This is a genomic window from Gaoshiqia sp. US2 (assembly GCF_059705485.1).
The window spans coordinates 2306427-2537112 of the sequence record NZ_AP048550.1; the positions used below are offsets into that span (position 1 = coordinate 2306427).

The 230686-nt window shown below is 44.1% G+C and carries 188 protein-coding genes, 2 tRNA genes and 3 rRNA genes; 112 read left to right on the plus strand and 81 right to left on the minus strand.

Going from position 1 to position 230686, the window contains the following annotated elements; genetic code table 11:
• Positions 1-327 precede the first annotated feature (327 nt).
• The 5 genes from AC6H3C_RS09125 to AC6H3C_RS09145 all read left to right on the plus strand — a co-directional run bounded on the left by AC6H3C_RS09125 (position 328) and on the right by AC6H3C_RS09145 (position 8806).
• Complete coding sequence (locus AC6H3C_RS09125; protein ID WP_497520451.1) at positions 328-1020, plus strand: RNA polymerase sigma factor; 693 nt, start codon at positions 328-330, stop codon at positions 1018-1020.
• Positions 1021-1060: 40 nt separating this feature from the next.
• Complete coding sequence (locus tag AC6H3C_RS09130) at positions 1061-2254, plus strand: FecR family protein (RefSeq protein ID WP_497520453.1); 1194 nt, start codon at positions 1061-1063, stop codon at positions 2252-2254.
• Between the two features lie 85 nt (positions 2255-2339).
• Positions 2340-5780 (plus strand): TonB-dependent receptor, encoded by a 3441-nt coding sequence (locus AC6H3C_RS09135; RefSeq protein WP_497520454.1) that lies wholly within the window; start codon positions 2340-2342, stop codon positions 5778-5780.
• Positions 5781-5784: 4 nt separating this feature from the next.
• The gene (locus tag AC6H3C_RS09140) at positions 5785-7710 is read left to right on the plus strand and encodes a RagB/SusD family nutrient uptake outer membrane protein (protein WP_497520455.1); all 1926 of its coding nucleotides are present in this window, start codon (positions 5785-5787) and stop codon (positions 7708-7710) included.
• Between the two features lie 22 nt (positions 7711-7732).
• Complete coding sequence (locus AC6H3C_RS09145) at positions 7733-8806, plus strand: DUF5126 domain-containing protein (protein WP_497520456.1); 1074 nt, start codon at positions 7733-7735, stop codon at positions 8804-8806.
• A 181-nt stretch (positions 8807-8987) separates the two neighbouring features.
• On the opposite strand, the gene AC6H3C_RS09150 is transcribed toward AC6H3C_RS09145, so the two are convergent.
• On the minus strand, positions 8988-11648 hold the full coding sequence (locus AC6H3C_RS09150) for a DEAD/DEAH box helicase (protein ID WP_497520457.1): 2661 nt from the start codon (positions 11646-11648) through the stop codon (positions 8988-8990).
• A 200-nt stretch (positions 11649-11848) separates the two neighbouring features.
• Here AC6H3C_RS09150 and AC6H3C_RS09155 point away from each other — a divergent pair, with 200 nt between their 5' ends.
• Entirely contained in the window at positions 11849-12040 is a 192-nt protein-coding gene (locus tag AC6H3C_RS09155) for a cold-shock protein (RefSeq protein WP_497520458.1), read from the plus strand.
• A 441-nt stretch (positions 12041-12481) separates the two neighbouring features.
• Here AC6H3C_RS09155 and AC6H3C_RS09160 read toward each other — a convergent pair whose 3' ends face one another.
• Entirely contained in the window at positions 12482-13516 is a 1035-nt protein-coding gene (locus tag AC6H3C_RS09160) for an IS5 family transposase (RefSeq protein ID WP_497520459.1), read from the minus strand.
• A 139-nt stretch (positions 13517-13655) separates the two neighbouring features.
• Here AC6H3C_RS09160 and AC6H3C_RS09165 point away from each other — a divergent pair, with 139 nt between their 5' ends.
• The 6 genes from AC6H3C_RS09165 (at position 13656) to rfbB (ending at position 20334) form a co-directional block, all read left to right on the plus strand.
• Complete coding sequence (locus AC6H3C_RS09165; RefSeq protein ID WP_497516007.1) at positions 13656-14900, plus strand: IS4 family transposase; 1245 nt, start codon at positions 13656-13658, stop codon at positions 14898-14900.
• Positions 14901-15336: 436 nt separating this feature from the next.
• Positions 15337-15888 (plus strand): UpxY family transcription antiterminator, encoded by a 552-nt coding sequence (locus AC6H3C_RS09170; RefSeq protein ID WP_497520460.1) that lies wholly within the window; start codon positions 15337-15339, stop codon positions 15886-15888.
• Between the two features lie 47 nt (positions 15889-15935).
• Complete coding sequence (gene glmS, locus AC6H3C_RS09175; protein ID WP_423129698.1) at positions 15936-17774, plus strand: glutamine--fructose-6-phosphate transaminase (isomerizing); 1839 nt, start codon at positions 15936-15938, stop codon at positions 17772-17774.
• Between the two features lie 28 nt (positions 17775-17802).
• Positions 17803-18678, plus strand: a complete 876-nt coding sequence (gene rfbA / locus AC6H3C_RS09180; protein ID WP_497520461.1) for a glucose-1-phosphate thymidylyltransferase RfbA — start codon at positions 17803-17805, stop codon at positions 18676-18678.
• Positions 18675-19223: a dTDP-4-dehydrorhamnose 3,5-epimerase gene (gene rfbC / locus AC6H3C_RS09185; RefSeq protein WP_497520463.1), complete on the plus strand. Its 549-nt coding sequence runs from the start codon at positions 18675-18677 to the stop codon at positions 19221-19223. The genes rfbA and rfbC overlap by 4 nt, the downstream gene beginning before the upstream one ends.
• A gap of 43 nt (positions 19224-19266) precedes the next feature.
• Positions 19267-20334, plus strand: a complete 1068-nt coding sequence (rfbB, locus tag AC6H3C_RS09190; protein ID WP_497520465.1) for a dTDP-glucose 4,6-dehydratase — start codon at positions 19267-19269, stop codon at positions 20332-20334.
• 727 nt (positions 20335-21061) lie between these two features.
• Here rfbB and AC6H3C_RS09195 read toward each other — a convergent pair.
• Complete coding sequence (locus tag AC6H3C_RS09195) at positions 21062-21442, minus strand: HU family DNA-binding protein (RefSeq protein ID WP_497520466.1); 381 nt, start codon at positions 21440-21442, stop codon at positions 21062-21064.
• A gap of 378 nt (positions 21443-21820) precedes the next feature.
• Here AC6H3C_RS09195 and AC6H3C_RS09200 point away from each other — a divergent pair, with 378 nt between their 5' ends.
• From AC6H3C_RS09200 to AC6H3C_RS09390, 39 genes are all read left to right on the plus strand, one after another.
• A complete protein-coding gene (locus AC6H3C_RS09200; RefSeq protein WP_497520468.1) occupies positions 21821-23152 on the plus strand; it encodes a flippase in 1332 nt (443 codons plus the stop codon).
• A 21-nt stretch (positions 23153-23173) separates the two neighbouring features.
• Positions 23174-24265: a nitroreductase family protein gene (locus AC6H3C_RS09205; protein WP_497520470.1), complete on the plus strand. Its 1092-nt coding sequence runs from the start codon at positions 23174-23176 to the stop codon at positions 24263-24265.
• A 12-nt stretch (positions 24266-24277) separates the two neighbouring features.
• A complete protein-coding gene (locus AC6H3C_RS09210) occupies positions 24278-25513 on the plus strand; it encodes a polysaccharide pyruvyl transferase family protein (RefSeq protein WP_497520471.1) in 1236 nt (411 codons plus the stop codon).
• Positions 25510-26406, plus strand: coding sequence for a glycosyltransferase family 2 protein (locus AC6H3C_RS09215; RefSeq protein ID WP_497520473.1), 897 nt, complete (start codon positions 25510-25512; stop codon positions 26404-26406). The genes AC6H3C_RS09210 and AC6H3C_RS09215 overlap by 4 nt, the downstream gene beginning before the upstream one ends.
• A gap of 4 nt (positions 26407-26410) precedes the next feature.
• On the plus strand, positions 26411-27328 hold the full coding sequence (locus tag AC6H3C_RS09220) for a glycosyltransferase family 2 protein (RefSeq protein WP_497520474.1): 918 nt from the start codon (positions 26411-26413) through the stop codon (positions 27326-27328).
• Positions 27325-28635 carry an O-antigen ligase family protein gene (locus AC6H3C_RS09225; RefSeq protein WP_497520475.1) on the plus strand — a complete coding sequence of 437 codons (1311 nt, stop codon included), beginning with the start codon at positions 27325-27327 and terminating at the stop codon, positions 28633-28635. The genes AC6H3C_RS09220 and AC6H3C_RS09225 overlap by 4 nt, the downstream gene beginning before the upstream one ends.
• Positions 28598-29554 (plus strand): glycosyltransferase family 4 protein, encoded by a 957-nt coding sequence (locus tag AC6H3C_RS09230; protein ID WP_497520476.1) that lies wholly within the window; start codon positions 28598-28600, stop codon positions 29552-29554. Before AC6H3C_RS09225 ends, AC6H3C_RS09230 begins: the two co-directional genes overlap by 38 nt.
• The gene (locus AC6H3C_RS09235; protein ID WP_497520477.1) at positions 29547-30026 is read left to right on the plus strand and encodes an acyltransferase; all 480 of its coding nucleotides are present in this window, start codon (positions 29547-29549) and stop codon (positions 30024-30026) included. Before AC6H3C_RS09230 ends, AC6H3C_RS09235 begins: the two co-directional genes overlap by 8 nt.
• A 21-nt stretch (positions 30027-30047) precedes the next feature.
• Entirely contained in the window at positions 30048-30950 is a 903-nt protein-coding gene (locus AC6H3C_RS09240; RefSeq protein ID WP_497520479.1) for an SDR family oxidoreductase, read from the plus strand.
• 2 nt (positions 30951-30952) lie between these two features.
• Positions 30953-32053: a DUF1972 domain-containing protein gene (locus AC6H3C_RS09245; protein WP_497520480.1), complete on the plus strand. Its 1101-nt coding sequence runs from the start codon at positions 30953-30955 to the stop codon at positions 32051-32053.
• Positions 32046-33086 (plus strand): Gfo/Idh/MocA family protein, encoded by a 1041-nt coding sequence (locus AC6H3C_RS09250; RefSeq protein ID WP_497520481.1) that lies wholly within the window; start codon positions 32046-32048, stop codon positions 33084-33086. The genes AC6H3C_RS09245 and AC6H3C_RS09250 overlap by 8 nt, the downstream gene beginning before the upstream one ends.
• A 1-nt stretch (position 33087) precedes the next feature.
• Positions 33088-34008: a hypothetical protein gene (locus tag AC6H3C_RS09255; protein WP_497520482.1), complete on the plus strand. Its 921-nt coding sequence runs from the start codon at positions 33088-33090 to the stop codon at positions 34006-34008.
• 207 nt (positions 34009-34215) lie between these two features.
• Positions 34216-34545 (plus strand): helix-turn-helix domain-containing protein, encoded by a 330-nt coding sequence (locus AC6H3C_RS09260; RefSeq protein WP_497520483.1) that lies wholly within the window; start codon positions 34216-34218, stop codon positions 34543-34545.
• A 171-nt stretch (positions 34546-34716) separates the two neighbouring features.
• Complete coding sequence (locus AC6H3C_RS09265) at positions 34717-34953, plus strand: DUF4160 domain-containing protein (protein WP_497520484.1); 237 nt, start codon at positions 34717-34719, stop codon at positions 34951-34953.
• The gene (locus AC6H3C_RS09270; protein ID WP_497520486.1) at positions 34931-35164 is read left to right on the plus strand and encodes a DUF2442 domain-containing protein; all 234 of its coding nucleotides are present in this window, start codon (positions 34931-34933) and stop codon (positions 35162-35164) included. The genes AC6H3C_RS09265 and AC6H3C_RS09270 overlap by 23 nt, the downstream gene beginning before the upstream one ends.
• Before the next feature lie 423 nt (positions 35165-35587).
• Positions 35588-36532 carry an NAD-dependent epimerase/dehydratase family protein gene (locus AC6H3C_RS09275; RefSeq protein WP_497520487.1) on the plus strand — a complete coding sequence of 315 codons (945 nt, stop codon included), beginning with the start codon at positions 35588-35590 and terminating at the stop codon, positions 36530-36532.
• Between the two features lie 326 nt (positions 36533-36858).
• The gene (locus tag AC6H3C_RS09280) at positions 36859-37098 is read left to right on the plus strand and encodes a hypothetical protein (RefSeq protein WP_497520488.1); all 240 of its coding nucleotides are present in this window, start codon (positions 36859-36861) and stop codon (positions 37096-37098) included.
• On the plus strand, positions 37086-37406 hold the full coding sequence (locus AC6H3C_RS09285) for a type II toxin-antitoxin system RelE/ParE family toxin (protein WP_497520490.1): 321 nt from the start codon (positions 37086-37088) through the stop codon (positions 37404-37406). The genes AC6H3C_RS09280 and AC6H3C_RS09285 overlap by 13 nt, the downstream gene beginning before the upstream one ends.
• Positions 37407-37625: 219 nt before the next feature.
• Entirely contained in the window at positions 37626-38600 is a 975-nt protein-coding gene (locus AC6H3C_RS09290; protein WP_497520492.1) for an MraY family glycosyltransferase, read from the plus strand.
• 338 nt (positions 38601-38938) lie between these two features.
• Entirely contained in the window at positions 38939-39331 is a 393-nt protein-coding gene (locus AC6H3C_RS09295) for a WbuC family cupin fold metalloprotein (RefSeq protein ID WP_497520493.1), read from the plus strand.
• A 71-nt stretch (positions 39332-39402) separates the two neighbouring features.
• Positions 39403-41319: a polysaccharide biosynthesis protein gene (locus AC6H3C_RS09300; protein WP_497520495.1), complete on the plus strand. Its 1917-nt coding sequence runs from the start codon at positions 39403-39405 to the stop codon at positions 41317-41319.
• Positions 41320-41360: 41 nt separating this feature from the next.
• Positions 41361-42155: a polysaccharide biosynthesis/export family protein gene (locus AC6H3C_RS09305; protein ID WP_497520496.1), complete on the plus strand. Its 795-nt coding sequence runs from the start codon at positions 41361-41363 to the stop codon at positions 42153-42155.
• 140 nt (positions 42156-42295) lie between these two features.
• On the plus strand, positions 42296-44662 hold the full coding sequence (locus AC6H3C_RS09310; RefSeq protein WP_497520497.1) for a GumC family protein: 2367 nt from the start codon (positions 42296-42298) through the stop codon (positions 44660-44662).
• Positions 44663-44677: 15 nt separating this feature from the next.
• The gene (locus AC6H3C_RS09315) at positions 44678-45280 is read left to right on the plus strand and encodes a hypothetical protein (RefSeq protein WP_497520498.1); all 603 of its coding nucleotides are present in this window, start codon (positions 44678-44680) and stop codon (positions 45278-45280) included.
• 57 nt (positions 45281-45337) lie between these two features.
• The gene (locus AC6H3C_RS09320) at positions 45338-46165 is read left to right on the plus strand and encodes a hypothetical protein (protein ID WP_497520499.1); all 828 of its coding nucleotides are present in this window, start codon (positions 45338-45340) and stop codon (positions 46163-46165) included.
• A 42-nt stretch (positions 46166-46207) separates the two neighbouring features.
• Positions 46208-46771, plus strand: coding sequence for a dTDP-4-dehydrorhamnose 3,5-epimerase family protein (locus AC6H3C_RS09325; RefSeq protein ID WP_497520500.1), 564 nt, complete (start codon positions 46208-46210; stop codon positions 46769-46771).
• Between the two features lie 53 nt (positions 46772-46824).
• Complete coding sequence (locus tag AC6H3C_RS09330; protein WP_497520501.1) at positions 46825-47208, plus strand: BT0820 family HAD-type phosphatase; 384 nt, start codon at positions 46825-46827, stop codon at positions 47206-47208.
• 23 nt (positions 47209-47231) lie between these two features.
• A complete protein-coding gene (locus tag AC6H3C_RS09335) occupies positions 47232-48419 on the plus strand; it encodes an OmpA family protein (RefSeq protein WP_497520502.1) in 1188 nt (395 codons plus the stop codon).
• Positions 48420-49018: 599 nt separating this feature from the next.
• Entirely contained in the window at positions 49019-49336 is a 318-nt protein-coding gene (locus tag AC6H3C_RS09340) for a hypothetical protein (protein WP_497520503.1), read from the plus strand.
• Between the two features lie 139 nt (positions 49337-49475).
• Complete coding sequence (locus tag AC6H3C_RS09345) at positions 49476-50090, plus strand: Crp/Fnr family transcriptional regulator (protein ID WP_497520504.1); 615 nt, start codon at positions 49476-49478, stop codon at positions 50088-50090.
• A gap of 43 nt (positions 50091-50133) precedes the next feature.
• A complete protein-coding gene (locus tag AC6H3C_RS09350; RefSeq protein WP_497520505.1) occupies positions 50134-53496 on the plus strand; it encodes a DUF8693 domain-containing protein in 3363 nt (1120 codons plus the stop codon).
• A 183-nt stretch (positions 53497-53679) separates the two neighbouring features.
• Positions 53680-54207 carry a DUF4402 domain-containing protein gene (locus AC6H3C_RS09355; protein WP_497520506.1) on the plus strand — a complete coding sequence of 176 codons (528 nt, stop codon included), beginning with the start codon at positions 53680-53682 and terminating at the stop codon, positions 54205-54207.
• 28 nt (positions 54208-54235) lie between these two features.
• Positions 54236-54763: a DUF4402 domain-containing protein gene (locus AC6H3C_RS09360; protein ID WP_497520507.1), complete on the plus strand. Its 528-nt coding sequence runs from the start codon at positions 54236-54238 to the stop codon at positions 54761-54763.
• Positions 54764-54814: 51 nt separating this feature from the next.
• Positions 54815-55345 (plus strand): DUF4402 domain-containing protein, encoded by a 531-nt coding sequence (locus AC6H3C_RS09365; RefSeq protein WP_497520508.1) that lies wholly within the window; start codon positions 54815-54817, stop codon positions 55343-55345.
• Between the two features lie 42 nt (positions 55346-55387).
• Entirely contained in the window at positions 55388-56218 is an 831-nt protein-coding gene (locus AC6H3C_RS09370; protein WP_497520509.1) for a fimbrial biogenesis chaperone, read from the plus strand.
• Positions 56219-56237: 19 nt separating this feature from the next.
• Positions 56238-56765 (plus strand): DUF4402 domain-containing protein, encoded by a 528-nt coding sequence (locus AC6H3C_RS09375; RefSeq protein WP_497520510.1) that lies wholly within the window; start codon positions 56238-56240, stop codon positions 56763-56765.
• Positions 56766-56810: 45 nt separating this feature from the next.
• On the plus strand, positions 56811-59387 hold the full coding sequence (locus AC6H3C_RS09380) for a hypothetical protein (RefSeq protein WP_497520511.1): 2577 nt from the start codon (positions 56811-56813) through the stop codon (positions 59385-59387).
• Between the two features lie 322 nt (positions 59388-59709).
• A complete protein-coding gene (locus AC6H3C_RS09385; RefSeq protein WP_497520512.1) occupies positions 59710-60681 on the plus strand; it encodes a response regulator in 972 nt (323 codons plus the stop codon).
• A 481-nt stretch (positions 60682-61162) separates the two neighbouring features.
• The gene (locus tag AC6H3C_RS09390; RefSeq protein WP_497520513.1) at positions 61163-62281 is read left to right on the plus strand and encodes a hybrid sensor histidine kinase/response regulator; all 1119 of its coding nucleotides are present in this window, start codon (positions 61163-61165) and stop codon (positions 62279-62281) included.
• 6 nt (positions 62282-62287) lie between these two features.
• On the opposite strand, the gene AC6H3C_RS09395 is transcribed toward AC6H3C_RS09390, so the two are convergent.
• Entirely contained in the window at positions 62288-66430 is a 4143-nt protein-coding gene (locus tag AC6H3C_RS09395; RefSeq protein ID WP_497520515.1) for a PAS domain-containing sensor histidine kinase, read from the minus strand.
• Positions 66431-67440: 1010 nt separating this feature from the next.
• On the opposite strand from AC6H3C_RS09395, the gene AC6H3C_RS09400 reads away from it, so the two are divergent.
• From AC6H3C_RS09400 to AC6H3C_RS09425, 6 genes are all read left to right on the plus strand, one after another.
• Positions 67441-67881 carry an SRPBCC family protein gene (locus tag AC6H3C_RS09400; RefSeq protein ID WP_497520516.1) on the plus strand — a complete coding sequence of 147 codons (441 nt, stop codon included), beginning with the start codon at positions 67441-67443 and terminating at the stop codon, positions 67879-67881.
• Positions 67882-68287: 406 nt separating this feature from the next.
• Complete coding sequence (gene rlmD, locus AC6H3C_RS09405) at positions 68288-69700, plus strand: 23S rRNA (uracil(1939)-C(5))-methyltransferase RlmD (protein ID WP_497520517.1); 1413 nt, start codon at positions 68288-68290, stop codon at positions 69698-69700.
• A gap of 50 nt (positions 69701-69750) precedes the next feature.
• A complete protein-coding gene (gene yaaA, locus AC6H3C_RS09410) occupies positions 69751-70518 on the plus strand; it encodes a peroxide stress protein YaaA (protein ID WP_497520518.1) in 768 nt (255 codons plus the stop codon).
• Positions 70519-70629: 111 nt separating this feature from the next.
• Positions 70630-71247 (plus strand): GTP cyclohydrolase I FolE, encoded by a 618-nt coding sequence (gene folE, locus AC6H3C_RS09415; protein WP_497520519.1) that lies wholly within the window; start codon positions 70630-70632, stop codon positions 71245-71247.
• A gap of 159 nt (positions 71248-71406) precedes the next feature.
• Complete coding sequence (locus AC6H3C_RS09420) at positions 71407-72234, plus strand: hypothetical protein (protein WP_497520520.1); 828 nt, start codon at positions 71407-71409, stop codon at positions 72232-72234.
• Between the two features lie 167 nt (positions 72235-72401).
• Positions 72402-75563 carry an ATP-binding cassette domain-containing protein gene (locus tag AC6H3C_RS09425; RefSeq protein ID WP_497520521.1) on the plus strand — a complete coding sequence of 1054 codons (3162 nt, stop codon included), beginning with the start codon at positions 72402-72404 and terminating at the stop codon, positions 75561-75563.
• A gap of 1 nt (position 75564) precedes the next feature.
• Here AC6H3C_RS09425 and AC6H3C_RS09430 read toward each other — a convergent pair whose 3' ends face one another.
• Both AC6H3C_RS09430 and AC6H3C_RS09435 read right to left on the minus strand, forming a co-directional pair.
• On the minus strand, positions 75565-75801 hold the full coding sequence (locus tag AC6H3C_RS09430; RefSeq protein WP_497520522.1) for a CDGSH iron-sulfur domain-containing protein: 237 nt from the start codon (positions 75799-75801) through the stop codon (positions 75565-75567).
• 37 nt (positions 75802-75838) lie between these two features.
• Positions 75839-76669 carry an SMP-30/gluconolactonase/LRE family protein gene (locus AC6H3C_RS09435; protein ID WP_497520523.1) on the minus strand — a complete coding sequence of 277 codons (831 nt, stop codon included), beginning with the start codon at positions 76667-76669 and terminating at the stop codon, positions 75839-75841.
• 91 nt (positions 76670-76760) lie between these two features.
• Between AC6H3C_RS09435 and AC6H3C_RS09440 the strand changes: the two genes are divergently transcribed.
• The gene (locus tag AC6H3C_RS09440) at positions 76761-77885 is read left to right on the plus strand and encodes a lactonase family protein (protein ID WP_497520524.1); all 1125 of its coding nucleotides are present in this window, start codon (positions 76761-76763) and stop codon (positions 77883-77885) included.
• Between the two features lie 104 nt (positions 77886-77989).
• Here AC6H3C_RS09440 and uvrB read toward each other — a convergent pair whose 3' ends face one another.
• The 3 genes from uvrB to AC6H3C_RS09455 are packed head-to-tail and all read right to left on the minus strand — an operon-like array spanning position 77990 to position 81624.
• Positions 77990-80011 carry an excinuclease ABC subunit UvrB gene (uvrB, locus tag AC6H3C_RS09445; protein WP_497520525.1) on the minus strand — a complete coding sequence of 674 codons (2022 nt, stop codon included), beginning with the start codon at positions 80009-80011 and terminating at the stop codon, positions 77990-77992.
• A gap of 9 nt (positions 80012-80020) precedes the next feature.
• Positions 80021-81013: an endonuclease/exonuclease/phosphatase family protein gene (locus AC6H3C_RS09450; RefSeq protein WP_497520526.1), complete on the minus strand. Its 993-nt coding sequence runs from the start codon at positions 81011-81013 to the stop codon at positions 80021-80023.
• An 11-nt stretch (positions 81014-81024) separates the two neighbouring features.
• Complete coding sequence (locus tag AC6H3C_RS09455; protein WP_497520527.1) at positions 81025-81624, minus strand: HAD family hydrolase; 600 nt, start codon at positions 81622-81624, stop codon at positions 81025-81027.
• Positions 81625-81829: 205 nt separating this feature from the next.
• On the opposite strand from AC6H3C_RS09455, the gene AC6H3C_RS09460 reads away from it, so the two are divergent.
• Complete coding sequence (locus tag AC6H3C_RS09460; protein WP_497520528.1) at positions 81830-82231, plus strand: transposase; 402 nt, start codon at positions 81830-81832, stop codon at positions 82229-82231.
• A 295-nt stretch (positions 82232-82526) separates the two neighbouring features.
• Here AC6H3C_RS09460 and AC6H3C_RS09465 read toward each other — a convergent pair whose 3' ends face one another.
• The 9 genes from AC6H3C_RS09465 to AC6H3C_RS09505 all read right to left on the minus strand — a co-directional run bounded on the left by AC6H3C_RS09465 (position 82527) and on the right by AC6H3C_RS09505 (position 91426).
• The gene (locus tag AC6H3C_RS09465; RefSeq protein WP_497520529.1) at positions 82527-82664 is read right to left on the minus strand and encodes a hypothetical protein; all 138 of its coding nucleotides are present in this window, start codon (positions 82662-82664) and stop codon (positions 82527-82529) included.
• Between the two features lie 6 nt (positions 82665-82670).
• Positions 82671-83696, minus strand: coding sequence for a hypothetical protein (locus AC6H3C_RS09470; protein WP_497520530.1), 1026 nt, complete (start codon positions 83694-83696; stop codon positions 82671-82673).
• Positions 83693-84292: a J domain-containing protein gene (locus AC6H3C_RS09475; protein ID WP_497520531.1), complete on the minus strand. Its 600-nt coding sequence runs from the start codon at positions 84290-84292 to the stop codon at positions 83693-83695. Before AC6H3C_RS09475 ends, AC6H3C_RS09470 begins: the two co-directional genes overlap by 4 nt.
• Positions 84289-84522 carry a hypothetical protein gene (locus AC6H3C_RS09480; RefSeq protein WP_497520532.1) on the minus strand — a complete coding sequence of 78 codons (234 nt, stop codon included), beginning with the start codon at positions 84520-84522 and terminating at the stop codon, positions 84289-84291. Before AC6H3C_RS09480 ends, AC6H3C_RS09475 begins: the two co-directional genes overlap by 4 nt.
• The gene (locus AC6H3C_RS09485) at positions 84519-85157 is read right to left on the minus strand and encodes a hypothetical protein (RefSeq protein ID WP_497520534.1); all 639 of its coding nucleotides are present in this window, start codon (positions 85155-85157) and stop codon (positions 84519-84521) included. The genes AC6H3C_RS09480 and AC6H3C_RS09485 overlap by 4 nt, the downstream gene beginning before the upstream one ends.
• 695 nt (positions 85158-85852) lie before the next feature.
• Entirely contained in the window at positions 85853-87127 is a 1275-nt protein-coding gene (locus AC6H3C_RS09490; RefSeq protein ID WP_497520535.1) for a toll/interleukin-1 receptor domain-containing protein, read from the minus strand.
• 1024 nt (positions 87128-88151) lie between these two features.
• Positions 88152-89249, minus strand: coding sequence for an ISAs1 family transposase (locus tag AC6H3C_RS09495; RefSeq protein WP_497520536.1), 1098 nt, complete (start codon positions 89247-89249; stop codon positions 88152-88154).
• Positions 89250-89345: 96 nt separating this feature from the next.
• The gene (locus AC6H3C_RS09500) at positions 89346-89882 is read right to left on the minus strand and encodes a hypothetical protein (RefSeq protein ID WP_497520538.1); all 537 of its coding nucleotides are present in this window, start codon (positions 89880-89882) and stop codon (positions 89346-89348) included.
• A gap of 839 nt (positions 89883-90721) precedes the next feature.
• Positions 90722-91426, minus strand: a complete 705-nt coding sequence (locus AC6H3C_RS09505; RefSeq protein WP_497520539.1) for an MjaI family restriction endonuclease — start codon at positions 91424-91426, stop codon at positions 90722-90724.
• Positions 91427-91610: 184 nt separating this feature from the next.
• Here AC6H3C_RS09505 and tnpA (AC6H3C_RS09510) point away from each other — a divergent pair, with 184 nt between their 5' ends.
• On the plus strand, positions 91611-92033 hold the full coding sequence (gene tnpA, locus AC6H3C_RS09510) for an IS200/IS605 family transposase (RefSeq protein WP_497516157.1): 423 nt from the start codon (positions 91611-91613) through the stop codon (positions 92031-92033).
• A 52-nt stretch (positions 92034-92085) separates the two neighbouring features.
• On the opposite strand, the gene AC6H3C_RS09515 is transcribed toward tnpA (AC6H3C_RS09510), so the two are convergent.
• The 5 genes from AC6H3C_RS09515 to AC6H3C_RS09535 all read right to left on the minus strand — a co-directional run bounded on the left by AC6H3C_RS09515 (position 92086) and on the right by AC6H3C_RS09535 (position 96313).
• Positions 92086-92439 (minus strand): hypothetical protein, encoded by a 354-nt coding sequence (locus AC6H3C_RS09515; RefSeq protein ID WP_497520540.1) that lies wholly within the window; start codon positions 92437-92439, stop codon positions 92086-92088.
• On the minus strand, positions 92439-93725 hold the full coding sequence (locus AC6H3C_RS09520; RefSeq protein ID WP_497520541.1) for a DNA methyltransferase: 1287 nt from the start codon (positions 93723-93725) through the stop codon (positions 92439-92441). The genes AC6H3C_RS09515 and AC6H3C_RS09520 overlap by 1 nt, the downstream gene beginning before the upstream one ends.
• Before the next feature lie 914 nt (positions 93726-94639).
• Entirely contained in the window at positions 94640-95068 is a 429-nt protein-coding gene (locus tag AC6H3C_RS09525; protein WP_497520542.1) for a CPBP family intramembrane glutamic endopeptidase, read from the minus strand.
• Positions 95069-95148: 80 nt separating this feature from the next.
• Complete coding sequence (locus tag AC6H3C_RS09530; protein ID WP_497517312.1) at positions 95149-95724, minus strand: transposase; 576 nt, start codon at positions 95722-95724, stop codon at positions 95149-95151.
• A complete protein-coding gene (locus AC6H3C_RS09535; protein WP_497517310.1) occupies positions 95696-96313 on the minus strand; it encodes a DUF4372 domain-containing protein in 618 nt (205 codons plus the stop codon). Before AC6H3C_RS09535 ends, AC6H3C_RS09530 begins: the two co-directional genes overlap by 29 nt.
• Before the next feature lie 1018 nt (positions 96314-97331).
• On the opposite strand from AC6H3C_RS09535, the gene ltrA (AC6H3C_RS09540) reads away from it, so the two are divergent.
• The gene (ltrA, locus tag AC6H3C_RS09540; protein ID WP_497520543.1) at positions 97332-98732 is read left to right on the plus strand and encodes a group II intron reverse transcriptase/maturase; all 1401 of its coding nucleotides are present in this window, start codon (positions 97332-97334) and stop codon (positions 98730-98732) included.
• A 97-nt stretch (positions 98733-98829) separates the two neighbouring features.
• Here the strand turns inward: ltrA (AC6H3C_RS09540) and AC6H3C_RS09545 are convergent, their stop codons facing one another.
• The 6 genes from AC6H3C_RS09545 to AC6H3C_RS09570 form a co-directional block, all read right to left on the minus strand.
• The gene (locus AC6H3C_RS09545; RefSeq protein WP_497520544.1) at positions 98830-100770 is read right to left on the minus strand and encodes a hybrid sensor histidine kinase/response regulator; all 1941 of its coding nucleotides are present in this window, start codon (positions 100768-100770) and stop codon (positions 98830-98832) included.
• A 69-nt stretch (positions 100771-100839) separates the two neighbouring features.
• Positions 100840-101277 carry a response regulator gene (locus tag AC6H3C_RS09550; protein ID WP_497520545.1) on the minus strand — a complete coding sequence of 146 codons (438 nt, stop codon included), beginning with the start codon at positions 101275-101277 and terminating at the stop codon, positions 100840-100842.
• Positions 101278-101297: 20 nt separating this feature from the next.
• Positions 101298-102398 (minus strand): sensor histidine kinase, encoded by a 1101-nt coding sequence (locus tag AC6H3C_RS09555; RefSeq protein WP_497520546.1) that lies wholly within the window; start codon positions 102396-102398, stop codon positions 101298-101300.
• 26 nt (positions 102399-102424) lie between these two features.
• The gene (locus tag AC6H3C_RS09560) at positions 102425-106060 is read right to left on the minus strand and encodes a response regulator (protein ID WP_497520548.1); all 3636 of its coding nucleotides are present in this window, start codon (positions 106058-106060) and stop codon (positions 102425-102427) included.
• Between the two features lie 42 nt (positions 106061-106102).
• The gene (locus AC6H3C_RS09565; RefSeq protein ID WP_497520549.1) at positions 106103-106339 is read right to left on the minus strand and encodes a chemotaxis protein CheB; all 237 of its coding nucleotides are present in this window, start codon (positions 106337-106339) and stop codon (positions 106103-106105) included.
• A gap of 6 nt (positions 106340-106345) precedes the next feature.
• Positions 106346-107170, minus strand: coding sequence for a CheR family methyltransferase (locus AC6H3C_RS09570; protein ID WP_497520550.1), 825 nt, complete (start codon positions 107168-107170; stop codon positions 106346-106348).
• Positions 107171-107620: 450 nt separating this feature from the next.
• Here AC6H3C_RS09570 and AC6H3C_RS09575 point away from each other — a divergent pair, with 450 nt between their 5' ends.
• Positions 107621-108700, plus strand: coding sequence for an ISAs1 family transposase (locus tag AC6H3C_RS09575; RefSeq protein ID WP_497521258.1), 1080 nt, complete (start codon positions 107621-107623; stop codon positions 108698-108700).
• Positions 108701-109321: 621 nt separating this feature from the next.
• Here the strand turns inward: AC6H3C_RS09575 and AC6H3C_RS09580 are convergent.
• Positions 109322-109705 carry a PEGA domain-containing protein gene (locus AC6H3C_RS09580; RefSeq protein ID WP_497516759.1) on the minus strand — a complete coding sequence of 128 codons (384 nt, stop codon included), beginning with the start codon at positions 109703-109705 and terminating at the stop codon, positions 109322-109324.
• A 659-nt stretch (positions 109706-110364) separates the two neighbouring features.
• On the opposite strand from AC6H3C_RS09580, the gene tnpA (AC6H3C_RS09585) reads away from it, so the two are divergent.
• The 3 genes from tnpA (AC6H3C_RS09585) to tnpC all read left to right on the plus strand — a co-directional run bounded on the left by tnpA (AC6H3C_RS09585) (position 110365) and on the right by tnpC (position 112826).
• The gene (gene tnpA / locus AC6H3C_RS09585) at positions 110365-110709 is read left to right on the plus strand and encodes an IS66 family insertion sequence element accessory protein TnpA (RefSeq protein WP_497516023.1); all 345 of its coding nucleotides are present in this window, start codon (positions 110365-110367) and stop codon (positions 110707-110709) included.
• Positions 110710-110715: 6 nt separating this feature from the next.
• On the plus strand, positions 110716-111072 hold the full coding sequence (tnpB, locus tag AC6H3C_RS09590) for an IS66 family insertion sequence element accessory protein TnpB (protein WP_497515904.1): 357 nt from the start codon (positions 110716-110718) through the stop codon (positions 111070-111072).
• Positions 111073-111146: 74 nt separating this feature from the next.
• Positions 111147-112826: an IS66 family transposase gene (gene tnpC, locus AC6H3C_RS09595; RefSeq protein ID WP_497515906.1), complete on the plus strand. Its 1680-nt coding sequence runs from the start codon at positions 111147-111149 to the stop codon at positions 112824-112826.
• Between the two features lie 552 nt (positions 112827-113378).
• On the opposite strand, the gene AC6H3C_RS09600 is transcribed toward tnpC, so the two are convergent.
• Positions 113379-114386 carry a DNA-processing protein DprA gene (locus AC6H3C_RS09600; RefSeq protein WP_497520551.1) on the minus strand — a complete coding sequence of 336 codons (1008 nt, stop codon included), beginning with the start codon at positions 114384-114386 and terminating at the stop codon, positions 113379-113381.
• A 290-nt stretch (positions 114387-114676) separates the two neighbouring features.
• Here AC6H3C_RS09600 and AC6H3C_RS09605 point away from each other — a divergent pair, with 290 nt between their 5' ends.
• Positions 114677-115840: an IS4 family transposase gene (locus tag AC6H3C_RS09605; RefSeq protein ID WP_497515873.1), complete on the plus strand. Its 1164-nt coding sequence runs from the start codon at positions 114677-114679 to the stop codon at positions 115838-115840.
• Positions 115841-115855: 15 nt separating this feature from the next.
• On the opposite strand, the gene AC6H3C_RS09610 is transcribed toward AC6H3C_RS09605, so the two are convergent.
• The 10 genes from AC6H3C_RS09610 to ltrA (AC6H3C_RS09655) form a co-directional block, all read right to left on the minus strand.
• Positions 115856-116563 (minus strand): hypothetical protein, encoded by a 708-nt coding sequence (locus tag AC6H3C_RS09610; protein WP_497520552.1) that lies wholly within the window; start codon positions 116561-116563, stop codon positions 115856-115858.
• Positions 116496-117095 carry an HAD hydrolase-like protein gene (locus AC6H3C_RS09615; RefSeq protein WP_497520553.1) on the minus strand — a complete coding sequence of 200 codons (600 nt, stop codon included), beginning with the start codon at positions 117093-117095 and terminating at the stop codon, positions 116496-116498. The genes AC6H3C_RS09610 and AC6H3C_RS09615 overlap by 68 nt, the downstream gene beginning before the upstream one ends.
• 859 nt (positions 117096-117954) lie before the next feature.
• Entirely contained in the window at positions 117955-118530 is a 576-nt protein-coding gene (locus AC6H3C_RS09620) for a YIP1 family protein (RefSeq protein WP_497520554.1), read from the minus strand.
• Positions 118521-118802 (minus strand): stage II sporulation protein M, encoded by a 282-nt coding sequence (locus AC6H3C_RS09625; protein WP_497521259.1) that lies wholly within the window; start codon positions 118800-118802, stop codon positions 118521-118523. Before AC6H3C_RS09625 ends, AC6H3C_RS09620 begins: the two co-directional genes overlap by 10 nt.
• A gap of 187 nt (positions 118803-118989) precedes the next feature.
• The gene (locus AC6H3C_RS09630; RefSeq protein WP_497515887.1) at positions 118990-120387 is read right to left on the minus strand and encodes an IS1380 family transposase; all 1398 of its coding nucleotides are present in this window, start codon (positions 120385-120387) and stop codon (positions 118990-118992) included.
• 79 nt (positions 120388-120466) lie between these two features.
• Positions 120467-120760 carry a hypothetical protein gene (locus tag AC6H3C_RS09635; RefSeq protein ID WP_497520556.1) on the minus strand — a complete coding sequence of 98 codons (294 nt, stop codon included), beginning with the start codon at positions 120758-120760 and terminating at the stop codon, positions 120467-120469.
• An 85-nt stretch (positions 120761-120845) separates the two neighbouring features.
• Positions 120846-121106, minus strand: a complete 261-nt coding sequence (locus AC6H3C_RS09640; RefSeq protein WP_497520557.1) for a hypothetical protein — start codon at positions 121104-121106, stop codon at positions 120846-120848.
• On the minus strand, positions 121093-121422 hold the full coding sequence (locus tag AC6H3C_RS09645) for a hypothetical protein (protein ID WP_497520559.1): 330 nt from the start codon (positions 121420-121422) through the stop codon (positions 121093-121095). The genes AC6H3C_RS09640 and AC6H3C_RS09645 overlap by 14 nt, the downstream gene beginning before the upstream one ends.
• A 75-nt stretch (positions 121423-121497) precedes the next feature.
• Positions 121498-121734 carry a hypothetical protein gene (locus AC6H3C_RS09650; protein WP_497520561.1) on the minus strand — a complete coding sequence of 79 codons (237 nt, stop codon included), beginning with the start codon at positions 121732-121734 and terminating at the stop codon, positions 121498-121500.
• Positions 121735-121876: 142 nt separating this feature from the next.
• Entirely contained in the window at positions 121877-123127 is a 1251-nt protein-coding gene (gene ltrA / locus AC6H3C_RS09655) for a group II intron reverse transcriptase/maturase (protein ID WP_497520563.1), read from the minus strand.
• A 1136-nt stretch (positions 123128-124263) separates the two neighbouring features.
• Here ltrA (AC6H3C_RS09655) and ltrA (AC6H3C_RS09660) point away from each other — a divergent pair.
• Positions 124264-125658 (plus strand): group II intron reverse transcriptase/maturase, encoded by a 1395-nt coding sequence (gene ltrA, locus AC6H3C_RS09660; RefSeq protein WP_497520564.1) that lies wholly within the window; start codon positions 124264-124266, stop codon positions 125656-125658.
• Between the two features lie 60 nt (positions 125659-125718).
• Here ltrA (AC6H3C_RS09660) and AC6H3C_RS09665 read toward each other — a convergent pair whose 3' ends face one another.
• The 3 genes from AC6H3C_RS09665 to ltrA (AC6H3C_RS09675) all read right to left on the minus strand — a co-directional run bounded on the left by AC6H3C_RS09665 (position 125719) and on the right by ltrA (AC6H3C_RS09675) (position 127831).
• Positions 125719-126174 (minus strand): PIN domain-containing protein, encoded by a 456-nt coding sequence (locus tag AC6H3C_RS09665; protein WP_497520566.1) that lies wholly within the window; start codon positions 126172-126174, stop codon positions 125719-125721.
• Positions 126167-126394, minus strand: a complete 228-nt coding sequence (locus tag AC6H3C_RS09670) for a UPF0175 family protein (RefSeq protein WP_497520567.1) — start codon at positions 126392-126394, stop codon at positions 126167-126169. Before AC6H3C_RS09670 ends, AC6H3C_RS09665 begins: the two co-directional genes overlap by 8 nt.
• Before the next feature lie 186 nt (positions 126395-126580).
• Positions 126581-127831, minus strand: a complete 1251-nt coding sequence (gene ltrA, locus AC6H3C_RS09675; protein ID WP_497520569.1) for a group II intron reverse transcriptase/maturase — start codon at positions 127829-127831, stop codon at positions 126581-126583.
• 1370 nt (positions 127832-129201) lie between these two features.
• Between ltrA (AC6H3C_RS09675) and tnpA (AC6H3C_RS09680) the strand changes: the two genes are divergently transcribed.
• The 4 genes from tnpA (AC6H3C_RS09680) (at position 129202) to AC6H3C_RS09695 (ending at position 132568) form a co-directional block, all read left to right on the plus strand.
• On the plus strand, positions 129202-129624 hold the full coding sequence (tnpA, locus tag AC6H3C_RS09680) for an IS200/IS605 family transposase (protein WP_497516157.1): 423 nt from the start codon (positions 129202-129204) through the stop codon (positions 129622-129624).
• 161 nt (positions 129625-129785) lie between these two features.
• Complete coding sequence (locus tag AC6H3C_RS09685; protein ID WP_497520570.1) at positions 129786-130430, plus strand: hypothetical protein; 645 nt, start codon at positions 129786-129788, stop codon at positions 130428-130430.
• 182 nt (positions 130431-130612) lie between these two features.
• Positions 130613-131695, plus strand: coding sequence for a family 20 glycosylhydrolase (locus AC6H3C_RS09690; protein ID WP_497520572.1), 1083 nt, complete (start codon positions 130613-130615; stop codon positions 131693-131695).
• Between the two features lie 273 nt (positions 131696-131968).
• Entirely contained in the window at positions 131969-132568 is a 600-nt protein-coding gene (locus AC6H3C_RS09695; protein WP_497520573.1) for an outer membrane beta-barrel protein, read from the plus strand.
• 149 nt (positions 132569-132717) lie between these two features.
• On the opposite strand, the gene AC6H3C_RS09700 is transcribed toward AC6H3C_RS09695, so the two are convergent.
• From AC6H3C_RS09700 to AC6H3C_RS09710, 3 genes are read right to left on the minus strand one after another with little or no spacing between them, the layout of a single operon-like run.
• A complete protein-coding gene (locus AC6H3C_RS09700) occupies positions 132718-134160 on the minus strand; it encodes an NAD(P)(+) transhydrogenase (Re/Si-specific) subunit beta (RefSeq protein ID WP_497520574.1) in 1443 nt (480 codons plus the stop codon).
• The gene (locus tag AC6H3C_RS09705; RefSeq protein WP_497520575.1) at positions 134157-134480 is read right to left on the minus strand and encodes an NAD(P) transhydrogenase subunit alpha part 2; all 324 of its coding nucleotides are present in this window, start codon (positions 134478-134480) and stop codon (positions 134157-134159) included. Before AC6H3C_RS09705 ends, AC6H3C_RS09700 begins: the two co-directional genes overlap by 4 nt.
• A 3-nt stretch (positions 134481-134483) precedes the next feature.
• On the minus strand, positions 134484-135608 hold the full coding sequence (locus tag AC6H3C_RS09710) for a Re/Si-specific NAD(P)(+) transhydrogenase subunit alpha (RefSeq protein ID WP_497520576.1): 1125 nt from the start codon (positions 135606-135608) through the stop codon (positions 134484-134486).
• Positions 135609-135870: 262 nt separating this feature from the next.
• On the opposite strand from AC6H3C_RS09710, the gene AC6H3C_RS09715 reads away from it, so the two are divergent.
• Positions 135871-136476: a DUF4494 domain-containing protein gene (locus AC6H3C_RS09715; RefSeq protein WP_497520577.1), complete on the plus strand. Its 606-nt coding sequence runs from the start codon at positions 135871-135873 to the stop codon at positions 136474-136476.
• 107 nt (positions 136477-136583) lie between these two features.
• Here the strand turns inward: AC6H3C_RS09715 and AC6H3C_RS09720 are convergent, their stop codons facing one another.
• From AC6H3C_RS09720 to hisG, 14 genes are all read right to left on the minus strand, one after another.
• Positions 136584-137291, minus strand: a complete 708-nt coding sequence (locus tag AC6H3C_RS09720; protein ID WP_497520578.1) for a hypothetical protein — start codon at positions 137289-137291, stop codon at positions 136584-136586.
• Between the two features lie 167 nt (positions 137292-137458).
• The gene (gene typA / locus AC6H3C_RS09725; RefSeq protein WP_497520579.1) at positions 137459-139264 is read right to left on the minus strand and encodes a translational GTPase TypA; all 1806 of its coding nucleotides are present in this window, start codon (positions 139262-139264) and stop codon (positions 137459-137461) included.
• Positions 139265-139409: 145 nt separating this feature from the next.
• Positions 139410-140216: a carboxylesterase family protein gene (locus tag AC6H3C_RS09730; protein WP_497520580.1), complete on the minus strand. Its 807-nt coding sequence runs from the start codon at positions 140214-140216 to the stop codon at positions 139410-139412.
• A gap of 188 nt (positions 140217-140404) precedes the next feature.
• Positions 140405-141010 (minus strand): bifunctional phosphoribosyl-AMP cyclohydrolase/phosphoribosyl-ATP diphosphatase HisIE, encoded by a 606-nt coding sequence (gene hisIE / locus AC6H3C_RS09735; RefSeq protein WP_497520581.1) that lies wholly within the window; start codon positions 141008-141010, stop codon positions 140405-140407.
• 96 nt (positions 141011-141106) lie between these two features.
• Positions 141107-141862, minus strand: a complete 756-nt coding sequence (gene hisF, locus AC6H3C_RS09740) for an imidazole glycerol phosphate synthase subunit HisF (RefSeq protein WP_497520582.1) — start codon at positions 141860-141862, stop codon at positions 141107-141109.
• Between the two features lie 18 nt (positions 141863-141880).
• Positions 141881-142651, minus strand: a complete 771-nt coding sequence (gene hisA, locus AC6H3C_RS09745) for a 1-(5-phosphoribosyl)-5-[(5-phosphoribosylamino)methylideneamino]imidazole-4-carboxamide isomerase (RefSeq protein WP_497520583.1) — start codon at positions 142649-142651, stop codon at positions 141881-141883.
• A 4-nt stretch (positions 142652-142655) separates the two neighbouring features.
• Positions 142656-143024, minus strand: a complete 369-nt coding sequence (locus AC6H3C_RS09750; protein ID WP_497520584.1) for a four helix bundle protein — start codon at positions 143022-143024, stop codon at positions 142656-142658.
• Positions 143025-143094: 70 nt separating this feature from the next.
• Entirely contained in the window at positions 143095-143694 is a 600-nt protein-coding gene (gene hisH, locus AC6H3C_RS09755; protein WP_497520585.1) for an imidazole glycerol phosphate synthase subunit HisH, read from the minus strand.
• A gap of 50 nt (positions 143695-143744) precedes the next feature.
• Entirely contained in the window at positions 143745-144317 is a 573-nt protein-coding gene (locus AC6H3C_RS09760; RefSeq protein ID WP_497520586.1) for a peroxiredoxin family protein, read from the minus strand.
• Between the two features lie 60 nt (positions 144318-144377).
• Positions 144378-145262, minus strand: a complete 885-nt coding sequence (gene purU, locus AC6H3C_RS09765; RefSeq protein ID WP_497520587.1) for a formyltetrahydrofolate deformylase — start codon at positions 145260-145262, stop codon at positions 144378-144380.
• 18 nt (positions 145263-145280) lie between these two features.
• Complete coding sequence (gene hisB, locus AC6H3C_RS09770) at positions 145281-146402, minus strand: bifunctional histidinol-phosphatase/imidazoleglycerol-phosphate dehydratase HisB (RefSeq protein ID WP_497520588.1); 1122 nt, start codon at positions 146400-146402, stop codon at positions 145281-145283.
• On the minus strand, positions 146399-147430 hold the full coding sequence (gene hisC, locus AC6H3C_RS09775; RefSeq protein WP_497520589.1) for a histidinol-phosphate transaminase: 1032 nt from the start codon (positions 147428-147430) through the stop codon (positions 146399-146401). Before hisC ends, hisB begins: the two co-directional genes overlap by 4 nt.
• A 20-nt stretch (positions 147431-147450) precedes the next feature.
• A complete protein-coding gene (hisD, locus tag AC6H3C_RS09780; RefSeq protein WP_497520590.1) occupies positions 147451-148740 on the minus strand; it encodes a histidinol dehydrogenase in 1290 nt (429 codons plus the stop codon).
• Positions 148741-148794: 54 nt separating this feature from the next.
• Positions 148795-149655, minus strand: a complete 861-nt coding sequence (gene hisG, locus AC6H3C_RS09785; protein WP_497520591.1) for an ATP phosphoribosyltransferase — start codon at positions 149653-149655, stop codon at positions 148795-148797.
• Between the two features lie 486 nt (positions 149656-150141).
• Between hisG and AC6H3C_RS09790 the strand changes: the two genes are divergently transcribed.
• Positions 150142-151074 (plus strand): DMT family transporter, encoded by a 933-nt coding sequence (locus tag AC6H3C_RS09790; RefSeq protein WP_497520592.1) that lies wholly within the window; start codon positions 150142-150144, stop codon positions 151072-151074.
• Positions 151075-151139: 65 nt separating this feature from the next.
• Positions 151140-151433, plus strand: coding sequence for a hypothetical protein (locus tag AC6H3C_RS09795; protein ID WP_497520593.1), 294 nt, complete (start codon positions 151140-151142; stop codon positions 151431-151433).
• Between the two features lie 170 nt (positions 151434-151603).
• On the opposite strand, the gene AC6H3C_RS09800 is transcribed toward AC6H3C_RS09795, so the two are convergent.
• A complete protein-coding gene (locus AC6H3C_RS09800; RefSeq protein ID WP_497520594.1) occupies positions 151604-153139 on the minus strand; it encodes an alpha-N-arabinofuranosidase in 1536 nt (511 codons plus the stop codon).
• Between the two features lie 503 nt (positions 153140-153642).
• Here AC6H3C_RS09800 and AC6H3C_RS09805 point away from each other — a divergent pair.
• The 3 genes from AC6H3C_RS09805 to AC6H3C_RS09815 are packed head-to-tail and all read left to right on the plus strand — an operon-like array spanning position 153643 to position 157292.
• On the plus strand, positions 153643-154521 hold the full coding sequence (locus AC6H3C_RS09805) for an electron transfer flavoprotein subunit beta/FixA family protein (protein ID WP_497520595.1): 879 nt from the start codon (positions 153643-153645) through the stop codon (positions 154519-154521).
• 19 nt (positions 154522-154540) lie between these two features.
• Complete coding sequence (locus AC6H3C_RS09810; RefSeq protein ID WP_497520596.1) at positions 154541-155560, plus strand: electron transfer flavoprotein subunit alpha/FixB family protein; 1020 nt, start codon at positions 154541-154543, stop codon at positions 155558-155560.
• 22 nt (positions 155561-155582) lie between these two features.
• A complete protein-coding gene (locus AC6H3C_RS09815; RefSeq protein WP_497520597.1) occupies positions 155583-157292 on the plus strand; it encodes an acyl-CoA dehydrogenase family protein in 1710 nt (569 codons plus the stop codon).
• A gap of 125 nt (positions 157293-157417) precedes the next feature.
• Here the strand turns inward: AC6H3C_RS09815 and AC6H3C_RS09820 are convergent, their stop codons facing one another.
• Both AC6H3C_RS09820 and AC6H3C_RS09825 read right to left on the minus strand, forming a co-directional pair.
• Entirely contained in the window at positions 157418-158023 is a 606-nt protein-coding gene (locus AC6H3C_RS09820; protein WP_497520598.1) for a hypothetical protein, read from the minus strand.
• Between the two features lie 376 nt (positions 158024-158399).
• Entirely contained in the window at positions 158400-158678 is a 279-nt protein-coding gene (locus AC6H3C_RS09825) for a hypothetical protein (RefSeq protein ID WP_497520599.1), read from the minus strand.
• Between the two features lie 135 nt (positions 158679-158813).
• Here AC6H3C_RS09825 and AC6H3C_RS09830 point away from each other — a divergent pair.
• The 10 genes from AC6H3C_RS09830 to AC6H3C_RS09875 all read left to right on the plus strand — a co-directional run bounded on the left by AC6H3C_RS09830 (position 158814) and on the right by AC6H3C_RS09875 (position 169163).
• Positions 158814-160329 (plus strand): 16S ribosomal RNA (locus AC6H3C_RS09830).
• A gap of 178 nt (positions 160330-160507) precedes the next feature.
• Positions 160508-160581 (plus strand) — tRNA-Ile (locus AC6H3C_RS09835).
• A gap of 97 nt (positions 160582-160678) precedes the next feature.
• Positions 160679-160752, plus strand: a tRNA-Ala gene (locus tag AC6H3C_RS09840).
• 286 nt (positions 160753-161038) lie between these two features.
• Positions 161039-163914: ribosomal RNA gene (locus tag AC6H3C_RS09845) — 23S ribosomal RNA — on the plus strand.
• Between the two features lie 166 nt (positions 163915-164080).
• Positions 164081-164191: ribosomal RNA gene (gene rrf, locus AC6H3C_RS09850) — 5S ribosomal RNA — on the plus strand.
• Together the 16S, 23S and 5S rRNA genes with 2 tRNA genes alongside form the textbook arrangement of a ribosomal RNA operon.
• 162 nt (positions 164192-164353) lie before the next feature.
• The gene (locus AC6H3C_RS09855; protein ID WP_497520600.1) at positions 164354-165058 is read left to right on the plus strand and encodes a superoxide dismutase; all 705 of its coding nucleotides are present in this window, start codon (positions 164354-164356) and stop codon (positions 165056-165058) included.
• 60 nt (positions 165059-165118) lie between these two features.
• Positions 165119-165910: a Rossmann-like and DUF2520 domain-containing protein gene (locus AC6H3C_RS09860; protein WP_497520601.1), complete on the plus strand. Its 792-nt coding sequence runs from the start codon at positions 165119-165121 to the stop codon at positions 165908-165910.
• A complete protein-coding gene (locus AC6H3C_RS09865) occupies positions 165897-166427 on the plus strand; it encodes a KdsC family phosphatase (protein WP_497520602.1) in 531 nt (176 codons plus the stop codon). The genes AC6H3C_RS09860 and AC6H3C_RS09865 overlap by 14 nt, the downstream gene beginning before the upstream one ends.
• Positions 166412-167008, plus strand: coding sequence for a Maf-like protein (locus AC6H3C_RS09870; protein WP_497520603.1), 597 nt, complete (start codon positions 166412-166414; stop codon positions 167006-167008). The genes AC6H3C_RS09865 and AC6H3C_RS09870 overlap by 16 nt, the downstream gene beginning before the upstream one ends.
• A gap of 7 nt (positions 167009-167015) precedes the next feature.
• Positions 167016-169163, plus strand: coding sequence for a S46 family peptidase (locus tag AC6H3C_RS09875; RefSeq protein ID WP_497520604.1), 2148 nt, complete (start codon positions 167016-167018; stop codon positions 169161-169163).
• Between the two features lie 205 nt (positions 169164-169368).
• Here the strand turns inward: AC6H3C_RS09875 and AC6H3C_RS09880 are convergent, their stop codons facing one another.
• From AC6H3C_RS09880 to AC6H3C_RS09900, 5 genes are all read right to left on the minus strand, one after another.
• Entirely contained in the window at positions 169369-170493 is a 1125-nt protein-coding gene (locus tag AC6H3C_RS09880) for a dihydrodipicolinate synthase family protein (protein ID WP_497520605.1), read from the minus strand.
• 80 nt (positions 170494-170573) lie between these two features.
• Positions 170574-171611, minus strand: coding sequence for an NAD-dependent epimerase/dehydratase family protein (locus AC6H3C_RS09885; protein ID WP_497520606.1), 1038 nt, complete (start codon positions 171609-171611; stop codon positions 170574-170576).
• Positions 171608-172741 (minus strand): M20 family metallopeptidase, encoded by a 1134-nt coding sequence (locus AC6H3C_RS09890; RefSeq protein WP_497520607.1) that lies wholly within the window; start codon positions 172739-172741, stop codon positions 171608-171610. The genes AC6H3C_RS09885 and AC6H3C_RS09890 overlap by 4 nt, the downstream gene beginning before the upstream one ends.
• Positions 172742-172876: 135 nt before the next feature.
• Positions 172877-173884, minus strand: a complete 1008-nt coding sequence (locus AC6H3C_RS09895) for a FecR family protein (RefSeq protein WP_497520608.1) — start codon at positions 173882-173884, stop codon at positions 172877-172879.
• 81 nt (positions 173885-173965) lie between these two features.
• Positions 173966-174523 carry an RNA polymerase sigma-70 factor gene (locus AC6H3C_RS09900; RefSeq protein WP_497520609.1) on the minus strand — a complete coding sequence of 186 codons (558 nt, stop codon included), beginning with the start codon at positions 174521-174523 and terminating at the stop codon, positions 173966-173968.
• Between the two features lie 165 nt (positions 174524-174688).
• On the opposite strand from AC6H3C_RS09900, the gene AC6H3C_RS09905 reads away from it, so the two are divergent.
• The 9 genes from AC6H3C_RS09905 to AC6H3C_RS09945 all read left to right on the plus strand — a co-directional run bounded on the left by AC6H3C_RS09905 (position 174689) and on the right by AC6H3C_RS09945 (position 192960).
• The gene (locus AC6H3C_RS09905) at positions 174689-175273 is read left to right on the plus strand and encodes an RNA polymerase sigma-70 factor (protein WP_497520610.1); all 585 of its coding nucleotides are present in this window, start codon (positions 174689-174691) and stop codon (positions 175271-175273) included.
• A gap of 62 nt (positions 175274-175335) precedes the next feature.
• Positions 175336-177021, plus strand: coding sequence for a gamma-glutamyltransferase (gene ggt, locus AC6H3C_RS09910; protein ID WP_497520611.1), 1686 nt, complete (start codon positions 175336-175338; stop codon positions 177019-177021).
• A gap of 70 nt (positions 177022-177091) precedes the next feature.
• Complete coding sequence (locus tag AC6H3C_RS09915; protein WP_497520612.1) at positions 177092-178132, plus strand: FecR family protein; 1041 nt, start codon at positions 177092-177094, stop codon at positions 178130-178132.
• 209 nt (positions 178133-178341) lie between these two features.
• Positions 178342-181683 (plus strand): TonB-dependent receptor, encoded by a 3342-nt coding sequence (locus AC6H3C_RS09920; protein WP_497520613.1) that lies wholly within the window; start codon positions 178342-178344, stop codon positions 181681-181683.
• A gap of 23 nt (positions 181684-181706) precedes the next feature.
• Entirely contained in the window at positions 181707-183497 is a 1791-nt protein-coding gene (locus AC6H3C_RS09925) for a RagB/SusD family nutrient uptake outer membrane protein (protein ID WP_497520614.1), read from the plus strand.
• A gap of 113 nt (positions 183498-183610) precedes the next feature.
• Positions 183611-186739 carry a glycosyl hydrolase gene (locus AC6H3C_RS09930; RefSeq protein WP_497520615.1) on the plus strand — a complete coding sequence of 1043 codons (3129 nt, stop codon included), beginning with the start codon at positions 183611-183613 and terminating at the stop codon, positions 186737-186739.
• Positions 186740-186929: 190 nt separating this feature from the next.
• A complete protein-coding gene (locus AC6H3C_RS09935) occupies positions 186930-187094 on the plus strand; it encodes a hypothetical protein (RefSeq protein ID WP_497520616.1) in 165 nt (54 codons plus the stop codon).
• A 136-nt stretch (positions 187095-187230) separates the two neighbouring features.
• Positions 187231-190383, plus strand: a complete 3153-nt coding sequence (locus tag AC6H3C_RS09940; protein WP_497520617.1) for a glycosyl hydrolase — start codon at positions 187231-187233, stop codon at positions 190381-190383.
• Between the two features lie 267 nt (positions 190384-190650).
• The gene (locus tag AC6H3C_RS09945; RefSeq protein WP_497520618.1) at positions 190651-192960 is read left to right on the plus strand and encodes a family 78 glycoside hydrolase catalytic domain; all 2310 of its coding nucleotides are present in this window, start codon (positions 190651-190653) and stop codon (positions 192958-192960) included.
• Between the two features lie 78 nt (positions 192961-193038).
• Here AC6H3C_RS09945 and AC6H3C_RS09950 read toward each other — a convergent pair whose 3' ends face one another.
• Positions 193039-195030, minus strand: coding sequence for a retaining alpha-galactosidase (locus tag AC6H3C_RS09950; protein ID WP_497520619.1), 1992 nt, complete (start codon positions 195028-195030; stop codon positions 193039-193041).
• A gap of 305 nt (positions 195031-195335) precedes the next feature.
• Here AC6H3C_RS09950 and AC6H3C_RS09955 point away from each other — a divergent pair, with 305 nt between their 5' ends.
• Both AC6H3C_RS09955 and AC6H3C_RS09960 read left to right on the plus strand, forming a co-directional pair.
• A complete protein-coding gene (locus tag AC6H3C_RS09955) occupies positions 195336-196898 on the plus strand; it encodes a glycerol-3-phosphate dehydrogenase/oxidase (RefSeq protein ID WP_497520620.1) in 1563 nt (520 codons plus the stop codon).
• Between the two features lie 94 nt (positions 196899-196992).
• Complete coding sequence (locus AC6H3C_RS09960; RefSeq protein ID WP_497520621.1) at positions 196993-197922, plus strand: HAD family hydrolase; 930 nt, start codon at positions 196993-196995, stop codon at positions 197920-197922.
• Between the two features lie 92 nt (positions 197923-198014).
• Here the strand turns inward: AC6H3C_RS09960 and AC6H3C_RS09965 are convergent, their stop codons facing one another.
• Positions 198015-198776, minus strand: a complete 762-nt coding sequence (locus AC6H3C_RS09965) for a DeoR/GlpR family DNA-binding transcription regulator (protein WP_497520622.1) — start codon at positions 198774-198776, stop codon at positions 198015-198017.
• A 564-nt stretch (positions 198777-199340) separates the two neighbouring features.
• On the opposite strand from AC6H3C_RS09965, the gene AC6H3C_RS09970 reads away from it, so the two are divergent.
• Complete coding sequence (locus AC6H3C_RS09970; RefSeq protein WP_497520623.1) at positions 199341-200084, plus strand: glycerophosphodiester phosphodiesterase family protein; 744 nt, start codon at positions 199341-199343, stop codon at positions 200082-200084.
• Between the two features lie 228 nt (positions 200085-200312).
• Here the strand turns inward: AC6H3C_RS09970 and AC6H3C_RS09975 are convergent, their stop codons facing one another.
• Entirely contained in the window at positions 200313-201710 is a 1398-nt protein-coding gene (locus tag AC6H3C_RS09975) for an IS1380 family transposase (RefSeq protein ID WP_497515887.1), read from the minus strand.
• Positions 201711-201975: 265 nt separating this feature from the next.
• Between AC6H3C_RS09975 and AC6H3C_RS09980 the strand changes: the two genes are divergently transcribed.
• From AC6H3C_RS09980 to AC6H3C_RS10025, 10 genes are all read left to right on the plus strand, one after another.
• Positions 201976-203991 carry a calcineurin-like phosphoesterase C-terminal domain-containing protein gene (locus AC6H3C_RS09980; RefSeq protein ID WP_497520624.1) on the plus strand — a complete coding sequence of 672 codons (2016 nt, stop codon included), beginning with the start codon at positions 201976-201978 and terminating at the stop codon, positions 203989-203991.
• A 100-nt stretch (positions 203992-204091) separates the two neighbouring features.
• The gene (locus tag AC6H3C_RS09985) at positions 204092-205339 is read left to right on the plus strand and encodes an IS4 family transposase (protein WP_497517007.1); all 1248 of its coding nucleotides are present in this window, start codon (positions 204092-204094) and stop codon (positions 205337-205339) included.
• Positions 205340-205468: 129 nt separating this feature from the next.
• Positions 205469-208789, plus strand: a complete 3321-nt coding sequence (locus tag AC6H3C_RS09990; RefSeq protein ID WP_497520625.1) for a SusC/RagA family TonB-linked outer membrane protein — start codon at positions 205469-205471, stop codon at positions 208787-208789.
• A gap of 5 nt (positions 208790-208794) precedes the next feature.
• Entirely contained in the window at positions 208795-210366 is a 1572-nt protein-coding gene (locus AC6H3C_RS09995) for a SusD/RagB family nutrient-binding outer membrane lipoprotein (RefSeq protein ID WP_497520626.1), read from the plus strand.
• 28 nt (positions 210367-210394) lie between these two features.
• Complete coding sequence (locus tag AC6H3C_RS10000) at positions 210395-211636, plus strand: BACON domain-containing protein (RefSeq protein WP_497520627.1); 1242 nt, start codon at positions 210395-210397, stop codon at positions 211634-211636.
• An 80-nt stretch (positions 211637-211716) separates the two neighbouring features.
• A complete protein-coding gene (gene glpT, locus AC6H3C_RS10005; protein ID WP_497520628.1) occupies positions 211717-213039 on the plus strand; it encodes a glycerol-3-phosphate transporter in 1323 nt (440 codons plus the stop codon).
• Positions 213040-213091: 52 nt separating this feature from the next.
• A complete protein-coding gene (locus AC6H3C_RS10010; RefSeq protein WP_497520629.1) occupies positions 213092-214654 on the plus strand; it encodes a glycerol-3-phosphate dehydrogenase/oxidase in 1563 nt (520 codons plus the stop codon).
• A 77-nt stretch (positions 214655-214731) separates the two neighbouring features.
• Entirely contained in the window at positions 214732-216237 is a 1506-nt protein-coding gene (gene glpK, locus AC6H3C_RS10015) for a glycerol kinase GlpK (RefSeq protein ID WP_497520630.1), read from the plus strand.
• A gap of 29 nt (positions 216238-216266) precedes the next feature.
• Positions 216267-217004, plus strand: coding sequence for an MIP/aquaporin family protein (locus AC6H3C_RS10020; RefSeq protein ID WP_497520631.1), 738 nt, complete (start codon positions 216267-216269; stop codon positions 217002-217004).
• A gap of 28 nt (positions 217005-217032) precedes the next feature.
• On the plus strand, positions 217033-217455 hold the full coding sequence (locus tag AC6H3C_RS10025; protein WP_497520632.1) for a DUF3788 domain-containing protein: 423 nt from the start codon (positions 217033-217035) through the stop codon (positions 217453-217455).
• A gap of 60 nt (positions 217456-217515) precedes the next feature.
• Here AC6H3C_RS10025 and AC6H3C_RS10030 read toward each other — a convergent pair whose 3' ends face one another.
• Positions 217516-218508, minus strand: a complete 993-nt coding sequence (locus tag AC6H3C_RS10030) for a lipid A deacylase (protein WP_497520633.1) — start codon at positions 218506-218508, stop codon at positions 217516-217518.
• Between the two features lie 92 nt (positions 218509-218600).
• Positions 218601-219416 (minus strand): hypothetical protein, encoded by an 816-nt coding sequence (locus AC6H3C_RS10035; protein ID WP_497520634.1) that lies wholly within the window; start codon positions 219414-219416, stop codon positions 218601-218603.
• 96 nt (positions 219417-219512) lie between these two features.
• Between AC6H3C_RS10035 and AC6H3C_RS10040 the strand changes: the two genes are divergently transcribed.
• A complete protein-coding gene (locus AC6H3C_RS10040) occupies positions 219513-221573 on the plus strand; it encodes an acetate--CoA ligase family protein (protein ID WP_497520635.1) in 2061 nt (686 codons plus the stop codon).
• Between the two features lie 140 nt (positions 221574-221713).
• Here AC6H3C_RS10040 and AC6H3C_RS10045 read toward each other — a convergent pair whose 3' ends face one another.
• The 6 genes from AC6H3C_RS10045 to AC6H3C_RS10070 all read right to left on the minus strand — a co-directional run bounded on the left by AC6H3C_RS10045 (position 221714) and on the right by AC6H3C_RS10070 (position 227388).
• The gene (locus tag AC6H3C_RS10045) at positions 221714-222457 is read right to left on the minus strand and encodes an RraA family protein (RefSeq protein ID WP_497520636.1); all 744 of its coding nucleotides are present in this window, start codon (positions 222455-222457) and stop codon (positions 221714-221716) included.
• Positions 222458-222577: 120 nt separating this feature from the next.
• Positions 222578-223351 carry an SDR family NAD(P)-dependent oxidoreductase gene (locus AC6H3C_RS10050; RefSeq protein WP_497520637.1) on the minus strand — a complete coding sequence of 258 codons (774 nt, stop codon included), beginning with the start codon at positions 223349-223351 and terminating at the stop codon, positions 222578-222580.
• Between the two features lie 9 nt (positions 223352-223360).
• On the minus strand, positions 223361-224182 hold the full coding sequence (locus AC6H3C_RS10055) for an SMP-30/gluconolactonase/LRE family protein (RefSeq protein ID WP_497520638.1): 822 nt from the start codon (positions 224180-224182) through the stop codon (positions 223361-223363).
• Positions 224183-224189: 7 nt separating this feature from the next.
• A complete protein-coding gene (locus AC6H3C_RS10060; protein WP_497520639.1) occupies positions 224190-225380 on the minus strand; it encodes an enolase C-terminal domain-like protein in 1191 nt (396 codons plus the stop codon).
• A 19-nt stretch (positions 225381-225399) separates the two neighbouring features.
• On the minus strand, positions 225400-226140 hold the full coding sequence (locus AC6H3C_RS10065) for an IclR family transcriptional regulator (RefSeq protein WP_497520640.1): 741 nt from the start codon (positions 226138-226140) through the stop codon (positions 225400-225402).
• A 12-nt stretch (positions 226141-226152) separates the two neighbouring features.
• Entirely contained in the window at positions 226153-227388 is a 1236-nt protein-coding gene (locus AC6H3C_RS10070; RefSeq protein ID WP_497520641.1) for an MFS transporter, read from the minus strand.
• Between the two features lie 1015 nt (positions 227389-228403).
• On the opposite strand from AC6H3C_RS10070, the gene AC6H3C_RS10075 reads away from it, so the two are divergent.
• Entirely contained in the window at positions 228404-228613 is a 210-nt protein-coding gene (locus AC6H3C_RS10075) for a hypothetical protein (protein WP_497520642.1), read from the plus strand.
• 247 nt (positions 228614-228860) lie between these two features.
• The gene (locus tag AC6H3C_RS10080; protein ID WP_497520643.1) at positions 228861-229247 is read left to right on the plus strand and encodes a hypothetical protein; all 387 of its coding nucleotides are present in this window, start codon (positions 228861-228863) and stop codon (positions 229245-229247) included.
• 57 nt (positions 229248-229304) lie between these two features.
• Here the strand turns inward: AC6H3C_RS10080 and AC6H3C_RS10085 are convergent, their stop codons facing one another.
• Complete coding sequence (locus AC6H3C_RS10085) at positions 229305-230597, minus strand: aminotransferase class I/II-fold pyridoxal phosphate-dependent enzyme (RefSeq protein WP_497520644.1); 1293 nt, start codon at positions 230595-230597, stop codon at positions 229305-229307.
• Positions 230598-230686 lie beyond the last annotated feature (89 nt).

Sequence of the window (230686 nt, forward strand, 5' to 3'; positions counted from 1 at the left end):
GTCAGAAAACTAAATCTCAAATTTTCGATTAAATGGATTTTGCCGACAATCCCAAACTGTCAGCACAACGATATGCCCGGTAATAATTTCATAAAATAGCATGCAATTCAGCACAATTTCAGCCCTTACATTATACAAGATATAGGCAAAATTTCAGCGAGCTATTCTGTCGTTAACCCGGAGTGAGGTATCTTTCTGTGAAAATTTTTGTATATTGCTACGATGGGAGTTGTTTGTGCACCCTGAAAGTGCTGATTATTTGGCATTTTTTCGGTACAATTTCCTCTTCTTTATGAATTATTCAGGCTGGAAAAAAGAATTTTGCGCATGTCATTAGCAGAAACAAAAGGGGGTGACTTCAGGGATAAGTGGTTCTCATTTGTTCAGGAGGGAGATATGACGTCCCTTTCTGCCATTTACTATGCTCATTTTGATCTTTTGTTTGATTATGGCCGAAAGTTTACTTCCGACGATTTTCTTATCGAAGATGCGATTCAAAATGTTTTTGCAAATCTCATCAGGTTCCGCGAACGGCTCGAATATGTACGGACGATCAGAAGCTACCTGATGGCTTCCTTTCGTAATGAATTGTTTCAGCAAATCAGGCGTAACAGGAAACTTATGTGGACTAACCGGGCACTTGAGCTTCCGTTTGTGCCGGAATATACCATTGAAGAAGAAATTGAACAGGAAGAGAGCCAGTCGGGAATGAAAAAAGTATTGCTGAAAAGTATTCAAAAACTGACCTCAAAACAGCAGGAAATATTATTTTTGCGTTACGATGCCGGCTTATCTTACGAAGAAATATCAAAGACACTGAATATCAGTGTCGAATCGTGCCGAACCTCAGTTTATCGGGCCATTAAGGGCATCAAAGCTGATCTCCTGCAGATGAACCATAAAGATTTCCTGTTTCTTTGCCTGGTCATGCGGAAAGTTAAAAATATGTTTTCCATATCAGGTTGTAACTCATTGTATCAGATTGATATAAATCCTGCCTTGTTTTTTTATATCAATTAACCTGTTTTTTCTGTCTATGTTTTTTTAACCGGACACTCCTGTGAGTAAAATTCAATTTCTCATGTTGCTGATGGAAAAACAAGACTGGGATTTTTCGGACCTGCTTCTCGACGATTCTTTTGTGGAGCATGTAAACGATCCCTTATGCTCGAAAGTGTTTATCGAACAGTTAAAGGATGAGTTTCCCGATAAAACGGATGAAATAGAGATGGCGGTAAACGTGTTGCAGGGGATCAAAAATAAACGCGGAGAATATTTGTTGCATGAAAAGCAGAATCTCTGGAATCGGATTGCAGGGCGTGATGCCCAGCTTCGTAAACTTTGGTTTGTACGGATTGCCTCGGGCATATTGCTGATTATTGGTTTGGGAACCGTTGCCGCTTTAATGCAGGGAAAGCACGATCAGATTGATCGGATTGTCGGTAATTTTGCATCGGATACGCTGGTTCCCGGGCTGATCTTTTCTGATGGGCGACAGGTCGCTTTTAGCGGGGAACATTCTTCGGTATCTTACTCCAGTGACGGAGTCCGTGTCGAAATTAACGACAGCGCGCAGATCAGTCAGGAAGTTAAAGCCGACGTCTATAATCAGCTGGTGGTCCCTTACGGGAAAAATGCCAGTCTGGTGCTTTCCGACGGAACAAAAGTGTGGGTCCATTCCGGCTCCCGATTGGTGTATCCTCCGGTTTTCAACGGTAAAAACAGGGAGGTTTATCTTTACGGGGAAGCTTATTTTGAAGTCACCTCCAATTCATCCAGGCCATTCATCGTTAAAACAGATCACTTCAATACAAGGGTTTGCGGAACCAGGTTTGTGGTGCAGGCCTATAAAAACGAAGATTTATATTCGACCATTCTGCTGGAAGGACAGGTAAGCCTTTCAAACAAACAGAGCCTGTTTCGAAAAGAGGTGTTGCTCGAGCCCGACCAAAAAGGATCAATTTCGGCAGGGGATGGAACTTTTGATGTGAACCGGGTTGAGTATGCCGAAAACTATATTTCCTGGATTCATAACCATCTCAACTTCAACAACGAAAAGCTGGATCAGTTGCTGGGGCGGGTTGCCCGTTATTATAATATTCTGATTGAGTTGCCTGAATCGGTCCCGCCAAAGGTAGTCTCGGGCAAACTTGATCTGAAAAGTGATCCTGAACGGGTGTTGAGAGGAATTGCGGTCCTTGCAAATCTTCGGTTAGCCGTGGAGGAGGGCGGGTATAAATTGTATAAAAAATAGAAAATCCGGCTGATGGTTGCAACATCAACCGGATTGAAATAAAACTGCCTGATGGCAGCATGTTTAATCATTTCAAACCAAAATTATGAAAAAAAAACGTATTCCGGTGCCTTCCGGTATAAAAGGGAAGGCATGGAAAATTTTGTTAACAATGAGGTGGGTAACATTCTTTTTATTTGTAGGGTCGCTGAGCCTGTCGGCCAGCACCTACTCGCAGAAAACAAAGATCGATCTGCATATCGAGAATTCTTCTGTGGAACAGATCTTACACGCGATTGAAAAAAACAGCGAGTTTATTTTTATCTATGATGCCGAACTGATCAGTCAGATTTCCGGTAAGTCGGTTTCAACAAAAAAGCAGGACATTGGCTCTATTCTGGAAGCGTTGTTTGACGGGACGAATGTGTCGTATCTGATTGACGACCGCCAGGTGTTTTTATACAACAAGGAGGAACCCGAAAAGACAAGCGCGTTGGCTGCCAGGGTAATGCTGGAGCAACAACAACGAAAAAGTATGACAGGGACGGTGGTTGATCATGCCGGGTTATCGCTTCCCGGCGTCTCTGTGATCGTAAAAGGGACCGTGATTGGAACGGTCACCGGTGCCGACGGAACTTTCCAACTCTCCGTGCCTGCCGATGCCCGGATGTTGGTATTCTCTTTCGTAGGAATGAAACCGGTTGAAGTAGAGATAGGTTCCAGAACAAACTTTAATATCACGATGGAAGACGAGGCCGTGGGGGTGGATGAAGTCATCATCGTGGGTTTTGGTACGCAGAAGAAAGGCAGTGTGATCGGCTCGGTTGACCGGATTGAAACCGGGCAACTCAAACAACCGACCCGTACCCTGAGTACCTCGCTGGCCGGGCGTTTGGCCGGCGTTGTTGCCGTTCAGAATTCAGGCGAACCGGGTTATGACGGAGCCAATTTCTGGATTCGCGGGGTAAATACGTTTACCGGGAATACCAGTCCGCTAATCCTTGTCGACGGGGTGGAGCGTAACCTGGATAATGTTGATCCGGAAGAAATTACTGATTTTACGATTCTGAAAGATGCCACAGCAACCGCGGTGTACGGAGTGCGCGGTGCAAATGGCGTGGTGTTGATTACAACAAAAAAGGGAAGCATCGGGGCGCCGAAAATTAATCTCCGGGTAGAGACAAGTATCACCGATCCGCTTGAACTGCCTGATTTCGTAGACGGAGCAAGCTACATGACCTTGCAAAATGAAGCGTTAAAAAATACGGGAAAGAATGCATTGTTTTCCAATGATCAGATCAGCCGCACGGCAAGTGGTTACGATCCGTATTATTATCCCGATGTGAACTGGATCAAAGAACTGATCTCTCATTGGTCACCCAGCGAACGGGTTACATTAAATGTGTCGGGCGGGAGCGAAAAGGTGCGTTATTTTGTGTCGGGCGCTTTTTTAAACCAAAGCGGGATGTGGAAGAACTTTGGAGGAACCAGTTACGACAACAACGTGAACGTGAAGCGTTACAATTTCCGTTCGAATGTAGACATGAATGTCACCTCAACAACCATTCTTTCGGTTAACCTGGCGGCTATTCTCGAAGACCGCAACTATCCCGGCGCTTCTTCCAGCGAAATTTTCAGCTGGATGTTACAGGTTCCGCCTACCTGGTTCCCGATGACCTATCCGGATAAGAGTAAAGTTCCGGGCTACCCGTATAGTATGGCCCGTAACCCGTACCAGTTGTTGGCCCGTTCGGGATTTACCACCGAAAACCATTCAACGGTGCAGTCTAATTTTAATATTTCGCAGGATTTGTCTTTTATTACGAAAGGATTGACTGCGCGCGGCATGTTTGCTTTTGATGCCTATACGCAGGCCGCGATTAGACGTTCGATGGCGCCTCGTCCTTACATGATTATTCCTTACGGTTACGATGACGACGGGAACCCGGTATTGACCGATACGGATGGAAACTATAATTATCAGGATCAGGAACCGAACAGTACGTCTTATCACGATTATTTGACCCGGTGGGTGGATATTCCCTATACCGATCGATCCATCTACCTTGAAACAAGTTTGAATTACAACCGCAATTTTGGCGTGCACGGAGTTGGCGCATTGCTGCTTTATAACCAAAGCGATCAGACTTTTCCCACCCTGGGAGGTATTTATGAGTCTGTGCCGAAGCGGCATCAGGGCTTAACTGGTAGAGTTAATTATGCCTTTGACGATAAATATTTTGCCGAGTTTAACTTTGGATATAACGGCTCCGAGAATTTTGCCCCCGGCAAGCGTTTTGGATTTTTCCCCTCATATGCGGTAGGTTGGGTGCCAACCAAAGAATCCTTTATGTCTTTTCTTTCCCCGGCTATCGATTATATGAAAATCAGGTTGTCGCACGGGATGGTAGGGAACGACGGGCTGAATTCCAGGTTTGTTTATATGACCCGGGTGGAAGGTACCAGCACAAACGTTGGTTTTGGAACCAATAACGGCTTTGGATACGGTCATAGCTCGGGAATAAACATCACTTATTACGGAAACCCCGATGCAACCTGGGAAAAAGCTACTAAAACCGATCTTGGCGTTGAACTTCATTTCCTGAAAAATTTCACCCTGCAGGCTGATGTATTCTACGAAAAGCGCGAGGATATTTGGGTCCAGCTATACAAAGTACCCGACATTTTTGGATTTAGCACCAGACCTTACGCCAACGAGGGTGAAATGGAGAACAAAGGGTTTGATGCATTTCTGGAATATTCGAAAGCATTCTCCAATGACTGGAGTGTGAATTTCAAAGGAACATTCACGTTCTCGAAAAATAAAATCCTCGCGAGCGGGCAGGAGAAAAAGAAATACGCTTATCAGTCGGAGGTGGGGCAACCTTACGGCCGGCAAATGGGCTACATTGCCGAAGGTTTGTTTATTGATCAGGCAGAGATCGATAACAGCCCGGACCAATCGACCGTGGGAGGCGCTTCCCTGCCCGGCGACCTCAGGTACCGGGATGTAAATAATGACGGAGTGATTGATCAATTCGACCTTGTTTATATGGGAAATTCTCAAATCCCGGAGATTACCTACGGGTTTGGATCAAATGTGGTGTATAAGAATTTTGACCTTTCGTTATTATTTCAGGGAGTTGCCAATGTGTCATTTTTTGCTAATCCAAAAACGTTTCCCGAAGAAAACAGGGGAAATGTGCTGACCATTATTGCCGACAGTTACTGGAGTGAGGCAACCCAGGACTTGAATGCCGGTTTTCCCCGCCTGGGTGTTGGCGAACAAACAAAAAACTATACAAGTTCAAGCTGGTGGCTGAGAGATGGCAGTTATATCCGTCTGAAACAGATCGAATTTGGCTATTCGGTACCAAAGTCGTGGGTGGAAAAATACAAAATCGGAAGCGCCCGGGTTTATGCCAATGGATTAAACCTGCTGACATTTTCGCCATTCAAATGGTGGGATCCTGAATCCGAGAGTTCAAACGGGATGTATTATCCTATTCAGAAAGTTTTCAATGTCGGACTTGAAGTAAAATTTTAGCGTTATGAAAGCACAAATAAAAACAATCACAAAGGTTGTCATCATATTCGGCTTCTTATTTTCACTAGGAGCCTGTTCTGATTTTCTCGATCAGGTTCCTGAAGAAAAACTGAGTGAAGCGAACTTGTTCAAATCCAAAGACGATGTCGTCAAAGTACTGACCCAGATTTATTCCTATTACAAACCAACTATCGAATTCAACGATAACTGCGGTTTGGCAGCCGATGAAGCTGATTATAACTGGAGTAATTATGGTCCTCATTATAAAGATGTTGGCCAATACAGCCAGTCGGCGTTGATCTACAATCACTGGAGCGATTTTTACAAACAAATCAATACTTCGCTTTATTTTCTCAGCCGGATCGATGAATGCCAGGACGAAAAGCTGACCGAAGATGAGCGGTCGTGGTGGAGGGGAGAGGCTTATTTCCTGGAGGCCTACTACTATTTTCTCTTGTTGCAGCAATACGGGCCAATTCCCCTGATCGACAAGGTTTACTCAGGAGACGAGCTTACCGCCATCATGGCCGAGGGAGTTCCGCGTTCGCCTTTCGATGCCTGTGTGCAGTTTATTGATGATTTACTCTTAAACGCAATTGCTCATCTGGACCTGTTTTATACCTTTTCTTCAACCGAACGGGCTGCCCGGGCCAGCCAATGTTCTGCATGGTTCCTGCGTTCACGCTTGTGGCTGTATGCCGCGAGTCCGCTCTATAACGGGATGACGGACGCTACCGGGAAAAGCTATTCCTTTTTGATGCCTAAGGATATGGATGGCAATGATTTAATTAATGCCTCATTTGATAATAACAAGTGGAAAAAGGCGATGGAGATCGCCGAAGAAGCTATTGAGGTCTGTCAATCGGCTAATCTCGGCTTATACAAACCGGGTGTAACGGCCTCGGTAGCAAACGGCTATACGGCTTATTGGAATGTGTTTAACTATGCCCGGGGCGGACATCCCAGCAGCGAAAATGTTTTTTATAAGCAAAACTTTTCAACTGAAAGCATACGATACCATTCGTTGCCGATTTCGTGGAGCGGATACACCGGCATATGCCCGACCCTGGAGCATGTGAACGAATATTTTATGGCCAATGGCCTGATGCCTGAAGATGACCCGGAATACCGGGCTGCATCAGGATTCACAACCTATACAAAGAATAATAATACCATCCGTTTGTACAATAAATACAAGAAGCGTGATCCGCGTTTTTATGTCAATATTTTGTTCCCGGGCCAATACTCTTACGCTGTTCTTGGAAACGAAACTGAAAGTTATGACACCCGGTGGGCTTATAACACCACTTCCTCATGGACGGATTATATTTGGTACCGTCCGTTCTTTGACGGACCCGACGGTTATGAAAGTAAAACCGGAAGGGACTTTACCACAACCGGCTTTTTAGCGGTAAAATTTGTAGGGAAAACAGATAACAGAACAAGTAAGGGAGATTATGCGGTTAATATTTTTCGTTATGCCGAATTATTCCTGAACTATACCGAAGCGGCATTTGAATATTATGCAAATTCCGGTTCTAATCCTGCCAGTCAGCCTGATGTGTTTAAATACTGGGATGAATTGCGTGAAAGGGTACAAATCCCCGATGTTCGCTCTGCATACTCCAATGCAGGAATCACCCTGACAGCAGAAAAATTAAGGACTCTGATCCACCGTGAGCGAAATATCGAACTTGCTTTTGAAGGACATCGATATTTTGATAACCGTCGCTGGCTGATTGCCGAAAAAGAAGGCGGAGATAAACACGGGATGGATGTTTATAAAACGGAAGCTGAAGGGTTCTGGAATGAGAATTTCGTTTTCGAAGAACGTTTCTGGCATGATAAAATGTATTTTATGCCCATACCTCAGACTGAAATTGACAAAAACCCGAAACTAACCCAAAACGCGTTATGGACGGCCGAATAAAAACAAACTAAACCGATTGATTATGAAACAAATATATTATTTAATGGGCCTTGTTGCCATTTTGCTGATGACCGGATCGTGTAAAGACGATAACCAGGTTGTTGCCCCTGAACCGGTTGCCGGCGTTGAATCTGCGCCCGGATATGGAGAGGTGATGTTGAAGTGGATCAATCCGACTGATGACGAATTCTATTATGTTGATATTACTTTTGTCGATTCCAAAGGTATCAGCCGCAGCCGTAAAGTGAGTCGTTTTGCAAGCGGCGATACGATCCCGGGATTCGCGGATACCAATCCATATACCTTTACCCTTACGGCTTACAGTTATTCGGGAGGAGCTTCTTCTCCGGTTGTTCAAACAGTTGCTCCGCTGGAGCCGGCTTTCCTGTCGGTGGCTAATACCGTTGAAATGGTTCCGGATTTTGGAGGAGCGGTGGTTTCGTGGACCAACGAAACCGGAAAGCCGGTAACTGTCCGGGTAACGTATAAAGATAACTCGGGGCAGAAAGCGATCAGCCTGTTTACGGCAGATGAGAGCGGTCAGGGATATATCTCCGGCTTATCTGCCACGACGCAAATTTTCAACGTGGTTGTTACCGATAAGGCCGATAACAGCTCCGAAGAACAACCTTTTGAAATTACGCCTCTCGAGGAAACAGTGATCAACAGGTCCCTGTGGACGGTTGTGAGTTTCAGTTCGCAGGAACCGGCCGAAGGAGCTCCCAACGGGTATGTTACGGCGGTGTTCGACGGGAATCTTTCTACCTTCTGGCATTCGCAATGGAATGGCGGAAGCCCGGGCTACCCGCATTGGTTTATCATTGATATGGGGCAGGAAGTGACCGTTAGCCGTTTCGAATGCAGCAGGCGGCAAGGCGACAGCCGGGGACAAACGGAGTGCCAGTTTTTTACCAGCACCGATGGAGAAATCTCGGTCGATCATGGGGTATATCCTTTTGATAGTTCGACCGATAGTCCGCAGAGTTACCGGATGACCGGCAACCCGCAGGCGCGTTATTTCAAATATGTAGCTACAGTCGGGCCTAATTTTTACGCATTCCTGGGCGAGATTACGGTTTATGGCGCTGAAAATTAGTTGAATGAATCCAAGAGAATGATCATCCCGCTATCTTCCCGAAATTGGATGATTTGAATTCGCATTCGAAATGAATGTAAATAATGCAAGAGGCTGTTTCGTTTTTTCGAAACAGCCTCAATTTGTATGTCTGGCCGGCAGAGAATAATATCCGGTACGGTTTGCTGATTAGTTCAAGCGCCTATTTCCCGCCAAAACCAGGTAGTTTGAACTTCATGGTCACTTCGCCTGTTTCGCGGTTCATTTCAATGGTTTGGCCGTCCAATCCCAGATCTTTGCCGGTACTCATCTTAAAAAGGCCGGCGAGGAATTGCATCCCGCTGTTCATAACCTGTTCAACCTCTTCCGGTTGTGGTGTCCGACGCGTCGGCGGCGCCTGTGCGGTTTCAGCCACAGCGAGTTCCTCTTCATAAAGGGTTTCTTCCGAAAGGTCAATCTCATTCCCGTCGTCTTGCGATGCCGTTTTCTCCTCCACGGCTAAAACAAGTTCCTCTTTGGGGCCTGGGGCATCGGGCATGACTTCCTGCGTGGCGATAAACTCTTCAAGCTGATCGATAAATTGCGAACGGCCTTTTGATGAGAAATCGACAAAGTTGGTGTTGGCATTGGTTCCGAGTACGCCATCGAACAGGCTTTGTTTGACCAGCAAACCGGCGGCAATTTGTTGTTCGATGCTGTCGCGCGAAATGAGATTGAAAATGGTTAGCTTGCTGCTTTTTTGTCCAAGCCGGTCGATCCGCCCGATGCGTTGGTTTTTTTTGGCCGGGTTCCAGGGCAATTCGAAGTTGATCAGCGTATCGGCCACCTGAAGGTTAAGGCCTGCGCCGCCGGCTTCGGTGGAGAGAAACATTTTGCAGTGCTCATTGGTTTCAAATTTACGGATGAGGTCGCCCCGCGATTTTACAGGAATCTTTCCGTTAAGCTCGGCAAAGCCGATGTTGTTGTCGCGTAACATTTTGCCAATCAGCTTATGCACCTTTACCCATTCCGAAAAAACGATTATTTTTCGGTTCGAGTTTCGGATATCCAATTGTTCGAACAGAATATTTTTCAGCTCTTCCAGCTTGGGCGAATCGTTGGTTTCGTCATCAATCAGGTAAGTTGAATCGCATACCATGCGCATGCTCGACAAAAGCAATTGTAATTTTTTCAGGTCATAAGGGGTTAGAAATTTCTTGCGGATAATCTGCCCGATTCCCATTGCATACTCGCTGTGGTATTCGCGTTGCCTGTCTGAAAGTTCAACCGGCACATTGATTTGCTGCACGTTGGGCAGTTGGTCAATCACGTTGCGCTTTTCCCTTCGGATCAGTATTTGGTCGAGTTTTTTGTTTAGCAGTTGAAGGTCGTAATACCCGTTTATTTTATTGGGTCTTTCGGGGTCGAACAGGCAGTGCTGGTACGAGAATTCCCAAAGCGGCCCAAGAAAATGCGGGTCGAGTATGTTTACGATCGAGAATAGATCGATTAACTTGTTCTCGATCGGTGTCCCTGTAATGATCAACACGTGTTTTGACTTTAGTCGGTTGACAGCCGAATTGGTCTGCGCCTCGAAGTTTTTTACCCGTTGGGCTTCATCCAAAATCAGAAAATCAATCCCGGCTTTGTTCAGAGCCACCTGATCGCGCAGTACCGTTTCGTAGTTCACAATGAAAAAATGCTCAGTAGCGTTCATGTATTGCTTTTCGCGCTCATCGGGCGTTCCTTGCACTACGACCGCTTTTTCGTCGGAAAATTTCTCAATTTCCTTTTTCCATTGTTGCTTAAGCGAGGCCGGGCAAACAATAAGGGTACGCTGAAAACCGAAAACCTCCTTCTTTTTCACCGCGGCGGTAATGGCTTGCAAGGTTTTACCGAGTCCCATTTCGTCGGCAATAATAGCCGCTTTTTTGAATGTTACAAACCGGACACCCTGCTTTTGATAATCGTACAGCTGTGCGTTGATGTTATCGTAATGGAGTGTCGTTTGTGCTTCGATATCGGCCAGCAACTTTTGCTCATAAGCCTGTTCAACCTTTTCACGTACTTCGGGTCTGATGTGGATCCGTTCTAAGTTCTCGGCCTCTTCAATAAATCCTAAGAAGTCTATGACGGCGTTGTGTTCAATGTGTTTTTTGTTTTTGAAGTATTTCGAGATGACGAGTTTCTCTTTTATATCCGGCGTGTTGGGCCAGAACCAGGTGATTTTATAATCGTTAAGCGGGTCGCAATAAATTTCAATAAACGGAAATTCCTTGCCCAGACGATCGTAAAGCGAGGGATCTTCTTTTAGTTTCCTGAACGCGTACATGATGTGCTTGGTGGTGCCAAGTTTGTTCTTTTGGGCATCGGGACTGTCGCTGTAGCCGGTTTCGTTTTCAAAGTCGCGTAAAAGAATCCGGTATTTCACCCCTTTTTCGTTGGTCAGGATGTGGTCTCCGTAAATGTTTTTGGCCCAGTCGATGCGGTAATTGGCCTTCTCGGCTTTAAGACGCCGTTCGGCCAGTACGCGGCGGATCATTCCCTCGCGGGTGTAACGTTGATGCTCGTTGCCGGTTCTGGGATCAAGCAGGTGAAGTTCGTTCTCCACCTGAAGCAAACAAGCGTACGAATAGGGATTCCATCCGTCAATTTCCGAATTGGTTTCGGGGAAAACAGTATCTTGTTCGTCGACCAAAATGGTGTATTCGATTGGTTCGTCCAGGGAGGCGTCGTACACGATCAGCTCAAAACGTTCTTTCGATTGTGAAAGGATTTGGCAGTCGCCGTTATTGAAAATGATTTCCCCTAACGAAAGCTCTTCGCGGGAAAGAAGCGTTTTAACCTTCAGTTTTTGCTTCGTGATCAAATCATGTTGTATCATAAAAAGAACCGGTTAAATGTATAAGCAAAGAAAGTAAATATTTAGATGGAACCCGCCGGATGACCGGAAAGAACAGGCGCTTTTTGATGTAAAATACCTGGCTAATTCTGGCTCCGGAAATAAAAAAATAAAATTTTTACAAAAAAATGCTTCATATTCTGATTATTAAGCGTACTTTGCACGAAATTAATTATATCACAATGAATAAAGGAACAGTAAAATTTTTCAATGACTCGAAAGGATTCGGGTTTATCAAAGACACAAATTCATCGAAAGAATACTTTGTACACGCATCAGGCTTAGTTGACAACATCAGTGAAAACGATGAAGTTACTTTTGACCTGCAGGAAGGAAAAAAAGGATTAAATGCGGTCAACGTTAAACTGGCATAGTTTATCCGATCATCAGATAGTTAAGATTTTGAGCCCCACAGTCATGTGGGGCTTTTTTTATCGGCAAAAATCGGTTCTTCGACTTTAAAAAAGGCATATTCAGAAACCGAGTCTTAAAAAGAATACCGCCCCAACTTTGTGTTGAGACGGATTCATTCGCTCAATGATCAAACCATGTCTGAACCTGTTTGATCGGTTAATTACCAGGTCGAATTCTTCCCGGATAAAAATATTCCGTCGACACAATCTGTCCCTTTATTTGCATCCGGGAACCTATAAGGGAACCTCTAAAAACTCATTATTTCCCGCCACTATATTTTCGGGGTTGATTTTTTGAGGATTGATTATTTAGACTTAGAAAGCATCAGATATATAATACACACATAATCAATGTATTGAATATTTAACACTTTGGCGATTGGTCGCACCATCCCTTTGTCATTATACTAAGCTTGCCTTTCTGAACATGTTGTAAACAAGGTTCATCATCCCGATTGTGGCAGTGGCGCGTTTGATGCCGATAGAGTTGATGTACATTCCGTTCATGCTCATTTCCATAAACCCGAAAATATGTTCCACACGAGATCTTGTTTTTGACTTAAGCCGGTTGGATTCAACCTGTTCCTGTGTCAATGGTTTGTTTTTCGCCCCCTTCTCGCACGCCTTGTTTTCCATGCCGTTTGCTTCGATTACTTTCTCTTGTTTCGGGCCGGTATAAGCACTGTCCGCAAAGAACGGCTGCCCGTTGTCCTTCTGTTCTTCTAACAGATCGGCTATCGCCTGGGAGTCGTGCACGCTGGCATCGGTGACCGTGTATTTGGTAATCAATTTGCTCTTGGAATCGACCTTGATGTGGTTCTTGTACCCGTAATAGCTTTGTCCGTTCTTTTTCGTCCACCTCGCATCCATGTCCTTTTGCGACAATACATTGGGGTTATGCGAAAGGGAAGCGGGAGTTTCCCCGTCCTTGATCCGGCGGTTTTCCTCCCTTGAATTGCGCTGCCTTGGCACATCTACAAAGCTGGCATCCACAATCTTGCCCTCGTTCACCACAAGTCCGTTCTTTTCAAGTTCCCCCAAAAACAAGTTGAACAAGTTCTCCACCAATCCAAGTTCCACTAAGCGTTCACGAAATGCCCATACCGTTTTGCTGTCGGGGATGTCATCGGCAATGGTAAGTCCCAAAAAGCGCATGAAACTCATTCTATCATTGATTTGGAATTCAAGTTGGTCATCCGACAGGTTGTAATAGCGTTGCAGCACCAAAATCTTGAACATCAAGACGTAATCATATGGAGGCCGGCCACCTTTCCCTTGTGTTTCTGCCGGAAATTTGGATTCGAGCATTGCCCTAAACAGCGAAAAATCAACGGTTTCGCTAAGCTTCTCAAGGGGATCGCCCAATTTAGACAACTTGCTTAACCTTATGTCCTGATCCCAAAAGCCGAAATCCCTGTGACGCTTAAATACCTTCATAGCTTGATGTTTTTTTAATATGTCAAATATAAGATATATTTTTAATCATTAGTGTCCGACTAAAAAAAAATAAAGAAGGTACTCCCTTACGGTTTCCCTTCAAAGTTGTAAATTGATTTTGCGAAAAACTTTTTACAACATGGATAAAAATACAGAAATAAAATTTGTCGGACAGCCGATTTTAAAACAGATATTAAACTTGACAGAGAAAGTCAACATATCCTGGATCGTAAAGGCACATGACAGTGACCGGTACGACAAAGCCTTCAAGTCCAGAACCCATTTGATTACGATGCTGTTTGGGATCTTGATCCGGTGTGATTCGATGACCGAAGTCTGTGAAGGGCTGCGGGCTATGGGAGGAAAATTAAACCACCTTGGACTTGAAAAAGCTCCGTCCAGAAGTACCGCCAGCGACGGGTTAAGAAACCGGGATAACCGTTTTTTCGAGGCCTTATATTTTGCCTTGGTTGACAAATACCGATCATTTTTGTCGGACAGCCGGACCTTGGGCCTAACCTTTAAAGAAGTGCTTTTAATCGATTCGACCACGATTCGTTTGTTCAGCGATATTTTGAAAGGAGTTGGACGTAATCCCAAAGGAGATAGGAAAAAGAAAGGCGGTTTGAAAGTTCACATGCTCATTGATGCTGTCCAGTCGGTAGGACGGTTTATAAAAATAACGGCAGCAAAAGTTCATGACAAAAACTTTTTGAAAAGCCTTGAGCTGATTTCGCACAGCATGATCGTGTTCGACAAAGCCTACAACGATTACCACCAGTTTGCCTTGTGGACCACACAGCAGGTTTATTTTGTTACCCGTTTGAAAAAGAATGCAGTTTACCAGGTTGTTGAAGTAAAACGTGCCCATTACCGGAAAAAGGAGAAAGCCAAAGTGCTGCGCGATGAGATAATCGAACTCACCTATCACCCCGAAGATGAAAAAGGGAAAAAGCAATTGAATGTTTTCGAAAAAATCCGGTTGCGCAAAGTATGTTACCAGGATGAACAAAACCGGTATTTTGAGTTTCTGACCAATAATTTTGACATAACAGCCGAAGAGGTCGCCTTTCTTTACAAAAAACGCTGGGGCATCGAATTGCTGTTTAAGAAAATGAAGCAAAACTTCCAGCTTCACTATTTCTATGGAGAGAATGAAAACGCAATACGCACACAGGTTTGGTGCACACTCATTGCCCAACTGCTGATGACTGTTATTCAAAAGATCGCACAAACCAAAAAGGCTTTTTCGGTTGTGGCTTCACTGGTACGGATACACCTGATAAGCATGCTTGATAGGGTAGAACTGCTTCGCAGTACCAACCGGGCATATAAAATACAAGCCGGAGAACCTCCCGGACAATTGCAATTAAAGTGGATATAAACAGGAGGGTCTGTTTGGCGATTGAGAAACAATTTCCCGAAAACCGGACATTACAGACAATAAAACTTTGCATTCCCGACTTTAGTCGGATTATAGTGATTTTTAATATCTAAAAATTTTCCGGTTTTTAGAAGTCCCCATAATACTGACATGTAACTCCCGGTCCTTTTGTTCTGGTTTCATTTATATAGAGCATAATTTTCATCAATATTTAGTTGTCCACATTATGTCTATACCTGTGTTTTTGATATGACCCGAGATATTCCGATACTTGCAGAAGTAATGATTCTTATCAGAATAACACTGGTGTGGGTCAATTAGCGTAGCTGTCAGGAACCACTTACTTTCACGAATATGACAGCCCTGATAATGAGTTGATTGAGAAACTAATCGGGAGTTTTCAAATATAAGTAGTTATCGATTAGTACCGATATTTATGAAATGGATAAAAACAAAAAGAACATACAATTGGCATGCGGTTTATTTGCGTTACAGGACAGAAAAGAAAGTGTACGGGGAGTTACTCTCCAAGGGCATTGATTGTTATTTGCCCTTGAGAGTAACCCGCCGCGTATGGAGCGACCGCGTAAAAACCATCGAAGAACCCTTATTGCCGGGTTATGTGTTTGTCAGGGTAAGTATTGACGAGTATTATGATGTTCTGTTAACGACCGGCGTATTGCGGTATGTGACATTCGAAAACAAACCCGCGGTAATCCCCGAATGTCAGATTCAGGCGCTGAAATCATTTCTGGAGTATGATAACAGCGGGATCAAAGTCTCGACCGAGCGTATTGTTAAAGGAAATGTGGTGAAAATCACCAGTGGCCCACTTAAAGGTGTGGTGGGCGAAGTGGTGAATGTCCGGGGCAAAAAATGGATTATGATCCGTTTTGAAAAGTTAGGATATGCCGTGCAGGTCGATTTGGGCCTCAATGAAATTGAAATATTAAAAGATCCTGTTACCAAACGGCGCATACCAGCCTGATCCTTGTTTTCGCATTCCGAAGCTCTACCCTCTCAAAACAGAAAAACATGTGTGGCATTGTCGGTTATATAGGCGGTCAGCAGGCGTACCCGGTGCTGATCAAAGGCTTACAGCGGTTGGAATACCGGGGTTACGACTCGGCCGGTATTGCGGTTTACAACTCCTCGCTGAAAGCATATAAAAAGAAAGGCAGAGTAAGCGATCTGGAAGCCTGGGTTGAAGGGAAAGACCTCAGCGGTCAGATGGGCATCGGCCATACGCGCTGGGCCACCCACGGCGAGCCCAACGACATCAATGCCCACCCGCACCAATCCATGAACGGCAAGTTCGTGCTGGTTCACAACGGGATCATCGAGAATTATGCGCAACTAAAGAAAGACCTCCAGGGCAAAGGCTACGTTTTTCAAACCGAAACCGATACCGAAGTGCTGGTGAACCTGATCGAATACTTTTACCAACTGGAAGAAGCGGCTAATGCCGAGATTGCCGTTCGCCTGGCCTTGTCGAAAGTGGTTGGCGCCTACGGTATCGTGGCCCTGTGTTCAGACGAGAACGAACGGATGATTGCCGCGCGCATGGGCAGTCCGCTGGTGATCGGCATCGGGCAGGGCGAATATTTCCTGGCCTCCGATGCCAGCCCGATCGTGGAATACACCGACAGCATGATTTACCTGAACGACGGCGACGTGGCCATTGTTGAAAAAGGCAGCCTGACACTGAAAACCCTGAACAATACGCCGGCCAACTTTAAGGTAACCCGGGTCGATCCGGGCATTGGCGACCTGGACAAAGGCGACTTTGAGCATTACATGCTGAAAGAAATCTTTGAACAGCCCAAAACCATCCGGGATACTTACCGGGGACGGATCAGGGCCAACCAGGACGAGATTGTGCTGGGCGGCCTGCTGGATGTTTTCCCCCGGATCGTGACTGCCAACCGCATCATCATCATTGGCTGCGGCACCTCCTGGCATGCCGCCCTGGTGGCCGAATACCTGATTGAAGAATATGCCCGTGTGCCGGTTGAGGTGGAATATGCCTCGGAATTTCGTTACCGCAAACCCATCATCCACCCGGGCGATGTGATCATCGCGATCAGCCAGAGCGGCGAAACGGCCGACACGATGGCCGCCCTGAAGATGGCCAAAGAGCAGGGAGCGCTGATCCTGGGTATTTGCAACGTGGTGGGATCGAGCATTGCCCGCGAAACAGATGCCGGCGTTTACACCCATGCCGGAACCGAAATCGGGGTGGCATCAACCAAAGCCTTCACGGCACAGGTGACCGTGCTGACCCTTTTTGCCTTTAAGCTGGCCAAAGAACGCGGACAAATTGACAGGGAAACCTACCACCTGCTGATTGGCGAGATGCTGGCCATCCCCGATAAGGTGCAGACCATCCTGCTGGGGCACCCGCACATCAAACAGGTAGCCGAAAAATACAAGGATGCGGTGAATGCCCTTTACCTGGGCCGCGGATACCTGTTCCCGGTTGCCCTCGAAGGCGCCCTCAAGCTGAAAGAGATTTCGTACATCCACGCCGAAGGTTATGCTGCCGGCGAGATGAAACACGGCCCCATCGCCCTGGTCGACGATAATTTGCCGGTGGTGGTGGTTTCGGCCAAAGACAGTTACTACGAGAAAGTGGTCAGCAACATTCAGGAGGTGAAAGCCCGCAAAGGGAACATCATTGCGGTGGTAACCGAAGGCGACAACGGCCTGCGCAACATGGCCGACGACCTGTTCGAGATTCCGGCGTCGCACCCTGCCGTGGCCGCCCTGCTCACCGTGGTTCCCTTGCAGCTGTTTGCCTACTACATTGCCCTGGCGCGCGGCTGCCATGTCGACCAGCCCCGCAACCTGGCCAAATCGGTCACGGTGGAGTAGTCAAATATCTATTTAATTTAAAATATTTATGATAAAAGGTATCATTCTTGCCGGTGGCGCCGGTACGCGTTTGCATCCCATTACCCAGGTAATTTCAAAACAATTGCTGCCGGTATACGATAAGCCCATGATTTATTATCCGCTTTCGGTGCTGATGTTGGCAGGTATCCGGGAGATTCTCATTATCTCGACACCTGCCGATTTGCCCAATTTCAGAAAATTGTTTGGAGACGGCAGCCAGTTAGGCCTGCAAATTTGTTATGCAGAACAACCTTCGCCCGACGGACTGGCACAGGCATTCATCATTGGCGAAGAGTTTATTGGAGATGATCCGGTCTGCCTGGTTTTAGGCGATAATATCTTTAACGGGCAAGGATTTAGTAAAGTATTATCGGAAGCAGTGGTTAATGCAGAGAACCAACTGGCCACCGTGTTTGGCTATTACGTAAAGGACCCTGAACGCTATGGCGTGGTTGAGTTTGACGAGACGGGAAATGTACTCACGATCGAAGAAAAACCACAGCATCCGAAATCGAACTATGCGGTAGTCGGACTATATTTTTATCCCGGAAAAGTGGTTGAGGTGGCAAAAAACATAAAACCTTCAGCCAGGGGAGAACTGGAGATTACATCGGTGAATCAGAAATTTATGGAGGACGGGGAGCTTCGGGTTCAGTTACTTGGGCGGGGTTTTGCCTGGTTAGACACGGGAACCCACGATTCATTGGCTGAGGCATCCACCTTTGTTGAAGTGATCGAAAAACGGCAGGGCCTGAAAATTGCCTGTCCCGAAGAAATTGCCTATAAAAAGGGATGGATTAGCCTGGACGATATCAAAAGAATGGCCCTTCCCATGAAGCAAAACCAATATGGTCAGTACCTGTTAAACCTTGCCAACCAGTGAATATCATTCAAACAAACATAGCGGATGTACGCATCATCGAACCCAGGGTGTTTGAAGATGAGCGGGGATATTTTTTCGAATCATTCTCGGCACAGTATTTTCAGAATGAATTGGGTCCGGTTGTTTTTGTGCAGGATAATGAATCAAAATCCGCTTATGGCGTATTGCGCGGGCTTCATTTTCAGAAAGGGGCTTACGCCCAGGCCAAATTGGTGCGCGTGATTGCAGGCCGGGTTTTGGACGTAGCGGTGGATATCAGGAATGGTTCAGCTACTTTCGGTCAACACGTTGCTGTAGAGCTAAGCGGAAGGAACAAACGCCAGTTGTTTATACCCCGCGGGTTTGCCCACGGCTTTGTGGTATTAAGCGACAACGCCGTTTTTCAATATAAATGCGACAACTATTACGCTCCTCAGCACGAAGGGGCCATTGCCTGGGACGACCCGGAACTAAACATCGACTGGAAGATTGATCCCCGGGACATCGTGTTGTCTGAAAAAGATAAACAACATCCCCGGCTTAGAAACGCGTCCTGTTTATTTTGAACCATACACGTATATGCAAACCGTACATACATTTAAGCAGCTTATGAAGAGAAATATCCTGATTACCGGGGGAGCCGGTTTTATCGGATCGCACGTAACCCGGTTGTTTGTAAATAAATACCCGGATTACCGGATCGTTAACCTCGACAAGTTAACTTATGCCGGGAACCTGGCCAACCTGAAGGACCTGGAAGAGAAGCCCAATTACCGTTTTGTAAAAGCAGATATCGTTGATTTTGATACGATCATCGGTGTTTTTAACCGGTATCAGATCGACGGGCTGATCCATCTGGCTGCCGAAAGCCATGTCGACCGCTCCATAAAAGATCCGTTTACCTTCGCGCGAACCAATGTCATGGGAACCCTGTCGTTGCTGCAGGCGGCCCGGCAACACTGGAACGGCGACTGGAACAATAAGCTGTTTTATCACATTTCTACAGATGAAGTGTACGGCTCGTTGGGTTTTGACAAGACATGCTTTACCGAAACAACCAAATACGATCCTCACTCTCCCTATTCGGCCAGCAAAGCCGCCAGCGATCATTTTGTGCGCGCTTATCACGATACCTACGGGCTGCCTGTGATCATTACGAATTGTTCGAATAATTACGGGCCTTACCAGTTCCCGGAGAAATTGATTCCTTTGTTTATTCATAACATCCGGCATAACAAACCGCTGCCGGTATACGGCAAAGGTCAGAACGTGCGCGACTGGCTGTATGTTGAAGATCATGCCCGGGCCATCGACCTGGTCTTTCACCAGGGGAAAGTGGCCGAAACCTACAACATTGGCGGGTTTAACGAGTGGAAAAATATCGACCTGATTAAGGTCATGATCCGGATTACAGACAAGCTGTTGGGAAGGGAAGAAGGTCACTCCGAAAAACTGATCACCAATGTCGCCGACCGCGCCGGGCACGACCTGCGCTACGCGATCGACGCCTCTAAGCTGACGAACGAGTTGGGCTGGAAACCCAGTCTGCAATTTGAAGAAGGCATCGAAAAAACCATTCGGTGGTACCTCGATAACGAGGCTTGGATGGAACAGGTGACCAGCGGCGAATATGAGAAGTATTATGAAGAGATGTACGCAACCAAAGAAATAAGTTGAAGGTACCTCGTCCACTAAGCCTATCGGTATAAAAAAAGCTTAAAGCAAAAGATTTTGTTGATAAATGGACTGGTTTTCTGTATGTTCTGATATTGAAAACAGTAGGTATGACTACCTTCTAAAGAAATATAAATGAAACGAACATGATTGTATTGCTTGTCTTTCATCCGAGGTAAAGAGGTTGAAAATACAGAATCAATAGTGCTGGTCGAATCGGTGGGCGGGTCGTCAAGACTTGTCCCGATAAAAATCGGGAACGCCCACCGGGTGCGTCGATTTTCAATCGACGATTATTGAATGCGCGGTTACAAACCGCGCCACCCGAAAAGAAGAACGTATTTGAGTAAAAGTTGAAGGACAGCCATTCTGAAGAAAGCATGGCTGCCTGTGTCCTTCCTGGCAGGATTTACTTTTTCGTATCATGTAAGTATCACTATCGCTAGATGATAATACAGTCGAAGTTGTCAGTTCACAGTTTCTCCCGGCTGTTGTCTGTTTTAACCAACAAATAAGTCGAATACGCGCTTACAAACCGCGCACCTGTTTTGGTAATTAAAATTATATCCGGGAAATCCATTTCAATTATGCGGGAAATACGTTTCGATTATGCGGAAAACACAATTGGATTATGCGGGAAATACGATTGTAATATCCGGGAAATCCAACGATGTTATCCGGATATTCTGAAAGACCCGGCTGTTAAGCGCCGGATCCTTCATCCAAAAGTTTAGCTGGTGCGAATCGAAAAATGTCTCAGTTCTTCCCTTAATTCCAGGGTAGGCCTGAAAACAAGGTGTACCGACTTAACCGTGTCGCCGGTTACTTTTTCGGCAGACTCCATGCCTTCGCTGTCGAGGTTTAACGACATGCTGCCTAATTTTCCGAGTTTGACCATTTTACCATCGAGCATTTCCCTGGGAACAACGTCAAACAAGGAAAGCAAAACGGAGTAGATATCCCCGCGGCTAAGCGAAGAATTCAGGGCGATTTGGTCCGACAGGCCATCCAGATCGATGGTCCCGCGGGTGGCAACGGTTGCATAAAACTTATGCGGTTCTTCCGGTTTTTGTGGATTGCTACGTTCCACGGCTTTGATTAAGATTGACATGTTTTTGAATTTTGAAATTAAATAACTGGTGAACATATCAAGAGTTAATTTCCGAAAATTCGACCAATCAGCCATTATTTTCAGTATAAAAAATGTTAAATATATTGAGCAACATAAAAAATAAAAAACGGTTGTGTAAATGTCCGGATAATCAATAAGATCCGGTTGCCAATTTAACGATATGCCGGCTACGAATTGAAGAGAACGCACGGTGATATTCTGATCATGCAGATTGAGTTGGCCAGGTGAACAGCGGGGACACGAGGGGAGTATGAAAAGATGTGCAGGAGAAATGAATCAGTTTGAGGCAAATTGCTAAGAGTAAGTGTTTTGTTCTTGAATATACGTTTTTGACATTTATTAATATGATAAGAATTTGTGAAATTAGATAGATTTTTATTGCAATTTAATCTTTCACCTAACAGACAAAAGATTTTTAAAAACGTTTTTTGGGCGATGTTAGGTAAAACAGTTAATATTCTAAGTGGTTTATTTGTTGGTGTTTTGGTTGCTCGTTATTTGGGTCCTGATCAATTTGGATTGATGAATTATGTGATTAGCTATGTGACCATTTTTTCCATATTAGCATCATTTGGTATGGATAACATAGAGATTCGCGAGTTATCCAAACAGAATGATATCAAGGAAAAAATCATGGGTTCAGCCTTTATATTACGGTTGACTTTTGCGTTGGGTACAATTTGTATCATAATAGTTAGTCTTTTAGTTTTTGAATCAAATTTATTTACGACAATAATGGTAATGGTCTATTCATTATCATTAATCTTTTCTACATTTAATACTATTCGAAACTACTTTACTTCCATTGTTTTAAACGAATACGTCGTAAAAACAGAAATAGGTAGAACTATTATAGGAACAGGTATAAAAGTGGTATTACTTATTTATCATGCGCCCTTATCCTGGTTTATTATTGCTTCTACGTTTGACTTTACATTGATTGCGGGTGGTTATTTGTATTCTTATAGGAATAAAGTCGGACAGGTAAAAGATTGGAAATTTGACCGGTCAATTGCAATCTTGTTGATGAAAGAATCTTACCCATTACTTTTATCAGGAGCTGCGGTTATTATTTATCAAAAAATTGATCATGTGATGATACGGAATATGATTGATAATGGTTCATTGGGCCAATTTTCAGTTGCTTCAAAACTTACAGAATTTATGATTTTCCTTCCAATAATAATTGCTCAAACAATTATGCCATTACTTGTTCAGCTATACTCGACAAATAAAGAGCGTTATAATGAAAAAAAACAACAATTTATGAACATGATGGTTTGGAGTTCTATATTCATGGCTTTTCTTGTTTCTTGTTGTTCGGGGTTGGTTATAACCACGTTATTCGGCGATGAATATTTTGCAGCGATTCCGGTTTTACAGATTATGGCATGGAAAGCAGTTGGTATGTCCTTATCAAGTGCTTCAGGGCAGTTGATAATTATAGAAGGATTACAGCGATATGCCGTTATTCGGAATATTGTGGGGTGTTTTGTTTGCGTTTTGTTAAACCTGTTATTGATTCCAAAGTGGGGTATTATTGGGTCAGCATGGGCGACTATTGCAACAATAGCATTTTCAGGATATCTTTCAAATTATTTTATAGTTCCTTTTAGAACGATATTTAAAATACAAACTATTTCTCTTTATTCTGGCTGGAGAATTATAGCAAAAGAGTCGAAAATTTAATTGAATAAAAACAGCTAATAATTGGAGGTCATTACAGTTCCTCTACAAGTCGAAACCCCGATTTTTATTTGTGGTCAACATTGCAAAAACAGTCTTAATAAATTTCACACAACAAAAATTCGAATGATTATAAATTATGCAAAAAGGATTCTCAGGCAATTCAAATTATTATTTAATTATTGGAAAGAATCCAATGTGTTTTTTTTACTGTTATTGAAGCATAACGCATCGATAAATACAGACAAGAATAAGGAGAAGATGCAGTATGTTCTTTTGAGAGAGACTCATGTGATAGAAAAAGGAATGTCAATGCAGAGTCCAAGAAGAGGGTTTGGGCAGGAAAAAGTGTTGATTTTGATTAGAAGGCTTGAGCGATATTTGGATTTATATAAAGACAAAGAATTTCTAAATTATCCATTAAGTACCATAAGGTCATACATTGAGTATACAAAAGGAAATGAGATTGAGATCCCCATTATTGAAGCCAAATACGAAGTATTATGTCGTGTAATTGGTACAAATAGTATCGTTTTTACTCATGCAGGGACAAAGGAAGTTTCAAAAGATGAAATATGGAGAAACGCAAAAATTAACTTTCAAAATTTTGTTAACTCCAGACATTCTATAAGGTATTTCTCAAAAGAGTATCCTGATAGAAAACTTATTGATAAGGCATTGGAGATAGCACAACGAACTCCATCTGCTTGTAATAGACAAGGATGGAAAGTTTATGTATTTTCTCCTGAAAAGACCTATAGTTTATTAAAATGGCAAGAAGGTGCCAATGGTTTTGAGCAGGATATACCTCTTGCAATACTGGTTACTACAAATCTGAATGCTTTTTTATTTCATGAGCCGTATCAAGCTTATGTAGATGGCGGTATGTATGCAATGAGTTTATTATATGCCTTGCATTCATTAGGTCTTGGAACAATCCCACTATCCACTGGTTTTCAGGCAAAAAAGATCAGAGATTTACATGCAAGATTTAATATCCCAGAGAATGAGGTTCCTATTGTTATTATTGGAACTGGATGTCTTTTAGGTCAATTTAATGTTGCTGTGTCTCAGCGAAAATCAATTTTAGAAACCACGAATTATAGATTGAGTTAGAATGGGTTCATTATGAATATATTAATCATCAATCAGCCAACAAATAACAGGGGAGATGAAGCCGCCCATCGGAGTTTGGTGAGAGAATTAAACAGACGCTTTCCGTCAGCCAAAATCACGATTGTTTTTTCAAGTGCGCGGCAGGACAGTGTCGATCAAATGAAGGTTAATGCACCTCAGAATACTTATTTGAATATACCGACTTTTTACACAATCGCTTTTCATATCAAACGTTGGGGGCTCCGGTTAGGGTTGATCAAATTGTCCGCTTTATATCCTACCCACCGATCAGTGGTTAAGCAGATAAAAGAGGCAGATCTGATTGTTTGTGCCCCAGGTGGAATTTGTATGGGATTGTTTCAGGACTGGAATCATATATACAACTTAGCGCTGGCTATCTCATATAATAAAAGAGTAGCTTATTATTCTCGGTCGTTTGGACCTTTTTTAGATCGAACGAAATGGGACAAAGTGTTTAAGAAAAATAGTTATAACCTTTTGAAAGAATTTGATTTTCTATCTATCCGCGATGCCAGAACTATGCAATTAGCTGATGAAATAGGATTGAAGTATATTGCTGCAATTGATACTGCCTTTATAGATACACCATGTGCTGAAATACCTATTGAAATAGCTGATATTATTAATAGCAAAGAGTTTGTTGTATTTGTTCCAAATTCGTTGACGTGGCATTTAGCTTTTAAAAATTGCTCTGAGTCATATTTAGAAAAATTTTACTTAGCAATAATAATTTTACTTTTGACAAAATATCCAAATGATAATATTATAATGTTACCTCAGTTATTTAATGTTGGACAAAAAGGTGACATGGCTTATTTTCTACATTTGAAACAAATGGCAAATGATAATCGGATTTATGTTACTTCTGATCAATATAGTTCAGATATCCAACAGTCTATTATTTCGAAAGCAAAACTGGTGATTGGAGCAAGATACCATTCTATTGTTTTTGCAATTAATAATGAGGTGCCATTTGTTGCACTTTCTTATGAGCATAAGATGTTAGGTCTTCTTCAAACACTAGAGCTACAAGAATTTATGTTTGATATTAAGGATTTCGGGAAGCAACAACCTGATATTTCAAAAGCCATTGATGAAATAGAAAAAATTATAAAAAAAGCACATCCTTGTAAAGAAGCAAAAGAAAAAGCAAAAATCATTTCAAATGAATGTTTGTATAGTTTTGCTAGTCAGTTTAAAGAACTCTTAAGAAAAGCGCGAATATGAATATAGACATATCAATAATTATTGTTAATTATAATAATACCTACGACCTTAGAAATTGTGTTCAATCGATATATGAATTTTGTAATAAAAGCCAATTTGAAATTATAATAGTAGATAATAAATCTCAAGATAGGACCTTCATCATACTAAAAGAAGATTTTCCTGAGATTTTGCTAATAGAGAATGAAAACAATTATGGATATGGCAAAGCGAACAATATTGGTGCCAGTCATGCTAAAGGAAAATTTTTGTTTTTTCTAAACCCAGATACGCTTCTTCTTGAAGATTCTTTGATGAAATTGAGGAATTTTTATAAAGAGAATGAAAAAAAGCTTTCGATTGGAGTATTAGGTACTTTATTGGTTACTAAAGATTTAAAAGTTAATAATTCTGGAGGTGATTTCCCCAAAAGCTTAAATTTAATAATAAGATACATAAAACATATTTCCAAAATTAACAAAACTGGCGAATCATACGAGGAGAAGTATAATCATGCAAAATCTTTTTGTGAAATAGATTACGTTTCCGGTGCCAATCTGTTCATAAAAAAAAATGTATTTTTTAACGTTTCTGGCTTTAATCCTAAATTTTTCATGTATTTTGAAGAAACAGATTTGCAATTTAAGTTAAGAAAAAAAGGATATAAGTCTTACATAATAAATGAAACAAGAATCATACATCTGGAGGACGGATCGACAAAACAACAGCAGAATTGGAATCAATGGAAACGAGTGATTTTTAAAGAAAGTTGTAGTAAATATTTAAAATATAATGATCCTATTTTTTATCCCCTATATTGGTTGTTTTTGCTTTTTTTTGGATTAATATCTCTATTTAATCCTTTATACTCTTTTAAAGAGAACTTTAAGTTTTATAAAACCAGCCTTTTTTGAAAATATGAACACTTTTAAAATTAGTGTTATCATTCCTGCTTACAATGCGGGAAAATATATCAATGGGGCAATCAATTCTGTTTTAAAGCAAACTTATCAACCTCACGAAATAATTGTGGTTGATGATGGTTCACGAGATAATACTTATAAGATTGTAAAAGATAATTTTAGTGCTGTCAGTCTTTTTCGTCAGGAAAATGGCGGTCCCGCCGCCGCCCGGAATTTGGGAATACAAAAATCAACAGGGGATTGGATTACTTTTCTTGATGCAGATGATGAGTGGATGCCTGATTTACTTGAAAATTATGTGGAAGTACTTGTTTCTCATAAAAATATAGTTTGGTGTTGTGGTCCTTATGTTATAGAATTTCCAGATAAAAAAGTAAACATAAGATACAGTGGAAGTCAGCTTGAAAATAGGGTTATTGAAAATATTTTAGTTGCATATAAAGATTTTAAGAACAGAACAATAGCTGAGCTTGTAACTCCCTGTTCTGTGATCATTAATAGACATGTTTTTAATGTAGTAGGTTATTTTAATACTGGTTTTAAACATGGGGAAGATATTGATATGTGGTTCCGTATTTCTTTAGTTTTTCCCAGAATTGGATATCTTGACGAAGTATCTTTTAAATATAAAAGATATAACCCGAAATCTCTTACGAGTTTAAAGAAAATAAACTCTTCAATTAAGGTTGAACGTATCAATAACTCCTGGAAATATATTAAAGAGTATACAGAACTTCAGAGTATAGGCTCTATTGCTTTAAACATCTGGTTTCTCCGGTTATTCAAAAATTCACTAAAGGAGTTCAATCTTAATTTTTATGAGGGATTAGAAATGGAAGTTTTGAATAATCTAAATCATTGGAACAAGATTAGGCTATTCATAATAAAACTACTATGTAAAATTATTAGATGAAAAAAAATATTCTGAAATTTATAACATTTTTCCTTCCTTTTTCTTTGTTTTTCCAAGCGAATGATAACTTGATCTATCTGATGTATTCCGGTATATTTCTATTTTTATCATTTTCGGGATATTATTTTATAGGGAATATTAGGAAATATGAAATTTCAAAGGGAATTGCAATGTATTTTATGTTTATTTTATTTTCCCTTTTGCAGCATTGTTTTTTTTCAGTTGATGGAGAAAATTCTATAACAATGATTGGTAGGCTTGCTGTGATTTGTCTTGTTATTTTTTTTGTCTATAATAATGTTAAGATATATGGTGTGGAAAAGGCATTTTTGGCAGGACTTTCAGCCGGATTAATAATAAATTTATCAGTAATATTGCATGTTATGCCTGCTTGGATGTCTTCTGACGCTGAAACTCGATTTTCGGGTGTAGCCGGAAATGAAAATGTATTTTCGAATATGGTATTAATGAGCATAGTTGCGATATCTTATTTCCGATTAATTAAGGGAACTGGCTCATGGTTATATACATTTGCTTTGATTAGTGGCTTTATTTGCCTCTTATTTGCAGGTTCAAGGGCTGGTATTATCGGAGGAATATTTGTGCTTACGGTATTGGGAATCTCTTGGATTCTAAATCCATCTGAAAAGAAGGATATCTCGTATGGAATATTGTTCTTGCTATTTTTAACCATTGTGTTTATCCCCCTATATGCTGACTTTGTAGTTTCAAAGTTTGAGTCTTTTTTATCTCGTTTTCAAGATTTCATATCTTTTTTTAAGACTAGCGAGGGTGACAGAAGTACGGAGATGCGTTATATGTTCGCGGAATTGGCATTTGAACTTATTGGCAAGTATTTTTTTACCGGAGTTGGGTTAGATAATTTTAAATTCTTTACAGTGACTTATTCCCACAATAACTATTTAGAAATATTTGTAAGTGTAGGTGTCTTTGGTTTCTTAATTTACTTATCATTTTATTATGTCTTATTGTCTAAAATCTTAAAGATAAAAGGGACAAAGATTAAATTTATTCTGTTCTTTCTCTTTTTCGTCCGTTTTATTCTGGATATAACTATTGTTTCATATTATTTGAGATTAGTAGTTATTATTGTTATTTTTCTCGAAGTATTAATAGATAAGGAAGATATTGTTGCGAAAAGGAATCGATACTTATTATATGTATTCAATAGGTATAAAGTATCTCGTGATAATAAAGGGACTATTAAGCAGAAAAATATGCTTCATGATAGCTTCTTAATAAATAGAAATGAAAGTCCTCCATATAACAAACAACTATCCTACTAGGCGTCATCCCATTTTTGGAATATTTGTTAAAGAACAAATTGATTCGTTAACAAGTCTGGGTATTACGAACAAAGTCTTCTTTATCAATAGTAGGGAAAAAGGGGTCATCGAGTATATTTTCTCATATTTCAAGTTGCACATCCATCTTATTCGGAATAAATATGATCTGATTCATTGCCATCATTCTTTTAGCGCTGCAATTTTTGCAGCAACCTTATATCCGATTTTCAGTAAATGTGTAGTTTCTTTTCAGAATGATCCAAACCGGGAATGGAAAGGAAGATTATTCCCAATTTGTAATCTGTTATTTGATCGAATAATTTTAAAAAATAACAGCGAAGAGTATTCGAAATACAGAAAATGTATTTATTTTCCTAATGGAGTTGATATTAATCTTTTCAGGCCCTTATTAAAAGAAGAGTGTTATAAGATAACAAATCTGGATTTGTCTAAGAAGTATATTTTATTTCTAGATTCCTATAATAGAAGAACTCAAAAGAGATTTGATCGTTTTAATCAGGTAATTCAAATACTTCGTGAGGAATACGGAAGAACCGATATTGAACCGTTAGTTTTAACTAATACAGAAAGAAAATACATACCATACTATATGAATATTTCTGCAGTTCATTTGTTGACCTCTGATTTTGAAGGATCTCCTAATTCGGTGAAGGAGTGTCTTGCCTGTAATACGAAAATTGTAACAACTCCGGTAGGTAATGTTGTTGATTTACTTGGAGATGTTTTGGGATGTTATATCTCAAAATCTTTTGATACCAAAGAGCTTGCAGTGTTAGTCATAGAATCCTTGGAATATGAAAATTTTCAAGGGAGATCAAATCTAATCTCAAAAAGGCTTGATATTAATAATACTGCAATAAAACTGAAAAATATTTACGACTTGATAATCAATGGATAAAAGGGCATATTATTTTTCCATACTCCTTTTTTTTGCAACAATTTTGCGTCGATACAGAGGCTTTGTATTGCGACTGAAAGGATATGATATTACTCCTACTACAATAATAGAAGGGAGCGTAAAACTTGATAAGTTATATCCAAAAGGAATTCATATTGGTGCGAACACACTAGTTGCCGGAGGTTCAACTATATTAAGCCACGATCATTGTAAACGAGTTGGAAACAATCAACCCTACCTAACCGAAACGTACATTGGAAAGAACTGTTTTATTGCAATAGGTGCAATTATATTACCCGGAGTTAGAATAGGAGATGAGGTAATTGTTGGAGCAGGAGCGGTTGTAACCAAGGATGTGCCATCTAATTGTATCGTGGCAGGGAATCCAGCAAAAATAATCCGGGCTGGAATTAGAATGAACGATTTTGCAGCAATAGAAAACTGGACAAAAGATAACGGTTGGATGGACTAATCCCAAAATCCTCAAAGAAATATGAAACAAAAAATCTACATTGCCGGCTGCGGAGGCATGCTGGGCGAGGCTTTTTATGCCAGGTTTAAAGATGAATATGAGTTAAAATGTACCGATAAAGATGTAAATGAAGAATGGCTTTCGCTGCTCGATTTCAGAGAATTGGCGGCTTACAGGAACGATGTTTTGGCGTTTAAACCCGATTACCTGTTCCATCTGGGCGCTTATACCGACCTGGAATTTTGTGAACAAAATACCGATGAAACTTACCGGACAAATACGTTGGCAGTTGAGAACGCGGTATATATTTCGAATGAACTGGATATACCATTATTGTATATCAGCACTGCCGGGATATTTGACGGGGAAAAGGCTCTTTACGACGATTGGGATCTGCCTAACCCGCTGGGGGTCTATGCGCGCTCGAAATACATGGGCGAACGTTTCGTGATTGAAAATGCCAAACGCTACCTGGTGTGTCGTGCCGGTTGGATGATGGGTTCCGGTCCGGGAAAGGATAAGAAATTTATCCAGAAGCTGATGAAACAATTGAAAGATGGTAAGCGCGAATTATTCATTGTGAATGATAAAGACGGTACGCCTACCTATACGCACGATTTTGCAAATAATGTAAAGTACTTAATTGAAAAAGAATACTGGGGCCTGTATAATATGGTTTGCGGCGGACAAACAAGCCGCTTGGAAGTTACGGAAGAATTATTGAAAATCCTGGGTCTGACAGATCAGGTTAAAATAAATGTGGTCACCAGTGATTATTTCAAAGACATTTATTTTGCCGAACGCCCGCCATGCGAGAGATTGGATAACCGTAAACTCAGCATCAGAAAGGCCAACTTGATGCGGGATTGGAGAGTGGCGTTGAAAGAGTATATCAACAACTATTATCAAGGTTATTTGGATTAAGAATGAAAAAGAAAGTGGCCTTAATTGGCACCAACGGTATACCCGCACGTTATGGCGGATTTGAAACATTAACCGAATACCTTGCCAGGTACCTTAATAACGAATATCATCTGTATTGTTACTGTGCAAAAGCCCCAAAAGATAAGCGACTAAATGAATACTTGAACACAAAGCTGATCTATTTGCCATTTAACGCCAACGGCTGGCAGTCGATGATTTACGATGCCCTGTCAATTGTCAATTCACTGATTAAACATGATGTTCTGATCGTTCTTGGTTTTTCTGGCGTTGCGGCATTTCCGTTGAAATTTTTGTTTGGCAAGAAGATTATTTTCAATATTGGTGGAATTGAATGGCAGAAAGTTAGGGGAAGTAAACTGACCGGAAAGCTGGAAGTCGTTGTGAAGAAATGGTTTGAATGGGTTTGTGTTCGTGCCTCAGATCTAGTCATTGCAGATAATCAGGTATTATACGATTATGTGACACAGAAATATCAGGTTGAACCGGTATTGGCAGAATATGGTGGGAATCATGCTGTTTATGAGTCGGTAGATACAATGAGCATCAAAAAGTATCCATTCCTTGAAAAAAGTTACGATTTGACAGTATCAAGGGCACAGGAAGATATGAATATTCACCTGGTGATTGATGCATATAAAAAAATTCCGCAACGGAATATTGTTATCATTTCCAATTGGAAAATATCGGAATACGGTCAGAGACTCAAAAGAGAAAATGAGAATAAATACCCGAATATGATCTTATTGGATGCTGTTTATGATTTGAAGGAGCTGAATACGATTCGTGGTAATTGTCAACTCTATTTACATACCCATTCACTTTGTGGCACGGCGCCCTCTCTTACTGAAGCCATGTCGTTGGGACTTCCGGTCATTTGCTTTGACGTACCTACGAACAGGGCTTCTACCGAAGAAAAAACATTTTACTTCAGAGATACAGAATCATTGATCGAAATCATCACCAGACTGAATACAGCGAATACAAAAAAACTGGGAGATGATATGTTAGAGATTGCTTCCCGCAGATACACCTGGGAAAGAATAGTTGATTTATATAAGAAATGTATAGAAATCTATGGATAAAATTAAATTTGGAATTATCGGCATGGGTAGAATGGGGATTACCCATTATTCGATCATCAATACTCATCCCCAGGTTGAAGTCATATCCGTGGCGGATACTTCGAAAATGACCCTGGATATATTAGGCAAATATGTTCCGGCAGTTCAGGTGTTTAAAGGTTACAAAGACCTGATTGATTTGTCTAAACCTGATGCAGTGATTGTATGTACGCCTCCAAACTTGCATTTTGAAGTTTGTAGTTATGCCTGTCAGCATGGGATCCATGTTTTTGCGGAAAAACCTTTTACAACAGATGCGGAACAGGCCAGAGAACTGAAAGAAAAATTTGAAGCCAAAGGGCTGGTCAACCAGGTCGGATATGTCAACAGATTTAACGATGTGTTTATGACGGTAAAAAAATACATCACAAGCGGTTTGGTTGGAAAAGTAGTACGGTTTAAGTCGGAAATGTTTAGCTGTACGGTTACGAAAAAAGAAGAAACTGAAAGCTGGCGTTCATTTCGTGAAAACGGAGGTGGGGCTGTTTATGAAATAGCAGCCCACGCTATTGATCTGGCAGACTATCTTTTTGGGCCTCCAGATCAAATTACAGGAACCAGCATGAACCAACTTTACTCAAAACATGTGGAAGATATCGTTTCATCTACTTTTATCTACAAAAACGGATGTTCCGGGACGTTGTACGTGAACTGGTGCGATACCAGTTTTCGAAAACCAGCCAACAAGTTGGAAATATTCGGAGAAAAAGGGAAAATACTGGCTGATCAGCACGGGTTAAAAGTATTTCTGAATAATGATGATAAAGAAAACGGCTATAAAAAAGGATGGAATAGTGTTTATATCACGGATATTTTTACACCTGTTCCTTTTTATGTCAGAGGAAACGAATTTACCCGTCAGTTATATCACTTTGCCGATAGCATTTTAGGCACGACACCAGAAAAAGTCTGTACGTTTTCGGACGGCTACCATACTCAAAAAGTGATACATGAATTGTTTGAAAATGCCACACCTCATTTAACTACGGCCTGACATGGAAAAAATAGATCAAATTATTTTTGGAGATAACCAGTTTTTTGGCATTAACCACATGTCGCAGGAAAAAGCACAGCAGTTGGCTGAAAAGTTTTTTCAAACAGAAAATATCTTCAAAATTTACGACCTTGCTATTAAGTATGGAATCAATGCAGTCATGTTAAACAGCAATGACCGGGCCAAAGAAATATGTGATTATTTCCGCGATAATAAATCAAAGTACAAAGATCTGAATTGGTACCCTTCTATTCCATACCCGCACAAATATGCCAACATGGTTAATGAGAAAGGAATATTCCCGGCAATAAACGATATTTTATTTAAAAATAATTCAGCTATTGGAGTATTGGGCATGGTGGCCAAAGGTGGTTTGGCGGTTTTTAATAAAGATGCCATAGAACTAATGAAAATGCTTGTTGACCTGGAAGTTAAAATATTCAAAGGGTTGAACATCAAAGTTATTTTTCTGCAGAACATTATTGTGGATCTCTTATTGGGCTACGGAGTAAAGGAGGTTTTTTATGAGTATTGCAGCCATGTTCGTAAAAAGTACCATGCCTTGCCGGGACTCATCACTCAAAATCTACCTTATTTAAAAGAAAAACTTGAAGAATGGGGTATTGATGAGGTTGTAATATGCAGTTCCATTAATAAAATTGGTTATTTAATGTCGCCTGACATTCCGTCTTACGTCGATACGATTCAGAATAACGATGCTTCAAGGTACCAGTTAATGGCGATGTCTACCCTGGCATCAGGCGCTGTTCGTGCTACCGAAGCTTATGATTTTATCAATGCCTTAAACCTTCAGTCAGTCGTATTTGGAGCATCTTCGGAAAAGAATATTCAGGAAACAGTCAGTTTAATTAAACGAACACGTGAGCCTGCAATACATATTTATCCGGATGTTACCGGGTAGTATGGGATGTGGAATATCCAGATTGCGGATTGCCTCATTCTCAATAACAAAACAGGCCCCGACAGCACCGTAACCCACTACTCATTTATGAACATCCTAATCACCGGTATTCCATGCAGTTGAGAATTTAATTGAAAAACTGAAGTTAAGAAACTAAAATTGAAAATTGATACACATGAAATTGTAGTTTTGCCTGAAATATAATCAATGGACCTCATGGAAAGGCTTGGGAGACTTAGGACTTTTACTTTGTGTGAGGTTAAGGATGAGCATCTTGGAACGGTTGATCCAGAGAAAAGCGACAAAGATGAATACGAGTTGCAGCTTGATTTGTTAGGAAGAATGATAAGGCAAGCATGCAAAGAGCGAAATCTTACACAATCTGAGCTTAGTGAAATGATCGGAGTGCGAAAGTCACAAATTTCCAGGATTGAGAGAAATGCTAAAAATGTAACCATTGACACAATCCTTCGTGTTTTTAGAGCGTTGGAGGGACTGAATAGAATCAAGGCACGCAGGAACATTAATAAATTTTAATCGAATAGACCAATAAAAGAAGGGTGTACAACAAAATTTCATCCTACCCATATCAGGTTCCTACGGAACCATTGGCAAATCCGCCATCCGCTTGGTTTCTCAAACTATCCCTCAAAGACATGGTATGACTTATTCCGGGAAGAAAAATTCATTACCTTTGAATAAAAAAATATGCCAACAATATTACAAATAAGGGGATATAGGTTCTTCTTTTATATAAACGACCATCATCCTCCGCATATTCATGTTGAAAAAGGAAGAAGTACTGCAAAGTTCCTTTTAGAGAATGCAGAACTGGTAAAGTCAAAAAGGTTTAACGCAAGTGAACTAAGCGAAATTAGAAAGATTATTTTGGAAAATATTGAACTTTTTAAAACAAAATGGGATGAGCGTTTTACACATTACTAAATCAACTAATGCCGTAAATATTTGGTTCGACGAAATAAAGATGTACCTCGTTTTGGACGATGGAAGGGAACTTTCAGTTCCAATAAATTGGTTTCCTTCATTACGTGATGCAACACCTGAGCAAAGAAACAACTGGAGGCTTATTGGTGACGGTGAAGGAATCCATTGGAAAGATTTGGATGAAGATATTTTAGTGGAAGGGCTTTTATAACGAACTTTAAAATACAAGCATCCCCGGCGGCTCAGTCGGTGAATAAGATTTGTAACTCACACGACTATTTGATAATTTTACTTACAAAAATAAGTCTATGAGACTTTCTGCTGTTGAGATAAATATCATTCGCCGTGTTGCCAGTGAGGTTTGAGGAGATCAGACAATCATCTATTGTTGAACGGATTGAAGGGATCAACATCCTTTTTGAAAAAAATGAAATGTTAAAGCAAATTACGGGGAATTGCCGGTCAGTTTTATCAGAAAAGGTTGGACTGAATTTATAGCAAGAAGGGATCCGCCTGCAACGGCGCCGATTGCCTTCCCCGATGCTCGTTGGAAAGGCAATCACTTGGCAGTCAGACCATTTCATCCTCAATAACAAATCGGACCCCTGGAATAGATCAAACCCACTACTCATTTATGAACATCCTAATCACCGGTATTCACGGCTTTGTTGGTACAAACCTGACCAAAGCCCTGATGACAGAACATACCCTTTACGGACTCGATCTTGTTGCTCCCGAAAAAGAGGGCGTCATAAAAACAGTTGGATGGGCTAACCTTGAAAATGATGCTTTACCAGCCGTGGATGTGGTCATTCACCTGGCTGGTAAAGCTCATGATACAAAAAATGAGTCTGAATCGCAGGTGTACTTTGACGTCAATACCGGCTTGACCCGGAAAATTTATGATTATTTCCGGGCTTCGTCGGCAAAGAAGTTTATTTTTTTCAGTTCGGTGAAGGCTGTTGCCGATTCAGTAAAGGGGCCTGTTTTAACCGAAGAAGCCGCACCTGCTCCTGTTGGCCCTTACGGCGAAAGCAAGCTGCTGGCAGAACAATATATCCGGGAGCATTGGCCCAATCAGAATTCAGATCAATCGGTGTATATTCTTCGGCCCTGCATGATTCATGGACCGGGTAACAAGGGCAATTTAAACTTGCTATACCAACTGGTGAGTATGAACCTCCCTTGGCCTTTGGGCGTGTATGCCAATGAACGTTCGTTTCTGTCGGTGGGCAACCTGGCCTACGTGATCGGCCGGTTGGTGAACGAACCCATCCCGGCAGGTGTTTACCAGGTGGCTGATGACGAACCGCTTTCGACCAACGAACTAATCAGACTAATCGCTCAATCGCGAGGGCAGAAGGCAAAGATCTGGCATTTGCCCAAATGGATGGTTGGCGGTTTGGCGAGAGTGGGAGGGTGGTTGCATCTTCTGTTAAATCCCGCACGCCTGCATAAGCTCACCGAAAACTATGTGGTGAGCAATGCCCGCATCAGGCAAGCGCTGGGTATAACAAAGATGCCTGTGCCCGCCCGCGATGGCCTGACAGAAACGCTGAGAAGCTTCAAAGAACGATAACCACCTCCCGCGCTTCGCGGGTACTCCTACTTAAAAAGAAGGAGAAAACCGGCGTTTGGTAAGTTGGTTAAAGAAAAGGACAAATTAATCATTTTATCAGGTGTCGCCACCTACGGGGTTCTTATCTTGTGAATGACTATTTTCTATCATCCTGAGTCTCCGTTCAGGAGCGTTAGGATTTGCCACTCGCTACTTACTACTTACTACTTACTACTTACTACTTACTACTACCTTGCTAACTGAGGATGTGATATTAATAGACCAATAAAAGAAGAATACGATGATGGTTTCCTTTTTGAATTGTAAATTTGTAAAAAATAGAAAACATGGATTTACAAACCAGAAAATTGAAAGCTATTGAATATCTGATCAAACTCCAGGACGAAAAGCTATTTAATGAGATAGAAGCTGTGATATTAAAAAGCCGGAAACAGGGAATTGCCCTGAAACCATTTTCTCAAAAACAATTGGTTGAAAGAGCTAAAACAGCGAACGAAGACTATTTTGCCGGAAGGTTCAAAACCCAGGAACAGCTTGAGATTGATTCGGACAAATGGTTAAAATAAAGCGGATCATATGGTCTGACTTCGCTTCAGATAATTTAAAAGAAATTATTACTTATTATAAAGAAGTTGCCGGGGAAAATATTTCCCGAAAACTCACAGCTAAAATTTTTAGATCAACGAAACAATTGATAAGATATCCCCTTTCCGGTCAAGTTGAGCTTTCACTGGAACATTTGGATGAGGGGCACAGGTATCTGGTTGTGGGCAACTATAAGCTTGTTTACCGGATAATTGATAACGACATTTTAATAACCGACCTTTTTGATTCACGGCAGGATCCGGAAAAAATTAACGACAATAAAAGATAGGCTTCCTAAAGTCTCAAATTTACCTCAAACAACTCCTTAGTTTGAACGAAAAGGAGGAGAAAACCGGCGTTTGGTAAGTTGGTTAAAGAAAAGGACAAATTGATCATTCTATCAGGTGCCGCCACCTACGGGGTTCTTATTTTCGAATGACTATTTTCGACCATACTGACGCTCGTGAAAGGAGAATCAGGATCAGCTACTTACTACTTAATACTCATCATGATATACCTCCTGTTTGCCTTCATACTGCTGGCGGTCGAGCTGATCTGGTTCCGGATTGCCGATCGGTTTCACATAATTGATCAGCCCAACCAGCGGAGTTCGCACAGCCGGATCACCCGGCGTGGCGGTGGAATTGTTTTTTACTTCGCTGTTCTGATCTACAGCCTTTGGTTTGGATTCTCTTATCCGTGGCTGTTGGTTGGAACAAGCCTGATTGCCGTAATTAGTCTGGCCGACGATATTCGTCCGGTAGCGAACCGACTTCGCTTATTGGTTCATTTTACGGCCATTTTGATGCTGTTTGCCGAATGGGCGATATTTCAGGGATTCCCTTGGTGGCTACTGCTTGCGGCTCTGGTATTTTGTGTAGGGATCATCAATGCCTATAATTTCATGGATGGGATTAACGGGATGACAGGAGGTTACAGTTTGACCCTACTGTTGACACTAATCTGGCTCAACGAACAACATATCCGCTTTGCCGATCCGGCTTTGCTAAATACGGTAACACTCGCCGTTTTGGTGTTTAACGTATTTAATTTCAGAAAGAAAGCGCTTTGTTTTGCCGGCGATGTGGGGTCGGTAAGCCTGGCTTTTCTGGTGTTGTTTTTCACCGGAATGCTTATCCGGGAAACCGCCGATGTGACGTATATCATTTTTCTTGCTGTTTACGGGGTTGATAGCGTCGCGACCATCATTCACCGTCTCATTTTAAAAGAAAATATATTTGAAGCGCATCGTAAACATGCCTATCAGATTATGGCGAACGAGTTAAGCATTCCTCATGTGCGGGTTGCAGGCGTTTACATGGGCTTACAGCTTGTTATTAATTGTATTTTTTTGATGATCCCGCCCCCTTTCCGGTGGCATTATGCGCTCGGAACCGTGTTGTTGCTGGCGATGATCTATATGGTCTTTATAAATAAATTCTTTTATCTCCATGCCCGCGTCGGGCAGGATCTGTCATCCTGATCCCGATTAATCTGAATTAGGAAAAGGAAGGGCCCGTCCGGCCTGAGGACAGCTATTCTGAAGAAAGTATGGCTGCTTATGTCCTTCCGGACAGGATTTACTTTTTTGTCTTGACACAAAAAAGTAAACAAAAAAAGTCAAGGCTGACGGTGATTTTGAAGGAAAACTACGGTTTGTGAATGCCACACGGCCCAACTCGTCGTTCCTCCTCAAACAGGGCCGCTTACCAGTCCCTGCCCCGGATTCCCTTCCCTTGTTTTCCGGGTTCAAAATCGCCGTAGGCCGCAGCCGAACGACAGGCATCACAGATTTTTCAAATGTGTCAAAGTAGAATGAACATGCAACTGATTGAATCTTCGCTTTTGAATAGCATATCAGACCGGGCCAAAGAGAGCCCGCGGCTTCGGATGAACCATAACTTTCATCACTCGGCTGATGCGCCTGTTCAGCGTCTGTTAAACGCGCTGGAGCCGGGCACGGTGATTCCTGTTCATCGCCACCGGCATACCGACGAAACCTATATTTTAATCCGGGGCTGCATCCGGGCGATTTTCTACGACGAGAAAGGGACGGAACTGGAGTCGGCCGTTATAAATCCGGATCAAGGATGCTTTGGCATCCATATCCCCGCGGGTCAGTGGCACTCGTTGGAGGTGATTGCCCCGGGGACGGTCATTTTTGAAGTGAAAGAAGGCCCCTATTCTCCGCTGGGGTCCGACGATCTGCTCTAAATCATACGTTTTGGCAAGGAAAGTCTTGCCCGACAAACCCGAATTATCCATGCGGTAAAATTTTAATAACTATGATCAGCTTGATAATTAGTAGATTAAAAAGGTATAATCTGCCCAGGAAACTAATCCTGGTGGCAGACATGGGCATTATCGTTACCGGATTTCCTCTGGCGTATCTGTTACGCTACAATTTTGATTTCAACCAGATTGAGTTTGGACAGGTTTTTATACAGGCCCTGGTGGTGGTATCACCGGTGTATTTGATGGCTTTTTTGTGGAGCGGCTCGTACAGGGGAATTATCCGGCATTCGTCTATCGAAGACGCTGTTCGTTTATTTACCACCATCAGCCTGGCTATGATGGCCTTAATCCTGCTCGCGGTGATGAGTCGGTTCATGGGAATGCCGAAAGCATGGAGCCTGTCGGGTTCAGTATTGGTCATCCATACAGCCCTATCCACGGTTTTGCTCATGGGGTCGAGATTATCAATCAGGGTGGTTTACCACGCTTTTATGGATCAGCGCGATCACTTAAAACCGGTATTGATTTTCGGTGCGGGAAGCATGGGCCAGATTACGCTGGGAGTGATTGAGAACGACCGGGTTTCAAAGATAAACGTAGTCGGATTTATTGACGACAACAAAACATTAGTCGGGAAGCGCCTGGCCGGAAAACCAATCTACTCGGAAGAAGACGCTTTCGGGAAAGTAGTCCGAAATAAAGAGGTGAAAGAGCTGATATTGGCCGTTACCCCTCACAAGATCACATTGGAGCGTAAGAAAGCCCTGTTCGACTGCTGTATGAAGCATGGGGTGCGGGTACGCGAGATTCCGCCGGTAAAAGACTGGATTGACGGGCGGTTTAATTCCCGTCAATTACGCGAACCTAATATCGAAGATTTATTGGGACGCGACCCGATTTGGCTGAACCAGAGTCAGGTGGCCGACGGGCTGCGGGGCGCCGTTGTTTTGGTAACCGGGGCCGCCGGATCAATCGGCTCTGAAATAGCCCGCCAGTTGATGGCTTTTGATGTCGATCACGCAGTTTTTGTCGATCAGGCGGAATCGCCCCTTTACGATTTGCAAAATGATTTGCTGAAACGGTTTTCTTCAGACAGGTTCAGCGTTGTGGTGGCAAGCATTACCGATCTGTACCGGATGCAATGTCTGTTTGAAAAATACCGGCCGCAATACGTGTTTAATGCGGCGGCCTACAAACACGTTCCGCTGATGGAAGAATCACCCTATGAAGCCATCCGGGTAAACGTGGGAGGTACCAGGTTGCTGGCTGACTTATCCGTGAAGTTTGGGGTGAAGAAATTCGTCATGATTTCGACTGATAAAGCGGTGAACCCAACCAATGTAATGGGAGCCTCGAAGCGGATTTGTGAGATCTACATCCAGGCATTAACCCAGACCCGGCATAAAAGTACCCAGTTTATTACCACCCGGTTTGGAAATGTGTTGGGTTCAAATGGATCGGTCGTGCCCCTGTTCCGCAAGCAAATTGAAGACGGAGGGCCGGTAACCGTGACACACCCCGATATTATCCGCTATTTTATGACGATTCCCGAAGCCTGTCAGTTGGTGCTCGAAGCCGGATTCATGGGACATGGAGGTGAAATTTACGTGTTCGATATGGGCGAGCCCGTCAAAATTTACGATCTGGCCGTAAAGATGATTTCCCTGGCCGGACTGAAACCGGTGGAAGATATTCCGATCCTTTTTACAGGGCTGAGGCCGGGAGAAAAATTGTATGAAGAATTGTTGGCCGACGAAGAAAATACCGTCCCGACGCATCACCCTAAAATTAAGGTGGCGCAAGTCAGGGAACACAACTTTGGTGTGGTGAATTTGATGATTGACGAATTGCTTGGCGCGATACGGAATGAATCGGAAGCCGGCCTGGTGATCCGAATGAAGGCCCTGGTGCCGGAGTTTATCTCCCAAAATTCGAAATACAGCAAATACGACGAGGTTACCGCGTAGCACTGATAAAAATTTATTAGAAACATAAATACAGAAAACAGATGAAAAACAATGTTCAGAAAGCCGTATTCGCTCTGTTGTCGATGATGCTGCTTTTTTCGTGCAAATCCAATAAAGAATTGATGTATTTACAGAACCTTCCCCGGGGCGAGGTGTTGCGCGGGGTCCCGTTTTCGACCAACGAGTATCGGTTGCGCACCAACGATAACCTGTATATTCAGGTGACTTCGCTAAACCCGGAGGTGAATCAGCTCTTCAACCCGTCGGCCGGTACCGGTTATGCAGCGGGCGTTACCCAGCAGTACGGGACGCTGAGCGCCCAGTATTTGAGCGGTTACCAGGTGGATGAAGACGGCAACATCGAAATGCCCATTATCGGTGAAATATTTTTGAAAGGAAAAACACTGAGCCAGGCCAAAGATTTGTTGGTAGAGCGGGTGAATGAATATTTTAAAGAGGCGACGGTGACGGTTAAATTACTCAGTTATAAGTTCACGGTTATGGGTGAGGTGACAAACCCCGGTGTTTATTACAGTTACCATAACTCCTGTACCCTTTTGGAAGCGATCAGTCAGGCCAATGGTACAACCGACTATTCAAGCCTCAGGAAAGTCATCATTATCCGCGAAACAGACGACCGGCGTTCGTATTCCATCCCGGTCGATCTGACCGATAAATCACTGCTGACTTCCCAGGCTTATTACCTGCAACCGAACGATGTGGTTTACGTGAAACCCGACAAGTACAAAAACACCCGCTTGAATGCGTCCTTATATGCCTTGATGTTATCAACGGTTTCCACCTTTATTGTCATTTTAAAATACATTGGAGAATAGCGAGGTTGGTTTCCCGATATCATAGCAACAATCTTTTGAAGAGCCTCATGCCGAACGTATTTCGGCATCTCATATCCGGATCGTTTGATCTTGATATGACCTTTTAAAACAAGTAGAATAAGCAAAATTATACACGAGAGATGGATCATAATGATGAATTGTTAAAATTGCTGGCCAGGAATGAAGAAGAGACAATCAACCTGAAAGAATTTTTGTTTAAACTGCTTCATTACTGGCATTGGTTTGTCGGAGCAGCCCTTATCGGGCTCATAACGGCCTTCATTTACAACAAATATACCCCGGCCAGTTTTGTTGTGAACAGTCAGCTTCTGGTAAAAGAGAAAAAAATGGACGGGATCAGCCTGGATAATTTATTTGATAATTTTCAGATGAAATCGGATGTGAAGCTCGATAACCATATCGGGATCCTGTCGTCGTTTACCATCAACCGGCAAGTGGTTGAAAACCTGGGCTGGCATGTTTTCTGGTACCGGGATAAACTGTTTTCAGAAGAGAACCTGTATGGCAAAGAGCCTTACGAACTGGCGCTTGAACCGGGGGCGATGAACCTGAAGGATGTTCCGGTATACATCAGCCCGGTCGACTCTGTCCGTTTTTTGATAAAGGTAAATTCGGAAGTGACCATTGACGGCGAGGTATTTCAGGTTGATTTTGAAGAGCAGGCAGAGTACGGAAAGAAATTTGAAAACTACTACTTCTCGTTTACACTCAAAAAATTTGGGATTCCTGCCGACGGGGACTATTATTTTGTGGTCAATAAACTGGATGACCTGGCTTTAAACTACATGCAAAAAGTAGAAATAACCCGGGTGAGTAAAAATGCCGATCTGATCAACTTGCAGGTGATTGGAAATAATCCTAAAAAAGAGATTAGTTTTTTAAACGAATTGGCCGATGTGTACATTCGTTACGGACTGAAAGAAAAGAACCAAATATCCGAAAATACCATTCATTTCATCGATCAGCAGTTACTGGCGATTGTTGACACCCTGAAAACCACCGGAGACCACTTCTCGAATTACCGGGCCGACAAAAAGGTGTTTGACCTGGGGCAGAAAGCTTCGCTTGTTGTCACCAAGTTAGTGGAATTGGATTCGAAAAGGTCGCTTGCCGAAATGCAGCTCGAGTATTACGAGAACCTGAAAAACTACATGAACCATGCAGATAAGATAAAAGAAATGGTTTTTCCGTCGGTTGTCGGTATTACCGATCCCGGGCTGAATAACCTGGTTGTTCGCCTGAGCGAGCTGTACAGTAAAAAGGAAGCGTTATCGTATAGCCTTCACGAGAAGAATCCAGGGATCCAGGTGATCGACCGCGAACTGGAATATACCCGTAAAAGCCTGAATGAGAACCTGAACAACCTGGTTTTTAATACCAAACAGGAACTGGAGGTTATGAAGCGGGAAATTGATGAGGTAAACAGGCAATTGCAGGATTATCCGAAGACCGAACAGGACCTGATTAACATCAAACGCATGTACGATCTGAACAACGAACTGTACACCTTCCTGTTGCAAAAGCGGGCTGAAGCCGAAATAACAAAAGCCTCCAATATTCCCGATGTGAATATCCTGGATCCGGCCAGAGAAGCCACGATGAAACGGAAAGGCCCGCGGAAAATGCTTAACCTGATGCTGGGATTGTTCCTGGGACTGATTATACCGCTCGTGATCATTGTGGTACGCGATTATTTCGACGAGACCATCCACAACCGCGACGACCTGAAGAAGTTAACCTCGATCCCCATCGTGGCCGATATTATGCACAATCCGTTTAAGGAGAACATTCCGGTGGCGGAACATCCCCGGTCGGTATTGGCCGAATCGGTCAGGAAACTCCGGACCAGCCTCGACTATATGAATCATAAAAGCGATGGTAATGTGATCGGGGTTCATTCGTTGGTGCCGGGAGAGGGGAAAACGTTTATAGCGGTCAATCTGGCGGCCATTATGGCCATGAACAATAAAAAAATCATCCTGGTCGGGGCGGATATGCGCAAACCAACATTGCACAATCATTTAGGCTTAAATAATAAGGAAGGGTTGAGTACCTACCTGATTGGCAACCACACGATAGATGAAATCATCAAGAAAACAAAAATCCCCAATCTGGATTTTATTTCGTCCGGGCTGATTTCTCCCAATCCGGCCGAACTGCTCGGAACTGAAGAGTTTGGAAAGCTGATCGGAGAACTGAAAGGGCGATACGACACCGTTATTATCGATAATTCACCGATTACCCTGGTGACCGATGCGGCTATCGTGAAAAAGTACACGACCATCAACCTGTTTGTGGTACGGCAAAGGTACAGCGACCGGAATTTGATCGATCTGCTCAACCAGATTGTCGAAAAGAACGGCATGGCAAATGTGGGAATTGTCATCAACGACGTGAATCCCCAGGTATATGGAAGTTATGCCTACCGCTATGGCGGATATTACCGGAAGGCATACAACTCCGAAAGTGGCTATTTTGAAGAATAAGCAAAAAAATAAACCATGAAATCAATCCTAACTGATTCAATTTATCCGATGTTGTTAAAAAAAGCATTCGGGCGAGTAGACGACCTGATCAATCACTCCTGGATGGAAGTTCAAAAAATAATTTTGGACGAAGAGTTTTGTCCGTATGGCATTAAGCTGGGAGCCAACCTGAAAGAAATTTCCCGCCAACGTAAAAGATTGAATATTTCAGCCGAATATGATTTCTCAGACGAAGCGGGTTTGCCTTACCAGGTCTCTTTTATTGATTTTCAATTTGAGGAGACCCACCTGGTGATTCAATTACACTTTATAAAAAAGAAATTGTACCTCGCGAGAATCGACTTTATGAAACAATTGTTATCCAATAAATTCGAAAAGTTATTTTATCATTTGACCGGTATTTCGATTGATGCAAATTCGACGATGGGCATTCGCCCTTTTCATATCAAAGATGAGCAGCATAACCTCCTGCGCATTCATAATCCGATGGGGTATCCCTCATTAATGTATTACAGCAGTGATGTGCAGATACAGAAACTGGTTGAAAAAATACAGCCCGAACTAATGGAATTCCCGGGTAAGTCCGATTTCGAGATTAACGCGGCTTTAATCGCCTGAACCTTTTGGGGCCGGTAAATAGATTTTCCGAATTGATAACCAATTAAACTAAATGCGATGAGTGGATTGAACCGAAAACAGGCCAAACTTTTAAGAAAACAGATGGCCAAACTTTACGGGAGAAACTACATTCCCTTAACGACGGGAGACAACACCCTGTCGATTGGCGATATTTTATTATCGAAACATGACATTCTGCCAATCATTGACAGTTCTGTATTTGACCCGGTTAATACGGAACTGGTAGAAGGGAGAAAGACCAGTAAAAATATCACCTCAGACTCAAGTGTAAGCCTCACGGCAAAGTTCCGGGGTGAAGCGATCTTTTCAGAGTATTTTAAATTAGACGAAGCCGGGATTGTTGTTCAGTTTTCCTCTGATAAACAGATGTTTCTTAAAATTCAAGGGATGCGGCAACAGAGTATTAAAAATTTTATCTCGTTCAGGCAGGAACTGTTGGAGCGCTATGCCAACGGCCAGATTTCTTCAAAAGTGTATGTTGTCAGGGGGTTGGTATATGCCGACAAGTATTATCTCCAGTTTAGCGGAAGCCAGGGAGGTACGGTGGGATTCAATATCGATGCCGATGTGAAATATCTTGATGCAGAAGTGGAAGCAGACTTTAACTTAAAGTGGAAAAAAGAAGTTGGCTATCATATTGATGGTTCAAACGGGGGCGTGTTAGCCTATTGCGTTTCAGGTGTTCGTTTGAAAAAACACTTGCTGCCAACGGGAATTCAGGAGAAAATACGGAACGGAATGTCTGAAGCCGATGCACTCGAATGTTTATCCGTTTCTGAACGACAGGAACTGTTAAGCAAGGACGCCCTGGAAGTTGTAGACCTCACGGATGAAATTCTTTTAACGCACGAAGAAGCAGAATAGAATACCCGGAGTCGTCTTCTGAATGTTTAAATGTCCGGAAAAATGAAACTTATCAGAACACATATCCCGGAAATTCTGATTATCCAGCCACCGGTGGTCACATGCGGTCATGGGTATACGATCGAATTGTTTTCGGCGCTAAACTTTTCCGGGTTTATTGGCGATACCACCTTTATGCTCGATACCATCCAGTATTATAAGTTTGGCATGTTAACCGGTCCGGCTTATCAGAAACCTCCCTACACGCAACTGCAACTGGTTAGCGTATTAAAAGGAATGGTACTGCAGGTCGCGGTCGACATCAGGATCGGGGCGCCGACCTACGGACAGTATGTTTCTGTCATCTTAACCGGGCAAGATCACTACCAGTTACTGGTGTCAAAAGGATTTGCACTTGGTTACATCGTCCTGAGCAAGTCGGCTTTTATCATGATTAAAAGTGATAACATTGGTTCAAACATCGGGAAAAGAGGTTTTTGCTGGAACGATCCGGTGGTGAATATCAACTGGAGGGTGCCGGAAAAATACATCGTGTTGGCCGAAGCGGATAAACATTATCCCCGTCTGGCTGATGTGGAAGACTTTTATTACAGGGATTTTTTATAAAACATGCAAGAGGCCTGTGTTGTGGAGATGATGAACGTTAAAAAACGATAAACATGTTAAGATCAGGAGAAAACAAGGCGCGAAAAATAATGATTGCTGTCGACTTTGACGGCACAATTGTCGAACATAAGTATCCAAAAATAGGGAAGGAGATTCCCTTTGCAATACAAACGCTGAAAATGCTTCAGAATGATGGGTTTCGTCTGATTCTTTGGACTTCGAGGTATGGTAAAGAATTGGAGGAAGCAATTAAATTCTGCCATGAAAGAGGTCTTGAATTTTTTGCCGTGAATAAAAATTATCCGGAGGAAATCTTTGGCGAAAATTTAAGCCGGAAAATAGTGGCTGATATTTATATTGACGACCGCAACTATGGCGGGATACCATCCTGGGGCGAAATTTACCACAAACTCAAGGAGGGATCTTTTGATTATTAATTCACCGCTTAAAAGTTAACGTAATGAAAAAGAAGTTTGTTTTTCTGGCAATTGCCGGATTGATGACCCTGGAGGGCCTTGCCCAAAGCGGGATGCAAAACGGGACCGTTTTTAATCAATGGTCGGTTGATGCCGGTATTGGCTTAACCAAGCCGTATCGCAATTTTGATGCAGGTTATTATGCAGCGACACCCGATTTTTTGGCAACAGAAATTGGATTACGCTACATGATTAACGAGTTTTTTGGTCTGAAATTCGGCTTTGGTTACAACCAATTTTCCGAAGCAAAGAGCAGCCTTGATTTCCAAACGAGTGAATACCGTCTGGATTTGCAGGGCGTGATGAATGTTGGTCGCGTTTTGCAATTCGAGAACTGGACCAAAACATTTAACTTACTGGCCCACGGAGGTTTTGGTCTTGGGAAGATGGATTACGACCTGGCATCTGATGTAGATGACTACGTTGGCAATGTCATCGGCGGTCTTACCGCTCAGGTGAAATTGTCACCCCGCGTTGCCCTGAACCTCGACGGAAGCGCTTTTTTTAATATCCGTCAGGATAATTCATTTAATGGTAACGGACCAGGAAATAATAAAAACCTGGGAACTGTTTTTAACGGAACAGTAGGTCTTTCAATTTACCTGGGTAAAAACAAAACACACGCCGACTGGTACCTGCGTGGCGACGAAAAGTACAACGCGCTTAATTCGCGGGTTTCAGCATTGGATTCAAGGGTGAAAGCCGTTGAAGACGAATCGGCCAAAGCCAGGGATCTTGCCAAAACACAGGGCGATGTTGAAGGGCTGAGCAAAAGAATTGCCGCTTTGGGCGATAAAGGATCAGGCGCAGGAAACTACGATGAATTTGTAAAGAAGCTGGTTAACGACGGGTATGCCAATATTTACTTCGACTTTAACAGCAGCGTGGTTAAAGGCGCCAATGCTTCTACTCTAGGTTTTATCCGCACTTACCTGCAGAAGAACCCGGGCGCGAAACTGGATGTTCTGGGTTATGCCGACGAGATTGGACCGGAAGATTACAACCAGAAACTTTCTCAACGACGCGCTGATGCAGCCGTGAAAGTATTGGTTGAATCAGGAATTGACGGTTCAAGATTAAATGCAGTTGGTAAAGGCGAAGATACCAGCGTGAACAAAGATTCTTCACAGGCTCGTCAGTTGGCCCGCAGAGTTAGTTTTGTTGTAAAATAATTTTTTTTGTTTTGCAATCCTCAAACCCCCGACCCGGATCAAACCGGAAAGTTGGGGGTTTGAGGATTAGCTGCATTGAGGTTCAAGTAATCTCCGACAGAGGTCATTTCGAACTTATTTCGGAATCTGTTGATACGGGACGAGATGCTGATCCGGCAACTGCCGGATCAGCATCTCGATCGCTACCCGAAACTTAACGTAACCTGTAACCATCGTCTGTAATTTCCAGGATACTTCCGCCTTTAGATTCTTTCGGTCGTGGCTGTCTATTGGTTGCCTGGCGTAGCTTTATATTCGCTTTACCCGAAGTCTGAGTTTTTATTTATTGGGACTCTACTGAAAAAAATCATTAATACTTGCCCGGGTTGAGACATACACATCTCCTCCCAATGTGCCTGTTTCATCCCTGAAGCTACATGAGGTCGATGAGCTTGTATTTTTGCGTGTCAATATTTACACTATTTTTGACTTAATTAAACGACATCGAGTTATAACATAAGAGTTTGGCCATTTCTTTTCTGTTATACAGACAAAAATACAAAAGATTTCGCCAAGTGCAAGGGGAAAAGCAAAAAATATCGCCAATAAAACAAAGAATTTTGCAGTTTATAGAAACTCTTGGCATCAGCAAGAGAGACTTTTATGCAAAAACCGGTATTTCAAGAGGAACTCTTGAGAGCAGAACCGGGATTTCGGAAGATGTTATGGCAAAGTTTATCGCCGCGTACCCGGAGGTGTCTGTCCTATGGCTCATCATTGGCCAGGGAAAAATGAAAGAAGATGGTGGTCATGAAAGAAATGAAGAAAACACGTCCCGGTCATACATCCATATGCTTGAAATGATCAAACATCTTGCAGGCGAGAATGCCTTATTAAAAAAGAAGGTTGAAGACCTGGAAAAGGAAAAAGCGGGTTGAAACCCGTGTTGTGTTAAGCAGCTGGCAGTCGTTTTACATCCCAATCATCTAAACCCTGGTGTTTCCACATCAATTCAGAGAATGAAACCTCTGTCATGACCATGTTATGAAGAATACAAACCGGAATTTTCGAAGATTTATGTCAGAACTCAGGATGAAACTTCCTGCCGGGGTTCGTCGAAAGATTAAAAAACGCAGGCTGCCTAAAGGGACTTACCTGGTTCGTACAGGTGAAGTTTCTTCGTGTATCTGGTATTTTAAGTCGGGTATTGCCCATGTCTTTTTTCAAAAAGGGGAAATAAAGATCACGCAGGATTTCATTTTTGACGATGACTTGTTTGGTGTTTACCCCTCCCTTTTTATGAATGAACCATCTTCGGTATCTGTACAATTATTAACTGATGCAAAGGTATTGTCAGTCAATTTGGATGGATGGGATATCCGGAAAGAGAAAAACAGTGTGATTCACGAGATTGAAAGGTTTATTGTTTCCCGTTGGTTCAGGATGATGGAAGAACGTTCCATCATGCGTTTTTTTACGGTGACCGAGCAATATCTCTTTTTGCACAAAAGACATCCATATCTGATCAGGTATATTCCTTCGGTATTTCTGGCAGATTATCTTGGGACTTCACCGGAAACAATCAGCCGGGTAAGGGCGAAAGTAAGAGACGGCTGGGCTGTTTCCGATCAGGCGCCTTTCCGGTATCTTTTCGAGAAAAGAGCGTTAAAAACGGGCCTGGATTTAAAGTAACTTAGGTGAATCTTGTTTTTATTGCATATGTAAAAATTCCTTTATGTGTGAATTTTTAAATAATTCGGGCTCATCTATCCGTTCGGCAATCCTGTTTGTTATATTTTGGTTTTTATTGGTTACAAATTTAAGCGGGCAAACCTGGACCGGAAACGTCAGTAACAGCTGGCATGTGGCCGGAAACTGGGATCCCCAAACCATTCCCGGTTCCGGTTCTACGGTGAATATCCGCCCTGTTTCTTCTTATCCGTACCCGATCATCACCCAAGATGTAACCGTATACCGGATCAATCTGAGCGAGTGGTCCTCCGGCGGCGAACTAACCGTTACCAACGGGGCTGTTCTGATGGTTACCGAACGGTTTGACATCAATAATAACGGGCAACTGTTATTGGATAACGGTGTCCTGCAGTTCGACGGGAATGGGGGAGGACAGCGGAGGATTAATACCGGATATACCAACGTGCAGATACAGATCGCAAACGCTGGCGCCTTAAACGTGACATATGACAGGCTCCAGCTAAATGGAGAACTTCGGATTGATGGCGGAAACGTGAATCTCGGAAACGGGCTTCAGCTTTCAACCGGAAAACTGTTTAAGGTGACGGAAGGAGAGATCACTGTGTTCGGACAAACCGATATTTACGGCTTCGTTGACGGGGGAAGGGGTAATTTTGTTTTTGACGGAGATCTGTCAAACAACCAGCATAAAGTGACCATCCGTAGCGGAGGGCGTTTTTACATGGCGCCTTCCTCTCCTGAAAACTATCCGTCGGAATGCTCGTCTGATGCTTCTGATCCTCCGGTCTTATCGGGCGGTACCATCGATTTCTATTCTCCCTCCTATGTCGAAAACAATGGCCGTCTGTATGGCGGCGATGCCGTCATTACATTTTATAAATCAACTAATTCGCAAGGGGATGCGGTAACTGATATTCACAATGGCATCCTGATTTTTAAGGATGATGTCACCATCAGCAATACGTCCCTGTTAAAAATTACCTGCAACGGAACAATCAGGGTCGAAGGCAATAGTATTTTCCAGCAAAACGGCAATATAGATGTTGGCGACGGGAACTTTACAGTGAGCGGCGATGCTGTTTTTCAAAACAACGGCAGATTGGATGCCGATGAAGGAAACATCGTTTTCGAAGGCAATGTGACCATTGCCAACACCGGGGGGCTGATTAATGCAGGGGGCAGTACCATTTATTTCAGCGGCGATACATTTAATAACAGCGGGACGTTTAACCCGGGAACCAGTACTTTTATTTTTGACGGCGACGGAAACCAGGTTATCACAGGGACAAATGCGCTGATCACGTTTTATAACCTGGTTATCGAAGACAGTTCAAATGTTCAATCCAGTCAGAATGTGCTGGTTTTAAATGATATGGCTGTGGAAAACGGCGGCGAATTTGATGTTGATCCGGGGCTCACCCTCAATGTAGTGGGCGATGTTTCCGGCGATCCGTATGTCGATACCAACCGTCCTTATATTATTGCCATCAACATCAATGTCCCCAATTCCATTACGGCTGTTTTTTCAGAAACGCTCGATCCGGTTTCCTCGCAAACAGCATCCAATTACCGCGTTGAAAATGAGGTGGGAGCGATCGTGGATTATCCTTCAAATCCAATCCGTGGGGGTGCAGGCAATCACGAGATCACCCTAACTCTGGGTTTTAATATCGTGGAGAATGTTAGTTATTACCTGATTGTAAACAATGTGAAAGATATGGACAGCTATTCGGTCAGTGCCAATCATAAAAAGCGGTTTGTTTCAACAACGCCCGAGAAACTTTGGCAATGGGGCGGAACGATCGATTCTGACTGGGATAAGCCCGGCAACTGGTTAAAAAACAGCTTACCTCCGGTTGATGCACAGGTTGTTATCCCGGTAACTCCAAACAACCCGTTGATATCTTCTTCCGCGAACCAGGTAGCTGAACTTGAGATCAGACAAGGCGCTTCATTAACCATTGGCGCCACCGGCAACTTAAGTGTGGATTACAGCATACAAAACTTCGAAGGAAACGCGGGATTAGTGATCGGGTCCACCACCGAAGGAACCGGATCATTAATCCATCAGACAGATCAGGTTTCGGGAACTGTTAAACGTTATATTGGCGGTGATGCCGAAGACTGGCACTTTCTTTCTGCTCCGGTCACTGCCCAGTCAATCTCGGGCAGTTGGACGCCTTCCGGCACTTATGGCGACGGTACCGGTTATGATCTTTATATTTGGGATGAGGCGGCCTCTTGCTGGGTTTATCACCTCAATACCACGGTAAGCCCTACCTGGCCGGGAGTACACGGGCAGTCCTATTTTGTGCCGGGTCGGGGTTATCTTTATGCCGTGCAGGAACTGGCGCCAACAAAAGAGTTTACCGGATTTCTTGGCAATGGCGCTGTTTCCCGTTCTGTAACTGCAAGTGCGACCGGAAATTATAAAGGGTTCAACCTGTTGGGAAATCCCTATCCTTCCAGTATCGACTGGAAAGAAGAAAACGGCTTTGTTCGTAACATGCTTTATAATAACGGAGGGGGTTACGATATTTGGGTGTGGAGCTCTACTGCCAACAATTACGGTGTCTTCAATTCGGCTGATACCGACGATAACGGAACAAACCATGTTTCGCGTTACATTGCTCCCATGCAGGGATTTTTTGTTCGGACCGTTTCGTCCGGTACGTTTGGATTTAACAACAACGCACGCGTACATAATGAGGCCGGAAAATGGTTGAAAAGCGCCGGGATAAATCATTCAGGCAATACGATCCGCCTGACAGTACAATCTCTCACAGGAGCAGGGAGCGATGAAGTGAAATTTGAATTTGGACATGCGGCGAACGAAAACGGGGCCATAAAGCTCTTTAGCCCCGTTGAAACTGCCCCGGGCCTTTACCTGCCTTCTGACGATGGAAGTTACACAATTCGTTACCTGACTGATACCGTTGAAAACAGTTCGGCGCTGCTTGCTTTTAAGGCAGGGATAACCGGAAACTACAACCTGCAATGTTCCTACGATGAACTTACGTTTGGCCCTGTTTTTCTGGTAGACCAATTGGCCGGTTTAACACATCGTTTTGACATTTCCGGCAGTTATTCTTTCACCGCCGCAAAAACAGACCCTCCCGGGCGGTTTGTGATCTGTTTTGGTGCGGCCCCGGTAAAGAATACTGCTGAAGCAAAAGTTTATATTTCAGGTAGCGAACTGTTTATTGACCTTGGCAAATTGGAAGGGACGGTTGAAATACAATTGACAGATATGAGCGGAAGAATTGTCCGCAGGCAGACACTACCTGGAAAACAATTGATCAGATGGCCGATGAATGTACGGGGCGTATTCGTGGTTACCATCCGTTCTTCCGGTCTAAGATCAAGTTACAAAGTGGTTTTTTAACTCCCCTGTCCGAAGGTAACCCCCCTTTTATTGAAAAATAGTAATGATTTGTGATTTCTTGACTTTTGTCAAGTTATCCTTTAAATAGACTTCATTTACTTTGGCCTCGTAAAATTCGTAAAAAAGGGACGTTTTACGAATCTAAAAAATTATAAATCAATTAATTTCTGAAAAATTGCGATTATGATGAAAAAATTTCTTTTAGTTATGGCAATCGCAGCGATCGCTGTATTGCCGGGAAATGTTATGGGGCAGAATGAAGCTTCTGCGACTGCAAGTGCCGGGGCAGATATCTTAACGGGCATTAATCTAACGAAGGATGCAAATTTGCACTTTGGTAGCATGACAGTGTCAGCAACTGAGGCAAAAGTTGAAGTTACAGCAGCGGCAGACGCGGATAGAGAGGTTACTGATGGAGAAGGAGTTGTTTTGTTAACACAAGGTACTCCTCATTCTGCGGCTCATTTCAAAATCGAGAACGCTGAACCTAGCGCAACTTATACCATTACTTTGCCTTCAGTGAATGTGGAAATTAATGCCGGAGCCAACACAATGAATATAACCGGTTTTACTCATTCCATAGCCGGCACTCCAACACTGGATGGTAGCGGGGACGGAGATTTTTACGTTGGGGCTACCTTGAACATCGGAGAAAACCAGCCATCAGGTTCATATACAGGAGATTTTGAAGTAACCGTTGCCTACAACTAAACCTGCTCCAGATAGTCTTTGTATATTTATGAGAAAGTATTTTCTTCTGTTTTTTATAGCAATAGGCGTTATTTTACCTGTCCATCTTTTAGGGCAAAATACTTCGACGGAAGAAGCGACAGCCAGCGCCAGAATTTTGACAGCCATTGAACTGACAAAAGTTACCGATCTGCATTTCGGAACGATGGTTTCAACTAATTCATCAGGCGCTTGTATGGTCCCCGCTACCGGAGAAGAACGGAGCGCTACCGGGGGAGTAACGCTTTTGGATCAGACGCCGACTTATACGCGGGCCTATTTTACGGTATCGGGAGATATTGCGGCAACTTATTCCATCGCGCTGCCTGATGACGAAACGGTGACTATAAGCTATAATGACGGTGCTACCACACATTTGATGAATGTTAATGGTTTCAGCCATTCAGCCGGAGATACCCCGGCCCTGGATGCAAGCGGCGCTGCTGATTTTTATGTAGGTGCAACCTTGTCTGTATCGGCTAATCAACCACCCGGGCTTTACCAGGGAAGTTTCAATGTGACGGTTGCCTATGAATGATTTTGACTGAAAAACCGGCAATTTTTTTTCCATTAATTCTAATGGTAACGAATGATAATAAAAGATGGTACCATACAAGTGGTTACCCTGATGGCTATGATGGCGTTTGCCGTCATAGCCGTTTCTGCCAACGGGCAAACCAGTATTTCAGCCGGCATTGGCGCCAGGTTTGTGGTCCCTGTGACGGCCGTGGAAAAGGAACCTTTGAGAATCGGTAAGATCGCCACCCGTTTTGGAAACGGAATTGTCGAAGTCTCTCCTCTGAATGAACGAATCATCATGGGAAGCATCGTTTCAATAGATAATCAGTTTCATGCAGGAAAATTTGTTCTCTCCGGTGCACCGAACAGCCTGGTTTCCATTTTACTACCCCCTGAGGCAATTAAAATGATCATCCATGGAACCAGCCGGGAGGCCGGGGATATACGCTTCTCATCAAGCATCCCTCCGGGCGGACAACCGGTAGATACCGACGGGATAATGGAAGTGAACATCGGGGCCAGCTTGCATATCGGAAAACGGACAGGAATGCCTTCCGGTATCACGACCGTGATTTACGAACTGATTTTCGTGTACAATTAAATGCATCATACTTCCAAATATAAATTTGTAAATCTATTTGTCATGACAAAAAAGACTAATCTGACGCTGCTGTTTCTGGCTTTTTTTTCGGGCGTTTTTGCCCAGGGCGATTTGCTGATCACCCCAACCCGGGTGGTCTTTGAAGGACGCCAGCAACGCGAAAACCTGAACATCAACAACATCGGCAAAGACACCGCTGTTTACCTGGTTTCTTTCCTGAATTACCGGATGCAGCCCGATGGCAGTTTTAAACAGGTTGAAGAAGACGGTTCATCGATCAACCGCGCTGATCCCTACCTGCGGATCTTCCCGAGGCGGGTGTCCCTGGCCCCGGGCGAGTCGCAGGTCATTATGCTCCAGTTCCGCAAACCTTCGGGCTTGAAAGACGGCGAATACCGTTCGCACCTGTATTTCAGGGCCGACAAACAAAGCACCCCTTTGGGCATGGAGGCTGCCGACCGGGACTCGACCCGCCTGGAAGTCCGGCTCACCCCAATCTTCGGGATCAGCATCCCGGTGATTGTCCGCACCGGCGACCTCGGCCTGCAACTCAGCCTTTCGGACCTTGGCCTGGAAACGCGGAATGATTCTACCTACCGACTGAATGTTGTGATCAACCGTTCCGGCGAAAAATCATCGTATGGCAGCCTGAAAGTAGATTTTGTGCCCGATAACGGCAAAACCGAAGAAGTAGGTATCGCCAACGGCATAGGCGTATATACCGAGTTGGACAGGCGGAGTTTTTCGATGGCCATCCGTCCCAAAAAAGGAATCAGGCTCACCAACGGCAAGCTGCTGGTCCGTTACCTGAGCCCCAAGGAAGACGGCGGCAAAGAGTTTGCCCGGGCAGAATACCTGTTACCGGAAGAATAGACTACTGAAAGGGAGGAAGATGAGATTTATTTATTGTTTGCTGGCCTGTTTATGCTGTATAAGCATCAGGTTGGCCGGGCAAAATACGGCCCCGGAGTTACCTCAGCGCACCGCCACCGTCAGGGCAGTGCAGGAGCTGAATTTCGGCGACCTGACGATGGCCCGCGGTTCATCGGGAGGGACGGTGACCGTGGATTACGATGGTACCCGCACGGCTACCGGTGACGTGGTTTTGCTGAACATGGGGACCGTCGCCCAACAGGCGATATTCGAATTTAAACTTTGCCCGGGACGTACTGTTACTCTTACTTATCCCACGGAAGTAACAATAACCGGGATGTCGGGTGGTACCTTACAACTGCATATCGGGCCTCTCCGAATCGGGACAGTCGTAATTGACGGAGGAAACGGTTTGTTTACATCCAACAAAGGCTGTGACGATATCCACCTGATTTACGCCGGGGGCACCATTGAGGTCGGGTCCGTCGCGGCCAACCCGCCCGGCTCTTATTCCGGAAGTTTCCAGATCACGTTTCACCAACAATAGCAGGCCGGGCAACCAGCCAATCCTCTTCAATAACCTTGTCGCCTGATGATTAGATTTATTTTATCCCGGCTGAACCGTAAAAAGATCCTTGAACATTATCCCCTGCTGGTCCTTTTTTTTGCATGGTTGCCGGTCCGGGGGCAAATTACAGACGCGCCGGAATATGATAATTTTAACGTAACCATCTTTTTTGAACAGATCGGTTACCGGAATTTCCAGGCGCTTTATGAAGAACCGTCCGGTTTTTACCTTCCTGTTGATGAGTTGTTCGGCTTTCTGAAGATCTACCGGAAAACATCTGAGGACGGGCAAACACTGCAAGGTTACATCAACTCAGACAAGCAGGTTTTTGAGATTGACTATACCAACCAATACATTGTCTGGCAGGGCAAAAAGAATGACTTTGCTCCGGGGGAGGCGGTGATGGACATGGGCGTGCTTTTTCTCCGGGAAGAAGTGCTGGAGCGGGTGTTCGGCTTCACAATCAGTTTCAGCTTCCGGAGCCTTTCAGCAAAATTCAGCGCGGGTTTCGAACTGCCGCTTGTCAGGATCATGAAACTGGAAAAAGCCCGCGAAAACCTGAGAAAGATCAAAAATGAGGCGCTTTATGATTCGCTCATTTCCCGTGAGTATCATTGGTTCAGGTTTGGCACAGCCGATTGGTCATTCTCGACCAATCAGTCGCGGAGCTATACGGGAGAAACACGGGCCGGGCTGGGCATTGGCGCTGAGGCGCTGGGCGGAGAAACCAACATCTGGCTAAATTATTCCGACCGCTATGGACTGGACAAATACCGCCAGCGTTATTCGTGGAGGTACGTGAATAATGGTGGCACGCTCGCCCGGCAGGTGCAACTGGGCAGGATCAGCAACAGGAGCATCGCGTCGGTGCTTTCGCCTGTAGATGGTTTTACCGTGACCAATACCCCTACCACCGTCCGCAAAGCTGTGGGCGATTACCTGATCGCCCAATATACGGAGCCGGATTGGACCGTGGAGTTATACATCAACAAAGTGCTGGTTGATTTTACTACGGCCGACGCTTCGGGCTTTTATACTTTCAGGGTACCCATGGTTTACGGTTCCAGCCAGGTCACTTTGCGTTTTTACGGGCCAAACGGCGAAGAACGTTCCGAAGAAAAAATATTCAACATGCCCTACAACATGCTCCCGCCGGGAGAATTTGAATACACCGCCAGCGGAGGAATGGTCCTTGACACATTGAACTCGCGTTTTGGAAGGGCCGAAACCCATTACGGTTTTACCCGTTGGCTGACTGCCGGCGCGGGTGTCGAATACCTCTCTTCCGTTGATCATCCCGAAATTCCTTTTGTTGGTTTTACTTTTCAGCCAGTGCCGAAATTGATCGTCACAGGCGACTATGCTCACCGGGTAAGGGGAAAATTCACGCTAAACTATCACCTGCCCGGCAATATCATGCTGGCGCTCGAGTATTCCCGCTATAAGGAAGGACAAAAGGCGATTATCTATAACTACCAGGAGGAAAGGCTTGCCAACCTATCGGTCCCGCTATGCCTTGGCATGCTTTCGGGATATGCCCGCGGCACGCTACGGCAATACGTTTATTCCAACTTCACCTATAATAACGGTGAATTGCTGCTTTCGGGCTATTACCGGAACTACAGCGCAAATGCCGGTAACTACCTGAACTGGACCAGCCTGGGATCACTGACTGTTTATACGAATGTTTCGCTGAGTGCGAAGCTGAAAAAAAAAATCACCTTTCGCCCTTCCCTGCAATACAACTATACAACCGGGCAACTGATCTCTTTCAAAACCGACCTGGAAAAACGTTTCTCCCGGCAAGGTTATCTGTCGCTGGGGTTTGAGAACAACATGCTGAGCAACTACAGGAGCTTTAACTTGTCGTTCCGCTATGATTTGTCCTTCATGTCCACCTATTTATCCACTTATTTCAGTAACAGGCAGGTACAAAGCTCGCTGGGGGCCAGCGGAAGTTTTGCTTTTGGCGGGAAGAATGTCCATGCAGACAACCGTTCGTCGGTGGGGCGCAGCGGCATTTTAATCGAAGCTTTTATCGACATCAATTTTAACGGGATACGGGACACAGGCGAACCGCTAACCGACGAGTTGAAGGTAAGATGCAGCGGGGGGCAGATTGTCCGGCATGAAAAAGATCCGGTCATCTGTATCACCGGCATGGAGCCGTTTGTTGATTACACCCTGGTTTTGGATGAATCTGATTTTGAGAATATCGCCTGGCGGCTTGGCAAAAAAAACATCCGCGTTTGCCTGGATCCGAACCAGTTTAAAAAGATCAGGGTCCCGGTGCTCCCGATGGGCGAAGTATCGGGAATGGTGCTGGACGACCATCAGGAAGGACTGGGCCGCGTGCTGGTTTGTGTAACCGACGAATCGGGCAAACAGATTGCCAGAATCCAATCCGAACCGGATGGCTATTTCGCTTATTTTGGCCTTCGCCCGGGAAGATATGTATTGAGCATCGATCAGCAACAACTTCAGATTTTGAAAAAAACTGCCCGGACAATTCCTTTCACCATCCGGCCGGACGAGTTGGGTGACTTGGTGGATGTCGGGAATATCGTCCTGAATCGTGATGACGAAAATTACCAGCGCTAACAAAACAAAAAATCCCAAAAGTATGAAATTGCTCGACTTTTGGGATTCTGAAAAAGCAAATCTGGTTTTATAAAGATCATAATAGAGTTTAGTATGATCCTGATGTTGTTGTACAAAGTAACATAAATACTGCCTATTAAACCAAATATCATCTTTGGACATATCGTGGACATAACGAACTATTTTTGAATAATAAAATTTGAATATCGTTGAACTTGAGGTACAAGCCTGAATTTGTTCTCAGGTTATTTCAAAAACAGCATTTGAAAACAGTTTAAGATTTTGTATTTTGCAAAAATAATATGTAAAAATAGCTGTTTCTATGCCCAAAATATTGCTTGTTGAAGATGAAGAAGATTTGAGGATGGGCATTGCCGATATCCTCAAATTTGAGGGTTTTAATGTTGTCATGGCCAAAAATGGCGTTGAGGGACTCGACGCTGCCATGGCTCATCGGCCCGATCTGATCCTGTGTGATATCATGATGCCTGACATGAATGGTTTCGATTTTCTGCATCGCCTGCGGCAGGATGCTGCATTTACCTTAACCCCTTTTATTTTTGTTTCCGCGCTGGATGCCCGGAATGATATCCGGAAAGGGATGTCGCTGGGAGCCGATGACTACCTGACGAAACCATTTACGCGCGAAGAACTGATCTTAGCGATCAATACCCGACTGGAGAAGTTTTCAGGTCTGGAACATAAAATAAGGCAAATTATCGGAGAAATTGAATCAAAGCTGAGTTTCGAAATCACCCGGTTGAAAGAAGTGACCGAAGAACAAAGCTCGATTATTGAAGAGATATCTACCGACAACGAGTCGTTAAAAAAACAACTGCAAGACAAAGAGATGACGATGATGAGCGAGGCGATGAATGTGATTGAAACCAACAACATCATTAAAAACCTCAAAGATCTGATTCAGCATGAGCTGCAAAAAAATAACCTGGATACCTCGCAAAAGATCCTGCTGGGCGAACTTCAAACCAAAATTAGCAGGAAGACCATGCTGTCGGACAACCTGACGGTCTTTCAACTGAAATTCAACCAGGTATATCCGCATTTTTTGTCGAATTTTTCGCAGCATTTTTCGCACCTGACACAGTACGAACTGGTGATGACTGCCGCGATGATTACCGGCTTAAATACCAACCAAATTGCGGAGATGCTGAATATATCGCCCGAAAGTGTGAGGAAAAGCCGCTACCGGTTAAAAAAGAAGCTCGGACTGGGTAAGAAAGATGATTTGCTGATGTTTATGCAATCGTTTAATGTCCACTCATTTACCAATTGAGCAAAACAGAAAACAGTTCCACCAGTCAGGGCGGGATGATGATCATAAATGCGATTCAAAATTCAGCTTACTATCAAAAAAATAATTGTGTCCATGATATGTACACGCCCGAAAATCGCCTGTTAGCCCGAAATTGTGTTCATTTGTATAGTCAAAAGAAAAATCTCAAGTCCTGATTTTTCTTGTCATACTGAGGGTAAGGTGAAGTGATGCCTCATATCTTCCTTACCAATAAACAAAAACTCCAAATGCACGCGGTGCATTTTATAACCCCGGAATTGCCCCTCCGGGGTTTTTATTGTTTACTGTTTCGTCGGTTGTCCACGTCTTGTACACAGGTGAGATTGATGAATATTAAAACTACCATTTACCTTTACGCTGCGATTCGAATAATTATATTGTTTGCTATTTCCATGAAAACAATTAAAATGGTTTTATTATTATGGTGTGGCCACAGAGAAATAACAGGAAAAAAACGATTTTGATTATTGAAGACAAGCAGGAACTTAGAGGAGAAATTTCAGAAACTTTAAAATTTGAAGGATACGAGGTGATTGAGACCTCATCCGGAACAGAAGGTATTCGTTTGGCCGGTCAATTACTGCCCGATGTTATTTTGTGTGACATTATGATGCCGGAACCGGATGGATTTGTTGTTCTTTCTCAGCTAAAAGAAAACCTGAAAACAGCTATTATCCCTTTTATTTTCATCACGGCCCTGTCCGACCGGGCAGATATCAGAAAAGGAATGGAGCTGGGAGCCGATGATTACCTGATCAAACCATTTTCGAGAGAAGAACTGTTAAACTCGATATTCACCCAAATTACAAAGTTTAATCAATTTGAAATGATCTCAAACGAGCTGCTGAACCAGGTTAAGGCAAATATAATTAAGTCCATACCGCACGAATTCAGAACATCCCTGAATATCATTTTAGGGATGAGCGGTATGATTAAAAACAATGCCGACAGCCTGACGACAGAAGAAATGGCCGAACTCGGAGATTCCATCTATGAAAGTTGCCAGAATTTGTCATCTATTGTAACAAAGTACCTGATTTTTGTCGAGCTGGAATTATCTGATACAAAACGGTCAACCAAAATTATTGACGATGTTGCGGGGCTAACAGAAAAAACGGCGAATAGAATAGCTTCTGTTTACCACCGGCCGGATGATTTAATTCTTAAGCCGGCAGCCTGCAAGCTTCAGATAAACCCGGAATTGTTTCAGTTTGTATTGGATGAACTGATTGATAATGCGTTCAAATTTTCGTCGCCGGGGACAAAGGTGACGATCGAAACCGTTAATTACAAAAACCAGGTTGAAGTTATCGTTCAGGATCGTGGAAGAGGTATTTCGGACGATCAAATAAACAGTATTCATGCGTTCATGCAATTCGACCGGAAAATCTTTGAACAGCAAGGTATTGGTCTTGGCCTGTATTTGTCGAAGCGTATCATTGAGCAATACGGCGGCAGCTTTTCGATAAAAAGCGCTCCAAACGAAGGAACAACCATTTGTTTTATCCTGCCTGGCACTACAAACAGGAATCAGAGCATAAAAATGATCCGATCGAACCGGAGGAATATCAAGAAGTAAATCCTGCTATTTGCTTCTTTTATTATCTAATCTCACCCATTTGGGCAAAATGACAGAAAAGGATGCCCCTGATTCACACGGCTCCAGGATGATATCTCCGCCATGCCTCCGCACAAATTGCCGCGATAAGGCCAATCCAAGACCCGAACCAGGTATATTTTCAACGTTTGACCCCCGCTTGAATGGTTCAAAAATTTTCTCTGTATCTTCGGCCGGTATACCAATTCCATGATCGGTAATTTTAATGCAGATGTCGTCAGGTTTTGATGACAAGATCACCTTGACGACCGATTCTTCAGGCGAATATTTAAAACTATTTGCCAGCATATTGCTGATTACCTGTTTAATCATTTGTTTATCGACTTTCACATTCACCGCGTGATCCAATTCCTCAAACACGATCTGGTGACTGCTTCCCAGATTCTCCACCTGTTCATGAATGATTTCTGACAGGAACCCATTTATTTCAATTACTGTCGGTGAAAATTTCATCTTCCCGGTTTCCAGGTGAGACAGGTCCATCACCTTCTCGATAATATTTTTCAGAAAGGTGACATTGTTTTTTATCCGGTCAATTTTTTGGGATATCTCCTTTTTCGACATCCGGTCGAAATAGGCGCCCAGCAAATCTGCCGACATCAGGATGGTGGCCAGCGGAGTGCGAAACTCGTGAGAAGTCATCGATACGAAACGCGATTTTAATTCGTTCAGCTCTTTTTCTTTTTGAAGGGCCTCAGACAGAGAGTGTTCCACTGCTTTTCGTGCTGATATATCCTCATGAGTGCCGACAATCCGTTCGGGCTTGCCTGGCGATAACCAGCTAATCACTTTGCCCCGGTTAAGAATCCACTTAAAGGTTCCGTCTTTACATTTCATCCTGTATTCACTTTGGTAAAGCGATGATTTTCCGTTGAAATGCGCTTCCAGATCGGTATACACATGTTCAATATCTTCGGGATGAATACGGCTTTCCCATTCATTTAACGTACCGTTTATCTCCTCCTCCTCATACCCTAACATTTTTTTCCACTGGTGAGAAAAAAATACTTCATTGGTCGGAATATTCCAGTCCCAAATACCGTCGCCTGAACTTTCCAGGGCGAAATGCCAGCGGTCTTCACTCTCTCTTAGTTCCTGTTCTGCTTTCAGCCGTCCGGATATGTCTCTGGACATCATGTAAAATACGTCATTTCCATCCCAGGTGCCTTTCAATACTTTTGCTTCAACCGGAATTGGTCTCCCGGTTTTTGCTAATAGAGAAAATTGAGATAATTCCATTTTTTTGGTATGATAATGAGTGATTAGTTGAATGATGGTTGTTTTTGCGTCGTCAGCGCAAACGTTTTTGATGTTTTTTCCTTCCAGTTTAGCCTGGGTATATCCAAGTTGATTCCTGACAGCGGGATTCGTCTTGATGATGATCCCTTCGCTGTTCAGGACGATGATAAAATCGTCGATCGTTTCGAATAATACCTGGAAATTATTCCGGCTCAGTTCCAGGTTATTTTGCATTTCAATTTTCAGGAGCGCATCGCCAATATAACCCGAGATCACTTCAATGGCCTTGTTTGCAGCCGGGTTCAAGTCTTTTAACGACTTCGTTTCGATGATCATCGCACCGATGACCACCTGATTTTGTCTGATCGGGATAAACTTGATGACTCCTTTCGGGTAATTCTTGTAAAAGGTTGATTCCGGGTCAAAATCCACGGCCCGGATATCGGTGACATTCTCCTGCTGAATCAAATCAGACAGGTGGGCGTTTTGTTGGGAAAGAAGATTTTTTTCGGAGAAACAAGTGGTTTTACAGGTGCTGGCAACTTGCTCAAACTCCCCGTTTTCTTTATTCATGATATGGATTGAGGTGCAATGAACCTGTTCGATTTTTTTCATGTAACCGATCACCAGGTTAAAGGCATCAAACTTATTCGTGATTTCTGCCAGGTTGATCCGCAGGTCGCGCTGGATGTACCCGTATTTTTCATTTAGTTTCTGCTGGGTGATGTCCCGGTACTGCCAAAGATGGCCGATCAGCTTTTCATTCAGCCAGATCGGGATATAATCGCGTTCAAACACCCGTCCATCCGTCAGTTCATATTCTTCACCCAAAATACATTCTCCTTTCGACGAAATTTCGTTAATCCGCGATACGAAGGTATCTGACGAGACAATGATTCTGCCGGATAAGCGAGCCAGTTCCCATCGGTCCATTCCTATTAATTCTTCAGGAGAAAAAGAGAAGCCAAAAAGTTTGCAGTAATATTGATTGGTCAGAACGACCCGCCTCGAACTATCCTCGAACAATATTCCCATGTTTAAGTTGAGTATCAGTGAGTTCAACTGTGTCATGGTTGTCCGTAGCCGGTTCTCCGTGAGTTTCATATCGGTGATATCCCGGATAATCGCCAGCGCATCCCGATCGGACAGGGCCACCAGGCGATTCTCAAAATACCTCTCCTTTTGTTTTACAGGCAACTGGTACTCGAACCTGACCACGTCCTTACACCGAAACGCCTGTTCGAGCGCCTGCATGCTTTTGGCGGCCAGTTCGGGAGGAAGTAAAGTCGGAATTTTTTTCCCCTGAAAGTCGGCTTTGGTAGCAAACATCGATGATTCATCCGATGTGAAAATATCCAGGAACGTCCCATCCCTCGAAATCCGGAAAATGTGATCAGGAACGTTTTCCAGTAAAACCTGTTTGATCCGTTCACTTTCCAGTTTCGATTGTTCCGCTAATTTAATCTGAGTCATATCTACTGCGAGAACCACGTACTCCCCGACCTGTGTTCCTCCGTTTGGCAAAGCGCTGATTGTCAGTAAAACCGGAATTATTTTCCCTGAACGCGTAATCATTTTGGATTCAACCGGGTTTGGAGATCTGTTTGCTGAGAACCGGATTAATACCTCGCAATTTTTTTCAAGCGGTTCTCCATCCTCTGCCCGAAGTTGGTCCCTCATCCTCTGAATTTCTTTATCCGGGAAAAAGTCAGCACAGGACATGCGATTTGCAGTTTCTCCCGATTTTAAACCAAACAATTTCCGGGCCGACGGATTTAATCCTTCGACCAGGCCATCGGTATTAATGATCAGAATGGCTGCCTGGGTACTTTTAATAATCGCATTATTGAGGCCGGATAGTTTCGCGATCTCGTGAATTCTTTTTTCATTCACTTGCTTTAATTGCTTATTCTTCCGCTCAATCTGCTTCCACAGCTCAATTTGGTTTAGCGCTTTTTGGAATAGTCCGGCGATGCTCCAAACCAGATTCATCGGCATCGAAGGAAAGTATTCGTCCTGATCGGCATGCAAAAGGACCGCTCCCCGGAGTTTATTGTTCAGGATAACCGGAATGGTCATGGTACTTCGGATCCCTTTCTCATACAAGGCTTCCTGGTACAGGCCCGCGAGATGCCCGACGGATAATTTTTCGATGGTAATGTGTTCCTTCGGTAATTGATCGAAGTTGGTATTTTCAACTGCTCCCGGCGGATAATCTTCAGCCGGAATTTTTCCGTTTCCAATTCCTGTGATGACGTTGCCCGGGATCAACGAATCATCCTGGCCGACATAAATCATGGTTAGCCCGGGAAACAATTCATTTAATTGAGTTAATATTCCTTTTAAAAGGTTATCATCTCCATCATTCTGATCCAATATCGTTTGTTCAATCTGATAAAGCCCGTACAACTGGTGATCCCATTTCTGTGGTTCAGCGGCGTCCTCCAGAATCAAAAGAAAATTTTCTTTGTTTCCTAATCCCGGAGTTTTCTTCACCTTGATCCTGAGCCAACAGTTTACATCCCTGTATGCATTTTTAATCAGGATGGTGCGTGAAATTTCACTTTTATCCCGCGATATCAAACATTCCGGGAAACCCGATTTATCGATTTCATTAAAATCGTCGTACAGGAAATGCCATTGATCTTCAGCTAAATCATACTCATCATTCCAGCCGTACCTGTTATAATCCAGGTTTAAAATATCTGCCGCCTTCCGGTTGAACTGTTTGACGGTCAGTTTATCTGTTACATAGAGTAATCCAACATTAAGCTCTTCAAATAAATGGAAAATTTCCGGATGGCTTGGGATGTACCTAAATTCACTTTTCCCGGTTCTCAATGCATTATTGTCATTCATTAACCTGTCCATACCTGTGGCATTAGCTTCGAATTAAATCAACTAGGTAAGAGATCAATTCTCTTGCCTGAATAAAACTCACCAAACCGATGAATTTTTAATAAAGCATCAATAAGTAGAAAAGAGTAAGAATAATACTTGTTATGGTTAAAATGAGTATTTAGACCATACCCGTAACCATAAGTCCCCCGCAAGTGTTCTTTGTAATTGCAATGAACAATTCCAATTCACCGACAGAACCCATTTTGTGTAAAATACCCAGCTATACTGACAGATTTCTGCAATACACAATCGCAGATTACTATAAAACAACAATAACCCGCTTTAGACAAGCCGGATATCGGATTTACCCCAATGACCTCTGTGATAAACCATCCTTTTTTATGACTTCAGACTGTTAACTTCTCACAATTACAAATTTTAAAATTCTAACTCCTGTTATTATTATCGATCGCAATTTCAATAAACATAAAAGATGTGCACTAAAATACACATTATTTTTATTTTTCCAATCTTAAATACAAATAGGAATAATTTCGGTTACCATATTAAATTGATCGTAAATTATTCAACTCAAACCTTAAGGGAATACATTCAATTTGTGTAAAACCACCATAACACCGGTTACCGGGTTGATTTGCATAAAAAAAAAACCTAACGCTGATACTTCTTATTGTCCAAAAGAAAATCAGGTTAGGTTCTAAGCGCATATATAGCATATGAATTGCCAATTTTACAAAGCAATGGTCCTGTTTTAGCAGACATCTGCCTGATCAAAGGTAATAGCATTCGTTCAGAATTATTAAATAGCGGCGTGTACATATTATGGACATGGCTGGTTTTGTTTTAACCAGAGTTTTATTTAATGCGAACTTTTGAAATCGGCATGCAAAATATCTTTGAATGAAAGGCAAAAGGAATCGGCAGGAGGAAGAAGTACAAATTATGGATTGGAAGAAATGCCGGCAGGCAACAAATAGGAATTAAGAAAGAGAAATTATAAACAACAAAAAACAAGTTTTATGGCGAAGGAAATTAAAACCGAAATAGTGATCAATGCGCGACCTGATAAAGTATGGTCGGTATTGGCAGATTTTGAGCGCTACCCGGAATGGAATCCTTTCATAAAAAGCATTACAGGAAATGCAAAAGTTGGAAGTCAAATAACGGTGAGCATTGCGCCACCCGATGAAAAAGGGATGACATTTAAGCCAATCATTTTGGCGTTTACCGAAAATAGAGAGTTTCGTTGGATAGGCAAACTATTATTCAAAGGGCTGTTTGATGGCGAGCATAAGTTTGAACTAATTGACAACAAAAATGGAACAACTACTTTCGTACATAGCGAAATATTCAAAGGAATACTTGTCTCACTGTTCAAAAAACAACTTGAGAATAATACCGCGAAAGGTTTTGAATCGATGAATGAGCATTTGAAAAAGAGGGTAGAGAATGGTGAATAAGCCTCATGTGAAATTATGTAAAAAAAGTCTCAACCATTAGAGACAGCTTAAAATGACCGACAACAATGCCATTATGAATCGGTAAGTGTGGTCGAAAGGTCATTTTTCCAAAGATATCATGTATTTAACCGGTGACACACTGGATTTGGAACTGCGAAGACTTAAATAAAGAAGAATGTTGGATTCGTTAATCGTTCATCGTTCATATCCAGTTGAATAACATAAGGTGGATATTCCGGAGATGTTGAAGAAGACTTGCATACGTATGCAGCCATACTCTTACGCTGACGCTGTTTTGCAACCGTGCCATGTAAGGAATAATGTTATTGGGATTATCCAAAGTTGCCGAAAAGAAATCGTGAAGGTTTTTTAGTTTTGATTATTTTTGTTGAAATTTTCAATACTCATGGGTAGAAGTCGCAAAAATAACCCTTTTTACGAGGGAGTCAGGATTACAGATATCGGAGCAGAAGGAAAAGCCATTGCCCGCGTTAACGAGATGGTTGTTTTTACCACGCATGTCATTCCGGGTGATGTGGTTAATTTGCAGGTAACCAAAAAACGCAAGAACTACCAGGAAGCCCGGGTGACTCAACTGCTTGAGAAATCGGCCGACCGGATTGACGCTTTCTGCAAACACTTTGGGGTTTGCGGTGGTTGCAAGTGGCAATACCTTCCATACGAAAAACAGCTCTTTTACAAACAAAAGCAGGTGGAAGATCAGCTGCGTCGCCTGGGCCGTATTCAGTTACCCGAAATCAGCCCCATCCTGGGATCAAAAGAGCATCAGTTTTACCGCAATAAGCTGGAATTCAGTTTTTCGAACAAACGATGGCTCAGTCCCGACGAAATGGGTCAAGACTTGCTCCCGGAGCAAATGAATGCGCTCGGGTTTCATATCCCCGGATTGTTTGATAAGATCATCGACATTGAAAAGTGCTGGCTGCAAGCCGAACCGTCGAATGCCCTGCGTAATTTTATCCGCAGTTATGCCCTCGAAAACGGACTGTCATTTTTTGATATCCGGAAACAGCAAGGCTTTCTGCGTAACATGATCATACGTACCTCATCAACCGGCGAAAATATGCTGATTGTGGTTTTTTATTATGAAGATGAGGATGCTCAGAATGCCCTTCTGAGGGCTGTTGCTGACCGGTTTCCCGAATTAAGCTCCATCCTGTACGTGATTAATGAGAAGGGAAACGATACGATTACCGATCAGGAGATCCGCGTATTCAAAGGAACCGACCATATTTTTGAAGAAATGGACGGCTTACGGTTTAAAATAGGCCCCAAAAGTTTTTACCAGACCAACGCGGCGCAAGCCTTTGAATTGTATAAAGTGGCCCGCGATTTTGCCGGGCTGACCGGAGAAGAAGTGGTTTACGATTTATATACCGGAACCGGCACCATCGCCAACTTTGTGGCATCGGGGGCTAAAAAGGTCATTGGTGTCGAATACGTGAAAGAAGCCATCGACGATGCCCGGGTGAACTCGTCCATCAACAACATCGGGAACACCCTGTTTTATGCCGGCGATATGAAAGATGTGCTGAATGAAGCTTTCATAAGCCAGCATGGCCGGCCGGATGTAATCATCACCGATCCGCCGCGCGCCGGGATGCACGAAGACGTGGTGAAAGCCATTTTAAGCGCATCGCCCGAACGGATTGTTTATGTAAGCTGCAACCCGGCCACCCAGGCACGCGACCTGTCGTTAATGGACGAATATTACCGGCTTACAAAAGTCCAACCGGTTGATATGTTTCCGCATACACACCATGTTGAAAACGTCGTGCAACTAATTCGCAGAGATTAGGTAAACCTTTAGACAAAAAAAACAGTTTAAGTAAAAAAAAATAACGCCACATGATCACCATTATTTCACCCGCGAAATCCCTTGATTTTGAGACGCATTCCCCTGTCGGTTTTTATTCGCAACCTGAATTTATTGAGGACGCCGAAAGAATCAACCTGCATTTAAAGCGGTTGAATGTATCCGGTCTGATCAAATTGATGGGCATTTCGGCTAAATTGGCAACACTGAATGTTGAACGGAACCTTCAGTGGGGGACACCCTTTACCCCCCAAAATGCCAAACCGGCTATTTTTGCATTCAACGGCGATGTGTATGAAGGAATGAAACCGTCGGTCTTTTCTGAAGAAGACTTGAAACTGGCTCAGGAAAAAATCCGGATTATCTCGGGCTTATATGGTTTGTTAAAACCACTTGACCTGATTCAGCCGTACAGGTTGGAAATGGGCACAAAACTGGAAATCGGTCCGGCGAAAGATTTGTATAACTTCTGGAAAGAAAAGATTACAGCCAGGCTAAACGAGGACGTGAAAAAAAACGGCGGCGTATTGATTAACCTGGCCTCGGCTGAATATTTCAAAGCAATCGATTCGTCGAAAATAGACGGACAAATCATTAGTCCCGAATTTAAAGACAATAAAAACGGAAAATACATCATCATTTCATTTTTCGCTAAGAAAGCGCGCGGCCTGATGAACCGGTTCATGATTCAGAATAAAATTACAAACCCGGAAGACCTGAAAGCATTCGATCTGGAAGGTTATTATTTTAACAATCAGTTATCGAAGGATGACAAGTGGGTATTTACCCGGGACAAATAAGCTTTAGTGACACTTTCTTTGTTTCCGGATACGGAAATACGTTCATGATGGCATAATATCGTTTACCTTTGTCGGCTCAAAGAGTTCAACGCACAACCGGAATAACAAAAGATGGAACATTCATTTAACGACGAATCGGGCAATTATCAGCGGATTGACAAATTTGACGCCGAAACGACCACGAAAATCAGTGATTATTATGCCCGGATAATTGATCTTCTTGGCGAAGATGTAAAACGCGAAGGCCTGCAGAAAACACCCATGCGTGTGGCCAAGGCCATGCAGTTTTTACTTCAGGGCTATGATCAGGATCCCGAGGGCATGCTGCGCGATGCCATGTTTAAAGAAGATTACCGTCAAATGGTGATCGTAAAAGATATCGAGATTTTCTCGATGTGCGAGCACCACATGTTACCCTTTATCGGGAAAGCGCATGTGGGCTATATTCCCAATGGCTACATCACCGGACTCAGTAAAATTGCCCGGGTGGTTGACGCCTTCGCCCGCCGGCTTCAGGTGCAGGAACGGCTGACTACCCAAATAAAAGAATGTATCCACAATACCCTCAACCCGCTTGGAGTAGCTGTTGTTATCGAAGCACAGCACTTATGTATGCAAATGCGCGGCATACAAAAGCAACATTCGGTGACCACAACTTCCGACTTTACCGGCGCCTTTGAACGGGTAGCCACCCGCGAAGAATTTATCCGGCTGATCAGTTCCAGGTAATCTGTTAATAAATCATCGTCATTTTAATCAGAAGCGAACAATTTTATATTATTTTAGCTAAAAAAATTCAGTAAATGACAGATGGCCTTACCTGGGGATATTTCTGTCGAAATGCCGATATTAAATGTATAACTAAGAATAACAACAAAAACCATTCAAATGAAAACATCAAGAGCATACAAATTCGTTTCTCTGGCTATGGCTGCCGGACTGCTTTCATCCGGCTTTATCGGGTGTACCGGGAAAACTGACAAAAAGCATGGGGCACAGGTCGAAGAAACCATCAAACAAGAAATTGAAGAATATGCTTATCCGTTGCCTTCAGCATTTGAAGTAACCAATATGCTCAATGAGATTGAGGCCAGCTATATTGTTGGAATTGCCAACAAACCTGAAAAAGCGAGCGGTTACCTCTCCGAATTCAGCAAGGCCGTTAACCTGGGTATTTACACGGCCGACCTGGCTTATGCCACCACCTACAACCAGAAATCAGATATTCAGGATTATTTTAAAGCCAGTGAAAACCTGGTCCGTGAACTTGATTTTACCTCGGCATTCGACAAAAACCTGCCGGAACAAATCGATGCCAACATCGACAACAAGGAAGTGCTGGTCGACATTGTTACAGACATGTTCCAGCGGGCTTATTCCTATTTGAACCAGCAAGGCCGTACCGAACTGTCGTACCTGGTTTTGAGTGGTACAGTGATCGAAGGTCTTTACCTGACCACAAATATTTCTGAAAATACCTTCCAGAATCCGAAACTGATCGAAGCCATTCTTTTCCAGAAAGAGCCGCTGATCGATCTGGAGAATATGCTGAGCAATCATGCAGAATCTGAGCTGTTGAAAGATGTCTATCTGGATATTAAACAAATAAATGCCATTTACGCTCTGGAAGAGGGGACCAGTTCAATGACAGAGAAACAGGTCACTGAACTGTCCGAAACCGTGGCAAAAATCAGAGAAAGTTATGTGCAGCAATAATTGGTGACAATCGTTTTAAAACGGGTTTTTGTGGCCGGAACGAACGGATGCAGAAACCCGTTTTTTTCGTTCTGTTGCAACTAATCCAGAAATGTTGCCACCGCAAGCTAAAAACCTGACGTTAAACTTTGACCTGACAACAAGGGCGTTTCACAAATTTCCGGCAGATGTACGAAAGTATCATTGAAACACTGATCAAGCTGTTTGCCATCATCACCGATTTTCGGAAAAAGCTGTCTTCCGAATCCGAATTGCTGGTGGAATCCTACCTGAAAGAAAATTTCAACCGGGAGCTGGTCGAGAAATATATGGTTCTTTACCAAAATTACGTGCACTATTACCACATCGAAAACCGGGAAATATTTTATAAAGACAATGGCAAAGGTGAGCGCTTTATCAATAAAAACTACCTGCACAACATTTGCAGCGCCATTGTCAGTAATTTCGACCTGAACACCCGCTTCACGATTGTCTCGCAACTGCTAAACTTCATAAAAAGAGCAGAAGGCCTGAATATTGACGACTTGAAAATGGTCAATATCGTAGCCTCGGGTTTAAAGATTGACCCACTGGAATATGAAAACCTGTACCGCTTTTACCTTTTTTCAATCGAAAAAGTAAAGGATAAAAGCTGTCTGTTCGTTGTAAACGGTAACAAAGAATATCACGATAAGGAAATCCAGCATTTATACCGAGAAAATCAACAGGTTGAGATTGAGCTTATCCGGATTTCAAGCACCAATACCTTATTTTTCAAATACTGGGGCCCCCGTAACCTTTATCTGAATGCACACCGGCTCACCCAAAACCGGCTTTACATTTTCCCGCAGGGAGGGATTCTAAAAACGTCACGCATCATCCCGATATACTACAGCAGCGTGATGAGCCGGTTCATCCAGGAAAAAGGAAAACCGCGCATTGTATTGAATGTTGAGAATATTGAATACCGATTCAATAAACGTGTTTACGGATTGTATCCGGTGAGCTTTCAGGAACGCTCGGGCGACTTGGTGGGCATACTTGGAGGAAGCGGCGTTGGCAAAACCACCTTGCTGAACGTGTTAAACGGCAAACTGAAACCACATGGCGGTAAAATAACCATCAACGGGTATGACTTGCACGACCCGAAAAATGAAGAGATCCTGAAAGGAGTGATCGGCTATGTACCCCAGGATGACCTGCTGCTTGAGGAACTGACTGTATACCAGAATCTTCTGTTTAATGCGCGCTTTTGTTTCGGGAATATGAATCACGGACAGATTGAAGAAATCATCCGGCAAACCTTAATAGATTTTGATCTGGTAGAAGCCCGCGACCTGGTTGTTGGCAACCCCCTGAAGAAAATTCTGAGCGGCGGCCAACGCAAACGGCTAAACATTGCGCTTGAGCTGATGCGGGAACCTTCCATCCTGTTTGTGGATGAACCGACATCGGGACTTTCATCAGCCGACTCCGAAAAAGTAATGTACCTGCTGAAACGCCAATGCCAGAAAGGACGCCTGGTTTTTGCCAACATCCATCAGCCGTCAAGCGACATCTACAAGCTGTTCGAACGCATGATTGTTATGGACAAAGGCGGCCGTGTTGTTTTCTTTGGTAACCCGATGGATGCCATTACCTATTTTAAACACCAGGCCAACTATGTCAATCCCGACGAAAGCGAGTGCATGGCCTGCGGAAATGTGAAAACCGAACAGCCGCTCCGGATTATCGAATCACGCATGGTCGACCCGTTTGGGAAAAGTATCCGCCGCCGGAAAATATCACCTGCCGAATGGTACCAGAACTACCAGGAGAAAGTGGAACCACGGGTTGTTGAATTTATGCAGATGAACCCGGTGTCGGAAGAAAAATTCCCGGAGGTGATCTTCAAAACACCCGGTTGGATTAAACAACTCAAATTATTTATAAAACGCGATTTTGCGTCGAAGCGTTCCAATAAACAATATTTGGCCATTGCCTTGCTCGAAGCGCCCATCCTGGCAGTTATTCTTGGGTTTTTTTCCAAGTTTTCCGATGCCGGCAGGTATTTATTCAGCGAAAACGACAACATCCCGGCCTTTCTGTTTATGAGCGTAGTCGTAGCCTTGTTTATCGGGCTGAGCATCAGCGCTGAAGAAATTTTTAAGGACCGAAAAATCCGAAAGCGCGAAGAATTTCTGGATTTGAGCCGCGGGGCCTATTTCGTGTCGAAAATACTGATGCTGTTTATGATTTCAGCCATTCAGGTGCTTTCGTTCGTACTTATCGGGCATTACATGCTCGAAATCAGGGATCTGACTTTTTCAACCTGGGCTATCCTCTTTTCAACTGCCTGTTTTGCCAACCTGCTGGGCTTAAACCTTTCGGCCGGTCTCGACTCCGCCGTAGCCATCTACATCCTGATTCCGCTGATGCTGGTGCCCCAGCTACTGCTCAGCGGGGTGATTGTCGATTTCAACAAAATGCACTATTCGCTTAGCAGTTACGATAAAACGCCGTTGATTGGCGACATGATGGTGTCGCGCTGGTCGTATGAAGCGCTGGCTGTTAATCAATTCAAAAATAACCGGTATCGGCGCAATTTCTTTGAGGAAGAAAGGGAGAAAAACGAACTGGGCTTTAAAGCCTATTACTTTTTGCCTGAAGTGGAGAAAAGACTAAAAGCCTATGAACGCATACTACTGAAAGGAGAAAGGGAAGAGGCCGGCTTACTCGTTCCCGTCCTGAGAAATTCGTTTGATGAGCTGCTTCGCTCCGTCAATCCTCCATCAGATTCTGTGGTCATGACGGTGCATCGAATTGGACAGAACGGTTTTCAGCAGCAGGATTTTGACCGTTTAGCTGATTACCTGGCCCTGGCAAAAAATGAATACCACAAACGGTACGGAGCAGCGAGCGCTCTTCTGGATGAAAAACAGAACCAGCTGTTGTCCCGGTTTGGAGGAGACACCGAAAAAATGATGGATTTCAGGAATAAGTACGTCTGCAAAAAGCTGGAAGCCCTGCTTCATGATAAATATTCGCTGCATAAGTTGTACCTGTCCAACAACCGGATTTACCAGGGTGATGAACCCGTTTACCGGAGTCCGGTTTACCGGAACGGCTCGGCTCATTTTTACTCGGCGTATAAATACATCGGAAAGGTCAGGATTGAAACCGCCTTGTTTAACATCCTGGTTATGTGGTTATTTACCGTATTCCTGATGATCGCTCTGTATTTCGACCTGCTGCGGAAAATAATCTCCTATGTTGACCGTTGGAGGTTGACTCGTCAGGCCGAGTTACGCGACCGGATTTTTTATAACCCGATGGCTTTTATAAAGGGAGACCGGAAGAAGGAAGGATGATTTATAACGACCGGTGTGATCCGTCGCAAAACGGCGGATTGTCGGTTTGTTTGCACCGGCACCAGAAAACCGTTTGCTTTGTTTCGATCGTCACTTCTTTCGGACTAAAACCGGTTCCTTTGTGCGAGCCGTCGCAGAATGGCTGATTGCTACTCTGCCCGCACGCGCACCACCAATAGGTGCCGGGCTCCATTTCCAGCATAGCCGGACTTTTTTCAGCGATTTTTCCTTTTGTCATGGTTTTTCGATTTAAAGGTTTGAATTGATGGTCGTGTTTAATAGCTTATTTGATAGGCGACAACCTGGTTGTCGAAAAAAGTCGGGACCAGCAGCAAATTCAGTTCTTTTGCGAAAAACAGGTCGGCCGTGTTGATCTTTTCCTCTGTCGAGTCCCACATTTTGGTCATTTTGCCGTCTTTGAGATAGAAAATACGCCCGGGCCAATTGGAAAATACAAAATTCCCTTTCTGATCTTTTTCCAGCCCGTCAATTCCCTGACAATCATCCTGCAAATCTTTAATTGTTTTTGTTTTGATATCAGCTACCTGGATTTTTTGTGAACCAATATACAGTTTTTCACCCTCGGTATACAATCCGTTTATACCGTTCAGCGGATCACCTTCGTGCCATGCGGTAAACTGGCCATGATGCAGCAGATGAATTTTATTGGTCCGGCTGTCGCTGACGAAAACCATCCCGTTTTTGGTAACAGCCACGTCGTTCAGGAAAATGGCGTCGGGAGCGGGATAACGGTTGGCTATTTTCCCCTGGCGGATGTCAATTTCCACGAGTTCGTCGATATCGGCAACATACAGTTTGCCTTCAAAAACCGCCATCCCTTTGGGAGCGCTCAGTCCGGTAACCCATTCCATCGTTTTAACGGTCCCATCGGTATTCAGTTGCGAAATAAAGCCATTCCCGTCCTTCTCCGAAGGGTTTTCATTGATGTTGGCCACGTAGATCAAACCGGTTCCGGCATCATACAGAACCGATTCCGGAGTCTTCATAACCGGGCCGGTTCTCCATACTTCAACCAGCTTCTGTCCATAACTGCATATCGAAAAAAATAAAACTATTGCAGCAATTAATACTTTTTTTGGATTCATTTCATTTATTTTTAACGGTTGATGTTTAGGAATAAAACAAGAGAATGATCTTTTGGTTTTGTTTATCTCAGCAACCGTAAAATTAATTGATATGAATAAACTGATTACAGTGGTTATCGTGGTCCTGGTTTTGTCGTGTTCCCCTTCAAAAAAAGAATATTTACTTTACGTCGGGACTTATTCGGTCGAAAACAGCGAAGGCATTTATTGCTATCAATTCGAACCTTTATCGGGGAAATTGACCTTAAAGAATACAACACCGAACAAGAGTAATCCGTCGTTTTTGGAAATCAGCCCGGATGGACGTTATCTGTATGCCGTAAGCGAAATTCACGATTTTGATCAGTTGGACAGCGGTTCGGTAACAGCATACCGGATCGGGGAGTCGGGCGAATTGGTCAAAATCAATCAGGAAGCAACCCTGGGCAATCACCCCTGTCATGTGGCGGTTTCACCCGACGGGAAGACAGTGGTTGCATCAAATTATACCAGCGGTAGCCTGAGTATTTACGATGTACGCGACGATGGCGGCCTAAACCCGGTAAAACAGTTGATTCAACATACCGGCTCCGGACCCGACAGCGCCAGGCAAAAAGGACCGCATGCCCATTCAGCCCTGTTCACCTATGACGGCAGTACCCTGATTTCGGCCGATCTTGGCACTGACCGGATCGATCTGTACGAATTGTCAGGCGATCATCGTTCATATGTTCCTGCAGGTCAGGGATCTGTTTGCATGGCCCCCGGCGCGGGACCGCGTCATTTCGATTTTTCGCCCGATGGCCGGTTTATCTACGTGATGAATGAAATGGCTTCTACGGTGACGGTACTTCAAAAGGATGCGGATAACTACCACGAAATTCAAACGGCATCGAGCCTTCCGCTAAATTACGGCGAGGCCAGTTACGGGGCCGATCTTCATGTCAGTGATGATGGGCGGTTTGTTTATTGCTCGAACCGCGGACATAACTCCATTGCTGTTTTTAAGCGCGGGCAGGAAGGGGGAACCATTGAGTTGATCCAGCACGAAGAAGTACAGGGTAACTGGCCGCGAAACTTTGCCTTATCTCCCGACGGCGATTTTCTGCTGGTTGCCAATCAACGCAGCAATAACATCAGTTTATTGTCAATCAACCACGAGACCGGTTTGCTCCATTTTGCCGGAGAGTTGACTGAGGTTCCCAGTCCGGTTTGTCTGAAATTTTTGGTAAAGTAAAGCTGGAGGTGCGACCAATCTTTTGCCCTTACAGGGCAAGAAAAACAGGAAGGCTATATGGCCAATGATTAATGACCAATGACTATTGCCTGCCGGAGCGCGATTTACACGGATGTTTTCTTTTTCAGGATCTCCTGCAACCGGTACATTTCATCGCGAAGGCGGGCTGCTTCAATAAAATCGAGCTCTTTGGCGGCAGCTTCCATCTCTTTTCTGGTTTTGGCAATGGCTTTTTCGAGGGCCGCAGCATTCATGTACTGAACAACCGGATCGGCGGCAATGTCGGGACGGTCGTCGCCATTTTTGTATTCCGCTGCCTTGTTGCTGCGGTATTCGTAACCAATGATCTCGCGGGTTGGTTTTACGATGGCCCTGGGCGTAATGCCATTTTCCTGGTTGAATTTCAACTGCCTTTCGCGACGGTAGTTGGTTGAATCGATGGTTCGCTGCATCGAGTTCGTGATCTTATCGGCATACATGATGACCATGCCGTTCAGGTTTCGGGCTGCACGGCCGGCTGTTTGGGTCAGCGAGCGTTCCGAACGCAGAAAACCTTCTTTATCGGCATCAATAATGGCCACCAGCGATACCTCGGGCAAATCCAGTCCCTCACGCAGCAGGTTGATCCCAACCAGCACATCAAAAATACCTTTCCGCAAATCTTCCATAATTTCAATGCGTTCCATGGTGTCGATATCGGAGTGGATGTAACGCGTTTTAATTCCCATATTGGCCAGGTACTTGCTCAGCTCTTCAGACATCCGTTTGGTGAGGGTGGTCACTAAAACCCGTTCGTTTTTTTGTATCCGCAGATTGATTTCGTGCATCAGGTCGTCGATTTGGTTGGTCGACGGACGAACCTCAATCACCGGATCGAGCAAACCGGTTGGCCGGATGATTTGCTCAACCACGATCCCTTCCGATTTTTCCAGCTCATAGTCGGCAGGTGTGGCGCTTACAAACAGCGCCTGGTGGACCATGTTCTCAAATTCTTCGAACTTGAGCGGCCGGTTATCAATGGCAGCCGGTAAACGGAAGCCATATTCCACCAGGTTAACCTTCCGGGAATGGTCGCCGCCGTACATGGCCCGTATCTGCGGCATGGTAACGTGGCTTTCGTCCAGAATAATGAGAAAATCGTCGGGAAAATAATCGAGCAGGCAAAACGGGCGGGTTCCGGCTTCGCGACCGTCGAAATAACGCGAATAGTTTTCTATTCCGGGGCAATAACCCAGTTCACGCATCATTTCCATATCGTATTCCACACGTTCTTCAATGCGCTTTGCTTCCAGTGGTTTCCCGATTTCACGGAAAAATTCAATCTGTTTCACCAAATCGTCCTGGATGTGACGGATGGACGCCTGCATGCGTTCTTTCGTGGTGACAAAGATATTGGCCGGGTAAATGGTTGCCTGGCCTAACTTTTCGATGATTTGCCCGTCAACCGGGTCGAAGCTGAAAATCTCCTCAATTTCGTCTCCCCAGAAGACGACCCGCAAGGCCGAATCGGCATAGGCCAGAAAAATATCGACCGTGTCGCCTTTAACCCGGAAGTTTCCGCGCTGAAAATCAATCTCATTTCTCGAATACAAGGCATCGACCAGCCGGTGCAGCAGTTGGTTACGGTTGATCACCTGCCCGGTTTTTACTTCGGTTACATTGGCGTGAAAATCCTGCGGGTTACCAATACCGTACAAACAGGACACCGACGACACCACGACCACATCCCTCCGCCCCGACAACAAGGCCGAAGTGGTGCTAAGCCGTAACTTTTCAATATCCTGGTTGATCGACAAATCCTTTTCAATGTAGGTATCGGTAGTCGGAATATAGGCTTCGGGCTGGTAGTAGTCGTAATACGAAACAAAGTATTCGACGGCGTTATTCGGGAAAAACTGCTTCATTTCACCATACAGCTGGGCGGCCAGTGTTTTATTATGACTCAGAATTAAAGCCGGACGCTGCACCTTCGCAATTACATTGGCCATGGTGAAGGTTTTACCCGAACCGGTTACGCCCAATAAGGTTTGAAACCGGACTCCCTGTTCAATTCCTTCAGCCAACTGCTGAATGGCGTCGGGCTGATCGCCCATAGGCTGATACGGTGCAACAACTTTAAATTCCATGGAATGTGTTTAACGGCTTAATTTCAGGTAAACCGGAAAATGATCGGAAACTCCGCCGGTATACGTGGACCCGCTGTAGGTTCGGTTCGGCGAAATTTCACCATTTCGGTTTACATATAACATCCATTCGTCCTGGTAAATATTTCCGGGAACGATGGTCACAAAACCTTTTCCATCCAGTAAGGGGTTGGTTACAATCAACTGATCCAGCATGTTCCAGTCGCCGCGGTATTTGTACGATCCCTGGTTTTGCTCATATAAGGGGAACATCAGGTTAACCAGATTTCCTCCGTTTCCCGGCGCCTTGGCTCCCAGGGTTTGCAACAAACTAGGGTTATCCGGTTCATCGTTCATGTCGCCCATAATAATAATCTTTGATGAAGGATTCTGAGATAGCAGCTCGCCCACCTTATTCTTCAAAACCTGCGCGACGGCAATTCGCCTGGGTTCCGATTCTTCGGCGCCACCTACCCGCGACGGCCAGTGATTGACGAAAAAATGAATCTCGTCGGCGCCAAACTTTCCGTGAACATGTAAAATATCACGGGTTCTGAACCCCGCGTCCAAGTCGATTGCTTCCGACGAAATCAGTTTAAATTCGGCGGGGCGGTAGAGCAGGGCCACGTCAATTCCGCGCGCATCCCGGCTGTCGTGATGTACAATACGGTATTTCCCTTTCGCCATCGCCGGGGTATTGACCAGGTCCTGCAAAACAGACAGGTTTTCAACCTCACAGAGCCCGATTACTTCGGGCAGGTCTGCCGGGTTGATACCCGTGAGTACTTTTGCAATATCGTTCAGCTTTTTCTGATAGCGCTCTGTTGTCCATTCTTTTTTGCTATCCGGCAGAAACTCGTTATCGTTTACATGCGGATCGTCTATGGTATCGAATAAATTTTCAACATTATAAAAGACCACAGAGGCCTGTTTCCGGTCGGCCCAGGGGGTACATGAAACAGTAATGCTCCAGATAAAGAGAAAGAAAATAATTTTTGAATTCACTTTTTCCTAAATTATTTACCGGTTGTAACCTCGTAATATTTGGTAACATCAACCACCATCATCCCGGCTGTGTGGGCGGCCTGGATGCCCAGTATGCCATCCTCGAAAACCTGGCAGGCAGTTGGCTCCACACCCATTAATTCGGCGCAACGCAAAAACGTTTCGGGATGTGGCTTATAATTTTTAACGTCTTCTGATGCCACAATGATATCCAGGTATTGATCCAATCCGATTAATTCCAGTGATTTTTTTGCCAGCCTCCTCAATCCGCCGGTACCAACAGACATCGGTATTTTACCGTGGTATTTTTTAATAATCTCAACAACGGGTTCAATAGGAAGCGCCTTGTGCATGTTATTTTCGTACTCCAGCTCTTTTTTATCGCCCATTTCTTTGGGGTCGATATTCTTGTTAAACAACTCGTTCAGCTTCTCTACCGTTGCATAAAGCGGGATTCCTGCCAGTTTTTCAAATAGTTCTACCGTAAAGTCGATTCCGTATTTGGCCGAAGCATTTCGCCAGGCAATATAGTGAATCGGCATGGTATCCGAAATTGTTCCGTCCAGGTCAAAAATCAAGCCCCTCGCTTTGGGGTCAATGTCTAAATTCATAGGTATTCATTCTAATTTAAGCCACAAAAATAACCAATAATCCAGGAACAAGTTCATTTTTAACTTTACCAAAAAATTAACATATTTGCAAAAATCAAGAAACATGGACCGCCAGGCATTTCAGTGCCAGTGATCAGTGGCAGTATTCAGTTGCGGCTCTACTCAGGTACTTTTTAGCTGCAAGTTCCAAGTTCCAAGTTCAAGTTTGAACATTGCCGGTGGAAAAGTAACCTTCGTTGCCAAAGATTACCGCGACAGGGCCGTCAAGAAGCCCGTTACCCTTGATGGTGTGGAGTTCCTGCGGCGGTTTGCTTTGCACATCCTGCCCCGGCGGTTTGTCAAGATCCGGCGCTTTGGCATATACAACCACACCGTAAAACGGAACCTTCAATTACAGTTTGTTTCGGAAGAAAAGCCCGACATTGACGCGCTAATCAAAAAGCAAAAACCTCCCGAACCCAATGTTGAACGGTTTGCAAGGCTGACTGGCATAAACCCCTGCCTTTGCCCGGTGTGCAAAACCGGGAAGATGATCGCTGTAAGAGAACTGCCACGCATCCGGTCTCCGGCATGGGGCCAGTTGAACAAACCGGTAACACAATCATAATCAACAACTCCAACTTGCGTTCCCGCGCAACCGGGAGAGGTATGCCCCGTTACCGGCAAAAACGGCAAAAAAACAGGGCATAGCCATCAACGTGCTTGTGTCATTGGCGTGAAAAAGCACAAAAACCTGTCATACGTCAAAGAACCTCAGGCCGCTTTCTGCCTGTTTTATTTTTAAAAATCAATAAAAACCTTCGGTAAGTGCATAGCCCTGGGCCCGGCGGGTGTAGTCCAACACCGACTCATCGCTGGGTCTTGCAGACCGCTCAGAGTCCTATTTATTGTGTGGTCGTTTTTTATTGATTATCAGTATTTTGGTCATCTTTTTTATCTTTATCCTTTTTAAAAATCATTGGAATTGCTCCAATAATTAAAAATACAATAATCCAACCGATTAAACCTAATCCAGCTTGTTGATTTACAATTGCTTCCATGATTCTTTATTTTATGTTTGTAATTCTGAAAGATTTTAAAGTATTATTCAAAGTCGAAGACCAATATTCTTTTTCCGAAATACGGTATGAAATTGTTAACGATATAATCCTATCATAATTCAAAAACCTATACAAGTCAACAATTACGAAAGGTTGGTCTTTAAATTGGCGTTTGTACCTTACATGTATGCAATCCATTCCATTAATTTCACTAATAGTTAATGGATACCACTCGATAAGCTTTAATGGAGTATTATTAAAACCCTGTTGTACTTGACTTTTGAATTGATTATTCAATTCAGATAATTCAGCAGAAGATACAATTATCTTTTCATTCAGTCTTTGAAAATCGTTCGGGTTACCTTCAATGGTTTCAACCATTACTCTACAATATTTGCTTAACGAAGTTTCATTATATTCATTTATTCCTTTGGGTTGAAGAGTTAATTTTGATTCAAGAAAATCAACTTTCCAAATATTTTCTATGCTGTCTTTATATTCTTGATTTTTTATTTTGTATTTACCAGCTTGTATTTCGAGCATTGGAGATAAATCTATTGTACCAATATCCTTTATTTCAATACGTTTCCAATCTTTTAATGGCTTACCAATTTCAATGGGTAATTTGTTTTTAGTTGATGGGATTTCTTTTTCTTTATAAAATGTGGTTAAAAATGAACCTGTATAAAGGGTTACTTCTGAAATTGAATCATTTTCTATTGTTACTGTAAAATCACCTTTGTATGTTCTGTATTTAAGTTCATTTGGCGATTTATCAAATGTTACTGTTTTTACTGAAAATTCTTCTTTTTCAACTTGCCCACTAACATTCATTTCTACCGTAATTGAGTTCTTCCTGAAAGTGATTTTACCAAATACATCTTTATTCCCTGAATCTTCACTTTTTTTGTATTCGATATACATTACAGACCCAAATTTATACTCCTGTTCTAATCTATCTTCGTCTTTTACTTGATTTGCACAGCTACCCAGAATAAAGGCAAGCATTATTAAAAGATAATTTGATTTCATGATTTATAACGTTTAGAAGTGAAACTAAAACCCAATATTGAAAGCCCCAAAAATATTAGTGACAAAACTATTTGAGGAATATCTCCGTAGTTGATACCTGAAATAAAAGAAAAAATTGCCGAAGCTCCAACTATTCCTGAAATTGCGTATATAAATGCCGTGCCTCCTTGTTTACCTGTTTCAACTATGATTTCGCCAATCAGTTTAGTGAAATCAGAAAATGACATTGACGCATATTTTTCTGCTTGTTTTTTTGCTGTTGAAGTCCAATTATTTAAATCAGGGTCTTTGTAACTTGCTTTTTGTTTGTATGAACCATTATTGTTAGTGGATTGATATTCACCAAAAATTTGTTCTTCTTTTATTTCTGTTTTTGCAACAAAATATAAATCATATTCAATGTTGTACTTATTTCTTGCGTCGTCATCTGATAAAATTAGATAAGCCTCGTTTATTTCAATGAATTTATCGTGAGCTTTTGGACTTTTATTCTTATCAGGATGCCATTGTAAAGCAAGTTTCCTATATGCTTTCTTTATTTCTTCTTTAGAAGCATATCGGTCAACTTGCAAAATATTATAAAGGTTAGGAATCATTGTTTTGTTATGTTGTTTTCACTATCATTATTTTGGGTTTTGTCAAGTTTAATTTCAGTAGATTCATTAATTTTCGGTTTCTTCCACATTTCTCGTATTCCGAAGAATAGTCCTAAGGCTAATAAGCCTGTAAATGTTTTACTTGCACCTGCTGCCGATAATAATATTCCGATAATAAAAAATCCTACAATTAACAGAATTGTAACCGCAATTTTTCCACCTTTACTCATGATGTTTTATTTTTTAAATTATTGAATAGTTTAAATTTGTTCGTGTCTGTAAGCCAATTGTATTCAGTATAAAATTTCGTTCCGCTTTCATCTTCATATTTTACTAAAATTTTGGCATCCTCCATTAAAGTCTTAATATTTGTTTTTAGGTAGTCGTCAGCTTCTAAATGAGTTCCTGTCGTATTTTGAACAATTTTAATTTTAAAATCTCTCCTTTCGTTTGGTAATAAAGGTTCTATCTTTCCAATTTCTCCATTAATATAAGTTTTGGGAGGTGTATTTATGTATTTTATATCAATAGAATAAGCAGTCTGTGATGAATTATTCCTTATTTCCAAAAGATGATTCCAGAAAAGTTCCCAATATTGATTTGGTATGTCAATGCCAAGTCTTATTATTTTGGGATTATTTAAAGTATAACCTTTGGTAAGTCTACCCCAATCAGTTTTTTTATGATGTAATACTATTTTGGGTCTTACAAACCATTTAGAAATCAAGCTCGTTAATAGTCCTACACCACTAATAATCATTGCAATTAATGGTTCATATTCATAAGTCTTAATATACCATAATGTCGAAAGAATCAAGACTATTATTTCAGCAAGAATTGTAATCGTGTTTTTTATTATTCTCATACCGTGTCAGATTGTTTTTTTAAAATGCCACATAACGGTGTTGTAAGCTGTTGAAAAAGTTTAAAAATACAAATAAACTTTACATAGTAGCGAAATAACAAGTGTGTATTTTTCCAAAGGGTGTAAGTCCCTATACGCTGGGGTAACGCCCGGAAGTATTAGCAAGTGACAAGCTGGTTGCTGGCGACGGCAGCAGTGAAGGAAGTCAAACGGCAAAATCCGGTACTGACGAACAGAAACGTGATATGAGGCATAGTTATTCGGGTAAGCAAGCACATCATTGTAACGCCCCAAGAATACCAAAAGGGTCACTATGTAGATCACGCAGGCATTGGAGGAAGGGAAAAGCTTTTACCAGGGGAGATCTCACCGTCCACGTGTTGGCTGTGGTGAGAAGTCATCCGGCAGCTGCCGGACATAGTAGCTATCGGTAACGAGCCACGAATAGAAACCGTGGAGGTCTCACCAGATAGTGAAGGACTGAACGTTGGGTTGTCTCGAATTCGATAAGGAGGTCCAAACTTCGAGTTTGCCAGCCTTATCCTAAACAAAGACAGAGGTACTATTGGTGTAAAGAGCGATAGTGTTGATACCTGATGAACCGCCGTGTACGAGACCCGTACGCACGGTGGTGTGAGAGGCGCACTCCGTCAGCTAATTACTGGCGGAGCCGTCTACTCGATTGGGCACAGTAATTATTTTTTTAGTCCATTTATTAAATCAATTATTTTATTTTCAAATTCAATTTCACCAATTCTTGCTTTTACTTCACAAAAATCAATTGAATTTATTTCTCTCAGTTCTTTAATATTCAGCCAATATTCGTCTTGCGATTCTAATGGTCGTATGTCATCCTTTTCAACTTCGAATAAAAAATTGTCAATATGTATCGGATAAAGTATTTCTTTCCATTGCTGTTCTTGTTTCATTCTCCCTTCTGATAATTCAAACTGACAAGCCTTACTTTTAATGGAATGTTCAGAAGAAATAAATAAAAGTCTATCTTGTTTGTTGACATTTTCTTTCATTATTTTTTTTAATCCTTTACCTCCAGGGGCATCTTTCTCCCACATAAAAGTTGAAATTCCTTTCTTCTTTAATGAATCATTTAATCCGTTTGCGAATTCTTTATCTTTAAAACTATATGAAATGAAAATAGTCTGATAATCAATTCTATTTGTCATTGCTGAGATTTTATCTTTTATAATTGTTTCATTTATCCCAAAACATTTCTCAAGAATTTTAGGCTCTAATGATTCACTTTTAATAATTGTTTGAAAATCAATAAATGAAAACTCATTCCCTTTTGCTGAATTTGAATTATCTATGGAATTTTTTCCGATAATACAATCAGAAAATGTAGTTTGTCCAATACTACAACTACGAAATAGACAATTAGTTAAATCAAAATGTGAAAATAAATTGTTATCCAGAATTGAATTATTAAACTCAATTTGAAAATTATAATTATCTCTGCTATGCCCTTCAAATCTTGTATAAGAAAGGTAAACATTTTTGAACGTTAACTTTTTAAAGTCACAACCACCAAAGTATACCTCCAAAATTTCAGGACAATAAGTAAAAACTGTTTCTGATAATAAGGAATCGCCGAATGTGAAATATGTTAATACTGATTTATGAAAAGATGTTTTTATGAGGTCGCATTCAAGAAATTTGAAATCATTTAGATGTGAGTTATTGAATGAACAATTTTTAAAAATACATGCTCTAAAAGTTAATCCCCTTAAATATTCGCAATTATCAAATTTGCAGTTAATGAAATTAAAACCTTGAAAATCTAAATTTTGCAAATCGAGTCCGCTAAAATCATAATTATCAATAATAATTAAGTCCTCTGTTTTTGCAATTCCATAAAAATCAGTAGTCAAATAGTATTGCTTTTTAAGCTTATCACTATTCAGATACTTTTCAAAGTGTTTTATGAAATCTTGTTTTGTATTTATTCTCATATGTTCAGAGTCTTGGTATTATTGTGCCCAACGGTTTGCAATATGACCAGTGGCGGAAAGCGGGTGACATCACTGTCAACCGTTACAAAACTTTGTGCGGGGCAGACGCTTTCAAGCTGCCACTGTGCCCGACATTGGTTATATTGCGTGTGTGCGCCCTGCATAAGCAGCGCGCACACTTGTTGTAAGCTGTTGAAAAAGTTTAAAAATACAAATAAACTTTACATAGTAGCAAATAACAAGTGTGTATTTTCCCAAAGGGTGTAAGTCCCTATACGCTGGGGTAACGCCCGGAAGTATTAGCAAGTGACAAGCTGGTTGCTGGCGACGGCAGCAGTGAAGGAAGTCAAACGGCAAAATCCGGTACTGACGAACAGAAACGTGATATGAGGCATAGTTATTCGGGTAAGCAAGCACATCATTGTAACGTCCGACGAACGCCAAAATCGTTTTATAGTAGATCACGCAGGCATTGGAGGAAGGGAAAAGCTTTTACCAGGGGAGATCTCACCGTTCACGTGTTGGCTGTGGTGAGAAGTCATCCGGCAGCTGCCGGACATAGTAGCTATCGGTAACGAGCCACGAATAGAAACCGTGGAGGTCTCACCAGATAGTGAAGGACTGAACGTTGGGTTGTCTCGAATTCGATAAGGAGGTCCAAACTTCGAGTTTGCCAGCCTTATCCTAAACAAAGACAGAGGTACTATTGGTGTAAAGAGCGATAGTGTTGATACCTGATGAACCGCCGTGTACGAGACCCGTACGCACGGTGGTGTGAGAGGCGCACTCCGTCAGCTAATTACTGGCGGAGCCGTCTACTCGATTACCGCCAGTTAATATTGTTTATCAATTGAAAGTCCAGTTTCTATTATATATTTAAGAAAATCTCTGCCGAGAACAGAAATTTTAATAGAATTACCATTTTCAAGAATAATCAAGTTAAAACTAAATAAATAATCTAAATAATTATCATAAGTGTATCCATCGTAGAATTTAGGGAATGAACAGGGCAAACGCATCTAATTTAATTGCCAATCAGCTTTAACAAATATTCATTGCCCCATCCGGCCATTTTTCTTCGGCTTTTAATCCCCACCCTGGCATCGTCCTTTTTTAAAAGGTTTAATGCAATCCGGTTGAGGCTGGAGAAGTTTTGAGCAGCATTGCCACTGCGTTTTCGGCTCAGGTCCTCCCCAAAAGCAACGTCAAGCACCCAATGGACCTTGTTTTCAATCCCCCAATGTTTCCGGACGCCATGGGCGATTATGTCAGCTTTTTTTAATGTGCTTATGTAAAAACTTGTTTCGTTTTCTCTTTTGCCTGTTGCCTTAAAGTACCGTTCACGGTCCACTTTGACAACAGAGGCCAACCCATTCCATTTTTCGGCACTTTCTACCAGGCTCAGGTCTTCTATGATACTACATTGCCTTGTCTCTATTCTTCCATGCCCGTAATCAAGCTCTTCAAAATAATCGTTTACAGGCAAAACCCTGAAACTGTCCTGAATATCTTCATACAGATCCTTTTGGTTTTCTTTGACCGAAAGAATGTAATGTGCTTTTTTCTTCACTATTTTACGCGCAATATTTTTCTGGCACCCCATGGCATCAACCGTAACGATACACCCTTCCAATAAAAGGGCATCCAGCAGTTTGGGAATAGCTGTAATCTCATTTGACTTTTCTTCTACCTTAATTTGTCCCAGAACAAGTTCATTCTCGTCAGCCCAGGCACTTACAATATGGGTTGCCGTTTTGCATCCCTGTTTGCGAGACCCGCGCATGGTTTTGCCATCAATACTGATAACCTCACCATGGGTTCTTTGATGTATTGACTTCACCCAAGATAAAAAACAATTCTCAAACTCATCGGCATCTAATGCAGCAAAAAAGCGGTTAAACGTGTCATGGGAAGGTATCCCGTTGGGAAGCTCAAGGAAGCTGCTGAGCCACTCCTTTTTTATCTCCCCGTACTCTTCCATGTCGTTCCATGATTCACATCCACAAAGCACTGAAGCAATCGCGATGAAAATTATGTCATCCATGAGATGACGTTTAGTCCTGTTAATACGTGGATCTTTCATTTCTGAAAAATACGACAATAAATTACCTTTGCTATCCATTTTGTCATCTATCTGATTATCAGATAAATATACAATTTTTTCATCGCAAAAACAACTTATTCGACTGATTATTAAGCAGTTAGGCGTATTGTTTTTTTAGATGCGTTTGCCCTGAGGGAATGAATTTTTTGCATAATCATAAAAAACTTTTAAAGTATCTTTATTCTCGAACATACTTGAGTTAAGTCGATGCAATAAATTCAATTGACTTCCATAAATGCTATTGTATATTTTATTAAAATGCATAATTAAGTAAATCACCTGTGAATATTTAAAAAGAATTTCTTGTCTTTCTTCTGGTGTGCGCAAAGAATCGAGATTTGTTTCTTTTTTTACTGAAGTTGCAAATAACTCCATAGTTTCGGATGAGAATTGATTTATAGCTTTATCAATATCCTTATTAGGTACGCCTTTAGATAACAATTCTATTGGAGACTTTTCCTCATCATCAAATTGTTTATTACTAACTCCAGTTTCAATGCCAGCATTACCATATCCAATTTTTTTTATGTTATTAATAAAATTTTTCAATGGTTCTCTAAGTGTAAAGAACACTATGAAAACCACAAGCGGCCATGATATTACTTCTAATATCTTAACTATTAATTCCAAAAATTTAATACAGGTATCCATATTGTCATTTTTTTAATTGGCGGTAACGTTGAGGGTATGCAGCGGGCGGGCTTCGTGGCCGATTCACTATCCACCGTTACTGCCCTTACCAGCGAGCCCTGAGCTTGAAAACTGCTCTGAAACCCGCCTGATGTATACCCTGTGTGTGCGCCCTGCATAAGCAGCGCGCACACTTGTTGTAAGCTCTGGAAAAAGTTTAAAAATACAAATAAACTTTACATAGTAGCAAATAACAAGTGTGTATTTTTCCAAAGGGTGTAAATCCCTTATACGCTGGAGTAACGCCCGGAAGTATTAGCAAGTGGCAAGGTGGTTTTCCGTGAGGAATGCACTGAAGGAAGCCAAACGGCAAAATCCGGTACTGACGAACAGAAACGTGATATGAGGCATAGTTATTCGGGTAAGCAAGCACATCATTGTAACGCCCCAAGAATACCAAAAGGGTCACTATGTAGATCACGCAGACATTGGAGGAAGGGAAAAGCTTTTACCAGGGGAGATCTCACCGTCCACGTGTTGGCTGTGGTGAGAAGTCATCCGGCAGCTGCCGGACATAGTAGCTATCGGTAACGAGCCACGAATAGAAACCGTGGAGGTCTCACCAGATAGTGAAGGACTGAACGTTGGGTTGTCTCGAATTCGATAAGGAGGTCCAAACTTCGAGTTTGCCAGCCTTATCCTAAACAAAGACAGAGGTACTATTGGTGTAAAGAGCGATAGTGTTGATGCCTGATGAACCGCTGTATACGAGACCCGTACGTACAGTGGTGTGAGAGGCTCTCCCCGTCAGCTAATTACTGGCGGGGCAGTCTACTCGATTAGCGGTATGTGGTTTTCTTTCAGTCACGTAATCGATTAATTTCTAACATGATTTGTTCGATTACTTCAGTATTATAGATTTTCTTAGTCCCGCTTGAACTTTTAGTTGAAAAAACAAAGAATACTTTACCTCCAAATTCTTTTTCGAAACGTTCGTGATTTTTTCTGTGCATTTCAATCCATTGGTATTGATTTAATGACTGACCTGACGCAATCGGTTTTATTTGAATACCAATGTATTTTTGATTGATTTTAACGAAAAAATCAATGCCGTAAGTTCTATCCCAGTTATCTGGCGCAGCCTCAATCTTTTGCCCAATCGCACCTTCAAGTTGCCCGTAAATTGTTTCTATTTCAGTTTTGTAGCCTTCATAAGTCCGATTCAAGACAAGATTATAGGCATAATCAATGCACTCTTCCTCTGAAATCTGTTCAAGTTCGTTTTGCACTACTTCAGAGAGTTTAACATAAAGAGTTTGTCCAAGACCTGTTATGTACTCCCTAGTGATTTGCAAACCATCTTTTTTCTTTTGCTTGGCTTTTGTAAAATAAAATTGTTCCCATTCTTCGTATTTTGAAGGGGCACATGTTCTTATTAATTCAGATGTTGAACCAACGCTGTGAGCTTTATTCAATCCCCACCGGTTCATTCCGTAGTTTAATAATGTTTCTCTTTTGAATTTCAGATTATGTCCATCTGAACCGGAAATGTATTCTTTCTCCATTAGGTTATTATTAAAGGTTGTCTTGTTGATTGAATATTTGCAGGATTGCCATTCCAACTATTTAGTTCAAGTTAAAAACCCACGTTCTCTGAACGTGGTCAGAGACGTTCCACGGGTTTGCCTGTAAAACGACTCATATTTACCTTTAGAAGGTTGTCCCCACAACCAAAGAAAGGAAAAAACAATGAGTCGTTTTAAGAAGTTGTCGCATGCGATCTGGCATTGCATGTACCATATCGTATGGACCCCTAAATATAGGTATAGAATATTGAAGGGAGAAATCAAAATTGAAGTGGAACACTGCATCAAGGCTTTCTCGGAGCAGAAAGGCTGTATTATTGAGGAGTTGAACGTACAGGAAGATCACGTACATCTGGTTTTGATGGTTCCGCCGAAAGTCTCTATTTCTGACATGGTTGGGATTTTTAAAGGACGAACAGCAATTCGGCTGTTCAACAAATATAAGAGCTTGAAGAGCCGCCCCTATTGGGGCAATCATTTCTGGTCAAAAGGCTACTGTGTGGATACAGTAGGACTGGATGCGGAGATGATCAAGAGGTACGTCAAGTATCAGGAAAAGAAAGATAAACGAGAAGAAGAAAAGTAGTCATTAACCTGTGGGGACAACAACTTTTACCTTCTTTGAGGGTAAAAGCAAATTACCCCTTCCAGGGGTTATCCCAAAGCCACATCCTTTGGGTGTGGATTTTTACTAAAGCGCTCCTTCTCTGATTATCACTTCTTGTTCTGTTTTCCAAACTGTCAAGATAGTTTTCTAATTCGTTAATATTAGAAATTATGAAGAAACCTGCTGGTCTGCCTGTTGTCGCTCCTATTAAATCACCATCAATTTCAATACATTCTTTAATAAGACCACGTAAATGAACTTGATTTACACCAGTAGGATATTCTAATATTTGGGCGAGCCTTGTTGCTCCTATGGTATTTGCTCTACCAATTCCTAAAGAATTTAGCAAAGCATGTCTTTCTTGTTGAGTATAGTTTAAGGGCATTATTTTAATGAAGTTAAGTTTAAAAATTTGTCTTTGTATTTGAAGTCAATTCCACTATCCACTTGAACTAATCCGTTTTTAACTAAGTGAGCATTTATGAAGGTCTTGTTTTTTAAATATAGGTAACACATCAAATTGTTTTCTTTATCATATTTTTGACTATCAAATTTCATAAATACTTTTTGCCCATTTGTTTTATCATATAAAAATTTTTTAGCTGAACCATTCGCGTTTTTGTTCTCTTTAACTCCAATGAGTCTAACAACTAAGTCATTATTTAATCGTATTAGTTCCGGGCTAATAACTTCTTTAACAGTATAGTAATCTTCCCGTTCTCCACTGTTTTTATCTATTTTAGAACCAAATTGTAATTTTTTTGGGTCAATTTTTTTATCAAGATTTTGATAGTCGAGAAAGCGATATGGTAATTTCTCAAATTCCATATTAGCATCAATGTTAATTTCATCTTTAAGGAATTCATAAGTTGTCCCTGCTAAGTCTTTTTGAACAATGTTTAATTTGTCTTTGGCTATTTCAATGAATTCTGAATTTATTTCGTACCCAATTGAATTTCTTTCTAAGTTTTTTGCAGCCAAAGCCGTTGTACCACTACCCATAAATGGGTCTAACACAGTTTCACCTTTAAATGCGAACATTTTAATAAGTCTTTTCGGTAATTCTTCTGGAAACATTGCAATGTGTCCATCTTGTCTTGCTCCTCCAAAATTCCAATGACCTGCAAAATATTCTTTCCACTCTTCTGTTGTCAGCTTAGATTGTTCTTTTATCTCTTTACTTACTTTGGTAGTGGGAGTTCCTAATTTTTTGAAAATTAAAATAAACTCGTAATCAATTGACAAAATTCCGTTTCTAGGTGTTGGAAAACTCCCCATAAGAGAAGCCCCACCTGTTGTATTTGTTGTTGTTTGTTTCTGCCAAATAATTGCTCCCATATAGTCAAATCCAATACTTTCGCAGAATTTGATTATCTCAGTCCGGATGGGAATTACTTTATATCGACCATAATACACAGCTCTTGCAAATTGGTCACCAATATTCACGCATAATCTACAGCCATTATCCAGGACTCTGTAACATTCATTCCAAACAAGGTTCAAGTTATTAATGTATGTTTCATAATCTTCATGATAGCCAATTTGATTTTCTGTTCCGTAGTCTTTTAATTGCCAATATGGAGGAGAAGTGATTATCAAATGCACAGATTTGTCAGGTACAAGATTCATCTGTCGGCTGTCCCCATTTATTATTTTATGATGAGTTTTCATTAGGTTTTATTTTTCACAAAGTTACTCAAATTATCCTTTTTTCTTTGCAAGATTTCCAATATAGCAAGTCTTCTAACCATTACCGCCAACGTTGGGCGGTATGAAAAGTTGCCGATTGCGGGTGATTTCCTGTCAAGTTACACAAAAATTGAAGCGAGCTACAACCCTTGAATGACCTACTTTCCCGGCAATTTTTTATACCGCTTGTGTGCGCGCTGCTTATGCAGGGCGCACACTTGTTGTAAGCTCTGGAAAAAGTTTAAAAATACAAATAAACTTTACATAGTAGCGAAATAACAAGTGTGTATTTTTCCAAAGGGTGTAAGTCCCTATACGCTGGGGTAACGCCCGGAAGTATTAGCAAGTGACAAGCTGGTTGCTGGCGACGGCAGCAGTGAAGGAAGTCAAACGGCAAAATCCGGTACTGACGAACAGAAACGTGATATGAGGCATAGTTATTCGGGTAAGCAAGCACATCATTGTAACGCCCCAAGAATACCAAAAGGGTCACTATGTAGATCACGCAGGCATTGGAGGAAGGGAAAAGCTTTTACCAGGGGAGATCTCACCGTCCACGTGTTGGCTGTGGTGAGAAGTCATCCGGCAGCTGCCGGACATAGTAGCTATCGGTAACGAGCCACGAATAGAAACCGTGGAGGTCTCACCAGATAGTGAAGGACTGAACGTTGGGTTGTCTCGAATTCGATAAGGAGGTCCAAACTTCGAGTTTGCCAGCCTTATCCTAAACAAAGACAGAGGTACTATTGGTGTAAAGAGCGATAGTGTTGATACCTGATGAACCGCCGTGTACGAGACCCGTACGCACGGTGGTGTGAGAGGCGCACTCCGTCAGCTAATTACTGGCGGAGCCGTCTACTCGATTAGGCATATTTTATCTTTCATTAAATCAGTCATTATGAATTTAAGTTTATTAATAATGCCCCGATTACACCTATAAAATTTCCTGACATATGAACTATGATTGCGTAAGAATTATTTTCATATTTTTCTTGATAGTATCCTGCTATCAATCCCAGAATTGTCGTAAATATTACTATTCTAAATAAGAAAGGTCCACTTGCACCTGTTGATATAAGAATTAAATGGGCTAATCCAAAAATAACAGCACTAATTATTACTGGGATACTTAAATTTCGTTTAAATATTATTATTCCTTTTGATTTTAATGGTTTTAAAATATTCATAAGAAAGCCACGAAATAATATTTCTTCGGCAATACTAGCGTAAATAAATATAAAAACAAAAATTTGTAATGGGGTCATTTTAGTCAATAGAGCGTGTGCTTCAACTTTACCTCCTAAAATCTTTGTTAGAACTGTCATGGTTATATTAATAAATATCGTTGCCAATAGTCCAAACAATATTGGTTTTCACTGGTGTCTATTAAAAAATGTTAATTCAATTAGAAGTCCAAATGCAGTTGGCAATCGCTATCATCATAGGCCTTATTTTCCCTCGGAGCCAAGAGTTCTTGAATGGGATCCTTGACCAGCAGGGAATTACCAAGGATACGCATGACCTCCACAACAGGTCTGCCCAGTTTGAGGTCGTGTTCAATAATAGCGACAAGACAGTACGTGATGATGGCGACATGTATCTGTATGCGGACCGCATTCTCGGATTCTCCCCAAAAGGATTTGACACGGAGATGCTGCTTGATCCATTTGAAAAACAGCTCCACCTGCCATCTGTAACGGTAAAGAAGAGCAATTTCATTTGCTTTGAGGTAGAAGTTGTTGGTGTAGTAGGTGAAGGCCCTTCCAAGGTCAGGGGCATAGAATACGATGCGTCTGAGCGAAACCGGATAGTTTCCACTGTTTCGCTTTCCTGTAAACCTAACCGTTTGGTCCCGCAGGACATTGTCATCTCCTTCAAGCATGTCATCTCCTTCCGTAATTTCATAATCAGGGCGGGACTTCTCCCGTATGATGAAGAAAGCTCCGGCCAGCTCAATTGCGTAGAGTCCTGGAGAGATCAAAGTAGCCTCTATCAAACACATAGCAAGCGTGCCGTTCGTATGTAAACCAGTCCATAGACTTGGTGTCATGCACATTTGCATGGCTGATTCTGTAGAAGACCGGTATTTCAGTGGCAATATCAATCTGGGTATGAATCTTGATGCCAGACTTTGTGCTCCTAAACTTTGCCCATCTAAAGACCGACATGCACAGGTCGATGGTAGTGGAATCAATGGCATAGAACCTTCCGTGGAGTTCAAACTCTTTGGTGATACGTTTGGCCTGGGCAATAGACACAATGTAAAAGGCAAACTTCTCAAAGATCCCATGGTCTCTAAGGCTGTTTGCTTTGGAAAGAACGCTTCTGTTGATGGGAACCTTTCCAAACCCGAGGTGAAAAGATCTTTTGGCATGAGCAATAGTGACATCTGTGAGTTCTCTAAGACTATGGCAGCCTATGAGCTGGCCGTACATGATAACCAGCATATGGCTCCAGTAGGATGGTGCCATTCTGACTGTCCTGTCTTTGTGTTTTATTACCAGTCGTTCGAAGTAACGTTTCGGGAGAAACTCCACAATCTGTGCGAAAACATATTTGCCAACGTTCATACTTGTTCCAATTTGTACCTGAGTACAAAGGAACAAATTTCAAAAGGGCGACAAGGTTTTGAAAAGCTAGCATGCTGTGCATAAAACAGATATGAGGCATTTTAACAAAAATTAATAGACACTAGTGATTGGTTTTAATATTTTTTTGAATTGCGGTACTGCAATCCTATAATTCACATACTTTCTCAGACTATAAACAGAAATAATTGAAAGTACCAACATTAAAGAATGTGTCACAAACGAGGAAGAAAAAAAGTCAAGATTCAAGTTTATTTTACTTCCTAAAATTGTAGATATTGCAAATATTACAATAGTAATTATTATTCCGTAAATTATTCGTTCATTTTTTTTCATTTTATAATTTTTTAAGTTCATATCTTATTATTGCGAGAGTCAATTCTTTAAATTATGCCTAACGGTTACGTATATGAAACGTTTGGCATTTCGAAGCACTTTCCTGTCAAGTTATAAGTGCATTTGATACGAGCTGTGCCACTCGATAACCCACTGACTGCCAAATGTTTTATATACGATGTGTGTGCCCTGCATAAGCAGCGCGCACGCTTGTTGTAAGCTGTTGAAAAAGTTTAAAAATACAAATAAACTTTACATAGTAGCAACACAACAAGTGTGTATTTTCCCGGAGGGTGTAAATCCCTTATACGCTGGGGTAACGCCCGGAAGTATTAGCAAGTGGCAAGGTGGTTTTCCGTGAGGAATGCACTGAAGGAAGTCAAACGGCAAAATCCGGTACTGACGAACAGGAATCTGATATGAGGCTATTAAACGAGGATAAGCAAGCACATCATTGTAACGTCCGACGAACGCCAAAATCGTTTTATAGTAGATCAGGCAGGCATTGGAGGAAGGGAAAAGCTTTTACCAGGGGAGATCTCACCGTCCACGTGTTGGCTGTGGTGAGAAGTCATCCGGCAGCTGCCGGACATAGTAGCTGCCGGTAACGAGCCGATGAATGAATCGGAGGACTCACCGAGGTAGTGAAGGGCCGAACATTAAGATGTTCCAAATTCGTCAGGGAGGCATTGCCAGCCCTGTCTTAAGCGGAACAGGGCAACCGAATAAAACGAAAACGGGAATGATTGAACAGGTACTCAACCGGAGGAATATGATGCGTGCTTACCGTCAGGTGGTGTCGAACAAAGGTTCGGCAGGCGTTGATGGTATGCCGGTGAAGGAACTGTATGCCCACCTGACCACTAACAGGGAGCAGATAGAATCCGAAATCCGGCAAGGGAAGTACCAACCACAAGCCATTAAGGGGGTAGAAATACCTAAAAGCAACGGTAAAGTTCGCCTGTTGGGCGTACCTACCGTAACCGACCGGATGCTTCAACAAGCCGTTGGTCAGGTTTTAGCCATCAAATTTGAGATGGAGTTTGAAGATTACAGCTATGGTTTCCGGCCTAACCGCAATGCCCGGCAGGCCGTGTTAAAAGCGCAGGAATACATCAACTCGGGCTATCAGCATATTGTTGATATCGACCTGAAAAGCTTCTTCGATGAAGTAGACCACTGTATTTTACTGCAATTGATCTACAAGAAGGTCAAATGCCCGCTCACGATGCGCCTGATCCGCAAATGGCTGAGAGCCCCGATTCAAATTAACGGGAAACTTGTCAAACGCAGAAAAGGTGTGCCACAGGGAAGCCCGCTTAGCCCGCTGCTGTCCAATATCATGCTACATGAACTGGACAAGGAACTGGAAAAGCAAGGATTTCGCTATGTCCGCTATGCCGATGATTTTAGTGTGTACACCAACAGTAAAACGGCAGCCCGCAAGATTGGCAACAGCATTTTCCTGTTTCTAAAGGATAAGCTGAAACTGCCCATCAACCGGGAGAAAAGCGGCATCCGTAGACCTGTAAACTTCAAGGTGCTGGGATACGGATTCGTACCCACTTACCGAAAAGGGGAGAAAGGCAAATACCAACTGGTGGCAAGCGAAAAGAGTTGGAAATCACTCAAAGAAAAGCTGAAAACGATCATCCGAAAAACCACCCCGATGAGCTTTGACGAGCGCATCCAAAAGCTCAAAGAAGTCTCCCAGGGTTGGCTCAATTACTTCCGAATGGCCAGTATTCAGGTCAAACTGAAGGATATTGACGGGTGGCTGAGGAGTCGCCTGCAGTACTGTATCTGGCATCATTGGAAAAAGCCGGAACGGAAACGAAAGAACCTGATCCGGTTGGGTGTTTCACCCGAACAGGCCTACCAATGGAGCCGCTCGCGAATGGGGGGATGGGCTATTGCCCAAAGCCCGATTCTGGGAACGACCATTACCCTGGAACGATTGCGGAAGAGAGGTTATCAGGCGTTGCTCCCGTATTACGAGAAAGTTGCCTTATCCGGCAGTTGCCGGAAACCGCTGTATACGAGACCCGTACGTACAGTGGTGTGAGAGGCTCTCCCCGTCAGCTAATTACTGGCGGGGCAGTCTACTCGATTATAGCCATGTTATAGCCATGTGCTTTGTTTCCTGTTTGTCAATTTACTCTTTACTTATTTTTGAAATATTTATGTATTAGCTCCATTAATATTTCTTTTACGATGGGTTTTGAAATATAATCATTGCATCCTGCTTCTATTGCCTTTTTCCTGTCGCTAATTAGCGAAAAAGCTGTTTGTGCAATGATGACCACGTCTTTGTTAAATTGCCGGATTTGACGCGTGGTTTCGTATCCATCCATGTTAAGCATTTTAATATCCATCAAAACCAAATCTATGTCAGGATTATTACGGCAAGCTTGAACCGCTTCAACGCCGCTTCTTGCCTGTAAAATTTCGTCGCTAATTTTATGGACTGCTATGGCAATGAACCTTGCCGATGTGTCATCGTCCTCAACAATTAAAATTTTGAGTCCCGAAACTTCGAGGTTAATCTGATTCTCAGTACCGGCTTCTGAGATAATATTATTAAGGCCTGTTTTTTCGTCATGTCCAGCATTATACGGAATGGTAAAATAAAACGTTGTACCTTTCCCTTCTTCACTTTCAACCCAAATTTTGCCGCCCAGCATTTTCACATAAGCTTTAGTGATTGACAAACCCAGCCCTGCACCCTGATACGCCATTTTATCGGCGATATCAGCCTGGATAAACCGTTCAAATATGGCTTCCTGCCTGTCTTTGGGAACCCCGATGCCTGTGTCCTTCACGAAAAATTCCAATTCTGCGGGTTTGCTGTCCGTTTTTAGTCGATACCCAAATTCTATTGACCCTTCATTGGTATATTTAATGGCATTTTTAACGAGGTTAGTCAGGATTGCATAGAGTTTCTCGCGATCCGTTTTAATTACGGCCTCTTTCGAAGCCAAAGATTTTTTAAAGAAAAGTTGCATTCCTTTTTGTTCAACCTCGGGTTTAAAGAAGATATAAATGTATTCAATTTGTTTATTTACATTCGTTTCAACAAACCGAACTTCCATCTGTCCCGATTCTATTTTAGAAATATCAACAATATCATTGATGATATTGAGCATGCGGGTACCGCTTCTCTCCATTATTTTAATATACTCCTGCTGCTGCTTGCCAGTAAAATTAGGCTCTTTCAATAAGTTGGCAAAGCCTAAAATGCCATTCATTGGGGTCCTTATTTCATGCGACATATTGGCAAGAAAAGCCGATTTCAGGCGGTCGCTTTCCTCTGCTTTTTCTTTGGCCTTGATGAGTTCCTGCTCTGCAAGTTTACGGTCGGTGATATCGCGAATGAATGCAATAAATTGTTTTTTGGAATACAAAAAACCCATACTGACTTCGACATCGAAAACATGGCCGTCTTTTGCTTTGTTTTTGCTCTCAAAATGATCTGTACCGGTTTTGATAACTTTTTGTACGCGTTCGGCAATATCTTCCGGCGTATCAATTGCTTCAATATCGGTAACCGAAAGATTTAATAATTCTTCTTGGGTGTATCCTGACATACCGCAATAGGCATCGTTTACATCCAAGAGTTTCCCTTTTTCATCTACAATCATAAATCCGAATAGGCCGGTTGATTTTATCATGCTGTATTGCTCTATATATTCTTCCATTGCCTTTTCCACCCGCTTGTGCTCTTTTCGCCGTTCTACCTCTTCCAAAGCGCGCCTGACCGCAAGGGCGAGCCTGCGCAAATCTTTATGCACATAATCGGTAGCTCCCTGTTTAAGCAATTCAACCGCGTTTTCTTCACCAATGATGCCGGAAACAATAATAAAAGGAATATCGGGATATTTTTTTTGTTTGATGCGGAAAGCGGCGACCCCGTCAAAAGTAGGAAGATAATAATCGGACAGTATGATATCCGGTTTAAAGCTGTCGAGGGCGCTCTCATAAGATTCACGGGTTTGGACAATTTCCGACGTAAACCTGAACCCTGATTTTTTTAGCTCGCGTTGAACCAAGTCCGCGTCATACGGATTATCTTCAAGGATAAGTATTTTCAAATTGTCATTCATGATTTTAAGGTATTTGAATACACATTGTTAATGAGTATCTGGTTGGCAATATTTTTGGCATATTGTCCATTATCGCGGAGGTTGATTAAATATCATCCAGTACAATCCCAGTTCGGAAACCGATTTAACGAACTGTTCAAACTGTACGGGCTTCACCACATAACTGTTCACTCCCACACGATAACATTCCTGAATATCGGGGTCTTCTTTGGAGGAAGTGAGCACTACGACAGGGATTTTTTTTGTGCGCTCATCTGCTTTTATTTTTTTCAGCACCTCAATGCCGTTTACTTTCGGCATTTTTAAATCTAACAATATCACTTTGGGGACATTCTCAACTTTGCGGCCGGTATAATTTCCCTCCGCGAATATGAAATCTATTGCCTCCGCACCATCTTTCAGGTGAACCAATTTGTTTGCCAGATTATTTTTTTTCAATGCGCGGATGGTTAATTCCGCATCGTTCATGTTGTCTTCTATCAAAAGAATTTCTATTTCGTGATTCATAGTTTTTTTTATTTTATTGATTACACAGATTTTTTCGGCAACGAAAAATAAAATGTCGCTCCTTCGTTCACTTTTCCTTCCGCCCAGCTTCTGCCTTTGTGCCTGGAAATTATTCGTTGCACTATCGCCAGTCCCACTCCCGTTCCTTCAAACTCATCCGGCGAATGCAGGCGCTGAAACACGCCAAATAATTTATCCGCGTATCGCATATCGAAACCTGCCCCGTTATCCTTCACCGAAAAAATAATTTCACCGTTCTTTTCTTCCGATAATATTTCCACAACAGGATGTTCTTTCTTTGAAGAGTACTTAACCGCGTTTGAAATAAGGTTAAACATTACCTGACGAAGCAAACCGTAATCAGCTTTCGCTTCATGCAGTTTGCCAACCTTTATTGTTGCGTTATGTGACATTGATTTATTCAGTTCAACCATCACCCCTTCTACCATCTTATTCATATCAATTTCCGTCATCTGAATCTCTTTCCGCCCAAGCCGTGAGAACGAAAGCAGGTCATCAATCAGGGTTCCCATTCTTGTGGCATTATCGCGGATAATTTCTATAATGCGTTTCCCCTCATCATCCAATTTGGTCCCATAATCTTCATTGAGTATTTCGGCATAGCCGTTTATCGCGCGAAGCGGCGCCCGCAAATCGTGAGACACAGAATAGCTGAATGATTCCAACTCCTGATTTATATTTTTCAATTCTTCATTCAACTCGAACAGGGTAATCTCTTGTTGATGTTTATTAATAAAAAATTTAACTTTATTAATTAATATTTCGGGCTGAAAAGGTTTGGTGATAAAGCTGAATGCCCCTTTTTCATATCCTTTAAAAACATCCAGGTTCTCTGTATAAACCGCGGAGATAAATATAAAAGGCAGGTGCATGGTTTTTTCGTCTTCACGCAATATGCCGGCCAGTTCGTAACCATCCATTTCCGGCATCTGAATATCCAATAATGCCAAAGCAAAATCGTGGTGCAAGGTTGCTTTTAGCGCCTCATTGCCGCTGGTGGCTTCTACCAGTTCTATGTCCAAATCTTTTAGAACAGTTCGTAAAGCGACTAAATTTCCCGGTTTGTCGTCCACGATCAGTATTTTGGGTTTTGCGTTCATATTTAATACTTTCTATATTAAGGCTCCTATTTACTCAACCATACCCGCATTAACGACAGTAATCGTTCTACATCAACAGGTTTTGAGATGTACTCGTTGGCGCCCGCGTCGATACACTTTTGTTTGTCGTCCTTCATGGCCTTCGCCGTGAGTGCAATTATGGGTAGATTCCTGAATTTTTCCTGAGACCTTATTTGTTTCATTGCTTCGTAACCATCCATTTCCGGCATCATAATATCCATCAACACCAAATCAATGTCAGTATGCATCTCCAGCATCTCCAGCGCGTTTCTGCCATTTTCCGCTTTTATTATTTCCATTCCGCGTTCTTTTAATATTTTTGACAATGCAAATACATTTCGCATATCATCATCTGCCAATAATATTTTTTTGGAATGAAAAACAGCTTCTTCATTGTACAAATTATTGATGATCACTTGTTTTGATTCCGGTAAATTACTGATTGCCCTATGAAGGAAAAGGGAGGTTTCATCCAACAATCGCTCTTCAGACTTTACGCCTTTTATAATTATGCTCTCCGCATGTTTCTGAAGCTCGTTGTTTTCTTCTTTGGTCAGCTCCTTGCCGGTGTAAATGATAATGGGCGGAATGTTACGGTCCTTTATATTCTCCAGTTTATGGATAAGGTCAAATCCGCTCATGTCCGGCAGACCAAGATCCAGCACAATGCAATCGAAACGATTTTCCTTGTACATAGTCAGGGCTTCCTCCCCGGTTCCTGCTTCAAAACATTTTACGTCGCTATTCCCAATAAGTTTACGCATGGCTTTTCTGGAATTTTCATCGTCTTCAATAATCAACAGATTTTTCATTTTTCTGTTGACAAAATTTTCGATTCTGCTAAATGCATCTTCCAAATCTTTTTTATCCACCGGTTTCATCAAATATTCAATGGCCCCTTCTTTGATTGTGTCCAATGAGCGTTCACTGACAGAAATAATATGCACCGGTATGTGCCTTACGTCCGGATTTGCTTTTAATTCATGCAATACGTTGTGTCCGTCGATGCCCGGCAGTTCCATATCGAGAATAATCGCATTCGGTACGTATTTTAACGCGAGCACCAAACCATCTTCCCCGGTTGCCGCCGACAGACATTTGAATCCTTTTTTGTTGGCTTGCTTTAAAAGGATAGCGGCAAATTGCAGATCGTCTTCAATCACGAGCACTGTTTTGTCGTCTTTGGTTATGGTATCTCTGTCATCTTCCAAAGCGGGATAATTCAGGTATTCTGAATTGCTGTCAGCGCGTGCTTTGTACAAAACCGGTTCCTTCAATGCGCTTGTTTGAACATGCTCATGACCATGATGGATTTCCATCGGAAGAATGATTGAAAAGGTAGATCCCTCGTTTAACTTGCTGCTCAACTTAATTTCAGCGCCTAATAATTTTGCGAGTTCCTGCGAAATGGAAAGCCCCAAACCGGTGCCTCCATACTTTCTGGAAGTTCCCCCGTCAGCTTGCTGAAAAGCTTCAAATACGGTCATTTGATTTTCCTCCTTTATTCCAATGCCCGTATCGGAAACGGAAATAATCACGGTGTTTTCCGTATGCCGGGAAATACTGAAGTCTATACTTCCTTTTTCGGTGAATTTTATGGCATTGGATAAAAAATTCTTCAGTATTTGGTTTAGCCGTTGTGGGTCGGTACGAATAGATTCCGGTAATGCCGCATCCAGCTTTGAAGTCAGTTTCAACCCTTTTTGTTCGGCATGGCGCTTAAAATCACGAAGCAGCCCATCTGTGAAATTTTGTAAAGAAACCCTTTCGATATTGACAGACATTTTGCCGGCTTCTATCTTGGAGAGGTCCAGGACTTCATTAATCAATATCAATAAGTCATGCCCGCTTTTATAAATAATTTCGGCACTCTCAACCTGGTCCTGGTCCAGGTTTTTCTTTTTATTTTCCGATAAATCTTTCGACAAGATAAGCAAACTGTTAAGCGGTGTCCGTAACTCATGCGACATGTTCGAAAGAAATTCCGATTTATATTTACTGCTGATTTCCAGTTGTTTTGTTTTTTGCTCAATGTCGTATCTGGCAGCTTCCACTTCTTTGTTCTTCATTTCCAACGATTGGGTTTGTTCCTCCAACTCTTCATTGGTCATTTGCAATTCCTCCTGTTGCCGTTTCAGGTTTTGTGTTTGCTCCTCCAGTTCTTCATTCATTTGTTTCAGTTCTTCCTGCTGCGTTTGAAGTTCCTCACTCTGCACCTGCGTTTCTTCAAGCAATTCCTGAATTTGTTTCCGGGCAATGGCCGAATTAACGCTAATGGCAATACTTTCCATGGAAGCATTGATAAATTCTTTTTCCGTTTCGTTAAAATCAGTTAGCCGGCCTATTTCTATTACACCAAGTGTTTTGCCTTCAAGCAGAAAAGGGGTAATGAGCAAATGTTTAGGCCTGGCATTCAGCACAGACGAAGTGATGCGTAGTTGTTCGTCTGTAACATCTGTTAAAGAAATTTGTTTTTGTTCCCGTGCCGCCAGTCCGATTTGCCCTTCATTCAGTGCAAATTTTTCTTTAATGCCTTTTGGCGATGAAAAGGCATATTGTCCGCTAAGCATCAGTACATTTTCTCTATCGTTAAAAAGATAGACCGCTCCAATATTTGCTTTTAGGTAAGCGCATAAAAAACTGACGGTGTTGCTTGCCAGTTCCTCTATGTTTTGGTCGCCAATTAATTTTTCGTTGAGCTGATTTTGACCTGCAGTAAGCCAATTGTGCTTTTCGTTTGCAGCGGTTGTTTCGCGCAACGATTGTGTCATTTTCCTTAAGGCATTGCCTAAAATATCTTTGTCTGAGCGGGGTGTCAGGCCAACTGCATAATTACCGGAAGCAACGCTGTTGGCATTTTCGGTTACCTCGCGGAAACTTTCATTGATATTGATCAATGAGTTGAAAATCGGTTTCAGTTCATCTTTGGTTTTATCTTCCAATTTCTCGGTTGCAAACTCACGACTGGCAATTTTTTCAGCTTCTTTTGCAATAAAGGAAATCCTTTTGGTAATTCCCTGGATAATCCAGTAGGAGATGATAATTGCTATAATGATGCTTGCAACGATTAAGGCGATAATTAAACTTAAAGCAGCATTATAAGATGCATTATTCTCTGCTTTGTTATCTTGCATACTTTTCTCATTTTTATCAATAAGTTTTCCTAACTGACTAATCGCGGCATCCCTCACTTTTGCGCCCCTGTCAACTGAAATTTTATAGGCTTGTTCGTTTTCGCCTTTTATTGCCAGCAAAAGAATGTTATCGAGGTCGGGTTTATAATCCGCCCAAAGAACTTTAAATTCGTTCAGGATTTTTTTTCCTTCTTCACTCGATATTTCTTCCAGCTCGGTTGTTTTTTTCTCAACAACATCTAAAGCGTCATAAAGCCTGTTTTTATAATAATCCTTTTGAACAGCTTCTTTTTCCATGATAATATTTTTTTCGTGCCGGGCAGCTTCCAGCACGCCAACCATTAATTCGTTTGACAAAACGATTCTATTGGCTGTTACATCAACAATATTTTGAAGCCGTTCGTTGGATTCGGAATATTTGCCGACCATGAAAAACAACATAGAAATAAGTACCGCTAAAATAACAGTAAAACCTGCGAGTAATTTGTTTTTGATTGTTAAGTTCATACGATTATTCTTTTTGTTTGTCAATTTTTATCAGTAAGTCCGTTATCTCCTCCATGGATAAATATAATCCGGTGTAACAGCAGCTATGGCTGATGTGGGCATATAAGCCGATTCGGCTGTTTTCGGATCCTGAACAATGGCTAAACCACCGCATTCTTTTATTCGTTTTATGCCTTTTGCCCCGTCATGGTTAAAGCCTGTAAGCACCACGCCAATCAATTTGTTTTTATAGGCTTCGGCAGCCGATTCGAATAGGATTACAATTGCATCGTACTGCATAATTGTTCAATACTTTTTTTTAAATATACGCTGTTTCTTATCCAACTCAGTGTATTTCTCATACAAATCCGTAAAGCGCAATCCTTCTTTTGCGCCCAAACATAAAATGCCGCCATTAATAAGGCTGTCATAAAAAAGTTTTTGTGTTTTATTCTGCAATTCCCTTTCAAAGTAGATAAGTACATTTCTGCACAATATCAAATGTACTTCCGCGAATACGCTGTCCGTAACCAAATTATGGTTTGCCCAAACAATATTTTTTTTCAAGGATTGATTCATGATTACATGGTCATAATTCGATGTATAATAATCCGAAAAAGATTCTTTTCCCCCTGACAATTGATAATTGGCTGTGTATTCTTTCATTAATTTGTTTGAAAAAATCCCTTCTTTTGCACTATTCAAAGCCCGCTGGTTAAAATCTGTGGCATAGATCGTAGTTCTGTCATACAAGCCTTCTTCCTGCATAATGATGGCCGTTGAATAGGCCTCTTCCCCCGTGGAACAGCCGGCATGCCATATTTTAATAAAAGGATAGGTTCTTAAAACAGGGATAACATTTTCCCGTAACGACCTGTAAAAGCCCGGGTCACGGAACATTTCGGTCACTGTTATGGAAAGATCCTGCAAGATCCTGGAAGCAAATTCTTCGTCATTCAGAACCTTAGACGGCATTTGAGAAATATCCTCTAATCCAGACATCAGCATTCTGTTCATGATCCTTCTCTTGATGTGTGCCTCTGAATATTGCCGGAAATCATAGCCGTATTTTTGATATATAGCTTCCAATAGTATTGAAATATCCGGTTCCGATGTGTTTTTATCCCTCATTTTGCAAAGTAACTATTTTATTTTCTGTTGTTTGTTATATTATCAATTAGGAACTTGCTGTTTATTTGTCGCACTCAGCATTGGCTATACCGCGTGTGTGCGCCCTGCATAAGCAGCGCGCACACTTGTTGTAAGCTGTTGAAAAAGTTTAAAAATACAAATAAACTTTACATAGTAGCAGGGCAAACGCATTTAAAAAAGTTTGGTTTAAGCCATAAGCTCCTGCCGAGGAGCTTGGTTTCCTCATAACTCTTCATTATGTTTGAATGATTAATATTTTTGAAAGGCGGGTTTTGCATGTTGTAAATGGCCCGCCTTTCGTTTTGCTAATATACTAAATATCTGTTTATTAGTTACATGATTGGATAAAAAATTTGCCAGTTTTGCTATATTAATAAGAAGACAGAAGAACAAATTTCAGAAGCATGGAAGAGTTCGCTTTTCCACCAGATTTTCAGCAAGGTGAGCGAACCAAGAAGGACAAACAGGGGTAATTTCCGGCACCAGTTGCATGACATCCTGTTGCTGGTACTGTCCGCCGTTTTGTGCGGAATGGACGAATGGGAGGAAATCGCGGACTTTGGCCTGGAACAGCAGCATTGGTTGCGCAAGTACGGCTCTTTTGTTTATGGCATTCCCTCGCACGACACGCTTAACCGGGTTTTTTCGGCCATTGACCCAGTTGAGTTTTCGGCCTGTTTTTCCCAGTGGGCCAACAGTTTGCGGGCTCAATGCGACCAGGAGGTGGTTGCTATTGATGGCAAGCGCATGTGCAACTCCCATTATTTAACCAATCCGGCGATACACATGGTCTCTGCTTTCGCCACCCAAAACGGGCTGTGCCTGGGACAGGTAGCCACTCAGGAGAAAAGCAACGAGATCACGGCCATTCCCCAACTGCTTTCTCTCCTGGATGTCAAAGGGTGCATCGTGACCATTGATGCAATGGGCTGCCAAAAGAACATTGCCTCGAAAATATTAAAACAGGGGGCCGATTATATTCTTGCAGTCAAAGGCAACCAGCCGTCGCTCGAAGAAGGTATTCTGGATACAATCCGGTTCAATAAATCCATCAGTTCCGATGTAGATGTTGATTGCGGGCATGGCCGGATCGAAACCCGCGAATGCTCTGCGTACAGCAACCTTGAGATGATCGAAGGCGCGGATCAATGGGAAGGGCTGAAAACAATTTTCCGGATCGATTCTCAAAGGGTTATCAAGTCAACCGGAGAAACTTCCCGGCAAACAAGATATTACATATCAAGTCTGGAAGCCCAGGCAAAACAGTTCAACACCTGGACACGCAACCACTGGGCTATCGAGAACAACCTGCATTGGACTTTGGATGTAGTCTTTGGCGAAGATCAATCCAGAAAAAGAAAAGGTTATGCCGCCCAGAATTTTAACACCATACGAAAAACAGTCATGGCTTTGCTGGTAAACGAGCAACATTGGAAAGCCAGCAAAAAGAGAAAAAGATCAAAAGCTTTACAGAACGAAAAATACAGGGAAACTTTACTCAAAATTTAAATGCGTTTGCCCTGTACATAGTAGCGAAATAACAAGTGTGTATTTTTCCAAAGGGTGTAAGTCCCTATACGCTGGGGTAACGCCCGGAAGTATTAGCAAGTGACAAGCTGGTTGCTGGCGACGGCAGCAGTGAAGGAAGTCAAACGGCAAGATCCGGTACTGACGAACAGAAACGTGATATGAGGCATAGTTATTCGGGTAAGCAAGCACATCATTGTAACGCCCCAAGAATACCAAAAGGGTCACTATGTAGATCACGCAGGCATTGGAGGAAGGGAAAAGCTTTTACCAGGGGAGATCTCACCGTCCACGTGTTGGCTGTGGTGAGAAGTCAGCAGAGGTCATAGTAGCTATCGGTAACGAGCCACGAATAGAAACCGTGGAGGTCTCACCAGATAGTGAAGGACTGAACGTTGGGTTGTCTCGAATTCGATAAGGAGGTCCAAACTTCGAGTTTGCCAGCCTTATCCTAAACAAAGACAGAGGTACTATTGGTGTAAAGAGCGATAGTGTTGATACCTGATGAACCGCCGTGTACGAGACCCGTACGCACGGTGGTGTGAGAGGCGCACTCCGTCAGCTAATTACTGGCGGAGCCGTCTACTCGATTATGGGCTGGTTTTATTTGTTCTGTTGAATAAGTGCAGCATTAACCGCATCTTGATCTAATTTATTCCAAGCACCTGTCGCTGCATCTATAATTACTGGAATAAATCCACCTAAAACGTCCAATACTATCCAACCAGCACCAACTTTTGTATTTACAACTCTTGTAACAGATTCATAACCATCCTTCCTGAATTCAATAGTATAGGATTTGTCAGCCTTTAAACTTAATTCTACGGGTGTCGTTCCCATTTTAAATCCGTTTACATATACTTCTGCACCGTGAGGTTCTGAACTAACTGCAAGTGGATGAGTTTTTGGCGCAAAAAGTGTTGCGCAACCTGTAATCAAAATAGTCAATGTTAGAATTGATGTGATTGTTAAGATAATTTTCTTCATTTTTTTATCCTTTAAAGTTTCCTACTCGTAAGGTTTTTCGGATTCACCTCGTTTTTTAGAGTGGTCGCTGAACTCCACTAATTTTATAAAATACTTTCTGTCAATCAATTTAAATTTCAAGAAGAGTCAAAAGTCGGTGGTTCTCTTGTCTGTGTCAATCCGTTGTGTTTTTCTTTAAACTTGCCCATAACGGTTGCTAGTTGGTTGCGGTTGGGAGTTTGAAACTGCTTACTTGTCCCACGGTAGTAAAGCTGCCAAAAAGTGTTAAGAACTCCAAATACGTCATCAACCCAACTGCAATTAACTAGCTGTGTGCGCCCTGCATAAGCAGCGCGCACACTTGTTGTAAGCTGTTGAAAAAGTTTAAAAATACAAATAAACTTTACATAGTAGCAAATAACAAGTGTGTATTTTTCCAAAGGGTGTAAGTCCCTATACGCTGGGGTAACGCCCGGAAGTATTAGCAAGTGACAAGCTGGTTGCTGGCGACGGCAGCAGTGAAGGAAGTCAAACGGCAAAATCCGGTACTGACGAACAGAAACGTGATATGAGGCATAGTTATTCGGGTAAGCAAGCACATCATTGTAACGTAAGCATTCGGCGTAATACATATTGCCAGCCAGAGGATCTCGCCGTTTCTTTGATGGAAAAAAATGAGGATGACACGATCAACATTTGAGAAGCTCTTCCAGGAGTATCAGGAGTCGGGCTTGAACGTAAAGGACTTTTGTTCCAACCAGGGCTTTGCCCCTTCCACATTCTACTACTGGAAGAAACAATTGGGTGAGATGTCGCGGCATCAGCCCGGGAGTTTTGTTCCGCTGGTCTTTGATTCCAACTTACCGGTTGCCAGTCGGCGGACAATCCAGGCTCCCATCAATAGTTCCGGTATCCCAGGCAATCAGGCTCCCATCGAGTTTGTGTTTCCCAACGGTACAAAAATGATGATAAGAGATAAGGCCGATATGCATTTGCTAAAAGCAATTGTTCACCTGTTTGATTAGAGCCGGATGTTTCATTTACATGGTAAGCTAAAGTACTTTCTTTATCCGGCACCGGTGGATATGCGCAAAAGCTTTTACACCCTCAGTGGCATAGTAAGCTCGGTCATGAAACGCGATGTTCAAAGCGGTGAGGTTTTCATTTTTGTCAACCGAAGACTCACCATCATGAAGATTCTGCACCTGGAGCACGGTGGCTTGGTTATCTATCACAAGAAGCTTGAAAGTGGGGTTTTTAAGCTTCCCACCTTCGGTGAAGCCCTCACATCTCAGTCCATTGATTGGCACGATTTAATGATGATTGTAAAAAATGTGAAGCCTAAAAAAAGGCTCTTGAAAAAGCGACAAAGCGAAGCACTTTTTTAGTTTTTTTCAGGCACCAAAAATTGGCTGAAAGCCTTGATTTTACTATCTTTACGCTCATAATCAAACAGTGGTAAATGAGCGATTTTGCAACCGGTAAAGATGTGTTAATCCAGGAGCTTCTTCAGGAACGTGATGAGCTGTTCCAGGAGCTTTCCCGGTTGCGAAAAGTCGATAACGGGGCCTTGGAAGCCCTGGAGTCCAAAAATCAGAAATTAGAGGTTGTCGTAGCTCAAAAAGACCAGCAAATCCATAAGCTTACCGATCAGCTGGCCTGGTTTCGCCACAAGTTTTTTGGGAAATCCAGCGAAAAGCATATTGCAGAAGATCCCAATCAAAGAAAGATTGACTGGGATGGCCTGGATGTACTTTCTGAAGAACAGATCGCCATAAAAGATGCAGAGAAAGAGTTAATCGAGTATGAACGGCGCAAGCCTGAAAGAGAGAAAAAGAACGCTGTTCGCCAGCCGCTTCCAGACCACCTCAGGCGGGAGATAGAAGTCATAGAGCCCGAAGGAGTCCAGGATAACTGGGTACGCATTGGCGAGGAAGTAACAGAAATACTTGAACACAAACCCGGCGAGATTTATGTACGCCGGATAGAACGCCCAAAATACGCCGTAAAGCAATCAGCAGGAGAAGAAAATATTACGAATGAACAGGACCGGAAGGAAAACCCGGCTATCCGTATTGCATCCATGCCACTATTGCCTTTACCCCGAAGCAATGCCGGCCCTTCGTTGTTGGCCGAGCTGATGATGAACAAATATTTTTACCACCTGCCTTTTCATCGTCAGATTGCCATATTAAAGATGGTCGGGGTAAGATTGCCCGCATCAACCGTTAATGGTTGGTTCCAGGGCAGCAGCGATTTACTTCGGGCGCTTTATCTTCGCTTAAAAGAACTCATTCTGGCATCCGACTACATCCAGGTTGATGAAAGCACCATCCCGGTTATCAATAACGAAAAGCACAAAGCCAGTAAAGCTTACCTGTGGATGGTCCGCTCGGTAATGGACAACCTTGTTTTCTTTCACTACGATAAAGGCTCCCGGGCCGGGAAAGTAGTGGTTGATCTTTTGAAAAATTACCAGGGAGCTGTTCAAACCGACGGTTATCAGGCATACTCAATCTATGAGCAAAAGAAAGGTGTTTTGCTCCTGGGTTGCTGGGCGCATGCGCGCCGCAAATTCTCCGAAAGTCTTCCCGAAGACAAAGCCGGAGCAGGGTATGCATTGGCACAAATAGCCAAACTCTATCAAGTTGAAGAAATGGCCACTGACCAGGAAATGGATTTCCGGCAAAGAGCTGAACTTCGAAAACGGCTGGCCTATCCAATTATGCGTGCCTTTGAAAAATGGATTGAAGGATATTACCCTAAAGCGCTGCCGGGTGGTAGAATGGGCAAAGCGCTGGCTTATACCTACAATCTTTTTATGCGTCTGTCCCGCTATCATTTGGATGGCCGCTACCTGCCTGACAACAACCTGGCCGAAAATGCCATCAGGCCACTGGCCGTAGGAAGAAAGGGGTATTTGTTTTGTGGCAATCATGAGTCGGCAGAGAATGCTGCCATCATGTATTCCCTGCTGGGGTGCTGTAAAGCCAGTGATGTGAATCCCCGGGAATGGTTGACCGATGTATTTACCAGAATCTCATTGTACAACAACAACTACGATTTAGACTTGGCCGACCTTTTGCCACACCGTTGGAAAAAATCCAACAAATGCCAGAGTTTTTCAGAAAACTCCAACTAATTCCAAGAGATTCCAGTAGAACTTAGAAAATTCCAAATCTCAGGCTGGTATCCCCGGTCTAAGAGAAAATTCAGTATACGTGGCAGGCCGAATGCTTACATTGTAACGCCCCAAGAATACCAAAAGGGTCACTATGTAGATCACGCAGGCATTGGAGGAAGGGAAAAGCTTTTACCAGGGGAGATCTCACCGTCCACGTGTTGGCTGTGGTGAGAAGTCAGCAGAGGTCATAGTAGCTATCGGTAACGAGCCACGAATAGAAACCGTGGAGGTCTCACCAGATAGTGAAGGACTGAACGTTGGGTTGTCTCGAATTCGATAAGGAGGTCCAAACTTCGAGTTTGCCAGCCTTATCCTAAACAAAGACAGAGGTACTATTGGTGTAAAGAGCGATAGTGTTGATACCTGATGAACCGCCGTGTACGAGACCCGTACGCACGGTGGTGTGAGAGGCGCACTCCGTCAGCTAATTACTGGCGGAGCCGTCTACTCGATTAGGGGCTGGTGTTCTATCTTTTGTTATTTTTTTGTCCAAATTTCTTAAATTGTTTATTAACCGAATAAGTTTGTCTGAATATAAGTTGTTTTTTTAACTGATTGCTTTTTCTGCATTATTTTAGTTACTATTTCGGAAATATTTTCTTGTGTTATGATTGTAATGTCTTTTTGTTCCTTGATAAGGTCTCTATTTAAATCAAACATTGGATTATTTTCGTCAAGAATTTTGTCATACATTACAGCTCTTTGAATATTATATTCTTTTGCATAATTCATTGCTAAACGAGCTCCACTGTCAAGTTTTTGCCCACGCAAATGTTCGTTTCCCTTACGTTCAGAAGAATTTTGAGCGTAACTTGCAGCTAATACTATTGTGTCGCAAAATAATGCTTGTAAGCGGTCTCGTTCTTTATAACGACTGCTTAATTCCATTTGACTTTTAAAATCGTTGCCATATTCAGTTATAAGTAGACCGCCTTCTTCTACGATTTGATATGCTAAACCTTTGTTCCTTGCTGGCAAAATATTATTAAGAGGACTTGGCAAAATTGCAACTGTTTTTCCATTTGAGTCTAAAGCCTGTTGGTGAGAAATACTATCACAGCCAAAAGCTAAACCACTTATTATGGTTGCGCCATTCTTAATAAACTGAGCAACAATCTTTCGCTCTCTTTCAATTATATCGCCTTCAGGATTTAAAAGTCCAATTACAGTAATGTTCTTATTGTCAATGCTCAATAAATCAATATTCCCTTTATAATAAAGAAAAACAGGTTGTTCACTTTCTTTTACATTGCCACGATATTGAGGAAAATTACTGTCGCCATAAGCAACAATACCATCACAACATTCTTCAAATTTTTCAACGAGTTTTATTTCAAAATCCTTTTTTAGACTTTCAAACTCTGCTATTGTGATTTTTTCTTCAATTTTATTATTTAGCAAAGAAACTATGGCATCAACACTTTCATTGCCTTTCAAGTTCTTCACAATCCAAGCATTACCAATACCTTTAAAGTATTTGGCTGTTAGAATATTTAGTGAGTTATCAGTATATTTCATTTTGCTAATTTTAAAAGGTTATTGATTTCTTGGTACGGTTTTTCCAATAGAGTAAAAAGTAACAGAGTTAGCTCCTTTGTCTAGTAATGCTTGAATGGCGTCTTCATCAATGTTTACAGTCTTTGTATATAAATCATCAATGAGTAAAATGTTTTTACCATTTCACTAGTGTCTATTAATTTTTGTTAAAATGCCTCATATCTGTTTTATGCACAGCATGCTAGCTTTTCAAAACCTTGTCGCCCTTTTGAAATTTGTTCCTTTGTACTCAGGTACAAATTGGAACAAGTATGAACGTTGGCAAATATGTTTTCGCACAGATTGTGGAGTTTCTCCCGAAACGTTACTTCGAACGACTGGTAATAAAACACAAAGACAGGACAGTCAGAATGGCACCATCCTACTGGAGCCATATGCTGGTTATCATGTACGGCCAGCTCATAGGCTGCCATAGTCTTAGAGAACTCACAGATGTCACTATTGCTCATGCCAAAAGATCTTTTCACCTCGGGTTTGGAAAGGTTCCCATCAACAGAAGCGTTCTTTCCAAAGCAAACAGCCTTAGAGACCATGGGATCTTTGAGAAGTTTGCCTTTTACATTGTGTCTATTGCCCAGGCCAAACGTATCACCAAAGAGTTTGAACTCCACGGAAGGTTCTATGCCATTGATTCCACTACCATCGACCTGTGCATGTCGGTCTTTAGATGGGCAAAGTTTAGGAGCACAAAGTCTGGCATCAAGATTCATACCCAGATTGATATTGCCACTGAAATACCGGTCTTCTACAGAATCAGCCATGCAAATGTGCATGACACCAAGTCTATGGACTGGTTTACATACGAACGGCACGCTTGCTATGTGTTTGATAGAGGCTACTTTGATCTCTCCAGACTCTACGCAATTGAGCTGGCCGGAGCTTTCTTCATCATACGGGAGAAGTCCCGCCCTGATTATGAAATTACGGAAGGAGATGACATGCTTGAAGGAGATGACAATGTCCTGCGGGACCAAACGGTTAGGTTTACAGGAAAGCGAAACAGTGGAAACTATCCGGTTTCGCTCAGACGCATCGTATTCTATGCCCCTGACCTTGGAAGGGCCTTCACCTACTACACCAACAACTTCTACCTCAAAGCAAATGAAATTGCTCTTCTTTACCGTTACAGATGGCAGGTGGAGCTGTTTTTCAAATGGATCAAGCAGCATCTCCGTGTCAAATCCTTTTGGGGAGAATCCGAGAATGCGGTCCGCATACAGATACATGTCGCCATCATCACGTACTGTCTTGTCGCTATTATTGAACACGACCTCAAACTGGGCAGACCTGTTGTGGAGGTCATGCGTATCCTTGGTAATTCCCTGCTGGTCAAGGATCCCATTCAAGAACTCTTGGCTCCGAGGGAAAATAAGGCCTATGATGATAGCGATTGCCAACTGCATTTGGACTTCTAATTGAATTAACATTTTTTAATAGACACCAGTGTTACCATTTACTTTTTCAGAAATTGTGCAGGTATCTTTTGTTATTCCGGGATATGGTAAGTTTCCGTCTCCACCTTCACCTTTTCTGTCTAAATGCGTTGTTCTTGTGTTTGTATGACGAATAATGTAATTTGTTCCATTGTCGAAATTCGGCAACTTATCCACAACTAAACTAATGATTTCTCTGAACAGAAGTTGGTCTTTTCTATAATGACTTTCTGCTTTTGAACGTGGAATAGCACAAACGGTAAGATTGCTTTGTTTTGTTATTTGTAATATTTGAGGTAAATCTTGATGTAAAATTTTACTAAATGAAAGTGCAGCATTTTGTATTCGGTCAGGAAATGGGTCAACATCATTTTTTAAAGTCCAAATCAAATTCTCAATACTATTGGGGATTTGCCACGAACCACCACCATTATAATCAGCGTGATAAAATGCATTTGTATCCTGTTTGAGAAATGTCCCAATCAACCTAATTTCATTAGAATCATTTACAAAAAATCCCGTGTTCATAGCTCTACCTCTTCGTTTTTCGCCAATTAGATTTCGGAAATTGGCTTCTCTTTCTTGTGGGATTGTATACCATTGCTCTTCTGATATGATTGTAAAATTTTGCATTTCTTTATAGATATAATGGGTTAATAATTGAAATACCTGCTTTTTGAGCGTCTGCAATTTCGCTTTCTTCATTTTCAAAAGCGATAACGAAATTGGGCGGAACGCCCAATTTTGAAATTGCGTTTTGAAATTTATTTATTTTTTGGTCATTTTCGCCAAACTCTCTACAAAAAATATCGCTGAATTTGTCTGCAAGACCGAAGTGCTTTAATGTTGTCATTGCTCGGTCTTTTCGGCAATTTGAAACTAAGACAGTCTTATTTGTTTTTGAATACTTGATAAGTATTTCTACGGTTGCTGTGTTAATTTTGGTTTCGTGTAAAAAGTCGTTGTAGTATTTTTCCTTTTCTTGGACTATTTTTTCATATTCTGATGTACTTAAATTCGGAACTGTGCTTTTCAATTTACTCCGATTAAAACGATTAGCAAAATCAAAAGTTAGATTATGGTCTGAATTTGTTACAGATAGTATTGCTTTCTTGTATGCAAGAAAATTTGCGAAGTTTGTATCAACCAAAGTGCCGTCCATATCAAAGAATAATATAGTATCAGGTGTAATCTTGAACTTTATGTTTTGTATTACTTCTTCATTTGTCTGTTCCATTTTACAATCCTGTCTTTGGTGTGTCTTACACTTGCCCCTAACGGTCGAGGCTAAAAGCTGGCGGGCATTTCGGAGCACATCACTGTCAACCTGCTATAAAGTTTATTAGTTGCAATACCTTTCAAATTGGCACTATCCGCCCGCTTGATTTTAGCCTTTGTGTGCGCCCTGCATAAGCAGCGCGCACACTTGTTGTAAGCTCTGGAAAAAGTTTAAAAATACAAATAAACTTTACATAGTAGCGAAATAACAAGTGTGTATTTTTCCAAAGGGTGTAAGTCCCTATACGCTGGGGTAACGCCCGGAAGTATTAGCAAGTGACAAGCTGGTTGCTGGCGACGGCAGCAGTGAAGGAAGTCAAACGGCAAAATCCGGTACTGACGAACAGAAACGTGATATGAGGCATAGTTATTCGGGTAAGCAAGCACATCATTGTAACGCCCCAAGAATACCAAAAGGGTCACTATGTAGATCACGCAGGCATTGGAGGAAGGGAAAAGCTTTTACCAGGGGAGATCTCACCGTCCACGTGTTGGCTGTGGTGAGAAGTCATCCGGCAGCTGCCGGACATAGTAGCTATCGGTAACGAGCCACGAATAGAAACCGTGGAGGTCTCACCAGATAGTGAAGGACTGAACGTTGGGTTGTCTCGAATTCGATAAGGAGGTCCAAACTTCGAGTTTGCCAGCCTTATCCTAAACAAAGACAGAGGTACTATTGGTGTAAAGAGCGATAGTGTTGATACCTGATGAACCGCCGTGTACGAGACCCGTACGCACGGTGGTGTGAGAGGCGCACTCCGTCAGCTAATTACTGGCGGAGCCGTCTACTCGATTAGCGGTTCGGTTTTTATAAGTAGTTATAGTTTAAATAGTTGTATTGATAAAAATATTAGTAATACTGGAATTGCAATACACATTATTGCTTTAAAAAAAGATAGTTGATATATCTTTCTCAGACCATAAATAGTCCAGATAAATATAAATAATTGAGCTAATAAATTTAATAGTTTAAATACCTGAATCCTTTTATCTTTTTCAAGATAAGATTTTATTAAAGACATATTATTTTCATTCTCATAAATTAGGGCATATTTATAAAATAGTTCGTGAGAAAAATAATAAGTTAATACGGAGACAATTAAAAGAGGCAAAAAACCATATCCAATGTGAATAAATAATTCCTTAATTGATAATTGACCATCAAAAACCAATGCCATTAGATGTGCGATACTTCCAATTAACAAGAAGAAAAGAATTACAAACAAAGATGTTAAAGTTGCATTCGTATTATTTAAAATAGATGAGAATTTGGATGAATAATTTGATAAAGGAAAATATATCCCAATTTCATATTTTAATAATCCTAAAACTAACGAACATGCCAATACTATAAAAACTGATAGAACAAGGTTGGAATTTATTTTTATTTGCATAGGTGTTCAGATAAAGTATGGAATGCTTCTATGTATGCTGATGAAATAGTCAGTATAATCGAAATAATTGATAGTTTTATATAAATAATGAAATCGGACTTTGTGACCGATTTCCCCTTAAGTAACTTTAAAAACATAAATGTTGAATATAACCCTGCAGAGACGGAAGTCCATAATCCGATTAACTCAAAAATTCCATGAGGAATAATATTAAGCCTGAATAATTCATAAACTTTAAAAAGGTGAATATTTGATTTTTTCAGCCGTGGGATTTAATAACCCATATGCTGAAAAGAAAATTTGTTGTCTGCGATTGTTTTCGATTGGTCATTTTAGAGGTTGGCCTGTTTAGTTTTAGACCAAAAATTGTGTGTATTTTCTTCACAGAACATAGGTATTTTATCTTGTGCTTTGCAAGTGCCTGATTAATATGTATTTTTGAATATAGTTGGGTTGTTGCTAACGGCGCAACTGTCCGATTTCGAGGAAGTAATTCTCAAGCAGTTTGGCTTGCGGGCATGAAGCTGGAAATTCCACTTTTATTTTTGTCTTCATTTGTCTAACCTGGGCAGCAATTTTAATGAACCTTTCACGTAATGTCTTCATCGTAACAGCTGCCAACCCCTTTGTTTTTAGCATGTTCTCCTGCAACGAGTGCATCAGCACATAAGCGGCTGAATGCAAGAATAACCTGAACTGATTGGCATAAAAGCTATTGCACGACATCCGGCCTGATTGCAGGTAGTTTTTGTGGTCTTTGATATTGAGTTCCATCCTGCCCCGTCCGCAGTACCCTTGTTCGTAAAGTGCCTTTGTCCGGTATTCCCAAAGGTCGGTTACAATAAAACGAATATTGGATCCTTTGCTTGTCACTTCGATTTTAACAATCACGCGTTGCTGGTTTTCCCAACTACCCGCTTTGTAGCCAAATGAGTGATAACGCTTTATGGGTTTGGCATATCTGGCAAATTCATTTTCGCAACTCTTTACAAGAGTTTCAACACTCGAATTCAATACGCTGTTTCCGGTCAAGCCAGTTATAAAATGGATATTGGGTTGTCCAACGCACCAGTCCATCAACTCTTTGCTGCAAAAGTGGCTGTCGCCCCGAACAATGATCACCGTATTTTTCCACGATTTGCGCAAATGGGCAACAAGCCTTTTGAGTATCCCAAAAACATTGGCACTTTTGCTGCGCCTGCCTGGTTTGAGTATGGTGGTAATCAGTTTTCCCGACAAGCCTTCATAAATGTGAAGGGGCATGTAGCAATACTCTCCGTAATAGTTATTGAACAGGGTTAACTGCTGCCCCCCGTGGGTATCAATGTTGGTGTCATCGCAATCGATAATAATCACAGGAGGTTCCGAAGGGTAGGATTCAATAAACTTATTGGCAAAGGCATACGCGATGTTGTACAGTTCACTGGCTCTTGGGGTGTTCTCAAAACGGGTCATAGTTGATTGAGATGCCAAGGCATTCCCTGTCATGGGCAAACGTCCAACACTCATTTTCAGGATCGTGTCATCGCGCAAGGTATTGCAATCATTGGCATCTTCATATCCAGCAACAATCTGATATACCCGCTGTGCAGCAATCTCTTCCAAAGAGTGGTCAACATAGCTTTGATGCCGGGTGTCCTCAATACAAGTAACCAGCGACTTGATGATGCCAATCCGGCTCTCGATATCTTTGACCAACAGCAAACCACCATCTGAAGAAATCTCAGATGCAGTAAAACTTACCTCAATACGCTTATTGTCAATTGGTTGTAAATCGAAGAGTTTTCCCTGGCAAATTGCAACGTCTGTTTGCTTGTCCAGAGTTTTTTCGGTAATTTTATTTTCTGAAGAGCTCATGGAAATACGGTTGTAAGACGCTGTAAGATAGTAATTTATCTTTAATTTTCGTGAGCTTTTCTTCGTTTTTGTGAATTATTCAGGTAAGGGCTATATCTTGACTAGTAATCCCATGGGTTAAAGTGTTTGATATTAAATATCCTAATGAATATCCATTTAACGCAGTACTTATAAGAGATAGTACTCCAAAACTAGTAAAACCAATAATATTGAATAAAACTATAATAATGTTGTTTTCTAATATTATTCTAAACGCATGAATGGAACTTTTAAAATCTAAAGTATTAGGTTCAGCATTGAGACTGGTAGTATTTGGATTAAAATCTGAAGAAATGCCAAATAGGAAAAATAAAGACCATATCAAAATAGGCATTAGAATTATCCAAAATTTTAGTTTGGTAGAGAGCATATAATGGGTAAAAAAAAGCATTAGCTGGATTAGCTAATGCTTTTTTAAACTATAGTCCAACACCTAGACCAACAGCTGCTCCAACGGGACCACCAAAAACTGACCCCCATAATAATCCTTGCAATGCGCTTTCAACAGCAAAGGAAGCACCGAGGAATAATTGTGCCTCATCACTTGCACCTTTTTTGGCTGCTAAATAAGTAATGCCTGCTCCAACTTGTTCAATTTTTGGAGGATTTGATTGAAAATACCCAATAGTTAGAGTAATGGTCATTACTAAAACTAACGCTAATGCTTTAATTTTTTTCATAGTTTTTATTTTTAAGAGTTAATTTTAATGTATTACGTGTTATTAAAGTCGCAGCAAAAAGAATTGAAACCTCTAACAGACCTGTAATAATTACAATTTCCATTAAATAAACTTTTTTAGTGAGAATATGGACAACAACAGCTAACCCAACAGTTAAAGCTGCAGTAAAACCCGAAATTCCACCAATAATACTTAAAGTTTTCTTTTCTGGAAGTAGCTCTTCTCCGCAACTAGGGCATGTTATGTTTTTGAAGTTTGAAACAAAAACGAACTCTTTTAAAGGAATTGCATTTCCACAGTTTGGACAATTATTCATCTTTTTTTCAATTTTAATTTAACTCAACACAATAATAGTATACATATGTGAAATATTATTTCACAAACAAATAATTTATTCAAATTCTTTGAAATTAATTTCAAATTTCCCATCTGTTAAGTAATAAAAAGATTTTATTTTTCTACAATAATGAATAGGAGCTCCCATATTTTTCATGTGATTCAAGTAGTTGTAAGTCATTTTTCTTGAGATTTGAAGTTTCTCGCTAAGTTCTTGAGCGTTACCTGTTGCTTTTAATCTAATTAATCTATCAATCCGTTTTATTCTGTTTATTTCATCTATTAATGCCATGGTGTTTGAGTTTTAATTTAAACTGACCGCTAACGGTCACGTGGTCGAGTAGGCAAAGGGAGTTTCACCCTAAGCCTCTCACAGAACCGTGCTTGATAGTCTCCCATCACACGGCTCTTGTTATACGAATCTATGCGTTACGTTACGAAAATCCTAATCTCCATTGATAAAATAAGCCCGGAAATTTTTCTTTCACTCGTTTTAACCATTCGTAAGCTTTGTTCAAGCTGGTTTTGTAACGCTTGTACCGTTTGCGTGCCCACGTCACTATGTGCCTGCGGAGCAGTTGAAAAATTGGATTTAATGCACTTATCCTGAACTTACCATAGTAGTTGCACCACCCTCGAATAAAGGGTTCGAGGTGTTGGGCTACCCCGACTATGCTTTTGTGGCTTAAATGTTTAATATCCAACTCTCGCATCTTTTCGGCTATGCGTTTCTTCGATTTGATACTTATGGCACAGTCGAACCCAAGAAATAAGTTTCCTGTTCGCTTCGACTTTGTAGGGCGTGGCTGAAATGAATACCCGAGAAAATCGAACTTTACCAGTTCATGGCTTTCATGCCGCCTATAGTCTTTACAGTAAACCAGCTTCGTCTTTTCGGGGTGCAATTCTAACCCGCAATCCTTCATCCGTTTGCTCAAATTCCGCAACACATATTCTGCCTGCTGTTTGCTCTTGCAATGCAATATGGCATCATCGGCATAACGCGCATATTTTACTGTTGTGTGGGTTCGCTCTAACCATTTGTCCATGTCGTAATGGAGAAACAAGTTGGCAAGCAGCGGGCTTATGACTCCTCCCTGTGGCGTGCCTTTGCCTTGCTTAGGGACCAGTTCTCCCGATCCGGTGAGCACGGGCATCTGCAACCACCGCTTGACGTACAAGATGCACCACTTTTCACTCACGTGTTTCTCTACTGCAAGCATCAGTTTGTCATGGTCGATGTTGTCGAAGAACCCTTTTATGTCGAGGTCGATTACCCAGTCTGTGGTTCTGCAGTTTACCCGAACCTCAGCCAGCGCCTGATGGGCATTCCTGTCTGGTCGGTACCCGTATGAATGCGGACTGAATATCTTCTCGAACCTCGCCTCAAGGTAATCTTTGACGACCATCTGCGCCACCCTGTCGCTGACGGTCGGTATCCCGAGCTTGCGGATTTTCCCGTCGCTCTTGGGTATCTCGACCTCTTTAACGGGCGGAGGAAAATAACTCCCCGATGCCATCCTGTTCCAAAGCTTGTACAGGTGTTTCGACCTGTCGCCATCGAACTCCTCAATGCTTATTTGGTTTACACCTGCACTCCCTTGGTTAGAGCGTACTTTCTTATAAGCCTCCCAAACCATGGTACGACTTATCGGTACTGATTTTGTCTCATTCCATAAATTCATCCTCTTGCGAGTTGGTATATGTTACTCGACTGTATAACTTGTCCCCTTCGCTTCATTTCCATTACAGAAACTTCTTCACTACTACGGGACAATCCGTCCCTGCACCAAACTTCGGTTTCTCGCCTCTGGGGTGTTCCCATTGTACGCCTCCCTTCGCATTTCGATGCAGGTTCCCGAGTTCCGTAACCGAGCCTGAACATAGGTCTTGTCGCCTGTATGACGCCTGCCGTATAGCCGGTAAACAGTTATCCGCTATACTTGTAACCCCGTTTCATACTCCGTGGCTTTTGACAGGTTGTGGCAACTTCTCGACACCTCTTCGACGATTCACTTGCGTTCAACTCCTAATGTTCCTACCTGATTATCTCTTGGATAATCTTTTCCAAATCGCTCAGCACCAAAGCTCTTTACTTCAGCACCATTTGGTGGTTTGCCTCCCCCGACTGTACGGCGAAGGCGGTGGGTCAACTTAAAACTGTTTTCACCATCTCGAATTACAGCATGCAGAACGTTAAATATTACCGATGTTCTGCTTCTCGGCACACTATGAAATCGTTGGGGATTGCGGGCTACTAATCTGTCCAGTTACACCGAACTTGATGCGGGGCAGAACGCTTTCCTTACCGCCTAAACCCCAATGTTTTATACCGCGTGTGTGCGCCCTGCATAAGCAGCGCGCACACTTGTTGTAAGCTCTGGAAAAAGTTTAAAAATACAAATAAACTTTACATAGTAGCGAAATAACAAGTGTGTATTTTTCCAAAGGGTGTAAGTCCCTATACGCTGGGGTAACGCCCGGAAGTATTAGCAAGTGACAAGCTGGTTGCTGGCGACGGCAGCAGTGAAGGAAGTCAAACGGCAAAATCCGGTACTGACGAACAGGAATCTGATATGAGGCTATTAAACGAGGATAAGCAAGCACATCATTGTAACGCCCCAAGAATACCAAAAGGGTCACTATGTAGATCAGGCAGGCATTGGAGGAAGGGAAAAGCTTTTACCAGGGGAGATCTCACCGTCCACGTGTTGGCTGTGGTGAGAAGTCATCCGGCAGCTGCCGGACATAGTAGCAGCCGGTAACGAGCCGATGAATGAATCGGAGGACTCACCGAGGTAGTGAAGGGCCGAACATTAAGATGTTCCAAATTCGTCAGGGAGGCATTGCCAGCCCTGTCTTAAGCGGAACAGGGCAACCGAATAAAACGAAAACGGGAATGATTGAACAGGTACTCAACCGGAGGAATATGATGCGTGCTTACCGTCAGGTGGTGTCGAACAAAGGTTCGGCAGGCGTTGATGGTATGCCGGTGAAGGAACTATATGCCCACCTGACCACTAACAGGGAGCAGATAGAATCCGAAATCCGGCAAGGGAAGTACCAACCACAAGCCATTCGAGGGGTGGAAATCCCCAAAAGCAACGGTAAAGTCCGCCTGTTGGGCGTACCTACCGTAACCGACCGGATGCTTCAACAAGCCGTTGGTCAGGTTTTAGCTGTCAAATTTGAGATGGAGTTTGAAGATTACAGCTATGGTTTCCGGCCTAACCGCAATGCCCGGCAGGCCGTGTTAAAAGCGCAGGAATACATCAACTCGGGCTATCAGCATATTGTTGATATCGACCTGAAAAGCTTCTTCGATGAAGTAGACCACTGTATTTTACTGCAATTGATCTACAGGAAGGTCAAATGCCCGCTCACGCTACGGCTGATCCGCAAATGGCTGAGAGCGCCGATTCAAATCAACGGCAACTTGGTCAAGCGCCGTAAAGGCGTGCCACAGGGAAGCCCGCTTAGCCCGCTGTTGTCCAACATCATGCTCAATGAGTTGGACAAAGAACTGGAAAAGCAAGGATTTCGCTATGTGCGCTATGCCGATGATTTTAGTGTGTACACCAACAGTAAAACGGCAGCCTGCAAGATTGGCAACAGCATTTTCCTGTTTCTAAAGGATAAGCTGAAACTGCCCATCAACCGGGAGAAAAGCGGCATCCGCCGTCCGGTCAACTTCAAGGTTTTGGGCTACGGATTCGTACCCACTTACCGAAAAGGGGAGAAAGGCAAATACCAACTGGTTGCAAGCGAAAAGAGTTGGAAATCACTCAAAGAAAAGCTGAAAACGATCACCCGAAAAACCACCCCGATGAGCTTCGACGAGCGCATCCAAAAGCTCAAAGAAGTCTCCCAGGGTTGGCTTAATTACTTCCGGATGGCCAGTATCCAGGTCAAACTGAAGGATATCGACGGGTGGCTGAGGAATCGCCTGCGGTACTGTATCTGGCATCATTGGAAAAAGCCGGAACGGAAACGAAAGAACCTGATCCGGTTGGGTGTTTCACCCGAACAGGCCTACCAATGGAGCCGTTCGCGAATGGGGGGATGGGCTATTGCCCAAAGCCCGATTCTGGGAACGACCATTACCCTGGAGCGATTGCGAAAAAGAGGTTATCAGGCGTTGCTTACGTATTACGAGAAAGTTGCCCCATATCTTAATGAACCGCTGTATACGAGACCCGTACGTACAGTGGTGTGAGAGGCTCTCCCCGTCAGCTAATTACTGGCGGGGCAGTCTACTCGATTGGTGCCTGGCAATCTATTCACCATTAAGTCTTAAGATTTCTTCAATAATATTTTCTGATACCCGAAAATCCGTTGATAATAATTTATCAATCAAAGGTTTTACCTTATCAATAACCGATATTTGCTTGGCTTTATGAATAATTCCGAGTGCTCCAGTTATCTTAAAGTTAAGTCGAGTTGCTAATTTTCTCGCTTTTAAGTCATCAAGTAATAATAAAACATCTTCATACTCAGAAGCTAATGCAATCGCGCTTGCCTCTCCATAATCAACTTGGGTTTCTAAGAAAACCTGATATTTCTTGTCAGAAACTGGTTGAATCTTGATCCATTCAGGCAATTTTTCTCCAAATTCTTCTGCAATTTCAGGAGTTGTGATCAACTCTCTATACACACTCTTTAAAAGATTAAACTCGTCAATCTTTTGAAACAGTATTAAAGTGCTGGTATCTGAAATAACAATCTTAGGCATTTGCTATATCAGAATGTAAATCAGAAATGGAAGTACTAAAGACTGAAACACCATATTTCCCAAGCATTTCAATAAAAGCTCGCTTTGTCAACCCTACAATCTGCGCAGCCTGTCCGGAAGAAAGTTTAGAGTCCTCATAAAGTTTAGCAGCAATTATCATTGAAAAATCATAGTCTTTCATATCAACATTGTCTGGTATGCTTATTTGAATAGTCCTCATAATCATTTATTTTCTCAAAAATACAAAATCATTACGTCTTTCTGTAATTTAGTACGAAGTTTTTTGCTTGGCGCTAACGGTCGGCGGGTCGAGTAGGCAAAGGGAGTTTCACCCTAAGCCTCTCACAGAACCGTGCTTGATAGTCTCCCATCACACGGCTCTTGTTATACGAATCTATGCGTTACGTTACGAAAATCCTAATCTCCATTGATAAAATAAGCCCGGAAATTTTTCTTTCACTCGTTTTAACCATTCGTAAGCTTTGTTCAAGCTGGTTTTGTAACGCTTGTACCGTTTGCGTGCCCACGTCACTATGTGCCTGCGGAGCAGTTGAAAAATTGGATTTAATGCACTTATCCTGAACTTACCATAGTAGTTGCACCACCCTCGAATAAAGGGTTCGAGGTGTTGGGCTACCCCGACTATGCTTTTGTGGCTTAAATGTTTAATATCCAACTCTCGCATCTTTTCGGCTATGCGTTTCTTCGATTTGATACTTATGGCACAGTCGAACCCAAGAAATAAGTTTCCTGTTCGCTTCGACTTTGTAGGGCATGGCTGAAATGAATACCCGAGAAAATCGAACTTTACCAGTTCATGGCTTTCATGCCGCCTATAGTCTTTACAGTAAACCAGCTTCGTCTTTTCGGGGTGCAATTCTAACCCGCAATCCTTCATCCGTTTGCTCAAATTCCGCAACACATATTCTGCCTGCTGTTTGCTCTTGCAATGCAATATGGCATCATCGGCATAACGCGCATATTTTACTGTTGTGTGGGTTCGCTCTAACCATTTGTACATGGCGTAATGGAGAAACAAGTTGGCAAGCAGCGGGCTTATGACTCCTCCCTGTGGCGTGCCTTTGCCTTGCTTAGGGACCAGTTCTCCCGATCCGGTGAGCACGGGCATCTGCAACCACCGCTTGACGTACAAGATGCACCACTTTTCACTCACGTGTTTCTCTACTGCAAGCATCAGTTTGTCATGGTCGATGTTGTCGAAGAACCCTTTTATGTCGAGGTCGATTACCCAGTCTGTGGTTCTGCAGTTTGCCCGAACCTCAGCCAGCGCCTGATGGGCATTCCTGTCTGGTCGGTACCCGTATGAATGCGGACTGAATATCTTCTCGAACCTCGCCTCAAGGTAATCTTTGACGACCATCTGCGCCACCCTGTCGCTGACGGTCGGTATCCCGAGCTTGCGGATTTTCCCGTCGCTCTTGGGTATCTCGACCTCTTTAACGGGCGGAGGAAAATAACTCCCCGATGCCATCCTGTTCCAAAGCTTGTACAGGTGTTTCGACCTGTCGCCATCGAACTCCTCAATGCTTATTTGGTCTACACCTGCACTCCCTTGGTTAGAGCGTACTTTCTTATAAGCCTCCCAAACCATGGTACGACTTATCGGTACTGATTTTGTCTCATTCCATAAATTCATCCTCTTGCGAGTTGGTATATGTTACTCGACTGTATAACTTGTCCCCTTCGCTTCATTTCCATTACAGAAACTTCTTCACTACTACGGGACAATCCGTCCCTGCACCAAACTTCGGTTTCTCGCCTCTGGGGTGTTCCCATTGTACGCCTCCCTTCGCATTTCGATGCAGGTTCCCGAGTTCCGTAACCGAGCCTGAACATAGGTCTTGTCGCCTGTATGACGCCTGCCGTATAGCCGGTAAACAGTTATCCGCTATACTTGTAACCCCGTTTCATACTCCGTGGCTTTTGACAGGTTGTGGCAACTTCTCGACACCTCTTCGACGATTCACTTGCGTTCAACTCCTAATGTTCCTACCTGATTATCTCTTGGATAATCTTTTCCAAATCGCTCAGCACCAAAGCTCTTTACTTCAGCACCATTTGGTGGTTTGCCTCCCCCGACTGTACGGCGAAGGCGGTGGGTCAACTTACAACTGTTTCCACCATCTCGAATTACAGCATGCAGAACGTTAAATATTACCGATGTTCTGCTTCTCGGCACACTATGAAACGTGCCGGATTGCGGGGCTACGTCTGTATCCGCCGTTGCAAAAGCTTGAGGCGGTACGAAACGCTCGTAAACCCACTGAAACCGGCATGTTTTATGACCGCGTGTTGAACTAAATCCCTACGGGATAGCTTTTATCTTTATTTTTTTTGTCTCACTATTTTGATGTTTCTAAACTTTAAAATTTTCATAGTCTAATTGTGATTCTGTATTTTCGATTAATCGCTATATTTGTGCTTTAAAGATTCATTTATATTCTTTTCTCTTTCACCTGAAACACCATTCAAATTAACAATATCCCCAAAACGGTCATTAAGTATATAGATAAAAATTCTGCAATTAGGGCCGGGGTGTAGTTCAACACCGACTCATCGCTGGGTCTTGCAGACCGCTCAGAGTCCTATTTATTAGCACACGTTATTATTTTATATAGTCTATTTTAACTCTAATGTCATACGAACCAACCTTCATATTTCCTGGCAGGGTTTTCAGCTTTGTAGAAAATTTAAGTAAAACAAGAATCTTATTTGACTCATTCTCCCATCGAAGCCGATAAAAGTATCCATCTCCTGAATCAGTCTCCTCGATGGTAGTCGGTTTACCATATTTATTTATCAATTATTGTTTAATATCTTTATATTTCTTCAAGTACTCTTTCTTCCGTTTTATTTCAATTTCAAATTTATCTCCATCAGTCTTTAGTTCAAGTTAAAAACCCACGTTCTCTGAACGTGGTCAGAGACGTTCCACGGGTTTGCCTGTAAAACGACTCATATTTACCTTTAGAAGGTTGTCCCCACAACCAAAGAAAGGAAAAAACAATGAGTCGTTTTAAGAAGTTGTCGCATGCGATCTGGCATTGCATGTACCATATCGTATGGACCCCTAAATATAGGTATAGAATATTGAAGGGAGAAATCAAAATTGAAGTGGAACACTGCATCAAGGCTTTCTCGGAGCAGAAAGGCTGTATTATTGAGGAGTTGAACGTACAGGAAGATCACGTACATCTGGTTTTGATGGTTCCGCCGAAAGTCTCTATTTCTGACATGGTTGGGATTTTTAAAGGACGAACAGCAATTCGGCTGTTCAACAAATATAAGAGCTTGAAGAGCCGCCCCTATTGGGGCAATCATTTCTGGTCAAAAGGCTACTGTGTGGATACAGTAGGACTGGATGCGGAGATGATCAAGAGGTACGTCAAGTATCAGGAAAAGAAAGATAAACGAGAAGAAGAAAAGTAGTCATTAACCTGTGGGGACAACAACTTTTACCTTCTTTGAGGGTAAAAGCAAATTACCCCTTCCAGGGGTTATCCCAAAGCCACATCCTTTGGGTGTGGATTTTTACTTTTTTTTTGATAAATTAGCCTTGCCGATCCTGCTAACTTCACAACCGATATGGTATGAGAAAATATGTAACTATCGTCTTCCTCATCCTTTTAAACGTTTCGTTTGCGTATTCCACACTGCAAACTCCGGATAGAGTAATCATTGGAAATGATACGATTTTTTTACGGAAATCTCCTTTTGAAACTGAAAATGAGTTTAATGAAATAATCGGGAAAATAGTGGGTGACCATGCATCGTCGAACTGTTGGGATAAATTCCGGGGAGAGTGGCAGATAATCGACAATAAATTGTATCTGACCGACCTAAAAAGCTGCGAAAACGGGAATAGTTTGATTGCAGAGTATGAGAAATTTTACGGAACAAATAAAAATGATAAGGGTTATTTATCTACCTGGGTTAGCGGTACCTTTTGGGGAGAATCCGGCCCTTTTATCGACTTTGATCTCAGCTCATACGCTGAAACAGAAACTAAATTGACCATCAGGAACGGAATAGTGATCAACAGACATGACTGGAAAGCAAAAAAATGTTTTGAAGGAAATTGGGAGACTTATCTTTCAGAATATATTTACAGGAACATTAACTGGGACTTATTTGACGAATCTGCGCTTATTAGGACCGCGATTGACTTTTATTTCTATACGGACAAAAACGGGAAGATCATCACCACTGAATTCAAGATCTTTGATTTCGAATAAAAGTTTAAGGATGAAATGATTAGGCTGCTTGATCGGTTATAGATTGCTGGAACCAATATTATTATTACGGGGAACCAATAACTGATTTAATGTTACTTCATTTGGAGTTTGATCATAAGAAGAAGACGTATAAGCAGTGAATCATGCAGTATCAGATAGAAACCTAAATCAATGTCAACAAGATGAAACAACTATTTTTCTTTTTTGCCATTTTATTGAGTTCGGTTACCGTAAGTCTGGGGCAGGATCTTTTGCCGGTACGCGGTTTTTGCATCGCCGCGCCCAGGGTTGATGAACTCGATCGTTTTGTGCGTTTTGTCGATGAGGAATTGGCTCCCCGCGGGGTGAATGTGCTGGCGCTCAGGGTCGACTACAATTACCAGTTTAAAAGTCATCCCGAACTATGCGACGACAAGGCATTGTCGGAACCGGACGTGAAAAAGCTGGTGGAGGTTTGCCGGAGAAACAACATTCGGCTGATTCCGCAAATCAACTTGCTGGGACATCAATCGTGGGCTTCTGTGCCGGGTAACTTGTTAAAAGTATATCCGCAGTTCGATGAAACGCCGCATGTACAACTTCCTGAAAAATACGAATGGCCGAACGCCGATGGGCTCTATTGTAAAAGCTATTGCCCGCTTCACCCGGAATTACACAGCGTGGTTTTTGACTTGGTCGATGAAATTTGCGAGGTATTCGAAGCCGATGCCTTCCATGCCGGGATGGACGAGGTGTTTTACCTGGGCGACGATAAATGTCCGCGCTGCAGTGGCTGCGACAAAGCGGAATTGTTTGCCGGGGAGGTCAATAAAATTCAAAACCACCTGGCGCAGAACAACCGGCAGTTGTGGATATGGGGCGACCGGCTGCTTGATGGCAAAACTACCGGCATGGGCATGTGGGAAGCCAGTATGAACAACACGCATCGGGCTATCGATCTGATTTCGAAAAAGGTGATAATCTGCGACTGGCATTACGAGCGTCCGGATAAATCGGCTGTGTATTTTGCCATGAAAGGTTTTCACGTAATTACCTGTCCGTGGCGAAACCCGAAGAATGCCGTGCAGCAAACCCGCGATCTGTTTCAGTTCAGGCAATCGGCCACCGAGGTGATGAAAGACCGTTACCAGGGAATGATGCAAACCGTTTGGTCGGGAGCGGGGGCATTTTTAGACGAATTTTATCATACGGCCGATACCACGGCAAATACTCCGTCGAATTGCTTCAGGCAGATGTTTCAGGAGATAAAGAGCCAGCTACGCTAACATTCACCCGGAGCCGGGTTAAAAACCTTCGGAATATGCAGCATTTCCGGAGAATCTGCGTATATAAACCGGGCATCGTATGCAGCGGCGCAGAATTTTTTGGAAAGATTGCTGCAACCTGCCGGTTAAACCGGGATCGTTGAAGCCCATGAGGTACCGCATCTTATCAGTTAAACAGATAAAACAAATGGGTCATATCGTGGAGTCCGGCCTCCATATTCAAAAACGGGGCGAAACCGAAAAGCCAGATGAGTAGGAAAACTAAATCGTACCATGATGAAAAAAGCGCTGTTCTTATTGGTTCTGATTATCTTGAGTGTCAGCCTTTCCGGGCAGGACACCGAGCGAAAAGGCTTTATTGGACTAAGCCTGGGACCCGCCTTTCCGGTTGGCGATTTTGCCGACAATTCCTTGACCAATGGCGATGCTGGCTATGCTAAAATTGGATTAAACCTTTGCCTGGTTAACTTTGGGTACAAATTTGGAGAAAACTTTGGCATCGCCGCGTTATGGTCGGGGTCGGCCCATAACTTCGATATTGCTGGAATTGACGGCACCTGGGCATACGGCAGCCTGATGGCCGGGCCGATGATGTCGATGCCGGTAAGCGAAAGGCTGGATTTTGACCTGAAATGGATGATCGGGTTTGTTTCGGCGACTTTTGAAACGAATGATTTTGGGGAGGAAGACGGAGAAGGATTTGGCTGGGATCTTGGAGCATCGCTTCGGTATCACTTTACCGAAAAATGGAGCTTTTTAATCAATGCCGACTATTTCTCGGCAAAACCGGAGCTTGAATCTTACGGGGTGAGTAGGAAACAGAAAATCACAGCGATTAACCTGAATATCGGGTTTGCTTACCGGCTGAGATGAGTTTGTTTGAAATGGCTTTGCTCGTTGAGCGCAGATGTGGAGAAACGACGAAACAATCTGTTTATACAACCGAAAACAGACTGCTTCGCGATTCTCTCAAAGTTGTTTTTTGCAAGTCTCTTTTCTATCTCCGTTTCGCGGAATAAAGATCAGAGCGCTTTTATTTCATTACTGAGCTTTTGCAGCGTGTCTTTGGCATTGCCAAATAACAGGCGGGTTTTGGGATCGAAAAACAATTCGTTTTCAATACCAGCGTAACCTTTCCCGCGGCCGCGTTTCATCACAATGATGTTTTTGGCTTCGTGTGCCCGGATGATCGGCATTCCGGCTATCGGACTTCCCGGGTCGGTTATGGCTGCCGGGTTGACCACGTCGTTGGCGCCAATTACGACTACTACATCCGTGTTGGGCATATCGGGGTTAATCGATTCCATTTCCACCAGTTGTTCGTAAGGCACATCGGCCTCGGCCAGCAGTACATTCATATGTCCGGGCATTCGTCCGGCAACCGGGTGGATGGCATAACGCACATTCACCCCTTTCGAGGCCAGCAGCTCGTCCAGTTCGCGGCAGGCATGCTGCGCCTGGGCCACGGCCAACCCGTAACCGGGAACAATAACCACGCTGCGGGAGTAGCTCATCAGGATGGCGGCATCGCTCATCGTGATTTCTTTCATTTCGCCCTGTTCGCCGGTTCGGGCAGTTCCGCCACCTCCAAATGCGCCAACAATCACATTCAGCAGCGAGCGGTTCATGGCTTTGCACATCAGTACCGTCAGGATTGTTCCGGCAGCGCCAACCAAAATTCCGCCCAAAATCATTGCCTGGTTGTTGTAAATAAAGCCGGCCATGGCCGCGGCAATCCCGGTAAAGCTGTTTAGCAGCGAAATTACCACGGGCATATCGGCGCCGCCGATCGGCATGACAAACATTACTCCGTAAACGAGCGAAAGCCCCATCAGCAGGTAGATGGCCCAATTCAGCGCCTCGGGTGTCTGGCCCGAAAACATCATCCAGGCGGCCAGGCCAAAGGTTACGATCAACAAGACGATGTTGACGTATTTCATCAGGCCCGAACGGATATCGCCGACTTTGCCGTCGAGTTTGCCGTAGGCGATCATACTGCCGCTGAATGCCACGGCTCCGATAATTAATCCCAATAAGGTGACCAGTACCGAGCCGATGTTACTCATATCGGCGTTTGGAAATTCGAGCAGGGCCACCAACATGGAGGCGGCGCCGCCGGTAGCGTTGTAAAACGATACCAGCTGCGGCATGGCGGTCATCTTAATTCGTCGTGCAACCATCCAGCCAACGGCCGAACCAAGGCCGATGGTGGCGAGAATGATCCAGACATTTGCCAGGGGGATGCCGCTTCCGTCGCCGTTTTTGTGGAGCAGGAGGGTGGTCAGCATACCCAGCAACATACCCGAGGCCGCGTAGAAATTTCCCCGGCGGGCCGAATCCGGATGACTCAATAATTTTAACCCGAATACAAACAGCAAGGCCGCCGCCAGGTAACTTAACTCAAGTAAGGTTGCCCCAATGGTAAAGGGCATACCGTCTAATGTTCCGATTGTTTTATCCATCATGCCCTCCTGTCTTTCTTCTTTTTAAACATTTCGAGCATGCGGTCGGTGACCACAAAGCCGCCGACAACATTGAGCGTACCGAAAAAAACGGCCAGTATGCCCAGAATGAGTTCGGCAGAAAGGCGCGACGCATCGGCATGGCCAACCAAAATGATACCGCCAATAATGATGACACCGCTGATGGCATTCGCACCCGACATAAGCGGCGTGTGCAGCACCGAGGGCACGTTGGAAATCACCTCAATCCCCAAAAAAACGGAAAGGGCAATGATGAAGATGGCTTCTTTGTAAGTAAAGAAAAACTGAAGTATTTGTTCCATAGATTATTCAATTACAGATTTGACACGTTCGTTGTAAATTTCGCCCTGGTGGGTAATACAGGTTCCGCGGACGATTTCGTCGTTAAAGTCCAGTTTCAGACTGCCGTCGCCGGCAATCAGCAGTTCGAGAAAGTTGCTGACATTTTTCCCGAACATTTTACTGGCATCTTTAGGCATTTGGGCGGGGTAGTTTGATTGTCCGATGATGGTCACGCCATGTTTCACGACCGTTTTATTGTCTTCCGAAAGCTCGCAGTTACCGCCGGTTGAGGCAGCCAGGTCAATAATGACCGAGCCGGCCTGCATGCCGGCCACTACTTCTTTCGAAATCAGTAAAGGCGCTTTCCGACCCGGGATTTGGGCCGTACAAATGATCACGTTGGCTTTTACCGCATGTCTGTTAATGGCTTCCTGCTGACGTTTTTTGTATTCTTCGGTTTGTTCTACCGCGTAACCGCCCGCCGCGACATCTTCTTTGGCTCCCTCTACTTCCACGAAGCGGGCGCCAAGGCTCATGACTTCTTCTTTCACGGCCGAACGTACGTCAAACGCTTCAACCTGCGCCCCCATCCGGCGGGCAATGGCTATTGCCTGCAAGCCTGCAACGCCTGCTCCCAGCACCAATACGTTTGCCGGACGAATGGTTCCGGCAGCCGACATAAACATCGGAAAGAAAGAGGGCAGGTGCATGGCTGCATCCAGCACTGCTTTGTAGCCGGAAACAGTAGATTGGGATGAAAGCACATCCATCGCTTGCGCCCGTGTCGATCGGGGAATAGTATCCATGCTGAAACTGGTTAATTTCTTTTCCGCAAACTTTTTAACCAGCCCGGTATTCCACAAAGGCTTGTATTCGCTCAGCCAAATTTGCTCCGGTTTTAACCGGTCGGGCAAACTGTTGTCAGGCTCGGAAACCTGGACAAGCAGATCGGCCTGTTCCAATACCTCCCCGCGCGAAACCACCTTGGCACCGGCCTCTGCATACGATTCATCGGCGGCAAATGCTTCGGCTCCGGCTCCCTGTTCAACCCAGATTTCAGTTTTCAGGGAGATCAGGTGCTTCACATGTTCCGGGAAAAGGGCCACCCTCCGTTCGGGGGCAGCATCTTTCAGGAGTCCAATAATCATAATTTATTCGATTTAAGTTGATAAAATCATTCCGGTTTTAGAAGAAGAATTTTATATGTAACGCATTAGCGGCATTTAGGTTGATTTTTTTGGTCTGTTATTCAGCCATTTGTTCAAGTATGTTTTTTACTGAATGACTTTTTAAAACCACCCTCTGATTTTTTACTCCGGAAGCTGAGAAAATGTGGAAAACTATTTTTGAAAAAAGGGAAGTTCCCCGAAGAAGAAAATATCTTTGCAGGTCAACTCTAAAAATCTAATTATGCAGACTTGGTTTGAAGTCAAGGTAAAATATGTAAAAGTTGATCAGGACGGGCGCGAACGTAAAGTAGGCGAGTCGTACCTGGTTGATGCGGTGTCGTTTACCGATGCCGAAGCGCGGATTATTCAGCAAATGCAGCAGATGATTCGCGGGGAATTTCATATCGACAACATCAAAAAATCGAACATCATTGAAATATTTCCGGCCGAGAGCGGCGAATTTTGGTACAAGGCACGCATTGCCATTGTCACGATCGACGAAAAGGCCGGGAAAGAGAAGAAAGTGAATAACCACTTTCTGGTTGCAGCCGACGATTTTAAAGAAGCCTTTCAGCGGCTGGAGGAAGGGCTTTCGTATATCCTGGTGCCTTTTCATACCACCGCGATGAGCCTGAGTACGATTGTGGATGTGTTTCCGTACTTTCAGGAAGAAACGCCGGTACAGCTTCCACCTCATATGAAACGCATAGAACAGCCACCCGTGACCGGGGCTTTTTCTGACGATGAAACGGATGAAGAAGAACCCGACGACGAGGAGGCAGACCAAGATGATGAAGAATTATCCGGACAGGAAACTTCTTTTGACGATCAGGAGGAACTGGAATAAGATGAAATGACCTGTCAACTTTTAAAGGTTGGCAGGTCAAAAGCCGTTAACGACTGAGAGACACCACAGGATACTGATCAAAAAGCAGTTATTTCCGCTGCTAGGTATTATTTGTTATAGATTGTTTCCGGAATAGAAATATTCATTCCGTGCAATACCCGGAAGAAACAAAACTGGTCACGCTTTGACGGATCAAGCATGTAATACGCTGTTGCAATCCGGCAAATGTCTTTAATTTCACTGTAGATTTCTTTGATTTTTCCTTTTCCTTCGTCGGTAATACCCTTGTTCTCAAATTCCATGTCGAAGCAACTCCGGTATGGCTGAATCTGGTTATAATACACCAGTGCTCTGTCAATCATGGAAATTGGGATTGTTTTGCTAATCAATTTCTCTCGAATTTGCGGGGTCATGTTTGTGTAGAAGCGTTCAATCAGCAAATACAGGCTATGGTAATCGCCGTTTATTGCATCACTGAACAGATCGGTAAATCCCAGTTCGTCGTAGACCATTTTTACGAATTTTGGCTCGTTTTTAAATTCGATCCGGATTAAGGCACGCAGCAGGTTAAAGTCTTTCAGCGACGTGAGCATCAGCAGGTGAGCGCGTTTGTGTTCGGCGGTTTCCACGCAAAATTCTGCCTGCAAATGGTTTATTTGGACCGATTTAATTCTCGCCTTCAGGTCATTGGCATATTCCTGAGTCCAGTCGGTGCGGATGTGAGCGAGTTCAAAGATGTTCTCGCTAAAAGATTGGGCAATTTTCAGGCAGGCCAGAAGGGTTGTATCCGCTGTGGAGCAAGTTTTCATTTCCATAACAGCTGTTTTTAAGTTGAACGATTATTGAAACCACAATAAAAGTTACAATAAAACAGGCGTATAAAAAATGGCTAATGTGTTAAAACCATGAATTATGTTGTAGAAAACATGATTAGTTCATTCATATGCCGGTTTTGTGTCGGCATATGAATAAACGTGTTTGCTTAATAATTGATTTTCCCGCCTCGCTTCCGTTCGGTCTCTTTCAGGAAGATTTTCCGCATGCGCAATGATTTTGGGGTTACTTCGAGGTACTCGTCGTTACCGATGTATTCCAGCGCTTCTTCCAGGCTGAAAACAATGGGTGGGGCCAGCCTTACTTTATCGTCGGAGCCGGAAGCCCGCATGTTGGTCAGTTTTTTCGACTGGGTGATGTTGACCACCAGGTCGTCGGCCCGGCTGTTTTCACCAATTACCATGCCTTCATATACATCTTGTCCCGGATCAATAAAGAAACGTCCGCGGTCTTGCAGTTTATTCAGGGCATATGCGAATGCAGTTCCCGGTTCTTTCGCAATGAGCGAACCGTTATTCCGGCCATCAATGGTGCCTTTCATGGGTTGGTACTCAATAAACCGGTGTGTCATCACCGCTTCGCCGGCCGTGGCCGTCAGCATGTTGGTACGCAAACCGATAATACCGCGCGAAGGAATTAAAAACTCCAGGTGAATGCGGTCGCCTTTCCGTTCCATATTTTGCATCTCGCCTTTGCGCACGGTGACCATTTCCACGACTTTTCCTGAAAATTCGTCCGGCACGTCGATGTGCATTTCTTCAATCGGTTCGCATTTGATACCGCCGATTTCTTTGAATAACACCTTCGGTTGTCCAACCTGGATCTCATAACCTTCGCGACGCATGGTTTCAATTAATACCGACAGGTGTAATACGCCGCGTCCGTAAACCGTGAATGTATCGGCCGATTCTCCTTGTTCGACCCGAAGTGCCAGGTTCTTTTCCAGCTCTTTATCCAGGCGTTCTTTCAAGTGGCGCGATGTCACAAATTTTCCTTCTTTTCCAAAAAAAGGTGAATCGTTGATGGTAAATACCATACTCATGGTTGGTTCATCTACAGCAATCGGATCGAGTGGTTCGGGGTTCTCGATGTCGCAAATCGTGTCGCCGATATCGAAACCTTCGATGCCTACCAATGCGCAAATATCGCCGTTGTGCATGGCTTCCATTTTCTGACGCCCCAATCCGGTAAATGTATGCAGCTCTTTTATTTTACTTCGTTTGATCGAACCATCGCGTTTGGCCAAAGCAACCTGCATGCCTTCTTTCAGGTCGCCCCGGTGAATACGGCCTATGGCAATACGGCCAACATAGGATGAATAATCCAGCGAGGTGATCAGCATTTGCGGCGTGCCTGGATTTTCTTTCGGCGCCGGAATAAATTCCAGAATGGCATCCAGCAGAGGGCTGATGTTGTCGGTTTTTACTGCCAGATCGTTGGTCATCCAACCTTCTTTGGCCGATCCGTAAATGGTAGGAAAATTCAGCTGTTCCTCGGTGGCGTCCAGACTGAACATCAGGTCGAATACCTGCTCGTGAACTTGTTCTGGACGGCAGTTGGGTTTATCTACTTTGTTGACTACTACGATTGGCTTTAAGCCGAGCGCCAGCGCTTTCGATAAGACAAATCGGGTTTGAGGCATGGTACCCTCAAAGGCATCGGCCAACAGTAACACGCCGTCAGCCATGTTTAAAACCCGTTCCACCTCGCCGCCAAAGTCGGCGTGTCCGGGGGTGTCGATGATGTTAATTTTAACGTCTTTGTAGATGACCGAAACGTTCTTGGCCAGAATGGTAATCCCGCGTTCCCGTTCCAGGTCGTTGCTATCGAGAATTAGTTCCTGCTTTTTTTCGTGGTCTTTCAGAATGTTGCAATAATAAATCATTTTGTCCACCAGCGTGGTTTTGCCGTGGTCAACGTGCGCGATGATCGCGATGTTTCTAATCTTCTGCATATAGTCTCCAAAATTGTGGCGCAAAGATAGTTTTATTTCCTCAGCATACGCCCCTTGCGAATATTTATTGACGGTAAGTTAACAAGCCGTGGCAGATCATACATAAAGATTTAACTCTCAATAAGAAAAGCATTCCTGTAAATTGTTAAAAGAAACCGGTCTTGGTAGTTTCACGGAGTTTTCGTTTTTCCTGTTCAAGATTAGGGTTCGAAATTTCCGTCAGCTGAATTCCGTTTAAAGGATGCAGGTTATTTTGTTCGGGCCGGGCAGAAAATTGTTTAAACCATTGGTACAAACGGTCATCGTCGTAAACCCGGTGAATGTCGTGTCCCTTGTCGGGGAAACGGCTGTACTCCACAACTGCCTGGCGCTGTTTGAGGGCTTTTACCATGCGGTCGGCGCGAAATACGGATACCTGGTTGTCTTTTACCCCGTGGAATACCCATACCGGAAGCTGGGACAGGTTTTCCACCCAGTCGGTACTTCCACCTCCGCAGACCGGTGCGATGGCTGCAAATTTATGCGGAAGCCTGTTGGCCAATTCCCAGGTACCGAAGCCGCCTAAGCTCATCCCGGTGAGGTAAACGCGGGTTGGATCGATGCGGTATTTGGCGTTGATTTCAGCATAAATGGTGTCGAACCAGTTTTCGCTGGCCCAATTTTTCCCCCACGGACATTGAGGTGATACGACAATAAAATCAATTTTTTTCCCTTTATCGAGAAAATAAGGCAATCCGTAGCGTTTAACACGGTTGAGATCGGTGCCCGATGCAGATCTGCCGTGAAGATAGAAAATGACAGGCATCGGTTCGCTTTTTAAACTGTCGTAATTTTCAGGGACATAAGTCAGGTAATTGTACCTGACTTTTTTGTCATTATTCAGCGCTTTTGCCTGATGTTGTGAACTTGCTAAAAACGCCGCTAAAAAAAGTACAAGGACAATCCGATACATATTTGTTGAAAATTATGCCGCAAAGGTAGGAAAAAGTATGGCCACTGTAAAGATACAGTCGATTTTTAACATTCAGATTTACAACTCTTAACAAATTTGGGGGAATAAATTTGCAGGTATTTCAATAAAAAACGACGGATTTTCGGCTTCATTTTTTGATCTTTTCAAGCCAATAATCAACGTGCAATCTACTTATGCCGTTTCTTCAATTCGCACACCAGATCTTCTATCCGGTAGCCTTTGTGAGTCAGCAATACAATGAGGTGGTATAACAGGTCTGCTCCTTCATACAAAAAATTCTCGTCGTCGTTGGCCATAGCGCCGATGATGGTTTCCACGGCTTCTTCGCCTACTTTTTGCGCAATTTTTCGGGTTCCTTTCTGAAAGAGGGAAGTGGTATACGACCCTTCGGGCATTTCCTGCTTGCGCTGGTCGATAAAATCCTGAAGGTATTCGAGGAACATCAGGTCGCTTTCTTCGTTTTCCTCATTCCAGCAGGTGTCGGCGCCGGTGTGGCAGGTTGGGCCAACCGGATTAACTTTGATCAGAAGGGTATCATCATCACAATCGGATGCAATGGAAACCACATTCAGAAAGTTTCCGCTTTCTTCGCCTTTGGTCCACAACCGGTTTTTTGTGCGGCTGAAAAAAGTGACTTTACCGGTTTCCTCGGTTTTTTTTACGGCTTCTTCGTTCATGAAACCGAGCATCAATACTTTTAAGGTGGTATTGTCCTGAATAACAGCCGGTATCAGGCCGTTCAGTTTTGAATAATCAAGATTCGTATTTTTCATTTTTATTCATGGTGTTACTTCATACCTTTTTTGTGAGCTTTGTGGAAGATAGAACCACTAAGGGACGCGAATTCCGTCACAAAGATGCACAAAGTTTTATCGTACAACAATTCCTTTACTTTTCAAATAGGCTTTCAGGTCGGGAATGGCAATTTCCTTGTAATGGAAGATGCTCGCGGCCAGGCCTGCATCGGCTTTCCCGTGGGTGAACACGTCTACAAAATGTTCCATATTTCCGGCGCCGCCCGAAGCGATAATCGGTATGGTCAGGTTGTCGGCCAGCCGGGCCAGCTCGTTGCAGGCAAATCCGTTTTTGGTTCCGTCGTGGTTCATCGAGGTGAACAGGATTTCACCCGCCCCGCGGCTTTCTCCTTCTTTGGTCCAGGAGAAAAGTTCTTTATCGGTAGGAATACGTCCTCCGTTTACGGTGACAGTCCAATGCCCGGTCTCGTCGCCTCGGGCATCGATGGCCAGTACCACAAACTGGCTTCCGAAATTAAGCGCCAGCTCGTCGATCAGTTTTGGGTTGCGCACGGCTGATGAGTTGATGCTGATTTTGTCGGCGCCTGCGCTTAGCAGGGCATCGGCGTCTTTCAGTTCGCTGATGCCGCCGCCTACGGTAAACGGGATGTTAATTTCGCGGGCAATGCGTTTTACCAGTTCCACGAAGGTTTTACGCCCTTCGTGCGTAGCGGTGATGTCGAGGAAAACCAGTTCGTCGGCTCCCTGTTCGGCGTACAAGGCGCCCAGTTCAACGGGATCGCCCACGCTTTTGATATTGACAAAGTTGATGCCTTTCACGGTCTGACCGTCTTTGATATCCAGGCATGGTATGATTCGTTTTGCAAGCATTTTTTAAAGTTTAACTTCTTACTGCATAATAAAACGACTGATCTCGTCAAGCCTTATCTTGTTCTCATAAATCGCTTTACCGGTAATAACTCCGGTAACACCCATTTCGTCGAGTTCGCAGATATCTTTCATCGAGGCGATTCCGCCGCTGGCGATCAGTTCCAGATTGGGGAATTGCGCCAGGATTTCTTTGTACAAGTCGATGCTGGGGCCGGTGAGCATACCGTCGCGGGCAATGTCGGTTGAAATAACTTTCCGGATGCCGCGACTGGTGTAACTTTCGATGAAATCAAGGATGGGTAGTTTCGAGACTTCCTGCCAGCCGCTCACGGCAATTTTCTTGTCTTTGGCATCGGCCCCGAGAATGATTTTCTCAGCCCCGTAAGTTTCAATCCAGCTTAAAAAGGTTTCGCGGTCTTTCACGGCAATGCTACCGCCGGTCACCATTTGGGCGCCGCACCCGAAGGCAATGCGCAGGTCGCTGTCGCTTTTTAGTCCGCCGCCAAAGTCAATCACCAGGCTGGTTTTTGAGGCAATGGTCTCCAGTACTTTATAGTTGACAATGTGTTTGGCTTTGGCTCCGTCCAGGTCAACCAGGTGCAGGCGGGTGATGCCGGCATCTTCAAACATTTTGGCCACATCCAGCGGGTTTTCGTTGTACACGGTTTTCTGGTTATAGTCGCCCTGCGACAAGCGAACACACTTGGCGTCGATCAGGTCAATGGCTGGAATGATTGTAATTTTAGTTCCTGAGTTCCTGGGTTCCTGAGTTCCTGAGTATAGATGCATTTTTTTACTTTTCAGAGTTAACTTTTTTGATCGACTCAATAAATGCTGATAACATCCTTTCAATTTCCCTCGAGTCTTGATATAAATCATCAAAAGTTTTGTCATCGAGGAAATCCAAATCTTTTGAAATTTCAAGTTGTGTTTGTAGTTCAAAAAGAGAACCCATTGCAATCTGAAGAAAACGGGTAAATTCATTGGATGATCTTCTTCCAAAGCCTTCTGCAATATTTGATGGGATAGAAACGGCGCTTCTTCTGATCTGACTGGTTAGTCCGTAAGTTTCTTCATTAGGAAAGTTCCTGGTTATATTGTAGATGTTTTTTACAAACGGCATCGCTTTTTGCCAAACTTTTATCTCTCGGTAAGTTTTCATCTATGTCAGCATTTCGGTTTATCGCAACAAAATAACTCAGGTACTTTGGCACTTTGTTACTATGTCGCTTTTACAGTTTTATAAAATTCTCCAGTATTTTTGCACCAACCGGCCCGCTTTTTTCGGGGTGAAACTGGGTGGCGTAAAAGTTATCTTTGTGCAGAGCCGCGCTGAACGGATTGATGTAGTTGCAGACAGCTGCTGTGTGCTCACCTGCCGAGGCATAAAACGAATGCACAAAATAGACATATTGTCCGTTGAGCGATGGATCGAAAATGCCGCTTTTCAGTTGGGTGATGTTGTTCCAACCCATGTGCGGCACCTTGGTGATGTATTCCATGCCCGGTTCGGGAACAAAGCGTTTTACTTTTTCTTCGAAGATTCCCAGACAAGGCGTATCTCCTTCTTCGGAATGGCTGCACATGAGCTGAAGCCCCAGGCAGATGCCCAAAACCGGCTGGGTGAGCGAGGGGATCAGCCTGTCCATCCCTTCCTTTCTTAAAAAGGCCATGGTGGTGCTGGCTTCGCCCACTCCCGGAAAAATTACTTTATCAGCTTTTCTGATTTTTTCATGATCCCCGGTTATTTCAGATTGAATACCCAGGCGCAGCAAGGCATTACTTACCGATTCGATATTTCCGGCGTTGTATTTGATGATTACGATGTTCATAAGGCCATTTCTTAATCCTCCCCGGAAGGAGATTTTGCTAAAATAGAAATTCAGTTTTTGGTTGGTTTTTTTTCTTCTCCTCCTTTGGCGGAGGCCGGGAGGAGGCTTTCAATCACCTCCTTCATTTCTTCAAATTCTTCTTCTTTGTAAAGCCTGGTCATAAAAACGATCTTTCCGCTTGGGTCGATGATCACATTTCGTGTGACGCCTGCACCTTTTTCGGCATACGAATAAAATATTTTGCCTTTCGGATCGAGCAGCACGGGGTAGGTGACCGGTATTTGTTTGGTGTATTTTTCAACCACTTCTTTGGGTTCGTCCAGGTCAACTCCGAAAAGGGCAAAATCCGGGTTGTTTTTATGTTTTTGCCAGATGTCTTTTTCGATGTGCGGCATTTCTTTCCGGCATACCGAACACCAACTGGCGGTAAATTGCAGCATAACAACTCTCCCTTTCAAATCAGATAGCCGGATGGTTTTGCCGTCGGGCGTTTCAGCTGTAAAATCGGGCGCCTGCTGCCCGATCTTCACAATGTAGCCGTAATCGGCCGGCACGTCCCTGACCGGGACTTGTGCCTGTGTAACTAAAGCAATCATTACGAGGATAACAGACAGATACTTCATGATAAAAATTTTAATCACCAATCACCAATCACCAATCACTAATCACTAATCACTAATGAACTAATTAAACACCACCGTCCGGTTTTTGTATACGAGAACTTTCCGCTGCAGGTGCTTAAACACGGCATTCGAAAGTACAATTTTCTCCAGATCGCGGCCTTTGCGGGTAAGGCTTTTTACTGTATCTACATGACTGCATTGGGTAACGCCCTGCTCAATGATGGGGCCGGCATCCAAATCGCTGGTCACATAGTGGCTGGTTGCCCCAATCAGTTTCACCCCGCGCTCGTGAGCCGCGTGGTAGGGTTTGGCGCCGGCAAAAGCCGGAAGAAACGAGTGGTGGATATTGATGATCTTGTTTGGGTAATGCTGCACAAAATCTTTCGAGAGGATCTGCATGTAGCGAGCCAGCACGATGAAATTGACCCGATGCTTTTTCAGCAATTCCAGTTCAGCAGCTTCCTGCTGCGTTTTGTTTTCAGTAGTGACTTCAAAATAATGAAAGTCAATGCCGAAACGTTCGGCAACCGGACGCATATCTTCGTGATTGCTAACAATGACGGGAATTTCCACATCCCATTCGCCGGCCGTGTAACGCGATAAAATATCGAACAGGCAGTGCGACATTTTGGAGACAAAAATGGCCATACGCGGAATTTCTTCCGAAAAGTAGAGTTTCCAGGTCATTTCCAGTTTAGATGCAATCAGCGTGTCAAAGTATTCGCCTATTTTCTCGGCGGGTATGGCAAAACCTTCCAGTTCCCATTCCACCCGGGTGTAAAATATTTTTTGTGCACGGTCGACATACTGGTCGAGGTATATAATATTGCCGTTATTCTTGTTCAGAAATTCGGTGACAGTTGCCAGAATGCCCTGCCGGTCGGGGCAGTGGATGAGCAGGATGGCCGTATTTTTTTTCTCACGTAAGGGTTTAATGCTTTTCATAGATTTCCTGGTTTTAGGCTACAAACTCCCTTTTGTGGAAGGAAGCTCAAAGTTAAACACATCTTTTTTAATGGCCATCTTTATGGCCCGGGCCAGCGCTTTAAAAATACCTTCAATTTTATGATGTTCGTTTTGCCCTTCGGCCTTTATATTTAAATTCGAGAGCGAAGCATCGGAAAAGGATTTGAAAAAGTGGAAGAACATTTCGGTGGGCATGTCGCCCACTTTTTCGCGTTTAAATTCAGCATCCCATACCAGCCAGGGACGGCCTCCGAAGTCGATGACCGCCTGAGCCAGACAGTCGTCCATGGGCAGACAGTAGCCGTAGCGTTCAATGCCGCGCTTGTTGCCCAAGGCCAGTTTAAAAGCTTCGCCCAGCGCCAGACCGGTATCTTCGATGGTGTGGTGTTCGTCCACCTCCAGATCGCCGGTTACCTGTATGGTCAAATCAATACCGGAGTGCCGCGCAATTTGGTCGAGCATGTGGTCGAAGAATCCGAGGCCGGTGCTGATGGTCCCTTTACCGGTGCCGTCCAGGTTTAGTTCGACCAGGATTTGTGTTTCGCGGGTGTTTCGCTGTACGCTGGCTGTGCGTTGGGGAGCGGCAACGCAGGCGTAAATCTCGTCCCAGTCGGAGGTGATGAGTACGCAGTTGTTTGCCAGTTGTTTTTCGTTCAACTGTCCGGCAAGCGAACCGTCGTTAATCAGAATACCTTTTGCACCGAGGTTTTTGGCCAGTTCGATGTCGGTCAGCCGATCGCCGATCACGAAGCTGTTGGCCAGGTCGTAGCTGCCGTCCAGGTATTTTCCCAGCAGTCCGGTCCGTGGTTTGCGGGTGGGGGCGTTGTCCTGCGGAAAACTGCGGTCGATCAGAATATCATTGAAAAGAATACCTTCATTTTCGAGGGCTTTCAACATTTTATGATGAGCCGGCCAAAAAGTATCTTCGGGGAACGATGCGGTACCCAAACCATCCTGGTTGGTGACCATCACCAATTCGTAGTCCAGGTTTTTGGCAATGAAGTGCATGTTGCGGAAAACTTTCGGGAGAAATTCCAGTTTTTCGAGCGAGTCGATCTGTTCGTCGGCAGGTTCCGCAATCAGGGTGCCGTCGCGGTCAATGAATAAAGCTCTTTTCATATCAAATCGTTCAGTTTTTCAATCAAAATTGCGTTTTCTTCGGGCGATCCAACGGTAATTCGCAGGCTGTCGTCACACAATATTACTTTCGACCGGTCGCGTACAATAATGCCGTTTTCTACCAGGTAATCGTAAATGCCGCGGGCATCGTGCATTTTTACCAGCAGGAAATTGGCGTCTGACGGGAAAATTTTTACAACAAACGGGAACGATTTCAGTTGATCAGTCAGCTTTTGCCGTTCTTCGATCAGCAGTTGCACCCAATTGTTTTTTTCTTCTTCCCGGTCAAGAAGCTCCAGCGCTTTTTGCTGTGTGAGTATATTAATATTGTAGGGATATTTTATTTTATTGAAAATGTGGATGATTTCGGGTGAAGCAAATGCCATCCCTAAGCGGATGCCGGCCATTCCCCACGCTTTGGAAAAAGTTTGTAAAATTACCAGGTTTTCATGTTGATTAAGCCGGGGCAATAAACTGGCGCCGGGGGCAAAGTCGATGTAAGCCTCGTCAAGCACTACCAGCCCATCGAAACCTCTGATCAGTTTTAATATTTCGGCTCTGTCGAGCAGATTGGCAGTGGGGTTATTGGGCGAACAAATGAAAATCAGTTTGGTATGTGCGTCTGTTTCTGACAGTAACTCATCGGCAACAAAACTGTAGTCCTCTTTTAATCTTACCGTTCTAACCTCAATCTGATTGATGCCGGCAGCAACCTGGTACATGCCGTAGGTAGGGTCGATGTTTACGACGTTATCCAGACCCGGTTCGCAAAAAGCGCGAAACAACAAGTCGATGGGTTCATCGCTGCCATTGCCCAAAAAAATTTGTTCGGCCCGGCACACTTTTATTTTGGCAATTTTTTCTTTCAATTCCCGCTGCAAAGGATCCGGGTAACGGTTATACGGCTGGTTGAAGGGATTCTCGTTGGCATCGAGGAAAACCATGGCCTCACCCGAAAATTCATCTCGTGCGGATGAATAAGGTTTCAGGTTTTTGATGTTATTGCGTAAGAGTTTGTCTAAATTCATAATTTCGTTTTCAACTGTCTTCAATTGTTTTCAACCGCGTTCAACCTTAATGTCACGGCATTTTTATGGGCATCCAGTTCTTCGGCTGCCGCCATGGTTTCGATGACAGGCCCCAGGTTCTGAATGCCTTCTTTTGAAATTTCCTGGAAGGTGATTTTTTTCATAAAGCTGTCGAGGTTGACGCCGCTGAAAGATCGTGCCCAACCGTTCGTAGGCAAGGTGTGGTTTGTGCCGGAGGCATAGTCTCCGGCGCTCTCGGGCGTGTAATTTCCTAAAAATACAGAACCGGCATTAACGATTTTTTCGGCTGTATCCAGGTAGTTTTTCATGGAAATAATCAAATGCTCCGGAGCATATTCATTAATCAACTCAATCATTTGATTTTCTTTCTCCAACACGATGGCTACGCTGTTGCCCAAGGCTTTCGAGGCAATCTCTTTGCGGCTCAGCTGAGCCAATTGTTTTTCCAGGGCCATTTCAACTTCATTCACCAGTTTTTCCGAGTTTGTCACCAGAACAACTTGTGAATCAGGACCGTGTTCTGCCTGTGACAGCAGGTCGGAAGCAATGAATTCGGGATTGGCTGTTTCATCGGCCATAACGGCTACTTCAGATGGACCGGCGGGCATATCAATCGCTACATCGCTGATACTGACCAATTGTTTCGCTGCCATGACATATTGGTTCCCGGGACCAAAAATTTTGTCAACTTTGGGAATACAGTCAGATCCGTAAGCCATCGCCCCGATTGCCTGAACACCGCCAAGTTTAAATATTTTGGTAACGCCAACCAGCTTTGCTGTAAACAGAATTGCCGGGTGAACTTTTCCTTCCTTGTTAGGGGGGGTGCAAAGTACAATTTCTTTGCATCCGGCAATCCTGGCCGGGATGGCCAGCATCAGTACCGTTGAAAACAGCGGAGCCGAGCCTCCCGGAACATACAGGCCCACTTTGTTGATGGCAACCGCTTTTTGCCAGCAGGTGACTCCCGGATGCGTTTCGATCTTTTGCAATTCGGGCTTTTGGCTGATATGAAAACGGGTAATGTTGCCGGCAGCTGTTTCGATGGCGGCTTTCAGGTTGTCGTCGAGTTGGCAGGCAGCGGCATTTATTTCCTCTTCGGAAACGGAGAATTTACCCAAAAATACACCGTCAAACTTTTCGGTGTATTTCCGGATGGCATGTCCTCCGCTTGATTGAATGTCATTCAAAATAAGGCGGACTTTCTCCGTGAGGTCGGAGGCATTAAACAGGGGCCGTTTCAATAGCTGAGGCCATTCTTTTGGTTCCGGATTGATATATCGTTTCATGCGTTGCACTTTTCAAAAGGTTTATTTTCGATTGCAGGAAGAAGATGTTCCGGCTTAAAAAATCATTTTTTCAATAGGCACTACCAGGATTCCCTGGGCGCCGGCGTTTTTTAGTTTGCCGATGATTTCCCAGAATTCATTTTCCGAGATCACCGAATGCAGTGAACTCCAGCCTTCTTCGGCCAGCGGCGTAACCGTGGGACTTTTCATCCCCGGAAGTATGGCTGAAATCTCCGCAATTTTTTCATTTGGAGCGTTCAGCAGAATGTATTTTTTCCCTTCGGCACGTTGCACCGATTCCATCCGAAAGATCAGTTCATCCAGTACCGCTTTTTTCGCATCGCTCAAATTTGGGTTGGCAATCAGCACGGCTTCCGACGCGGTAACCACCTCTACTTCTTTCAAGCGGTTGCTCACCAGGGTGGAGCCGGAGCTTACAATGTCGAAAATGGCATCGGCCAATCCAATTCCGGGGGCAATTTCAACCGATCCGGTGATGACGTGAATGTCGGCCTGTATTTGGTGTTGGTTCAGAAAATCCTGTAAAATGACCGGATAGGAGGTAGCAATTTTTTTTCCGTTAAACCAGCTTATACCCGGATAATCTTCAGACTTTGGGATGGCCAACGATAAGCGGCACTTGCTGAATCCCAGTCGTTTGGCAACGATGACCTTTTCTTTTTTTTCCAGCATTTCGTTTTCGCCCACAATACCGATGTCGGCTACGCCATCGGCTACAGTTTGCGGAATATCGTCATCGCGCAGAAAAAGTGCATCCATCGGGAAATTCTTGGCTGAAGCCAGGAGCACCCGCGCGCTTCCCAGTGAAAACCGGATTCCAGCTTCTTTGATTAATTCCATCGAGTCTTCATACAGACGACCTTTGTTTTGAATCGCAATCTTCAGTTGTGTCATAGTTTTTTGATAAAATGAAAAAAGACCTACCTTTCGGTAAGCCTTCTTTGGGTTAATATTTTCAGACAAAACACAAGAATTACGGCCTACCGGTGAATAGGATATTCCAATGATGGCCGCAATGTCCGGTTTTGTTAATCATGTCATTTTATTTTTGTGCTGCAATTATAGTGATAAAATGAAAGTGAACCAAATCATTTTCTGATAATTTATAAAATTTATGGGATTGATTCTCCTTAATTCTGAAAAAACAAATTTTCAAGGTTCAAGCGGGCATTCTCCATTTCAATCATAACGCTATGTCGATCAAAGGATTTTTTATTTTGATTCCCCTGCACTTTTTTAACCAAAATGAGAACAACTGTCTGTCAATCTTATTAATTTTGGCCGCGGTTACCACGATTCGCCGACCCGGATTCGTTTGCAGGAGCAACTGCCACAGGTGCCCGCTACATTTAATCATCCGTAATTTTATTAAACCAATCGTTGGAGGCGATTTGCAAGATGACTTATTTTGGTGAGATAGCAGCCTTATTTACTGCCCTTTTCTGGACGGTAACCAGTATGGCTTTTGAGTCGGCTGGTAAAAAAGTGGGTTCGTTGGCGGTTAACCTGATCCGTTTAGTGATTGCTTTTTTCATTTACGCCGTTTATACCCAGCTGACACGGGGGATGTGGTTCCCGTTTGATGCCGGAGCTGAACGCTGGTTGTGGCTGGCCTTATCGGGTTTGGTTGGTTTCGTTATTGGCGATTTATTCCTGTTTCAGGCTTTCGTGGTGATTGGCGCCCGCATTTCGATGTTAATTATGGCTATGGCCCCGCCGTTCACGGCATTTATTTCATATTTCATCCTGGGCGAAGTTTTGTCGCCCATGAATTGGTTTGGGATGGCAATGACCTTAACCGGCATCAGTATGGTGATTTTGAAACGGGAAAACAAAAGCATTAAAGGAGAAGAGGTGATCCGGAAACGTTTAACTTCGGCCTATCCCTGGCAGGGAATTTTGCTGGCTTTGGGTGGCGCATTGGGGCAGGCTGTTGGTTTGGTGCTGAGCAAGAAAGGGATGGGCGATTACGATGCATTTGCGGCCTCGCAAATTCGGGTACTGACCGGAGTTGTAGGTTTTGCCGTCTTGTTGCTGGTTTTGAAACGCTATCGCCGGGTGTGGGACGCGATGAAAAACCTGTCGGCGATGAAACGGATTACCCTTGGGTCTGTTTTCGGACCGTTTTTGGGAGTCGCCTTCTCACTGCTTTCCATTCAGCATACCAAAGCGGGGATTTCGGCAACTATCATGTCGATTGTTCCTGTTCTGATCATTCCGCCGGCTATTTTCATTTTTAAGGAGAAAGTAAATTGGAAAGAAATTGCGGGAGCAATTATAACGGTATTTGGTGTCGCCATTTTCTTTTTGTAATTTGTATGCGAAATGATTTGACGGAAGAACAAGCTTTGATTTTGATATAACTAAATTTTAATCAGATGAGTTCGCAACTTAAAGCAATTGTAGCACACCTTACTTTGATTGGCTGGATTATTGCCATAATCCTGAACAATACCGATAAAGATGAACTGACCTCTTTTTACCTGAGGCAAACGCTTGGTATCTATTTGCTTGGTCTGGTGGGAACAATCATTCCTGCAATACGCGTTATTATGGGAGTTGTTGTATTTATTCTATGGATTATCAGTCTGGTTGGCGCTATCCAGCAAAAAAGAAATGAGATCCCCGTTATCGGAGCTTATTTTCAGGATTGGTTTAGAGGAATTCATTGAGATTCGATTTCCCTGTAACATCAATGAGCGCAGGAAATACCGGTTGAATTTCTAAAAATCGGAAACGGGATTTAATCAGAAAGATCAAATCCCGTTTTATGCTGTTGCTTTTCCGGAATGAGTAAAGGCTTACCTGGATTGGAACGCAAGAAGCTTCCGGCTTCCGGAACTTATCTTAACTGAACCAATACGACTGATTTTGCGGGGAGCACGACGGTTAGTTTCCCGTCTTTGGGTTTTTTAACATCAAATGTTTTTAGCGTAACTTTTTCTTCTTTACCAAAGTCATTGTAATCGTTCATGTTTTTAGCGGTAACTATTTGGCCGCTGGCCGAACTGACGTGTTGCCCGGTAAGAGTGATATCGATGCTTTCCGGTTGATTCGGGTTCAGGTTACACAACGTGATTGAAACCACTTCGTTCTTCACTGAAGCGGAGGCGTGTACCGATGGAACTGATTTGCCATCCAAATGGTATTGGGTTGATTTGAGATTTGATGGAATCAAGGTCGCATCCTGGTGTGCGCCGTACATTTTAAAAACATAGTAAGTCGGAGTCAGTACAATTTCATCGTCTTTGGTGAGAATCACCGATTGTAATACGTTTACAGTTTGTGCAATGTTGGCCATTTTTACCCGGTCAGCATGGTTGTTGAAAATGTTGAGGTTGATCCCGGCAACCAGCGCATCGCGCAGGGTGTTTTGCTGGTACAGGAATCCCGGGTTTGTGCCGGGTTCAACGTCGAACCAGTTGCCCCATTCATCAACTATCAATCCAATGTGTTTTCCCGGATCATATTTATCCATAATTGTCGAATGACGCTGCACCAGCGTTTCCATTTTTAAGGTATTGTTCATCACCGAAATCCAGTCGTTTTCGTTGAAATCGGTAGCCGATCCTTTATCCGGCCAGCTTGTCGTAAACGTGTAGCTGTGCAGCGACACTCCCTGTACCAGTTGCCGGTGCCGGGCTGTTTTCTGCATCAGCACTTCCATCCAGTTATAGTCGTCAACGTTGGGGCCGCCCGCGATGCGGTATAAATTGCCCTGGCAATAGGTGGCGAAGCGGTTGTACAGGTCGGCATAATACTCCGGAGTCATGTGGCCGCCACAGCCCCAGTTTTCATTTCCGATTCCCCAATACCGTACTTTCCAGGGCTCTTCACGTCCGTTTTTTTTGCGAAAATCAGTCATGGGGCTGATATTGGCCGAAGTAACATATTCAACCCATTCTGAAGCTTCCTGTACGGTTCCCGATCCAACGTTTAGGTTGATGTAGGGTTCAGCATCAATTAAATCGCAGAAATCCAGAAACTCATGCGTGCCAAAACTGTTGTCTTCGGTAACGCCTCCCCAGTGTACGTTTACCATTGAAGGACGTTGATGCCGGGGGCCAATTCCGTCTTTCCAGTGATAAGTGTCTGCAAAACATCCTCCCGGCCAGCGGAGCAGCGGTATTTGCATGTCTTTCAGGGCGACAATAATATCTTCTCTGAACCCCCGGATGTTGGGAATGTCAGAGTCTTCGCCGACATAAATTCCTCCATAAATACAACGTCCGAGGTGTTCGGCAAAGTGACCGTAAATTTCCCGGTTGATCTTTGTTTCTGCCTGATCGGCATGAAGGCTCAGTGTACTTTGTCCAATCGTGCTTATACTGATAAGTGAAAGGATAATAAGTGAACAGATCGTTTTCTTTTTCATCATATGGTTGTTTGTGACAATCAAAAATAATAAAAGTATTAATTACTTTTTACTGATAGGTTTTATAACACCTTTTAAATGACATGAACAACAGTCCGAAAGGTTGGGACAGATCGGTTTGGTTGCCTTTTTGTTCGTCGTTTATACCATTCGATCCATCGACTGGTAATTCCTGATGAAAGCTGCCGAATAGATTAAAATGATTATAAATAAGTGAGCCGAAATTATGGATGTGATTTTTTGAAGTATCAGGTTGATTGTTTTAAATGCTCGTAAATAAAGATTTTTAGGAAAGTTAGGCGTTTATATTTTATGATTAAACCGTCAGAAAGTGATTATTTGAAAATATTATGTTTTGGTTATACGGAAACGAACCTTGATTTCTTAAGGCCGTTTGGCTATATTTGCCTGCTTTGCAAAGGAAAGATCAACAATTCCATCCTTTGTACGCCAACACAAACACGGGTTGGCTAAACTAAATGCGATAGAAACTGATAAATTTAAGTATGATGAAAGCCTTTAAGATTATCGTTCTTGCCAAACAGGTTCCGGACACGCGGAATGTAGGCAAAGACGCTATGAAAGCCGATGGTACGATTAATCGTGCTGCCTTGCCGGCTATTTTTAATCCCGAAGATTTAAATGCGTTGGAGCAGGCGTTGCGCATCAAAGAGAATTTCCCGGGAACCACTGTGACCATTTTAACCATGGGACCGGGACGTGCAGCTGAGATTATCCGCGAAGGAATGTTCCGGGGCGCGGATGGTGGAATCTTGCTTACCGACCGTGCTTTTGCCGGTTCCGACACCCTGGCAACGTCCTACGCGATTTCCCGGGTTTTGAAGAAAGTAAAAGATTTTGATCTGATCATCGCCGGCCGTCAGGCTATAGACGGCGACACCGCTCAGGTAGGCCCGCAGGTGGCTGAAAAACTTGGGCTTCCGCAAGTGACTTATGTCGAGGAAGTGCAAAAGATTGAAGCGGGCAAAGTGTACGTGAAACGTCGCTTGGAGCGGGGAGTGGAAGTTGTCAGCTGCCCGGTCCCGATGGTGATGACTGTTAACGGTTCTGCTCCTGATTGCCGTGCCAGAAATGCCAAGTTGCTGATGAAATACAAGCATGCAAAATCTGTTTCAGAGCTTCAAAATTCCAACGAAGATTACCTGCATTTGTATAACGACCGTCCTTATCTGAATATTCCTGAGTGGTCGGTGAACGATATTGAGGTGAACCTGGACGAATTAGGTTTGAGCGGATCCCCCACAAAAGTAAAAACGGTGGAAAATGTTGTGCTGCAGGCTAAAGGAGCAAAAGTGATTTCCGCCGCCGATGGCGATATCGATGATTTGATGCGTGAATTGATTGAAAATCACACCATTGGTTAACCCCTAAATTAATCTGATTATGAACAGTGTATTTGTATATTGTGAAATTGAAGACGGTCATGTAGCTGAAGTCAGTCAGGAGTTGATGACCAAAGGACGTGGTTTGGCCAACGAATTAGGCTGTAAGCTCGAAGCTGTTGCCATTGGAAGCAAACTTGACGGAATTGAAAAACAAATTTTTCCTTATGGAGTAGATGTTTTATATGTTGCCGACGATGATCGTTTGGCTCCTTATACAACTCTCCCTCATACAAGCATCATCGTAAAATTATTTGAAGAAGAAAAACCGCAGATTGCCCTCATGGGTGCTTCTTCAGTTGGGCGCGATTTAGGTCCCAGGGTTTCTTCGGCCTTGCACAGCGGGCTTACCGCCGATTGCACCAGCCTGGTCATCGGTGAACATGAGGATAAAAAACAAGGAAAAACCTACGAGAACCTTCTTTACCAGATTCGTCCCGCTTTTGGGGGAAACATCATTGCGACCATTATCAATCCGGATTGTCGTCCGCAAATGGCCACAGTTCGCGAAGGTGTTATGAAAAAAGAAATCCTGGACCCCAAATATAAAGGGAAAATAGTCAAACTCGATGTTTCAAAGTACGTGAGCGATGCCGATTTTGTTGTGGAGATTATTGAACGGCATATGGAAAAGAGCAAAGTGAATATGAAAGCTGCTCCGATTGTTGTTGCCGGCGGTTACGGGATGGGATCAAAAGAAAATTTCCAGTTATTATTTGATTTGGCAGAAGTGCTGGGTGGCGAAGTAGGCGCTTCGCGTGCAGCCGTCGATGCCGGTTATGTTCCTCATGAACGTCAGATTGGACAAACGGGGGTGACGGTTCGGCCAAAACTGTATATTGCCTGTGGAATTTCAGGCCAAATTCAACATCGTGCCGGAATGGAAGAGTCGGCGCAGATCATTGCCATTAATACTGATCCGGAGGCTCCGATTAACGCGATTGCCGATTATGTAATTACCGGCGATGTGGCGGAGGTTATTCCGAAAATGATCAAGTATTATAAAAAGAATACCAAGTAATCATCTTTTAAAACTTTTTTAAATGGCTAACTTTTATACCGATAATAAAGACCTGAGATTTCACCTCTACCATCCGTTAATGGAGAAGATTGTCCGGTTGAAGGAGAGGAATTTCTCAGAAAAAGGAAAATTTGACTATGCGCCCATGGATCACGAAGACGCCATGGACAATTTTGATAAAGTACTTGAAGTTGTTGGCGAAGTTTGTGGCGAGATTATTGGGCCAAATGCCGAGTCAATCGATGCAGAAGGCCCTCAGGTTGCTGACGGACACGTTATTTATGCCCGAGGGACTGCTGAGAATATCGAAGCGCTGAATAAAGCCGGTTTAATGGGAATGTCGTTACCCCGGAAGTACGGCGGTCTTAATTTCCCCATCGTACCTTATATTATGGCTGCCGATATCGTTTCGCGCGCTGATGCAGGCTTTGTAAACATCTGGGGTTTGCAGGATTGTGCCGAAACCATCAACGAATTTGCTTCCGAAGAACAAAAAGAAAAATACCTGACCCGCGTTTGCCAGGGCGATACGATGGCCATGGACTTAACGGAGCCCGATGCCGGATCAGATTTGCAGGCAGTTCAGCTAAAAGCAACTTACAGCGAGAAAACCGGGAAATGGTTACTGAATGGAGTAAAACGCTTTATTACCAATGGCGATGGCCATATTTCATTGGTGCTCGCCCGCTCTGAGCCCGGTACCAAAGATGGACGCGGATTGTCGATGTTCATTTACGACAAAAATGACGGTGGTGTCACGGTTCGTCGTATCGAACATAAAATGGGGATCATTGGTTCTCCGACCTGTGAACTGGTCTTTAAAGATGCTCCCTCTGAGTTGGTTGGCGACCGGAAAATGGGTTTGATTAAGTATGTGATGGCCTTGATGAATGGCGCCCGCCTTGGAATTGCCGCCCAGTCGGTCGGTGTTTCCGAAGCCGCTTATCGCGAGGCATTGGCTTATGCCAAAGAACGTATGCAGTTTGGAAAAGCTATCCTGCGTTTCCCTGCCGTTTACGAAATGCTGGCTACCATGAAGGCTAAACTTGATGCTTCCCGGACCTTGTTATATGAAACAGCCCGTTTTGTGGATGTATATAAAACGTACATGCACATTGCCGAAGAGCGAAAGCTGGATAAAGATGAACGGGATGAAATGAAGAAATACCAGAAGCTGGCCGATTTTTATACCCCCCTGGTGAAAGGAATGGCGTCAGAATATTGCAACCAGTTGGCTTATGATGCGGTCCAGATTCATGGTGGTTCCGGTTTTATGAAAGATTACCCGGTTGAACGGCTCTATCGGGATGCCCGTATTACGTCAATTTATGAGGGTACAACCCAGCTGCAGGTGGTTGCAGCTATTCGTGGTGTTACAACAGGCGCCTACCTGGAACAAATTCGCGTTTACGAGGCGGAAAAAGTTGCCCCTGAATTAGAGCACCTGCGCCGTTCGTTGATTATTTTGACCGATGAATACGAACAGGCTGTAAGCAAAGTGTTGGCGATTAATGACAATGAGTTTATCGATTTTCATGCCCGCCGCATGGTCGAAATGGCTGGTTACATTATTATGAGTTACCTGTTGGTTTTGGATAGTAACCGGGAACCGGGCTTTCTTAAATCGGCAAAGAATTTCATTCATCTGGCTAAAGCGCAGGTGAAAGCCCATGCCGAATTTATTCGTTCCTCAGACCTGAGTGATCTGGGAACCTATAAATATGAAATGTAATAATTACTTTTCAGGATAATTTAATTGGAGAGGCCTCACTTAGCGTGGGGCCTCATTTTTTTGATTGGATACTTGTACCCGGTTCTAAAGATATTCATTGAGGGAAAGGGCATCGGGAATCAATCCTACCTGTCTGATTTATACTTTAATTTAACGTCCATCAGCTCACGCGCCAGTTTTTGCTCGCGGGTCAGTGCATTTTTGCGGTGTTTATCAAAATCTTCCTCTACTTCTGCCAGCCTGTTCTGGGCCGCTTTTGTGAGCATGTGGTTTCGTTTGAAGAGAGAAACCAGAATCGCACTGATCACCAGTAAGCAAAATATTAATCCCCACATGATGCTGTTATAAATGCTTTTTGATACGCCAACTCCGATCAGATTCATACTATCCTGTGCCTTTTGTGTTGCATTTAGAACTTCTGTCAATTTTTGAATTTCAGTGTCTCGTTCTGCCAGCGTATTACTGAGTTCTGTTATTTTCTGTTGATGAGTGCTTACGCTGGTTTTATACATACGGATACTATCCAGCGCGTTTTTTTTGAGCAGGTTCAGACTATTTATTTTAATCACCTTATAGTCTTCATAAGTATTCGACTTCGTGTGTAAATACTCAAACTGGCCTTTAATGTCTGTTGTGTCAAAAACTGCCTCCACCGTGCCTGTTTGGGAGAAGGCGAATGTGGGAACAATCATAATCGCTCCAAGCAAATACTTTCTCAGCGTTTTCTTCATTTCTGCAATTTTGTTATTTATTAATATCCGTGATTTAATAGTGGATCTGTTATTCCTGCTTATCGGGCTTATTGGTTACGAATAACCAGTAAAAACAGCCTAAAGCCAAAACGGAAGGTTTCTTTTTTTATTATTGACAATGGTGGCAGTAATAAAAAATAGGCATATAAAAACTACAGAATCAGCAACTTAATATTTCAATTGATTTTTTATTTGAAAAAAGCTTGCATTTGGTATTGCAGAACCGGAAAAGGTCTCTATATTTGCACCCGCTTTGAGAGACAAACGGGTTACACCGGGGGAGCTGAGAGCGGCGTTCTGTAAGGGTTTTGGGCGTTTTAGGTAAAGAAAAAAACTTTTAAAAAGGATTTGGAGATTACAAAAAAAGGCCATTACTTTGCAGCCGCAAAAACGAAGAGTTCACTGAAGGATTTGATGAGTTGGTTTTGAAACCCGGAGGGATTAATTTTCCGTAAGAATAGAAGCTGACTTCAGGCATAACAAGTTTGGGAAAAAAGTCAAAAAAAGTTTTGGCAGAAAGGAAAAGCTTGTTAACTTTGCCGCCCCGTAACGGTTGAACGGAAAAGATGAGGCGATCGTTAAGTGGGAAAAGAGAGAATGGAACAAGAAATTTGTCTGGTGCTTTGTTCTGCAAAGAGCAGGGTTTCATAGAGGCAAGCAAGATAGTAAACAAGTTCATTGACAATATTGAAAAGGTAGACAGATAAGGAATAGACGCAAGAATTAGCGAGTTTAATCACAGAGCTGGAAGACACATAAAAATTTCTTTACAACGAAGAGTTTGATCCTGGCTCAGGATGAACGCTAGCGGGAGGCCTAACACATGCAAGTCGAACGGGATTCACCTTCGGGTGATGAGAGTGGCGCACGGGTGAGTAACGCGTATGCAACCTGCCTTTAACAGGGGGATAGCCCGGAGAAATCCGGATTAATACCCCATCGTATTTAGATTCCGCATGGGATTTAAATTAAAGCTCCGGCGGTTAAAGATGGGCATGCGTGACATTAGTTCGTTGGTGAGGTAACGGCTCACCAAGACTACGATGTCTAGGGGTTCTGAGAGGATGATCCCCCACACTGGTACTGAGACACGGACCAGACTCCTACGGGAGGCAGCAGTGAGGAATATTGGTCAATGGGCGCAAGCCTGAACCAGCCATCCCGCGTGAAGGAAGACGGCCCTATGGGTTGTAAACTTCTTTTGTACACCAAGAAATGTCCGTACGTGTATGGATTTGACGGTAGTGTATGAATAAGCATCGGCTAACTCCGTGCCAGCAGCCGCGGTAATACGGAGGATGCAAGCGTTATCCGGATTCATTGGGTTTAAAGGGTACGTAGGTGGCTGATTAAGTCAGTGGTGAAAACCTGCCGCTTAACGGTAGGCGTGCCATTGATACTGATTAGCTTGAGTACAGTTGAGGTAGGCGGAATGTGTAGTGTAGCGGTGAAATGCTTAGATATTACACAGAACTCCGATTGCGAAGGCAGCTTACTAAACTGACACTGACACTGAGGTACGAAAGCGTGGGTAGCGAACAGGATTAGATACCCTGGTAGTCCACGCCGTAAACGATGCTCACTCGCTGTTTGCGATACACAGCAAGCGGCTTAGCGAAAGCGATAAGTGAGCCACCTGGGGAGTACGCCGGCAACGGTGAAACTCAAAGGAATTGACGGGGGCCCGCACAAGCGGAGGAACATGTGGTTTAATTCGATGATACGCGAGGAACCTTACCTGGGCTTAAATGGGGAGTGACAGCTGTCGAAAGATGGTTTTCTTCGGACACTCTTCAAGGTGCTGCATGGTTGTCGTCAGCTCGTGCCGTGAGGTGTCGGGTTAAGTCCCATAACGAGCGCAACCCTTACCGTTAGTTACCATCAGGTTAAGCTGGGGACTCTAGCGGGACTGCCACCGTAAGGTGAGAGGAAGGTGGGGATGACGTCAAATCAGCACGGCCCTTATGTCCAGGGCTACACACGTGTTACAATGGCCAGTACAAAGGGCAGCTACCGGGTGACCGGATGCTAATCTCTAAAGCTGGTCTCAGTTCGGATCGAAGTCTGCAACCCGACTTCGTGAAGCTGGATTCGCTAGTAATCGCGCATCAGCCATGGCGCGGTGAATACGTTCCCGGGCCTTGTACACACCGCCCGTCAAACCATGGAAGTTGGGGGTACCTGAAGTCTGTAACCGCGAGGAGCGGCCTAGGGTAAAACCAATGACTGGGGTTAAGTCGTAACAAGGTAGCCGTACCGGAAGGTGTGGCTGGAACACCTCCTTTCTGGAGCTTGATTAAACGCTTGTTCGGAGTTTATTTTTTATCACTACCTTTTTAAAAGATATAGCAGAGGTTGAAGTTTAAGAGACAAGACGAAAGACATTAGACTGAATATACAAGACTGTACACCACAATCTAAAGTCTTGGGGTCTGATATTTTAAATCTGACATCTGAAATAACAGTCTCGTAGCTCAGCTGGTTAGAGCGCTACACTGATAATGTAGAGGTCCCCAGTTCAAATCTGGGCGGGACTACCGCAGTGGTAGAATGTTCGGAATATCGGAAAGTTAGGGTATCGGAATAGGAAGGCATTCCAATCTTCAGGATACCAATATTCCAATCTTGAAAACCGGGGGATTAGCTCAGTTGGCTAGAGCGCTAGATTTGCATTCTAGAGGTCAAGGGTTCGACTCCCTTATTCTCCACAAGAAAAGAGTCGTGAGCGATGAGATATGAGTCGCGATTCGGAATAAGATAAGAGAATAAAAGTAGTAAAGACAAGACGTTCAAAATACATATTGGAACAAATGATAGGCCAGGTGGGCGTAAGTTTCGGTTCGAGTCCGGAAGTATCAACGTAAAGAAGTTAAGAGAGAGTATTTAAGTCTCAGGACTCATAACTCGCAACTCGTGACTTATTTTAAAGTTCTTTGACATATTGGGAAAAAGAGAATGTGAAGTACATTCGACCTTAAAGATTAAAAAATAAAGGAGAAAGTTAATAAGGGCGTACGGGGGATGCCTTGGCTCTCAGAGGCGAAGAAGGACGTGATAAGCTGCGATAAACTGCGGGGATTGGCAAATACGAATTGATCCGCAGGTTTCCGAATGGGATAACCCTTCCGGGTAACCGGAAATCCAATTATATTGGAAGCTAACCCAGGGAACTGAAACATCTAAGTACCTGGAGGAAAAGAAAACAAAAGTGATTCCCTAAGTAGTGGCGAGCGAACGGGGAACAGCCTAAACCAGCTTTGTTTCGGCAAAGTTGGGGTTGTAGGACCACGGGATTTGTATTAACACGGAAGTGGAATATTTTGGAAAGAATAACCAAAGGAGGTGAAAGTCCTGTACACGTAAAGTGTTGATATGATAGTGGTATCCTGAGTAGGGCGGGACACGAGGAATCCTGTCTGAATCTGCCGGGACCATCCGGTAAGGCTAAATACTACTGAGAGACCGATAGTGAACAAGTACCGTGAGGGAAAGGTGAAAAGCACCCCGAACAGGGGAGTGAAATAGTACCTGAAACCGTACGCTTACAAGCGGTTGGAGTCCGGCAACTGCCGGATGACAGCGTGCCTTTTGCATAATGAGCCTACGAGTTAGTCGTCACTGGCAAGGATAAGTGTTTCAGACACGGATCCGAAGCGAAAGCGAGTCTGAACAGGGCGCTTAAGTCAGTGGCGCTAGACGCGAAACCTTTGTGATCTACCCATGGCCAGGTTGAAGGTCCGGTAACACGGACTGGAGGACCGAACCAGGGAGCGTTGAAAAGCTCTTGGATGAGCTGTGGGTAGGGGTGAAAGGCCAATCAAACTGGGAAATAGCTCGTACTCCCCGAAATGCATTTAGGTGCAGCGTCGTAACTGAGTCTTATAGAGGTAGAGCTACTGATTGGATGCGAGGGCTTCACCGCCTATCAAATTCAGACAAACTCCGAATGCTATAAGATGCTTTACGGCAGTGAGGGCATGGGTGCTAAGGTCCGTGTCCGAGAGGGAAAGAACCCAGACCATCAGCTAAGGTCCCCAAGTGTATGTTAAGTTGGTTTAACGAAGTCTGATTGCTTAGACAGCTAGGATGTTGGCTTGGAAGCAGCCATTCATTTAAAGAGTGCGTAACAGCTCACTAGTCGAGCGATCGGGCGTGGATAATAATCGGGCATCAAACATACCACCGAAGCTATGGATTTATGGTAGGGGAGCATTCCAGTCAGCGTAGAAGGTGTAGCGTGAGCTATGCTGGAGCGTCTGGAAAAGCAAATGTAGGCATAAGTAACGACAAAGGGGGCGGGAAACCCCCTCGCCGATAGACTAAGGTTTCCTGATCAACGTTAATCGGATCAGGGTTAGTCGGGGCCTAAGGAGGAGCCGAGAGGCGCATTCGATGGATAATCGGTTAATATTCCGATACTTTTTTATACTGCGATGGGGAGACGAAGTGATGACAGGTCCGCCAACTGACGGAATAGTTGGTTAAAGGGTTTAGGTGATGATAAGGGCAGGCAAATCCGCCCTTTGAGCTGAAACCTGACAGTACCGTGAGCCTTCGGGCAAGCGGATAGTGACCGTAAGGGCTTCCGAGAAAATCCTCTAAGCATCAGGTATAAAGAACCCGTACCGCAAACCGACACAGGTAGTCAAGGAGAGAATCCTGAGGCGCTCGAGTGATCCATGGCTAAGGAACTAGGCAAAATCGACCCGTAACTTCGGGAGAAGGGTCGCCCGCTGCAAGGCGGGCCGCAGTAAAAAGGCCCATGCGACTGTTTATCAAAAACACATGGCTTTGCTAAATCGAAAGATGATGTATAAGGCCTGACACCTGCCCGGTGCCGGAAGGTTAAGTGGGGATGTTATCGCAAGAGAAGCATTGAAATGAAGCCCCGGTAAACGGCGGCCGTAACTATAACGGTCCTAAGGTAGCGAAATTCCTTGTCGGGTAAGTTCCGACCTGCACGAATGGTGTAACGATGTGGGCACTGTCTCAGCCATGAGCTCGGTGAAATTGTAGTATCGGTGAAGATGCCGATTACCCGCAACGGGACGGAAAGACCCCGTGAACCTTTACTGCAACTTCACATTGATTCTGGGTAAGTGATGTGTAGGATAGGACGGAGGCAATGAAGCGGGTTCGCCAGGATTCGTGGAGCCATCCTTGAAATACGTCCCTTTGCTTACTCGGGACCTAACCCCCTTACGGGGGGACAGTGTGTGGTGGGTAGTTTGACTGGGGTGGTCGCCTCCAAAAGAGTAACGGAGGCTCCCAAAGGTGCCCTCATGACGATTGGTAACCGTCAGGAGAGTGTAATGGTATAAGGGCGCTTGACTGTGAGACCGACAAGTCGATCAGGTAGGAAACTAGGGCATAGTGATCCGGTGGTTCCGCATGGAAGGGCCATCGCTCAAAGGATAAAAGGTACTCCGGGGATAACAGGCTGATCGCTCCCAAGAGCTCATATCGACGGAGCGGTTTGGCACCTCGATGTCGGCTCGTCACATCCTGGGGCTGGAGAAGGTCCCAAGGGTTGGGCTGTTCGCCCATTAAAGTGGCACGCGAGCTGGGTTCAGAACGTCGTGAGACAGTTCGGTCCCTATCTGTTGTGGGCGTTGGAAATTTGAGAGGACCTGCTGCCAGTACGAGAGGACCGCGGTGGACATACCTCTAGTGTATCAGTTGTGACGCCAGTTGCATTGCTGAGTAGCTATGTATGGAAGGGATAAGCGCTGAAAGCATCTAAGCGCGAAGCCTCCCTCAAGATGAGATTTCCTTTAAGGGTCGTAGCAGACGACTACGTTGATAGGCTGCAGGTGTAAAGGCGGTAACGTCATAGCCGAGCAGTACTAATTACCCGAAGACTTTCCCTGGGTTTTTAAGGTCAAAGGTTACTTCACATTTTTCCCGGTATGTTTAAAATATTAAGCTTCATCCGGCAACTGCCTGAACAGGTTGCAATCAACAGGTTGCAGTCAACGAAGCGTGAATAATATTTAAGTGTTGTGTATCCCCGGTAAGGGGAAAAGCAAAAAAGATTTAGGTGATTACAGCGGCGGGGTTCCACCTCTTCCCATTCCGAACAGAGAAGTTAAGCCCGCCAGCGCCGATGGTACTGCATTTATGTGGGAGAGTAGGTCGTCGCCATCCTTTCCAAACCCTGTGTTCTCCAGAGCACAGGGTTTTTTTTTGACAAATGACGGCTGTCCAAAAACATATATTCCATATCCCCCAAAACAATTTGAGATCAAATTTTCTAAAACTTTTAAGGGTTTATCTTGTTAATCTTGAAGAACATAAAAACATTTAGAAATGGAGAGACGAAATTTTATACAGCTGGTTGGAACAGCTGCGGTTGCCACACCTATTCTCGGATCGGCGCTGGCGGCATGCAGCACCGAAAGTAAAAAGTTTGAAGGACATACCTTTACCGATTTACCCTATGCTTATAATGCATTGGAGCCATACATCGATGCCGAGACCATGGAATTGCATTACGATAAGCATCACCGCGGGTATTTTAATAACTTTACGAAAGCCATTGAAGGGACTGACCTTCAGGAAACACCCCTGGAGCAGATTTTTGCAAAAATAACCGATTACGACGCGGTAATTCGCAACAACGGAGGAGGCTTTTACAACCATAAATTGTTTTGGGAAAATATGACCAATGAGGCCGGAGAGATCCCGGATGAGTTAGGGAAGGCAATTTCTGACAATTTTGGCTCAGTTGATGGGTTTAAGGGAGAGTTTGGGAAGGCAGCCAAAACACATTTTGGCAGTGGCTGGGCCTGGCTGGCCATTGATGAAACCGGAAAGCTGTTTGTCACCACTTCAGCCAATCAGGATAACCCACTCATGAACAATGCCGCAAAAAAAGGTAGACCATTGTTAGCCTTGGATGTATGGGAGCACGCCTATTATTTGCATTATCAAAACCGCAGGGCCGAATACGTTGATAATTTCTGGCATGTGGTGAATTGGGAAGAGGTGAACAGAAGATATCAAAATGTGTAGCAATTCAAGCCGGTTTTTAGCCGGTTTTTTTGTTACTTTAAGTCTTCGAAATTTTGCGAAATGATACAAAAAATCACCTTGGTCGGAGCCGGAAACCTGGCTACACAATTAGGAAAATCCGTACATAAAGCAGGTGTTGAAATTGTTCAGGTTTACAGCCGGACAGAGGAATCTGCCAGAAATCTTGCAAGCTTGTTGAATTGTGGATTCACAAACAGCATCGACAAAATCGATTTGTCGGCTGATTTAATTCTCGTCTCGTTAAAAGATGATGCTTTTGAAGAAGTACTTGCCAAACGCGATTGGCGAAATTCTTTTATAGTACATACAGCCGGAAGTATACCAATGGATGTGTTGGCAAAGTTTACTGAGCGTTTTGGTGTGTTTTATCCGCTGCAAACATTCTCGAAACAGCGCGATGTCGATTTTTCGCAGATTCCGGTTTGTCTGGAAGCCAACTCCCCCGAGCTGTTAAACCGTTTAAACCAATTAGCAGGCCAAATTTCCGGAGATATTCGCGAAATCAACTCCGAACAACGCAAAATTTTGCATTTGGCTGCCGTGTTCACCTGTAACTTTGTAAATCATTTTTATTATTTGGGAGATCGCTTACTCGGACAACATGGTTTGGATTTTGATTTGTTAAAGCCTCTGATTAAAGAAACGGCAAACAAAGTTATGAACTTTAGTCCTTTTGACATGCAAACCGGTCCGGCCAAACGCTTTGATGAAACAATCATTAACAAGCATTTAAATTTACTCGACAACCAGCCCGAACTCAGGAAAATCTATAATTTTGTATCCGAGAGTATTTTCCTGGCCCATAAAAAGAACTGCGATGACATTTTTTAAAGATAAGCTAAAGCACATTAAGGCATTTGTTTTCGATATCGACGGCGTTTTGTCAAGCGATACCTCTCCGTTAAATGAAGACGGAGATCCGGTTCGAACGGCGAATGTGAAAGATGGGTATGCCCTCCGAAATGCGCTGAATATGGATTATCAAATCGGAATTATTACAGGCGGGGCCATTGACCGGGTGCGTTTGCGCTATGAAAAGCTTGGCGTGCCCCACATCTACATGGGGGTGAGAGATAAGGTGCAACCATTGTATGATTTCATGGAAAAAACCGGTTTGAAAGCCAACGAAGTACTCTATATGGGTGATGATCTGATCGACTATCAGATTATGTCGCTGGTAGGTTTTCCCTGTTGTCCGTTGGATGCCGTTCATGAAATAAAAGAAATTTCTTTGTATATTTCAGATAAAAAAGGGGGAGAAGGCTGTGTCAGGGATGTGATTGAACAAGTAATGAGGGCCCAGGATACCTGGATAAATGAAAAATCGTATTATTGGAGGTCAATTTGATGGTACTGAAAAATCTGGAAAATTACAGACTTGTTTTAGCGTCAAAGTCTCCCCGCCGACAAAGTTTGTTGCGTGGCTTGGGACTCGAATTTGACGTTCGTCCTGCCGATCTGGAAGAGTTTTATCCGGATGAACTTGGAATGACTGCCATTCCGGTTTACCTGGCCCAGTTAAAAGCTGATGCACTGAAGGACACTTTGCAGGACAATGAACTGTTAATCACAGCTGATACCATTGTTTGGAAGGATGATAAAGTGCTTGGAAAACCCGGGTCAAAAGAAGAAGCCATCCGAATCCTGAAAGAATTATCGGGAAGTCAACACCAGGTGATTACCGGTATGCACCTGCAAACCACAACAAAAAAAATCTCATTTCATGCCGTAACCGAAGTTTGGTTTGATGAATTGACCGACGAAGAAATTTTATGGTATGTTGACCAGTATAAACCATACGACAAGGCCGGCGCCTACGGAATACAGGAATGGATCGGTTATGTCGGGATTAATAAAATTGAAGGTTCATTTTACAATGTCATGGGCTTGCCGGTCCATAAACTTTACCAATATTTGAAAGAATTTTAGTTATTTCATGCATAAAATACTGCTCAGTTTAGCCTTTACCCTGCTCATTTGCCAGTTGTCTGCAAAAGAAGGCATGTGGATACCAACCTTAATGGAAAAATTTAATATCGAAGACATGCAGCAGATGGGATTCAGCTTGACTGCCGAAGATATCTACAGCATAAACCGGAACAGCATGAAGGATGCCGTTGTTTTGTTTGGTTCCGGATGTACCGGCGAACTGGTTTCGGAAGAAGGATTGTTGCTTACCAACCATCATTGCGGTTATTCGGCTATTCAGTCGCACAGCTCGGTTGAGCATGACTATCTAACTGACGGTTTTTGGGCCATGTCGAAGGAAGAAGAGTTGCCAAATCCGGGTTTAATTGTCCGTTTTTTGGAGCGGATGGACGATGTGACCGACTCAATTCTGGCAGGAACTGAAGGCCTGGAAGCTGATCAGCTGAAGACGAAAATTGCAAAAAATACAAGATCGGTCGAATCATTTTTCTCTGAAAAAGGAAAGTTCGATGCAGTTATTAAACCGATTTTTCATGGCAACCAATACTTTGTTTACGTCTATAAAGTGTACAGGGATGTTCGTTTGGTAGGCGCTCCCCCCTCATCCATCGGAAAATTTGGAGGGGATACCGACAACTGGATGTGGCCCCGTCATACAGGCGATTTTTCAATTTTCCGGATTTATGCCGACCAAAATAATGAGCCTGCTGAATATTCAACGGATAATATTCCCTATCGTCCGAAGTCTTTTTTCCCGATTTCAAAAAAAGGAATCGGGCAAGACGATTTTATTCTGATTTTTGGTTTTCCCGGAAGCACAGAGCAGTATCTTCCGTCACAAGCGATTGATCTGGTGATGCACCAGTCCAACCCGGATAAAGTGAAAATACGGACAGAGAAGCTGGAAATAATGGCCAGACACATGGATGCAGATCCCAAAGTACGCATTCAATATGCATCGAAATACGCGCGGACCAGTAATTCGTGGAAAAGATGGCAGGGCGAAATAAAAGGACTGAAACGGATGAATGCGCTCGAACTTAAACGATCTTTTGAGCAGCAATTTGAGAACTGGTACGAACAAAACGATACTCTTAAAAATAGTTATTCCGGAATTTTACCTCAGTTTGAAAAACTTCATATCGAACTGACTCCGTACAACAAGGCGCATAATTATTATGATGAAATTGTATTCCGGGGAACCGATATTTTTTCATTGGCGGATAATTTTCCCCGAAACGGGAGCGGGTGGTCTTTAATCAACGAAGATCTGCTTCGGAAATACAAGGAGGAGCTGAATAACCGGATCCGCGAGTATTTTAAAGATTACGACCAAAAAGTCGACGAGGAAGTATTTGTTCGTTTGATGCGGGTATTGCAATCCGATCTGGATCCATCCTTCCTGCCAACTGGTTTTCGCGAACTGATAAGTTTACACGATGATGAAAAACTGCTGGATAAAGTTTACCGGAAATCTGTTTTTACCGATGAAAAAAAATTACTCGATTTGGTAGAACAACTCGATGAAAAGACGATCGGAAAATTGCAAAAAGATCCGGTGATGGCCTTATATAAAGAACTTCGCAGTTATTATGCCCGGAATGTAGAATTGGTTTACCAAAGCATCCGCAGTGAAATTGACGCGTTGCAGCAAGTTTACATGAGAGGGATCATGGAAATGCAAAAAGAACGGGCGCTTTATCCGGATGCCAACCTGACTTTGCGTGTGGCTTACGGTAAAGTGGAAGGATATAAGCCAGCCGATGGGGTTGTATATAAGCATTATACTACCTTGAAAGGTATTGTGGAGAAAGACAATCCGCTTATATACGATTACAATGTCCCGCAGCGGCTACGCGAATTATATGCCACTAAAAATTACGGCGATTATGTCAGTGAAGGGGAGTTGCCGGTTGCTTTTGCCGCTTCTGTCCACACCACGGGTGGAAATTCAGGAAGCCCGGCAATTAACGCGAATGGTGAGTTGGTTGGGATTAATTTTGACCGTTGCTGGGAAGGAACCATGAGCGATATCATGTACGATCCGGATGTTTGCCGGAATATCATGATTGACATCCGTTATGTTCTCTTTTTAATTGACAAATTTGCCGGCGCCAGCTATTTGCTCAACGAAATGAAGATTGTTGCAGAATAGACAGTTCATCCTTTTCGATCGTAAAATTACATTGATACCAGTGTCTGTTCAAAAATGATATGCAACAAAATACAGTATATAAGATCAGGTTAATCATAAAAGCACGGACTTTTCTTTCTCACTCCGAATCTCCTAAAGCGACGGACATTTAAGGCATGTATTATTTCTTAAAAAGAATTGGAAATGGTTAAATTTTGTCAATTTGTTACTTCAACCACCGGTCGCGGTTTTCGGCAATAAATTCATCGTCGTTCAGGTGCGGGTATGCCCTGTAAACCCGGTCGATTTCCTCTTTTTGTCCCGGCGAAAGGGTCTCCTTTTTATTCAATGTCCATATTCCTTCGAGCAGCCCCTGGCGGCGTAGTACTTCGTGGATGCCGGCAATACAACCTGCAAAGTGGTTGGCCGCATCGAAAAAGGCCGCATTACAATCGGTAACCTGCACTCCTCGCGCCAGTAATTCACCGATGTTTTCGTTTACCGCCGGGGCACGTATGTCATCAAGCAGTTCAACTGCTTTTTTTGTCCACACAGCCCAATGTCCCAGCAATCCGCCACAAATACGTTTTGTCACCAAGGTTCCTTTTTCGTCTGACAGCTTATATGCAGTCAACAAATCAGCTACAATATTATCATCATTCCCGGTGTAAAGGGCAATTTCGCCTGCCCGTCCCGATTCGATGACTCCACGTACCACGTCGAGTGTCTGGTAGCGGTTGAAAGGCGCCATTTTGATAGCCACTACATTTTCAATGCGGGCAAATTCACGCCAGAAATCTACGTTGAGTTTTCTTCCGCCAACTGCCGGCTGAAGGTAAAAACCCACTACCGGGATGATTTCGGCTACTGCTTTGCAGTGTTCGAGCAATGCTCGGTTCGATGCTTCTTTGAGCGCTCCCAGGCTTAACAAAACGGCATTGTACCCCAGGCCGGCGGCCAGGCTGGCTTCCTGCACTGCCTGAGGGGTCGGGCCCATCGCCCCGGCGATCAGTATTTTTGTACATTGATTCTTTTCTGTGAACCGGGCATGTTCTTCTTTTGCTATTTCAAGTATGGGTTTGAACAACCCGATTTCAGGCAGTCGTATTTCAAACTGGGTGGTATGTACCGCAACGGCCAACCCGCCTGCCCCGGCATCAAAATAATAACGCAATAGTGCTCTTTGTCTGCGTTCGTCCAATTGCCTGTTTTTGTTTAATGCCAGAGGGAGCGCCGGAATGACCATGCCTTTATGCAAGGTTTCCAATAGGTCTTTGGATAAAGGCCTCTCCCCAGCACTCTCCAACGGAGATGGGGACTGATCGGCGCTTTTTGTCAGCTTTTCTTTCATTTTTTCCTTTTTATTTTCTTACTGTATTCTGCTTGGTTATTGTTCTCTTACCCTTCCTCCTTCGGTGGAGATGGAGGAGGCTAATATTTTCCATCCCTTACTTCAAAATGGGTTTGTTTGTTCAGTAAACGGTTCCCGTGGCTTATCCAACCGGCAATCCACCGGATGATGAGATCGACGTTTACCTTGGGTTTTCCGAATAAACAATGGGAAAATGACGCATTGCTGAGCAGGGCTGTGGAAGATTCCTGGCCGACAATTTTTGGGGATTTACCCAAAAGTTCCCCAAATTTAAGAGCAACCTGTCTGACAGAAAGAGTTTCAGGCCCCGTCAGGTTAATTATTCTGGCCGGGCTGCTGCAATGTTGAAGCGACAAAAGGGTCATGGCATTCATATCGCCCTGCCAGATCACGTTAAAATAACCCATCGACAAGTCAAGAGTTTCCTCTTTTTGTATCTTCCGGGCAATATCGACTAAAACGCCATAACGCATTTCTACTGAATAATTCAGCCGGATCAAAGAAACGGGAGTGCCGTATTTTTTACTGCTGTATTCAAACATCCGCTCCCGGCCAAGACACGACTGGGCATATTCGCCAATCGCTTCCGGTCGGTCGGTTTCGAGCGACCCGCCAGAGTTTATATCCACCAGCGGGTACACGCAGCCGGTTGAAAAGGCAACAATTACCGAGTCTTTATAATGTTCGGCTACCAATGCCGGCACGTAGGTGTTCATGGCCCAAGTGAGGGAGAGGTTCGATTCGGAGCCGAATTTCATACCTGCCAGAAAAATAACATTCTTTACTTTAGGAAGGCTTTTTACGAAATCCGGGTCAAGTAAGTTGCCCCGGAGGGTTTCAATGCCAAAGTTTTCGATTTCTTTTTGTTCTTTTTCATTACTGAAGCGGGACAGCCCGATGATCCGACGGGGAATGCCGGCCTGTTCGCTGGCCCTTTTGGCCATCCGCGCTAATGAAGGGCCGATTTTCCCGGCAATACCCAGAAAAAGGATGTCCCCTTCTAGGTTTTTAAATAATTCAACAACCTCAATCGTGGGCGCCGAAAGGAGTTCTTCCAGTTGCTGTTCGTTTGCAATGGTTTCAGGATATTCGGTCATCGGTAGGTTTCTCCTATTCTTAAAATGATATTTTTATAGATAGTCACTGCGTCCCTGATCTTTTCGATATAACAAAACTCGTCGGTCTGGTGTGCCATTTCAGGCTGACCCGGTCCCAAAATGACCGTAGGTACGCCTCCGTATAATGGTTGCAACACAGCCCCGTCGGTCATGTAAGGTAGCGACTTCCGGTCGACCCCTTTATGAGGATCGATACCGCACACATCGTAAACAAGCCGTACAAAAGGATCCGATTCGCCAGTACTGACCGGCAAAAGGTCGACCAGTTTCCCGATGGACACTTCGGATTCCATTTTCAGTGAAAGACGCTCCAGCAGGTCAGTATGACTGACTGTTGCTGTAGAGCGGATGTCGATAGTAAAAGTAGCGCTGTCGGGGACCGAGTTCAGGTTTTTCCCGCCACTAACCATTCCGACATTGATGGTCGGCCATCCGTGCAATGTATCATATTCGACATTAAACCGGAATTTTTCGATTTGGCCGATTGCCCTTGCCACTTTGTAGATAGCGTTATCGCCCAGATTGGGCATGGATGAGTGGGCTGTTTTCCCTGACGCGGAAACATTCAGGTACAAAGCTCCTTTATGTCCGATGGCAGGGATGTTGGAAGTGGGTTCGCCCACAATAATAGCGCTTGCCCGGCCCACATCGCAGCAGGTGTCGGCCAGGTGTTTCGCTCCATGGCAACCGGTTTCTTCGCCGGCAGTAAAAATAAGCCGGATGCCCCCCGGTGGAACAGCTTCACGAAATGCCTGTACAGCGGCACAAATCATGGCGGCCAGCCCGCCTTTCATGTCGCTTGAACCCCGCCCGTGTATTTTCCCTTCTTTTATCGTTCCTGAAAAGGGATCTTCAACCCAATGTCTTGCCCCCAGCGGAACGGTATCGAAATGGCCAGTTAAAACGAGTGGAGGGAGATCGCCGGAAAGCCCTTTTCCCGCAATCAGGGTCAAACGGCCAGGCGCCAACTCATCGTATTTTACATTGAAACCGTTTTCAGCCAGAAGTTTACCGGTAAAACGGGCAATTGCCTGTTCGTTTCCCGGGGGATTGATGGTATCAAATGAAATAAGTTTTTGTGTAAGTGCAATAACATCGTCAGTAATCATATTTTGTTCTTTTTCCCGGTTGTTTTCTATTCAGAATATCCCTCTTTTCTTAATGCAGATTTAGGTAAAAATGAAATAAACGCTACCCCGGCCAAGGCCACACAAATCAGTATCATAAAACCCAGCTTGTAGCTTTTAGTTGGTTTTATTGATAATGTGTATCAGATTCTTTTGGTCAGTCCGGTTTTCATAGCTAAAGTCGATGCGGTCGTTCATAATACTCAGCGATCTGAAAACCTGTTCGATTGGTTTGTATTTCAGAAAAGTGCCTGAAAATTCGAGCTCTTTGAGTTTCTCGTCTTTAAACCGGATCTCAACGTTGTACCATCGCTCCATCTTTTTGGCAATTTCTTCCAGTTTTTCATTTCTGAATACGATTTTACCATCTTTCCACGAGGTATAGAAGTCGGTATTTACCATTGAAATCTCAGGTGTGTTATTGTTTGCAACGGTAATACTTTGGCCCGGCGCCATGTTTCTGGTCCATTTCTCGTCGTCTGATCGGAGTAAAACAGATCCATCGACCAGGGTGATGTTGGTATGCTCGTCGCCTGAATAGGCCGAGATGTTGAAGGAGGTTCCCAAAACCTCGACCGAAAGTTTTCCGGTATTTACCACAAAAGGTTTGCGTTTGTTATGAGTAACTTCCATAAATGCTTCTCCGTCAATAAAAACCTTGCGAGACGACTGGTCAAATTCAATAGGATATTTAAATACGGAGCCTGAATTCAACCAGATTTTTGATCCGTCGGAAAGCACAACCTGGGTCATTTGCCCCGGAGGTACAACAATTTCAGTATAACGGGTTTCTGTAAACGAGCCGGGGAATAGCGTGTGGAGTAAAGCCCCCGACAAAACAGCGACCAGAATTACGGCGGCGCGTACCCACGTTCTGCGCGGCAGCTGTATAATTGGATATTCATGTTTCCGGAGCCGGTATTCGAGCCTGAGTTTTGCTTCCTTCTTGTCAAACAGGTCCCACCGGAAAACTTTTTTCAGTTGGCCCTTTACTGCTGTTGCCCAGTAAAGGTCAGATTCCGCTTCACCAAATCTTCCAAATAAAGTTTTTTTTTCAGCATTGTTGTTGTCCGGATCGTGTAGTCCGGAAACCAGATCTTCCCAATAGCTATAATCGTCGTTCACGTTAACTTATTTTCACCATTGACGAAAAATGGTGGGAATAGGGTGACAATATTTTAAGAATATTTTCAAAAAAGTTAGATCTTACTGCATGAAAAGAAGAAAATAGATTGTTTTTTGTGGTACGTTTAATTCGTCTTTTAAAAATTTATAAGAACGGGCCATTTGTGTCTTTACTGTATTGATCGATATATCAAGCTCTTCGGCAATCCGGTGATATGATTTATCTTCGAATGCTGCCATTTTCAGGATTTTCCTCCTTTGTTCTGGCAGTTTGTTGATCGCTTCGTACAACCTGGTCATCAGGTCTATATCATCCGTTTCATCAGTCGATTCCTCGGAAGCGAAATCCGGCACGGTTTTCAAATCGGATAATTGAAGCTGTTTTTTACGCAAATAGCTGATGGCCGAATTTTTAACCACTGTGACTAAATAGTTACGGAGTGATGATTTAATGTCAAGTGACTGATGTTCCTCCCAGATTTTTGCAAAACAATCGATTACAATATCTTCAACTAACTGGGTGTTTTTAAGATAGGGTAAAATAAACGAGCACATGGGCTGATAATAAAAATCGAACATTTTATCGAAAACCGATTTGTCGCCTTCACGGATTCTTTTCCAGTCAATTAGTGTAGCCATGTGATTCTTTAATGAATACGGTTAAAATTAAGAATTTATCGGTTAAAATTAAGAATTTATTTTAGATCGTCTTCATTACCAGTAATGATGGTGGTTAAGCTTCTCCGATGGCAGGCGCCGCCAATCCGACTTTTGTTCACGGGAATCTTATATATTTGCTGTACGATGGCAGCAAACAATCCGGAAAATAGTGATCAGTTTTTGCTCATTGCTTTAAACGACGGGCAGGAAAAGGCCTTTGATTTTATTTTCAGAAAATATTACAAAGCCCTTTGCGCACAGGCAAACACCTGGGTCAATGATTTGGACCTGGCGCAAAGCCTGGTGCAGGATTGTTTTATCAAACTGTGGGAAAAGCGCAACCAGTCGGCTTCGATTGAAAATCTTTCATCTTATTTGTCATTTATGGTGCGCAACCGGTGTATCGACCACATCAGGCGTCGGCGCCATCAACCGGAAGAAAACATGGAAGGCCGCGACGAGGCTGACGACCGTTTTTCCGATACGCTTTTACTTTCACACGAATTTGAAGAAAAGATGACGCAAGCCTTGGCATTGTTGCCCGAACGGTGCCGCATCGCTTTTGAATACAGCCGGTTCGAAAGCCTCACCTATCCCGAAATTGCGAAAAAGATGGATATTTCGGTCAAAGCAGTTGAAGCCTTGATTACCCGCTCATTAAAAATACTCCGGATAGAGCTGAAGGACTATTTGCCGGTCATTATTTTATTGTACCGGATAACGCATTAAATTTATGTCAGCGTTTTTTTGAATTCATTATCATTTTCCGGATAACCATTAAAACCGAAGGAATGAAAAACTTTTTCATGATCATGATGCTGTTATTCCTGCACACGGCCCTTTGGGCGCAGGACCGGATTACCGGGCTAAACTTCGCCACCCGCAGCGAGGTGATTGCTCAAAACGGAATGGTCTGCACCAGCCAGCCGCTGGCCACACAGGTAGCGATCGATATTTTAAAATCGGGAGGAAATGCCATTGATGCCGCCATTGCTGCCAACGCGCTTCTGGGTTTGGTAGAACCCACGGGAAATGGTATCGGCGGCGACCTTTTTGCCATTGTTTGGGATGCAAAAACCCGGAAACTTTATGGTTTGAATGCAAGCGGACGGTCTCCTTTTGAATTAACGCTCAGCTATTTTAAAGAGAATGGTTATCAGAAAATCCCGCCGTTGGGGCCCTTGCCGGTTTCGGTGCCGGGTTGTGTTGACGGCTGGTTCGAACTGCACAAGAAGTTTGGTAAAATACCCATGAACGAGATCCTCGCTCCAACAATCCGTTATGCGCAAAACGGATTTCCCGTTTCGGAGTTGATCGCTTATTACTGGAAGCGAAATGCCGAAATGCTCAAACAATTTCCGGGTTTTGAAGAAATCTTTATGCCGGGCGGTAAAGCTCCTACGAAAGGCGAAATTTTCAGAAATCCTTACCTGGCACAAACGATGGAATTGATCGCCCAACAAGGCAGGGATGTGTTTTATAAAGGTGAAATTGCCGAAAAGATTGTCGGCTATGTCCGCGAACAGGGCGGTTTTCTAAACATGAAAGATTTCGAAACCCATACATCGGAGTGGGTGGATCCGATATCAACCAATTACCGTGGGTTTGATGTTTGGGAACTTCCGCCCAACGGACAGGGAACAGCCGTACTTGAAATGCTGAATATTTTGGAGAACTTCGATATTTCGTCGATGGGTTTTGGTTCACCCGAATACATCCATCTGTTTATCGAAGCAACAAAGCTGGCGTTTGAAGACCGGGCCAAATATTATTCCGACCCCGATTTTAACCGGTTGCCGGTAACCCGCTTGATTTCGAAAGATTACGGGAAAGAGCGGGCCCGGCTGATTGACACGGGGCGGGCAGCTAAAAGTTATCCGGCCGGCCTGGAACAGGGAAATACCATTTACCTCACCACCGCCGATCAGGAAGGGAACATGGTTTCGCTTATCCAAAGCAATTACCGGGGCATGGGCTCGGGCATGACCCCGGGGAAACTGGGTTTTATTTTGCAGGACCGGGGCGAATTGTTTGCCCTGGAAGAAGGTCACATGAACGTTTATGAGCCGCACAAGCGGCCGTTTCACACCATCATTCCGGCCTTTGTCACAAAAGACAGCGAGCCGCTGATCAGTTTCGGGGTGATGGGCGGTTCCATGCAACCGCAGGGGCATGTTCAGATTATTTGTAATATCATCGACTTTGGCATGAACCTCCAGGAAGCCGGCGATGCTCCCCGGATCAGGCATGAAGGTTCAAGCGAGCCTACCGGAGAAAAGATGACCGACGGAGGGGTGGTGTCTCTCGAAAGCGGGTTCAGCTATCAAACAATCTGCGAGCTGATCGGTAAAGGGCATCAGGTTCAATTCTCGAAAGATGGTTACGGCGGTTACCAGGCCATTATGCGCGATAGCCGGCACAAAGTGTATTTCGGCGCGTCTGAATCGCGGAAGGACGGGCAGGCTGCCGGGTATTAAGAATTTCCAATTTTCATGTAGGGTATCCTGCCACCTGTTTCGTCCTGAATAAAAACAGGAGAATTTTAACGTGGAAAAGAAAGATATTGAAACCTTACTGATCAAATCCTTTACCGGGCAAACCAACAAGGAAGAGGAGCAAACCATCGTTGAATGGCTTACCGGTCCGGAAGAGAACCGAAAGACGTTCGAGGCTTACAGGAAACTGTGGGAAAACTCAAAAACATTGGCCCTGTCGGATGCCGTTGATGTAGAATCGGCCCTCCGTCATACCAAACGCCAAATCCCGCAATTCCAAAAGAAAATCCGGTTACTCAGCTATTGGAGGCAGGCTGTGGCAGTGCTTGTGCTTTCTGTGCTACTTTCTTCAGCCTATCACTTTCTGATGAAACCCGGCCACAGCACGACTGAACAAACCGTTTATCAGGAAATAAAAGCGGCTTACGGCACACAAACCAAATTTCAACTGGCCGATGGAACCACTGTTTGGCTGAATGCCGGGAGCAAACTAAAATTTCCGATTTCTTTCGATGGAATGGGCGAACGGAAAGTCAACCTGGTTGGCGAAGGTTTTTTTGAAGTTGCAAAAAATGAAAACCAGCCCTTTATTGTCCATGCGCTGCAAATAGACGTTCAGGTTTTGGGCACCTCATTCAACGTGAATGCTTATGAAAATGAAGATGAGATTACGGTGGCGCTTGAAGAAGGTAAGGTCAGCCTTTTGAAATCCGTCAACGGCAAAACCAGGGAAATGGTCAGCCTCAACCCCAATGAGGTGGCAAGTTACAACATACCAAACAATAAGATTATCCACAAAGAAGAAAAGGACCTCGACCGCTACACCGCCTGGAAGGACGGAAAGATTGTGTTTTTCAACGATCCTGTTGAAAAATTGGTTTCCCGCCTCGGGAACTGGTATAATGTTGACATTGAGGTTGCCGATCGTCGTTTACTGGCATATCATTTTACCGCAACATTCAGCCACGAATCCCTTGATCAGGTACTTAAATACCTGAGTATATCTACTCCAATGAACTATGAATTTATCATGCCGCCAAAAATGGATAACGGGGAAGAACAACGTACAAAAGTTATCCTGTTTGGCAGATAACGAAGGATAACAAAAATAGAAAGCCTATGATATAATACCGTTTTACGAAGAACAGGAAAGTGGTTGCACACTTCCCTGTTGATGTTTCACCTGAATGACTGGTTCAGGTAATGTTACAAGTTATAAACTTATACCGTTTCAAAGTTATGAAAAAAAATGTAAATGCGTCGGGCGTTTGTAAAAGCAACGTCTGGTTAAGAGTATTAATTATGGTTAAATTAAACATCTTCTTGATGTGCATCTCGGTGCTGAGCAGTCTGGCATCAGGTACTTACTCCCAGAATGCCAAAATCTCTCTTGATCTTCAGCAAACAACCATTAAGTATGCACTGAGAGAGATTGAAAATACCACGAACTATTTATTCCTGTACAACAACGACCTGATCAATGTGAACAAGGTTATTGATGTGAAGGTTGAAAACCGGGGAATTGAAGAAGTACTCGATTTATTATTTAAAGGGGAGGAAGTGAAATATGTTGTGATGGACCGGCAGATTATTATCACGCCTAAAACTTCTGCAGCAGCGGGTATGTTGCAACAAATGCCGGTTACGGGAAAAGTGACAAGCGCTACAGGAGAACCTCTGCCTGGAGTGGCGATTGTTGTGAAAGGAACCACGATCGGAACCATTACGGATCTTGACGGGAATTACGCCATCCAGGCAAGGGCTGATGATGCCCTGATTTTTTCGTTCGTGGGTATGCAGAAACAGGAAATACTCATCAATGGTAGGCAAACCATTAATATTTTTATGAAAGAAGATGAAATGGCTCTTGACGAGGTAATTGTGATTGGTTATGGTACGGCCAAACGAGGTGAGTATACCGGTTCGGTAAGCTCCGTAAAGATGGAAGGTTCGCCAATCTCCCTTGCTCCGAATCTGAATGCATTGGAATCATTGAAAGGAAATGTTTCGGGACTGAACATTGGTGCTACAAATTCGGCCGGTGGTGAACCCAGCATGTTGATTCGCGGTCAAAACTCCATTAATGGAGATAACAACCCGCTGATTGTTCTGGATGGGGTGATCTATATGGGAAGCTTGAATGACATTAATCCGAACGATATTGCCAGCTTTGATATCCTGAAAGACGCTGTTTCGGCGGCGGCCTACGGGTCAAGGGCCGCAAACGGGATTATTGCAATTACAACCAGGCGTGGAAGTTCGGCAAAACCGCTGATTACCTTTAATACCTCTGCCGGTGTTCATACCTGGCAGAACCGCCCCAAAATGATGAGCGGAGCCGAGTGGATTAAATCGGTGAACGCCCGCAACAGCTATACGGATGGTTCTACCGACTGGATGAAAGCCGGCGAATTGGCAAACCTGGAAGCTGGCAGAGAAACAAACTGGCAGGACGAAGTGACACAAACCGGGATCATTCAGGACTATCAGTTGTCCGTGTCCGGAGCTGGCAAAGGAATCAATTATTACCTCTCTACATCATACAATACCAATAAAGGGGTTGTTGTTGGAGATGATTTTGAACGAATCTCGGTATTGGGGAAAGTGAATACCGAAATTACCAGTTGGTTGAAGGTCGGTCTCGATGGAAGCTTCTCCCGGCGCGATTATTCCGGATTTGCAGCGAACATTCAAAGCGCACAAAAAATGTCGCCTTACGGGGTATTGTATCGTGATGATCAGGGCAATTTGGAAAAATATCCGTATACACAGTCATTGGTCAATCCTTTGTGGGGGGTCGACGATGGCACAACCGACAACAAAGATGTCCGGAACAATTACCGGTTGAATAATTATGCCTCTGTTGATGTTCCCTGGATCAAAGGACTTAATTACCGATTGAACTATCTGATTAATTCAGATCAGAATCAATCGGGAAGTTTTTATTACGAAGATTATTACATCGCTGAAGGGTCGGGTGTGGACCGTTATTCTCCGGCAACGGTGCAGTCGCTTCTTGCACGGGCAAACGGAAATCTGAATACAAACAGCACGTACAGTTACGTGTGGGATAATATTCTGAATTACAAAAATACATTCGGGAAACACAGCGTGGAAGGTACCTTGGTGTCCACCCGCGATTATCTGAAGTATAAAATCATCTATGTCACAGGCTCTGATTTCGCGGCTAACGGTAATACGGCATTGGGCATGTGGGGGCTTCATAAAGCAACGGTTCAGAAAGTAGACCTTTATGTAAACAGCAGCGCTAACGGGAACCAAATTGGTGGTTACGAAAAAGCCAATATCGGTTATCTGGGACGCCTCAGCTATTCTTTCGATGGTAAATATTATCTGACAGGTTCTTATCGCAGGGACGGTGCATCCGTATTTGGCGCCAATAAAAAATGGGGAAATTTTGCCGCGCTTGGCCTTGCATGGAAAATATCCGATGAAGATTTCATGGAAAATATTGAGCCGCTTGACTTCCTGAAACTGAGGCTGGCATGGGGACAGAACGGGAACCAGGGACTGGGGCCTTACGGAACATTATCGCAGGTGGCCAACGGACCAACCGGTGGTTATCGTTATCAGTTTTCTAATGCTCCCGGAAAAATCAGTTATGGGTTGGTGCAAAGCACCCTGGGAAATCCTGAACTAGGCTGGGAAAGTACCGAATCGTGGAACATGGGTTTTGAGTCGACCTGGTTAAAAGACCGGTTATTTGTAGATCTCGATGTTTACTTTTCTGAGACGACCGATCAGATTTTTACCCGGACCATTCCCGTGATGAACGGATTCAAAACGGTGTTGGCGTCTATGGGACAGGTGAATAATTCGGGCATTGAATTGACGGTGCGCTCGGTTAACATTCAGAAGAATGACCTGAACTGGACAACAGGGGTTACTTTCTGGAAAAACAATAACAGGTTGAAAAAACTTTACGGCGACGATCTTGACGGCGATGGAAAAGAAGATGATGATATCGGTAACAGTTTGTTTATCGGCAAGTCTCTTGGAGCCATCTTCGGATATCAGCAGGATGGAATTGTACAGGAAGACGATACGGATTATCGCGCTTTAACCGGCGCCGCACCCGGCTCGCCCAAATACAGAGATCTGGACAACGTTGCCGGAATCACAGCTGACGACCGCACTATCGTCGGTTACACCAAGGAGAATTTCCGTTTGAATATGAGCAACAGCATCCGGTATAAAAACTTCGAGTTATACATGTTGGTCTCCGGAATATTTGGCGGGAACAACCATTATCTTCAAACGAATACGCCTGCCTTCCTGACCCGGACCGACCGATTTAATGATAATATGCCATACAAACCGGCCTGGACCGCCGAAAACAGAAGTAATACGTATCCTTCGGCAACCTATTCGGCCGACGGGCGTTACCTTGGCTTGCAATCACGCGGATTTGTACGTATACAGGATATCACGCTGTCATATACATTTAATCAGCCCTGGGTGAAAATGGCGAATATCAGTTCACTTCGATTATTTTTTGCGGCTAAAAATGTGGCTACGTTTACCAATTGGGACGGTGGCGATCCGGAAACCGGAGCCAGATATCTGGAGAATACCTTTCCGGTTGTTTCAACTTACTCAATCGGTGCAAATATTAGTTTTTAACCAAAATCTTAATGCTTACGATTATGAAAAGAATACAACATATTTATCTGGGGCTTTTGATACTTCTCACAGGCTTGATAAGCTGCGATGATGATAAATTTCTGAGGGAGGACCCGTCTACCTTTTATACGGTAGAGAACGCATTTACTACCTCTTCTCAAATCGATCAGGTGGTGGTTTCTATTTACTCCCATATTCGTGATTTATGGGTTAATCCTTCAGAAACGGGTTGGATCTATGTTTTCCGGGGAAAAGGAACTGATATGTACGATGTGCCAAGTATCCGACGCGGAAATACCTTCAGCAATTATAGTGTTATAAATCCCGATAACGGGAATTTCTATGATAATTTTTCGACATGGTACTATGTTATTTCGCGAGCGAACATTGCCATCCATGCTGCCGAATTACCCGGCTTGTCCTGGTCGTCGGCCAGCGAGAAGGCGTATGTTCTGGCTCAAGCCAGGTTTTTCAGGGCCTTTGCCTATCGTAACCTGGGGGAGCTTTTTGGCGGTGTTCCCATTGTTACTGAGCCGGTCGAGTTTCCGCTATTCAATTTTGAACGAGCTACGCGGGTGGCAACCTACCAGTTTGCCATTACCGAAATGGAGGCGATTCTGAATGATTTGCCGGAAACAACGGTTAGCGGAGGACGGATTGTGCGCGGGGCAGCCCAGCATAACCTGGCTGAATTATATCTTGCGTTGGGAATTCAGCTTCAGGCCGAAGGAAAAGAAACAGAGGCTCAGACGGCCTATACCCAATCGGTTAGTTATGCCAGCCAGCTGATCGACGGAGGGATTTATTCGCTGATGAACGCTCGTTTTGGGGCTCGGGCTTCCGAAACAACCATTTCAATCAACATTTACAGGAATGGTGTTTTCAGTGCAAGTGAGAAAATCGGGGCTCTCAATCTTTCCACCAACCACTATTGGGATCTTTTTCAGGAGGGAAGTGTGAATTATCAGGATGGAAATAAGGAGTGTATCTGGGCGGCTCAGATCGATTATGCTGCTTATAAGGCCGAAGACGGCAAGTCCAAGTTAAGTTATTCACGAGCTTATGGCCCGGTTTTTCGCGACGGCGCGAAGAACCACCTCACAGGAACGTTGGAGGAAGTTGGCGGACGGGGAATCGCCCAGATGATTACAACAATGTATTCACGCGATCTGATCTATGCGGGTGAATGGCAAGATGATCTGAGGAACTCAGATATCGTTTACCGAAGATCATTCATCGGTAATGTACCCGGTTCTCCCTATTACTTAAACCCGGTTCCCTGGGACGTTATGTATAACGGCGGCGCTGACGCAACAACCAATACCAATAATCGCAGTCTTTGCTATCCGGTTTCCTGCAAAATTGCTACCGATAAATATACCGGACTGGCCGATGGGGAGAACAGGAGCAACCTGTTCCGTGATGACTATATTATCCGTCTTCCCGAAACGATCCTGCTTCGCGCAGAAGCGAAACAACGGATGGGAAATAAAGTTGGAGCTGCAGCCGATATCAACTTACTCAGGCAGCGTGCCCAGTGCGGTTACCTGGTGTCGGCCTCCGATATGGACGACAATTTTAATATGATCCTTGATGAACGTGCAAGGGAGCTTGTGTATGAAGAATGCCGGTGGAATACCTTATTGCGTATGGGTGGAACCATTGCCGTGGAACGCATACGCAACTATGCCTACTGGCCCGAAACGCAGGCAACGCTGACATTCAATTACAACCTCTGGCCGATTCCGCAAGCGGTAATAGACACCAATAAAGATGTTGTGCTGCCCCAGAACCCGGGTTGGACAAACCGCTGATCTAATCTTGTTTTTATTGTTCTTTGTACAATTAGGACAGCCGAAATCCGGCTGTCCTAATTTAAAATCTTCCATCTTCAATTCGTCTCTGAAATAACCTAAACGTAACTAACATGAACAAAACGATCCTTTTACTTATAGTTACCTTTGCTTTTTTGAATGGTTCAGGGCAAAATTCCTACCCATTAAATACAGACAAATCAACAAATATTGATGCGATCAAAGACGGCTTCCTCCATCCGCCGGCCGAGTCCGGCCTCCGTTGCTACTGGTGGTGGCTTAACAGCATGGCGACCAAAGCATCAATCACCCGTGACCTGGAGGAAATGAAAGCCAAAGGTTACGAAGGCGCTTCAATCGTTGACGCAGGAAGTTCAAATTACACGGTGGCACAAAAAACCGCTGTAGGCCCCGTTTTTATGAGCGCTGAGTGGATGGAACTATACCAACATGCCGTAAAAGAAGCCGACCGGGTTGGTATTGAACTAAGCGTGAATGTGCAAAGCGGATGGAACCCCGGCGCCCCCTCCATCACTCCTGAAATGGCATTAAAAAAACTGGTTTACACCGAAACCGAAGTTACAGGAGGAAAACCAGTGATAATCGAACTGCCTCAGCCTGAAACAAAATTGACGTACAAAGATGTGATCGTACAGGCCATTCCGTTGCCTGCAAAAGATTCGCCGGTAAAAAATGATGCCATCACCAATTGGGACAAAAAATCATTTAACAGCGCCATGGGCTGGCAGGGGATTTATCCGTTACACGAGCTGCGTGAAGGATTCGATAACCCGGCAGCGGTTGACATCATCCAAAAAAAAGACATTATTGATTTAACTTCAAATTTTGACGGAACAACGTTAAGATGGAATGCCCCAAAAGGTAACTGGCTGGTAATCCGTTATGGATGGACCTGCACGGGCGCACGCACCTCGACAACCAGTGACGGCTGGGAGGGATTGTCGCTCGATCATTTAAATCCTGATGCGTTTGAACTATTCCGTGAAATGGTCATCCAACCACTCATCGATTCGGCACAGGCTGTTGGAAAAAGTGTTAAATTTCTGCAAACCGACAGTTGGGAAATGGGAACAGTGAACTGGACAAACCGGTTTCAGGAAGAATTTGAAAGATTCAGAGGTTACAAACCTGACAAATACCTTCCCGTGATGACGGGCCGTGTAGTTGAAAGCCAGAATGTGTCAAACCGGTTCCTGCATGATTTGCGAAAAACTGTCGGCGATTGTGTCGCAGAATATCATTATAAATTATTTGCTGAGCTTGCACATAAACATGGCATGGGCATCCATCCTGAATCGGGCGGACCGCATTCAGCTCCGGTCGATGCGCTGAAGGTAATGGCCATCAGCGACTTTCCTCAGGGCGAATTTTGGGCGCGGTCCAATACGCACCGTGTATCTGATGCCGCCCGGTTGGCCGTTAAACAAAGCGCGTGCGTGGCGCATACCAATGGTAAACGTTTTGTTGCTGCCGAGGGCCCGACCAGCATTGGCCCGCAGTGGGAACGTTCACCAAATGACCTGAAAGCCAATCTCGACCGTATCTTCTGTTCAGGAGTAAACCGGATTGTCTGGCACACTTTCACCTCTTCACCTAAAGAATTTGGCAAACCGGGCAACGAATATTTCGCAGGCACACACCTGAACCCGAATGTGACCTGGTGGGAGCAGTCCAATGATTTCATCAGCTATCTGAACCGATGTAGTTACCTGCTCCAGCAAGGTGTTTTTGTTGCCGACGTGTTGTACTATTACGGCGACGACGTGCCAAATTTTGTTTTCCTGAAGGAAGAATACCCTGAGCTGAAATTTGGTTACGATTGGGACAAGTGTTCCAAAGACGTCATCCTGAACCGGGTTTCGTTTGATGGTGAAAAAATCGTTTTGCCAGATGGAATGAGTTATCGGATTCTTGTTTTGGCCCCGGAACAAGCCATTGACCTGGAAGTATTGAAAAAAGTGGAGGAACTGGTGAAGGCAGGTTTGACTGTTATGGCACCGCGCCCAAAAGCAACAACAGGACTAAAAGGATACCCGAAAAGCGATAAAGAACTGGCAGCCGTCGTCGCCCGCTTATGGGGCAATATTGATGGCGAAAAAATCACCGAAAACTGCTATGGAAAAGGCAGGGTCATTTGGGGACAGGATGTCAATGAGGTTTTGGCCGGGATGCGGGTGAACCCCGATCTTGCATTTTCAAGCCCGGATAAAGAAACAGCGTTGGATTACATTCACCGCAGGACTGCCAGTGCAGATATTTATTTTATCGTCAATCGTTTCGCAAGAAAGGGGATCAATGATTTTCAATACCGTTATTTGACCGACTTGCCGGATCGTTATGAGCAAGTGGAATGCAAATTCAGGGTGAGCGGCAAAAAACCAAACCTCTGGAATCCGCAAACAGGCGAAATGAAACCGGTTCTTGCTTATCACGAAGAAGATGGCCTGACTGTTGTCCCCCTGCATCTGGCGCCTGAAGGTTCTGTTTTTGTTGTGTTTACCGGTTCCGGCAACGAGCAGCATATTGTGAACGTTGAGAAAGATGACCAGCTCATTTTCCCCGGAAATGAAATATCGGCGAAAGAGAATCCCTTATTTGAATTTGAAAAGGCAGGCAACAACTGGGCGATGTCTGTTGCTGAGCCGGGAAAATTCACCTTGCATTGGTCAAATGGACAAGTGAACTCGGTTTTGTTTGAAAATGGGAATCAACTTAACCCGCTTAACGGGAAATGGAAAGTGTATTTTGACCCGGCATGGGGCGGGCCCCAAATGGTCGATTTTGAAAAATTACATTCATGGACTGATTCTGAGACAGAGGGAGTAAAATATTACTCGGGATCAGCAACCTATCAAAAAACATTTTCCATAGACAAAAACGAAATAGTGGGGGCGAAGGTGCTATTGAATCTCGGAAACCTGCACGAAATGGCCGTTGTGAAATTAAATGGGCACCGGTTTAATTTATGCTGGGCGCCACCTTATCAAGTGGATATTTCAAACTATGTACAAGAAGGGACAAACAACCTGGAGATAGAAATAACCAACCTTTGGCCCAACCGTTTGATTGGAGATGGAAAACTGGCTGTTGAAAAGCGTTTTACAAAAACAAATATCAATAAGTTTGACACGACAAACGCAGATTCTTTACTTCGTAAATCGGGACTGATCGGTCCGGTCAGCCTAACAATCAAAGAAACATTTCAACTATCTGATAAATGAAATCACGCGAACGTGTATTAAAGTCCTTTAAACGCTTGCCGGGCATGCCTGACCGGGGTCCTGTCCAAGTTTGATTTGTGCCGGAACTCTCTGATTATTTCGGGAAAAAGTTGGGAGTCCCGGTAAATTATACTGAAAATCTTTATGAAGATGTCACTACCGGATCAGTGCCAATGAACTGCGGACTGCTATGGGCAGCGACGAAGAACTGGAAGCTGACATCATTGAAAAGATCAGCATTCTCCGCAAAAACGGCGGTTATATGATTGCTCCGGCACATATTATTCAAAATGACGTCAGTCCGGAACGGGTTGAAAAATTCATTGAACTATGCCTGAAACACGGCAACTATTAAACCGGTAAATACAAGAAACACCGAGTGTCAAAATTTAAAGTTTTTCAGTCATTTTTTAAATTGAAGGAAGGGCAAATAATTCATAACTTGCACGTAACTAAACTTGTTGATAAAACCTGACTAAATCAAAAACACAATGAAACAGATCCATCTGCTGGTTTTTGCGGCCTTTTTCTCCCTGTTCATCTTTGGATGTAACAAAAAAACCGTTCGCGAAGGAATTCATAGCTATGCCGAACTGAAACAACTGCTTGCCGATCCGCCATCGGAATACCGCAGCGCCCCGCTGTGGGACTGGAACGACCAGATCACGGAAGAAGGAATTGCTTTTCAAATGGAGGAATTCAAAAAAGCCGGCATCGGCGGCGTTTTTGTGCACCCGCGCCCGGGATTGATCACGGAATATCTTTCGGAAGACTGGTTTCACCTGTTTGATTTTGCCGTTCAAAAAGGGAAAGAGCTGGACATGAAAGTATGGATTTATGATGAAAATTCTTATCCCTCCGGTTTTGCAGGCGGCCATGTACCTGCAGAAATGCCCGATTCCTACCAACACGGTGCCGGGCTGGGCCTCGAAATTCAGCAGGTACTGACGATCACGCCAAATGATACTATTGCGGTGGCGCTTCATCAAACCGAAAATGGTTTTACCAACATCACTTCCGAACTGGCTCAGTGGGCCGGCAAAAAAGGGAACTTCTATATCTTCAGGAAAACCTATCCGCAAAAATCGCCCTGGTACGGCGGGTTTACGTATGTTGACCTTTTAGTGAAAGGGGTGACCGAAAAATTTATCGACCTGACCATGACGAAAGGTTATGAGCAAAACAACGCCGATTTTGGCAACACGCTTCCGGGCATTTTCACCGATGAGCCGAACCTGGAAGCGGCCATGCCGCGCGGAACCATGCTGCGCTGGACGCCTGACCTTTGGGAGGCTTTTCAGGAGCGTTGGGGATATGATCTGAAAGTAAACCTCCCGTCGCTGGTTGAAGAAACAGGTGACTGGAAAAAAGTGAGGCACGACTATTACGAATTGCTGCTCGAACTGTTTATTGACCGCTGGGCAAAGCCCTGGAGTAAATACTGCGACGAAAAGGGCCTGAAATGGACCGGCCACTATTGGGAACATGGCTGGCCCGAGCCAACGCATGGTTTTGACGAAGCCGCTTTTTACATCTGGCACCAGCAACCTGGGGTTGATATGTTGGGCAACAAACTGGACCAAGAAGGTTTGGGCGGACAGTTTGGAAACGACCGCGCCGTCCGCGAACTGGCGAGCGCTGCCAACCAGGCGGGGCGGACCCGGACTTTGAGTGAAACTTATGGCGGCGGCGGCTGGCAAATGGATTTTGCTGAACAAAAGCGGCTGGCCGACTGGCAGGCGGTATTGGGCGTCAATTTTGTCAACCAGCATCTTTCGTATTACACGATCAAAGGCGTCCGCAAGTTCGATTATCCACCGTCCTTTTCGTATCACGAACCGTGGTGGGCACATTACAAAATTTTGGGCGATTACATCGGGCGGATCAGCATGGCGACGGCTGCAGGCCAGCAGATTAACCACACGCTGGTCCTTCAGCCCAACACCACGGCATGGATGTATTTTTCGAGGAAAGATAAAAATCAGGCCATCAATACAATCCGCGACGGCTTTAAAAATTTTGTGTATCAACTGGAACAAAAACATTGGGAATATGACCTCGGTTCGGAGAATGTGTTGAAAGAATTGGGACAGGTAAAAGGCAGCAAATTGGTTGTCGGGCAGCGTGAGTATTCGCTGGTGGTCATTCCCTCGGAAATGGAAAATATCGATCAGCCAACATTTGAGCTTTTCCAAAAATACCTCGACCAAGGTGGCAAAATATTGAGTTTCATCAATCGTATTTCGAAGCTTGACGGCGCCGGGTCTGACAAAGTGAACCAATTGGCCAGCCAATATCCGGAGCAGTGGTTTTTTGCCCGCGATTTGGATGACGATGTTGCCAGCCAGTTGTTAGCCGGTAACGAATTTGACATGCAGGACAAAACCAACAACGGCATGTTATACCACCAACGCCGTATCCTGGATGACGGGCAACTGGTTTTTGTGGTGAATTCGCATGAAACCGAAAAGGCGGCAGCCACTGTCTCGGTACAGGGAAAACAGGTAATTTGGATTGATTTGCTGAGCGGAAAAGAATTTTCTTATCCGGCCACTTCAGCCAACAAACGGTTATCTTTTGAGTTTGAACTGCAACCCGGCGGAAGCGCTTTGTTCGCGGTTACCAATGAGAAAAGCAATGCGCCGGAATTTGTTTTCAATACTGAGACTGGCGAAGAAATAACTGCTTCCGGAGCAATAACGGTCAAGCGCGATTCTGACAACCTACTGCCAATCAATTACCTGGATCTAAAAACGGCCAAAACGGACCAGAACGAAGTTTATTTTGTTAAAGCGGCCAATCATTTGTTCACCGAAAACGGCGTAGAGATCGGCAATCCGTGGCAGCATAAAATTCAGTACAGAAAGAGCTATTTGGAGATGGATTCGTTGTTTCAGTCCGGCTCCGGGTTTGAGGCGAATTATCATTTTTATCTCGACAAAAATCTTTCGGAAGAAACAGTCAAAAACGTACTGGCAGCAGTTGAACGTCCCGAATTATGGCAGGTTTTTGTTAACGGTGAACCGGCGGAAAAAGTCCCCGACGCATATTGGATTGACAAAGATTTTCCGGTGTTTGCCATTGGGCAATCGCTGAAAAACGGCAAAAACACCATCACCTTAAAATCGCCGCGAATGACTATTCTGACGGAAATTATGCCGGTTTATTTATTGGGCGGTTTTCTGGTGAAACCCGATACCAACGGGTTTATGCTTACGGAAGGTGAACTCACGGATATGGGCTCATGGGCGGCAGCTGGCATGCCGTTTTATTCGCAGCAGGTTTCCTATTCCCAAAACTTCCAAATCGAAAAGGAAGGTAGATGTGCCTATAAACTCAAACTGGGACAGTGGAAAGGCACGGTTGCCGAAGTGCTGGTGAATGGTAAGCCTGCCGGTTTGATTGCCTGGGCGCCCTATGAACTGGATATTACCGGTGAACTGGAAAACGGGCAGAACGAAATTACCGTTAAAATTACCGGAAGCCTTAAAAATACTTTCGGCGTATTTTACAACAAAAACGACAATTGGATCTGGGGGCCGCACGCGTGGATGAACGCGCCCGAGAAAAGCCCCGGCGCTTCGGAATATGCCTTGATCGATTATGGTTTGTTTGAACCGTTCAAAGTGTATTGCATGAAGTAAATTGGTTGTTTTTTGAATTTGTTTTTGAACCACATAAGTAATGGAAACTTATTATTGTCGTACGTTCACCCCCAACCCACTGAAGGGGGCCTGCTCCAAGCATCGCTAAAGCTTGTAAGCGGCTAAAGTCCCCTTTATGGGATTTAGGGGTAAATCAAGGAAAAAATACCACACTTATTCATTCTTAAAACTTATTCCCAAAAAATGTAGTTTTATGTGCAAATTTTAACAAAACAAAATACGGAAAACTTTCCAAAACCAACAACGATGAATCAAATCCATGCACTTTCCCGTTACCTCTGCCTCCGGTTTTTAATGCTTCTTTGCTTTTCAGGAACACATTTCCTTAGCCATGCGGCCACTGAACCCAATCAACCTTCCGGCCTGACCATTAACCTGCTGTCGCATGCAGGGCAGGTTTTTCTGAACGGATATCCGGTGCAGACCCCGCTGCACGAAGCGATCGGGCGCGGGGAAAATTTTCGGTTTGCAGAAATTGCCCAAAAACAACCGTTTTTTGGATGGGTGGTCAATTCCGATCAAAACAACACCCTACAGACAGCTTACCAAATTTTAGTCGCTTCCAGCCTGAAGGATATTCAAAACGATGTGGGCGATTATTGGGACAGCGGCAAAACAGAAAGCGCCCGGTCGGTGAATGTTCGCTATGAAGGCAAAGCCCTTCAGCCTGATTTGGTTTATTTCTGGAAGGTAAAAACCTGGGACAACCACGGCGTGGAATCGGCTTATTCAACCATCTCCCAATTTAAAATGGCTGCCGGCTTGCATGATTATGCCACTGCCCGTTATCCGCTGCAAAAACAAGACGAGTTTCCGGTGGCCATCAAAGCTGGCGCCGAAAACGAATCTTTCATTGACTTTGGCAAAGCAGCGTTTGGGCGTTTGCGCCTGACTTTGGAAGGGAAAAAAGGAGGCGATACGGTCAAAATCCGCATGGGAGAAGCGGTCAAAGACGGCCGGATCGACTGGAATCCCGGCGGAAGCATCCGCTTTTCGGAATATCCGTTGGCGTTGAAGAATGGCTGGAATACGTACATCATCACCATCGCGCCCGACAAACGGAACACCGGCCCGCGGGCCATTCCCATCCCGGTTGAAATCGGCGATGTGTTGCCTTTCCGTTATTGCGAAATTGAAGCTTATGATGGCCGGCTTGAAAAACACCAGGTTATCCGCGAAAGCGTGTTTTATCCTTTTGATGAAGCAGAATCGTTTTTCACCAGTTCCGATACGGTGCTGAACCAGGTTTGGGATTTGTGCAAATATTCAATGAAAGCGACCTCGTTTGCAGGCATTTATGTGGATGGCGACCGGGAGAGAATTCCTTACGAAGCCGATGCGCTGATCAACCAGCTCGGGCATTACGGCGTTGCCCGCGAATACAGCATGGGACGCTATTCGCACGAGTACCTCATTCATCATGCCACCTGGCCTACCGAGTGGATTTTGCAATCGGTAATAATGGCGTGGAACGATTTTATCTACACCGGAAATAAAGAATCGCTGGAGCAATTTTACACCGATTTAAAAGCCAAAACCTTGCTGGCTTTGGCCGGTGAAGACGGATTTATCAGCACCCGCACCGGGAAAGTGATGCCCGACGTGCTGCAATCAATCCACCTGAACGACAACCTGCGCGACATCGTGGATTGGCCGCACACCGGCATCCTTGGCCTGGGCAAAAACGAATTGGGCGAAACCGACGGCTTTGTTTTTCAGGATATAAATACGGTGGTGAATGCCTATCATTATTTTGCGTTGAAAGTGATGGGCGCCATTGCCAATCAATTGGATAAACCGGACGAAAGTGAGTTTTACAGCATCCGGGCAGCTAACCTGAAAAAAGTCTTCAATTCAAAGCTGATCGACAAAAAGCGGAAAATTTATGTCGATGGCATTGGCACCGGCCACGCTTCGCTGCACGCCAATATGTTTCCGCTGGCTTTCGGACTGACCCCTGAAAAAAATATCGCGGTCATTAACGATTTTATCCGGTCGCGGGGCATGGCCTGCAGCGTTTATGGCTCGCAGTTTTTGATGGACGCGGTTTATGACGGGAATAACGCGGATTACGGGCTGGAGTTGCTGACTTCAACTTCGGAACGAAGCTGGTACAACATGATCAGGGCCGGTTCAACCATTTCGATGGAAGCCTGGGACAACAAATACAAGCCCAACCAGGACTGGAACCATGCCTGGGGCGCCGTGCCGGCCAATATCATCCCGCGCAAGCTGATGGGCATTGAACCGCTGGAACCCGGGTTTCGAAAAATACGGATCAAACCTCAACCCGCCAGTCTGTCTCATGCCGAAATAAAACATCCGACTATCCGGGGAGATGTGAACGTTTCGTTTGATAACGATCCCGGAAAGTCGTTTCGTTTAAAGGTAACCATTCCGGCAAACTCAACGGCCAATGTGTATTTACCATGCTGGTCGAAATCGCAGCAGGTGATGATGAACGGGACTGCCGTAAAATATCGTCAGGAAGGAAAGTATGCGGTTATTGAAGGAATTGGTTCCGGAAATTCAGTATTTGAAGTGATTTCGGACTAAATTTTTCAGGGAGAACAGCTTTCCTTCTCTTTCGGAAAAGTAATCCTGTTCTCCCTGGTTTATAGCTTTAGCAGCCTGTTAGTTTTTAGTGATTTTTGCGGCAAACCCGCCGCCGGGCATCATGAGAACCGTTAATTTTTTATTGGCAGGCAGAGGCACAATTTCTTTTTTGTAATCACGGGCAGCCCGGTCGGCATTGATCCCGTCCCTGAAAATCTCCAGCTGATAGTTTCCTTCATCCAGAAACGACAAATCGACGGTGAGTTCACGTTTGTCCCAGTTGGTCAATCCGCCCACGTACCATACGCCATCTTTTTGACGGGCGATAGCGATATATTCACCGATTTTGCCGTCAAGTGCAACTGTTTTGTCCCATACTGTTGGTATTTCAGCGATGAAACGGGTACTTTCCGGCTCGTTCATATAGTTCGATGGGTTGTCGCAAAGCATGTTGAAGGGCGATTCGAAAATCACGTATTCGGCCAGTTGGCGGCAACGCGTACCCTGGCTCATGGGTTCGCTGTTTACCGGCCGGTAGTTGTGACGCGAAGCATTACGCATGGCGCCCTGCGTGTAATCGAGCGGTCCGGCCAGCATTCGGATATAGGGCATGGTTACATCGTAAGTCACCATATCGACTTCGGATGATGACCATTTCAACTGCTCCAGTCCGAATACGCCTTCAAAATTGATTACATTGGGGTAAGTGCGGTGGAGACCGGTGGGTTTATAGGCTCCGTGGTAATCGATCATCAGTTTGTATTTGGCGGCAGTGGCGGCACAACGGTAATAAAAATCGACCATGTGCTGGTCGTCGCGGTTCATAAAATCCACCTTAAAGCCTTTGACACCCATTTCGGCGTAGGTTCGGCATACGTTTTCCAGATCGCGGTCCATAGCCCAGTAGCCTGCCCAGAGAATAATTCCCACGTTTTTGGCATTTCCGTAACCAACCAGTTCCTTCACATTAATTTCAGGAACTACCTGCAGCAGGTCGGCTTGTTTGTTAACAGCCCATCCTTCATCCAGAATAACGTATTCAATTCCGTGGTCTGCAGCAAAATCGATATAATATTTATAGGTATCATTGTTGATCCCTGCCCTGAAATCGACACCGTAAATATTCCAGTCGTTCCACCAGTCCCACGCAACTTTCCCGGGTTTAATCCACGAAATATCCGGTACGCGCGAAGGAGATGCCAGCTGATAAACCAGATCGTTGTTCAATAATTCCTTATCGTTGGCCGATACCGCCAGTACGCGCCACGGGAAACTACGTGGTCCGCTTATTTTGGCCAGATAGTCCTCCCGTTCGGTCACAATTTGCTGCAGCATATTATGGCCGCCCTGTTGCGTTTGTTTCGGATACGGAGCGAAAACTCCGGTCAGGGAAGTATTTCCGGTCCGGTTTATCAGGTAAAGGCCCGGATAACTTTCCAGGTCGGCTTCGGTGAAGCACAATTTTTTCCCGTCATTCAATGTGACCACCATCGGCAAAAACATCAGACGGTCTTTGTTCAATTCGCTTAATTTCAGATGGGCGTAAGTATTTTCAAAAGAATTGAAAAATTGCCTGTCGAAATTTTGCGGGTCAAAATCCCGTACATAGGGGACCAAGGCCTGGTTGTCGTGGCTGAAATTCAGATTGACTTCTTCGTTTTGGATAAAAATATCTTCCTTGACGGTGCTTGTGAACCGGTAAGCGACTCCCTGGTCGTAGGCCCGGAAGGTCACGCTGTAATTTCCGTTGAAATTCAGAATAAGTTCATTATAAACATCCGGAATTTCGCTTTTCTTGTAAATGGAAGCGTTGATCGTTTGATTAACGCTTTGAGCCTTTTTACTTTTCAGTTTCGGGTTTATTCCCCAAACAGTCCCGTTTTTCAGGGTCATCGAGATCGGAGACTCGGCCAAAACTTCGGTTTGGTCGTGGCTGACCGAGAACCGGAGTTGATTTCCGGTTTCTACCGTCACCTGAAGTTTACCGTCGGGCGATTTTAGTACGTGCGGTTGAGCAAAGCCAACTATAGCAAAAAGAAATAAAAAGATACATGTAATTGATGTTTTCATCTGGTAGTAATATTATGTGAGTATTTAACTTAAAGCGGGATTAAAGATACAATAATATATTTTTCCAGTGTTTCACCTGATTGTTATTTTTTAACTGCCTTCCATTTTTTCGGAAAATCTGAGGAAAATCATGACTGATGGTCAGGCAAATTGTGAATAGTTCCTGTGATCACATTTTTGCCTTCAATCCAAATTGTTTTTTTACTTTAGAAAAGTTTCAGAATATTTGCTTTTGTTTTTATAATAACGTTAATTTGTAATTAAAAGAAACATTATAAAATTAAAAGAAACTATACATATCGACTATGAACAGGGATAAGGAACTAAACGAAATCGCACAAGCCGATCAGGTATGGGATGTTGTGATTATTGGCGGAGGAGCCTCCGGTTTAGGTGCGGCGATTGACTCGGTTACCCGCGGGTTTAAAACACTGTTGCTGGAGCAATACGACTTTTCGAAAGGAACATCCAGCCGAAGTACCAAACTGGTTCACGGAGGGGTTCGGTATTTGGCCCAGGGTAATGTCGCTTTGGTGTTGGAGGCCTTGCGCGAACGTGGGTTGTTGAAAAAGAATGCTCCGCACCTGGTGAAAGATCAGCGCTTTATCATCCCCGCATATCAGTGGTGGGAGAAACCTTTTTACACCATTGGTTTAACCCTGTATGACCTGTTGGCCGGAAAGCTGGGACTTGGAAGGTCTTTTCCATCGGCGAAAAAGAAAACGCTGGACCGGATTCCTACTTTAATTCACGATCAATTACGGGGAGGGGTCGTTTATCACGACGGTCAGTTTGATGACTCCCGCCTGGCCGTAAATATGGTGCAAACCGTAACAGATCATGGCGGAACCATCCTGAACTACATGAAGGTGGTGAAGCTGTTGAAAAATAAAGGGAAGATAAACGGAGTCGTTTCCGTGGATCAGGAGACAGGAAAAGAATATACGATTCAGTCCAAAACCGTGTTGAATGCAACCGGTGTTTTTGTTGATGAGATCCTGCGTATGGATGATCCTTCAGCGAAAGACATTGTTCGTCCGAGCCAGGGAGTGCATCTGGTGCTGGATAAGGAATTTGTTCCGGGCGATTATGCGATTATGATCCCCAAAACAAGCGATGGGCGCGTTTTATTTGCCATTCCCTGGCACGATAAGGTGGTGGTCGGTACGACGGATATCCAGAAGGAAAAAGCCGAACTGGAGCCAATGGCCTTACAGGAAGAAGTCGATTTTATTTTGGAAACTGTGGGTCGGTTTCTTAAAAAGGCCCCAACCCGAGCTGATGTGAAAAGTGTTTTCGCCGGACTGCGGCCACTGGCTGCACCGACAGGCGATAACAAGAAAACGAAAGAAATATCACGGGGACACCGGATTGTTGTCAGCGAATCAAATCTGGTTACGATCATTGGAGGAAAATGGACTACTTACCGGCAAATGGCAGAAGATTCGGTTGACAAGCTCATTGAGGTTGGAAAATTACCGCAGCGCAAGGCCGTAACCCGGTCCTTACCCATTCATGGTTCAAAAGAATTAAACGGAAATCAAGGGCCATTGTCCTTGTACGGAACGGATGAAGAGGCCGTTATGAAACTCGTCCGGGAAAATCCTGAGTTGGGGGAAAGTCTGAGCGTCGGGATGAAAATTATCAAAGCCCAGGTGGTGTGGGCGGTTCGGGAAGAAATGGCCCGGACCGTGGAGGATTTTCTTGCGCGAAGAACAAGGGCCCTGCTGCTGGATGCACGGGAAAGCATTATGATGGCTGCGGAAGTTGCCGGCATTATGGCGCGTGAATTGGGGAGGGATCAGCTTTGGGAAGCAGATCAGGTGGCCAGCTACTCGAAACTGGCAAAAAGTTACCTGTTGAATTAGGGCGGCAAAATTTGAATGACATAAAAATATCTGTTAAATTCATCAGCCTTAGGCAAAACTTAATTTTTACCTGAAATAAAGAAAAACAAAGACGATGAAAAAAGTAACACTGATCTGTTTTTTATTGATTGTGTGTCTGTTGCAAGCGGTGCAGGCACAAACGTTTCGTCCGGTTAAAGGTTGGCCGGACTCGGTGAATGACAAGCTGGAGAGTTTTTTAAACTCGACCTTGCCGATGAAGGAACGGAAAGTTTCCGTGTTCGATTGCGACGGAACAACCTTCGGTCAGGTTCCTTTTTATTTGGCCGATGAGGCGCTTTATCAGTATGCCGATGAGGTGTTGAAAAAAAGAAATGACCGCGAGGCGAAAGAGAAACTGGCTATTTTGGACCGAATGGTCAAAAACGGAGATAATGTGGGTAAGGTTTATGTGGAAGATCGCGTTCATTTCCTGGCCGGACTTTCACCCGAAGAAATTGAAATGATTGGTTATAATTGTTACCGGAAATCTTACAAAGGAAAGTTCTACCCGGAAATGAAAGAGCTGATTGCCAATCTGAAAGAATATGGTTTTGAGGTTTGGATCTTGACAGCTTCGCCGGAATTGTTGTATCAGAAATTTGTCGCTGAAGAATTAGGCCTTTCCACGATCCATGTGGTTGGGGCCAAATGCGTGGTGGCTGACGGAAAAACCACCGGCGAAATTATTCTTCCGATTCCCCAGGATGACGGGAAAGCGCATACCATCGAAACCTTCATAAAAGCGCATCCGCTGATTGTAGGTGGTAACAGCCGCGGCGACATGGATATGCTGAACCAGTCGGTTGGTTTAAAGATTGTTGTGAACCCCGATGATGAAACGGTGAGGGGAGCCGAAGACGGGCCGATGAGCGGGCACACTGTTAAGTCGTATTGGGAAAAAGAAGGCGCATTGATTGTGACGTGTAACGATGTGGCTGACCCCCGTGTGACGTTTCATACCGAAGCCTGGAAGATCAGGAAAAACAAGTCTAATCCGAAATGATTATTTTCCGAAAGAAAAGAAAACCGGCACGACTCGGATATAATGGCCTTTAAGCCGTTCGAAATAGACCGGTTTTAAAATACAAATGACTGTCAGACAATGAATAACTGAATCCCGAGTTCTTCTGTTTTTTTCACAAAAGGCTCGGGAATTCTTTTGTCTGTAATGATAATATCCACTTTATCCAGATCGCAGATTTTGCCAAAGCCCTTTTTCCCGAACTTGGTTGCATCGGCAATCACCACCACTTTTTGGGCGATTTTCATCATCTGCTGATTAAGCTGGGCTTCCATTAAATTCGTCGTGGTCAGACCAAAATCCAGGTCAATGCCGTCAACTCCAAGAAACAGCTTGCTGCAGGCAAAGTTCTGAAGCATACTTTCGGCATAAAAGCCTACTACCGACGATGAACTTTTCCGGACAATGCCGCCCAATTGTACAACTTCAATGTTCTCGTGTTGCAGGAGCGCCAGGGTCACATTCATGGCGCTTGTCAGAACTGTCAGGTTCCGGTCGGGATGTAAGGCTTTCGCCAGCGCCAGCACGGTAGTTCCGGAAGCAATGATAATTGAATCATTCGGCATCACCAGCTCAGCAGCTTTTCTGGCAATCAATTCCTTTTGCTCTACTTCAATGCTTTCTTTCAGGTTAACAGGCCGGTCGTTGATGTAGGGGTCGATCGAACTGGCGCCACCGTGGGTTTTGTATAGTAGTTTTCTTTCTTCAAGGGCTTTCAGGTCCTTTCGAATTGTTACTGTCGAAACATTTAACTCTTCACCGAGTTCTGATACCGATACAAATCCCTTTTGGGCAACTTTCTCAAGGATGTACTTGTGGCGTTGTGATGTAATCATAATGGTGAAATGATAATTTTCCTTCAAAAGTATGAAAAATACCGGCAATTGTAAGAAAAAAGGATGAAGTACTTTTTGGAGTCGGTTTTTCCCGGGCTTCACCGGGCGGGTTGATGCAAAACCCGGAAGGGATACATCTCGCGCGGTATGCACGGGAGAAGCGTAATGTAAGAATAACTGATCCTTAATTGATTTGTAATCTGTTTGCTTCTTCTTTGCGGAGCAGGTTGATGAACCTTCATCAGCAGGTGGTATGAGAAGATATAAGCCGGAACCTTTTTGATGAAGAAACGGGCTTAAAAGCTTGTCGGGCAGGGATAAGGGTTGATATGTTTTGAAAAATATCGTGTTTGATTCGGAAATATTTCGAAATATTTGTTTTTATTTCATATTAATACTATCTTTCACAACAAAGAGACTATTAATAGATAATATAAAAAGAATATATAAACATATGTGAAACTGAAACTGAAATTTTTCGAATGTTTCCGACTTATTCGTTACTCGGTATGTATTGGCTTGTTGTGTATGAATGGAAGAATGGGAAAAACTGAAAATTATACGATGAAAAAATATCTGTTCCGGATGTGGTTGATGGTCTTCGCGGTATGTCCGGCTAACAACCTGTTTGCTGCATACGGTTCAGGTGATCTTGTTAGCCGGTTGGAACGTTCGGATTTAGCGCCGGCGAATCATCCAGGAGAAATCAATCGCGATGTGAAGCCTCATCCTGTTATTGCCCACCGGGGCAGTACCTACTGGACTCCCGAAGAAACCGAGGCAGCCTATCGTTGGGCCCGGAACATTGGGGCCGATTACCTCGAATTGGATTTGCAAATGACTAAAGATAGTGTGTTAATTGCCTTGCATGATGTCAATCTGAAAAGGACAACAAATATCGGACATGTTTTTCCCGAGAGAGAAAATTTGCCGGTAAGCGCATTTACCCTGAAAGAACTGAGGATGTTGGATGCCGGATCGTGGTTTAATGCAAAGAATTCAGAACGGGCTCGCCGGCAATTTGAAGGACAAAAAATCACGACCCTTGAAGAGGTAGTTAAAATAGCGGAAGGTTATTGTATCGAACGAGATGGATCAGGCGAACCAGTGCAGAAACGGAATGCAAACGGGATCTGGGACGGAAGCTATTCTTTTAAGAAAGATCCTGACGACAACGGCAATCGTCCCGGAATTTACGTGGAGACAAAAAATCCTGAATTGTTTCCGGGGATCGAAGAAGTTTTGGCAAAGCAATTGGACGAATTGGGATGGCTGACGACGGGTCATCCTAACCTGAATAATTCATAAACTTTAAAAAGGTGAATATTTGATTTTTTCAGCCGTGGGATTTAATAACCCATATGCTGAAAAGAAAATTTGTTGTCTGCGATTGTTTTCGATTGGTCATTTTAGAGGTTGGCCTGTTTAGTTTTAGACCAAAAATTGTGTGTATTTTCTTCACAGAACATAGGTATTTTATCTTGTGCTTTGCAAGTGCCTGATTAATATGTATTTTTGAATATAGTTGGGTTGTTGCTAACGGCGCAACTGTCCGATTTCGAGGAAGTAATTCTCAAGCAGTTTGGCTTGCGGGCATGAAGCTGGAAATTCCACTTTTATTTTTGTCTTCATTTGTCTAACCTGGGCAGCAATTTTAATGAACCTTTCACGTAATGTCTTCATCGTAACAGCTGCCAACCCCTTTGTTTTTAGCATGTTCTCCTGCAACGAGTGCATCAGCACATAAGCGGCTGAATGCAAGAATAACCTGAACTGATTGGCATAAAAGCTATTGCACGACATCCGGCCTGATTGCAGGTAGTTTTTGTGGTCTTTGATATTGAGTTCCATCCTGCCCCGTCCGCAGTACCCTTGTTCGTAAAGTGCCTTTGTCCGGTATTCCCAAAGGTCGGTTACAATAAAACGAATATTGGATCCTTTGCTTGTCACTTCGATTTTAACAATCACGCGTTGCTGGTTTTCCCAACTACCCGCTTTGTAGCCAAATGAGTGATAACGCTTTATGGGTTTGGCATATCTGGCAAATTCATTTTCGCAACTCTTTACAAGAGTTTCAACACTCGAATTCAATACGCTGTTTCCGGTCAAGCCAGTTATAAAATGGATATTGGGTTGTCCAACGCACCAGTCCATCAACTCTTTGCTGCAAAAGTGGCTGTCGCCCCGAACAATGATCACCGTATTTTTCCACGATTTGCGCAAATGGGCAACAAGCCTTTTGAGTATCCCAAAAACATTGGCACTTTTGCTGCGCCTGCCTGGTTTGAGTATGGTGGTAATCAGTTTTCCCGACAAGCCTTCATAAATGTGAAGGGGCATGTAGCAATACTCTCCGTAATAGTTATTGAACAGGGTTAACTGCTGCCCCCCGTGGGTATCAATGTTGGTGTCATCGCAATCGATAATAATCACAGGAGGTTCCGAAGGGTAGGATTCAATAAACTTATTGGCAAAGGCATACGCGATGTTGTACAGTTCACTGGCTCTTGGGGTGTTCTCAAAACGGGTCATAGTTGATTGAGATGCCAAGGCATTCCCTGTCATGGGCAAACGTCCAACACTCATTTTCAGGATCGTGTCATCGCGCAAGGTATTGCAATCATTGGCATCTTCATATCCAGCAACAATCTGATATACCCGCTGTGCAGCAATCTCTTCCAAAGAGTGGTCAACATAGCTTTGATGCCGGGTGTCCTCAATACAAGTAACCAGCGACTTGATGATGCCAATCCGGCTCTCGATATCTTTGACCAACAGCAAACCACCATCTGAAGAAATCTCAGATGCAGTAAAACTTACCTCAATACGCTTATTGTCAATTGGTTGTAAATCGAAGAGTTTTCCCTGGCAAATTGCAACGTCTGTTTGCTTGTCCAGAGTTTTTTCGGTAATTTTATTTTCTGAAGAGCTCATGGAAATACGGTTGTAAGACGCTGTAAGATAGTAATTTATCTTTAATTTTCGTGAGCTTTTCTTCGTTTTTGTGAATTATTCAGGCTAAAGTCATTGAAACGCACAAGGGCCGCGTTGATGTTGCGAATACAGAGGGAAGAGTTATTCTGCAAACTTTTTCTTGAAAAAATTAGGATATACCAATTAATGGATGAGACCTGGACCATGCGAAATATGAATACGATTGAACCTGAATTTAGAAACAATAATGAATAACCTATAACTTATGATGAAACGAACAACAACATTTAGATGGAACCCGAAGTTTTTGGGATGGTCCCATCTGAAAACACCCTGGGTGATGCTCATGGTCATTCTGGCTTTCGTGGGACTTGGGATCACGTTTAATAGTTGCAGCGGCGACGATCCCATTGAAGTTGAAAGTGGTTTGAGTATCACGGGCGTATCCATTCCCTCGACCCTTGATGTTGCCTCAGGCGGCGATGTTACGATTACCGGGAAAGGCTTTCGGGTTGGCGACCAGATCAGCCTGACTTCTTCTTCCGATGCAACAAAAGTGTATTCTGCTGCCGTGAAATCAGTCACCAAACAAACGGCCACTTTCTCATTGCCTGCCGGGATTAGCTCCGGAACTTATAAAATTACGGTGTCAAGGGGGACCGACAGCCTGCTGTTGGGATCGTTCATGCTAAACCTGGTAGCCAATACCACGATCCCTGACAAAGCCGGAATGACAGTCAAAGGGCTTGTGTATTGCGACGGGGCCGGGATTCCGAATGTGGTGGTGTCGGATGGCCACGAGGTGACCAAGACCGACCAGAACGGCGTATATTATCTCCCTTCGCAGAAGAAGAATGGCTACGTGTTTATTTCGGTGCCGGGTAATTACGAGGTTCCGGCGAATAATAATTTTCCGCAGTTCTTCAAAAAACTTGCCGGTGGAAGTGCGGTCGAACAAAAAGATTTCTCATTAATCAGGACAGATAACAGCAAACATGTTGTTCTTGCCATGGCCGACTGGCATCTGGCTAACCGGAATGACGATTTGTTGCAATTTAGCCAGGGATTCCTGAACGATGTGAATGCCGTCATCAGCGCCTACAAAGCCAGCGGGACCAAAGTTTACGGATTAACGCTTGGCGACATGACCTGGGATGTGTACTGGTACGATAACCACTTTGCACTGAACGAGTACCTCACCCAGATGAATAAAATTAACTGTACCGTTTTTAACCTGATGGGAAACCACGATAATGATCCGTATTACGCGGGTGACTGGTTTGCCGAGAATACCTATAAAAACATCATTGGCCCTACTTATTATTCATTTAACCTGGGAAATGTCCACTATGTTGTGTTGGATGATGTGGAATACATCAACACCGGTGGTTCTCAGGGCGTATTGGGGCAGCGCAATTATAACGACGTCGTTGTTGCCGATCAGATGGCCTGGCTGCAAAAAGATTTGGCGACCATTACCGACAAGAGCACACCAATTGTAATTGGTATGCATACCCCGCTTTACCGGAACCCGACTCTCGATGCCGGGGGAAATCAGGTGAATGGCTTTGCGCTTAATAATGGCAGCGCCTTGGCGACCTTATTGCAGGAATTTTCGAATGTACATGTTCTGAGCGGTCATACGCACATCAATTATTCGGTAGAAGGCAGTCAGTCGTTGATGGAACACAACACAGCCGCCGTTTGTGCAACCTGGTGGTGGACGGGCAGAACCGGCTATGCCGGAAATCATATTTGTAAAGACGGAAGCCCCGGTGGCTATGGTATTTGGGAGATCGATGACCGGAATATGAAATGGTATTACAAAAGTATCGGCTATGAAAAGAATTATCAGTTTCGCTCGTACGATTTGAATACCGTTTATATTACAGCGGCAACTTATGCGCCTAACTCAACTGATGCAGCATTAGCTCCATACGCCGGCGTTTATGCCAGTCCGAATAGCAATAACGAAGTTTTAATCAATGTATGGGGGTACGACAGCCAGTGGAAGGTGGAGGTCAAAGAGGGAGCCAACCCGCTGACTGTGAAACGCGTATCTGCGCTCGACCCGCTGCATATCATCTCATACGAAGCCAAACGCTTAAATGTAGGGGCCGTTCCAACCGATTCGTTTGTTACCGGCGCCACGGCCCACATGTTTAAGGTTACGGCGTCAAGCCCGACCTCTACGCTTGAGATTAAGGTGACCGATCGGTTCGGGAATATTTATACAGAAACAATGACAAGGCCAAAGGCTTTTTCAACCGCGGCGAAATAATCATTTCCTAACACTACTGAACGGGGAAAAAAATAAATAGGGGTTACTCCCCGAAGGTTTGGCCCCATGTTGTAAGTTTGTTTTGCGAAAAAACTTCAACATGAGCAAAAATACAGAAATAAATTTTGTCGGACAGCCGATTTTCAAACAAGTGATTAGTTTAATAGAGGGCATCAGTTTGACCAGTATAGTAAAGAAGCACAATGCTGATTATTACTATAAAGCTTTTAAGGCAAAGACACATTTGATCACGGTTCTCTTTGGCATCTTTAGCCGGTGCGACTCGATGACCGAGATATGTGAAGGGCTGCGGGCTTTGGGCGGAAAGCTGAACCATTTGGGGCTTGAAGAAGCGCCAGCCAAAAGTACCGCTTGCGATGGGATGCGCAACCGGGACAACAAGTTCTTTGAAGATGTTTATTTTAAATTGGTACACCATTATCAAAGTTTTTTGTCGGACAGCCGAACCTTTGGCCTCACCTTTAAAGAAGTCTTACTGATCGATTCGACCACGATCCGGTTATTCAGTGATATTCTGAAAGGAGTTGGACGCAATCCCAAGAACGATGGCAAAAAGAAAGGCGGGCTAAAGGTTCATATGCTCATTGATGCAGTACAATCGGTTGGACGGTTTATTAAAATAACCGAAGCCAAAGTACACGACAAAAACTTTTTGAAGGAACTGGAACTGATCTCGTACAGTATGGTTGTTTTCGACCGGGCCTATAACTATTACCATCAGTTTGCCTTGTGGACAAGTAAATCGGTCTTTTTTGTTACCCGGATCAAGAAAAATGCCCTTTATACGGTCATTGAAGTGTTGCAGGAACATCAAAAACAGAAAGGAAAAGCAATGGTACTTCGGGAGGAAATCATAGAAATTGAGTACTCTCCTGAAGATGAAAATGGCAAAAAACAAACAAAGCAGAAGAAAACCCTTCGCCTGAAAAAAGTATGCTATCAGGATGAAAAGAACCGGTATTATGAGTTTATCACCAATAGCATGGATAGTACGGCCGAAGAAATAGCGTTCTTATACAAAAAACGGTGGGGCATCGAGCTGCTGTTCAAAAAAATGAAACAGAACTTTCAGCTTCATTACTTTTACGGGGAAAACGAGAATGCCATTCGCACACAGGTTTGGTGCACCTTAATTGCACAATTGCTAATGACAGTGATTCAAAAGATGGCCCAAACAAAAAAAGCATTTTCAGTTGTGGCTTCGTTAGTTCGCATACATCTGATTAGTTTGCTTGATGTATTTGAATTGCTTCGAAGTACTAACCGAGAATACTTGAAACAAAGAGGGTCACCAATATCAAATATGCAAACCAGTCTTGCTTTTTAGCAGGGGGTGACTTTTGAAATAGAAATAATAACAATTGATTATCATGCAATTAAAGATCAAAAATCTCAAATCTGCATGTTAGTCGGATAATAGTGATTTCCTAATTAATAATCATTAATAACCTAATCTATGAATTTGAGATCGAACTTAAAGGTTTTGCTTTCCGTGCTACTGCTGTTCCTGGCCTTTATTCCGGCTCTGGCACAAGACCGGGAGGTGAGAGGAACTGTTTTTGAGGCAGACGGAAGAACTCCCGTGATCGGGGCTAACGTCGTTCTGAAAGGCACTGCAATCGGCACAACAACCGATATTGACGGTGCATTTACGCTGAAGATTTCCGGCAGCAATCCGGTGCTGGTCTTCCAGTTTATCGGTTATGCCCGGAAAGAAGTTCCGTTAGGTACGCAGTCGGTGATTAACGTGATCCTGCAGGAAGATAATGTACAGGTAGAAGAGGTTGTCGTTACCGCCCTGGGTTTGACAAGGGAGCAGAAATCGCTGGGATATTCGGTATCCAAGGTGGATAATGAAGAATTGACGAAGACCGTCTCGGGCAACTGGCTGAATGCGATGTCTGGTAAGGTCGCCGGTTTGGTTTTCGATCAGGCAAGCTCGAGTCCGAGCGGATCGAAGCGGGTTACGCTTCGCGGAGATGTGTCGCTGAATTACGGGAAAAACGAAGCGTTGTTCGTGATTGACGGAGTGCCTGTTACTTCCGGTACGACTGCTAACTCTTCTTCGTCCAATTATGCCGCAGCAGATGCTCCGATCGACTTTGGTAACGGCGCCAGCGATATTAACCCTGACGACATTGCCTCCGTTTCCGTTCTGAAAGGCCCTGCGGCAACAGCACTTTACGGATCGCGTGCAGCGAATGGTGCCATTATCATCACCACGAAATCAGGAAGAAAAGACAAGGGTATCGGCGTGACTGTAAATTCGTCGGTAACATTCGACCGCGCAGGTTATTTTCCCGATTTCCAGAAAGAGTATGGAAACGGCTCTGACTTGGGGTTGAACGAGTATTCCATGTGGGAGCTTACCTCCGATATGGCTCCTGACGGAGTGGCAACGCCCCGGCGTTATTCGCGGTACACCTTCGGCGAAAAATATGATCCGAACAAGCTGCGTTACCTGTATGCTTCAAAGAACTGGGAAACCGGTGAATTTACCAAGCTTCCCTGGGTGTATCAGGATGACTGGTATACCGGCCTTTTCCAGACGGGGATCACCAAATCAAATACGGTGACGATTGACGGAAGCAACGGGGAGGGGACAAATACCCGCTTGTCGTTTACGGATCTGCGCAACGACTGGATTATGCCCAATACCGGTTTTCAAAGACAATCCGTTTCACTGTCATTTAATTCAAAAATCAACCAGTATATTAAACTGAATACAAAAGTTAACTATTATCGCAAGCAAAGCGACAACATGCCCGGTGGAGGATACGATGAAACCAATGCCATGTATGCACTTGTTTGGGGACAGCCGGTAAACAGTATCAAAGAATGGAAAAAAGAATATTTTGAAGGACGGTTTAACGCGGTGAACTGGGGAGCACTGGGCGAAAACGGTAACGGGCTGGTTTTTCCTTCGGCGAATTCCTATAATCCTTACCGGACACTTTATGAAGAATTGAACTCCCAAAACAGGAATCGGGTTTTTGGATCGATCGGACTAACTTTTGATTTGGCAAAAGGCCTGACACTTGATCTTAAATCGGGTCTTGACTGGGCCGACGAATTCAGGACGCAAAGGAAACCTTTTTATACGACAGACCATCCCAATGGCTTTTACCGGGAACAAAATACCAGGGAATATGAGTTTAATAATGATTTCATGCTGCGCTATGAGAATAATGAGCAGTTCGACAAACGTCTCGGATTTTCAGTCATGGTGGGTGGCAACAGTATGACTTCCGAGTATTATAACAACCGGATTTCACTTAGCCAGCTGGACATTGACGGTGTATATCACCTCACCAACCTGCCGTCGGGGATCAACCCGGATATTTACACCTACCGCAGCAAAAAAATGATTAACAGTTTATACGGACTTGTTTCAGTAAGTTGGGCAGACACCTATTTTCTGGATATAACCGGACGGAACGATTGGTCAAGCACGCTTGCCTCAAAATACTGGTCATTCTTTTATCCTTCTGTTGCGGGCAGTGTTCTGTTGAATAAAGTCCTGAATTTTCAAAACTACCTGTCTGGGATCGATTTTATGAAGCTGCGTGTTTCATGGGCGAATGTCGGCAATGGAACAGACCCGTATCAATTGGATCAGTATTATGGTACAACATCGTTTCCCGGCGGCTACGTCATGCCCGGCACAATACCGGACCCTTTGATTAAACCCGAAAATGTGGAAAGCTGGGAACTGGGACTGGAAGGGAAGTTCCTGAGAAATCGGATTGGGTTTGACCTGGCCCTTTATAACAATAAATCGACTAACCAGATTACTACGGTTGACCTGGACCAAATCACCGGGGCTACCGGCATGAAAATCAATGTGGGGGAAGTTCAGAACCGGGGGATTGAAGTGTCGCTAAACTTTGTGCCGGTAAGATCGAAAAATTTCAACTGGAATTTTGACGTGAACTGGTCAAAAAACAAGAACAAGCTCGTTAGCCTTGAAGATGGCTGGGATCCAACCGTACCCTGGCAGACGGATATGGGGACTACCATCGGAAGCCGCACGTTTGTCTATTCATATGTCGGGCAGGAAATGCACGTAATCTATGGGCGCGGGTATCAGCAAGCACCAGAAGGAGCTACTTACACTGACGAAAATGGCAACGTGATCGACGCTTCCGGTATGGACATTGTCAATGCATCAGGTTACCCGGTCCTGGATAGTTCGCCAAACCGGAAAATCGGGAATGTGAACCCAGACTGGCGGGCGGGAATGACGCAGCGGTTCAGTTACAAAAATCTGACCCTTTCGGCTACGTTCTCCGCACAATATGGAGGACACGCCTTCTCGGTAACCAATTTCAGCCTTTCATACCAGGGGAAACTGAAGAACTCGCTGGAAGGGCGTTATGACGGACTCGTGCATCAGGGAGTCAATGAAGTCAAAGAAAATGGTGTCGTCGTGGGTTATACCAAAAATACGACCGTCACCAACAGTATACAGACCTATTACAATGCCAATGTTTGGGTTCGGGACAATACCATGAATAACACCTTCAGCACGTCATTTCTGAAACTAAAAGAGGTTCGCCTGGACTATAATGTGCCGGCCAAATTATTAAGGAAAACCGGATTTCTGCAAAAAGCAGGTGTGGGCGTATTTGCGACCAATTTGTTTTGCTTGACCGACTTCCCGCAGTATGATCCTGAAACCGGGATGCTTAATGGAAACCAGATTTATAAAGGCATCGAGGTGATGTCGTTCCCGATGACCCGGAGCTATGGAGTTAATGTTAATCTTTCATTTTAAGAATTATGAAGAAAATTAATAAAATACTAACGAGCGCGCTGATTGTTCTTGTTTTGGCTGCCTGCACTTCAGATTTTGAAGAGATCAATACCAATCCAAACAGAACACTTGTTGGTGATATAAAGGCAAGTGCCATGTTTGAGCCCATCCTTTATAACGGAGCCAAGGTTTGGCTGAATTACACCTGGTTCTGGAATGACGAGTTGATCCAGTTTACCGCTTTCACCGGCGGAACGACGCGCATGGAACACCGGTATTCGATTACCGAGCAAAACTGGGCAAGCCTGTGGGATACTTATTCCCGTTATGGTAACAACATCAGCCACATGTATGATCTGAGCCTTGAGCAGAAAGATCGTTCTCTCGAAGCCATTTCCCTAACGATGAAAGTGATGTTTATGTCCAACCTGACCGACATGTACGGTGATATTCCCTATGCCGAAGCTTTTCAGGGAAGACTGCCGGGTGGAACAAAAACGCCTAAGTTCGACTCACAAAAGCAAGTTTATGAGCAGATGTTTGCGGAACTGGAGGCCGCGAACGAAATTTATGCCGAAAATCCCGTATTCATTAAGCCTGCTTTGGACGGCATGTATGGCGGGTCGATGGATAAATGGCGAAAATTTAACAATTCGCTTTATCTTCGCCTGCTTTGCCGGGTCAGCGGACGCAGTGAAATGGAGGCAGGGAAAAAGATCAAAGCTATTCTGGCTGATCCTTCCACTTATCCGGTTTTTGTTTCCAATGAAGATAATGCGACAGTCAAATTCTCAGGGTCAGACCCTTATCTGAGTCAGTTCTCCATCACCAATGAAGGAGATTTTACCAGTTCGGGACGTAAGCTGACCGAGCAACTGATCAAAATGACCGTTGTCACTGAAAATGATGTGCAGGTTTATACCGATCCCCGCCTGCCTGTTATCGGAAAGAAGAACCCAAGTACAGCCACAAATCCCGCCAACGTTTGGAAAGGCACCGTGGCTGGTTGTACACAGGAAGAACAGTCGACGGTTGACAGGGGAACGTCGTGGCTGAACTATAAAGTCTTTTGCCGCCCCGCTGCGCCAGGCTTTTTCATGGATTACGCCGAAGTGCAGTTTATTCTGGCCGAGGCAGCCCTCAAAGGATGGATTGACGGGGGTACGGCCAAAGCAAAAGAATATTATACGGCCGCTGTTACAGCTTCCCTGGAAAAGTGGGCCGAGTTCGGGCAATACAGCGAAACTCCGGTGACGATCACCGAAGCAGACATAACCACTTTCCTGGATTCAAAATTGGCTTCCTGGGATTTGGCAACAAGTAAGGAAGTGCTTATTGCCAATCAAAAATACCTGGCCTTGTTTTGGATCGGTATGGAAGCCTATCACGAATATCGCAGAACAGGTTATCCGGTACTGACGATTGGCGCGGGAACCAGCTTTAACGATTTTATTCTTCCAACCCGCTTTGCCTATCCAAACACAACGATGGCTACAAACAGTGCAAACGCACAGGAGGCCCTAACCCGCATGGGGGGTGGAAATAACATGAAAACACCGGTTTGGTGGAGTAAACAGGCCATTGGTGGCAGTAATTAACCTGTTTTTTAATGATAATAGAAAAAATATGAAAACAAATAATTTCTTCGGTTTGAAGAACGCGGGAATGATGCTCTTTTCAGTGTTTTTTATTTCTGCGGTTTTCTTTACCTCATGCGAGAAAGACGATGATGACAAAGATACCGGCGAACCTTATTTCAATATTGAAGGGCAACCTACCGGTTTATCCGTTACTTCCGCGGCTAAAGAACAAAGTTATGTGGTCCGCTCCAACCGGCCATGGAAGGTGGTGGCCCAGAGCGAAGGAGACTGGGTGAGGTCATTCCCCGATGAAGGCGACGACGATGGCATCTTCAAGATTATTGTAAAGGAGAACAGTACCTTTAATGCGCGGATCATGAATTTTGCCTTTGTTGTCGACGGAAAGGAACAACCTGTGCTGTTCAGGGTCGAACAGGAAGCCAGTGTGCCTTATATTACTGTTCCCGAAACCTCAGCCGGCATAGGCATTCCGGCGGTCGGCGCCGATATCACCATTAATGTGAAGGCCAATGTAAACTGGAACTATACGATCGAGGATGGAAGCTGGCTGACCGAACTACAGTTGTCTGGCACCCAGATTAAGTTGCATGCCGGCAGAAATACGGGAGACGAACGTCAGGCAAAACTCACGGTCACTTCTCCCGAATATCCCGATTTGGCCAAGGAGGTCATCCTGACCCAATCCCCGGGAAATATCATCCTGGAAGAATATTTCAGTTGGCTGGCCTACGGTAGCGCCATATTTTATACAACCGACGGTGAGAAACGCTATGACGCCTGGACTGAGGCGGAAAAAGCCAAAGGATGGACAAGTACCATCAATACAGTCGAGTTGAGTGGTAACACGCCGCTTTGCTATGCACGCCAAGGCTTCGTTAAACTGGGCAAAACTAATTATGGAGGGGACATCATTTCACCTAAATTGTCAGCGATTGAGGGAACGGTAAATGTTCTGGTTAAATTTAAAGCGGTTCCGTATATGACGGCGACAGGAACAAAGGATGATACAAAGCTTATTGTCAGTGTGATTGGCCCGGGGATTGTCAGTACAACAACCTTCGATATTGATAATTGGCCAAACTACACCACTGATCCTGCCTGTACGGCTATTTGGGCAGACCCTGCTACTGAACGTACTTTTACGATTACCGGGGCTACAGCCGATACCCAGATCAAGTTCCAGGGCGGCGAATATGACCTGCGTACTATCGGCGCCAAGAAAAACCGGATTTTCCTCGATGATATTAAAGTGTTATTTGTCGAATAAATAAATTGAAATACAGACAGGGGTGACAGCTATTTCTGTCATTCCCTGTGCTGTTTAAATAAAACCAAAAGACTGCTGTTATGCTCAACTTTTTAAAACCCAAAGGATTCGCTGAACCTTTGCCTGCGAACCAGGTAGACCCGGTGTATAAAAGACTCCGCTTGCAGGTTTTCATGGGAATATTTTTCGGATACGCGGCTTATTACCTGGTGCGGAAGAATTTTTCGCTTGTCATGCCCGAACTCATCGAGCAAGGCTACACCAAATCGCAGCTGGGATGGGTGTTAAGCGCGATTTCCATTGCTTACGGATTAAGCAAGTTTATTATGGGGAATGTGTCTGACCGAAGCAATCCCAAGGTGTTTTTATCTTTAGGACTTGTGCTTTCAGCAATGACGATGATGTTGCTCGGTTTTATCCCGTTTTTCACCTCGTCGGTCGTGGTCATGTTTGTCGTGCTTTTCCTGAACGGTTGGTTTCAGGGGATGGGCTGGCCTGCCTGCGGCCGTACGCTGGTGCATTGGTACTCCACGAATGAACGGGGCACAAAAATGTCGATCTGGAATGTGGCCCACAATATCGGCGGCGGCTTAATCGGCCCGCTCGCCATATTGGGAATTGCCATTTTCAGCGATTGGCGGAGCGCCCTTTATTTCCCGGCTTTTGTGGCAATCCTGGTGGCGTTGATCGCTTACTGGTTGATGCAGGATACGCCCCAATCGTGCGGTTTGCCTCCGATTGAAAAATGGCGGGACGATTATCCGCCCGAATACGATGAAACCAAATCGGAAGAAGAACTTTCGGGGAGGGATATTTTCTTTAAATATGTTTTTAGAAACAAGTTTCTCTGGTACATTGCTTTTGCCAATGCCTTTGTGTATCTGATCCGCTACGGCGTGCTCGACTGGGCACCAACTTACCTGAAAGAGGTAAAGCACATCGATCTAAACGAATCCGGCTGGTCATACTTCCTGTACGAGTATGCCGGTATTCCGGGCACCTTGCTGGCGGGTTGGATCAGCGATAAAGTTTTTCACGGTCGCCGTGCGCCGGCAAGCATCCTGTATATGTTTTTTGTAATCCTGGCCATTATTTTTTACTGGAAATCCGACAGCCTGTTTGTGATCAATTTGTCTCTGATCGCGATTGGATTTTTAATTTACGGACCGGTCATGCTGATCGGGGTACATGCCCTCGACCTGGTAACCAAAAAAGCCGCCGGTACGGCTGCCGGACTCACCGGACTATTTGGTTACATGGGAGGCGCACTTTTTGCCAACATTGCCATGGGCTACATTGTAGAACACTTCACCTGGGACGGCGGATTTAAAGTATTGATTGTCGTTTCGGTGATCGCGATCTTCTTGTTATCCCTCACGTTAGGGCATAAAAGTAAATCGTGAAAAGTACTTTCGGGTAGGGAACGGAATAAAATGACTTAAAACAACAGGAAAAATGCTTAGGGAAACTATGATAGCCGAGCTGGAGCGTTGCAGCGACAACTGGAACCTGGTCATCATTGGCGGAGGCGCTACCGGGATAGGCGCCGCCATTGAAGCCAGAAGCAGAGGTTTAAATACTTTGTTGGTCGAACAATTTGACTTTGCAAAAGGAACTTCGAGCCGGAGTACCAAACTGGTGCATGGCGGCGTTCGTTACCTGGCACAGGGAAATGTCGCTTTGGTAAAAGAAGCCTTGAGGGAACGCGGCCGTATGAAGAAAAATGCCCCGCACCTGGTCAAAGACCAGTCGTTTATTATACCAAATTATACCTGGTGGGGTGTGCCTTTTTACACCATCGGGCTGGTTCTTTACGATTTGCTCGCGGGCCGGCTGAGTTTGGGAAAATCGAGACCATTTTCAAAAGCCAAAACCCTGGAAAAGATACCTACCTTGATCGCTGATCATTTATACGGCGGAGTGATCTATCACGACGGGCAGTTTGACGATTCACGCCTGGCTGTAAATATGGTCCAGACCTTTGTCGAGATGGGTGGCGTTGCGATCAATTACATGAAGGTGAACAGGCTGATCAAAAAAGACGGAAAAGTTTGCGGGATAGAGGCGGTTGATCAGGAAAACGGGAAGGAATACGAAATATACAGTAAAGCGGTGCTGAATGCCACCGGTGTTTTTGTCGATCAGATCCTGAAAATGGACAACCCGCATGCGCATGAGCTTGTTCGCGTTAGCCAGGGGGTTCATTTGGTGATTGACAAAGAATTTGTGCCGGGAGATTACGCGATCATGATTCCGAAAACCCGGGATGGCCGCGTGCTTTTTGCCGTCCCCTGGCACAATAAGGTGGTTGTGGGAACCACCGACGTTCAGAAAGAAACCGCCGAAATTGAGCCGGTTGCACTTCAGGAAGAGATTGATTTTATCCTTGAAACTGCCGGGCGGTTTTTGGTCAAGCCGCCCACTCGCGCCGATGTCAGAAGCGTGTTTGCCGGTTTAAGGCCGTTGGCTGCTCCCCGAAATGGAGCAAAAAGCACAAAAGAAATCTCGCGCGGACATATCATCGAGCTGTCCGACTCCGGTCTGGTGACTATCACCGGGGGAAAATGGACCACCTACCGGCAAATGGCCGAGGATGTGATTGATTTGATCGGCAACTACTTCAACCTGAATATTCCGGCATCAAAAACAGTGAGTTATAAAATTCACGGGTACAAAAAAAATGTTGATTTGAAAAAACCTTATTATTTTTACGGATCCGACGAAGAAAAAATGCTTGCGTTGGCGGCGGAGAATGAAGAATTTGCAGAAGTGATCAGTGAGGAACTAAAAATCATAAAAGCACAGGTGGTTTGGGCAGTGCGCCACGAAATGGCGCGCACGGTCGAGGATTTCCTGTCGCGCCGGACCAGGGCCTTGTTGCTCGATGCCCGCGAAAGCATCCGGATTTCGCCGGTGGTAGCAGAAATTATGGCGAAAGAACTGCGTAAAAACGGCGACTGGATTGACCGGCAATTAGCCGATTATTTGAAGATGGCCAAAACCTATATCCTGGAGTAAAAAACAATACAAAAAGTAACCGGAAATTTCTAAATTGCGATTGCAAAACTAAAATAACCTGACTTAAACTTAAAATCATGCTCAACCAGTACATATTGGCTCTCGATCAGGGAACCACCAGTTCCAGGGCGATTCTTTTCAATAAAAAGGGTCAAATTGTTACCTCAAACCAACAGGAATTTCCGCAAATATATCCCCGCCCCGGGTGGGTGGAACATGATCCGCTGGTGATCTGGCAGTCGCAGATCGAAACTGCCCAAAATGCGGTTCGGCAATTGGCAAATGACGATATGGCCATTGCCGGCATCGGAATAACCAACCAGCGGGAAACAACGGTGGTTTGGGACCGGGCAACCGGTATGCCGGTTTACAATGCCATTGTATGGCAGGACCGGCGTACATCGGCCTATTGCGACGAACTGAAGGCGGGTGAATGGGGCGATGCAATTTCATACAAAACCGGTTTGGTCATTGATTCGTATTTCTCAGCAACAAAACTGCGGTGGATTTTGAACCAGGTGGAAGGAGCGATGGAAAAAGCCAGGGCAGGGGAGTTGGCTTTTGGGACCATCGATAGCTGGTTAATCTGGAAGCTGACGAACGGAAAACACCACATCACCGATGTCACCAATGCCAGCCGGACCATGCTTTACAATATCCGCACGTTGTCGTGGGACGACGAATTGCTGGACTTATTCGGTATCCCCCGGGAAATATTGCCCGAGGTGAAATCTTCGTCCGAAATATATGCTTACTGCTCGAAGGAATGGTTTGGTGTTGAGGTTCCGATTTCGGGTATTGCAGGAGACCAGCAGGCCGCCACATTCGGACAAATGTGCATTGATGTGGGCAGCGTTAAAAATACCTATGGCACCGGATGTTTTATGCTTTGCAATACCGGCAGCAAGGTAGTGCGGTCAAAAAATAATTTGGTTTCGACCATTGCCTGGCAAATTAACGGGAACACCACCTATGCGCTCGAAGGCAGTATTTTTACCGGAGGGGCTATTGTCCAATGGTTACGCGATGAGCTGGGAATTATTAAAACTTCGGGTGAAATTGAGGAACTGGCCGGTCGGGTAAGCGATAATGGCGGAGTTTACCTGGTTCCTGCCCTCACCGGTTTAGGCGCTCCCCATTGGGATCAGTATGCCCGCGGAACCATACTCGGGCTGACCCGTGGCTCAGGTTCGGCTCATATTGCCCGTGCAGCGCTCGAAAGCATCGCTTTTCAAACCTATGACGTGTTGGGGGCGATGGAAGCAGATCTGGAATCTTCGGTGAAAGAACTGCGGGTTGACGGGGGCGCCGTGGTGAATAACCTGCTGATGCAGTTTCAGGCCGATGTGATCGGGGTACCGGTATATCGTCCGGAAGTACTGGAGACAACGGCCCTGGGCGCCGCTTACCTGGCAGGCCTTGCCGTAGGATTCTGGAAAGATATAGACGAAATTAAACAACAATGGTCTGTTGATCAGTGTTTTACCCGAAAAATGGAACCTGGGATTGCGCAGAAACTTTTAAATGGCTGGCAAAAAGCGTTGAAAAGGGCCATGAGTTGGGAACAGGAGGATGAACAATAATAACGACTAAACCGAAAAAAAATAATACCATGAGCGAGTTCTATGCTGAATTTATCGGAACCATGATCCTGATTCTTCTGGGGAACGGGGTGGTGGCCAACGTGGTGCTGAAAGGCACCAAAGGGAACAACGGGGGGTGGATCGTCATTTCCTGGGGCTGGGGATTAGCGGTGTTTCTTGCCGTCATTATTGCCGGTCCGCATTCCGGGGCGCATATCAATCCGGCAGTGACCATCGGCTTGGCCATCGCGGGAAAATTTCCGTGGGTAAAAGTAGGCTCCTACGTGATTGCTCAGATGCTGGGCGCAGCCACCGGAGCCTTTTTAGTCTGGCTTTTTTACCGGCATCATTATAATGAAAGCGAGGACCAGGAGGCGATTCTGGCCACTTTTTCAACCAAACCGGCTATCCGGAAGCTTCCCAATAATTTCTTCAGCGAGGTGTTGGGGACATTTGTCCTGATCTTTGGCGTTTTCTATATTGAGGGTGCCAGTATTTTATGCAACGACATCCCCGATATGAAGATTGGACTGGGCAGTGTAGGTGCCTTGCCGGTGGCCCTTCTGGTCACAGCCATTGGATTGTCGTTGGGCGGGACTACCGGTTACGCGATCAATCCCGCGCGCGACCTGTCTCCGCGGCTGATGCACGCCATTCTTCCCATCCGGCACAAGGGCGGCAGCGACTGGGCTTACTCATTTATACCGGTTTGTGCGCCGCTTACAGGCGCTGTTATTGCAGCTGCCCTGTATCTGTTCTTTAAATGATAAAATGCCTAAATTTGTGTAAAAAACCATGGACAAACCCTTGTTGAATCATGAAAATGAATATCCCGACGACCATGTATTGACACAGTATCTGGATCAGAATAAAGTGGTTTGGGACGAATTTAACGCAATGGTCTCGTCGCTGTTTTCTTCCATGACTTTCGAATGGCACTATTACCGCGACGGAAAAGCCTGGTTGTGCAAACTGACTCATAAAAAGAAGACCATCTGCTGGATTTCGGTGTGGGATGGTTTTTTTAAGCTAACCTTCTATTTCACCGAAAAAACCGGCGGTGAGCTGGCGAATCTGGAGATCGACCCGGCGTTGAAAGAAAATTTTGCCCATGCTCCGACCTTCGGGAAACTGAAACCACTCACCCTGGAGGTTAAGAACAACGACATCCTTGGTTCTGCAAAACTCCTGATTGACTACAAATCGAAACTGAAATAGGCTAAAATCACAGTGGTTTTGTATCGGCCAATCCGCCGGTTACGCAGTGAAGGGTAAAAATCAATTTCCAAACCGGTAAATCAGCGAAAGCTGTTGCGACTGGTCCAGGTCGCTTCCTTCGATCAGGTGAAACGACAGGTTGAAATGTCCCTGCACATGCTCGCTGTTGAGGAATTTCCAATAAATATCGGTACGGAGGTAACTTTCGACATCGTAAAAGCGGTCGCCGTACATAAACTGGTGGCCGTCGCCCTTGTGAAAGGCGGCCCGCAAGGCAAATGGCTTCAGCTCGCCGTACAGTTCGCCCACGAAACTCCGGTTCGTCACAAACCCGTCGTCATTTCCGCGATCGCGAAAGGTCGATTGAAGCAGACCAATCTTCAGGTACGAATTTTTCAGCGGAATAAGCTGATCGAGACTTCTGCCTGCATACAAGGCAAAACCCAGGTTGTCTTTGATGTGCTCATCGGGAATTTCAACAGCGCTTTTGGCATGATGGTACAGCAGCAGGTAATTTTCGGCAAACCAGGAGCCAAAGTGCATTTTTCCCGATAAGCCGGCCATGAATGTTTCCCGTTGAGTTTCGCTTTGGCGGCTGGTCCAGTCAACAAAACCGCTCTGGTGGCCCCACGACCAGCTGTGTTTCCCGTACATGCCCTCGATATTCGGGCGATAATACAGAAGGGTATCCGTTAACATGGCCAGGGGAAAATCGACCAGGTCCATGCGGGGAAAAGCGCCGAAGTAAAATTCGTTTTTCCCGTCAGAATACCGGTAATAGGCTGTCAGCTTCGGTTTCCATACATCAGCCTCCGATCCGAATTCGAACAGGTGGTTTAAACCGATCCGGAACCGGTGGTTTTCGTCCAGCGTTGTCCCGATTTCGAAACTGGTTCGTTCACCCAAAATGGTTTGGGAATACGCTTTCCCGCTAAAATACTCCCGGTTGTCGCCAAAACCGTGAAACAGGACTTGGTATTCGGGCTTTTGGGCAAAAGCAGCCGCCGAAAATAAGCTGAGTACGATTAAAAAGATCAGGCGCATTCGTGTCATTTTAAATGGGTTTATTTGAAACAGATCCCGGTGTGCAAAGAAAAATAAAAATTGTCAACCTGAATGAAACTACCGAACTGCTTTTAAACGGCTTAATCACATAAAATATACATGTCGCGTTTCGGGTTGATGCAAAGAACGGGCATATTCCCGGCTTTTTGGATGATTTTTTTCTCGGGCAAGCCCACCATCAGGTCAATTAAGCTGATGTGCCGGCTCGACGGGATGATGATCAGTTTGTAATCTTCGTCCCGGCATCGCTCAAGCGCCTCAAAGGGTAAGCCGAAACTTCCTTTTTGGGCGGTCCGAAAGCGTACATCCAAATGAAGCTTAAACAGCAACTCTTCAATAAAACGTTTATTCTTTTTCGTCATGGCGCCGTACTCGTTGTTTTTATCTTTGGCTACCAGCACCTCAACGGATGATTGATTAAACCGTCCGAAATATGAGGCCCAAAGCGAAGTATCTTTCATCACCTTGCGGAAATCAACCGGCAACATCACTTTATTGTATTGCAGGAATTCCCGATCGCTTCCTTTGACAAACAGAAAAGGAATCTGGCTTTGTTGCAGGGCCGGCAATTTTGTTTTTATTTTTTCGCTGGTCAGCACAAGCATAATCCCGTCGTATTGTTCACCAATGCGGTCGATGGTTTGCTGCAGGTTGCCTTTTAAGGTAAGGCTTGAAATGACCAGATTGGGCAAATCGTTTTGCAGTTTACGGATGATGGCAGCCAGGGCCCGCTGAGCATCCATTTTCTCCGTTTTACCGCCTTTGCCCAGCGGATGAAACAAACACAGCTCTTTCCGAAAAATCTCTGCCATCCTGATTCCGTGAAGAATCGCATCGGCCATCGACTCCGAAAAGTCGCAGTGTACCATGATCCGTTGTTCTGTATTTTTGCTCATTCGTGCTCAAAACTATTTATTTTTTTGATAACTGAAAAATATCAGCAGGCGTTGACCGGCTTATTCGTAAATTTGGTGAAAAACAAACAAAAATCCATGCTGACACGAGAACTTATTTGGCCTAAAAGCATCGTTGTAATTGGGGCATCCAATAATGTGATGAAACCAGGAGGCAAACTCCTTAAGAATTTGATCGATAATCAATTTGCGGGCGAGTTGATGGCCGTTAATCCGAACGAAGAACAGGTTCAGGGAGTTCCGTCGTTTAAGCAGATTGACGACCTGCCCCCGGTTGAACTGGCGGTGCTGGCTGTTCCTGCCCGTTTTTGCCCGGAAGCAGTCGACCGGCTGGCTTCCCGAAAAGGGACCAAAGGTTTTATCATTATTTCTGCCGGATTTAGCGAAGAAAGTGAAGACGGGCGCCGGCTGGAGGAGCAAATTGTGGCGGTTGTCAACAAACACAAAGCCAGCCTTATTGGGCCCAATTGCATCGGCATCATCACCCCGGCCCATGCCAGTGTTTTTACCGAGCCGGTTCCCAAGCTGCATCAAATGGGCTGCGATTTTATTTCGAGCTCGGGTGCAACGGCAGTTTTCATCATGGAGTCAGGTATTCCGAAAGGATTACACTTTGCCAGCGTGTTTTCGGTCGGAAATTCGGCACAGGTGGGTGTGGAAGATGTGCTCGAATTTATGGATGAAGTATTCGACCCCAAAACCAGTACCCGCGTAAAACTGCTGTACATCGAAAGCATCAATAACCCGGATAAACTTTTAAAACATGCCCGTTCGCTGATTCACAAAGGCTGTAAAATTGCCGCGATTAAAGCGGGGAGCAGTCAGGCCGGCAGCCGGGCGGCATCGTCGCACACGGGCGCAATGGCCAGTTCCGACCTGGCGGTGGAGGCGTTGTTTCGCAAGGCCGGCATTGTACGGTGTTACGGCCGCGAAGAGTTAACCACTGTGGCGAATGTATTTATGTGTAAGGAGATGAAAGGCAAACGAATGGCGATTGTTACCCATGCCGGGGGACCGGCGGTAATGCTCACCGATGCATTGGAATCCGGCGGCCTGCATATTCCGAAAATTGAAAATTCGCCGCAGAAACAGGCGCTGAAAGAAAAACTGTTTCCCGGCTCTTCGGTGGAAAACCCGATCGACTTTCTGGCAACCGGCACGGCAGAACAGCTGGAGGCCATTATCGATGCCTGCGATAACGATTTTAGCGAGATCGACGGCATGGCTGTGATTTACGGTAGCCCGGGGCTTTTTCCGGTTGGCGACGTGTATGAAGCGCTTAGTAAAAAAATGCAGACTTGTAAAAAACCGATTTACCCGATTTTGCCTTCGGTGATCAATGTAAAAGATGATGTGGCTCACTTTATTTCGGCCGGCAACGTGAATTTCCCTGACGAAGTGCTGCTGGGGCGCGCCCTTACCCGGGTGTCTAATACGCCGAGGCCGCACGACGAACGGATTTTTCTGGAAGGGGTCGACATAGCCGAAATTCGCCGCATCATCGATCATGCACGGGATGGCTACCAGTCGCCGCAGGTGATTCACCGCTTGTTCGACGCGGCCGGTATTCCCTATGTCAAAGAGCGCGTGGCGAATACGAAGGAGGAAGCGCTGACTGTTGCTGATGAATTGGGATTTCCACTGGTGATGAAGGTGATCGGGCCGGTTCATAAAACCGAGATTGGCGGAGTGGTGTTGAATGTACGTAGCGCCGAAACGGTGGTTAGCGAGTTTAAACGGCTAATGACCATTCCCGAAACAACAGCCGTATTGATGGCTGAAATGGCCTCGGGCATCGAACTATTTATCGGCGCAAAATACGAGAACCGCTTTGGGCACGTCATGCTTTGCGGTATGGGCGGAATTTTGGTGGAAGTGCTGAAAGATATTACTTCGGGTTTGGCGCCGCTAACGCTTTGTGAAGCGGCTTCTATGATCAAAAACCTCAAATCGTACCAAATCATTAAGGGTTACCGGGGGCAGGAAGGCGTTAACCAGCGAAAATTCGCCGAAATCATTGTACGCCTGTCGAGCCTCTTGCGGTTTGCCACCGAAATTAAAGAAATGGATATTAATCCCCTGCTGGGGAAAGGCGACAAAATTCTGGCGGTGGACGCCCGAATCCGGATCGAAAAATAAGCCGCCGTATGATCCCGGCTGGTGTAGTTCAACACCAACTTAACACCGGGTTTTGCATACCGCTCAGAGTCCTGTTTATTGTTTTTAGTTTTTAGGGATGCCCTTTATTCATTTTCAAAATAGCCCGTTTTAATCATTCGTTAAAAATAACCTCCTTTATCGGTAATATCTCTAATCGACTGTCCTTCGTGTACCCATCCAAAAATCTTCTTTTCATTTTCCTTTATCTCTTCGGCCCGAAGCAGGACATCGTAAGCAATATTACGCGGCACAACCAATACACCATCAACATCGCCCAGTATCACATCGCCGGGTTTAATCGTTACATCGCCTATTTTGATTGGAATCTGATAATGCGTAATCAGGCAACGGCCCAAACTTCCATTGGATATCCGGTATTCATAAAATACCGGGAAATCGGCTTCCAGAATCTGGTGCGTATCGCGAATTCCTCCGTCAATACAAGCGGCTTTCAGTTTCTTACCTTTGGCAGTGGCAGTCATCACGCCGCCCCACAGGGTCGCTTTATCGTCGCGGCTGGTGTCCCAAACGACAAAAGCATCTTCGTGCATTTCGTCAAGCATCTGGGTACGGAATTCCATCTCGCCCTGAATTTTTACATTGGGCGAACTTTTTACGGTAAAAGCAAAACCGGCAACGGTACGGTATTCCCTGAGAGGAATTATTCGGCCCGGTAAAGCTTGCTCCAGCAAGCAGAACTCGCGTAACACATCGTTTACAGCACCGGTGTACAACTGTTCGAACCGGTTTAATAATTCTTTATCAGGAATTGGGAAAGTTACAGTTGAAATTCCTTCGCGTGAGGCTATCAGCTTTTCCAGATTCATCATTCCTACTTCTTTTCTGTATTGATCGGCACTCATAATCTAAAATTTACGATTTTGATATTTACAATATACGATTTCTTCAAAACTGCTTTCAGAATTCGAAAAATCGAAAGCTTTTCTCTTTTTCTCCTCCTTTGGAGGGCTTAGGGGAGGCTTCTAGGCGTTCAGTCCCATGCCTCCATCAACAAAAATATCCTGTCCGGTAATGTACCGGCTGGCATCGGAACAAAGCAACAAGGCCAGCGAAGCGCAATCGGATGCTTCGCCCACGTATCCAACAGGTATTTTCGATTCTACCAATGCTTTGTAGTTTTTGTCGGCCAGGACTTCTTCATTTCTTCCGGTTGCAATAGCGCCGGGAGCCAGGTTATTGATCGTCACGTTGAAAGGGGCAAATTGCGGAGCCAGGCTTTTCACCATGCTTGCCTGCGCCACTTTGGAAGCTGCATAAACGATCATTTGCTGGTGGGGACGAACCTGTTGTACGCTGCCAACCGTAAGAATACGCCCCCATCCTTTTTTTTGCATCGCCGGATATAATTCCTGTATAAGAAAAAGGGAAGCCCGAAGATTCGTGTTAATCTGCAATTCAAATTCTTCAGGTGTCACCCCGTCCCAGGATTTCCGGAACTGGATGGAGGCATTCAGTACCAGAATATCAATTTCAATTCTGTTTTCTGACAGGTAGTGTGCAATGGTTTTGGCTGAATCGACCGAAGAAAGGTCGCATTGCAACAGGTGACAATCAACCCCCATTGCTGTAATTTCCTGATATGTTTCTTCTGCCAGCGCTTTTCCCGAACGGTAATTAATGACCAGGTTTGCGCCATATTCGGCTAACGCCAGCGAAATGGCCTTGCCTATTCCCTGGCTACCACCCGTAACAAGGGCTGTTTTTCCTTTTAAATTGAATAAATTTTTTATCTGCATCGCTTCTGTTTAATGATAAATTAGTAATCCGCTCCGGAATTCCGGATACGAAATAATCTCGCCACGTTCGGCTTCGGTAACCACCAGTCCAAGTTTGCCCGAAGGATCGAAAGCACAACTGGTAGGCCTTGTTCCCGGGCAGGAAAATGAACGGGTAACCTCCCCGTTTTTTGCGTAAACGTTTATCCTGCTTTCGTTGAATACCGCAACAAAAAGAAGTTCATCTTCGTCGAACGCCATTCCGTCGGGGCCCCAGGGGCCATTGCCTGCTTTGGTAAAAGGGCGTTCGTTGTTCAATTCAAGTTTTTCGACATCCCATTCGCCAATCCACAATTGCTGGCGGTATGTTTCTGCAAAAATCAAGGTTTTTGCGTCGGCCCGGAAGGCCAACCCGTTCGTGAAATATTTGTTTTTCGATATAACTTTTGCCCGGTCGCCACCTTTGGGCAAAACACAAATCGTTGAAACAGGTTCTTCTCTTCCGTCAGCATGATCGGAAAAAAGCAGGTTGCCGGCAGTATCGAAAATAAGATCGTTTGGTCGTTTCAACCGAATCCCTGTATCCGTTTGGTTGCACAAAGTTTTGAAACTCTTGTTCACCGGATCGAACATTCGGATTTCGCCCCTTTCACTATCGCAAAACCAGATCATCCCCTGTTTGTCAATCGCTGCCCCGTTGGGAGTGCCATCCACATCGAAACGTTCCAGTTCCTGCCCATCCCATTTGGCAAGGTTTCCTCCTTTAATCTCGACAAACCACAGGTTTCCGTCGAAATCAAAAACCGGGCCTTCGGGAAATCTTAATCCTGATATAATTGTTTTGAATTCCATTTAATGGTTAAATACCTCCTACTTTGGGATACCAGTTGGGTTGGTACGGATCCTGATGGAAACGGGCATAATAGTCGCCTTTTTCTTCAAAGTACCGTTCGTATTTTTCCATCTTATCTTCGTCCAATTCTACTCCAAGTCCAGGTCCTTCAGGCACTTTTATTGCACCGTTTACGTATTCCATTTTCCCGCCAACAATAATATCATCCTCAAGATAATGATAGTGGGCATCGCCTGGCATGGTCATGGTCGGAATGGTTGAGGCAGTATGGATCATGGCAGCCAGCTCAATACCAAACTCGGCGCCCGAGTGCATGGCAACTCCAAGGTTGAATGTCTGGCAAATGGCTGTAAGGTCTTTTACCCCGCGGGGGCCTTCCCAGTAATGAAGGTCAGTCAGCACAATGTCGATACTGTTCATGTGAATAGCCGGGCCAAGGTCGTCGAATTTATTCGGATACATGTTGGTGGCCAAAGGAATCCGAACCTGTTCTTTCACGCGGAGCATTCCTTCCAATCCCCATGCAGGATCCTCGAAATACTGAATCTCGAGATCTTCGAGACGACGGCCCGCTTTAACAGCAGTGGCTACTGACCAAACGCCATTGGGATCAATGCGAAGTCCGAAATCATCGCCCAGCCGCTGGCGGCAAAGCTGAAGTACCCGCACTTCTTCCATAGGGTCCATCACTCCAGCTTTCAACTTCATGGCTGTAACACCAAGTGTTTCTTTTAATTCGACACACAAATCGGCCATATCTTCGGCGCAGGTGTCGTGCCCGCCACCCGGACGATCATATCTCCAAAACAGATAACCGATCATCGGAATTTCATCACGTAGTTTTCCGCCAATGAGTTTGTTCATCGGCACATTACAAGCTTTGCCCATGATATCGAGACAGGCAATTTCAATAGCTCCGTACAGGCGAGAATTCGACAGGTAGTAAATACTTCTCAGAACCTTTAACTTAATGGTTTCCAGGTCGAATGGATCCATTCCGACTATCCGTGGTTTCAGTTTCATCAAAGCGCCGCGCTGGTCGCCGCCCCCAACCTCACCCAAACCAACAATTCCCTCATCGGTAATCAACTCAAGGATGGTCCTCATCAAATAACCCGGATGTACACCGGTGTTGTGTCTTAGCATGGCATTCATCGGAATAGCCACCGTGCGGACACGCATATCAATTATTTTCATTTTTAAAAATATTAGAATTCTATTTTTCGTTCAGTTTTTGATTAATAAGCTGTGCTGCATCCTTCAACTTCCCGGCAATTTTTTCCTGCATCGAAGGGGTATACCTGGTTTCGGGCAGATAAACTCCAAGACTTGCAATTACATTGTCGTTTTTATGAATCGGGACAGCGATCCCAACAATTTGTGCTTTCGATATTTGTATGGCCATTTGTTTTTTCCTGACCCGGGTCAACTCCAGCAATAAATCTTCTTCATCTTCTATTCCAGCCCAGGTTTCAGGCGATGGCAAACCATATTTGTGGATGAATTCTTTTTGTTCTTTTTCATTCAGGCAGGCCAGTATCATTCGTCCGGTAGAAGTCAGGTAAGCGTCTTTTTCCTTCTTGTTGATAACCTGAAGTTCGTGCGTGCTTCTAACTTCATGAAGCACAATGCGATTGTTGTCTTTTAAAATCGACAGGATACACCCTTCATTCAACGAATCCGAAAGAGTCTTTATGGGCTCTATTGCTGCATCCAAAAGCTCCTGCTTGTGTGAATAATTTCCGGTCAGCAAATACGACATTGACCCGAGCCGGTATCCGGTTTTTCTTCCAACCTGCTCCAGATAACCTCTGTTGACGAGTGTTTTTATAATGTTTGCGCAGGTGGCATTGTTCAGGTTTAGCTTACCTGAAATTTCACTCAGAGTATATAAACGGGAACGGTCGGTAGTAACCAGTTCCATAATATCCAATGCTCTGTGGATTACCTGAATCATACTATTTTGATTTTACTTGATTATATCTTTTTTATAAAAAAACCTTACTGCAACAAAAATGCAAAGAGCCGAGAAAACATACACGACAGACAAAGCCGATAAGCCCCATGACAAGCCAAGAACCGGTTTAATTTTTCCAAGAATATAGGGAGCCGAAGCTCCTGTTACGAAGGCAAACATCAGCATCAGCCCGGTTGCTGTCGAGCGGACTTTTGGTTCGATCACGTCATACAAAGCGGCAAAAATATTAGAGTCATAAATGCCCCTGAACAGCCCGAACAGGGCAAGAGCCAAATAAATCATAAAAGGAGAGTTCCCAATCCCTAACATGAATAAAAACGGAGCGCCCGTAAGCAACCCGAATCCCTGTACCAATCCACGCATTCCGGTTATTTTTGTGCAATATCGGTCGGCAAGTGAAGCACCAAATAGAACGCCAAAAAATGCAGCCAGATAATGGTAGAATGTGGCATCGAACCCAGACCGGGCTAAGGAGAACCCGAATTTTTCGTGAAGATAGGTTGGCATCCAGGTCATAAAACCAACATTCACGAAAACCATCCCCGCAAAAGCAAGGGTCAATAACAAGGCAGTCGGTTTTTTAAAGAAGGTAAGTAACGCTTCTTTTGTAGAAACGGAATTGCTCCCGTCTTTTGTTTTAACCGGATGCGAGTCTTTTAAACGTATTGCAATTATTAATGAAAGGACAATACCCACTGCACCGAAAATATAAAATGCAAAACGCCAGCCCAGTTGATCGGCAATCCACCCGGTAAGGTAACCACTTGCAATAATTCCGGCATACAGGGCTGTTTGATGGATCGACATGGCAGTAGCCCTGGTTTTATTGTGGTGTTCACCAATCAAGGCGTTGGCTGAAGGGGAATAAAATGCTTCACCCCCACCGGTAGCCACACTTTGAAGAAATATAAGATGGATGAACATGGTAGCCATTCCGGAGAAAAAGGTTGATGTACTCCATACCAAAAGACTAATCATCAATACGTATTTTTTATTTGTGCGATCACCGACAAATCCGGCAACCGGAACGAGTATGCCATATATCAATATTAAGATGGAGGCAACCAATCCCATTTCAGAGTCTGCAAGTTTCAAATCGCTGCGAATAGCGGGTAAAACCACATTAAAAATTTGCCTGTCGGCCTGATTAAAGAAAAAAGCCAGCCAGAGTAACAAGATTAGCTCCCACTTGTATGGAAAGTTGAGGTTTCTTTTGGAATATTCCATTTGGTCTTGTCGATTATTTTATATTAGTATGTCGTGCAAATTTATATTCTGCATTATAAAAATACAACATCGGAAATTGAGGTTGTCACGTTTTTATTTTCCCCTATGGGATTTTCATATAATTTCAATTAGTCACAAATTCTATTAAGATACTGATAAACAAGATTATATATTTTCTGGGAATTTGTTTATATTTTACATTGTAAAATAATGTTTTTAAACATTTTATAATAAGGTCTAATTTTTTTGATTGAAGTTTGTTTTGGATAGAAACACAATATCAAAATAGCTCAAAGATTTCGAAAACGACAGCTGCTGTTTCGTTCTAAAAATTGGATGTAAAAACGTATGGTTTTTAAACGGTCAGAGAGGAGAGGATTGTAATTACTACTTGAATTCGGTTGTTACCAGATTGAAAATAAGTGAGGTATGTATGTATTCCTTGTGTCAGGTAGATTGTAGAAAAGTTTTGCTTAATCTGTTTCTTTGTGCAGATTGGGGCCTTTACAGCTTTAATTTTTGGAGGCAATAGTCCGTGGCGTTTGAGGCTAGTTTAAGTTCTAAATTTTATCTCAGTCATATCTTTTCATTTCTTATTTGTGCCCTAAAGCCGATTTCTAAAGAAGCCATCCGGCAGTTGCCGGACAACTTCTTCGGCTTGTTAAAATTAATTTCTCACATATTGTCGTTACAAACAGCTTGTCCCGATAGCAATCGGGAACCACCAGCTAACCCCTCGTCACCGCTATCGCTAAGACGAGGGATAGGTGAGGAACTTTCCTTAACATGCTGCATCAAATCAAAATTGGTTTTCGTGGAATTTGTCGTACACCCAAGCATTTCCGTCCTTTTGGGACAACACTCCGGGCATATACCGGTTCCGTTGACCTGTCAGTTTCAAAAACCGGATAGGGTTGGTGTACGGATTTTATGTCCTTATAAGGTCAACCCGGCTGACAGCCTTGATAAGGGTGACTGACAGCCTTGGTCAGACACACTGGAAGCCTTGTACACGATGCCTGACCTTATAAGGACAAACAGCATGTACAGGCTTCACTATATTCAGGTGCTCACCGTTAGCTCTGCCGGGAGCATCCCGGTGCGGGGGCCGTTATTACGGTACATCACCGCCCGCACTTCGAGCCGGTACATTCCCGCCGCTAAGGGCGGTACCAGGAAATCGATCTGGCCCGGTTTGTTGCGCGAAACGGTGGCTGCGCCTTGACTTTATCTGCCGGCCTGATCTCCGGGTGTCTCCGGCAGTTGCCGGCTTACCCGGGGCTACCCATATTTCACCCCGCCGGGGTGTGAGGACAATCAGTAATCGGTGATCAGTGATTTGAGGGTTGCAGCTTGAAACTTGAATCCGTCTGCGCCGGAGTAAACACTTGGAACTTGCAGCTAAAAAGTACCTGCGTAGAGCTGCAACTGAATACTGCTACTTTCTTTATATTTGTAAAAAATCAAGAAACATGGACCGCCAGGCATTTTTAACGCTGACTACCAGCGCGCAATGGTTGCTTTTTGCAGCCATCGCCCTGATCATCTTTTCATGGATTGAACACAAAAAACGGCTCTTGCAGGCAGGGCAGCTGCTTTTCGCCCTGCTGGGGATTTTTTCGTTATGGGTGATCAGCAGCGGACAAATCCCGGTTCAGGAAGTCTTGCCTGATCAGCCGGTCGCGGCTGAAGCCAAAGCGCTCAGTTTCTTTTTTGGACTTCAAATTGCCGGGCTGATGGGGCTATGCGGATTTATACTGGGTTTTTACAGGTGGTCGCTGAGTAAAATCATCAACGTGCTGTTGATTGGACTTGCTATATTCCTGTTTTTTATGGTTTATATGCTGCAGCGGCAATAAAAAAAGCCGTTGGTCAAACGACAAACGGCTTTACAGACTCAACTTATTTGTAATGGCTTAATTTTTCGAATCTTTGCAGGCATTGTAAATACCCTCAAACAGTTCTTTCACATCCGACGCTGCCACCGCCGAGAAAGCGACCCGGATAACATTGCTCAGGTTAATGATCCCGATGCTGTATTTCTCAATCAGAATTTTACGGATCAGTTCGCCATCCAGACCGTCGGCCAGCTGCACACACATAAAATAGCCCGAGTTGAAGGGCAATGCGGTAAAATACGTTTTGTATTTGTCGTCGTTCAAGGCCTCTTTCACCGCGATATAGCGTTCGTTCATGATGCTGAGCTTGGCTGCTTTTTGGTCTTTATAGGCCGGGTTTTCAAAAGCGGCCAGCAGCAACGACTGTGAAATGTTGGCGGCATTTGAAATATTTCCACGCACAGCGCCGGCGGTTTTGGCTTCAAGCGCTGCATAAAGTTCGGCATCGCCGCCTTTAACTCCATAGGTCATAAAACCAACACGGAAGCCCCATACATAATCTTCTTTGGTTGGCCCGTCAATTTTAAGGGCCAGCACATTTTCGTGCAAGTCACAAAGCTGGGCAAAAATGCTTTCGGTTTCCACCCCGTCTTCGTACACCAGCCCAAAATAGGCATCATCAGAGAAAACAACAATCTTATTTCCTTTTTCGGCTGATTCCCTGATGATTTGGGTAATGGCTTTCGCTTCGTCCACCGTTGGCGAATAACCGGTCGGGTTGTTCGGGAAGTTCAGGATCAGAATTTTTTTGCCGATTCCGCCAACTTCCAGGCTGGCTTTAAAGGCGTCCATATCCAGCCGGTTGCCGTTAAACAGCTTATATTTTTGCAATTCGGCTCCGTAAGCGTGGTTCAGGATCAGGTTGTAATTTCCCCAAAACAAATCGGGGACAATTACTTTGTCACCCTCGTCAACAAACAGGTAACCGGCCATACTTACGCCATGTGTCAGCGCGTTGGTCACCACCGGAAGGCTTAACACCTGATTGCCAATGGAGGGGTTTTTCTCATAAATCATACTTTTCCAGCGTGCCCGGATATCGGGGCGGCCAAAACTGGGGGCATAAGGAAAAACCAGCGACGGATCCAACCTGACATTGCTCTCGATACTTTCCAAACGCATGGGCGAACCATTGTCTTCAACCGCTGCGCCAATGGTGGCGTTTATCCGTGTTCCTTTGGCATCGGCCGTTTGTCCCAGGATTCCTTTTTTCGGGAAAAAGATATTTTTACCTTTCAGGGAGAGCAAATCATAGACGGCAGGGTTCTTTTCGCGAATTACCCGGTTTAATTCTTCAGCTTGTGGATTCATTATCACTAATTTAACTTTTCAGGTATTTGTAAATTTTCTATTCAGTAAAATCGGATGCAATATATTAAAAAAACTTATTTCGCCGATTG

Excerpts from the sequence above, each read along its gene's own strand:
- AC6H3C_RS09965 (WP_497520622.1), bottom strand. The coding sequence starts at position 198,776 with ATGATTACATCACAACGCCACAAGTACATCCTTGAGAAAGTTGCCCAA.
- AC6H3C_RS09985 (WP_497517007.1), top strand. The coding sequence starts at position 204,092 with ATGAGCAAAAATACAGAAATAAATTTTGTCGGACAGCCGATTTTCAAA.
- yaaA (WP_497520518.1), top strand. The coding sequence starts at position 69,751 with ATGATCACCATTATTTCACCCGCGAAATCCCTTGATTTTGAGACGCAT.
- uvrB (WP_497520525.1), bottom strand. The coding sequence starts at position 80,011 with ATGGAATTTAAAGTTGTTGCACCGTATCAGCCTATGGGCGATCAGCCC.
- AC6H3C_RS09720 (WP_497520578.1), bottom strand. The coding sequence starts at position 137,291 with ATGGAAATGAAAACTTGCTCCACAGCGGATACAACCCTTCTGGCCTGC.
- AC6H3C_RS09220 (WP_497520474.1), top strand. The coding sequence starts at position 26,411 with ATGAACACTTTTAAAATTAGTGTTATCATTCCTGCTTACAATGCGGGA.
- AC6H3C_RS09560 (WP_497520548.1), bottom strand. The coding sequence starts at position 106,060 with ATGAACTTAACAATCAAAAACAAATTACTCGCAGGTTTTACTGTTATT.
- AC6H3C_RS09265 (WP_497520484.1), top strand. The coding sequence starts at position 34,717 with ATGCCAACAATATTACAAATAAGGGGATATAGGTTCTTCTTTTATATA.
- AC6H3C_RS09255 (WP_497520482.1), top strand. The coding sequence starts at position 33,088 with ATGGAAAAAATAGATCAAATTATTTTTGGAGATAACCAGTTTTTTGGC.
- AC6H3C_RS09795 (WP_497520593.1), top strand. The coding sequence starts at position 151,140 with ATGAGTTCGCAACTTAAAGCAATTGTAGCACACCTTACTTTGATTGGC.
- hisF (WP_497520582.1), bottom strand. The coding sequence starts at position 141,862 with ATGCTTGCAAAACGAATCATACCATGCCTGGATATCAAAGACGGTCAG.
- AC6H3C_RS10000 (WP_497520627.1), top strand. The coding sequence starts at position 210,395 with ATGAAAACAAATAATTTCTTCGGTTTGAAGAACGCGGGAATGATGCTC.
- AC6H3C_RS09900 (WP_497520609.1), bottom strand. The coding sequence starts at position 174,523 with ATGGCTACACTAATTGACTGGAAAAGAATCCGTGAAGGCGACAAATCG.
- AC6H3C_RS09710 (WP_497520576.1), bottom strand. The coding sequence starts at position 135,608 with ATGATTATTGGACTCCTGAAAGATGCTGCCCCCGAACGGAGGGTGGCC.
- AC6H3C_RS10040 (WP_497520635.1), top strand. The coding sequence starts at position 219,513 with ATGCTGACACGAGAACTTATTTGGCCTAAAAGCATCGTTGTAATTGGG.
- AC6H3C_RS09705 (WP_497520575.1), bottom strand. The coding sequence starts at position 134,480 with ATGGAACAAATACTTCAGTTTTTCTTTACTTACAAAGAAGCCATCTTC.
- ltrA (WP_497520564.1), top strand. The coding sequence starts at position 124,264 with ATGTTCCAAATTCGTCAGGGAGGCATTGCCAGCCCTGTCTTAAGCGGA.
- AC6H3C_RS09715 (WP_497520577.1), top strand. The coding sequence starts at position 135,871 with ATGCAGACTTGGTTTGAAGTCAAGGTAAAATATGTAAAAGTTGATCAG.
- AC6H3C_RS09855 (WP_497520600.1), top strand. The coding sequence starts at position 164,354 with ATGGAGAGACGAAATTTTATACAGCTGGTTGGAACAGCTGCGGTTGCC.
- AC6H3C_RS09620 (WP_497520554.1), bottom strand. The coding sequence starts at position 118,530 with ATGCAAATAAAAATAAATTCCAACCTTGTTCTATCAGTTTTTATAGTA.
- AC6H3C_RS09920 (WP_497520613.1), top strand. The coding sequence starts at position 178,342 with ATGGTTAAATTAAACATCTTCTTGATGTGCATCTCGGTGCTGAGCAGT.
- tnpB (WP_497515904.1), top strand. The coding sequence starts at position 110,716 with ATGTTTCATTTACATGGTAAGCTAAAGTACTTTCTTTATCCGGCACCG.
- AC6H3C_RS09695 (WP_497520573.1), top strand. The coding sequence starts at position 131,969 with ATGATGAAAAAAGCGCTGTTCTTATTGGTTCTGATTATCTTGAGTGTC.
- AC6H3C_RS09355 (WP_497520506.1), top strand. The coding sequence starts at position 53,680 with ATGATGAAAAAATTTCTTTTAGTTATGGCAATCGCAGCGATCGCTGTA.
- AC6H3C_RS09570 (WP_497520550.1), bottom strand. The coding sequence starts at position 107,170 with ATGAGGGATAAAAACACATCGGAACCGGATATTTCAATACTATTGGAA.
- ltrA (WP_497520563.1), bottom strand. The coding sequence starts at position 123,127 with ATGAATTTATGGAATGAGACAAAATCAGTACCGATAAGTCGTACCATG.
- AC6H3C_RS09820 (WP_497520598.1), bottom strand. The coding sequence starts at position 158,023 with ATGAAGAAAACGCTGAGAAAGTATTTGCTTGGAGCGATTATGATTGTT.
- AC6H3C_RS09890 (WP_497520607.1), bottom strand. The coding sequence starts at position 172,741 with ATGATTACTGACGATGTTATTGCACTTACACAAAAACTTATTTCATTT.
- AC6H3C_RS09610 (WP_497520552.1), bottom strand. The coding sequence starts at position 116,563 with ATGAAGAAAGCGAAATTGCAGACGCTCAAAAAGCAGGTATTTCAATTA.
- folE (WP_497520519.1), top strand. The coding sequence starts at position 70,630 with ATGGAACATTCATTTAACGACGAATCGGGCAATTATCAGCGGATTGAC.
- purU (WP_497520587.1), bottom strand. The coding sequence starts at position 145,262 with ATGAAAAGCATTAAACCCTTACGTGAGAAAAAAAATACGGCCATCCTG.
- AC6H3C_RS09950 (WP_497520619.1), bottom strand. The coding sequence starts at position 195,030 with ATGAAAACATCAATTACATGTATCTTTTTATTTCTTTTTGCTATAGTT.
- AC6H3C_RS10085 (WP_497520644.1), bottom strand. The coding sequence starts at position 230,597 with ATGAATCCACAAGCTGAAGAATTAAACCGGGTAATTCGCGAAAAGAAC.
- AC6H3C_RS09395 (WP_497520515.1), bottom strand. The coding sequence starts at position 66,430 with ATGGACAGGTTAATGAATGACAATAATGCATTGAGAACCGGGAAAAGT.
- AC6H3C_RS09550 (WP_497520545.1), bottom strand. The coding sequence starts at position 101,277 with ATGAATCACGAAATAGAAATTCTTTTGATAGAAGACAACATGAACGAT.
- AC6H3C_RS09140 (WP_497520455.1), top strand. The coding sequence starts at position 5,785 with ATGAAAGCACAAATAAAAACAATCACAAAGGTTGTCATCATATTCGGC.
- AC6H3C_RS09380 (WP_497520511.1), top strand. The coding sequence starts at position 56,811 with ATGATTAGATTTATTTTATCCCGGCTGAACCGTAAAAAGATCCTTGAA.
- AC6H3C_RS09940 (WP_497520617.1), top strand. The coding sequence starts at position 187,231 with ATGAAACAGATCCATCTGCTGGTTTTTGCGGCCTTTTTCTCCCTGTTC.
- AC6H3C_RS09650 (WP_497520561.1), bottom strand. The coding sequence starts at position 121,734 with ATGGCATTAATAGATGAAATAAACAGAATAAAACGGATTGATAGATTA.
- AC6H3C_RS10065 (WP_497520640.1), bottom strand. The coding sequence starts at position 226,140 with ATGATTCAGGTAATCCACAGAGCATTGGATATTATGGAACTGGTTACT.
- AC6H3C_RS09810 (WP_497520596.1), top strand. The coding sequence starts at position 154,541 with ATGAACAGTGTATTTGTATATTGTGAAATTGAAGACGGTCATGTAGCT.
- AC6H3C_RS09135 (WP_497520454.1), top strand. The coding sequence starts at position 2,340 with ATGAAAAAAAAACGTATTCCGGTGCCTTCCGGTATAAAAGGGAAGGCA.
- tnpA (WP_497516157.1), top strand. The coding sequence starts at position 129,202 with ATGAGTCGTTTTAAGAAGTTGTCGCATGCGATCTGGCATTGCATGTAC.
- AC6H3C_RS09955 (WP_497520620.1), top strand. The coding sequence starts at position 195,336 with ATGAACAGGGATAAGGAACTAAACGAAATCGCACAAGCCGATCAGGTA.
- AC6H3C_RS09880 (WP_497520605.1), bottom strand. The coding sequence starts at position 170,493 with ATGAAAGAAAAGCTGACAAAAAGCGCCGATCAGTCCCCATCTCCGTTG.
- AC6H3C_RS10010 (WP_497520629.1), top strand. The coding sequence starts at position 213,092 with ATGCTTAGGGAAACTATGATAGCCGAGCTGGAGCGTTGCAGCGACAAC.
- AC6H3C_RS09300 (WP_497520495.1), top strand. The coding sequence starts at position 39,403 with ATGATCAGCTTGATAATTAGTAGATTAAAAAGGTATAATCTGCCCAGG.
- AC6H3C_RS09925 (WP_497520614.1), top strand. The coding sequence starts at position 181,707 with ATGAAAAGAATACAACATATTTATCTGGGGCTTTTGATACTTCTCACA.
- hisG (WP_497520591.1), bottom strand. The coding sequence starts at position 149,655 with ATGACACAACTGAAGATTGCGATTCAAAACAAAGGTCGTCTGTATGAA.
- AC6H3C_RS09465 (WP_497520529.1), bottom strand. The coding sequence starts at position 82,664 with ATGGAAGCAATTGTAAATCAACAAGCTGGATTAGGTTTAATCGGTTGG.
- AC6H3C_RS09580 (WP_497516759.1), bottom strand. The coding sequence starts at position 109,705 with ATGAAGAAAATTATCTTAACAATCACATCAATTCTAACATTGACTATT.
- AC6H3C_RS09930 (WP_497520615.1), top strand. The coding sequence starts at position 183,611 with ATGAACAAAACGATCCTTTTACTTATAGTTACCTTTGCTTTTTTGAAT.
- AC6H3C_RS09875 (WP_497520604.1), top strand. The coding sequence starts at position 167,016 with ATGCATAAAATACTGCTCAGTTTAGCCTTTACCCTGCTCATTTGCCAG.
- AC6H3C_RS09375 (WP_497520510.1), top strand. The coding sequence starts at position 56,238 with ATGAGATTTATTTATTGTTTGCTGGCCTGTTTATGCTGTATAAGCATC.
- AC6H3C_RS09420 (WP_497520520.1), top strand. The coding sequence starts at position 71,407 with ATGAAAACATCAAGAGCATACAAATTCGTTTCTCTGGCTATGGCTGCC.
- AC6H3C_RS09290 (WP_497520492.1), top strand. The coding sequence starts at position 37,626 with ATGATATACCTCCTGTTTGCCTTCATACTGCTGGCGGTCGAGCTGATC.
- AC6H3C_RS09865 (WP_497520602.1), top strand. The coding sequence starts at position 165,897 with ATGACATTTTTTAAAGATAAGCTAAAGCACATTAAGGCATTTGTTTTC.
- AC6H3C_RS09630 (WP_497515887.1), bottom strand. The coding sequence starts at position 120,387 with ATGAGCTCTTCAGAAAATAAAATTACCGAAAAAACTCTGGACAAGCAA.
- AC6H3C_RS09330 (WP_497520501.1), top strand. The coding sequence starts at position 46,825 with ATGTTAAGATCAGGAGAAAACAAGGCGCGAAAAATAATGATTGCTGTC.
- AC6H3C_RS09260 (WP_497520483.1), top strand. The coding sequence starts at position 34,216 with ATGGACCTCATGGAAAGGCTTGGGAGACTTAGGACTTTTACTTTGTGT.
- AC6H3C_RS09975 (WP_497515887.1), bottom strand. The coding sequence starts at position 201,710 with ATGAGCTCTTCAGAAAATAAAATTACCGAAAAAACTCTGGACAAGCAA.
- AC6H3C_RS10045 (WP_497520636.1), bottom strand. The coding sequence starts at position 222,457 with ATGAGTGCCGATCAATACAGAAAAGAAGTAGGAATGATGAATCTGGAA.
- AC6H3C_RS09215 (WP_497520473.1), top strand. The coding sequence starts at position 25,510 with ATGAATATAGACATATCAATAATTATTGTTAATTATAATAATACCTAC.
- hisA (WP_497520583.1), bottom strand. The coding sequence starts at position 142,651 with ATGCATCTATACTCAGGAACTCAGGAACCCAGGAACTCAGGAACTAAA.
- AC6H3C_RS09280 (WP_497520488.1), top strand. The coding sequence starts at position 36,859 with ATGGATTTACAAACCAGAAAATTGAAAGCTATTGAATATCTGATCAAA.
- rfbA (WP_497520461.1), top strand. The coding sequence starts at position 17,803 with ATGATAAAAGGTATCATTCTTGCCGGTGGCGCCGGTACGCGTTTGCAT.
- AC6H3C_RS09535 (WP_497517310.1), bottom strand. The coding sequence starts at position 96,313 with ATGAACGTTGGCAAATATGTTTTCGCACAGATTGTGGAGTTTCTCCCG.
- AC6H3C_RS09470 (WP_497520530.1), bottom strand. The coding sequence starts at position 83,696 with ATGAAATCAAATTATCTTTTAATAATGCTTGCCTTTATTCTGGGTAGC.
- AC6H3C_RS09480 (WP_497520532.1), bottom strand. The coding sequence starts at position 84,522 with ATGAGTAAAGGTGGAAAAATTGCGGTTACAATTCTGTTAATTGTAGGA.
- AC6H3C_RS09370 (WP_497520509.1), top strand. The coding sequence starts at position 55,388 with ATGACAAAAAAGACTAATCTGACGCTGCTGTTTCTGGCTTTTTTTTCG.
- AC6H3C_RS09600 (WP_497520551.1), bottom strand. The coding sequence starts at position 114,386 with ATGAAATATACTGATAACTCACTAAATATTCTAACAGCCAAATACTTT.
- AC6H3C_RS09685 (WP_497520570.1), top strand. The coding sequence starts at position 129,786 with ATGAGAAAATATGTAACTATCGTCTTCCTCATCCTTTTAAACGTTTCG.
- AC6H3C_RS09960 (WP_497520621.1), top strand. The coding sequence starts at position 196,993 with ATGAAAAAAGTAACACTGATCTGTTTTTTATTGATTGTGTGTCTGTTG.
- ltrA (WP_497520543.1), top strand. The coding sequence starts at position 97,332 with ATGTTCCAAATTCGTCAGGGAGGCATTGCCAGCCCTGTCTTAAGCGGA.
- ltrA (WP_497520569.1), bottom strand. The coding sequence starts at position 127,831 with ATGAATTTATGGAATGAGACAAAATCAGTACCGATAAGTCGTACCATG.
- AC6H3C_RS09165 (WP_497516007.1), top strand. The coding sequence starts at position 13,656 with ATGGATAAAAATACAGAAATAAAATTTGTCGGACAGCCGATTTTAAAA.
- rlmD (WP_497520517.1), top strand. The coding sequence starts at position 68,288 with ATGGGTAGAAGTCGCAAAAATAACCCTTTTTACGAGGGAGTCAGGATT.
- AC6H3C_RS09525 (WP_497520542.1), bottom strand. The coding sequence starts at position 95,068 with ATGACAGTTCTAACAAAGATTTTAGGAGGTAAAGTTGAAGCACACGCT.
- glpK (WP_497520630.1), top strand. The coding sequence starts at position 214,732 with ATGCTCAACCAGTACATATTGGCTCTCGATCAGGGAACCACCAGTTCC.
- AC6H3C_RS09240 (WP_497520479.1), top strand. The coding sequence starts at position 30,048 with ATGAAACAAAAAATCTACATTGCCGGCTGCGGAGGCATGCTGGGCGAG.
- AC6H3C_RS09350 (WP_497520505.1), top strand. The coding sequence starts at position 50,134 with ATGTGTGAATTTTTAAATAATTCGGGCTCATCTATCCGTTCGGCAATC.
- AC6H3C_RS09275 (WP_497520487.1), top strand. The coding sequence starts at position 35,588 with ATGAACATCCTAATCACCGGTATTCACGGCTTTGTTGGTACAAACCTG.
- tnpA (WP_497516023.1), top strand. The coding sequence starts at position 110,365 with ATGACACGATCAACATTTGAGAAGCTCTTCCAGGAGTATCAGGAGTCG.
- ggt (WP_497520611.1), top strand. The coding sequence starts at position 175,336 with ATGAAAAACTTTTTCATGATCATGATGCTGTTATTCCTGCACACGGCC.
- AC6H3C_RS10020 (WP_497520631.1), top strand. The coding sequence starts at position 216,267 with ATGAGCGAGTTCTATGCTGAATTTATCGGAACCATGATCCTGATTCTT.
- AC6H3C_RS09800 (WP_497520594.1), bottom strand. The coding sequence starts at position 153,139 with ATGATGAAAAAGAAAACGATCTGTTCACTTATTATCCTTTCACTTATC.
- AC6H3C_RS09475 (WP_497520531.1), bottom strand. The coding sequence starts at position 84,292 with ATGATTCCTAACCTTTATAATATTTTGCAAGTTGACCGATATGCTTCT.
- AC6H3C_RS09555 (WP_497520546.1), bottom strand. The coding sequence starts at position 102,398 with ATGAACGCAAAACCCAAAATACTGATCGTGGACGACAAACCGGGAAAT.
- AC6H3C_RS09805 (WP_497520595.1), top strand. The coding sequence starts at position 153,643 with ATGATGAAAGCCTTTAAGATTATCGTTCTTGCCAAACAGGTTCCGGAC.
- AC6H3C_RS09935 (WP_497520616.1), top strand. The coding sequence starts at position 186,930 with ATGGGCAGCGACGAAGAACTGGAAGCTGACATCATTGAAAAGATCAGC.
- AC6H3C_RS09385 (WP_497520512.1), top strand. The coding sequence starts at position 59,710 with ATGCCCAAAATATTGCTTGTTGAAGATGAAGAAGATTTGAGGATGGGC.
- AC6H3C_RS09640 (WP_497520557.1), bottom strand. The coding sequence starts at position 121,106 with ATGAAAAAAATTAAAGCATTAGCGTTAGTTTTAGTAATGACCATTACT.
- AC6H3C_RS09665 (WP_497520566.1), bottom strand. The coding sequence starts at position 126,174 with ATGCCTAAGATTGTTATTTCAGATACCAGCACTTTAATACTGTTTCAA.
- AC6H3C_RS09495 (WP_497520536.1), bottom strand. The coding sequence starts at position 89,249 with ATGGATAGCAAAGGTAATTTATTGTCGTATTTTTCAGAAATGAAAGAT.
- AC6H3C_RS09700 (WP_497520574.1), bottom strand. The coding sequence starts at position 134,160 with ATGATGGATAAAACAATCGGAACATTAGACGGTATGCCCTTTACCATT.
- rfbB (WP_497520465.1), top strand. The coding sequence starts at position 19,267 with ATGAAGAGAAATATCCTGATTACCGGGGGAGCCGGTTTTATCGGATCG.
- hisC (WP_497520589.1), bottom strand. The coding sequence starts at position 147,430 with ATGAATTTAGACAAACTCTTACGCAATAACATCAAAAACCTGAAACCT.
- AC6H3C_RS09945 (WP_497520618.1), top strand. The coding sequence starts at position 190,651 with ATGAATCAAATCCATGCACTTTCCCGTTACCTCTGCCTCCGGTTTTTA.
- AC6H3C_RS10050 (WP_497520637.1), bottom strand. The coding sequence starts at position 223,351 with ATGCAGATAAAAAATTTATTCAATTTAAAAGGAAAAACAGCCCTTGTT.
- AC6H3C_RS09320 (WP_497520499.1), top strand. The coding sequence starts at position 45,338 with ATGAGTGGATTGAACCGAAAACAGGCCAAACTTTTAAGAAAACAGATG.
- AC6H3C_RS09210 (WP_497520471.1), top strand. The coding sequence starts at position 24,278 with ATGAATATATTAATCATCAATCAGCCAACAAATAACAGGGGAGATGAA.
- AC6H3C_RS09150 (WP_497520457.1), bottom strand. The coding sequence starts at position 11,648 with ATGATACAACATGATTTGATCACGAAGCAAAAACTGAAGGTTAAAACG.
- typA (WP_497520579.1), bottom strand. The coding sequence starts at position 139,264 with ATGCAGAAGATTAGAAACATCGCGATCATCGCGCACGTTGACCACGGC.
- tnpA (WP_497516157.1), top strand. The coding sequence starts at position 91,611 with ATGAGTCGTTTTAAGAAGTTGTCGCATGCGATCTGGCATTGCATGTAC.
- AC6H3C_RS09170 (WP_497520460.1), top strand. The coding sequence starts at position 15,337 with ATGAAATGGATAAAAACAAAAAGAACATACAATTGGCATGCGGTTTAT.
- AC6H3C_RS09310 (WP_497520497.1), top strand. The coding sequence starts at position 42,296 with ATGGATCATAATGATGAATTGTTAAAATTGCTGGCCAGGAATGAAGAA.
- AC6H3C_RS09860 (WP_497520601.1), top strand. The coding sequence starts at position 165,119 with ATGATACAAAAAATCACCTTGGTCGGAGCCGGAAACCTGGCTACACAA.
- hisD (WP_497520590.1), bottom strand. The coding sequence starts at position 148,740 with ATGAAACGATATATCAATCCGGAACCAAAAGAATGGCCTCAGCTATTG.
- AC6H3C_RS09645 (WP_497520559.1), bottom strand. The coding sequence starts at position 121,422 with ATGAATAATTGTCCAAACTGTGGAAATGCAATTCCTTTAAAAGAGTTC.
- AC6H3C_RS09885 (WP_497520606.1), bottom strand. The coding sequence starts at position 171,611 with ATGACCGAATATCCTGAAACCATTGCAAACGAACAGCAACTGGAAGAA.
- AC6H3C_RS09760 (WP_497520586.1), bottom strand. The coding sequence starts at position 144,317 with ATGAAGTATCTGTCTGTTATCCTCGTAATGATTGCTTTAGTTACACAG.
- AC6H3C_RS09970 (WP_497520623.1), top strand. The coding sequence starts at position 199,341 with ATGAAAAAATATCTGTTCCGGATGTGGTTGATGGTCTTCGCGGTATGT.
- AC6H3C_RS09520 (WP_497520541.1), bottom strand. The coding sequence starts at position 93,725 with ATGAAAACTCATCATAAAATAATAAATGGGGACAGCCGACAGATGAAT.
- AC6H3C_RS09195 (WP_497520466.1), bottom strand. The coding sequence starts at position 21,442 with ATGTCAATCTTAATCAAAGCCGTGGAACGTAGCAATCCACAAAAACCG.
- AC6H3C_RS09455 (WP_497520527.1), bottom strand. The coding sequence starts at position 81,624 with ATGAATTTAGACATTGACCCCAAAGCGAGGGGCTTGATTTTTGACCTG.
- AC6H3C_RS10080 (WP_497520643.1), top strand. The coding sequence starts at position 228,861 with ATGGACCGCCAGGCATTTTTAACGCTGACTACCAGCGCGCAATGGTTG.
- AC6H3C_RS10035 (WP_497520634.1), bottom strand. The coding sequence starts at position 219,416 with ATGAGCAAAAATACAGAACAACGGATCATGGTACACTGCGACTTTTCG.
- AC6H3C_RS09360 (WP_497520507.1), top strand. The coding sequence starts at position 54,236 with ATGAGAAAGTATTTTCTTCTGTTTTTTATAGCAATAGGCGTTATTTTA.
- AC6H3C_RS10025 (WP_497520632.1), top strand. The coding sequence starts at position 217,033 with ATGGACAAACCCTTGTTGAATCATGAAAATGAATATCCCGACGACCAT.
- AC6H3C_RS09245 (WP_497520480.1), top strand. The coding sequence starts at position 30,953 with ATGAAAAAGAAAGTGGCCTTAATTGGCACCAACGGTATACCCGCACGT.
- AC6H3C_RS09995 (WP_497520626.1), top strand. The coding sequence starts at position 208,795 with ATGAAGAAAATTAATAAAATACTAACGAGCGCGCTGATTGTTCTTGTT.
- AC6H3C_RS09365 (WP_497520508.1), top strand. The coding sequence starts at position 54,815 with ATGATAATAAAAGATGGTACCATACAAGTGGTTACCCTGATGGCTATG.
- AC6H3C_RS09435 (WP_497520523.1), bottom strand. The coding sequence starts at position 76,669 with ATGAATCCAAAAAAAGTATTAATTGCTGCAATAGTTTTATTTTTTTCG.
- AC6H3C_RS09565 (WP_497520549.1), bottom strand. The coding sequence starts at position 106,339 with ATGCAGTACGATGCAATTGTAATCCTATTCGAATCGGCTGCCGAAGCC.
- AC6H3C_RS09990 (WP_497520625.1), top strand. The coding sequence starts at position 205,469 with ATGAATTTGAGATCGAACTTAAAGGTTTTGCTTTCCGTGCTACTGCTG.
- AC6H3C_RS09485 (WP_497520534.1), bottom strand. The coding sequence starts at position 85,157 with ATGAGAATAATAAAAAACACGATTACAATTCTTGCTGAAATAATAGTC.
- AC6H3C_RS10075 (WP_497520642.1), top strand. The coding sequence starts at position 228,404 with ATGCCTGACCTTATAAGGACAAACAGCATGTACAGGCTTCACTATATT.
- AC6H3C_RS09815 (WP_497520597.1), top strand. The coding sequence starts at position 155,583 with ATGGCTAACTTTTATACCGATAATAAAGACCTGAGATTTCACCTCTAC.
- AC6H3C_RS09690 (WP_497520572.1), top strand. The coding sequence starts at position 130,613 with ATGAAACAACTATTTTTCTTTTTTGCCATTTTATTGAGTTCGGTTACC.
- AC6H3C_RS10060 (WP_497520639.1), bottom strand. The coding sequence starts at position 225,380 with ATGAAAATAATTGATATGCGTGTCCGCACGGTGGCTATTCCGATGAAT.
- AC6H3C_RS09490 (WP_497520535.1), bottom strand. The coding sequence starts at position 87,127 with ATGAGAATAAATACAAAACAAGATTTCATAAAACACTTTGAAAAGTAT.
- AC6H3C_RS10030 (WP_497520633.1), bottom strand. The coding sequence starts at position 218,508 with ATGACACGAATGCGCCTGATCTTTTTAATCGTACTCAGCTTATTTTCG.
- AC6H3C_RS09730 (WP_497520580.1), bottom strand. The coding sequence starts at position 140,216 with ATGTATCGGATTGTCCTTGTACTTTTTTTAGCGGCGTTTTTAGCAAGT.
- AC6H3C_RS09250 (WP_497520481.1), top strand. The coding sequence starts at position 32,046 with ATGGATAAAATTAAATTTGGAATTATCGGCATGGGTAGAATGGGGATT.
- AC6H3C_RS10070 (WP_497520641.1), bottom strand. The coding sequence starts at position 227,388 with ATGGAATATTCCAAAAGAAACCTCAACTTTCCATACAAGTGGGAGCTA.
- AC6H3C_RS09285 (WP_497520490.1), top strand. The coding sequence starts at position 37,086 with ATGGTTAAAATAAAGCGGATCATATGGTCTGACTTCGCTTCAGATAAT.
- AC6H3C_RS09315 (WP_497520498.1), top strand. The coding sequence starts at position 44,678 with ATGAAATCAATCCTAACTGATTCAATTTATCCGATGTTGTTAAAAAAA.
- AC6H3C_RS09515 (WP_497520540.1), bottom strand. The coding sequence starts at position 92,439 with ATGCCCTTAAACTATACTCAACAAGAAAGACATGCTTTGCTAAATTCT.
- AC6H3C_RS09305 (WP_497520496.1), top strand. The coding sequence starts at position 41,361 with ATGAAAAACAATGTTCAGAAAGCCGTATTCGCTCTGTTGTCGATGATG.
- AC6H3C_RS09325 (WP_497520500.1), top strand. The coding sequence starts at position 46,208 with ATGAAACTTATCAGAACACATATCCCGGAAATTCTGATTATCCAGCCA.
- AC6H3C_RS09440 (WP_497520524.1), top strand. The coding sequence starts at position 76,761 with ATGAATAAACTGATTACAGTGGTTATCGTGGTCCTGGTTTTGTCGTGT.
- AC6H3C_RS09295 (WP_497520493.1), top strand. The coding sequence starts at position 38,939 with ATGCAACTGATTGAATCTTCGCTTTTGAATAGCATATCAGACCGGGCC.
- AC6H3C_RS09155 (WP_497520458.1), top strand. The coding sequence starts at position 11,849 with ATGAATAAAGGAACAGTAAAATTTTTCAATGACTCGAAAGGATTCGGG.
- AC6H3C_RS09230 (WP_497520476.1), top strand. The coding sequence starts at position 28,598 with ATGAAAGTCCTCCATATAACAAACAACTATCCTACTAGGCGTCATCCC.
- AC6H3C_RS09335 (WP_497520502.1), top strand. The coding sequence starts at position 47,232 with ATGAAAAAGAAGTTTGTTTTTCTGGCAATTGCCGGATTGATGACCCTG.
- AC6H3C_RS09400 (WP_497520516.1), top strand. The coding sequence starts at position 67,441 with ATGGCGAAGGAAATTAAAACCGAAATAGTGATCAATGCGCGACCTGAT.
- AC6H3C_RS09615 (WP_497520553.1), bottom strand. The coding sequence starts at position 117,095 with ATGGAACAGACAAATGAAGAAGTAATACAAAACATAAAGTTCAAGATT.
- AC6H3C_RS10055 (WP_497520638.1), bottom strand. The coding sequence starts at position 224,182 with ATGGAATTCAAAACAATTATATCAGGATTAAGATTTCCCGAAGGCCCG.
- tnpC (WP_497515906.1), top strand. The coding sequence starts at position 111,147 with ATGAGCGATTTTGCAACCGGTAAAGATGTGTTAATCCAGGAGCTTCTT.
- hisIE (WP_497520581.1), bottom strand. The coding sequence starts at position 141,010 with ATGAAAAATACGAATCTTGATTATTCAAAACTGAACGGCCTGATACCG.
- hisH (WP_497520585.1), bottom strand. The coding sequence starts at position 143,694 with ATGAACATCGTAATCATCAAATACAACGCCGGAAATATCGAATCGGTA.
- AC6H3C_RS09635 (WP_497520556.1), bottom strand. The coding sequence starts at position 120,760 with ATGCCTATTTTGATATGGTCTTTATTTTTCCTATTTGGCATTTCTTCA.
- AC6H3C_RS09270 (WP_497520486.1), top strand. The coding sequence starts at position 34,931 with ATGAGCGTTTTACACATTACTAAATCAACTAATGCCGTAAATATTTGG.
- AC6H3C_RS09345 (WP_497520504.1), top strand. The coding sequence starts at position 49,476 with ATGTCAGAACTCAGGATGAAACTTCCTGCCGGGGTTCGTCGAAAGATT.
- AC6H3C_RS09235 (WP_497520477.1), top strand. The coding sequence starts at position 29,547 with ATGGATAAAAGGGCATATTATTTTTCCATACTCCTTTTTTTTGCAACA.
- AC6H3C_RS09505 (WP_497520539.1), bottom strand. The coding sequence starts at position 91,426 with ATGGAGAAAGAATACATTTCCGGTTCAGATGGACATAATCTGAAATTC.
- AC6H3C_RS09125 (WP_497520451.1), top strand. The coding sequence starts at position 328 with ATGTCATTAGCAGAAACAAAAGGGGGTGACTTCAGGGATAAGTGGTTC.
- AC6H3C_RS09145 (WP_497520456.1), top strand. The coding sequence starts at position 7,733 with ATGAAACAAATATATTATTTAATGGGCCTTGTTGCCATTTTGCTGATG.
- AC6H3C_RS09425 (WP_497520521.1), top strand. The coding sequence starts at position 72,402 with ATGTACGAAAGTATCATTGAAACACTGATCAAGCTGTTTGCCATCATC.
- glpT (WP_497520628.1), top strand. The coding sequence starts at position 211,717 with ATGCTCAACTTTTTAAAACCCAAAGGATTCGCTGAACCTTTGCCTGCG.
- glmS (WP_423129698.1), top strand. The coding sequence starts at position 15,936 with ATGTGTGGCATTGTCGGTTATATAGGCGGTCAGCAGGCGTACCCGGTG.
- hisB (WP_497520588.1), bottom strand. The coding sequence starts at position 146,402 with ATGAAAAGAGCTTTATTCATTGACCGCGACGGCACCCTGATTGCGGAA.
- AC6H3C_RS09160 (WP_497520459.1), bottom strand. The coding sequence starts at position 13,516 with ATGAAGGTATTTAAGCGTCACAGGGATTTCGGCTTTTGGGATCAGGAC.
- AC6H3C_RS09545 (WP_497520544.1), bottom strand. The coding sequence starts at position 100,770 with ATGAATGACAATTTGAAAATACTTATCCTTGAAGATAATCCGTATGAC.
- AC6H3C_RS09905 (WP_497520610.1), top strand. The coding sequence starts at position 174,689 with ATGGCAGCAAACAATCCGGAAAATAGTGATCAGTTTTTGCTCATTGCT.
- AC6H3C_RS09605 (WP_497515873.1), top strand. The coding sequence starts at position 114,677 with ATGAACGTTGGCAAATATGTTTTCGCACAGATTGTGGAGTTTCTCCCG.
- AC6H3C_RS09750 (WP_497520584.1), bottom strand. The coding sequence starts at position 143,024 with ATGAAAACTTACCGAGAGATAAAAGTTTGGCAAAAAGCGATGCCGTTT.
- AC6H3C_RS09500 (WP_497520538.1), bottom strand. The coding sequence starts at position 89,882 with ATGGATACCTGTATTAAATTTTTGGAATTAATAGTTAAGATATTAGAA.
- AC6H3C_RS09980 (WP_497520624.1), top strand. The coding sequence starts at position 201,976 with ATGATGAAACGAACAACAACATTTAGATGGAACCCGAAGTTTTTGGGA.
- AC6H3C_RS09225 (WP_497520475.1), top strand. The coding sequence starts at position 27,325 with ATGAAAAAAAATATTCTGAAATTTATAACATTTTTCCTTCCTTTTTCT.
- AC6H3C_RS09430 (WP_497520522.1), bottom strand. The coding sequence starts at position 75,801 with ATGACAAAAGGAAAAATCGCTGAAAAAAGTCCGGCTATGCTGGAAATG.
- AC6H3C_RS09670 (WP_497520567.1), bottom strand. The coding sequence starts at position 126,394 with ATGAGGACTATTCAAATAAGCATACCAGACAATGTTGATATGAAAGAC.